Below are 230,686 nucleotides of genomic sequence, written 5' to 3' on the forward strand. Positions count from 1 at the left end.
AGGCAGTAATGCCGCTGTGCCTGTGGCATTGGCTGAAATGCTAGGTAGACCAGCAAAGACCAAGGCTGGCAGGGTGAAAAAACTCCCCCCGCCCGCAACGGCATTTAACAGCCCGCCAAGAAATCCAGCCAGTAGCACCGCAATCCATTCCATCACAAAGGACTAAGTTAGCATTTGGGATGCTCTATCTTAACCAGCTTGGCTCGCGCCTGCGCTATACACTGCTCGCAGATCATCGTGTTTTATCAAGAAGATAACCCGTCTGGCTAACCGAATGGAACAACAACCTGGGCAAACGCGCAGCCGACCTTAACCAGAGCTGCGTGGAATAAACTCCACATCTACCAAAATACGTCCCTCAGAGGCGACCGCATCTTTTTTATTGCCTAGTAGTCTGCATACCGCGCGACCAATTTTGTCGGCATCGATATGCACGGTGGATAACGCCGGAGACATACGGCAGGAGTCTTCCAGATCATCAAAGCCCACCACCGCAATATCCTGTCCGGGAACCCGGCCTAAGGCACGTAGCTGTTCAATGGCACCATAGGCAATCACATCGTTAAAGCACACCACGGCTTGCAGCAAAGGGTCGGCTTCCAGCGCCTGAATTACGGCTTGTCGTCCACCATGACGGTTGGTTTGAGCCTGGATACGGGTGATATGTTGCTTATTTAAGCCTGCACCGTCGACAGCCTGATTGAAACCACACAAGCGCTCATGGAAGTCAGAAATACTCTCGTTACCACCGATAAAGGCAATGTGTTTAAAGCCACGGTTGAGCAAATGCTGAGTGGCCAAACGGGTTCCTCTGATGTTATCCGGGATCACCACGGGGGCACGGGCACCGGCAACATCCCGCATAATATGGATAACCGGGATACCGGCATCTATCTGCTGGTTAACCCATGCCGCATCAGTTCCGGGAGCCGGACAGATGACCAGTGCAGCCAAGCGGTATTCTTTGAGTTTCTGCACTAGCTGTTTCTGGGTGGCAAAGTCCTCACCGCTGTTTACCAGTACGGACATATAATCCATGGCCCGGATATGCCTCTCCAAACCTACTGCCAGCTGGGCCGAATAGGGGTTAGTCAGGTCATTGATGACGATACCGACCAGATTGGAGCGACGACTGCGCAGGGCTGCAGCATCCCGGTTGTATACATAACCGAGTTCTTCAATGGCTTTAAGGACTTTTTCTCTGGAGCGGTCACTGACTTTGTCGCTTTCCGTTAATACCAAAGAAACGGTGGATTTGGATACGCCGGCCTGTCTGGCGACGTCGAAAACTGTAATGTTTTTGTTGCTATTACTTATAGTCATTGTAATAAATCGTGGTTTTATCGTCCGGCATCGATCCGAAATGCCTTGAACAATACGATAGGCTTATTTAAACTCGTTAACAATTTTGGAACGTTCCATAATTGATTAAATTACTGTGAACGATCCTGATTGTGGCTTTATTAACTAAGAAGGATTTGGCGATGTCCCATCCAACGACAACAGGAAAATGGCTTAAGCTGTGTCTGGCGGGGTTGCTTAGCGGCCTGATACATTTACCTGCCATAGCGAGTACTCCTCCTAAAATCGGTAACAGTCAGTTTGTTGACCCTTTCATCGGTACAGGTGGTGACGGTCATACTTTCCCCGGTGCCGTGGTGCCTTTCGGCATGATGCAGCTAAGTCCGGATACTGAGGCAGTGTCCCGCGGTGTTGACCCGCAACCTGAAATCTACAAACGCTGTGCCGGTTATCATCATGACGATACCACTATGCTGGGTTTTTCACACACTCATTTTTCAGGAACCGGCCACTCAGACTTAGGTGACTTGCTGATCCAGCCCATGGTGGGTGTTGCTCACACCAAGCCCGGCACGGTCAACAACCCCGAATCAGGGTATCGCAGCCGTTTCAGCCATGAGCGTGAATGGGCCGAGCCGGGTTACTATGCCGTAGACCTGCTGGACTATAATATTCATGCCGAGGTGTCTACCACAGTACGAGCGGGTATTCACCGCTACACCTTCAGTCGCGGTGAAACCGGTCACGTGCTGATGGATCTGACCCACTCTATTTACAACTTCAGCAATAAAGTGATTTGGTCAGATGCCAGAGTTATTGATGACCAAACCCTGCTGCTGCATCGCCGCACTAACGGCTGGGCGAAAAACCGTCCAACCTATTTTGCTGTGCAGTTTTCCCGTCCTTTCGACGATATTGAGCTGATTAACGAAGACAATGCCCGCTACCGTTGTAACGGCTGTCTGGACAATGGTGGTAATAAGCACTCCACTATTGTTAATCCGGCGGAGCAGTACACTGCCGGTAAAGCTATTAAGGTCATGGCGCACTTTAATAAACCCACAGACAAGCCTCTGTTAATTAAAGTAGGGATGTCGGCGGTCAGTCACGCCAATGCGCTTGAAAATCTGCAGGCTGAAATTCCCCATTGGGACTTTGATCAGGTGCGTGCCGAGGCGCGCAATGCTTGGGATCACGAGCTGGCTGGCATCGATATGCAAGGTGAGCTGAAAGAAAAACGTCAGTTCTACACGGCTATGTACCATGCCCTGCAGGCGCCCTCTATTTATCAGGACGTGAATGGTCAGTATCTGGGCGTAGATGGTGCTATTCACAAGGCCGAGGGCTTTACCAACTACACCCTGTTTTCCTTGTGGGATACCTACCGTGCCTTGCATCCGCTGTTGACTTATGTGGATCCAGAAAGGGTTAACGATATGATCACCTCTATGTTGGTGCATTATCAGCAAAGCCCCAACAAGATCCTGCCAATCTGGTCTTTCCAGGGTCATGAAACCTGGACCATGATTGGCTATCACGCCGTGTCTGTGATTGCTGATGCTTATCTTAAAGGTATCCGTGGTTTTGATGTGGAACTGGCCAAAGAAGCTATTTTGGCCACCGCCAACCACCCCCGTTTTGACGCCATTCCCGAGTACAAGCAATACGGCTATGTGCCCATGGATGTGTTGCCGGAGTCGGTATCTATCACGCTGGAATATGCCTATGACGACTTCACCATTGCCCGCTTCTTTGAAGCCTTAGGAGATAAGGCTAACGCCGAGGAGTTTTACCGTCGTAGTCAGTTTTATCGCAATGTGTTTGATAAGCGTGTGAACTTTATGCGCGGACTGGACAGCAAAGGCAACTGGGATCCTGACTTTGACCCTGAAGCCGCTAAGTACATGGGACCATTCACCGAAGGTAACAGCTATCAATATACCTTCTATGTACCGCATGATGTGCAGGGCCTGATTGATCTGTTTGGCGGTGATAAACCCTTTGTTGAGCGCCTGGACACCTTGTTTACCAAAGAGCTGTCACACGAAAAGATCAAAGAACATGAGGATATTGCCGGCCTGATTGGCCAGTATGCCCACGGCAATGAGCCCAGCCATCATATCGCCTACCTGTATAACTACGCCGGTGAGCCGTGGCGCACTCAACAGCGTATCCGCCAGATTATGGATACCCTGTCTTCAGATAAACCCGACGGCCTGGCTGGTAATGACGACGTAGGACAGATGTCAGCCTGGTATGTGTTCTCTGCCATTGGCTTCTATCCCGTGGCGCCGGGCGACCTGACCTATGCCATTGGTGCGCCGCAGGTGCCGCAAGCTTCTTTCCGCCTGGCCAATGGCAAAACCTTTGCCATGACCACCGAAGGGCTGTCAAGGGACAATCTGTATATTCAAAGTGTGACCCTAAATGGCAAAGCTTTGGAGCGCAGTTATGTGACCCACGCCGATATTATGCAAGGCGGAAAGCTGCATTTTGTGATGGGTAGCAAGCCTAACAAGGGCTGGGCTAAGGCCAAGTCGCAGCGCCCGCCTTCAAGCGCTAAAGGGCGCTAAGTCGTATGCAAGGAATAACCATGAAGCAACCTATTCTTCTGTCGGCACTGACCCTGGCGATTCTGGCAGGCTGCTCGCCTGCCAAACAGCAAAGCACGCCGGTGCCCCAATCTGTGTCGGCTGCGGCGGTAAATTATGTGAGTGACCCGGCAAATTATGTCGACCCGTTAATTGGTACTAAGGGACCTTTTGATCATCGCCAGGCGGCCAACGTGGTGCCCGGTGCGGTGCTGCCTTTTGGCATGTTTAACTTTGGCCCGGAAACCTCCTATACCGAGGAGCTGCTGAACGAAAGTGAGCGCATCCGTAAAAAAACCATGGATGAGAATAAGCGTGTGCCGGTCTCCCCGGGCGGTTACAACTATGATGCCACCCGCATTAAGGGCTTCTCCTTTACCCGCCTGTCAGGCACGGGCTGTATGGGCGCATCCGGTGACGTGCCGGTGATGCCCTTTACCGGTGATATCCAGCATTCACCGGCCACCGACAAACTGGACAGCTACTACAGTGCTGGGTTCAGCCACGATAATGAGACTACTATCCCGGGGTACTATCAGGTGGGCCTGGATAATGGTGTCAATGTCGAGCTCGCCGCCACCTTGCGTACCGGTATTGCCAAATTTACTTTCAGTGAAGCGGACAAGGCCAAACTGCTGATCCGTGCCGCTCACTCTCAGTTGGGTAGTGGTGATGCCTATGCCAAGGTGGATGCTGAAAAAGGCGAAATTACCGGTTATGTCACCTCGGGCAACTTCTGTGGTTATCTGGGTGAATTCAATCAGCGCGATTACTACACCCTGCACTTCGTGGCCAAGCTGGATAAAACCATCCTCAGTAGCGGTGCCTGGCAGGACGACCAAGTACAAGCTGGCGCCGACTCTGCCAAAGGCGGAATGGGCTACGGTGACAACGGCTGGCCGGATCTGGGTAAAGGCTCGGGTGTGTGGGTGGATTTGGGTATTGAAGACGGAGAGACGGTGACCATGCAGGTGGGCATTTCTTACGTCAGCCTGGATAACGCCAGACAAAACCTCGCGGCTGAGCAAGACGGCAAAGACTTTGCCGCAGTGCGTCAGGGCAGCTATCAGGCTTGGAATGACGAGCTTGGTAAGGTCAAAGTGGTGTCCGAAGACGAAAGCCAGCTTAGCGTATTTTATACCGCGCTCTATCACAGTCTGTTCCACCCCAATGTATTCTCTGATGTGAATGGTCAGTACGCCGGTTTTGATCAGAAACCCCATCAGGTGCAGGGCAGTCAGCAGGCACAGTATGCCAATTTCTCCGGTTGGGATGTGTACCGTTCACAGCTGCAGCTGGTGACCATGATGGATAAAAAACGCGGTAGCGATATCGCCCAGTCATTACTCAATCAGGCCAATCAGTACAATGGTGTCTGGGACCGCTGGACTCACAATAACGGTGCCACCGGCGTTATGAGTGGCGACCCTTCCACTATTGCCATTGCCAACTTTGTGGCCTTTGGCGCCGATGACTTTGATGTGCAAGGTGCATATCAATCCTTGTATCGGGCGGCCACTGTGCCCACCGAACTGGACTTGTCCTATGAAGGCTGTCCGGTGTTCTGCCGTGGTCAGCATCCTTCCTTGGATCAATGGCAGCAATTGGGCTACATCTCGGATAAGTCCAACAGCTGGGAAGGCGCGTCTGAAACGCTGGAGCAGGCCTCGGCGTTCTTTGCCATGTCACAGCTATCCTTACGCTTAGGGCAGGCTGAGCATGCCCAGCGCTTTTTAAGTGAGTCTGGTAACTGGAAGAACCTGTATAACAGCGAGGCAACCGGTGAACTTGGCTACATTCAAGGGCGCAACCAGGACGGCAGCTGGAAGGCGGATTTTGACCCTTATTCCGGCCACTTGTTTGTGGAAGGTAGTCCGGCTCAGTATCTGTGGATGCTACCGTTTGATGGCGCTGGCCTGGTAAATACCCTGGGCGGTGATGCCAAGGCAGCCAGCCGCTTGGACGGACACTTTAAAAATGCGCAGGGCGAATGGGTGCTGTATCGCAACTCAGCGCAGTTTGCCGATGTGTCAAACCAGCCATCTATTCTCACTCCCTGGATGTATCTGTTTACCGGTAACGCGCATAAAACTCAGGAAACCGTGCGGGAAACCATGAAGCAGCTGTGGCTGGATGCACCGGATGGCATTCCGGGCCAGGACGACCTCGGACAAATGTCTTCCTGGTATGTGTTCAGTGCGCTGGGGCTTTACCCTATGTATCCCGGCCGTGCCGATATGGTCTTGTCCAGCCCGGCATTTAGCCAGGCGCAGATCGGTAACATCAGCATCCAGGCTGAGGGTGCATCGGATACTAACCGCTACATTCAAAGCCTCAAGGTGAATGGTGTGGACAGCCCAAGGAGCTGGATTGATGAGTCACACATTAACCAACCTGTGACCTTGGAATTCAAGCTGTCAGATATGCCTAACCCCTCGTTTGGTCAGGCGCCTGAACACCGTCCGCCCAGTTACGCGGTTAACCCCTGATAACCTGGGGCGTTTTATGCCCCTCAATTTACGCTTTATTTGGAGACTACTATGGCTGGCGCCATTCCAACTCAGGTCAGCGGCGGCTCGCAAAAGCCTCAGCACTTTGCCTTTGCGGTAATGACCTCCTTGTTTTTTATCTGGGGCTTTATCACCGCCCTGAATGACATCTTGATCCCCCATCTTAAAGAGGTGTTTTCCCTCAACTACACCCAGGCCATGCTGGTGCAGTTCTGCTTCTTCGGGGCCTATTTTATTGTGTCGCCCTTTGCCGGCATGCTGATCGAAAAAATCGGTTATCGTCGCGGTATCATCACCGGCCTTTGCACTATTGCCTTGGGCTGTGCCTTGTTTTATCCGGCCGCTGAGGTGAAGGTCTACGGGGTATTCTTGCTGGCGCTATTTGTGCTGGCCTCTGGTATTACCTTATTGCAGGTGTCTGCCAACCCTTATGTAGCGATTTTAGGTCCGGAGAAAACCAGTGCCAGTCGCTTAAACCTGGCGCAAGCCATTAACTCGCTGGGTCATACCCTGGGGCCGCTGTTTGGTACTGTACTGATTTTTGGTGCGGCCGGTGCAGCCATTACCGCCGATGCGGTGAAGCTACCCTATCTGATCCTGGCCGCGGCGGCGGTATTCACCGCGCTGATCTTCAAGGCCATGCATTTACCCGACATTCAGGCCCAAGCGCCGTCCGGCCTTGAGGGTGAGAAAACCTCGGTGTGGCAGCATCGTCACTTGGTTCTGGGAGTGGTGGCTATCTTCCTGTACGTGGGTGCTGAAGTCGCGGTAGGCAGCTTTTTGGTTAACTATTTCGCCGAAAGTCATATTGGCGGGCTAAGTGCTAAGGAAGCGGGTGCAATGGTGTCTTATTACTGGGGCGCCGCCATGATTGGGCGCTTTATTGGTGCGGCCTTAACCCGGGTCATTGCGCCAGTTTATGTACTGGCTGGTAATGCCAGTCTGGCTATTTGCCTGATTGTGCTGTCCATGAACAGCGTCGGTGAGCTGGCAATGTGGTCAATTTTAGCGGTAGGCTTCTTTAACTCCATTATGTTCCCGACCATTTTCTCGCTGGCTATCGGTGGTCTGGGGCGTTTGACCTCTCGCGGTTCTGGCCTGCTATGCATGGCCATTGTTGGCGGGGCCATTTTGCCTGTGTTGCAGGGACTGGTGGCCGACAGTACCAATGTGCAACTGAGCTTTATTGTGCCAGCACTGGCCTACGTCTATATCGGCTGGTATGCCCTGTATGGCACACGTCGCAATGAGCAGCAGGCAACAGCATGAGTAAAGTGATTTGCTTTGGTGAAGCGCTGATCGACTTTTTGAATACCGACAAGCAGGTTTGTGACCGTTTAAACCTCAATGGCTTTCGCCAGTATCCCGGTGGTGCGCCTGCTAACGCCGCCGTGGCTGTGGCAAAGCTCGGCGGTGATGCCTGGTTTGCTGGCCAGGTCGGCGAAGATATGTTTGGTGATTTTCTTGCCGAAGCGCTGCAAGCCTACGGGGTGAATACCCGCTACTTAAGTCGTCATCCTGTGGCTAAAACTGCGCTGGCCTTTGTTGAGCTGGATGAGCAGGGCGACAGGCGCTTTTCATTCTATCGCCAGGACAGCGCCGATCTGTTGCTAGACCAAGATCAGGTCGAAGAGGGGTGGTTCGAAGACGCGACACTCTTTCATTTTTGCTCAAATACTCTGACAACCTTGTCGATGGCATCTGTTACCCGCCACGCCCTGGATATGGCCCGCAGTAAAGGGTGCTTGGTGAGTTTTGATGTGAATCTGCGTCACAACCTGTGGACAGGCGGTCAGGTTAAGCGGGAAGTGGTTAACGCGCTGGTGGCCGAGGCTGACATCCTGAAATTTTCCAGCGAGGAGCTGGCGTATCTGGCCGATGGAAAGGTACAGGCTTATCTGGATGGGCTGATGGCAGGGCGCTGTCAGTTGCTGCTGGTCACAGATGGTGGCGGCAGTATCCACTATCGCAGCAAAAACCATCTAGGCGATTACCAGCCGCCCAAGGTCAAAGTAGCCGATACCACCGCCGGTGGCGATGGCTTTATTGGCGGCTTGCTGTATGTGCTAAGCCGCACGCCACAGATTGCCGCCTTGCTGGACGCTCCCCAACGCCTGCTTGGCCTTATTCAGTTTGCCGCCTGCTGCGGCGCCTTGGCCGTGACCCGGCCGGGTGCCTTTCCGGCCTTGCCTGAATTAGCCGAAGTACAGCAAATGGCAAGGGAACTTGCCCTAAGTGAATCGCAAATCTATTTCAACTGAGTCTTGCATGGATTATCTGAGTCGTGAATTTTTGACAGCGCATAGTCTGTCTATTTTGGATTTTTATACTGATCGCGTAGTGGACCCTACAGGGGGCTATTTTCAGAACTTTCTTGATGATGGGCGGGTGTTCTCTCCTGGTTTTCGTCAACTGGTCTCCAGTACCCGCATCATAGTGAACTACGCCAGTGCTGCTGGCGTATTGAACAGGCCTGATTATCTGGATATCGCCCGCCATGGGTTGAACTATCTGGAACAGGTGCACTGGCAGGCAAAAAGCCAAACCTATGCCTGGACCCTGAGCGACCATCAGCCGCTGGATATGACCCAGCAGGCCTATGGTTATGCCTTTGTATTGCTGGCTTATGCGGCGGTACGTAAGGCAGGTATTATCAATAGCAACGACAAGCTGCTGCAAACCTATGACTTACTGGAACAGCGCTTTTTCCAGCCAGAGTATGGCCTGTACGCCGATGAAATCAGTGTCGAGGGTACCTTATCTGACTATCGCGGTCAGAATGCCAATATGCATATTTGTGAGGCCATGATCGCTGCATTTGAGGCTACGGGGGAGCACAAGTTTTTTGAGCGCGCTTGTCTGATTGCCGAGAACATTGCCTTTCGTCAGGCCGGGTTAACCGCTGGCCTGGTATGGGAGCATTTCACTCCTGAGTTCGCTATTGATTGGGACTACAACAAGGACGACCCGAAGAATTTGTATCGCCCTTGGGGTTTCCAGCCTGGTCATCAGACCGAGTGGGCCAAATTATTGCTGCAACTCTATCGTCATCGCGCCGAGCCAAAGTGGCTGGAGAAGGCGGCCTTCCTGTTTGACCAGGCCTTTGACAAAGCCTGGGATGCTGAGCATGGCGGCTTGGTGTATGGCTTCGACCCACAAGGTCAGTGGTGTGACGATGACAAGTATTTCTGGGTACAGGCCGAGAGTTTTGCCGCCGCCGCGATGCTATTCAAACTGACTGGTGATGACAAGTATGCCCAGCAGTACAACATGTTATGGCACTACAGCGATCAGCATATGGTGGATCATCAATACGGCGCTTGGTTTAGAGTGTTGTACCGGGATAACCGTAAATATTCAGACGAGAAAAGTGCTGCGGGCGCCAAGTGTGACTACCACACTTTATTGGCGTGCTTTGAGGTACTGCGCGCCCTGAGATAGTGGTTGTTGTTTGGATGGAAATTGGAACCTTCCACCTTGGTGGCCGGGTTTATGACCTGAAGAGGAGAAACAGATGAGAATAAAGCGATTAGCCCTGCTATTACCAAGTGTATTGTTAGGGGCTTGTGCCACGGTGTCGGTACCATCCGACGTACTGCGCGATATCACTGTATCCGGCGGCGTTATAAGTGGCCAATACCCCACTTTTATTGATGGGGAAGGTGTGGGTGAACTATTTGACGATTCCCTGCAGTCCAAATACTTGTCCAAAAAGAAACAAGCTTGGGTCCAGTTTGAAAGCCCCAAAACGGAAGTTGTTAGAGCCTACAGCCTGACCTCAGCTTCAGATGCACCAGCTCGGGATCCTGTTAGCTGGTCATTGTTGGCGTCAATGGACGGTGACAACTGGCAGGTGCTGCATCAGGTAGATCAGCACCGCTTTGATGGTCGCACTCAGACCAAGCGCTTTGCACTGGAGAATCAGCAGGCATTCCGTTTTTATCGACTGGATATGCAGCAAAACGGCAAAACCCCTTGGGGCGACGAGTATCTGCAGTTAGCGGATATCAGTTTGTATGCCCGCACTAAGCTACCTCTGGCTGGGTTCAGTCAGTCCAGCCAGGTGATTGCGCCGGGGCAGACTATCTTCTTGACCAGTACCAGTGAAAATCAGCCAAGCGGATATGTTTGGTATACCCCTGGGGGCCAACAACGAGGAAGCGGTGAGAAAATTCAGGTGACTTATGCGCAGCCCGGTGTATATGGCGTGAATCTGCAAACCGAGAACGCTTATGGTACCGACTTTATTGAGCGCCCCTTTGCTGTAAAAGTGTTGGAGCCGGCCAAGCCCTGGTTGGGATTTAAGCCACCTAAGGTCATTATCAACTTTGAAGACAGCGAATCGGAAGGGGCTAAGCGTTTGATGCGCCTGATGCCTGATTTGCAGGGCGATATCAACAATGTGACCCATCAGCTGGTCAAACGCTTGTACAAGAACTTTGCCCAGGTGCCTGACTTTGAGCAGGTAGAGTTTCAATTAAAGTGGATGGATACCCTGGCTTATCGTGCCGGCAGCGACAAAAAAATGGTGATTGCCTTCAGCTCCAAATACATCACGGAGCGCTTAAAGGATCAGGCCGATGAGCAAGTGCGTTATGAACTGCTGGGGGTTCTGTGGCACGAGCTGGTGCATGGCTATCAGCTAATGCCGAAAAACCGCAGCTATGGCGGTGACCCTGGTGTGCATGCCTATATCGAAGGCATGGCAGACCTGGTGCGTATTCAGGCTGGCTTTCATAAGACCCGTACGCCTAAACCTTCAGACAGTTGGCTAGGCGGCTACACCAATACCGGCTTTTTCCTTAGCTATCTGGCGGATACTTATGAGCCGGATCTGGCTTACAAGTTTAATCAGTCGGCACTTACACTGGACGACTGGAGCTTTGAAAAGGCCATTCAATCCATTATAGGCAAGCCTATTGATAGCCTATGGCAGGAATACCAACAATCCTTAGCTCATTAACATTTCTTCGTGGCCGCCCATGCCGGGGCGGTCACATGCCCCCCATATTGTCGCTTCTGGATACCGTGCTTTACAGGCTGTAATAAAAATACAATCGAATTGTTGACATGTTGTTAATTTCGCGTGAACCTATATAAATTGGAACGTTCCTATATGTTGTTCCTGTTATTTACCTTCTTGTATTAGCTTATTGCTTAAGGAGCCAATAATACCAATTAGTAGGTATTACTTGGCTTAGAGGGTTCTAGTAGTTTGTTTGTGGAACGTTCCATTTAATTGTTTGGCAAAACATCGCTATAGGAGCACCACAAATGACCCATAGAACCACGCTATCTAAGCTCGCCTGGCTGGTTAGCGCAATTTTGGCAGCAAATGCCCAAGCTCAGGAACCTGTTCAGGTGGAGACAGAGCAAGCGGGTAGCATTGAACGCATTAGCATCAGCAGTTCCAGGATAAAACGTATTGATTTGGAAGGTTCCGCTAATATCGTGTCTTTGTCTTCTGAAGATATGATTAAAAGCGGCGTCAATTCGGTTTATGACGCCCTGTCTAATTTGAGCTCTGCAACCGGGGCTGTGCTGGGGGAGGTGGAAACCGGCTCGTACACCCCCGGCGCTAAAGAACTTAACCTGCGGGGGCTGGGGCCGGAATATACGCTGGTACTGGTCAACGGCAAACGACTGGCAAACTATCCGATTCCCTTTGGTGGCCAGTCAAACTTTGTCAATGTGGATGTTATTCCGACCGGTATGGTCGAGAAAATTGATATTCAAACAGGTGGTGCCTCAGCAATTTATGGTTCAGACGCGATGGCGGGCGTCGTTAACGTAGTCACCAAAAAGAATATTCAAGGGCACTATCTGGATCTGGAAGGCGGTATAGATACTTACGGCTCCAATCGACAAAAAGATATTAATCTGTTCGGAGGGTTTCAGGGGGAGCGTTGGTCGCTGGACTACTCACTACAATATACCGCCAACGATGGACTGTTCTCGGGAGATCGGCCCTATCATGACAGCATTTGGGACAACCCTTCGCCCACTGCTAACCGCGAGCTGAACCGTTCAATTACGGTGTACTCCGAACAAACCGAGTTTCTGAATAACTATGCAGAAGCCTATTGCAACACCAGTGACAACCGTCATCCTAAAGCGGTGTTGCACTACATCAAGCGCAACAATTATGGGCCGAGCTGTGGCTGGGATGAAACCGGTGAAATGCATCTTATCAACAAGAATGAGAAGCTCACTACCTACCTGAACGCCAGCTATCAGTTGAACGATGATACTAGTCTGTCGTTAACCGGCTTCTATGTGGATCAGGAAAAGAAGGGAAATCGCGGCAGCTTGTTTTTCAGCGATACCCAGTTTTGGGATCCTGACCTGATTGACAAAGACGGCAATCAGGGCGCCGCCATTAAGTACATGTGGCGTAAAGTGCTGGACTCAGAATATACGGACGACAATTTTGGTCGTACTTATAACGATGATGTGTACTCTCTGACCCTCAGTCTGGACGGCAGTTTGGGCGATTATTACTACAGCATTGGCGCTGCCCGCTCAGTGTACAACTTCAAGGACAGATACCTGCACAATACGGTTGAAGGCTTACAGAGTGTTCTGGGGCCTAAGCTAGGTGAAGTAAACGGATTACCCGTTCACCGCCCAGACTATAAACTGTGGTTTGGCGTCATGAATCCAGAGCAGGTATTTGCTATTGCAGATTGGGCAACCTATGACGGCAAGTCACAAAACAACACTATCAATGCCAGTATCGGCGGCGATCTGTTTGATTTGCCAGCCGGTCCGGTGTCCTTCTCCTTATACGCCGAGTACTTGAATGAAAGTACCGCTGCCATTCCGGACCAACGAATTCTTAATAAGGAATTTGCCGGACTGACCGGACTGATTACCGAAGGGGAGCGCGACAGATATGGTATCTCTGGTGAGGTACTAGTGCCGATAACCGATACCCTGGACGTGGAAGGTGCGCTTCGCTACGACTACTATGACGATGACTCTAATGTTGGTGGGGCCGTCACCAGTCAGCTTGGGGTGCTCTACCGACCTGTTGAGAGTGTTATCTTCCGTACAGCTGCTGCCACTACTTTCCGTGGTCCGGATATGGCAGCCGTGTATAAAGGTTTTGCCGGCAACTTTGGTCAGGGTAATGACAGGATGTTGGCAGATGCTTGTGTGAGCTTAAGCAACAACGGCAATGCTGCTGGCTATGACAGTGACGCGCTGGCGTTAAGCTGTAAACAGTTAGACACCTCAAATCCTGATATTAATGCCTTACCGGCGTCTTTTGAGTCTCTTTCCCGAGGGGACAAAACCCTTAAGGAAGAAACCGGCAGTACCCTGACCGCAGGGTTGGTATATCAATTCAATGATCACCTGTCATTCAATTTGGATTACTACGATATTCAAATTGAGAACAAAGTCACGACCTTGGGGGCTGGCTACATCATCGCGCTGGATTATGACTGCAGCACAGGAAAAGAGGATGCTAATTCGGCCCTTTGTGCTGACATGAAATCTCGTATTGGTCGCTATGATGCCAGTGGTAAGGGCACTGACTATCTTGGCAATAGCATCACTGGCGACCCTTATGCCATTCACACGGTAACCGAAGGTTATATCAATGCCGCAGAACGCCAGGACGCCGGTGTTGATGTTGGCTTTAAAGGCGAATATGCCACAGATGATTGGGGAACCTTTAAATACAACGGTAACCTGACCCGGGTCACCAAAAAGAAAACCAAGCTCAAGGTAGAGGATGAGCTGCAAGACAAACTTGATGATCAGGATAACTATGACTTCAAGACCCTGGCAAATGCCAATCTGACCTGGGAATACCAAGGTACGGCCTTGTCCTTGCAAGCAAACTATCGCGGTGAATTGTGGAATAACGCTGCCTATGGAAAACGCCAGAAGTTGCCCGCTTGGACCACCTACAACCTCACCCTGGGACATCAGTTTAATGACGATAACCGGCTGATATTCACCATCAGCAACTTACTCAACGCCATGCCTCCGCAGGATGAGACCTTTGACCGGTTCCCATTCTATAACGCGGGTGCCTATAACTCGCTGGGGCGTCAGTTCCGCGTTCGTTACACCATGTCATTTTAACTGAGTAGCGGCCCCCCGTGGGCCGATCATTTTGAACAAAGGTCAGAATAATGAACAAATATACATTGTCTATGCTCGCGCTCTGCCTGGGTGCATCACTTACCGCATGTAACGATGGCTCAGGTTTTACCTCCAACCTGCAACCCGAAAGCGAGACGCAGCCACCGGCCGCGTCTACCGCGACTCGCAATATGACAGCTGATAGCGGGGTAGTTATCTCTGCGCCGGACGCGGTTAATACGCCAGCTGCTGAAGGGGTAGCGAATTTACTGGACGGTAACAAAGGAACCAAATTCCTTACCTTCAGTAATAAAAGCTCGATAGTGATTCAAGCGACCGGGCAATATGTTCTCAAGCAATATCGGCTGACATCGGGTAACGATGCGCCGGAGCGAGATCCTGCCAGTTGGATACTGGAAGGCTCTAATGATGGGCAGGCCTGGCAGGAACTGGATAGTCGAAGCGGTCAGAGTTTTGATGGGCGCGGCGCAACACGGGAGTTTAAGTTAGACGACAACGATAGCCCGTTTCAGTACTTTCGCTTTGTATTCCAGAATACTTCCGGCAGCATATTTCAGCTTGCAGATCTCGAACTGCATGTGCTGAGCGATAAACCAATCGCGGCATTTTCTGTTACCAAGACAGACCCCACCATCGGGGAGTTTGTGATTTTCTCAGACCAATCCCTGGCAAATCCATCCTCACTGCACTGGCAATTTGAAGATGGCACGCCTGCTACCAGTAGCGACACTAAACCCCTAGTGTCATTCGCCAGTCTAGGGCCTAAAACTGTCATTCTGACAGCGGTTAATGACAAAGGCGAAACCGTGCTGGAGAAAAAGCATCTGATCCGTGTCTGGGATCCGGCTGATCCTTGGGCCGGATTTGTGATGCCGATGGTCAGCTTTAAACAAAATGTGCCAGAGCACCTGGGGCAGAGCATTCTAGAAGGAGCAATCCCGGAACTGGAAACCTTGATCCAGGAGGTGGCTCTGGGGGTCGCCAAAGTACTGTACGCCGATGTTCGTACTACCCGTATCTTCAACTCAATACTGTTTGAAACCGGTGAGTATGATTTTCCCGCCGCTAAGTCGGGTACTGATGATGACATGGTACTGATGTTTGACCTTGAGCATATCGCCAATATTCATACTGCCGGCGGTGACGCCGCGGTCCGCAAGGAAATTGAAGGGGTGTTATGGCACGAATTAACCCACGGTTATAACCATGTCCCAGACAGTGGGATGTATCAGGCTGGCAATGAGAAACACAGCTTTTTGGAAGGACTGGCAAATTATGTTCGCATTCAGGCCGGCTTTCTGGAGGGACATCGCGCTAACATTGGTTGGGTCGACAACTGGAATCAGGATGCCTATAACCAGACCTCATTCTTTCTGGAGTGGGTTGCCAACAGTAACCGCAACACCGATTTTATTCGTCTTTTCAATCAAAGCGCGGCTGACATTGAAGGTTGGAGCTTTGATAAAGCCTTTAAGTCGATTTTTGGTGAGAACCGGGGCATTCAGGCGGTATTTGCCGAATATCAGCAGTATCTGATTCAAGAAAAGGGGATTTTCCCGCCTTATCCCACTCCCATTGCCGGTCATCGGAATCTGGCCATTGGAGCTGCTGTGCAAGTGAATGCCACCACGTTATTGCCTTTCGGTGAAGGGCCAAGTGCATTGGTAGACAATCATGTCGGCAAGAAATTTAATGCTGTGCTTGAGGCTCCCGCTTGGCTTGGCCAATATGCCCCCGACCTGCTACCGGTTAATCAGGTCGACAATGTGGAGGTGACTTTAACGCTGCCAACAGCCGTGGTGTTGGATGCGTACAGCCTGACCACAGGGAATGATAATCCTCAGCGCGATCCAAATGCTTGGCAACTGCTTGGCTCCAATGACGGTCAGCGCTGGACAGCGTTAGACACTAACCAATATCCGGCAGAACCTTCTCGCCTGACTACTTATCACTACCTGCTTAGCGGTAATACACTGGCATTCAGTCAATATCGCTTTGTGCTGGAAAATACCCGTCAAGGCAGCAACATCGGTGGCGATGCAGGACGTCTTATTCAATTGGGCGAATTGTCCTTATGGGATAAGGAATAATAGTAAAAATAGTAAATCTCCCTTGTTTGGCCGCTAAAAGCGGCCTTTTTTCGTTTTTAATGCTTGTAATACGAGCATATATCCGTTCAAATTGTTCGCATAATCAACAATCTGCGTATGTAGAACAGTCAAAATAGCTGTCGACCAAAGCAGATGAAAAATAAAAATAAAATATGCAGCCAACTAACACCTTCAGGCTGAAAAGACTTAGGGAACTACAATTTCTAACCCAGCTTTGTTTGGTCGTTGTGTTTTTACACTGGACCTGGATTGGCGAGTGGTTTGTTACCGCGTATGTGCCCTGTGTCTCGGTACTCCTGTACATCAGCTATCGCATAGCCTCTTCCGGCCGGATGGAGCTGGGTATTGCCCTGTTTCTGGGGATAGTGAATTTCAGTGCTCTGCTGTTTATGTGGGTGTTTTATGGGCTGCGAGACGAAGTTGTGATGCTGTTGCCTGCAGTCATGTTCTTTGCCGCCATGCTAAGCGGTATGCGGCTGATGCTGTGGAGCTTCGCCCTGAATGCTATTAACTTGCTGCTGCTTGGCAGTGTGGGGCATTTTTCCCAGTGGCATCGCGTTATCCCAGAGCAAGACCTGAATAGTGCCTTTTTAATGTTACTGCTGCTGGGCATGACCGCTTACGGTATCTGGGCAGTGGTCTCTCAGCTGCGCACCACCCTGGATGAATTACGCCTGGAAAATGCCAGGTATAGAGACTCTCAGGTGCAAGTGGCGCAGCTTATCCATCATGATCCGCTTACCGGTTTAGCGAACAGGCTAAAAGCCAGAGAAATATTCGAAACGTCCGTGCACGCGGCGAAAGCCAACCAAACCATGGTGGCGTTGACCTTTCTGGATCTGGATAATTTCAAGTCTATTAACGACTCCTTAGGCCATAGATTAGGTGATATCTATCTTCAGCAAGTTGCCAGCAAGTTCAAGTCAACCCTGCGAGAGTCCGACCATTTATGTCGTTTTGGTGGAGACGAATTTGTCATCATCAGTACTAACCTCACGCACAGCAAGCAAATCGATGCTCTGGCCATGCGTATTTTGCAGTGCAGTGCCATGCCACTGGAAATTGACGGCCATGAGCTGACTCTGACCTGTTCCATGGGCATCTCCATGGTGCCTCAGGACGGCAATGATTTTGATAACATTTGCCAGCAAGCGGATTTGGCCATGTATGCGGCTAAGGAAAGTGGTCGTAATCAGTACCGCTACTTCCAGGCCAATATGAGTGAGCAACTCTCCGAGCAGTTAGGCCTGGAGCGTGGCCTTAGAAATGCCATCGAGCTTAAGCAACTGTCCATTCATTATCAGCCCAAAGTCTGTCTTCGCAGCGGCAAGATTGAGTCGGTTGAAGCCTTGCTGCGTTGGGACCATCCGCAGATTGGCCGGATCAGCCCCGATGTATTTATTCCCCTGGCGGAACGCTGTGGACAAATCGGTGTGTTGGGTGAGTGGGTGTTGGAAAATGCCATTTCTCAATGTGTGGAATGGCATAAGGCCGGCTTGCCGGAGTTGTCTGTGGCAGTGAACGTTTCCCCCATGCAATTACTCAGTGGGCGCTTTGCCCGCACGTTGGCGAGTTTATTAGAAAAGTATGGGCTGGAAGGACGCTTCCTGTTGCTGGAGCTGACCGAGTCGGTTTTCATCGAAGCCAAACAGGAATTACAGCAGTGCTTGTCCACCGTGCAAGGGTTGGGGGTGAATCTGGCTATTGATGACTTTGGTACTGGCTATTCCAATCTGGCTTATCTGAAAAAATTCAGGGTTGCACAGCTGAAGATTGACCGCTCCTTTGTTACCAATTTGCTGGACAGCGCCGAGAACCAGGCGATTGTCACGGCTATCGTCAATATGTCACATAGTCTGGGGCTGACGACTATTGCTGAAGGTATAGAAGATAAGCCGACGGCTGATTTTCTGACTAGCCTGGGCTGTGACAAAGGGCAAGGGTTTCATTGGTCGGCACCTTTGGATGCGGCGCAGATGCCAAGATTGCTACAACTGCTGCGCCCAGCCTGCTAACGGGAGGTTGCTAAGCCACTATGCAGCTTGATGGCGTAGTGCTATTCAACTTAGGGCGACGTTCATTTTACAGATTGCAGTAGGTAAATAAAAAGGCCGCCATTTGGCGGCCTTTGCAGTTTATAGTGCGACTTTCAAACGCAGATAGTATTCACGTCCCATAAAGAAGGAGGAATGAATAGGGTCAGCGTTATTGCCATTGCCGGTAGCAAACGGCGGCTCTTTATCAAAGATATTGGTGATACCAAAGCTTAGCTGTGAATTAAAGGTATCCAGGTGATAGGTGACCTGTGCGTTGTGCATCACAGCGCTGCTGATGTTGTGCGTAAAGCCTTTCAACGTGCCGCCTTGATCCTGAGACACTTCCAGCATGGAATCGGTGTAATACACATTCCAGGTTGCGCTGATATCGTCCATCACCCAGTTCAGGGTGCCGTTGATGCGATGTTCAGGGATAGCATGTTGGCCGTTCATACGCTGACCGGCTTTGTCACGGGTGGGAACACCAGGCTCGATGATTTCATGCAGATCCACATAAGACCAGTTCAGCATGGTTTTAAAGTCACCGATAGCGGTGCTGCCAATGTCATAAACAAATTCAGCATCCAAGCCACGACGGTTGATACCGCCAAGGTTTTCATTAAACACATCTACCCCGGTAATCACACCGGCAAACTCGCCGCTGCGTACACGGTTAACCGAGTCGCAGTACAAGCCGTTATCCATACATTCACGCAGTTTAGTTACTGCGCTGATGGTGCCAACGGCATTGTCCAGCTTGATATCATAGAAGTCGAACGTCATGGACGCTCTGTCCAGCCAGCTCGGCTGGTAAATGATACCCAGGGTTTTAATCTTAGCTGTTTCAGGCTGCAGATCTGGGTTGCCACCGGTATTAGTACGAATCTGGCCAATGGTTTCGCTATATGAGCCGTCCGCCGGTACACCCGTGTTGATACAATTCTGATTCGGATTGGCAATGGCACAAGGGTCATCGCCGTTCTCAAATGCAGGCAGCTGCCCTTTAAACAGCTCGACCACGTTAGGCGCACGGAAGGCTTCTGACCAGGTACCACGGATGCTGAATTGGTCATTCAACGCCCAGAACACGCCCACTTTTGAGTTGGTAGTGGAACCGAAGGTGTCATAGTCGGAGTAACGCGTGGCCAGGTTCAGCTCTAAAGACTCCACCAGCGGTGCGTTAGCCAATAGTGGCACGACGGCTTCCAGGTAGGCTTCATTAACCGTGTAGCCACCACCGGTTGGACGGCCTAATCCATCGGTGACCAAAATATTGATAGACACCGCGTCGGTTTGATTTAGCGCTTCAATTTCCTGTCTCTCCAGACCGAATGACAGCCCCAGTTCACCGGCCGGCAGTTCATAGGCTATACCGGCAATGTTGGCACTCATGACCTTAACTTCGTTAAAACCATGTTGCAGACCCGGCCAGTCGCCAGACAGGTAATCGAGCATTTCCGCGGTGATTTCGGAGTCGGTACCCGGCTGACCAAAGATGTTTAAAGGTACACAGCCTGCGATCAGTTGGGCCGGGCTTGCGCCACAGCGAAGTACGCCTTGATCATCAAAGTGGGTTGGGCCAACCGCATTCTTGGCCGCTGGCCAGTTGAATATGCCGGTCTTCATACGCTTATTGTCATTGCGGCCGTAGTTGTATGCCAGTTCCCAGTTCCAGAATGCATTAAACTCACCGGACAGGGCCATGGCGATGCGGTACTGGCTGTTTTCCACGCTGTTGATACGACCGTTGGTTTCAACCATACGGCGGGCCCAGTCGTTTATCGCGTAGGGGTTGCCGTTTGCATCCTTTGGACCATACATCTTGTTGTAGTAGTTGTCAGGAGAATAGGTGAAATCCAGATAGCCACCCCACACGGGCACCAAAGGTTGCGGGGCACCGTTAGTGGTGGAACGGCGATGTGAATACAAAGCTTCAAAGTTAAAGGTTACCGCATCAGAGAATGCCATATCACCCAGGTCATACTCACCGAAGGCACTCATGCTGTATCGCTCAAATGGCGTTTGCAGCAGGCTTGGCTCTTGATAGTTATACAGATCGTTGTTGGGCAGGGTTTTATCTAACACGGCAGGACGCCACTCACCGAACTCAGGGCCACGGGTCACCTGAATATCGTTGCCGTTGGCATCTTTAACCTTTAATAGGCTCCATGGTACTGCTGAGCTTCCGCCTTGCCCCAGGCTGCCATCGGCATTCAAAGTCCAGTCGTAGCGGCTGAATTCACGGGCGCCGGCGTAGACTTCTTGTTTTTCATCGTAGCTGGCACTGAGCATAAAGCGGCCTTTGTCGCCAACGATGCCGGTGACCAATTCCAGTGACAGGGTTTCAGCATCACCTTCACCGGATTGACCCACTTCCGCTGTGACTTCAAATATGTCATCAGCCTGACGGGTGATAATGTTCACTACGCCAGCTATCGCATCTGAGCCGTACACAGAAGATGCACCATCGAGCAGAATTTCTACCCGGTCGATGATGGCGGTTGGGATGGCACTCAGGTCAACCGCTGCATCCGCACCATTACCACCGTTAGGCAGACGGCGACCGTTTAACAATACCAAGGTGCGCTGTGACCCTAAGCCGCGCAGGTCAAAGTTAGTTACACCGGATGTATTGCCATTATCACTGGGGTTGGGAGCGCTGGCAGATACAGTCAGCGTTTGCAGCAGGTCACCCACATTGCTGTAACCGGTATTTTCCAAGTCCTGGCGACTGATCATGGTCACAGCACCTGGCTTGCTTAAATTGGCACGGGGGATACGTGAGCCGGTCACCAGGATCTTTTCGGCATCCTGATTGGCTTGTTGCTCCTGTGCCTGAGCCGACGTTGCGGGAAGTGAGGTTGCCAGCGTCGTCAGCGCAATTGAGAGGGCAGAAAGTCTGAAATTCTTTGTCATGATGTAGTTCCTCTGTGTCTTGTCCGTTTTGTGGAACGTTCCATTTTTGTTTTGTAACGAAGCTCCACATGTTGGCCGTTGAGAACCTTAATTTCCTTGCGTCAAAAACGTGTTTGATCCGCTATACACCTGACTTACGGCAAAATAGTCGGCGCCCCAAGCAATGCTGGGATGTAAAATAGGTTGTTAACGACTTGTGTATTAATACCACGTCATGGAACGTTCCAACAACTGTTTTAGACTTTTTTGCCATTGTCCTACCTTGATTCAAACTGAAAGCGGCTGAAATAGGAATTATTCTCTCAGAAATATAAATTGCTAACGCAAATGCAAGTCGTTATCATTTGTGTTGTTTGGCGGGGTGTGGATATTCCGTCTGGTTATTTCTGTATGGAGTGGTTCATGTCACAGTTTTCTCTGCAATATCTGTCTACAGCTGTTGCCCTAGGTTTATCTTTGCCCGTTATTGCCAACCCGGCACCCCCTCAGGATGTAGAGACCATAGTGGTGACTGCGTCGGGATTTGAACAGAAACTGGTAGATGCCCCCGCCAGTGTTTCTGTGATCAGCCGTGTTGAACTGCAAAATAAACCTTTTACCAGCCTGGCAGATGCATTACGGGATATAGAAGGCATAGATGTGGGTAGTGGTCAGGACAAGAACGGTAACATCAGCATCACCATGCGCGGTTTGCCTTCTGACTACACCTTGGTCTTGATCAACGGCCGCCGCCAATCTGATATCGGGGATATAGGTCCCAACAACTTTGGCAATAGCCAGTTTATGTATATGCCGCCATTGGAGGCCATTGAACGAATCGAAGTGGTGCGCGGGCCTATGTCTACCTTGTACGGTGCCGATGCCATAGGTGGTGTCATTAACATCATTACCCGCAAACAGATGGAAGAAACCGTAGGCAGTCTGAGTGTCGGCTCCACGTTCCAGCAGGATGACCAATATGGTGACGACCAAAAAGCCGACTTCTATCTGACCGGCCCCAGCGGCATCGATAATCTGGCCTATACCCTAAGGGCCAGTATTTATGACCGCGAGCAAAGCGAACCGACTTATGCCGACAGCCTGCCTTTACCAGGTGGTGGTACCTGGACGGATGAAGGCAGTTTTGGCGATAAGAAAATTGTCGCAGCGAAAAACTGGAATGCGGGTTTTAGCTTGAACTATGCCTTTAGTGACACCCAGGAACTGGCCTTTGACTATGACATTGCCAAGCAGCGTTATGATAATACGCAAGGGCAGACTGGCACCCTGGATAGTCCCATCAGCCTGTGGCGCAGCCGTGGCGGTATCATTCAGCCGAGGGTTGGTTACACCCCTTACCAGCGTGTAGAGCGTGAACAATTTGTCTTGTCGCATATTGGCCGTTGGGAGCAGGGTACCCTGACCAGCAGTTTAACGCGCAGTCGCAGTGAAAATTTTGGTCGTTCATTACCGCTGACAGTGCAGGAGCGTAGTGATTTACAGGCTATCTGGGATCAGGCTGTGCTTGATCAGGGCAGCAATAAACCAACCTTGACTGAGGCGTTATACGACAAGCTGGAACAGCAGTTTTTACCCAGGCCGTTACGCAATCTGAAAATCGACAATCTGATCCTGGACACCAAGTTTGAATCTCAGTGGCAAAACCATTACTTCGTCGTTGGTGGCCAGTATTTCAGCGCGGAAATGGAAGACGGTGTATTCGGCATGTATGGTGACGGTTTCCGGCAAGGTACCAGCCAGAAACACAGACAATGGGCAGTTTTTGCTGAAGACAGCTGGGATCTGAGCGACTCACTCACAGCGGTGTTTGGTGGCCGCTATGATGATCACAACATCTTTGGTGGTCAGTTTAGTCCTCGTGCTTATCTCAATGTGAGTCTGAACGAAGACTGGACGGTTAAAGGCGGTATCAGCACGGGGTATAAAACCCCTAAGCCCAATCAGCTGTTCCCCGGTATAGTGGGTTTTGGCGGGCAAGGGGTTCATCCTTTCGTCGGTACCCCGGATCTGCAGCCCGAAACCAGTGTGAACTATGAAGTCGCCGCCTACTATCAGGGTAGTGGTTGGCTAAGTGGTAATATCACGCTGTTCTACAACGACTTTAAAGACAAGATTATCAATCAGGATAATCTGCCAAACTGTGAAGTGGCGGCAAGTGGCCAAGCCTGTGTGGAAATCGGTCCGGGTTGGGCCGGTTTAGGCTATACCAGTTTCTCTCAGGCAGATAACGTAGATGAGGCTGAAACTCGCGGAATTGAATTGGCTGGTAAGCTAAGCTTTACTGACAGCCTGAGCCTGAATGCCAACTACACCTACACCGACAGCGAAGTGAAAAGTGGCCGTGATGCGGGTTTACCTCTGGTCAGCACACCCAAGAATATGTTGAACGCTACCTTTAACTGGCAAGTACTGGAGGACCTGAACCTGTCGTTAATAGGTGAGGTACGCAGCAAGCGATTCCGCGGTACCGCTGATGTGCAGGGGCCACAAGGGGCAGAAACTGTCGAGCTTTACTATAAGGCTTATGAATTGCTGCATTTGGCGGCGCGTTATCAGGTCAACGACAAGCTGACTATTCATGGTCGTATTAACAACCTGTTGGACGAAAACCTGTCCACCCGCACCTGCTTGTTGTCGGCAGATGAATTGGGATATGAATGCGCGTCTGACTACAACACTACCGAAAAAGCCCGTAGCTTCTGGGTGTCGGCCAATTACCTGTTCTGAGTCGCCGAGTAACTAAATTCATCATCTTCGATTTGAAAATCCCCGCTTTGCGGGGATTTTTTTAGCTAAATAGTCGAATAAGTAAAATTTCATTGTCATTTCCGGCAGATTATTGCTATCCAATAGCCTTAGTTTTTCTTGTAAATTCAAGACCTCCTCATGCCCAGAGCGACACTTACCACACTGGCATCTCCTCTTCTCAGTCTACTGGTGTACTCCATTGGTCATGGACTGCTGACGACCTTACTGACCCTGAGAATGACTGCGGAAGATGTCTCGCCAACTCTGATTGGTATGATTTCAACGGCCTATTTTGCTGGCTTGATGCTGGGTTCTTTTATCAACAGCAAAGTTATTATGCGGGTAGGGCATATCCGCGCCTACGCAGCCTATGCATCCATCCTTTGCAGTCTGGCTTTATTGTTCGGGATTTTTGTCGCTCCCGAATCATGGATGCTGCTGCGTCTAATCGGCGGGTTTGCGACTGGGGGATTACTGGTGGTGATTGAATCCTGGATCATCGTCAGTAGCCCTGTAGCTCACCGGGGGCGAATTATGGCGCTGTATATGGTGCTGTTTTACGCGGCCATGATCTTGGGGCAAATGGCATTGAAGCAGCTCGATATTATGACACTGCTACCCTTTGTGTTTGCGGCACTGGCCTGTTCTTTGTCTGTATTGCCGCTGGTGCTCTCTAAAGTCAGTGTGCAGCATCTGGAGCGTCATGAAAAACTGCCCTTTTTCAGTTTGATTCGTCTCACACCTACGGCCGTATTCAGCTGTTTTATCTCTGGCCTTATCCTTAGTGTGGCATACGGCCTGTTGCCGTTTTTCTATGCTAAATCCGGTATGCAGATTAAAGATATCGCCGACATGATGGCCTACCTGATACTCGGCGGACTCTGTCTGCAATACCCTCTGGGACGCTTGTCTGACCGTTTTGACCGGCGTTTGGTATTGATCTGTCTGTTCAGTGGCATCTTGCTGGTGGGATTGGCATTTGTATTACTGGATCCAAGTGGCAACAGCACGCAAGCCGCCATATTAACCCTGATGCTGGGTGGCGTGATTTTCGCGGTTTACCCCATCAGCCTCAGCCAGGCCTGTGATGAACTTAACCCCTCACAGGTCGTGGCGGCTAATCAAGGGTTATTGCTGTGTTACAGCATAGGGGCCATGAGTGGTCCACTGTTGGCACCTGTGTTTATTCACCAATTCGGCCCGCAAGGTATCTTCATTTACTTTGCCTGTGCGTCGGCAATTTGTTTGCTTTTCCTTATCTGGCGGCGCTTAGTGCGAGAACCCGTGCCGCTGGAAGATCATGTGGCATTCTCCACCAGTACGCCCAACACCCCTGTCATGGCAGAGTTAGACCCGCGAGCTGACGCATCCCCTTTGATGCCGGATGACCCCGCCCAGGATTATTACGACAAACGCTGACAAGGTTGCGATAAATTGTTGTTTATGCAAATGGGAATGGTTTGCATATTTAATTCTATCCGTTTAAAGTTTGCGGCATTGACCCGTTAACGGGGTTGTCAGCCGAGATGTTTTGTTATGTCCAGAGGTGCGCTTCGCTCCTTTTACAGCAGCAGCCGCTGGCTGCATATTTACTTGTCTACCGCCTTATTCGCTTTGCTGGTGTTTTTTTGTATCAGCGGCGTTGTGCTCAATCATATCAGTTGGCTGGACGATACGGGTGAGGCCGGCGAGCAGCGTCTTGAGGTTCCTGTTTCGTGGCACAGGCTGGAAGCGGCTCCTGAGCAGCTAATCGCGGAGGTTGGGGCTTACCTGCAAAGCCAGCACAACCTGCGCGCTCCTCGTGCAGTGGATTGGTCAGCCGATGACCAGGAGCTGGTATTGGACTACGCCTTACCGGCGGGCTTTGCGTTAGTCACGTTGGATCTCCAGGGCCGGGAATTACTGCTTGAGTTTCATAAAGGCAACTGGTTGTCGGTATGGGGGGATCTGCATAAAGGACGACACAGTGGCCAAGCGTGGTCCTGGGTGATTGATGTGTCGGCGGTTCTGATGCTGTTGTTTGCCCTCACCGGCATGGTGATCCTGTTGCAAAACCGCACTAAACGTCGCTCCGGGCTGATAGCTGCAGCCTTAGGCGTGATAACCCCGGTACTGATTTATGTTCTGTTTGTACCAACACTTCTGGGAGTTTAAGGATGAAATATGCTGCTCTGGTGCTCGCCGCCACCCTAATTGGTGACTATGCCGATGCCGCACAGCTTGAAATAACCCTGAATCAGCCAGCACTGGATGTTCAGCCTTATCACCGCCCTTACATTGCCGTATGGGTGGAAGATAGTCAGCGCAATGCGGTTGCCACTATTGCACTGTGGAAGCAGCTGGAAGAGGGCGATAAATGGCTCAAAGATCTGCGCCAGTACTGGCGTAAGGTGGGGCGTAATGCTGGTAGTGAGATCGATGCGGTAACCGGTGCCACACGTCGCCCTGGCGCTCATCTGTTGCACTGGGATGGTAAGGACAGTCAGGGTAAGCCGCTGCCGGCCGGAGAATATCTACTAAACATCGAAGCGTCACGGGAAGAAGGCGGCAGAGACTACCACAGAGTGGCCTTTGAGCTTGGTAAGCAGGGGCAAATTAACTTACCGGCCAAAATCGAGCTGGGCCCAATTCAAATCAGTGTGAAATAAGAAGGAATGTTGCAATGCGTATAAAACCCATAGCGCTATGGTTTAAAGCGGCTGGCCTTGCCGGTCTGATGTTAAGCAGCCAGGCGGCGCTGGCTCACGCCCGTTGGTTGGTGCCCAGTCATACTAATCTGTCTGGCCAGGAAGCGCATGCCATTGCGCTGGACCTGAGTATTTCCAATGATATTTTCCATGCCGACAAAAGCTATGGCAATTCCGCCGATAAGGGGCCAAGCGGGCGCAGTAAACCTCAGCTTATCGCCACTGCGCCAGACGGTAGCCGCAGTGACGCAATCGCTTATGTGGACTTACTTCGAAAAAGCGCGGCTGGTGTTACGCTGAGCCAGTCTGGCACTTATCGTATTGGTTTGGAGCAGCCTGCTATGCTGTTTACCTTTTATAAGGATGCCAATGGCGAGCGCGGCCGGGTTTTCGGTGGTAAGGACAGCCAGGAGATCCCATCAGGCGCCACTTCTTTGTCTACCACCCGTATGCAGGCCAGAGTGGAAACCTTTGTAAGCCGCAACCAAACCACCGACATTAAGCCCACCGGCCAGGGGCTGGAACTGGGCGGCGGCACTCATCCCAATGATCTGTTTACCGGTGAAACTGTTCGCTGGCAGTTATTGCAGGACGGCAAGCCGGTAGCTGAAGGCACGCAAGTGACACTAATGCGGGCCGGTACCCGATATCGTAACGAGCGAGGGGACATCCAGCTTAAAACCGATGCACAAGGTTTTATTCAAGTGTCGTTTGAGCATGCCGGTATGTACTTGCTGGAAGCTGGGGTAAACCGTGAATCTGATATTCAGGGTATAGATACCGAGCGGGCCTCGCTATTTTTGACCTTTGAAGTCGTACCAGCCTGATATTTCAGCAGATCGGTGCAATATCGATCTGCGCCACCTTTCTCCTAACTTTTTGATTATTAATGACTAATTATGGGTGTCTCAATTTGGGGACATCCTTATGCTCCTACTGATAAAGGGATCTCTTGCGAAACCACCTGCTTTGCACAATGGCTGTCGGCAATTTGAGACAGTTATGCACGGAGTAGGGCATGTATGTTTGATTAACTCTATGTTTTGGCTGGTGAATATATAATTGGTTCAGTTCTTGATTGGCTATCTGCCGAGTAGTAACCGAAATATAGGAGCACCCTATGAAACCCATGTTATCCGTTTTTCCATTAGCCCTGGCGTTAAGCGCCTGTGGAGGCTCTGGCAGTGATAGCGAACCTGTTCCACCAACACCCACCCCTACCTCAACTTTCTTTTCTCTGGCCGTTTCCGATGCGCCTGTTGATGAGGCGCAGGCGGTGGTTGTGTATTTTGATGAGGTGGAGCTGATAAGTAGTGAAGGTAATCAGCGCTTCTCTGTCACGGATGAAAGTGGAAACCCCAGAAAAGTAGATTTGTTGTCTGTGCAAGGGAGTGCTTTTGAGTCCATTGTATCTGCGACGGAAATCCCGCTAGGAACCTATTCGCAACTGCGCGTATCCGTTACCGATGCGTCCTACATCGAAATGAATGAAGGCACCTTTCCATTAAAAGTTCCCAGCGGTGAACTGAAGCTGGATGGATTTACCGCCCTGCCTAATGTGCAGGCTGCTTACACCCTGGAATTTGATTTGCGTAAATCTCTGGTCGACCCAGTTGGTCAACAGGTTATTTTCCTTAAACCCCGCGGTGTCAGATTGGTTGCCAACAGCGAAGTGGGCGTACTGGAAGGGACTGTAGCATCAAGCCTGATTGAGGATGCCAGTTGTGCTGACAAGGTTGACCCTCTGGTAGGTAACGCGGTTTATCTGTATGCCGGTAAGGACCTGGCGTTTGATAACCTCGGTGATGATGCTGACAGCCCGGCTGATGCCAATGAAGTGTCACCATACAGCATGGCAGCCGTAACCTTTGATGAAGCCACGTCAACTTACCGTTATCAGGTTGGTTATGTCGGCGCAGGTGATTATACGCTGGCCTTTACCTGCCGTGCGGATCTGGATATGCCTGAGACTGATGAGGGGCTGGATGATGGCTTTGTACTGATGCAGGCCAAGGAAACCGCGGTGTCTGCAGGGCAAACAACAGTGCTAGATTTCCCCTGATCGCTAGTGCCGACAGGGCTGTCACCCTGTTGGTTGCTTAGTAAACAATAAGGGTGTCGGGAATTGGCAACAACCATATCCCGACATTTTTATTGGAAGATGCATAAGATGTTGAAATTAAAGGAAAATAAAAGTTGGCCCGCATCTTGATATGTATTTAGTAACTCGACGAGTTGGTGCCACTCCTCCGACTCGACGAGCTCCAAACGGGCCGGCATTCGCCCTTAAGAGTGCCATTCCCTGAAGGTGTTTTGGCCGTACCACTTTGGTACGGTCTTTTTTTTATGTTCAGGATGAACGGTATGCCGTGGGTTCATGGATGAACAGGAACGGCTATCTGCCGTAAGGTAAATACCTGGGCTGCCAGCCAAGATTCGTTCTGGCTTTTTCACTGCACAGTTGTTGATGCAGTCCATAGCCTTCCGTCCAGGTGCCGTAGGTAGCAAACCAGTCGCTAATAGGGACGCGTTTTACCGCTTTGTCGGCAAGTCGCCCGGCGAGCGTTACTGCCGGTATATGCGACGCACAACCAATATACTCCTCGCCATCTTGGCCCCGTTCAATTACTAAGCGATAAAGCCTGGCCAGATCCCGCCGTTCCACGATAGGCCAACTGAGATTCTCGATATCAGGAATAGTGGGCTGGCCGTGACGTTCAAGTTCCCAATGCAGGATCGGCATGGCAAATTGTTGCGCCTCGCTAACCACATTGGCCGGACTGACCCTGCGCAAACGAATATTTGGCTGTGTTGCTAACCAGCTGCTGTTATCCAGCATCCATTGAAAGTCACGAATAGACTGTGGCTGATTTTGTTCGTTGATCTGGCCCGCTTGGCTGCCAAAGGTCCAGCAACCTGTGGTGTAGACAACCAGCAAGGGTTCAGTGCGTTTGAGGGCGGCTTTAGCTACCGCTTGCATTAAGCGTAGGTCGACGTCCCCCATGTCATCACCAAACCCACAGGCGGAGTGAATCAGCACATCAACCTCGCTAAGCGCATCAACCCAGTTTTCCGGTGCGTTAATATCACCCATCAATGTGCTGACATTGTCGGGTAGTGAGGCAGCACTTTTTGCACTTCGGCAAAGTGCGGTCAGCCGATACTGGTGGACTAATAACTCGGCTACAACGGCTGAGCCTATACTGCCTGTGGCGCCTGTCACTAAAATATGTGGGGGCATCTGTTTCTCCTAGTGTTTTTAGCATCCTAACGGTTCTACCCGGCAAAAACACCAGTGCAAGACTGGCTGTGGCCGTTAGGTCGATTTTCACGGCCAATAGGTCGGTACCCGTCTGGTTTACACCACGTGGGCGACAAAAGATGTGCGAAATTGCTGAGGCGGCAAACCGCTGTACTGTCGAAAGTTACGGATAAACACATCACTGGATTGAAATCCGCATTGCTCGGCAATGCTGCGCACAGAAACTTGGCTAGCACTGAGCATATCGGCGGCTTTCAAACAGCGCCAGTGGCGAATAAATGTCTGGCAGGATTGGCCGGTCAAACACCTAAAGCGGCGGGTAAAAGCCGAGCGTGACAAGGCGGCGATGGCGGCCAGTTCATCGAGTTGCCATTGATGTGCAACGTTACTGACAAAGGCCAGTAAAGCTGGCGCTAGGTGACGGTCATGCATGGCGCGCAGTAAGCCTGGGTTTAATTCAAATTGGCCCAGAGCGCGGAGAATTTCCACCAGTAACACTTGTAAGAGTTTTTCCATCACCAGTGCTTGGCCTGGCTGCTCCTGGGCGTTCTCTGCGTGGATCCATCTCAATAACTGACCCAGACGGCAGTCAGCAGGCGCATCGAGAATCAGGATCTCGGGTAAGGTGGCAGTGAACAGGTCCGGTAACTGCAGATTGTGTGACGGGAATCTGATGTAGCCACAGAGGATTTCGGTTGGCTCACCGCAGCCGCCGAGCACCATCTGTTCTATTTGCTGACGGGTTTTGTTGCCAAACAGGCTATCCACATCCTCACAGCTGGCATCGGGGCTGCTAGCCACACTGTGTGCCGTGCCTTTTGCCAACAATAATAGTTGGCCGGGCTTTAACTGCCTGACCGGATGCCCCTGCACCAGCAGATAACAAGGGCCATTTAAAACATAGGTAAAGGCACATACGTCCTGTTTACCTTCTTTTATCCCCCAGGGCGCGCAGGCTTTGACTCTGGCGAATACTTCGCTGTGCGGAGCCAGGTAATGGATGAACTGACTGAGGAGGTCACCTTGTTGCATTTAGCTGTCCTAAAGGTTGGTTGTCAGCTTGAAACTGGCTGTGTATGGCGTCCAGCGCTTGTGTTCGTGCCCAGCGTTGACGAGGGTCATTGTCGAGCCTGGTGGGCCAGATAAGGCAGTACTCTGCCAAAGGTGTGGCAAAAGGCACAGCTTGCCAGCTTAAGTTAAATTGTGCCTGATAACTGCGCGCCACCCATTCGGGGATAATCAGCAGATAGTGGCTGCCCGGCAGCATGGCCAGGGCAGCCATCAGGTAGGGGATACGTAAGCTGACCCGCCGCTGTATACCCTGATTGGCCAGCAGGGTTTCCATGGCGCCCTGCTGTTTAACCCCCAAAGGGATGAGAATATGCTCGGCCTGCAGGTAACTGTGCATATCGAGAGGGCGGCACGCCAGCGGGTTATCAGCACACATGGCCACCACATAGTTATCCTGGTGTAACACCTGCACGCAGATATCGGCGGCGCAGGGCTCGTTCAGACATAACGCCATTTCAATCGGGGTAGACGACAAGGTGCTGGTGAGATCCGCTGTCCAGGGCCGGATATCCATAGCCAGACCCGGTGCTTGCCGCTGAATATGCTTGCAAATTGCCGGTAGCAGGCGGCTGGCAGCAAAATCGTTACAACTGACTATCAGCCGGCCCTGGTCTGTGGCAGGTTGGTAGCGGGTTTCGCCCAGCAGGGCGAGCATCTGGGTGATGGCCGACTGAATTTGTGGCAGCAGTTGCTCGGCCCGGGCGGTGGGCTGTAAACCCTCTGCACTGCGTAAAAACAGCGGATCGGCAAAAATATCCCTGAGTTTTACCAGCACGCGGCTCATGGCCGGTTGCGATAAATTCAGCCGGGTGGCGGCCCGCCCCAGGCCTCTTTCCTCGTACAACAGCACGAAGGCTTGCAGCAACTGCATATCCAATTGTCTGGCACGATTATGTTTCATTCGAATTCCGGATGGAGGGAATCTGCAATATGCATTATTCGGATGTCGCATAGGCTAGCTATGCTAGGGCTGAAATTCAACCTCAATGGATTAACTATGCTGACCCCAATGGTGATAGTGTTTTTGTTAACCCTGCCACGCTGGCTATATCCCTTGTGCAGGTTTAGAAAGCTGCTCCCGCTGGCCTATGTTCATGGGCTTGCACTCGCGTATGTCTTTTTTTCAATCGGCCATTTTGTGGCAACGGAAGGTATGGTCGAAATGCTACCAGCCTGGACACCCATGCCTCGCTTGCTGGTGTATCTGACCGGTTTACTGGAAGGCATAATTGCGGCGGGCCTGCTGACCAACCGCTGGCGCAGACTAGCTGCCACGGGAGCCTTGGCCACTCTTATCCTGTTTTTCCCAGCTAATCTGTATGCGGCGTTTAATCATACCGGCTTGGGGGGACATCAATGGGGCCCGGTTTACTTGCTGATTCGGGCACCTTTGCAGCTGTTGTTGGTGTATTGGACGTGGTATTTCTGCTTGCCCGGCAATGGCCGAGCTGACTGGACGCCCTCGGCGCAACCTGACAATCGCATGCTTTAACGGTTGTTCACCGCCGAGCCGCTGAAATCGCAAAGAAACTTTTCAGGCGATAAGCTGCAAGAAACTCTGCGTATCCGGCGCCTCTGCGGTGAATCATTGACTCTAAGCTAGTAGTATCGCAGTTCGCGTACCTTGCCCCAAAATACCCGGTACGACCAGACGGTATAGGCCAGGATGCAGGGCACCACGATCAGGGCGCCCACCAGAATAAAGCGCAGAGAGGCTGGCGCACTGGCGGCCTCAAAAATGGTCATCTTGCCCGGTACAATATCGGGGAAGAAACTGATTGCCAGGCCCTGGAAGCAGAACAGAAAGATAAACAGGGCAATGATAAAGGGCACCCAGCAACCTGAGTCGTCAGCCAGCGGCATGCGCTTGAGCACCTGATGGCAGATGACAAATAAACAGAGGCTGACAAAGGGAATAGGCCAGATAAACAGGGCAAAGGGCAGGCTGGTCCAACGTTCCAATACCGCAGCATTGATAAGCGGATTAACCAGGCACACCGCCAGCACCCCAACAAAGCAGATCCAGCCGGTTTTACGTGCCCAGTGAATGGCTTTAAGTTGCAGTTCACCCTCGGTTTTCATAATCAGCCAGCAGGCACCAATAAAGCAATAGGCGGCGGTAACGCCGAAACCACTAAGCAGGGCAAATACTTCGGCTTGCAGACCATGTTCAAAGCCCATGATATACATGCCCAGCATGTAACCCTGCATAAAGGAAGCAAGCAGGGAGCCAAACTTAAAGGCCTTATCCCAGTTTGCCTTGCGGGTTTGCTTGACCTTGGCGCGAAAATCAAAGGCTACCCCACGTAATATCAGGCCAAACAACATAAAGGTAGCGGGCAGGTACAGCTCTTTAAGCACCAGGCTGTGGGCACTGGGGAAGGCGATAAAGAGCAAGCCGACGGCCAGTACCAGCCAGGTTTCATTGGCGTCCCAGAACGGGCCGATTGAAGCAATCATCTGGTCGGCCTTTTGCTCATGTTTAAGGGGCAGTAGAATGCCTACACCCAAATCGTAACCGTCGAGAATAGCGTAAACCAGGATGGCTAATCCCATTAGGCCAACAAAGATATAGGGCAGGTGTGCATCCAAAATCATCAGTTTGCTCCTTGGGCCAGAGGCGCGTTGTCTTTGTAATTGGAGTGCTCTTCGGGTTGAATTTCTTCTATTTCCACTGCTTTGCGAGCCATCAGCATCAGGGTACGGATATAAGCCACCAGTAAAAAGGCGTACAGGCTGATATACAGCACAAAGGTTAGCAACACATTGCCAGAGGCAATATCGGTAACCGCATCGGCGGTACGCAGCACACCGCTGACCAGATAAGGCTGACGGCCAATCTCTGTCACATACCAACCCGCCAGGGTCGCCAGCCAGCCCGAGAAGGTCATGGCCATCGTGGTCTTCAGCATCCAGGGCGATAGTTGGCCTTTACGCCACAGTTGATAACTGCCAACCCAGGCTACCAACAGCATCAGCATGCCAATACCGACCATAATGCGAAAGCCATAGAACACAGGTTTTACCGGCGGGTGCTCGCCGATAAACTCGTTCAGGCCGCGAATTTCACCGTCCATTTCATGGGTCAGAATCAGACTGGCCATATTGGGAATACCAATGGCGAAATGGTTGGTGCGCTGCGCCTCGTCAGGAATGGCGAACAGCAGCAGTGGGGCGCCTTGTTCGGTTTCCCAAACCCCTTCCATAGCAGCGACTTTTTGTGGCTGGTGCTTAAAGGTATTCAAGCCGTGCAGGTCGCCCACCAGAATCTGCAGTGGCATCAGTATGGCGGCAAAGGTCAGCGCAGTTTTCAGGGCCAGACGGGGAGCGCGTTTAGTGTCGCCCCGGTAGATGCGATAGGCCGATAGACCGGCCATCAGGAAACTGGCGGTCAGGCCGGAAGCCAGCAACATATGGGCTAAACGATAAGGGAAGGATGGATTAAAGATCACCGCCCACCAGTCCAGCACATGGGCCACGCCATCACGCATTTCAAAACCCTGGGGCGTTTGCATCCAGGAGTTCAGCGCCAGGATCCAAAACGCCGATAATGAGGTGCCAATCGCCACCATGCAGGTCGCCAGAGTATGTACCCAGTTCGGTACCCGACCCTGGCCAAACAGCATCACGCCAAGGAAGGTGGCTTCCAGAAAAAACGCGGTCAGCACTTCATAGCCAAGCAGCGGACCGGCAATATTGCCGACCTTCTCCATAAAGCCCGGCCAATTGGTGCCGAATTGGAAGGACATGGTAATACCTGACACCACGCCCAGCGCAAAGCTCAAGGCGAAGACTTTTACCCAAAAACGATAGGCGCGCATCCAGACCGGATCGCGGGACAGATCAAAACGAATTTTGAAATAGCACAGCAGCCAGCACAGGGCGATAGTAATAGTCGGGAATAAAATGTGGAAACTGATATTGGCGGCAAATTGCAGCCGGGACAGCAACAGTACGTCTTCCATCCGGTTTCTCCGATTGGGGTTAGAACTGTCCGGCCAACCCGGCCGGACCTTAAGTCGGCACAGCGGCCCGCAGGTTAGCGGTTTTCTTTGCGCTCTTCCTTGCCGATAAACTTATCTTTCATATCCAGCACTTTGCCGACACCGGAACTGAGTTTAAGCAGGGTATTGAGGTTATCCGGGCTTAAGCGCTGTAACTCGTTGGTCCATTTGGTCACAGACTCAAGCAGGTCGTGGATTTCCTGCAAACGTTGTTGGGCGTGCTGCTCTTGTGAGTTGGACGGCTTGTCTAGCAGCATATCGCGCAGCAGCGACAAGGTGGGGTCAATTTCGCGTTTACGGCGCTCTTCCATCACCCGCTTAGCCATATCCCAGATACTGCCAATAGCGCGGAAATAGTCCTTGCGGTCCCCCGGCAGGTGAGACAGTTGTACCAACTGCCAGGACTGCAGTTCTTTCAGGCCCATACTGACGTTGCCACGGGAGATATTCAGGGTTTCAGCGATATCATTGGCGGTCAGCGGCTCTGCACTGATCACCAGTAGGGCATACATCTGCCCGACGGTGCGGTTAAAGCCCCAGCGGCTGCCCATTTCGCCGAAGTGCATCACAAAGCTGGTAAGGTTTGGAGTCAGATTCATGGTATTTCTGAAGTTTCAGTAATTTCTGAAAATTATAAATGTTTATTGATCTGGCGCAAGAACTTTGGCGGATTTTTTGTTGTGGGATCTCATTGGTGTTGTCAAAACGTCTCAAGTTGTTGTCATGGCTGTGTTACCTTTCCTCGCTGAGGCTGATTGGTTCGAACACGAAGCGGACTTTGCTAGGGATATTTGATTGCTTAGTTCAAAATAAGGGTAGATCATCAACATAAAGCTGTGCCATTAATCCCGCCCGACAAAATCAAGAAACGCTAATCGTACAAACAAGTTTGTATATTTATACAAATTACAGCGCCTGTCCGATTTATCGGGGGAACATCACTCAAAAAATCCCATTATCCACGAAAAAATTGTAGGAAAGTCTTTTTTACTTTGGCTATTTGGAAATACTGATAAATTGGAAATCTTGGGCAGTGTGGTTGCTTGCGCACTGATTCACACTGATAAACAAAATAATTAAAAGGGACTTTATGCATTATTCACATCTATGCAGAAGCATGCTGCTGCTGGCTTGCCTTTTACCTTTGTGGGCTAGTGCTGCGCCTTCTCCCGCTGACTTTGCCGCTGACCATTCTTTTGTGGATACCGAACTTTCTCCTAATGGCGAATTATTAGCTGTAACTATCGTTCATGAAGGTAAGCGTCAACTGGCAATTTTCCGAACCCAAGACAAGAAAATGGTGGGAGGGGCTAAGTTTCCTGGTCGTCAGGAAACAGGGCAGGCGTACTGGGTAAATAATGAACGCCTGGTGATTAAGCTTCTTGAGAGTGAACCCTGGGATGAGCAACCGAAGTTTTATGGCCAGCTTTTTGCCGTGGACTATAACGGTAAAAATGGTGAATTAATCTATGGCGTAGGCGCGGGGGAGAGCAAAGCCAGTAGGTTACGTAAAAAGGAAGACACCTTTGGCTGGGGGGATGTGATTAGCATCTTGCCGGACGACCCTATGCATATTCTTATCTCCTCAACTCCCATGTCTGATGGTGGTGAACGTCGAGCCACTATACACAAGCTAAATGTCTACGATGGCAAAATGAGTAGTGCCTTAACTCGCTCTCCAGTTTCTTATGCGCGTTTTATTACCGACGGCAATGGCAACCTGAAGATTGCCTTTGGCCGGGATGCTGAGGGTGACAGGCGAACCTTTCGCTATGAGAACGAGCAGTGGACGGAAATTAGTGCAGAGTTCGGGCCAGGTTTTTACCCACTTGCACTAAACGAGGCGGGTGACAAACTCTATTATCTTGATGATCCAAAAAAGGATCTGAAAGGTCTGTTTGAGCTGGATATGCTAAGCGGCGCTAAGCGGGAAATCTACACAGATGATCAGGTCGATATCACCTCTGTCACCTATAGTTCGGACGGCAATAGCATTTATGCACTTCGTGTTGACCCAGATTATCCCACTTATGTGATGCTCAATAGCAGTAATCCCGAAGCGGAACTGTATCGCCAGTTCTTAGATAATTTTCCTGGGTACAAGATTTCTATTACCAGCCGCAGCGATGATGGCCGCTGGTGGTTGTTGTATGCAAGCAATGATATTGATGCCGGTACTTACTACCTGTATGACAAAGAAAAGCATGCTCTTCGGCCGATGTTTGCCAATTTGTCACATCTTAAAGCCGAGCAACTGTCGCAGTCCGAGCCTGTTAGTTTTGTTACTTCTGATAAAGTAACAATCTCTGGATATCTCACTTATCCACAATCTGTCTCTAATGAGCAGAAAGTTCCGCTGGTTGTATTGGTGCACGGAGGACCACATGGTGTGCGGGATTACTGGTCTTTCGACCGGGAGGTACAGCTTTTGGCATCTCAAGGGTATGCCGTATTACGGGTGAATTTCCGCGGCTCCGATGGTTATGGTCGAATGTTTCGAGAGGCGGGCCATAGGCAATGGGGCGGCCTGATAATGCGGGACATTATCGAAGGAACTCGTTGGGCTGCTGGGCAAGAGCGGATTGATGCGAGCAAAATTTGCATAATGGGGGGCAGCTTTGGAGGTTACGCGGCAGTGCAGGCCGCCATCGTTGAACCTGATTTATACCGCTGTGTGATAGGCACCGTAGGGGTTTATGATCTGCCGCTGATGTTCGAAAAAGGAGATATTCCGGAGCTACTTTACGGGGAGAGCTATCTGACCGATGTGTTAGGTAAGGATGAAGCGCAGTTACGCGCCTTTTCACCGGTATATAACGCCGACAAGCTTAAGGCGGCCATTATGATTGCTCACAATAAAAAAGACAGGCGTGTACCCATCGAGCATGCCGAACGATTACGTGATGCACTTGACCAAGCCGATAAGCCTTATGAATGGTTTATTAAAGATACCGAAGCACACGGGTTTTCTAATGCGGCTAATCGCGCAGATTATTATCAGGCTGTCAGCCAGTACTTAAGCAAGCACTTGGGCGGATAATCTTTCGTTACCACAGATTGCATTGGGCCTGACCTCTTCGCGACGGCCTTACTACCCCTTCCATGACTCCTTACTATTGATTGAAAGAGATTGACAAGCTCGGCTAAATCGCCAAACTAATACTGTGTATATTTACAGTGCTTTGTGATGCGTAAAATTATTCACATTGATATGGACTGTTTTTTCGCTGCGGTGGAAATGCGTGATGACCCCGCGTTGCGTTATGTGCCGCTAGCGATTGGTGGTAGTGCAGATCGGCGAGGCGTGATTTCTACCTGTAACTATCAGGCGCGCAAGTTTGGTGTGCGCTCCGCGATGGCTACGGCGCTTGCATTCAAGCTCTGTCCGGATTTGGTCTTGCGCCGCGGTCGTATGGATGTCTATGTGCAGGTTTCCAGGCAAATCCGTGAAATATTCGCTCGCTACACCCCACACATTGAACCCTTGTCACTGGACGAGGCGTATCTGGATGTTAGTGATTCCATGTTGTTTGGTGGCAGCGCCACGCTCATTGCCGAGGATATACGCCGTTGTATCCTGGCCGAAACCGGCTTGACGGCCTCTGCTGGCGTGGCGCCTTGTAAGTTTGTGGCCAAAATTGCCAGTGATGTGAATAAGCCAAACGGTTTATGTGTTGTCCCGCCTGCACAATTAGATGAGTTTGTTCAAAAGTTGGAGCTGAAGAAAATTCCAGGGGTAGGCAAAGTAACCTGGGATAAGTTGCAAAGCATGGGGCTGAAAACCTGTGCCGATGTGCGCCAGTACCCCTTCGACAAATTGCTTAAGCAGTTTGGCAAGTTTGGCCCTGTATTGTGGCAGCGTGCTCACGGGTTAGATGAGCGCAACGTACATCATGACAGGCAGCGTAAGTCTGTTGGTGTGGAAGTCACCTTGCCGCAGGATATACAGGACTTCAATCAATGTTGGCGAGTGATCGAGGAATTGTTTCCGCGGTTGCGTAAACGGCTTGGTCAGTGCCAGCCTGATATGAGCATTCAAAATCAGGGTATCAAATTGAAATTTGCTGATTTTCAGCAGACAACTGTCGAACTTAAGCATGGGCGCTTAGAACAGGATTTTTTTCGTGCCTTGTTGTCTGAAGCATTGAATCGTCAGGCTGGCCGGGGCATACGTCTGGTTGGATTGCATGTGGCCCTGCCAACTGAAGCTGACAGTTTACAACTCGAGCTACCCTTATCCTCTGTTGAGTGTCATTAAACAGACAGGCAAAATAGCCGGCCATATTCAATGCATCAGCCCTTCATAATGGGTGGTGTTAACAATGAGGCTAGTTATGGCATTTCCCCAAGCAAAAGTTGAACATGATCTTCTTTCCGCAATTTCCCCTGACAGCACCTGGGATGCTGTGATTGTTCTTGCATCAGATGTAAACAGCATTGATAACCCTAAGCTTGTGCAGCAGATCATGCAGCATCAAAAAGTAGACGCCAGAATCGGCCGTGAAACCGTATTAATGGTGAGCCCTGATGTAGCCGGCGGGCGCTTGGTGTTTGCTCCAGTTGGCAGCCTGCAGCGAGATATGGATGATGTAAGACGTATTGCGGATGCGGCCAAACAAGCGGTGTTGATGGCCCGCGAAGCCGGTGCGGTAAACCCGCTGTTGGTGCTGGGGGCGCTGCCGGACAGCCCGGCTTTTGTTCACGCATTGGAAGTTGCCTATCTGGCTGCCTGCCAAGCCTTATGGCAGCCGTTGGAAGCAAGAGAAGCCCTGAATGAAAGTGAGATTGAGCCCATAAGGAGTATTGGTCTATACAGCGCAAGCCCAGTAGATTGTGACTGGCTGATCGCGGTGGAGGCCGGGCGTCGTCTGGCTCGTGATCTTTGTGGTACTGAACCTGAGCGCATGTCTCCGCCACAATTTGCTGAATACTGTCAGCTGGCTTTTGCCAATAGCGCCGTAAAAGTTTCAGTGATCAGCGATGATGCGATCTTGCGTCGTGATTATCCGCTTTTACATGCAGTAGCCAGAGCGTCCACCCATGTTGAGCGTCACCAACCCCGCGTTATTCGCCTTGAATACACCGGCCAGGGGACTATTGAAAACACGCTGTTATTGGCAGGTAAAGGCATTACCTTTGATACCGGTGGGGCGGATTTGAAAACCGATGGCCACATGGCTGGTATGAGCCGTGACAAGGGCGGTGCAGCAGCGGTAGCGGGCTTTATGCTGAGCTTGGCCAAGTATCAACCCAAGGGTGTGAAAGCCATCGCCGAAATTGGCGCGGTGCGCAACAGCATTGGCTCCGATGCCTTTGTGGCAGATGAGATTATTCCTAGTCATGCTGGCGTTCGAGTGCGGATTGGTAACACCGATGCGGAAGGGCGCTTGGTGTTGGCGGATTTATTGTCGCATCTGCGGGAGGATGCTTTGCACGCGGTGTCACCCAGTTTGTTCTCGGTCGCGACCCTGACGGGACATGCTGCCCGCGCTTACGGTCCTTATACCGCGTACGTGGAAAATGGCGCCGCGCGTCAGGCGGATTGTGGTAACAAGTTGTGCGAACTGGGTGATCTATGGGGGGATCCCGGTGAGACCTCACGTTTGCGTCGCGAGGATTATGATTTTGTTCGTCCGCGCAGCAAAGCAGATGACATTCTTTCCTCGAATAACGGTCCGTCAGCCGTCACCTTGCGAGGTCATCAATTCCCCGCAGCGTTTTTATGTATAGCGTCAGGCTTGGATAAGCACGAACTCAGTAGTGAATTACCCTTACCCTATACGCACGTGGATATCGCCGGTAGTGGCGTAGAAGGTGGCGATTGGCAGCATAGCAAACCCTCAGCGGCGCCGGTGACTGCCCTGGCTGCTCGTTACATGCCCAAGGGTTGAGTATTTGTTTTGCCATTGCAGGTTAGCTCTGCAATGGCACTCTGCGCTAAGTAGCCTTTTATATGGCAATTCGGAGGAATTATGGGGTTACAACCCGGCCTTTACAGGCATTACAAAGGTAAGGATTACGAAGTTATTGGCGTTGCCCGTCACTCAGAAGATGAGTCACTGCTAGTGGTATATCGGCCCTTGTATGGTGAAAGAGAACTTTGGGTGAGACCTCTGACGATGTTTGATGAAATGGTTGAGGTGCAAGGAAAGCTGGTAAAGCGTTTTGCCTTTATCGGTTAGTTAAAGAAAAGGCCTCCAATCGGAGGCCTTTTAATGCTTAGAAACGCTGAGTCATGCTGATGTAAGCATAACGCCCAGGTAAGCGATAGCTGGGATCGTAGGTATTCGCAAAAGCCGAGTATGCGTAAGGTGGCTCTTTGTCGAACAAATTACGAACACCCAGGGTAAACTGCGAATCCCATGGCGATGTCCAACCAACTTGCATATCGTAGTAAACCACTGACCCCAGTTTGTTTTCTGGCGCCAACTGATCTTTAGTGACAACTACTTCGGTTGTACCTGGTTTGAATGCAAAGTTATCCTGTTTATGGTCTTTATCTGAACATAGGTCAGCGAGCTCCGGCATTCCCAGTCTGGTGGAGGCTGTTACGATATTCGCACAGTTTTCTGTTAATGAAGATACATACTGCGCGCTGATCGAGGCCGACCAATCATCGTATTTCCAACTTAAGCTCAGGTTTGATTTGGTTTTGTTTCTTGAACCACCGCCTGATTGACCCGGGGCTAGTTTACCCACCAAGTTACCTTCGGAAATATCACCGTCAGTGTTTACGTCACCACGATTTGGCTGACCAACGTCACCCATATACAGCATGATGGCGGTATCCCAATTAACTCTGAAGTCACCGACCTCAGTGGAAAAACGATAGTCGACATTGATGTCCACACCTTCACGCTCCAGACCACCTACGAAGTTCTGTGTCAGTGATAACAGTTCTGAAATTTCACCAGGGTTACCATTCAAGCTGCCACTGAAGTCACGCTGGATCTGATCACAGTATGATTGGATCCCGGTGACGTAACATGCATTGGCAATGTACTGAGCCGTGCGGGTACCTATGAAGTTTTCAACTTCTATATTGTACCAGTCAACACTAATACCCATGTTTTCTACAAAGTGAGGGCTGTAAACAAAGCCAAATACTGTAGTGGTTGCTTCTTCTGGTTGTAGCTCAGGATTACCACCGACCTTTGCACGGAATTGAGGATCCTTTTGCTGGAAGTCTGTTGCTACTCCGGCGGAAGCACAGCGAGAGCGTACATCCGCATTCTGGGTATAGGGGACTGATGCGATGCTACATGGATCTGTTGCTGAGGGACGGCTATCGTTTTGGCCCTGATAAAGCTCTTGAATTGATGGCGCTCGGAAGCCTTCACCATAGCTTGCACGAATCAACAATTCTTCAATGGGGCGATAGCTGAGTTTGTAGCTTGAGTTCGTAGTATCACCAAAGTTAGAGTAATCCGAATACCGAGTAGACAAGGATAGTTCTAAGCTTTCAGCGAATGGCTGGTCAGCAAGAACGGGAATGACCATCTCACCGTAGAATTCCTCCAGGCTGAAGCCGCCTTGGGTTGGCGTCGCAGCATTGTCGCCCAACACCTGTCCTGCAACAGTTAGAGGGTCGGGGTTGGTGAAACCTGACTCGCGACGGTATTCATAACCTACTACCGCTGCTACTGGACCAGCTGGAAGTTCGAACAACTCAGTACCGATGTTGGCTGTGTAGTTGTGCATTTTGGATTGAGCGAGGTTGCGAGGGGCAACCGTTACGTAATCCAGCATGTCAGCTGTCACACCATCAGGACCACCGAATACGTTGAAAGGTACACAGCCAGCGACAACAGCGTCTGGGGTGCCACATTTCGCATCTCCGTTTACATCAATGAATGAGGCGCCTAATGCGTTGGCAAAATTGGTTCTATTGAAGAAACCATTTTTAAGCTGAACATATTTATTTTCCGCGAAGCCATAACCTACATCCCAGTTAAACTCGCGGTTTGCTAGTTCAAACTCGCCTTCCAGCGCGGCACCAAAGCGCCAAGTTGTGCTGTCTGCAGCAAAAGATCTGGGTGCCACAATAGGGCGAAAGGAGCCACCGACTATATTCTGGTCAAAGGGGTTGTAGACATGGTCGGCAGATATAGCCAAGCCTCCAAGAGGCTGAGCAGCAAGTTGTGCTTCAGAGGTGCGGTTTACGTAAACGGCTTCCGCTGTTGCGCGCACGTTATCCGCCAGTTCATAGTGTCCTTGAGCATACAGGGAACGACTTTCCTGCGGCTGCAGCAAATAGTTTACTGGAGCAAAGTTGTATCCATCGGTATTTGGGTCATAAATGTGGAAGTCTGCAACCCTCTCTGAGCTGCACTCTTGGCCAGGTACGCAGCCGGCTTTGCCCGGCGTCAATGTGTAAGAGCCTGTTACATCACCTACTGTTGCTCTAAACTGACCATAGGGTGTTGTCGGACTTGCACGCCCACCTGATGCTGACACATTGGCTGGTAAACCGAAAATCGGAACTGACGATATTTCTCTGTCAGCACCCATCACCTGCTCTTGCTTAGTGTAGTTTGCAGCAAACAGCACTGAGCCTTTGTCATTTGAAGTACCCACGCTGAAAGAATAGCTCTCTTTACGGCCGTCTCCCTCGTCATATTCGCCTACATAGGCAGACAGCTCGGCTCCTTGGAAGTCTTTCTTTGTTGAAATGTTGACTACGCCACAGATCGCATCGGTACCATAAATTGATGATGCACCGTCTTTCAGAACCTCCACTTGTTCTATTGCTGCTAGTGGAATAGTCGTTAGATCAACTTCACCGCTTAGCTCTGTCACCCATCTACGTCCATTAACTAACACCAACGTACGGTTCGAACCACAATCACGCAGGTCTACGGTCATGTTGCCTGCAGTGTTGCCGTTGTTAGTTTGCAGACCCAAGGAAGCACCGTTAGTGGCAATCTCTTTCATGATTTCGCCGATGCTGGTTAATCCTGTTCTGGACAAATCCTCAGCTGTAATCAACAACACTGGCTGAGCTGTTTCCATGTCAGTTCGCTTAATTCTTGAACCTGTAACGGAAATTTTTTCTACCACAGCACCTTCTTCTTGTGCTGTGGCTTGGAATCCTAGTAATGCGCTAGATGCGGCACCAAGGGTAAGAGCTAGCTTTACCGATTTGGCCAATGAATGCCTTTGCATGTCTGTCTCCTGTCTATTTCTTATTTTAGCGATTCGATTCGCAATCTTATTGTTGGGCTTTCCCCTAAAATACGTTAAGGAGTTAGCAATTCGACAAATAGCAATGAGACATGAATTGGTTTTTTTTGATGATGAATCACGCGTTTTTTGGGGTGAGTTGCTTGGGTAATTTGTTAAAAATTGTTATCTGTGAGCCCTGAATATTGTAAGCCGGTCTTCCTGATGTTAGTTTGCGAACTTGAAATCGGGGTGATTTTTGCACGAATCGAACAAGGTGAATGCAAGAGATGAAGTGGCATGACAAGTGGCTTCAGTTGTTGTTTTACGAAAATGGAAGTTTCAGATGATTCAGGCTTTAGTGTTTGCTCGAGATAGCAAGTTGAGTTTTGTGCTTGGCGCATGGATGGAAGAATGTGCGGATATTAAACTTGTTGCTTGTTGCAGCTCCTTGGATGAATTGACGCGATTTTTTCCCGTTGATTTGGTATTTATTGATTTGGATGATGAACCTGACATTTGTGGCCTTTTACCTGCCGGCGTTACTACTGTGCTTCTATCATCCAGAGCCGAATATGCAGTAGATGCTTATAATATCGATGCCCGTGACTTTCTGCTCAAACCCATATCAAAGCAGAGGTTTCAATCTTGTCTCTATAAGGTTAGAAACAAGGCCCTCATTTCCTATTCAGCCGCAACGCAGAGTGATAATAAATTCCAGCTAGCTTCTGTATACAAGACCAGGCTAATTGTCAGGGACCCTGGCCGGTTTCGCTTTGTAGATGTTAGTGATATTGACGTGATAAAGGGCGCTGGCAATTACGTTGATTTATTGTTGCGCGACGGGCGGCATCTGCTCCATCGTGAAACCCTAAGCAACCTTGAGCGAAAATTGAATCCGGCAGACTTTGTTAGGGTTAACCGCTCGTTCATTATCCGATTTCCCAGCATCATGGAAGTTAGGGCCAATATTCAGGGCGAGTACACTATAGTGCTGAGAAATGAGCGTGAGCTTACCTTGTCAAAACGCAGCCGTCAGAGACTGACTGAACTGCTTGAAGTCAGTTAATAAACAAGTTTTTTAAAAAAGAAGGGGCTGCATCTGCAGCCCCTTTTTTGTATGGCGTCAAAGATTAGAACTTCAGGTTTACACCTAGTCTGAACATACGGCCCAGTACATCGTAATCACTTGGGAAAGTGTTACCAGAGTTCACATCTGTTTCACCCGCTTCGCCGCCCACTACAGGTGGTTCACGTTCAAACAGATTGTCGATACTCAGGCTGATGTTGGCATAGTCTGTCAGCTGATAGCTAGCAAACAGGTCGAAGTAGCTGTATGAACCAATGTGACGGAAATCCTTGTAGTAGGAGTCAATCACTACAGGCTCTACGTCAATGGCATCAATATAACGCCAGTTCAGTGATACTGTCAGATCTTCGTAATCCCAGGTGGTACGCTGGATAAAGCGCATTTCTGGTAACGGATCGCAAGATGAGCTGTAGTATCCTTTACAGTCGATAACGCGCAAAGTGGGGTCACTTTGACGTTCAGCAGTCAGATACTTGTTAACGTTAGCGTTTAAGCTCAGGCTACCTGCATCACCAAGGTCAAAGCCAACCTTAAGCGCAAGTTCCAAACCTTCAGCACGGCGATACGCCAGGTTGGTTGTATAACGGTTAATTCCAGAACCTGATACGGTCAAATCGCCACCTACGCGGTTGATTTTTGCGCATTGCTCGGCCATGCCGCCGACATAGCAGGCATCCAGAATTTCCTGGGCTGAATATTCACCAATAACGTTGGCGATATCAATATCGTAGTAGTCTAGAGACAATACGAAATCCTGAACGCCGTCAAAATCTGGCGTCCAGACAAAACCAGCAGTAAAGGTATCTGCTTCTTCAGCACCTGGCAGGTTCTGAGGGTCACTACCGCCGAAGGTGTTTACCTGGCCGGAAATAACATCCTGCACATTACCCACTTGAGAATCTGTCATACCTGTGGAGATACACAGTGCACGCAGAGTGGCATCAATGTTTGCAGCGTTAGCTACCGAGCATGGGTCTTGTGTGGCATTGTTCAGACTGGTCGTAACCGGTGATGCCAGTTCACCCACGTTTGGTGCACGAGTTGCTTGCTGCTTCATAACCCTAAGTAGCAGGCTATCAAAAGGCTTATAGTTCAAGCCCAGCTTCCAGGTATCGTTAGTGCCCACGCTGTCGTAGTCGGCGCGACGATAACCAAATTCAAGGTTCATTGCATCAGCAAATTCCTGACCATCAAAAATGGGCAGCATACCTTCCAGGAAGATTTCATCAACGCTGAAGCCGCCTCTTACAGGTAAGCTGTTACCGCCAGCACCACCCTGACAGCTGGCTGGAGCCAGTTTTAAACACTCGTCAGGTTCAAACAAACCAGACTCTTTACGTTTTTCGTAGCCAATACTCAGGCTAAGTGGAGCCGCTGCGGTAGGCAATTCAAGACCATCAACAGGGCCTGTAAAGGCGATTGTCGCAACTTCCTGCTCATATTTTTGCTGTTGCAAGGCAATGGCGCGTGCGTATCCAGCCATAGATTCAGTAATAGTGCCAAAGCCACCAAACAAATCGATGGGCACACAAGTTGGGTCACCGTTTTCACACGCATCGGTAGTGCGGGCCTTCAGTGCATTCTGAATATTGGTCAGGTTAGTATAGCCATCGCGTACCGTTGTACGGTTAGACTCGCCATACTGATAGGACACTTCATATTCCCAATCGCCAACTAAAGCACCTTCCATACCTAGCACAAATTGGAAGGCATCTGTATCGTAACGCTCTGTACGTGCACCTAACTCCAGAGTGCGGCGGCGAAGTTGAACTAACAGTGAATCTTCAGAGTCGACCACGCCGTTATTGTTGTTGTCCCACCAGTTGGTCAGCCCTGCTTGGTTCAGTCGGTTACCTTCGCGTGCACTGTTGGCACCGTCTAAAATCCAGCTCAGTGCACTGCTGCTTAGGTAGGGATTGTACAGAGGCAGTTCAAACGACTGGCCAAAGGTACCTGAGGGTGCAACCTGTGAATCAACGGTAATATTGGTGTAGTTCACTCGTGCATTGATGGTGTGTTCTTCTGCCACATCATAGGTAAATACGGCGGTAGCGGAGTAACGCTCCATCGGCGTTTGGTAGAAGTTGTAGGGGTTAAAGTTAAACTCACTACAGTTACTACCCAAAGAGCGATCTTCCCTGAACTGGCCGGCAACTCCAGCTCCAACAATGGCGAAACGGGTTGGGATAGCCGTGGTGGAACCGCCACCAATAGCTACGACATCAGGGCCTCCACATCCAGTTGGCGGGGATACGGGCGGCAGCCCTTCTTGAAATTCTTTATAGTTCAAACCTGATTTGGTATTGATGCCCAGCAAGCCCAGGGGTCTGTCGCCCAACATAATAGGTTTACGGTCCATCCAGCTCATGGAGATGGCAGCATTACCCTTATCATCGTCAAAGTTTGAACCTATGGTAATAGACAGGTTGTCAGTGTCACCGTCACCTTCGCCTGATTCACCGTGGCTGAGTTTTACCTCCACCCCTTCAAAATCACGCTTTAATACAAAGTTGACTGCACCAGCGATAGCGTCTGAACCATAAACCGCGGATGCACCACCAGTTACCACGTCAATACGCTCAATCAGAGCGCTTGGGATGGTTGCAGTGTCCACACGACCATTATAGTTGTATGGCACCATGCGCTTACCGTTAAGCAATATCAGGTTGCGCTCTGAACCTAGACCTCGTAAATCGACTGTAGCTGCACCAGCAGTACCGTTGTTTACGTTGCCGCCATCACCTGGGATGGTGAAAGGCATGTTCCGTAACACACGCTCGATTTCTGGTTGTTGCTGAAAGGCAATTTCGTCAGCGCCAATAGAAGTAATTGGGCTTGCTGAAACCGTGCCTGGAGATCTGATTCTCGAACCAGTGATAGAAATTTTTTCTACAGTCGCTTCTGCTTCCGTTGCATCCTGCGCCATAGCTGATGTAGAGAACAGGGCGCCCGAAGCACAACTCAATGCAAGAGTTGTGGCCACCGCCACCGATATTCTATTTTTGTTAAACATGTGTATCTCCTGTCGGAATGTTATTTTTTATCGCTGATAACGTTAAGTTATCAGGGATACGCTAGAGCGAGATTTATGGTTAGGGTAGATGCAATACGTGGGAGGTATGAAATGAGTGTTTATTGGTTTGAATTGTGTGATTAATGGTTTGAACTTTTATTCTTGATGTAAATTGTATGTGGTAAGTGGTACTAATTTTTGTGTATGGTACTTATTATTCCCGAGTAACAAAATAAATAAAAAAGCATATTTTGCCTGCCTACATTTTTTGAAAATAGAATAAATGAAAATAAAATCAATAAGATATAAAGAGCCCTTGTTCACTCACTATTGGAGGCAGCTTCCAGGGTGGCGTTTCTTTGTGCTTGGTTTGATTTTCTGGCTGCTGATGAACTCATTTTCGGCAGATTTAAGTTATCGCGGAATGCGTGATGCCGGCAAAGAAGTTGCCTGGCTGGATGTTTGGATTTATTACCTACCATGGTGGTTACCCTGGGCTGTTATATCACCTTTTATCATCGCAGCAACTCGCCTGATTCCCTTGGAACAAAGAAGTTGGTTGCGAATTCCCGGCATGTTGTTGGTATTAACCTTTTTGACATTCCTTGGATTTCTGATAATTGCTGTACCCTTAGTAGCACAGATAGAAATGCAGGGTGTGGATGGGCAAAGCCTGTCAGCGGCTGCTAATCTGATGTTGAAAAGAGGGGCATGGCATTTAGACTTTATTGTTTTTTCTGCTGTAGTTTGTATTGGTTATTCGCTGCAGTATTACGAAAAATCTCGTTCAGAAGAAGCCCGCAACGAAAGGTTGCTAAGGCAGCTCATGCAATTGGAGCTAGAGTCACTTAAGTCCCAATTAAATCCTCACTTTTTGTTCAACACGTTAAACACTATATCTAGCCTGGTTAGACTTGATGAAAAACAAAAAGCGGTGACGGCGATTAGTGAGTTGAGTTTGATGTTGCGCAAGGTTTTGGAGAACCAGAAAACGCAAACTCTTCCGCTGTCGGAAGAAATTGATTTCATCCAAAGCTACTTAACTATCCAGAAAATGCGTTTTGAAGATAAATTGGATGTTTGTCTGGATATTGAACCTCAGTGTTTGAGTTTTCCGATTCCATTTATGTTACTGCAACCTATAGTGGAAAATGCAATCGCACATGGATCTCAGCTTGAGTCAGACAAAAATCGACTTGAGCTGCGTATACGTCAGAAAAAGGGATATTTAAATATTTGTATGATTAATAGGATGCCTGAACATGATGAACATCATGGGCTTGGAATTGGTCTTCGCAATACAAGAGAAAGGCTTGAAAAATTATATGGTAAGGATTTTTTGCTGGAACTAAAGGAGCTCGATAACCGGTATTTTGAAACCTTGCTTAGAGTGCCAAGAGGAGTATTGCATGTTAAAAGTGATGATTGTTGATGATGAAAGTTTGGCCCGACAATCAATCAGAACGCTGGTGGCTCAAGATCGTGATATAAATGAGATACTTGAAGCATCTGATGGTATGCAAGCGTTGGCCATGTTTGAAAGCAAGCGGCCGGACATCTTGTTTCTTGATATTCAAATGCCAGGATTAAATGGTATTCAATTGGCAGAAAAGCTGGCACATCGATGTGTGGTGATTTTCGTGACCGCTTATAATCAATATGCTATCGCGGCTTTTGAACTGAACGTCGTTGATTATCTGTTAAAACCTTTTGACGATGAGCGCTTTTTTCATTCGTTGCAACGCGCTAAAGAAAGAGTCCGAGAGAATAGCTTTGGTGATGCTCAACAAGTTCAAAGGCTGTTTAAACATATGTTGGCGGAACCCGATCGTGGCTTTAAGAGCAGGCTTATTGTCAAAGACCCTGGTCGCATTCGGTTGTTGGATGTGGAAGATATCGTTTTTATCGTTGGCGCTGGGAATTACGCCGAGGTGCATTTAAAGGACGGTAAGTCGATCTTGCATAGAGAAACAATGGGGACGCTGGAAAAACAGCTGGATCCCGAGGTGTTTGTCAGGATCCACCGGTCCTCCATTGTCAGAAAGAGCAACATATGTGAGCTTAAGTCCACAGATAAGGGAGACTATAAGGTCATTCTTAAATGTGGTCATGAGCTAACATTGTCACGGCGCAACAAGCATAAGCTCGACTCATTGCTCGAATAGTTGAACCGCGTGTTGTGAGCGCCTTTTACTCTGCGCGCTGAAACTGCTGCTGCCCTGCAATCCAAGTCTGCAGTACTTGGGTTTGCCATATCTCTGTATTCGGGACTTCGAAGATATTCCTGTCAATCAGGATGAAGTCTGCCCACTTACCCGACTCCAGATTACCTAAAACCTTTTCCTGATGGGCTGCATAGGCGGCGTCCAGAGTGAAAGCGCGTAGTGCCTGTTCAACACTTAGGCGTTCAGCGGGTATCCAGCCACCGGGCGGTTGTCCTTCGTGATCCTGGCGGGTAACGGCCGCATGCAAACCATGAAATGCATTGGCTAGCTCCACCGGAAAATCCGAGCCTGCAGCCAAAACCGTGCCTTGCTTTAAGAACGTTTGCCACGCATAAGCACCTTTTAGTCTTTCTTTACCGATGCGGTCTTCTGCCATATTCATATCGCTGGTCGCATGCACTGGCTGCATTGATGCAATGATATTCAGGTCCTTAAAGCGCGGTATATCTTCAAGGCTGACAACTTGGGCATGTTCAATGCGATTGCGAAAAGATTGCCCTCCTACCTTGTCGTAGGCCTGGGCGAAGTTATCCAGTACCAAACGGTTACCCCGGTCGCCAATGGCATGCACATTCAGTTGAAAACCCTTACCTAGCACCAACTCAAACAAGGCTGGTAGGTCTTCTTCCGAGGTCAGTAGTAAGCCATGATTGTGAGTGTCATCTGAATAGGCCTCCAGCATGGCTGCACCTCGGCTACCCAGGGCGCCGTCAGCAAAGGCTTTCACACTGCGTACCCATAGCATGTCCGTGGTATCCTGAAAGGGGCCGGCTTCCAACATTTCCTTGAGCTTAGGGTCTGCAGCGGAAAGCATGCCGTAGATACGCACTTGCAATTGACCATTCTTGGCTTGTTGCTGATAGAAATCATAGGTTTTCTGGTCGACACCGGCGTCATGCATACTGGTGATGCCCAAACTGAGCAGGTGCTGCGTAGCGGCCTTTAAGGATGCCTGCATCATAGCTTCATCGGATTTTGGCAGGTGCTCTGCTACCAGCCACATGGCGTTATCTATTAACACGCCAGTGGGATTTCCTTTCGCGTCACGAATGATCTGTCCTCCAGGCGGATCCAGTGTGTCTTTGCCGATACCCGCAAGTTGTAGTGCCTTGCTGTTAACCCAAGCGGCGTGTCCGTCAACACGCTCAAGCCAGACCGGCTTGTCGGGAATAAATTCGTCCAGCTGACTGGCAGTGGGAAAGGCTTTGCCCGGCCACAGAACCTGATTCCAGCCGCGTCCAACAATCCAGTTTAGACTGGGGTTGCTGGCTTGATAGCTTTTGACTTTGGCAACGGCGGCTTTCTCACTTGGCAGGCCTCGCAGGTCAACTTGCAATAGATTTTCACCCAACCCCAGAAGATGGCCATGAGCGTCGGTCAAACCGGGTAACAGAGTCTGGCCTTGTCCGTCGACCACTGTTGCATTGGGGTAGCGTTTCAAGAGTTCAGCGTTGCCGTTTGCCAGGACCTTGCCTTGCTCAAACACCAAGGTATCAAATTGCTGTAAACCTCCATCAGGGATTATGTGATAGCCCTTTACATTGGTGATGGCAGTGGGGTTCGCCAGCACCAGAGGGCTAAGTATCAGCAGGGCACTGTACACAAGTGAACGTATTGTCATGGGGGCATCCTGTTGTGGGCCAGTAAACTGGCGTTTTTTTATTCTTTTTTAGCATGAAGCCATGGCGCGGCCAATGACCGCGCTGGGGCTTTTCGGTCAGTCGACCAAAATGGGCGGCTGATTCAGATAGTCGGTCTGCCATATTTGTTGCATGCGGGTCTGATCGATATTACCGCCGGATAAAATGACCAAAGCCGTGCTGGGTTTCTCCTGTTCCTGCAACCAGCTGACGACCGCGGCCATCACCATGGCGCTGGTGGGTTCTACATGGATTTTTAGTAAGTGCTGCAACCACTGAGTCCAATAGGCTATCTGCGCTTCATCTACTTCGTAGAAATCATCCAACTGCTGTAAAAACGGAAAAGTTAGGTCGCCCACCGCTGGAGTGGCTGCGCCGTCTGCTAATGTGTCAGCAGGCCCCGGCAAGGCAACTATCCTACCTTCACGAAGTGAGTTTGCTGCATCGTTTGCAGCCAGGGGTTCGGCGCCTATTACCTGGGCTGTTGGGCAAAGCCCGCGGCTGGCCAGTAAGGTGCCGGCCATGAGTCCACCACCGCCAACGGGCGCGAAAACCCCATCTACCTGTTTGAGATCTTGCAGTGCTTCAAGCGCAGCAGTGCCTTGCCCGGCAATGATTTGGGGATGATTAAAGGGGGGGATCCACATAGTACCTGGTTGCTGAGCGGCGGCAGCAACAGCTGCATCAGCCTCATTGCGGGTATCAAACTGAGCAAGCTGTGCACCATAATACAGAGTCGCTGCCGCTTTTACTCTGGATACGGTCTTGGTGGTATAGATAGTGGCAGGGATGTTGAACAAACTGGCAGCATAAGCGACGGCCTGAGCATGATTGCCTGAGCTGTTGGCGACAATATGTTGAGGTAACGCGCCATTTTCTTCCAGCCAGGCAAGGACATTGATGGCGCCCCTGAGCTTAAATGCCCCGATACGCTGCAACGCTTCGACTTTAAAGTAAACTCTATGTCCTAGCCAACTGTCCAGCAGGCTGGAATTAAGAAGTGGGGTGCGGTGCACATGTGAAGAAATCCGCTGTGCTGCTAAGAGCACATCATCAAAGGTTGGTAGCTGCATGTGTTCTCCTTGGAAACCTAAGCTGGCAATGTAGCATGCTTATTCAGCACTGTAGAGTTGCTCCAGGAATTTAACCTGGGGCCTGGGAGAAAGGATAATTAGTGACCGCCAGGTCTTGGGTTCTGATACCATGCGGCAAAAATCTAAAGTCAGAGGTTGATGATGCAACGAGTGAATTTAATTCCAGGGCAGTTGAGCTTTTCGCGAATGGTGCAAGGATACTGGCGCCTAGCAGATTGGAATATGCAAGCCCAGGATGTTGTCCGTTTTGTTGAACAGGGTCTGGAATTAGGCATCACCACCACAGATCATGCCGATGTTTATGGTGCTTTCAGCGAAGAGGGGATGTTTGGTCAGGCACTTAAATTGGCGCCAGGGCTTAGGGACAAGATAGAGATAGTCTCTAAGTGCGGTATTTTGTTTCCTTGTGAGAGGCAGCCGGATGTGAATGTGGTGCATTACAACAATGAAACCGACTACATTGTATCCGCCGCTGAGCGTTCTTTGCGAGAGCTACATACAGACTATCTAGATGTATTACTGATTCATCGCCCTGATCCGCTGATGGATGCTGATGCGGTCGCTGAAGCCTTTAGCCGTTTGCAGCAGGCCGGCAAGGTAAGGCATTTTGGCGTATCTAATTTTTCTGCTGCCAAGTTTGCCTTACTGCAGTCTCGCCTGGATTTTCCGCTGGTCACCAATCAATTGGAAATCAGTGCCGTACATAGTGATTATTTGTTCGACGGTAATCTGGATTATTTACAACAGCATCGGGTTGTACCTATGGCCTGGTCATGCCTGGGCGGTGGCGGGGTATTCCATGATTTTCAGTACAAAGCCCTGCGAGATTGTGCGGCAAGCATCGGTGAACAGCATAATGCCAGTTTGGATCAGGTGCTGATGGCGTTTGTACTGGCGTTGCCCTGTCATGCTCTGCCGATAATAGGTAGTGGTAATATTGAGCGCGTGCGTCAACAAGCGGCCGCTGTGGATGTCCAGTTGACCCGCCAACAATGGTTTAGTCTGCTGGAGGCGGCGCGGGGTTATACTGTGCCTTAATCGCCGGTCTTCACTGTGAAGATTAGCCGCCAGCAGCTTCACACTTCTGTCATCTAAGCGGCTTACACTGCGGCCCTTCATGCGTTGCTAGCGAACAGGGGTTATGCAGTTTAAGCCTTTGGACAGGGTAAATGGGTTGCCGGTTGCCTTGTTTTTTATCCTGTGTTTTGTTTTTGGCCTGTTTAGTCTGTATCTGGAAGATCAGGAACAGCGGCGACTGGCGGCCAAGGCAGCTATAGTGGCCCAGCAGGTTGCCAATACCATCGAAGTGTTTTCGGCCGACCGGCAGCGTGCACTGAATGACCTGATGATTACCTGGCCTGAATATCACCCTAATCCTACCGACTGGTTTAATGCTCACGCAGTCACTATGCAGCATGTGTTGCCCGGCTTTGATGACATTGTTTGGGCTGATGAGAATCAGCAAATTCAGTGGAATATAAAAAGCGCGGACCGCGACGCTTTGTTGCACCGACAGTTAATGGACTTTGGTTTGGCCCTGCAAAATGGCGAACAACTCGGCTTTGCCAATGCGCTGATCCAAAATTCCCGTGGCCACTACCTGGCTATAGTGGGAAGGGCAATCAACCCCTATGACGCCAGCTACGGTTTTGTGGCAGCCAGCTTCGATTTGCAAATGACCTTATCCGCCATGGTGGGAGAATTGATTGGCTCGGATTTCAGCCTGACCTTGTCTGACGGTAAACATCAGCTAATGGCCAATGGCACACTAAATAGTCATGAGCCTGTTGTTGAGCAAGCTATCGAATTTGCTGGCCGCGAATGGCTGCTTAAGCTGCAGGGCAATCGCGGTGGATTTGAAATAGGCAGAATTGTCATGGCTATCGGTGTGTTGATGTCACTTATCATCAGCATTTTTCTGCGCCGACAGTTACGCAGTGCGTTCAAGTTAACGCAATCTCAGCAACGTTATAAAGCCGCCAGCGAGTCTTCCTTAGATGCCATTTTGGTTTTGCAGGCGATAACCCGCCAGCATCTTGTGGTTGATTTCAAGCTTGCGGAGTCAAATCGTGTTGCACAGAAGATGTTTGCCACTGGTACTGAATATTTAAAATCTAAACTTCTGTCAGAGCAGCTGGCAGAGCTGAATCATTCCGCTTTACTCCCCATCTGCATTGAAGTTTGCCGAAGTGGTCAGGCTTACGAACAATATTTGGAAACCAACAGCGACCTGATAAGTGCACAGTGGATTAAGATTCAAGTGGTAAAAGCCGGGAATGGCATTGCGATTACGGTGCGAGATATTACCGCGAGGCGGCTTAGTCAGCAGGCTCTCAAGGAAAGCGAAGAAAAATTTCGCCGTCTGGTGGATGGCCTCAACGGTCACTTTGTTTATTCTCATGATTTGAGTGGGCGCATCAGCTATGTCAGTAGCAGTGTGCAGGACATATTGGGGTACAGCCCTGAGCACTTTAAGCTTAATTATCGCCATTGCGTCAAGCGTCAGCCGGAAAATGCTGCACAAATACGCCAGCAATTATTAGCCGGTGAGCGCCCAGAGCCTTATGTGGTGGAATATTTCACTAAGGCTGGTGAAATCCGGCAAATCGAATACCGCGACTCTCCGGTATTTGATGAGCAGCATAAACTTATTGCCGTAGAAGGAATTGGCCGTGATGTCACGGCTGATTTGGCTTTGCAGCAGCAGGTCTACTATCAGGCCAATCATGACCAACTCACGGGTTTGTATAACCGCTATGCCTTTGACCGTATGCTCAATGAGCGATTGAGTGTAATAAGAACTCAGGGCTCGGTTTCAACCTTATGCTATATCGACATGGATCAGTTTAAGCTGGTTAATGACTCCTGTGGGCACCAGGCGGGGGATGAATTGCTGAGGCAGGTGGCAAATCTGCTTGGCACCTCACTTAAGTCGGGCGATATTCTGGCCAGGGTCGGGGGCGATGAATTTTGTCTTGTCTACGCAGATTTGCAAGTTAGCCAGGTGCTGGAAAAGCTAGCGGTGATGTTGGATGCCATTCGCAGTTTTCGCTTTGTCTGGGAAGATAAAGTTTTTCATATAGGCGCTAGTATTGGCGTGGCGGAGATTAATGCCAAAACGCTCAATAGTGCAGAACTGATTAAAGCGGCTGATCATGCCTGCTATAGCGCCAAGAATCTTGGCCGCAACCGATACCATGTGTTTGACGAAAGCGATCAGCAACTGAACTATCAGCAAAGCGAACTCGAGTGGGTGAATGAGATCCAAAAGGCGCTGCTTGAAGATCGCTTCGAGCTCTTTTATCAGAATATTGAACCGCTAAATCAACCCGCTAAGGGCCGTCATTACGAGATCCTGCTGCGTATGCTCAGCCCTAAAGGTGAATATCTGAATCCGGGGATTTTTATCCCTGTTGCTGAGCGATATGGCTTGATGAATAAGCTGGATGAGTGGGTGTTTACACGCACCATCAGTGCGTTGGAAGCGCATCCCGAGCATTTGGAAGCGCTGGACAAATGCGCCATTAACTTATCCGGGATGACACTGGGTAATGAGGAATTTCTGGATAAAATTATCCGCCGTTTACGTCATTCGACTGTACCACCTGAGAAGATTTGTTTTGAAATTACTGAAACGGCAGCGGTAACCAACTTGGCTGCAGCCGGGCGCTTTATTGATGCATTGCGTGAACTGGGCTGTCGTTTTGCACTGGACGACTTTGGTGCAGGCATGAGCTCTTTTACCTACCTGAAGAACATGGCGGTCGACTATGTGAAAATTGACGGTTCCTTTGTGCGTAATATGTGCCGGGACCGCAGTGACTACGCTACGGTTAAAGCCATTCATGAAATTGCCAGCAGTATGGGTAAACTCACCGTTGCCGAATTCGTGTCAGATCAGGAAACCCGTATCGCACTAACCAAATTGGGCATCAGCTTTGCGCAGGGCTTTGCTTTAGGTAAGCCGGCACCGCTGCAAAATTTGCTGAACGCGCAGAAAGTCATCATACGGCACCTGACAGCCGTTTGATTGTGGCGCTCGTACCTCATCTCTGTTATTAGTAGGGGCTATTGAATTAAAGGAGTGCCCCATGGGATTTCTTGATGCTTTGCTAGGTAATGCCTCTGAGGTCGATAAAAGCGAGGTTGCCGAAGAACTTGCGCCTATTTTGGCCGACAATGAGCAAATTGACCGTGTATATAAGCTAATTCGCGATATGTACGTGTTCACTAACAAGCGTTTGTTGTTGATTGACAAGCAAGGTGTAACAGGGCGAAAAGTCGAGTACCACTCCATCCCTTATCGTGCCATTACACAATTCAAAGTGGAGACGGCCGGGCATTTTGACATGGATGCCGAACTGCGTATTTGGATATCAGGTAGCGCAGAGCCCATCAAAAAGGAACTGAAAAAGAACACTGCGGTAGGGATTCAGCGCAGTTTGGCCAACTGGATGTTTGGCTGATTATAGCTGCTCTCTGGTATGAAACGAACTTCTCGCATAGCAGCACTGATCGCTGCTGTTTATATGGTACTTGGTGCCGCCTGGATTCTTTTTTCTGATCAGGCGCTGCAAAGCACCATCACTGATCTTGCCCTGATGACCCAGTTACAAACCTATAAAGGCTGGTTGTACGTAGCGGTCAATGCTTTGTTACTTTATTGGCTGATTCGTGAAGCCTTAAAACGCTTCGAGCGACAAGACCAGCGCGACCCGTTGACCAATCTTTATCGCCATCATCAGTTTATTACCTACCTCAAGGAACTGATGGATGTGGCGGCCAGCCGCAATGAAAAAGTACTGCTGTTACATCTGGATATTGATAAATTTAAGTCGCTCAATCAAGAGTTGGGATACCGGGGCGCAGACAGCTTTTTGCGTGCACTGGCAGATAAATTTCGGACTTTTTATCAGGCCGATACCTTATTGGCCCGATTAGGGACGGACCAGTTTGTGGTGGCCCGCACTATTGGGACGCAGCAGGGCAGTTGGGAGCAACAAGCGTTGGCCCTGAATCGATGCTTTTCTCAGACTGCAGCGGCGCACAATCTGAAAGTGAGCTGCTGTATTGGCGTGGCGTTGGGGCCGGATGATGGCGACAATGCCAGAGCCTTACTACTGGCGTCATCAGCCTCGCTGGCCAGTGCCAGGGAAGAAGGCCCTGACAGTATTCGACTGTTTAACAGAGCCTTATCTGAGGCCGAGGAGAAACGTCAGATATTGGTTGCAGATCTGCGTCAGGCCATTGATGAGAGAACCTTGTCGTTGGTTTATCAGCCCCAGTTTAATACAGCGTCAGGACAGATAACGGGTTGTGAGGTACTTGTCCGTTGGCACCACCCTTTGCTGGGATGGGTGTCCCCTGAGCAGTTTGTCGGCCTGGCTGAGCAGCACAATCTGATATCGGCATTATCGGCATTTGTGGTAACTCAAACTGCAACTGAGCTGGATTCAAAGGGGCTACTTGGCAACCAGTTGCCCAGAGTATCCGTGAATATTTCTGCACTGGAATTTAATAATGCGGCGTTGATGGAAGCCTTGCAGCAAGAGCTCAACGGCGTACCGCAATTATTGCCTTTTTTGCAACTGGAAATTACCGAAACCGCCGCTCTGACCGATCTTAATGCCAGTGTTTTGCAACTGGCACGCCTTAAACAAAAAGGCCTGCGCTTTGCCATTGATGACTTTGGTACTGGCTACACCTCGTTAATGATGTTGAAAGAATTACCCATTGATGAAGTGAAAATTGACCGTGCCTTTATTCGCGACCTGCTCAAACAGCCTCGAACTATTGTGATAGTGGAAGCGATCACGGCGATGGCCGGAGGTTTTGGTATTAATGTTGTGGCTGAAGGGGTGGAAACCCGAGAGCAGTTAGAATGTCTGACCGCTTGTGGCTGCCAGGAAGTGCAAGGTTATTTACTGGCCATGCCCATGGCGATTGATGAATTGGTCAGTTTTCTTGATAAGCAAAAAGACGCCCAGGATAAAGCCCAGGCGTAATTTTATTGTTTATTTTTCCTTAGCCAGGTGGCGGTCAAAGAAATTGGTAATGGTGCGATTCAGATGGATTTGTGTCTGTTTACCGCGAATACCGTGTTTCTTGCCTGGATAATCCATGACCTCGAAAGGAATGGCCAGATCCTGCAACGTCTTGTAAAGCCTGGTGCTATGCGTAAACAGCACGTTGTCATCAGCCATACCGTGGTAAATCAGTAAATCCCCTGTGAGATCTTCGGCATAGGGGAAGACTGATGATTTTTCATATCCCTCGGCGTTTTCAGCAGGATGCGCCATATAACGCTCGGTGTAATGGGTGTCATAAAGTAACCAGTCAGTGACAGGCGCCCCGGATACCCCGGCCTGGAAGTAGTCACCGGCCTTAAACATGCTCATCAGGGTCATGTAGCCACCATAACTGTGGCCATGTACACCAATGCGCTGTGCATCTACATAGGGTAATTGTCGTAGGAATTTTACCCCTTCAATCTGATCCTGAACTTCTACATCGCCCATATTGCGGTAAATGGCATCTTCAAAGGCCTTGCCGCGATAATTGGAACCGCGGTTATCCAAGCTGAATACCACGTAGCCCTGGCTTACCCAATATTGGAACATCAAGCCACGGCTGCCAGCCCAGCTGTTGGTAACCACCTGCGCATGAGGACCGCCATACAAGTACACTATGGCTGGACGCTTACCTTTGACGTTTTGTGGTGTATACAAGCGGTAGTAAAGCTCTACCCCCTGCTCAGTGGTAAAGCTGCCAAAGCTAGGCTTGACCCATTGCTGCTGGTAAGGATTTAAGGGATGGCTTGCATCCAGAGCGTTCTCTTCCAACCAGGCCAGTCGGTTGCCGTCAGCTTTGTGCAGGCTTACCTGGGGCGGCGTATTGATAGTTGAGAATCTATCTATATAAACCTGGGCTTTGCGGTCAAAACTAATCCCGTGGAAACCGCTGCGCTGGCTGACTTTGGTGATTTCGCCGCCATTCAGACTGACTTTGTATAAGTGTTTCTCCAGCGGGGTATCTTTGCGACCAGTGAAATACACCAAAGCGTTAGTTTCATCGACTGCCGCGATGTCATCTACCACCCACTTTCCTTGGGTAAGCTGACGCAGCAAGCTGCCGTCATTTTTATACAGGTACAGATGCTTGAAGCCATCTCGCTCTGAAGACCAGATAAACTGTGGGCTATGGCGCAGGAAGGTTAGATCATCCTGAAGATTGACCCAAGTTGAAGCCGTTTCTTCCAGTAACAACTTCTGCTGCCAATTGTCGGTATTTACCCGGCGTAGCTCCAATCTTTGCTGGTCGCGGCTTTGCCATTGATAAGTTAGATGCCGACTATCACGCTGCCATTTTACCCGGGCCAGATAAATGTCGTCGTCTTTACCTAAATCCACCCAATGGGGTTGTTTGTCGCTGAGACTGCTCACCGCCAGGGCGACTTTTACATTGGGCGTGCCTGTGCTGGGGTAACGCTGGGTGATCATCTTGATGGAGTCGGCGTAGATTTCACTGCGAGTAATTTCCTCAACCGGCGACTCATCAATTCGGGTGTAGGCAATTTGGCTTTCATCCGGTGACCACCAGTAGCCCGTCATCCTGCCCATTTCTTCCTGAGCAACAAACTCGGCCATAGCGTATTTGATCGGACCTTTGCCATCTGTGGTGATGGCAGACTCTTCACCGCTTTTGATGTTCAAAACATACAGATTCTGTTCACGTACAAAGCTGATGTAGTTGGCTTTGGGGGAGAAGCGGATGTCAGTTTCAAACTCAGGGGTTTGTAGCAGACGCTTGGCTTGAGTATCACCAAGACGATAATAGAAGACATCACCGGCCAGCGGGAACAACAGGGCTTTTCCATCATCTGACCACTGATAATCAACAATGCCGCTGCCGTGCAGGCGCAATCGTTCCCGTCTGGCTTTTTCTTCATCCGATAATTGTTCTGGACCACTATGCAGTTTGTCTGAATCAAACAACATACGGGTTTTACCGCTTTCAATATGGTATTCCCACAGGTCATAGCGTTCGTAATCGGTTTCTTTGCCTTTGAGGAAAGTCACCCGGCTGCCGTCTGGTGAAACCCTGAGTTTGATTGGTGCATCACCATCCAGGGAAGGGGATGAGAAAATACGTTCAATACTCAGTGAATCGGCCGACAGACTGAGGCTGGTGCTCGCAAACGCCAGGCCCAGCAAGGTAGCTAGTCTTTTCATTTGTCTCGTTATCCTGATTTAATAGTGCCGCACCTTGTGGGGCGGGCAATTCGGCACTCATTTTATTGATTATCAACCGGTAGGTACACATGCAGGAGGCAAATCTCTGCACAGCATTAGTGTTAGGCGCTACGGGCTTAGTGGGTCGCGCATTAGTGGCCAAGCTTAAAGATGACCAACGCTATCGGCAAATTACCTGCTTAGTACGCAGTTCTGCCGGGCTGAAAGGCAACAATTGTCAGGAGGTCATAACGGACTTTTCGCGTATGCAGGAGTATGACAGTTATTTTCAGGCCTCACATATTTATGTGTGCCTGGGGACAACTATTAAACAGGCTGGCAGTAAAGCCGCTTTTCGCGCAGTAGATTTTGAATTGGTTTACCAGGCTGCGCAGCTCGCTGCTAGGCAACAAGCCATGAGTTTTGTGTGGATCTCGTCGGTAGGTGCTGATGCACGCAGTCGCAGCTTTTATTTGCGGACTAAAGGCGAGTTAGAAGAGGCCATCTTTGCTATGCAAGGGTTAAAAAGGCCTGCACAGGTTCGCCCCTCATTGTTACTTGGGGAGCGCCGTGAGTTTCGGTTTTCTGAGCGTTTAGGGACTATGTTTGCACCCTTGTATTCGCCCCTGTTGCGCGGACGACTTGCAAAGTACCGGCCGATAGCAGCCGAAAAGGTAGCAGAACAAATGATAGGGTTACAATATTTTGGCTAAGGGGCAGGGCGGTTTCGCCTTTAAGCAGTTTTTCATAGGGCACAGCCAATGTGCCATGAAGGTCGGTACAGACAGTATTTTGCTGGGGAGCTGGGCTAATCCCTTGCACGCTCAATATATATTGGATATTGGCACGGGCAGTGGTCTGTTGGCCGTTATGATGGCGCAGAAAAGTGCCGATGATGCCCAGATTTTGGGGATAGACATCGACGCAGCCGCCATTACTCAGGCCAGGGACAATGGCCTGGCGTGCCCCTGGCCGCAAAAATTGGATTTTCGCTGTACATCAGTGCAAGCACTTGGGACACATCAGCAATATGAGCTGATAATCAGTAATCCACCCTATTTTCCTCCAGGCCAAACCTTTGACCCTCAGCGCCAGCAAGCCAGGCATACAAGGGAGCTGAGTCATCAGGAATTGATTGAATCCGTTTGTCAGTTGTTGTCCAGCGGTGGGCGATTTGCCTTTGTTCTGCCTACAACTCCTGGGCTGGAATTAATCGATATGGCAAAAGCTCATGGTTTGTATGTGCAGCGCCAGCTTTGGGTAAAGAGCCGGGAGGACAAAATGCCCGGTCGTATTTTGGTTGAAATGGGCTATGAGCAAGCACTTCAGCCAGAAATACAGCAGCTAAGTATTTATGACTTACACAATACTTATACCGACCAATATAAAAGCTTATGCCGTGACTACTATTTGAATTTTTAACAAGACGCAGCGAGGTCGGTTGGTGCAGTTCTCGCTCAAAGCATAAATGCCAGCTATAGTCTTAGTGTAATTGTTTATTCCACCGTGAGATTCACAGAGCAAGAAGAGAGACGCGACACGACAAACTAACCATACAATTTATTGGGGGGAAGCTATGTACGCCAACAAGTTACCCGAAAGTATCCTGTCATTATTCGATACTTTGCAGCTAGTGGAATTGGAGTGGCAAGGCCGCTGCGTCCAGATCCCCAAATTCGCCGTCTATGCCATCCTAGACAAGCCGGTGTTTGACCGTTACTCCTTTATTGACGGCAAGCGCATGGGCATTATCCAGTTAGAAAAATACCAAGTCCCTGTGCTCGACCCCTTCTTAGGCTGTATCGACAGTGTTCCTGAACATGTTGTCATCATCAGCCATTACAAGGGTAATCGCTTTGGGCTATTCGGTTATCCAGCTGACAAGGTGCGCGATTATGTCCGCTTGTCCATGCAGCATCGCGCAGTCCCGCATATTGTGAAGGCGTTTTGTTGAGGGGCTTGCTCCAAGGATGGAGACCAACGACCCTAACAGGTTGATTTACAATAGGGTAGCCAACTGATACCGTTCACCTGAAAATCTAATATAACGACAAGTCATCAAAGGATTGAGACAAAAGCTGTGTTAAACCCATTCCTCGTTCTGCCCGTCCTTTTTTTGCTTCATACCTTCAGAGATAACAAAATGAACAGACTTCTATCAATGGGGTTGCTGTGTGTGCTGGTCAGTGCATGCGGCGGCGGTGGCGGTTCTTCTGATACCGGACCTGGTAAAGCAACCAATCAGTCTCCTTTTATTTCACCGTTTACGGCCGTGTCGGCCCATGAACGTGATGAAGTAAAAATCACTGCAACAGCTACAGATCCGGATGGTCAGGTGGGTACATACCAATGGGGACAAACATCTGGGCCAGAAGTCCTGTTTATTGATAACAAAAGTGCTGAGTTAGTATTTGTAGCCCCTAATCTGGATGCTGACGCAGATTTGCAGTTTGAGCTGACCGTCACTGACAACCAGGGTGCAAAAGCTACTGAGACATTGTCTGTTAGTTTGTCTGCTTATGCACCCGTTGAGTCTTCAGCCTTTGCCGATAAAAATTTGCTGAGCTGTGTAAATGCGACAAATGCCGATATTGGCATTAACGAGCTGAACTGTACTGATTTGATTGTGAACGGCTTAGAAGGTATTGAGCAGCTAAGTAAACTGCAAAGCCTCGCTTTGCAAGGACAGGTTTCAGACTTGCAAGTGTTGGAAAATCTGACTGAGCTGAAATCTTTGCATCTTATGTCAAATAGCTATGGTCAAATTTTGTCGCTTCCTGAGCTGCCTCAATTGCAACATTTGTCGATTAAAAACATACAGATTGAAAATTTAAGTGAGACTTTGTCAAATATGGCTAATTTGCTCACCTTGAGTGTGATTGGTAATGACTATTACGGCATAATCGACTGGGCAGAAATGACGCAATTAACCCAATTGCGGGAACTGGAACTAGAAACAAACTACTCCAACAACTTCGCGTCCCTGTCACAACTGACGGCGCTTGAAAAACTCAGGTTGGTCAATACCAATCTGCGTACCCTGTCTTTCTTACCTAAGTTAACCAATCTAATCGAATTGGATATCAGCAATAACAAACTGTATGATTTTACAGCAATGAACGATCTGACCGGCCTGCAGAAGCTGACCCTGATTGATTTGCCGATTGAAGATGCTTCCTGGTTAAGTGGAATGACCGGTTTACAAGAATTGATCATCAGCAATATTGGCCAATATAATGGTATTAACGATTTGGACCTTAGCCCCATATCAGGTCCAAGCCAACTGACTAAATTGCAAATCCGTAATTTCAACAATCTTCGTCAGTTGGATAGCCTGGCCGGGCTAACCAATCTGACCCACTTGGAGCTGGCCAGCAACAACCTCAGTTCCGTGGCATTTTTGGCCAAGCTCACTAAACTTGAGGAGTTAAGTCTCGCCGACAATGAGCGTATTTCGGATATTAGCCACCTAAATCAGTTAAGCAACCTGCAGACACTGAACTTAAGTGGATTGCGTAATTTAAGCGAATTGTCACCGTTGACGGGCTTAACTTCTCTCACTAGTTTAAATCTGCGTAATGTCGATGATTACCGCCGTACTATTGACGGTTCAATATTGGCAGAGCTAAGCCAATTGACTTATCTGGATATTATCAACACGGGGGTGCAGGATTGGGACTTTTTGTCTTCGTTAACCAATTTACAAACTCTGTTGGCTACACGTAACTCTTATTCTGGGTATAAATTACCGGATTTAAGCGGCTTGGCAGCGTTACATTCAGTTGAATTTGGCAGAATGTCCCATGATGATCTATTGGGATTAGGTGACAATCCATCAATTGTCAGTTTGAAACTATCTAAGTTTGATGGCGAAGATTTGTCAAGCCTTGCAGATCTTCTGACATTGGAGAATCTGGAGATCCGTTCTTTTTATAACATTGAATCAGCGGCAGGCCTGACCTCTTTGGTTAATCTCAAAACCTTGACGCTTCCCAATAGCTCATTCAAGGTTTTTCCAGAGCTGTCTGCGCTAAGCAAGCTTGAGTCGCTGAATCTGGAAAGCTCGGCATTGGAAAATCTGGACTTTTTGCAGGGTATGCCTGCGCTCAAAAGCCTTAACGTCCGTTTTTCGTATTCACTCACTTGTGACGCGCTGGAGAACTTTTCCAAGTCTTATCCCGATGTTGTGGTTTTGAAACCAGGCGAATGTGTTGAAGTACCGGTAAGTAGTCTGAGTTTTGCTGATGCCAATCTGCAGGAGTGCGTTCGTCAGCAGAATCCCGACGCAATGGATGTTCGTTCATTGACTTGCTACCAAGCTATCACCAATGTGCAGGGTATATCGCAGTTGGTGAATTTACGTTCGCTGTCTCTAAACTGGGTAAACAATGCCACTAACTTTGATGACCTGGCGAAACTGGATAATCTGACCACTTTGGGATTGCAAGGCGAGAGTAGGCAAGCCCTGACCAACCTGTCCAGGTTACCAACCTTGCCTAAACTCGAGTGGATGATTCTGTCTGGAAGCGGTCTGGAGGACTTAACTAGCCTGCCAAACCTACCAAATCTGAGTCGTTTGTCTGTGGAAAGCAGCAATGTTAGTAGTTTATCCGGCCTTACACGTTTTCTTGGAGTTACCTATCTGGATGCGGATTATTCAAAGCTGGTTGATGTAAGTGCGGCATTTAATCATCCGGCTATTAATAATTTATCTTTGTATGGAGTGAGCACGGTAAGTTGCGCCGACCTGGAAACATTGAGGCAGAATATCAACTACGTTGGGCATTCGGGCAGTTGTACCGAGTAAGTGCCAAAGAAGTAAAAAACCGACCATCACAGGTCGGTTTTTTATTTCTCGAAAACGCTTATTAGAGCCCCTGGCCTGAAAAGTTATCTTTTGATTGTGAGGCTCTCAGGGTGTTTTGTTAAATTGTTCTCCAGGGATGGAGTAAAATTCTCCAACCCCGTTTGATCAATTTACATAGATTTAGATAGCTGGTAACGTTAATCGACAAAAGTAAAAATAAATTAATGGCCATCAAAGGATTGAGATTTGGTCTGCATAGCTTGCCTATCCCGCCACTTTATCCTTTTTGCCCACACTTTCAGAGAAAATAAAATGAATAGACTACTAAGCTCTGGGTTACTTTGCCTGTTTGTCAGTGCGTGCGGAGGTGGAGGGAGCTCAGAACCAGCACCAACAAAACCTGCCAATAAAGCGCCTGTTGTTTCCCCTATGGAGTCTGTTTCTGCCTATGAACGTGATGATGTCACCGTTACCGCTACCGCAACAGATTCGGATGGCCAGGTAAGTCAATATCAATGGGTACAGACAGCGGGACTGAGTGCCACTATTAGCAAAAGTGACGGTGCCGAATTGAGTTTTATAGCACCAGAGCTTGAAAGTGACGAGACTCTAGAGTTTCAACTTACCGTAACAGACAACCAAGGGGCAACTGCTAGTCAAAAGGTATCTGTCAATGTATCTGCCTATGATGCGATTGATTCGTCACTATTTTCCAATGCAGACTTGTTGTATTGCTTAAATGCCATAAATGCCGATATAGGTATTAAAGAGCTGTCTTGTGAGCTTTTTTCGTCGAATAATTTAGATGGTCTTGAGTCACTAACTAAATTGCGGAATCTTTCACTGAAAGCGAATGAGTTTGGTGAAGTAAGTGCATTGGAAGAATTGGCAGAATTACGTTTTCTAAAATTGGAAGTTCCTTATAACCAACATCTTTATGTTCCGATAATACCGACACTGGAACATTTGTTATTGCACAACATCAGCGTTAGTAATCTTAATGATACCCTGCCTTTAGCTGAAAACCTTGTTACGTTAAGACTAACAGGGAATAATTACTATTCAACCAGTGTTGACTTTTCCACTATCGAAAATTTATCAAAGTTGCGAGATATCGAGTTGGTTGGAACCCGTTCAACTAATCACGAATCACTTGCAAAACTCATCGAGCTCGAGAGGTTGGTGCTTTCCCAAACTGGACTTCGCACGCTTTCATTTGTGCCTAAATTAACTAGCTTGGTTGAGCTTGATATCAGTAACAATAGTTTATACGACTTTACCGCTCTGGAAAACTCCACCTCTTTGACTAGTTTAAACCTTTATGGTTTAGATATTGGTGAGGCTGCATGGCTTGGCAGTATGAGCAGTTTGAAAACGCTGAAAATAGGCGGTATTCAACGTCTGGATAGTAGTGCCCTGGCAGGGCTAAAAGAACTTGAATGGCTTGAACTGACGGGTGTTAACGAGTTAACAAAACTAGATAGTCTTACAGGTTTAAAGAAGCTGACTCATTTAGATTTACACTCAAATAGATTAAGTTCTGTAGCATTTATCAGAGAGCTTAATGAATTAATTTCTCTTAACTTGTATGGCAATGAAAGAGTTTCAGATGTTAGCCATCTGGAGAAATTAACTAAATTGGAAGAACTAAATCTTGGTTATTTACGCTATCTCACCGAGCTTTCCCCTATTAGTGATTTAACTAGCTTGAAGCGACTGAATCTCTCTGGTGTTGCAGACTATGGTGGTAATATTGATGAAACAGTGCTTTCCTCACTAACCAAATTGGAATTTTTGGACATCAGTACATCAAGAATTACCAAGCTGGATTTTCTTTCTTCGCTGGTCAATTTACAGCACTTAATTGCGAATACCTACTATGATAGATCGCTTCCTGACTTATCGGAGTTAACTGCATTGCATACGGTAGAGTTTGGTCGTATTTCAGATTCAAATATACAAGGTTTAAGTGGGAATCTTGCGATTCAGAATTTTAAGGTGAGGGAGTTTTTGGGGCCGGATTTGTCTAATTTGACAAGTTTAACCTCTTTGAAAAAACTTGATGTTGAGTATGCCAATATTGTTGAATCAGGTGTAGGCGTGGAAAATCTGGTCAACCTAAAGTTCTTTCGTATAGCTAATGTCTCATTTGGTGATTTTCCATCCCTTTCTTCTTTGAACGAGCTGGAGTATTTTGAACTTGGCGGCGCAAGAGTGGAAACATTGGAGTTTCTGGATGGAACAACATCATTAAAAAGGGTCGTTGCTAGAGATTTAACTCATTTAACTTGTGATTCAATAGCGAAGTTTGAGGAGGATCGTCCTTTGGTCTTGCTGAACAAGCCATACGATTGTGTTGAGGTGCCTGTTGATGACTTGGTGTTTACAGATACTAAGTTACAGGAATGTATTCGAAATAGAGACATTGATGCAATGGATATCCATTCTCTTACATGCACTGGTGTTTCGACATTGCAAGGGCTCTCTCAGTTGACAAACTTAACCGAAATTCAATTAAGTGATGTAACTAATGCGACAAACTTGAACGGTTTGGCAGATGTTGAAAAGTTAACAAGAGTGGCTCTTTCTGCAACAGATGAGCAAAACCTGACTAGTCTGGGAACCATGCCAGCTTTGACTGGAGTGACAAGCTTTTCAGTCTACAACTCTGGATTAACTAACTTACTGTCACTCCCTAATATGTCCAAACTAGAGCGTTTAAGTATTAATTCTGGAGATTTGAATAGTCTTGCTGGAATTGGACGCTTTCCTTTACTTTCTCAATTGGATGCGGAGTATACGAAGTTGACCGATGTCAGTGATGCTTTTAGTCATTCAAACTTGAAGTACATGTATCTCTATGGCGTGTCGACATTAACTTGTGCAGATTTAGAGGCATTGAGGCAGTCTATTCAATATGTGTCGCACTATGGCAACTGCGTAGAGTAAATCTGCGTGAATCAATGCCGCCCTTCGGTGCGGCATTGATTGATAAGCTTGTATCAACTCTATATCTCAAATAATGGTTTTATTAGCAGCATTCTGCTTAATGCGGGAATAAATCTTTCCACTTTGCCGCCAGCGAAGGCTCGCGAAAGTAATAAAGTCTCCTACCCTTAATGAACCCTGTTCTGTTGTCTGGGTCATCTGGTTGATGCCTGGCAACTTCCTTTGCTTTGCTCAGGCCCCACCCTGATTTTCACAATTCAATTATTCTCTCTCGGAGATAGTGACATGACAAACAACAAGAATCTTGTGCTTGTCTTGGGGGTATCTGCGTTGTTTGGTGGTGTTTTAAGTGCCAATGCCGCTGAACAATTACCTTCAGATAAAGCCGGAGTAAACTACGGTCATGTCAAGGATGATATGCCTCACCCACTGGAACAGCGCCGCCGTGCGTTACGCCAGCAAGCCTTGGAAAAAAAACTGTCTAACCCGGCGGCAAGCCAAAGCGGCAAGTCTCATCAGGTGGCCAAGGGCCAGTATGTTGAGCTTGAACGTGAAGGGGAAGAGTCCATCTGGACTGTTCTTGGTCAATTTGGCGAGTTGGAATCCCCCTTTGGCATATTGCAAGGCGGCACACCAGGTCCACTGCACAATGAAATTCCAGAACCGGATCGCGCCGTCGATAATTCGACTATCTGGACCGCCGACTTTAGCCGCGATCATTACTTAGACTTGCTATTCTCCGAGGCGCCTGGGGCCATCTCCATGCGTAATTTCTATATTGAACTTTCTGCTAATCGTTACACAGTCAATGGTGATATCAGCGACTGGGTGACTGTGCCTTACCGGGCCGCGCATTATGGCCGTGACTATTGTGGCTCTATCGTCTGCCAGACCACCTGGTGGTTTGTCAGAGATTCAACCCAGGCTTGGTACAACCAACAAATTGCCGATGGTATGAGCGCTGACGACATCAATGCATATTTAAGCCAGTTTGATGTGTGGGACAGGTATGATTACGACGGTGACGGTAATTTTGACGAGCCTGATGGCTATATCGACCACTTCCAGGCTGTGCACGCTGGTGAGGGCCAGGAAACCGGTGGTGGAGCTCAGGGCAGCGACGCCATATGGAGCCATCGCTGGTATGTTCAGCTTACTGCTATAGGCGCTGGTGGCCCGACATTGGCTAATGGTGATGTGGTGCCCTTTGGTGGGGTACGAGTGGGTAACTCCAATTACTGGATAGGTGATTATACCGTTGAGCCTGAGAATGGTGCGGTTGGGGTATTTGCCCACGAATATGCCCATGATTTGGGGTTACCGGATCTTTATGACACTTCAGGTAATACCTGTGGTTCTGCCTGTGAAAACTCCACTGCGTTCTGGACCCTGATGTCCTCTGGCTCATACGGCAATGACGGCCAGGCGGAAAATGGCATAGGCACTAAGCCCACGCACATGGGCGCCTGGGAGAAGTTGCAGTTGGGTTGGCTTAACTATGAACTGGCTGCTGCTGGGCAGAAGTCCGAGCATAAGCTAGGGCCCGCTACGGCCAATACTAAACAGGCACAGGCGTTAATTGTGCTGCTACCTGATAAACAAAAAGTCACTAATATAGGTGTGCCTTATGCGGGCGACTATTTTTGGTATAGCGGGCAAGGTAATAACCTGAATAACAGCATGGCAAAAACTTTTATGCTGCCTGCCAATGCCAGCTTTAGTGCGCAGGTTAACTACGATATTGAGCTCGACTGGGATTACGCCTACCTGGCGGTGTCTACCGACGGTGGCAGTAATTGGGCGATGGTAGAAACTGACTTATCCACCAATACCAATCCCAATGGCAATAATCTGGGCTTTGGTATAACAGGCTCGTCAGGCGGTGCCTGGGTAAGCATGAGTGCCGATCTGTCAGCCTATGCTGGGGAAGTGATGGTGGCCCTTCGCTATGTCACCGATGCGGCGGTTGTGAACGCAGGCTTGCTGGTGGACAACATAGAGATCACGTCTTTGCCTGTGGAAGATGCCGAAATGCCTGAAGGCTGGGACTATGCAGGCTTCCTGGCTACTACAGGGACGGCGACCTCCAGTCACTTTAACGCTTACATTGCCGAGTTCCGTAACTACAGGGGTTTTGATGACAGCTTGCGCACTGGTCCTTATAACTTCGGCTTCCTGGATAATCCGGTGTTGGGCAACTGGGTTGAGCATTATGCCTATCAGGATGGTTTGCTGATCAGTTATTGGGATAGTTCTGAGGCAAATAACAGTACCAGCGCCCACCCTGGCTCAGGTCTGATCTTGCCTATTGATGCGCATCCGCAAACTATGTATCGAGCCGATGGGATGCCATGGCGCTCCCGGATCCAGTCCTATGACTCTACCTTTGGCTTGTCGGATACCGATGAGTTGATGTTGCACTTCTTAAGTCAGCCTTCCTATCATCCGTCGCAGCCAGCCGCTTCGGTATTTGATGATATGAACCAGTACTGGAATCCCGAAACGCCGACTGCGGGTGTGATAAATCCGCATACCGGTACCAAGATTCGGGTCAAGAGTATCAGTGCCCAAGGCAATTTTATGCAGGTGCAAGTGTCAGGGAGCAAATAACCCAATCTGCATATAGTAAAAAGCCACCGAAAGGTGGCTTTTTTATCAAGCTTTAGAACGCCAGATTGTACTGAGCGGCAAACAGATAGGCGTTACCTTCAGATTCAAACTGCCAAACTTGGCCCAGATTGTCGGTTTCGCTAAATCGGCGGTTTACACCGCGCAGAATACTCAGGCCCAAATCCAGGGATGAAACATCACTGAACTGATAGTTGGCACCAGCGCTCAACCACAAGCGGTTAGTATCCGGAATGGAAATAGACATATGGTTTTTATCTGCTGGCGTTTTGTCGTAGGCAATACCGGCGCGCAACTTAGTTTCTGCATTTAACTGGTAGTCTGCACCTATGGCATAGCGCCAGGAGTTGGAGAAGTTTTCTTGCTTGTGGAAAACCGGTGTTTCACGCCCTGGAACAAAGGCTTCCAACTTGTCGAAGCTGCTCCACTGAGTCCACATCAGGCTGTAGTGAAGGGCGATGGTTTGATCCAATTGATGAGTAGCTGAAAACTCTGCTATTGCTGGCAGGCTGATTTCTACCCGGCCCGGCAGGCTTTGCCCTTGCAAGCCCCCCAGCTGGGCGGGAAGTTGGTTGCTGTATTCACCGGCAAACTTGATATCGGTTTCGCTACGGTAATGCAGACCAAAACGGTGACCTTCGGACGGCTCATAGCTTACCCCCAGGTTCCAGCCAAAACCATAATCGTCGCCTTCCAGGCGAGCGGCTTCGGTTTGGGCGGGGATGGGTAGGGGAGAAGTGCCAAAGTGGCGCACAATCTTGGCGTCGGCATAAACATAGTTAAGGCCACCACCAATGGCGAATTGCTCGTTTATCTTATATGACAGACTGGCGTTCATATTTACCGTCACGATTTCGGTCTGGCCAGCCAGCTGCCCAGCGGCATAGTCGTCAGCAAACTCAGTGGATAAACCGAAGTTAGAGAAAGCGCCAAAGCCAAAGGCGAATTGCTCGTTGATGGGCATCACCATATAACCGGCGGGAATGATGGCCGAGGGAGCAATGCTGCTATCGTCAAGTTTGGATGCATCAGCATAAGAAGGTGCGCCGGTTCCTTTAAGGCTGACATCGGGCTTAACATAGCTGGCTATCAGGCTGACCTGGTTACGGGTAAATTCAGACATCAGGGCTGGGTTTCTGGCCAGCACCGAGGCATCTTCTGCAATGGCTGCTTCACCGGCAAATGCGCGGCCTAACCCAGCAGCACTATGTTCACCTAGTTGAAAGGCGGCGCCGTGAGCGTTTAAGGATAGCAGGGCAATACTGGCTGCCAGCAGGGTTTTGTTCAGTTGCATGTTGTCTCTTTTAATACTGCTAGAGGGTAAGGGGGCCGATCATACGGAGATCGGAGGCGGGATAGTAAGGGATTTGTCGTAACTTTCCTGCAATTAAGCGACTAACTTAAGCGCGTTCGCTGCAAAATTGCGCTAAGTTGTTAATTCTACGTTGCGTTGTAGTTGCCAGTGAGCAGTAACTGCGCAATTGCTGCTATGTTGGATAATGCTCACAGGCTGCATAAGGTTTAAGGCGAGGCTAAGGTTAATCGGTAGATATCCCCCTGTGCAGTATCTGCCTGAACAAATACCAGTTGGTCGCCACTAAAACTGTATTGATGAACAAAGTCGGCGCTTTGTGTCAGGAGCAGTCGGTCTTCTTGGGTATGAGGATTAAAGTCGAACAGTCCAACGCCTGGACGATGGTAAATAATGTTACCGTCCATCAGTTGCCAGTTCAGCCAGTTAGTGACAGCAAAATCATCTATTAGCAGGGTCTCGTTACCACTTTTGAGGTCCTTTTGCCATAAACCAGCTTGATGGTATTTGCTGTAAAATAGCTGGCCTTGCCAAATCCAACCGCTGTAGCCGCCTTGCTCGGTCAACTGACGATGTCCTGAATCCGGATGCCACAGCCATAGCTGCCAGTCGCCGCTTTTGATGCTGCTATACAACAGTGCGCCATCCGGGCCAGGATTGACCACATAGGCCTGGGCTTGTTCTGACAGAAGCTGTGTGGTCGTCCCGTCTTTTACTTGCACCTGGTAGATGCCGCCTTGATATGAATAGAGCAGGGCTGAATCATCGGCTTGCCAGCTAAGCCGGGTAAAGCCAGCAGGTAAGTCTGCCAGAACTTTTGCTTCAGACAGTCCAGTTTGCAACCAGATCTGGTGTTTACCCTGGCGCGTGCTGATAAATGCCATGTGACTGCCGTCGTGGCTGAGCCTGGGTTGTAAATCCAGCTTTGAGCTGGTGATGCGCTGCTCAAGTGACGCATTGGAAAGGTGCATTTGCCAAATGGAGGTGCGTTGCAGGCTATCGCTGTACACCAACTGTTGCCCTGATACCGCAAAAGACTGGATAGGTTGTCCGGCATAGAACAAAGGCGACACTTCATTGTTGTACCATTGATACAAATACGGGCCATTGCTGACGATTAGACTGTTAGTCGCCTGATGCCACTGTATGTCTTTAACGCCGAGTGTCATTTCATTTTGGCCGAGAACAGACATATCCTCAGTGCGATACGTTGTCAGTACGGTTTTTTGCTGGCTTTGATAAGTTGCTACCACCAGTTGTTCGCCTTCATGGGTTGGTGTCATGGCGAAGTCCCCCAGACCATTACTGATACTGACGGGCAAGGTTAGCTGACGACCTATGCGCGTATCTAAACGGTAGGCATAGATAGCAAAAGGCTGAGTTTTATCTTGTCTGGAACGGTAGTAGAAACCTTTGCTATCCGGCATCCAGACAAAGCGTAAGGCGTTATCCGGATGACAATCAAATAGCGGTGAGGCGGTCATTTGGTTCTGGGCGATATCAGCCAGCATCACTTTACAGCTGTCGTCCTGCTGCACAAATACCATCTGTTTACCGTCAGGACTTAATTTAGCATCCAGATGATCGGTTTCTCCCCGGCTAAGCATGTAACGCTGTGCGCCACGATGCAGCCATAGTTGAATGCGTCCGTTTGCATCCGGTTTATGAAACAAGATAATTTTTCCGTCTAGTGACAGACTTAGGTCGAACTCAATCCCATCCTCACCACTGATTGGCTGCACGGTTTTATTATGAATGGTTAGACGCTCTGATACAGGGAGAGTATTAACCCCGTTTTGCCACCAGATAATCATTATTGCGGCCACTGCGGCCAGCAAAAAAAATGGCCATTTAGCTGAGGCAGTTGAAGGCGTGGGATAGTCCGCTTCAGGCACAACTTTTAGCCGGTAACCCAGTTTTGGCAGCGTTTCTATATACTCCATTTCAGGATCCAGCTCAGCCAGACATTTTCGTAATTGTGATATAGCCCGGTTGATGGCGCTGTCACTGACTACGCGTCCCTGCCAGACGCTATCTATCAGTTGGTCGCGGCTGACCAGATAATTGGGGCTGCTGAGCATTTGCAGCAATAATTCGTAGACTCTGGGTTCAAGTGCGATTTTATGCCCTGCTGAGCGAAGTTCGCGGCTTTGCCTGGATAGGACTAAATTGCCCAGGCGGATTTCTTCCTGATCAAGTAAGCTCAATTTATCTTCCTGATTTTACTATATTTTATTATTCGTAAGCTTTTCATCACAAAAATATCAGTACCAGTGATGTCGCCAAACAGCCCGGATCGTTAGGTTACTGAATACCTAACAAAGGAGTTTGCTATGAAATCTGTGTCACTGGGGGGGCTACTAGCCCTGACGATGATAATAACCAACCTAACAGCCTGTGGTTCTTCCGGCAATAGTGGTCGTGCGGCAGAGCCAGCTGAGAGCTCAGAGAATATTCAGCTAGGTGAGCGAAGTTATTTGCTGGGGTTACCCGCTAATTTTGATAAGAACAAAGAACACAAACTATTGCTGGTTTTTCATGGTTCAGGCGGAAGCAGCGGCGGTATGCGCAGCTCAGCGCGTTTTGAGCAGCTTAGTTCTGACTACATTGTTGCCTACCCTAAGTCGTTGGAAGTGGAGTGGAATGAAGGCTGTGACTGTAATATCGCTCACCGTAAGGGTGCCGATGATCTGGGATTTATCCAGCAAGTTATCGAAGATGTAGGCAAGCGCTACGCGCTGCAAGAAGGGGAAATATATGCGGCGGGCTTCTCCCAAGGCGCCTTGTTTGCACAAAACGTCGCGTGCAATTTGGGTGACCAGGTTAAAGCCATAGCGACAGTCGGTGCGCCAATGTCTAAACAACTGGCACAGAGCTGTCCAATGCAAACCCCTGTATCAGTAATGATGGTACATGGTACCGCGGACAATGTGCTGTCCTACTATGGCAGTGATCATGCCAATTTTGGCCTATTGTCTAGTCAGGAAGCGGTAGCCAGGTTGGCAGAGTTGAATGGTAGCTTGCCTAACCCTTTGCTCAAATCTTCGGAACAGAATATCGGCTTAATCCATTACACTAATGGCGCCCAGAAGGTGCAGCTACACAGCATCATTGGTGGAGGTCACAGCTGGAGATTTTCTAATTTTGATACTTCCAATCAGATCCTGACGTTCTTCGCCGGTCTGGATGCACCAGAGCTACCGGAGCACTCTCAGCTGGTTGAAGTGCAAGGGCAGAAATTTCATGTGCGTAGTATGGGGGAGCAGAATACTGGTCCAGCTATCTTGTTACTACCGGGCTTTAACTATAACTACTTTAATGATTCCGCCTGGTATTCGTTGTTGCAGCCCTATCTGGCGCAAACTTACCGGGTACACAGCATTGACAGACTGGGTAATGGCTTCAGTGATATGAGCGAAGAGGTTAATCTGACCCGCTTTGCTGAGGATATAAATAGTATTCTGAATGAAATCAATGAGAAACATGTGCTACTGGTGGCCTTTTCCAGCGCCAGTATTACAGCCAGCCAGTTCTATCAGCACCGCAGTGATGACGTTCAACTGGCCGGCATGCTGTGGATTGATCCGGATATTGCCGGGCCTCACTCATTGAGTCTGTACAAAGGTTATCCTGCCGATTGGTATCTGGCCAACCTGGATGCGCTGCTGCCAATATTGGCCGAGGGTAAGTGGACAGCCCGGACCTGGAACAAACTGGTAGTAGAGCGAGAGGAGATTGCGGCTTTGATTCCAGAGGCGGTGGCGCACCTGATGGACTGGAATTTCCTGGACGTAGTCAGCCAGCAGCGCATGCTGGTTGGGCCGCAACAAACCAGGGCCAGGGAAATCGCCTTCTATGCCAATGACCTTGATGCTTACGCCGCCCTTGCCTTACCCAGCTCGGTGCCGGTGTCTGTGATTGACTCGGATTTCGAGGAGAAGGACATCCAGAATAACCCAGATAACGCTGAGATGCTGCGTCTGTGGCAACAAGAAGGCACGGCCTGGAGTAAACAGGTTACCGAATTTTCCAGCGGGCAATATATCAGCCTGGAACAGACCGACCATATGGTGATGTTTCAAAAGCCTGAAGCTATTAAGCAGGCCATTGATTGGCTGGTGGCCCAAGGGAAGTAGTGTAGAAGCCGCTTACTATAAAGGGCACAAAAAGTGACAAGGAATGCGGGCACGTCTTCACTTCGTGCCCTTAGGATCTTTGTGATGACAGATAGCTATTTGTTGTTGATATAAAAAATGCCGTTCACTTTTGGTGAACGGCATTGTTAGAGCAATTTTGCTCTCGAAGGGCGCTTAACTTAGTGCAGGATACGAGTCTTAATTGTGCCTTCAATGCTGATCAGACGCTGGAAGGCTTGCTCGGCATCGTCAGAATCCACATCAATTACCACGTAACCAATCTCTGGGTTTGTCTGCAGATACTGGGCAGCAATGTTGATGTTCATTTCAGCAAAGGCTTGGTTGATCTTGGTCAGTACCCCTGGAATATTGCGGTGAATATGCAGAAGGCGTGAACGACCGCGGTGCTCAGGCAGCGATACTTCGGGGAAATTTACCGCCGACAAGGTCGAACCGTTGTCACTGTATTTGGCCATTTTGCCCGCGACTTCTATGCCGATGTTTTCCTGGGCTTCTTGAGTAGAGCCGCCTACGTGTGGGGTCAGCAATACGTTGTCCAGGCCGCGCAATGGAGAAACGAATTCTTCATCGTTAGATTTTGGCTCAACCGGAAATACGTCGATGGCAGCACCGGACAGCTTCTTATCTTTAATGCTGTCGGCCAGGGCATCGATGTCGACCACAGTGCCACGTGATGCGTTGATAAGAATAGCACCTTGCTTCATGGCATCTAACTCGGCCGGGCCAATCATATTCTTGGTCTGCGGTGTTTCAGGTACATGCAGGCTGATGACATCAGAGGTTTTCAGCAACTGGTTAAGGCTCTTAATCTGGCGAGCATTACCCAGCACCAGTTTGTCTTCGATATCGTAAAACTGCACGCGCATACCGATATGCTCTGCCATAATGCTCAACTGTGTACCGATATGACCATAACCGATAATACCCAGGGTTTTACCGCGCGCTTCAAATGAGCCTACTGCACTCTTGTCCCAACCACCACGATGACACTGGGCGTTCTTCTGCGGAATACCTCGCAATAACAACAAAATCTCACCTAGTACCAGCTCAGCAACCGACCGGGTATTGGAGAATGGGGCGTTAAAAACCGGGATACCGCGACGCTGTGCGGCGTCTAAATCCACCTGGTTGGTACCAATACAGAAGCAACCAATGGCAACCAGCTTTTGCGCAGCTTCGATCACATTTTCGGTAAGTTGGGTACGGGAACGGATGCCGATAAAGTGTACATCCTGAATTTTTTCAATGAGTTCGGCCTCAGGCAGAGAGGTCTTGAGGTACTCGATATTGGTGTAGCCATTGGCTTTCAAGGTTTCCAGGGCACTTTGGTGCAATCCTTCCAATAACAGAATACGGATTTTGTCTTTTGGCAGTGACACTTTGCTCATCGAAATTTCCAACTTGGTTTGCATGCTTGGGGAATGAATAACCATCCGCTTAATTGGAATAGTTATTCCTAAATGTAGGCGTCTGGACGTCTAAAATAACAGAACTGAAGTTATTCGAAAAGGGAATTTTTGCTGAATTTGCCGCCAATTTGAGCACTATTTCAATTGGCGGCCAGGATGTATATCAGTTGTTTCAGAGTTGTTTCACGCCTGATTCACTGGCGACCAGCACAATATCAGCACCACGCTTGGCAAATAAGCCGTTGGTGACTACCCCAACGATCTGATTAATTTTTGCTTCGAGTTCCACTGGATTTAGAATCTCCAGATTATGCACATCCAGGATCACATTACCGTTGTCTGTCACCACGCCTTGGCGCCAGACCGGATCCCCCCCGAGTTTGACCAACTCGCGGGCCACATAAGAGCGGGCCATAGGGATCACCTCAACGGGTAATGGGAAGCTGCCCAGCACATCAACCTGCTTACTGCCATCTACTATACAAACAAAGGTTTTTGCTACAGCAGCAACGATTTTCTCGCGGGTAAGTGCAGCGCCACCGCCTTTAATCATATGCTTGTGTACGGTGATCTCGTCCGCACCGTCGACATACAGATCCAGATTATCCACTGAGTTGAGGTCAAATACCTCGATACCCAGGGCGCGCAGCTTGTTAGATGAATCTTCGGAACTGGATACCGCACCTTGCAGCTTGTGCTTAATGCTGGCCAGTCCGTCAATAAAATAGCCTACCGTAGAGCCTGTGCCGACACCTACAATGCTGTCATCTTCAATAAAATCCAAGGCTGCCAGAGCGGCGGCTTTCTTCAGTTCGTTTTGGTTCATGTGAGGTTGCACCAGGAAAATAAGCCGGGTGCATATCATCCCTCAATGTCAGCGGCTTTGGAAATGAAAGATTTTGCCGGGGGTTATAATTTTATGCATAGGAATATCCCAGGGCTGAACCGGCAAGTTATCGCATTGCTGGCAGTTGTGGGCCAGGCCGATAACTTCTACCTTAAGCTGGTCACGTTCTACGGGCCTTAAGGTTCTGTCGTAGTAGCCGCCTCCCATTCCCATACGGTTACCTGATTTATCAAAAGCGACCAGCGGGGTAAACACAATATCCAGCCACGGTAGTGGACAGATATTGCTGCTACTTACCCTCGGCTCGGCGATACCGTACTTGTTAGCGATCATAGGGGAGTTAGGATGGTAGTGCACAAATACCAGATTTCCCGGGGTAAATGGGTGCAATACCGGCAGGTACACCGCTTTACCTTGTTGCCAGCAATGGTTTATCAGTTCGCAGGGGTTAAGCTCTCCGTCATTGGCCAGATATAAAGCCACGCGAGTGGCTTGCTGGAAGGCGGCAAGCTCCTTGCATTGTTCGACCAGGCAATTGGCAGCCTGTCGTTGCTCCTGAAGTGAAAGCGCGTTGCGGCAAGCGCGATAATGTTGGCGTAGTGAATTCGGGCTGGATACAGACATCAGTTATGTGAGCCGAAAGTTTATATGCCCCTTCTTTTCTCTGGGATTGCCTTGAATGTCAAGGGACGTGGTTGCGATTGGTTGATTGAACTTGTGAAGTGCAAAAGCACCAAGGCCGTCTGCAGACGGCCTTGGGTTGACCTTAAGCTTTGTTAAGCTTGGCATCCAGACTGAATCTACCGCCACCTAATAGCATCAGGGCCAGGAAGCCACCGCTGATAGAAAGGTTCTTGAAGAACATCAGGAACTGGGTTTGGTCGGCCAGATTCATATGAAAGATAAAGGCAGAGGCTAGGGTAAAGAGCACCAACAATAAGGCTACCAGCCTGGTTTGAAAACCGACCAGCAGTGCCAGTGCGCCGCCAATCTCGGCCAAAATCACCAACGGCAGCAGGCTGCCGGGTACGCCCATAGCATCCATCCAGCCAGCTGTGGCTTCATAACCACTGATTTTGCTGGTGCCAGCCAGGAAAAACAAAATAATTAATAGTACTCGTGCCAACAGGTTAGTTAGCGAAGAGAAGGTAGAATCGGGTGTGATGGTCAGGATTTCGGTTTTCATCAATATGCCTCGTTAAATGTGGTTGACGAGATTAATGATAGTCCGAATTTTAAGAATTAAAATTAGGTAAAATTTAACTTTATATTCTTAAAAATAGAATTTTGGTGAATGTTAGTAGCTATGCATCCACAGACCGCAGATATCATTCCGAGTAGTACTTGGCTTGAAGAAGTAAAAGAGAGAAAGAAGAGGGCGTCTCCCAAAATGCCGCTGCCCAGAATTAGCCCTAGAACCGAAAAGTTCAGGGCGGGAGTATCATCACTACCGTAGGCTTCTCGGTACGAGCCGAGCCTGCACAAAAGCAGCCGAATCAACCCCCTGAGTTGATAGCATCGGCCAGGGACGTTACTGAACTGGCGAACACTTCAGGAGACAAACCGGTTGGCTAACCCGCCAGGGCGGATGAGCCGAATTTCTATATATCCGTATCAGGATTTTCCGTGTAAAGAGAGTGCGGCTGGGCGCATAGGCACCGACGTTATTGTGATTGTTGTAGCAGTAGCATCTCGACCTGCTCATTATAGGCCTTAGCCTGGCAGGAAAACCAGTGCTAACTGACCGATAGCCGAATAAACCAGCGTATTGCACAAGGCATAATCTATCCAACGCATTGCACGTTGCGGCAACGCTGTTGTGTGGGCGGGTTTGGGGGTAATATGCAGATTATGAAATTGATTGGGATGGAATAGGTTTGAGCAGCCTGAACAACACCTTTGATGAGTTAAGCGCACTTTTGGACCGTCATAGCATCGCTAGTGACGCCGCAGAGTTGCAAGGTATGCAGATTGGTATGCTGGCTGGCGGTATGCCGACGGACAATAAAGAATGGATGGGCGCGCTGGCTGATTTTGTTAACCAGGGCGAAGCTTTGCCACTTGAGGTAAAGAATGCCGTACAGTCTTTGTTTGATTTGACTTGTGAGCAGTTGAAAGCCGGAGATTTTGCTCTGCTCTTGTGTATGCCCGACGATGCGGCTCCGATTAACGACCGTGGTCAGGCACTGGTTAATTGGGTGCAGGGGTTTATGCTCGGGTTCGGATTGCATCAGGCCGATTTAACCCGCTGTTCGGAAGACGTCAAAGAAGCGCTGGAAGATTTCGCTGAAATTGCCCGCATGGACGAAGAAATGCCGGAGAACGAAGAGTCCGAGCAGGCGCTGTTTGAAGTGATGGAATATGTACGTATGTCTGCCATGCTGTGTTTCAGTGAGTTAGGCGCACATCGCGGTCCTTCGGCACAAACCAATAAAACCCTGCACTAATCATGATAAACAAGAGCGAGTTTGCCGCGCGGCGACAGAAGTTACTGGATAGTCTGGAAAACGACGTGGTCTGTGTGATTCCGGCAGCGCGGGAAGTCACTCGCAGTCGGGATACAGAATTTCCATTTCGCCAGGACAGCGACTTTCTTTATCTGTGTGGATTTAACGAACCTGACGCCATACTGCTGCTGGAAAAGTACCAGGGCAACAGCTTAGCCTTGTTGTTTTGTCGCGAGCGGGATCCTGTTGCCGAGATTTGGCAAGGCCGTCGCCTTGGGCCCGAGCGTGCGGTTGAGGTCCTGGGGGTGGATAAGGCTTTTCCTTTAGCCGAGTTTGATCAAGAGTTGTTCGCCAGGCTGACCGGTAAAACACGTTTAGTCTTCGCCCAGGGCGCAGACAATGCGCTGGATAATCGCTTGTTTGAGGCCCTCGCTGCGCTGCGCAATACGCCTAAACGCGGCTTTAATGTGCCCAACCTGATGCAGGATATTCGTCCGAACTTACATGCTCTTCGGCATATCAAATCAGAGGCGGAACTGAGTTTAATGCGTCGCGCTGCGGATATCTCCTGTCAGGCGCACATTCGCGCAATGAGGTTTTGTCAGCCCGGCCGCTTTGAATACCAACTGGAAGCAGAGCTGCACCATGAGTTTGCCATGCAAGGCGCACGATATCCCGCTTATGGCACCATAGTTGGCAGTGGCGTGAATGGCTGCATTTTGCATTACACGGAAAATGCTGATGAGCTGAAAGCCGGCGACCTGGTGTTGATTGACGCCGGTGCTGAGTTGGAAGGCTATGCCGCTGATATAACCCGTACTTTCCCGGTTGATGGGCGGTTCAATCCTGCACAGGCTCAGCTCTATCAGTTTGTATTGGATGCGCAAATGGCGGCTTTTGAGCATATCCGTCCTGGCGGTACTTTACCTGATGCCATGGATGCGGCCGTCAGGGTTTTAACCCAAGGATTGATCCAGCTCGGTATCTTATCCGGCGAACTGGAAGACAATATCAATTCGCAGAGCTACCGCGCTTACTTTATGCATGGCATAGGTCACTGGTTGGGACTGGATGTGCATGATGTGGGTGATTACAAGCGCGACGGCGAAAACTTGCCTCTTGAAGCCGGCATGGTATTAACCATAGAGCCGGGTTTATATATCAGTGAAGAGGCCGATGTGGACGCCAAGTGGCGCGGCATTGGGATCCGTATTGAAGACAATCTGTTGGTAACAGTTGGTGGACATGAAAACCTGACCGCCGCCTGTCCCAAGCAGATTGCAGAGATAGAAGCACTAATGGCGAAGCAGTGAAATCACAGCGTATCAATCTGGACGTATTAATTGTGGGTGGCGGTGTCGTCGGTTGTTTGTTGGCGCGCGCCCTGGCAAATTCCGGGCTGAAACTGGGCATAGTGGAAGCCCGGCCGTATGAAGCTCAACAAAACCATCCTGGTTTTGACAGTCGTACTCTGGCACTGGCACGTCATTCCGCCCACTACCTTTGGCAGCTCGGGTTTAAGTCCGCGCTGCAGGCCGCCAGCACCCCTATTTTGAGTATCAAGATTACCGACAAGGGACATTTGGGTCAGTGTTATCTGGACAGCAAAAGTCAGGGCATTGAAGCCCTGGGCTATGTCATTAGTCAGCAGCACCTTGGCAATATGCTGTATTCGCAGCTCGCCACGCAAGCTATGCAATGGTTTTGTCCGGAGCAGGTTAAAGCGGTGCAACAACAAGCCGACACCGTGCAGGTTTCGCTTACCTCGGGTGAACAACTGACAACCCGATTGTTGGTGGTGGCCGATGGCGGTGACTCCAGCACGGCCAGAATGCTAGGGGTTAGCAGTGACATCAATGATTATGGCCAAGTGGCATTGGTGGCCAATGTTGAAACCGAACAGCCCCATCATCAACGAGCTTTTGAACGATTCACCCCAAATGGTCCACTAGCCCTATTGCCTATCGACGAGCGTCAGGCCGGTTTGGTCTGGAGCCTGGATGCGGCGAGTCAGGATGAATTTGGTCAGCTATCGGATACTCAGTTTCTGCATCGCCTGCAACAGGCCTTTGGTTACGATTTAGGGCGTTTTACCCGGGTCAGTCAACGGGCTATTTATCCGCTAAGGTTAGTGCAATCCGAGCGCGGCATAGCGCATAGAGCTGTGATTCTGGGCAACGCTGCTCATACCTTACACCCCATTGCCGGGCAGGGATTTAACCTCGGGCTTCGAGATGTGCAGCAACTGGCGTCGCAGTTAAATAAGCTTAATGGCGCTGACCCTGGTGGTTTCGACCTGTTACAGCGCTATCAACAGCAGCGCCACTGGGATCAACGTAAAGTGATTGGTCTAACCGATGGACTGGTGCGAATCTTCTCTAATCAGCATGCACCACTGGTGATAGGACGTAATTTGGGCTTGTCGCTTTTACAAGGCTGTCAGGGGGTTAAAAATCTGCTGGCGTGGCAAGCCATGGGCTATAACGGAGAAAACTGATGCAGCATGTTGATATTGCCATTATCGGCGGCGGGATGGTGGGGCTGGCCCTGGCCAGCGCCCTGAAGAACAGTAAGTTGTCGGTATTGGTGGTAGACGAGCAGTTTCCTCTTAAGCCTTTGGCCGAACAGCCTGAACTCAGGGTTAGTGCCATCAACCAGGCCAGCGAGAACTTGTTGCGCCGCCTGCACGTTTGGCCGGCTATTCAAGCTGCTCGCTTGCAAGCCTATAGTCATATGCAAGTGTGGGAACAGGATAGTTTTGCTGCGATTGAGTTTGACCATCAGATGCTGCATCAAGGTCATCTCGGGCATATTATCGAGAATCAGGTGGTGGTGAATGCCTTGTGGGAGTCTTTGCTGGATGCTGATAATGTCCAGCTACTGGCGCCAGTATCAGTACAATCCTGGCAACGACAGGATGATGGGGTTGAGTTGCAATTGGCGGATGGCAACACTTATCGGGTCGGCTTGTTGGTCGGTGCGGACGGTGCCAACTCCAGAATAAGACAGCAAGCCGGGCTGCCTATCAGCTTTGCCGACTATCAACATAAAGCAATCGTTGCCACAGTACAGACTGAGTTGCCGCACGGCGCTTGTGCCAGACAGATCTTCACACCGGATGGACCATTGGCGTTTTTACCACTGTATGAAGAGAACCTGTGCTCTATTGTCTGGTCAGCAACCACCTGTGAAGCTGACCGATTGATGACTTTGGATGAGCAAGCCTTTTCTCATGCGTTGACCAGTGCTTTTGATGCCAGACTTGGGGTATGTCAGGTGCACAGCAAAAGGCTAGCGTTCCCTTTAACCATGCGTTATGCCAGGCGCTGGCTGGATGAGCGTTTGGTACTGGTGGGTGATGCGGCCCATACTATTCATCCATTGGCGGGGCAGGGTGCTAATCTGGGGTTGATGGATGCTGCCGCCTTGGCGGAACGTTTACTAAAGCTTAAATCTGATAATAAAGATATCGGTTTACTGGCTAATCTGCGCCCTTATGAGCGCTGGCGTAAAGCCGAAGCGGTGCGCATGCTTGCGGCGATGGGCGGTTTTAAAACCTTGTTCAGCGGTGCTCATCCGTTGAAAAAGCTCATGCGCGGGGCCGGCATGTCGGCCATCAATCATTTGCCGTTGGTGAAGCAACAAGCTATGGCTATGGCTGCTGGTCTGGCAGGCGATACACCGAGCCTAGCTAAACCGCTGATTTGATTGAAATAGGCATTTTTTAGCTGAATAAAAAAGGGGCCATCTGGCCCCTTTTTCTTTTTTACTCTTTGTCTGCTCTGTCGCGTTTTGGGCGATCCGAACGAGGTCTGTCACCTCTGGGCTTGTCGCCTCTGGGTTTGTCGAACTTTGGCTTGTCACGGTTGTCGCGACGTGGTGGCTCATCAGACCATTCACGCAAGTTCATGCGCTGACCGGCAACCCTGGCTTTTTGCAGGATCTGACGGATCTCAGCCGGCATACCTTGAGGTAAATCCACCGTGCTGTAGTTGTCGTAAATTTCGATAGCGCCGATGTGCTTGCTTTCGATACCGGCTTCGTTGGCAATGGCACCAACGATATTGCCTGGCTTAACACCGTGGGCATGGCCGACTTCCAACTTGTAACGCTGCATGCCTTCATCTGGCGTACTGCGACGACGGGGGCCACGGTCACCGCGCTCTCCACCTCTATCACCACGTTCGCCACCTCTGTCACCACGACCGCGACCTTCGCCACGCTCACCGCGTTCGCGGAATCTTTCACCACGCTCTGGACGGTCACCACGAGGGGCGCGCTCTGACAGATCCGGGCGATCAGTTTCTTTCAGCAGCAAAGGTTCTTCGCCTTGTGCGATTTTCGCCAGTGCTGCCATCAATACTTCCGGGGTGGCTTCGGTTTCGGCTTGAATGGCTTCAATAATAGGGATCAACGACTCAATGCTGTCATCTTCCATGGCTTCAACCACGGCTTGCTTGAAGCGCTTCAGACGCTGTTCGTTTAGTTCAGAAACAGACGGAATCGGCATGGACTCAATGCGTTGGTTGGTGGCTTTTTCGATTGCAAACAACAAACGCTTCTCGCGATGCGAGATAAACAGAATAGCGTCACCCTGACGTCCAGCACGACCGGTACGACCGATGCGGTGTACGTAGGATTCGGTATCGTACGGAATGTCAAAGTTGATAACATGGCTGACGCGCTCTACGTCCAGACCACGGGCAACAACATCGGTGGCAATCAGGATATCAATCTTGCCTTCTTTCAGACGCTCAACTGTGCGCTCACGGGAATTCTGCGGAATATCACCATTTAGCGGTTCCACCGCATAGCCGCGGGCAGCCAGCTTTTCCGCCAGTTCCAGCGTAGCAGTCTTAGTACGTACGAATATGATAACGCCGTCAAACTCTTCCACTTCCAGAATACGGGTCAGGGCTTCCAGCTTGTGATGGCCAGCAACCTGACAAAAACGCTGACGAATAGTGCTAGCAGTGCTGACCTTGGAAGCAATCTTTACCAGCTTAGGATTTTTCAGGTAATTGTTGGTGATGTTGCGGATACGATCCGGCATTGTCGCTGAAAACAGCGCAGTCTGGCGCTCTTTAGGGGCGTGGCTGAGGATCCATTCCACATCGTCTATAAAGCCCATGCGCAGCATTTCATCGGCTTCGTCCAGTACCAGAAATCTCAGCTTGTCCAGTTTCAGCGTGCCACGCTTGATATGGTCGATAACACGACCAGGAGTACCCACCACCACTTGCACACCACGCTTAAGGGGGCGGATCTGGTTGTCATAAGACTGACCACCGTAAATCGGAAGTACTTTGATGTCACGATTGAAGCTGGCATAGGTATGAAAAGCTTCAGCTACCTGAATAGCCAGCTCGCGGGTCGGTGCTAACACCAGCAATTGCGTGGTGGTATCTTCAGGATCCAGTCTGGCCAGCATAGGCAGAGCGAAAGCCGCCGTTTTACCTGTACCGGTTTGTGCTTGTCCCAGCAGGTCGTGGCCTGCCAACAGCAGGGGAATGCTCTCCGCCTGGATAGGGGAAGGCTTTTCATACCCCACTTTTTCCAGGGCTTGGAGCAAATGCTCTGGCAGGTTAAGGTCTTTGAAGCTGAGGTCTGTGGTGCTGGTCATCTGGGATCCTGAAAGGGTGGCAAGGCAATTACAACTGCTTGGGCCGACTGCAAAAGCGCTATTATATTAGATCAGCGCAACTTACACCATGTTGTGGACAAATTTATGCCAATAATCCTTTGCAAAAGCGTATCTTGGTCATTGCAATAAAGTCTCAAGCGCAATAGCCTAGGGAGTTAACTAGCTTAGTGACCCCTTTCGCAGATATAAGGATTTCAAGTGCGTAGAACTCTCATTGCTTCCCTGGTGCTCGGTAGCCTGCTGGCCTGTTCTCCAAAAGATTCAGACAGTTATCTTTCTGCCGCCAGAGATGCCCTGGCTAAAGGCGATACGCAGGCCGCGGTACTGCAGTTAAAAAATGCCGTGCAGGTTGCGCCACAAAATGCACAAGCGCGTTTTGAATTGGGCAAACTGTACCTGGAACAACGTCAGTATCAGGATGCAGAGAAAGAGTTGAACAGGGCCATGGAGTATGGCCATCCAGCGGCAGAGGTCGTGCCACTGCTTTCCCGCTCCTATCAGAAAACCGGTGCTGACGTAGCACTGAGCAAACTGGCGAATCGCTATGCAGGCTTAAGTGAAGCGGAAGCCGCTGAGGTTGGTTTTTATCGATTGGAGTCCATGGTCAGGTTGGATCAAAAAGAGAAAGCCAGAAGCTTGATCGAAGAAATTAAAAACTATCAGACCAAGTCACCTTTTAAGTCATTGGCATTAGTGTACGGCTTCCTCTTGGAAGAGAATATTGAAGCCGCAAAAATCCAGTTGGATGACATTCTCAGTGCCACCCCCGCACAACCAGATGCTTTGAAATTGAAGGCCCGTCTGCAGTTGCAGAAGGGCGAAGTGAGTGAGGCGATTGCTACCTATCAGGCTTATCATGAGGCTAATCCTCAGGATCATGAAATTACCTTTATGTTGGCGCGTTTGCTCACGGATAACGGCCGTGCTAAAGAAGCTGAGCCGTTAGTGGATGCCTTGTTGAAACTGAGTAAAGACAATCCACGTCTTAACCAGCTCAAGGGGCTTAGCCGAGCCGACGCCGGTGATTTCGAAGCGGCCCAGGCCTATACCGAGAAAGCCCTGTTAAAAGAAACCACAGATCCCGCCATGCGTCTAACCGCAGGCTTTGCAGCTTACCAGAGCGGAGATTATGAGGGGGCGCGCACGCATTTGTCCTTAGTGGCAAGCGATCTTCCGCCTAACCATCCTGCTTTGCGTTTGCTGGCAGCTGCGCAGTTAAAACTAGGCTTGACTGATCAGGCTGAGGAAACCCTCAGCAAGCTGGAAGGCACTAATGAAGACGATGCTTCGCTGTTTTCTGCCGCCGGCTTTGGCCTGTTAAGAGAGGGAAACTTACAGGCAGCTCAGGCCATGATAGAGAAATCAGAGCAGGTTAGTCATTCTGCATTGGATTTAACCCGCCTGGGCATCCTGCAACTGTCTATGAATGACGTAGATGGCATTTTGAATCTGGAACAAGCACTAGAGCAGGCACCGGATCAGGAAGTCACTCGTACCACCTTGGCCACAGCCTACTTGGCAACCAAACAATACGACAAAGCCCTGTCTTTAGCGGCGGATTGGAAGAAGCAAGAACCCGAGTCAGAGCAAGGTTACCTGCTGGCGGCAACGGCTTATCAGCGCAAGGGTGAAAAAGACAAGGCCATGGCCGAGCTGCAGCAAGCCAAAGCGCTTTCCCCTGATAATCCTAAGGTGCGCTTGGCGCTGATTGATATTCAACTGGTGGACAAACAATACGAAGAAGGTGGTAAGGAACTTGCCGCGTTTTTGCAGGACTACCCGGACAATATTGCCGCCTTGTCACGTTATTTTGATCTGACGCACGTGCAGCAGCAAGGTGAAAAGGGGCTGGCAAAGATAAAGCTGGCTTTTGACAAGCAACCTCAGAACATGTCATTGCGTTTGCTATTAGCCAACGCCTATATGATTTTGGGTCAAAGACAAGACACTATTGCTTTATTGGCAGCGGTGAAGGACGAGGATGATAAGGCTCTGTCCGGTGCATACTGGGATTTGCTGGGTAAAGCATACTTGCAAAGTGACAAGGTGGTGGACGCAGAGGCCCATTATGACAGATGGCTGAAAGCACAACCTGGAAATACGCGCGCTATTCTTGGCAAACTCTTCCTGCTGGATGTACGTAGCAACTTTGATCAAGGATTGACGCTGGCTAAGTCTATGCTGGAGTCATACCCTGACGATGTACGTTTTTTGCAGATTTATACCCACTTTTTGTTAATGAAAGGCAATTATGCCGAAGGGCGCAAACAGTTTGATACATTGCCCGCAGCGCTTAAATCCACCCCTACAGGCAAAGGGATGCTGGGGAGACTACTGGCCGGAGAAGGTGACTGTCAGAATGCCTTGCCAAATATTCTAGAAGCCTATGAATCTAAACAGAATCAGCGCAACCTGACATTGGCGCTTTTCTGTTATAACCGCTTGGGTCAAAAAGACCAGGCCTATCAGATGCTTAATCAGCATGTTGGTCAAAATGACAGAGATTTACCTGCCATCATGTTACTGGCTGAGCAGGAGTTATCGCGAGATAAAGGCAAGGCCATTGACTTGTATAAAAAGTCCTTGGCTTTACATGAGGCCAATTATCTGGTGCTAAACAACCTGGCTTATCTGCTGTTCGAACAAAACAAGTTGGATGAAGCTGAGAAGTTTGCCAAGCGCGCAATAGAACTGAATCCAACGGAGCCTTCGGTATTGGATACCGCCGCGCAAATACTGATAGCTAAGAAAGAGATGGCGCAGGCCGAGACCTATCTGGAGCAGGCCGTAAACAGCGAGGCGGTGACAGATGAGGTCTACCTTAACTATGTTGATCTACTGATTAAAAGGGGTAAGAAGGAACTCGCTAAACGCAGATTAGCCCAGCGCGAATACAAGCAAGAGGGGGCTCAGGAACGAGCAGACAAGTTAGCAGGACAACTATAAGACAACTGAGCTGAAAAGTTGCTTTTCAGCTCAGCAAAAAATCTGTTAGGCTTTGTTGCGCAAAAAATAACCTGCTCATAAGCAAGGAATATAAAAAATGGCTGCCACGCCCAAATCCATTGTGCAGTTAAAAGATAAGCTCAGGGAATTTAATAATTGTTTGGAGGCTGATCCCTCCTGTGTCGAAGAAATGCGACAACTCAAGCAGGCGTTAGAAAGCCTGCTTGAGGAATTGCACATTGACTCTCTACCCGAGCCTGGCAAATAGGCAGGCGTAAGGGGGCAGGTGGATGGTGTTTTGCACTATTGTGCCAGTTGTCACACCATGTCCCTCAATTAACTCGCCGAGTGATTGTTGAATTGCCATAGTTGCGGCCTCACCTGACAAATTGAAACAGGCAAGTAGCTGTTCACCCTGCCATTCCCTGACAAATGCCAAAATGGGTTCGTCTGTATCGATAAACTGAATATCACCAAATAGCAGAGCGGGTTGCGCTTTACGCCATTTCATCAGCTTACGGTAACAATTCAGCACCGAATCTGGGTGTTGTTCCTGCGCTTCCACACTTAGCGGCAGATGCGCATCAGGTACGGGCAACCAGGGTTTGTGGCTGCTGAAACCGCCATGTTGTGTACTTAGCCAAGGATGCGGGGTGCGACATCCGTCACGCCCTTTAAAATTCGGCCAGAAGGTAATACCGTAGGGATCCTGTAGGTCCTCATAAGCCAATTCTGCTTCCGGTAGGCCAAGCTCTTCCCCCTGATACAAACAGATGCTACCGCGTAATGAGCACAGCATGGCCAGCAGTAATTTGGCCAACTGTGGGGAAGCATCGCCTTTACCCCAGCGACTGGCGGCTCTGACCACATCATGGTTACTGATTGCCCAGCACGGCCAGCCATCGAGCATTTTGTTTTCCAGTGTTTCCACTGTTTGGCGTATATAAGCTGCCGAGAAATCATCACAAAGCAGCTCAAAACTGTAGCCCATATGCAGGCGTTTGTTGCCTTCGGTGTATTCGGCCATGCTGGCTAACGAATCTTCCGATGACAGCTCACCAAGGGAAACCGTACCGGGATACCTGTCCAGCAGTGCTCTGAGTGCTTCAATAAAGCCCAGGTTTTCTGGCTGAGTGTTATTGAAGTAGTGATATTGAAAGGCGTACGGGTTGTCTTCTCGAAAACCCCGTCCTTTGCGTTCATGTGCTGGTTTGGCCGGGTTGTCCCGCAGCTGTGCGTCGTGGTAACAGAAGTTAATGGCATCCAGACGCAGGCCATGTACCCCTTTCTTCAGCCAGAATTCGACATTATCCAGCACAGCCTGGCGAACATCAGGATTATGGAAGTTCAGATCCGGTTGGCTGACCAGGAAGTTATGCAAATAATACTGACAGCGTCTCGGCTCCCACTGCCAGGCACTGCCACCAAAAATCGACAGCCAGTTATTCGGGGGGGAGCCATCTGCTTTGGCGTCAGCCCATACGTACCAATCGGCCTTCGGATTGTCCTTGCACTGACGGCTTTCCTCGAACCAAGCGTGTTGGTCTGAGGTGTGGCTAAGCACCTGATCAATCATCAGCTTGATACCTAGCCGATTGGCTTTTTCCACCAACCTTTCAAAGTCCGTCATGTTGCCGAACATTGGGTCGATATCGCGGTAATCACTGATATCGTAGCCAAAGTCCTTCATGGGAGACTTGAAAAAGGGCGAAATCCAGATAGCGTCTACCCCTAAGCTGGCAACATAATCCAGTTTCTCTATGATGCCTGGCAAATCGCCAATGCCATCCTGATTGGTATCGAAAAAACTGCGTGGATATATCTGGTAGATGACGGCGCCCCGCCACCATGGCTGCTCTGTCATGGAATGCTTGATGATTAATTACGATTGCCGAAGGATACGTCAGCGGCCTTGCGACTGTAAAAACCCTGCATACGTATTCAACGCGAATACCTCACCTGGCGAGCCGAATAATGGGCTGCTGATACACTTTGTTACGCTTTGCTTTTCCTGGCCAGTGTCTTCGCTTATGCTTGCGCCTAAGCCCTTGGAATAGGGCTGCAAAATGGAATATCACAGTACTTCAGGGGAAAAAATGGAACCCATCGATTATTCAACTTACAGCCTCAGCGAGCTTTATGAGGCTCGTAAACAACTAGATGACACCATGCATCCTGAGCATGCCGAGATACTGGATGCCTGGATAGCTCATCGCCAGCAAGAGCCGCAAACCGCCTCAACCGGCAAGACATCAGGCGTGGCGCGCCGCTCGGCAGTGCGTTTTCACGGTGACGGACAAGAGTTTTTCGGTATCTGGATTGTTAATCTGCTACTCAGCATAGTGACACTGGGTGTTTACTCTGCCTGGGCGAAGGTGCGAACCAACAGATATTTTTATGGCAATCTGGAAGCAGATGGGCATAGATTCAGTTATCTGGCTGAGCCATTACAAATTCTAAAAGGTCGCATTATTGGCTTACTGCTGTTCGGTAGTTATTTTCTGGCCAGTTACCTTAGTCCCTTTGTGGCGGTTGTTATCATGCTACTGCTGTTTGCCCTGATGCCGGTGATGATCTGTCTTAGCTTACGCTTCAATATGCGTATGACAGCCTATCGAAATATCAGGTTTGCCTTTCGTGGCGGATTTGGGCGGGCCTATGTATTGTTCATGATCTATCCGATTCTGAGCATTTTTACTTTCTATCTGACCATGCCGCTGGTCTTGAAGAAGATCGATGAGTTTATCTATGGTGGCATGCGTTTTGGGGACCGTCAGTTCCAGACTCATTTGCGCACCGGTGAATACTATGTCGCCGCCATAGGTACCAGCATTATTGCCTGTATCGTGGCTACCGTCATTTTTGTGCCAGCCGCTATGTTGATTGCTTTTCTGGCCGGAGGCGGTGCCATGCAAGAACCTGGCGGTGCGGCGGCTACGGGCTTTCTTGTCGCGACCATGCTTGTCTATGTATTAGTGTTGACGGTGGCGAGCTGTTACTACCAGGCACAGATTCGTAACCATCTGTATAACAACACCCAAATCGATAATGTAGCAGAGCTTGAATCGGCGCTTAGTTTCTGGGCACTTGCCAAGTTGCGTCTGGTGAATCTGGTGATGCTGGTTTGCAGCCTTGGTTTGGCTTATCCCTGGGTTAAAGTCAGAACTGCAATACTATTTGCCGAAGCCACCCATATCAAAGTGCTAAGCGAGGCTGACCAGGTGCTGGCTGAGTATAGCGACGAGCCTAATGCCATCGCCGAAGAAGTGTCGGATATATTCGATATGGATATAGGCCTGACTTGATGCGTCACGAGTTGCAAGGAACTCTGTATCCACCGGGCAGCAGCGCTAGCTGCCCGGTGCTTGTGCACCTTTGTGAGGGAGAGTTGCGTGTTCTGGTCAGCGACAGTTGGCACAGTTATACCAAACAAAGTGTGTCTAGTCCGGCTGCACTTGGCCGTATGCCAAGGGATATTAAATTGCCGGATGGCGGCCTGCTGCATGTTCCTGCGTCCGCAGAGGTTAATCGCTGGTTGGATGGGCAGAAGCTGTCGGCCCGCCTGGCTGCGCTGGAAACAAACAGATGGGGCGTGATAGCCAGTCTGGTGCTGGCCCCCTTATTTCTGTTTGGGCTGTTTAAGTTCGGTATACCGGCTATGGCGGTCAGCTTTGCACATTACGTTCCACAGGCGTATATCAATACTGCATCTGAACATACCTTGCTGGCGCTGGATGAATCTATTTTGGAACCCAGTCAGCTTAACCAGGCAACCCAACAGGAATATCTGACCTACTGGCAGAACACCGTAAGTCGCTTGGGACTGCCACCAAGTCGGTATCATATCCAGTTTCGTCACGCTGAAAAGCTTGGGCCAAATGCCTTCGCCTTGCCAAACGGTACTATTGTGATTACCGATCAACTGGTGGCCTTGCTGGAAGGAGACAAACAGGTGTTACAGGCGGTATTGCTGCATGAAATTGGTCATGTAGAGCATCGTCACTCTATGCGCCTTATTGCTCAGACATTGGCCTCTTCTGTTGTCATCAGCTATCTGTTTGGCGATATGTCCGGTATGGCTGATTTATTCGCGGGCGCTTCTACTACCTTAGTGCAAAACCAGTTTTCCCAAGATCTGGAATGGGAGGCTGATAATTACGCGCTGGTGCAATTGGACAAGCTCGGACAAGACGGTGAAAGTTTTGCGTTGGCAATGGAAAAGCTCGCCAGTCTGGCCCCGGCTTCCAGTATGGAACGGTGGTTGTCGTCCCACCCTATGTTAAAAGACCGGATTGATAATGCCCGTCGATAGTTCAGGAATAGTCTGTACGTATCTTTGCTGAATACGTATGCAGTCTGTTGTTAACCAAATGTAATTGCCTTTTACTTGGTCGCGAAGGATGAAGAGTCGAGCGGTACCTTCGCGATTTCAATCACGAATAGGAGGCATAGCATGGAGTTCCGTCATTTCAGATACGCAAGTATCCGCAGCAAACTTAGCTTACTGGCATTAACCTGCTTTTCCACGTTGGCACTGGCGCAGCAAGCCATCGGGCCGGTAACAGGTAAGGATGTGGTATATCAAATCCTGACCGACAGATTTTACGATGGTGACAGCACCAATAACATTCCTACTGGTTCCCCGTCTCAGATTTTTGATGGCACTGGTAGTGATCTTAAGTTGTATCAGGGCGGCGATTTTCAGGGCATCATCGACAAAATTCCCTACTTAAAGAACATGGGGGTAACGGCGGTTTGGATTTCAGCACCTTATGCCAACCGCGACGAACCTATCATTGATTATCAATCTGGCGGCGGTCAGATGGTGTGGTCCAGCTATCATGGGTACCATGTCAGCAATTACTACCGCACTAATGCGCATTTTGGTGACATGAAGGATTTTACCGACATGGTCAATGCGCTTCACAACGAAGGCATTAAGGTTGTTATCGACTTTGTTTCCAACCACAGTAGCCGTTGGCAGAATCCCACCAATAGTTTTGCAGCAGAAAACGGTAAGCTTTACGAGCCAGATCGTGACGGCAACGGCAATTTTGTATTTGATGGAAACGGTAACCCGGTTGATTTAAACAGCGACGGTAGCAGTGACAACCTGATTGCTGATCCCAATGGCACAACCAATCCCGGTTGGTTCCACAGTATAGGTGACCGAGGCTCCGACAGCAGCCGCTTTGGCTATCGTTATCGTGACCTTGGCTCATTGGCTGATTTTACCCATGAGCTTCCCGAGGTAGTGGCCTATTTAGAAGGTGCGGCTACTTTTTGGAAAGGCAAGGGCATAGATGGTTATCGTCACGATGCTACTTTGCATATGAATCCGGCTTTTGCCAAAGGTTTCAGAGACGCCATAGATTCAGCACCAGGGGGTGCCGTAACCCACTTTGGTGAGTTCTTTATTGGTAAGCCCGATCCCAAGTACGGGGAATATGAGTCGTTTCCCGACCGCACTGGTATCAACAATCTGGATTTTGAATATTTTCGTACCCTGACCAACGTAATAGGCAACGGTTCGCAAAATATGCAGGATCTGGCCAGTTTTTATCAGTACACCGATAACGACTACGCCTATGAAAATCAAACGGTTACCTTTATCGATAACCACGATGTACCGCGCTTCTTGCGGGTAAACAGTGACCAGCGCAGTTTGGATGTGGCGCTGGCCCTGACATTAACCTCGCGCGGTATTCCGAACATTTATTATGGTACTGAGCAGTATGTGAACGGTCATGACAGTAGTGAGAATGGCGGGCGGGTATTTATGCAAACCGATACCAGCTTCAGTCAAACCACCAGGGCCTACAAAATCATTCAAAAGCTATCGGCACTGCGCCAGCAAAATGATGCATTAGCCTATGGCCAAACCAGCATTTTGTATTCCAGTGCCGACGTGCTGGTAATGTCCCGTAAGTTCTACGACAAACAAGTCATTATTGCGGTTAACCGCAGTCCCTACAACAGTTACACCGTGCCTGCGCTTTCCACCTCGATGGCAGCCGGCACCTATACCGACGTGCTGACCGCTGAGCTGGGCGGTAGCAGTGTTAGTGTTAGTGGTGGACAACTGGCGTCATTCCAGCTTAGTCAGCAAGAAGTCAATGTATGGAGTTATGACCCTAGCCTAGGTACTGCGCCAAAGATTGGTGACATGCAATCCACTATTGGGCGTAGCGGTAATCAGGTCAAACTCTTTGGTACTGGTCTTGACGGCGCGTTGCAGGTGAAATTTGACACCACCAATGCCACTGTTGTCGCCAACGATTATCACAGTGCAACTGTGACTATCCCAGCTGTTGCTGCCGGTTCTCGCTCGGTGTCCGTGGTAAAAGGTGGGGTGACCAGTAATACCTTTGCATTTGAAGTGCTATCCGATGATCAGAACCAGATGATCTTCCATGTGGTGGCTTACACCCAGCCAGGGGAGCAAGTGTATGTGGTGGGGAATGTCCCTGAACTGGGTAATTGGGATCCGGCCAAAGCCTTGGATGCGTTCCATAATCCCAATCCAAGTGAGTGGTGGAAATGGTTCTTACCGGTCAGTGTTCCCAAGGGAACCAATGTCCAATTTAAGTACATCATCAAAGACAGTATGGGGAATGTCACCTGGGAGTCTGGCGCTAACCGCTCAGCCAGCTCGTCTGCAACAGCTTCAGGTGTAGTGGATTTACCCTTGCATACTTTTCAATAACTGACGGGTGGGGCTGGTTGTCAGTAATCAGTCCCATCTTTTAGATAAGGACAGTGTCACAACCTATGAAAAAGCGTCAACTATTTGCCTTGCTAACCTGCCTCACTGCTAATGATGCTGCCCTGGCGCAGTGCCCGCAAAATTCAGACGCCACACCAAGGGGGCCTATTGCTTTGGATGCCAATGGTGAATTTGTGCCAGCCTGGGCTAAGGACGTAGTGTGGTATCAAATTTTTCCAGAGCGTTTTCGCGATGGCGATCCTAGCAATAATCCTAAGGTTAAGGATATTGCAGGTGCTGACCCGGCGCAGCCTCCCAAGGCCTGGAATATCCATCCCTGGGGCAGTGACTGGTACAAGTTACAGCCTTATGAACTGGAAAATGGTGAAAAGGCCTTGTGGATGCATATGCTTCGCCGTCGTTATGGTGGTGATCTGCAAGGGGTGATAGATAAACTGGATTATTTAAAAGACCTGGGCATCAGTGCCATTTATCTCAACCCGGTTTTTGATGCACCTTCGCTACATAAATACGACGGTGCCAGCTATCACCATATCGACCCCAATTTCGGTCCGGATCCAGAAGGCGACAGAGCCTTAATGGCCACAGAACAGGCCTGGGATCCCAGCACCTGGGTATGGACTAAAGCCGATAAGCTTGCCCTGAAACTGATTGAGCAAGCTCACCAGCGCGGCATACGTATTATCTTCGATGGCGTATTCAACCATATGGGGATTAACAGTTTTGCTTTTGTGGATCTAAAAAAGAACCAGCAGGCATCTCCCTATAAAGACTGGTTCAATGTGGTGTCTTGGGATGACCCCAAAAAGGGCACAGAATTCGATTATTTAGGCTGGTTTGGTGTGAAGTCCTTACCCGAGTTTCGTGAAACCGAGGAGGACTTGGCTCCTGGGCCCAAGGCCTATATTTTTGCTGCCACCGAACGCTGGATGAAACCTCAAGGCTCTGGCTTTTCCCGAGGCATTGATGGCTGGCGTTTGGATGTTGCCTTTTGTGTTGGCCATGGCTTCTGGAAGGATTGGCGCGCCCATGTCAAAGGCCTGAATCCCGAGGCGTACCTTACCGCAGAAATTGTTGACCATCCGGACAAGGTTAAGCCCTATCTGCAAGGGGACGAATTCGATGGTGAGATGAATTACAACTTTGCTTTTACGGCGGCGGAGTTTTTATTCAACCCGCCTCACATGGCCATTAGTGCCAGTGAGTTTGATAGCAAACTCAAAGAGATGCGCGAGCTTTACCCTAAAGGCGTGGCTTATGTGACGCAGAACTTGTTTGGCAGCCATGATTCGAATCGTATTGGCTCTCACATTGTGAATCGGGGGATTGGGAACTTCCGTGACTGGGGTAAGTATTTCAATCTTTCGCAGGTGGGTAACAATCCCGACTATCAGGTACGTAAACCTAATGAAGAGGAGCTGCAACTTCAGAAGCTATTTGTGATCCTGCAAATGACTTATGTTGGGGCGCCTATGGTGTACTACGGCGATGAAGTAGGTATGTGGGGGGCCAATGACCCGGATGACCGCAAGCCCATGCTTTGGTCTGACATTGAATATGAAGACGAAGTGACCAACCCTGACGGTAGCAAGCGTGCGGCTGACAAAGTGAAGGTTAATCAGCAACTTCAGGCTCATTATCGAAAGCTTATTCATATTCGCAATCAGCATCCGGCCTTACAGCGAGGTGACTACCAAAGCATACTGGTGGATGATGAAAAAGGCTTGTACGGCTATGAACGTCAACATCAGGGGCAGCGAGTGAGGGTGATTCTCAACAACAGCGCAGAGTCTCGTCAGGTAGCACTGGATAATGCCGACGGACAACACTGGCAGGAGCTGCTCAGCAACCTTCCTACCGCAATTAAAGAAGGTAAGCTGCAACTATCGATACCGGCTTATTGGGGAGCTGTATTACTAGCAGGGTCTCAATAACGCCATATTCGGTGTCTGAATCGCGCGGGGAGCACTTTAGCTCCCCGTTTTCTTAACCGGCGTCAGGCTAGAGACCTTCGCCCGCCCGTTACTTTGGCTGTTTACAATGGCTTAAAGCTGAAAGTTTTCAGTTTGGCTTTCAAGCATTTAACTGGGTGTGATTTGTAAACATCTTGTGCAGTGTTCTAAGGTTATCTTTAGTTTTCTACTCTATTCACACCTTGTAAATACTGGGGTCAACAAAGGAATGTTAACAAAATGTTCTTCCCTGACTTATGAATACGTATGCAGATGGTTGTGCCGATTAAACCGCCAGCGATACTATCCTTTGCAACATTTTTGACACACTTTTGCATCTGTTTGTGAAAGTTCGGCCCTCATGTGTGGGCTGGTTAAAAGCACACAACAACTCAGGACACTAGGCATGAAAACATTTAAACCCAATCTCATTACCATGGCTTTGTTATCCGGTGGTTTGACATTGATGTCTTTGCCCGCAATGGCACAGCAGGCAAATGCCGAACAAAGCGCAGAAGAAAACGTTGAAGTGATCAAAGTGTCTGGTATCCGTGCCAGTTTACAGCGGTCTCAGGCGTTAAAAATGGATAACACTTCGTTGGTTGAAGTGATTACCGCAGAAGATATCGGCAAACTTCCTGATTCCAGTATTGCAGAATCTATTGCCAGACTGCCTGGCCTGGCCGCACAGCGACTCGATGGCCGTGCTAGCTCCATCTCTATTCGTGGTTTGGGTGAAAACTTCAGTGCCGCTACCTTTAATGGTCGTGAACAGGTATCGCTAGGGGATAACCGCGGCGTTGAGTTCGATGTATATCCTTCTGAAATCATGAATGAAGTCATGGTTTACAAAACCCCCGATGCGTCTCTGATGACTCAGGGTATTGGCGGCACTATTGATATGCGCACGGTTAAACCTTTGAGTTTTGGCGAGCAAAGCATGTCTTTTACCCTACGTGGTGAGAAGAATGATATTGGCAAGCTGAACCCTGATGGCGAAGACACCGGTTGGCGTGGCAGCTTCTCTTACATTGATCAGTTTAATGACGATACCGTGGGTCTGGCCGTGGCCGTGGCGCATATGCAATCACCTAATAATGAAGAGCGTTTTAATACCTGGGGATGGCCTGATGGTGTAGTGGGTGGTTTCAAACCATTCGTTCGTTCATCAGAACTGACCCGTGACACTGTCATGGCGGTATTGGAGGTGGCTCCTAACGATAAACTCAAAATCAATGTGGATGCGCTGTATATTGATTTCGAAGACGAGCAACTGCTGCGTGGTGCTGAAATACCCGCTGCATGGGGCGATGCTGGTATAACAGTAACGAACACAGTCAATGGTCTGAGTCAGTCGGGTGTTATCGGCAGTGCCGACTCCCCGGTTGGTGCGGTGATTCGTAATGATATGAACCTGCGCAAGGCAGATCTGACTGCCGTCGGTTTTAACGCCGAATATGCCCTGACCGATTTACTGAGCCTGGAGTTTGATGCGGCGTACTCAAAGGTGGACAGAAAAACCTGGTCACTGGAGTCTTACGCTGGCTCTGGCCGCGGTGCGGCCTTCCGTCAACCCGAACAGATTGGGTTCACTATGTTGAACAACAATCAAGGGGTTAACTTCAACCCGCAGTTGGACTACGGTAGCCATGATGTCATTCAGTTGGGTAACCCTCAGTCCTGGGGCTGGGGTAACCTGACCGATTTGGAAAGTAATGACGATCAGGATGGCTTCATCAACACCCCCGAGGTGGATGATGAACTGATGACCTTAAAGCTCGCGGCTAAACGGGTATTTGAGGACGGTATCGTCAGCAGTATCGAGTTCGGTGGCTACTATAGTGACAGAGAAAAAAGCAAGTTCGATCAGGGTTTGTTCCTAACCCTGCCGCAAGCCTTGGATGCTAACGGCAACGTTATCCCAGGCTACCGTATGCCGGTTCCGGAAGAATATCGCTTACCTAATGTGTCACTGGATTTCATTGGCTTTGGTGACATGATTGCCTACGATTCTTTCCGCTTCTGGCAGGATGGCAACTACACCGAGTATGACTCACGTTTATCGGATCCTGAGCGCATCAAGCAAACCTGGACAGTCAAAGAGAAAGTTTATACTGCCTTTGTGAAAGCGAATCTGGAAACCGAAATTGGCAGCATCCCGGTAAGAGGTAATGTGGGACTGCAAGTGGTGCGTACCGAGCAGGAGTCAACGGGCGGTGGTGCTAGACGCCTGGCCGACCGTACTATTGACGTACAGCCTACCTTCGGTGGTGACGAGTTTACTGAAGTGCTGCCGAGCCTGAACCTGATTTTTGATGTAGCGGATCAGCAACTGGTGAGATTTGGTGCTGCCCGCACTATGTCACGCTCCAGAATGGACAGAATGAATGCCAGCTCGGGCGAACTGTCATGGAACGAGACTGTAGGAGTGTGGTCTGGCTACATTGCTAATCCGCAGCTTCGCCCTGTGATGGCTGACCAGTTGGATTTGACCTATGAGAACTACTTCCATGAGGAAGGCTACTTTGCTGCCGCGGTGTTCTACAAATCGCTGAAAGACTGGCAATTGGAAGTCCCGAGCCTGGTCGACACCTCAGATTTGACTCCGCCTAATGGTGAGCCTGTTGCGCCACTTGGGGTGATGACGTCCTGGCAGAATCTGGGTGATGGTGACATTCAGGGGGCCGAATTCACCCTGTCCTTATCCGGCGGCATGTTCTCTGATGCACTGGAAGGTTTCGGTGGAATTTTCTCTGCCACGTTCCTCGACAGTTCCATCGACTTTATGTTGGACGTGCCAACCGATACCAGTGGTGGTATGGAGCAGCGTGAGTTCAATATCACAGTACCAGGCTTGTCCGACGAGGTGTATAACGCCACCCTTTACTATGAAAATGCGGGCTTTGAGTTCCGGGTAAGCTGGCGTAGTCGTAGTGACTTCCTGGGTGAAGTGTCTGGTTTAAGCTTGTCTAAAGTACCAGTGCAGGTACTGGGAAGTGATCTGGTTGATGCGCAAATTAGCTATGATTTCTCTGAGTCTGGCATTGAGGCACTGTATGGCCTGACCCTGACATTGCAAGGCCAAAACCTGACGGACGAAGCCTTTGTCACGGCTCATACTGCCGATGGCAATGGTCTTGATGTTCGTGACGCACAAGTATTCGGCCGCAACTTTATGTTGGGTCTGAACTACAAGTTCTAATCAGCCTTGCTGATTAAACAAAACACCTCTGTCTGAGTCATCTGCAGGGGTGTTTTTTTATTCAAATTCAGTCTGCATAATGACAATTGTGTGGTTAACGGATTCCAGCAATAAGGTGGCATAACATGCGCGTAGTGATAGTCGGAGGCGGTTCGGCCGGTTGGATGGCCGCAGCCATGTTGTCGCGTATGATGGGACGACAACTGGATATTACACTGGTTGAGTCCGATGACATTGCCACTGTGGGGGTGGGCGAGGCAACCATTCCACCGATTCAGCACTTCAACCGGGTGTTAGGCATCAGTGAAGCGGACTTCTTACGGGAAACCGGTGGCACCTTTAAACTAGGTATTGAGTTTGAGAACTGGCTCGAGCAGGGCCATAGCTATATGCACGCGTTCGGTGGTTTGGGCAAAGAGATGGGTTTAGCGCCTTTTCATCACAGTTGGTTGCGCGCTGTTGCCCATGGTCGCAATGACAGCCTGTGGGACTTTTCCCTTAACTATCAGGCGGCAAAGGCTAACAAGTTTCAACCGCTCAGCAGCGTCCCTGATACTAAGTTACCCGGACTGGTACATGCCTATCATTTTGATGCCGGCCTTTATGCCAAGTACCTGAGTAAGCTCAGCCAAGGCTGGGGGGTTAAGCGCCTTGAAGGTCTGATTGAGCAAGTGAACCTCAACAAGCAAAATGGAAGCATAGAGAGTCTGCGGCTGCGTAGCGGTGAGTTTATCCAGGCTGATTTGTATGTTGACTGTTCCGGTTTTAGATCCTTGTTGTTGGGTGAAGCGCTTAAGGTCGAGTTTGATGACTGGCGTCACTGGCTGCCCTGCGATCGGGCCATGGCGGTTCCAAGTGAGCGCACTGCACCTCTGCAACCTTATACCCGCTCTATCGCTCATCGAGCCGGTTGGCGCTGGCGCATTCCGCTGCAGCATAGAACCGGCAACGGACTGGTGTACTGCAGTGAGTATTTAACGGATGAGCAAGCTTCTGCCCTGTTGATGGAGCAGTTGGATGCCCCGGCTTTGGCTGAGCCCCGCCTGATTCGCTTTACTACAGGCAGACGCAAGCAGCAGTGGCATAAAAATTGTGTGGCACTGGGGCTGGCCAGTGGCTTTCTGGAGCCATTGGAATCGACCAGTTTACATCTGGTGCAAAGTGGCATTGTCAGGTTGCTTAAGTTATTTCCCAGACAAGGTTGGGTGCAGCAGGAGATTGATGAGTTTAACCGTCAGTCACAAACCGAGTTTGAGCAAGTTCGTGACTTCATTATTCTGCATTATGTACTGAATCGGCAGGAAGAGCCGTTTTGGCAGCGTTGCCGGGATATGTCGATCCCCGATAGTTTGAACCAAAAGCTGGCCCTTTTTGCCAAGACTGGCAAGGTGTTCAGAGAACAGGACGAGTTATTTACCGAGGTTGCCTGGCAACAGGTCATGCTAGGGCAGGGGATTCAGCCTGAAGCATATCATCCGATGGCGGATGCATTATCCGCAGCGCAGCTCAATGAACTGCTGGACAGTCTCAGAACTATTTTTGCCGGCACCGTGCAACGTCTCCCTGTCCATGATGAATTTATAAACAGTTATTGTGCATCAGCCAGCACCTTTTGTTGACCTGGATCATGGTTGTGCTGTTTGCCACTGTACCCTGCTAAATCAGCAAGTGAAAACTTGATCTCAATCAGCTTTTTAAGATCAATAGGAGCAGACAATCCTCTCCAGACACACAACACTTTGGAGAGAATAAATGAAATCTCTGTTCACCACTTCTGCTTTGGTTGCCGCTTTATTCGCCCCAGCTGCGCTGGCCGATTTCCATGTAAATGTAGGCGCCATCAATGTTAACCCTAATGCGGACAGTACTTACCTGAACGTTGTTGAGACGGTTGCTGGTCTGCCACAGAATTCCAGCAAACTGGATGTCGACAGCAACACTCAGTTGGGTCTGACTTTTGACTACGATTTGAATGACAACTGGACCCTGGAGCTGATTGCTGCCACGCCGTTTTCCCATGACATTACTCTGGATAGCACTGTAGGTGCGGTCAACGGTCTGGATGTTGGCGAAACTAAGCATTTGCCACCAACTTTGCTGGCCCAGTATCACTTTATGGACAAGCAACAAGCGTTTCGTCCTTTCGTTGGTCTTGGCCTGAACTATACGCTGTTCTTCTCTGAGAAGGTCAGCCCGGCTCTGACTGATGTGCTGGTAGCGACAGGCGCAGCGTCCGCTGGCGACAAAGTTAGCCTGCATTTGGATGATTCGGTAGGTCTTGCTGTACAAGCGGGTTTTAACTACCGCTTAAATGACAACTGGGGCGTACACGCCATGGTTGCCTGGGCTGACATTGATACCGATGCCGAAGTACGCATCAATGGCACTAATGTACAGTCTGCAAAAGTTAACATCGACCCCATGATCTTCATGCTGGGTGCACGTTACAGCTTCTAAAGTTCCCAACCTCTGTCAGGGGTGGCGGTGTTGAAAGACACCGCCTTTTTTACTTAGGTGGTTAGGTGCTGTAACTGTTCAGCACCTTGCCGCTGTTAAGGTCTATCAATAAGCCCTCAATGACAGCAATTTTTCTGCCGTCCTTATGTTCCAGAAAGAATACTGCCCGATGGCCAGCCCTTGGACGGGTATCTGACATACTGACGTTGCTAAAAGCCATGGGTAAGCCACTTTGGTTGTCCAGCTTATCCGCATCGGATGCAAAATACCCGTATCCCTGCTGGAGAAGTGCAAGATAGTCCTCACGCGTAAGTGTGGTGGCGTCACTCAGGGTATAACCCTTAGCTGGCTGAAATTGCCAGCCATTGGCATCAAATTCAAAAAAGCCGGAGTAAACCGTCAGGTCACCCACTTCCTTAATTCTGGGTTGCCGTGCATTAGGTAAGTTCAAGTCAATCGCCAGGTCGATGCGGTATTGTTGTGACCCTTCCTTCACCAGTAAATCACTCATCAGCACATCGCGAAAGGCCTCTCGGCGATTAAACGGAATGTCTGTATAGGCAGATAAATCCTGCTTGGCATAGCTGCCTGACTGAATGCTATCTATAGCCGCACTGAGCATGATTAGATTCATTTCCCTGGCCACCTGGCGGTTGGGGTCCTGGCGGTGAGCGCCAGATTCAATCAAAATGGTACTGATCCCCATACCAGCCAGATTGTCGCCAAAGGCGCGTGGTGCATAAGTATCGTCGTAACGACCCAGATGTTCGGGGATGCGCGCATCGGCCACCTCCTTCAAAACGCCAATGATCTGCATAGCGCGATGTCTGGCTGGGCTGATACTTTTCCTGTCATTAAAGGCTGGTGCCAGCAGTGAAATGGTGGCCGGGTTGTTATGGTGTCCGGCACTATAAAAACGATTCTGATCGTGCAGATTAAAACCGAAGTCCGGTTTTAATTCTTTTGCCTGCGCCAGCAGAAGACGCCCTTCCGGTGTCTGCAGTGCACGGGCATCCCTATTAATATCTATGCCTTGGGCGTTGGTGCGGGTAGCCTGCTCAGCACCATCGGGGTTGAGCATAGGGATCATATAAATGGTCAGTTTGTCCTGCCAACTTTGCCGCCACCCTTGGTCTTTTTCCATGCGCCGCATTAAATCAAATAACGCGGAGGTGGCGGTGGACTCATCACCATGCATTTGCGACCACAGCATCAGTTTGGTGCTGCCTTTGCCGATTTTAATTCGGTGGATAGGCCGGCCAAGGTAGGAGCTGCCAATATGTTCTACGTTGAACACCGGACTGTCGATAATCTGCTGCAGATGAGGTTGAATATCCTGTTGGCGGATTTGCGCTTTATTCAAGCCTTCAACCTGAAATGATTGCCAATTTTCGGCTGATGCTGACAGTGACATAAAAAGACTCGCTAGCAAGATAACGGATTTCATTGTTTATTACTTATATGTGATTTTGTGGTAATAATTTATTTTTAAAAGGTTAATGACAGGTAGAGTGTAAGTCAAAGTCCTGGCTGCAGTTAGTCCTGAATTATCCGCTATGCAGCGGAACCTGGGTACAAATATGAGGAGTTATCATGGATCGCAGAGGCTTTTTTAAAGCATCCGCCGCTGGCCTGTTGGCCAGCCAACTTATTCCGTCGGTTGGTCAGGCTGCCCAAGCCAGGGTCAGTGTCAGACCCAAGGCATTAAAACCAGGCGATACAATCCGCTTAATTGCACCAGCCAGCGCTATCTTTGACCCCATCGAGTTAGATGTTGCCAGAGAGTCTTTTGAAGCGATGGGGCTGAAAGTCGAGCCTGGTCAACATGTTCTTGACCGCCATGGTTATCTGGCCGGGCAGGATAAGGATCGTGCTGCGGACATCAACCAGGCTTTCGCCGACAAGTCAGTAAGCGGCATTGTGGCACTTCGTGGTGGGTGGGGATGTAATCGACTGTTGCCCTATCTGGACTTTGCCACTGTTGCTGAAAACCCTAAGGTGGTACTGGGCTACAGCGATATCACCTCATTGTTGAATAGCTTCTATCGCAATACCGGTTTGGTATCTTTTCATGGCCCGGTTGGGTTGTCGTATTGGGGGCAATTTCAGGCCCAGCAAGTTCAGAAGCTGTTGTTCGAAGGACAACCCAGCAAGATGCAAAATCTCGCTGAGGACAGCGATGCTCTGACCATGCGCAGTAACCGCGCGCGCACTATCACAGGTGGCAAAGCCAAAGGTGTGTTGGTGGGGGGAAATTTGACCGTGTTTTGCAGCCTTGTGGGCACGCCCTACTTACCAGATATGCGTGGCAAGATATTGATGTTGGAAGATGTGGGGGAAGCCATCTATCGTATAGATAGGTATTTTTCTACCTTGCAGTTATCGGGAATGTTGGAACAGGTGGCCGGGGTGGTCTTCGGTCATTGTACAGAATGCGAGCCGCAGAAAGGTTATGGTGGCTTTACCCTGATGGAAGTCATGGAGCATTACCTCAAGCCTTTGGGGGTTCCATGTTATGTCGGGGCTCAGTTTGGCCACATTAAGGATAATCACATCTTACCCGTTGGTGGTGAGGTGACCTTGGATGCTGACGCCTGTACGTTGGATATGCAAGCTGGCGTATTAGGTTAAAGGCATAAGGTGATTCAGACAGGGATGTCAAAAAGCGAGCCCGGCTTCGCAAAAGGAAAAGGAGATGCTTGTGCGAGCCAAAATCTGCTGGCGGGCTTTGCTGTTATGTTCGATTTCGATGACAAGCTGTGTCTACGCTGATGAACAAGAAGCTATCCACTGGCTGGTGGTTGATTCACAACCGTTATTTATTGTTGATAATGGAAGCCTGGCCGGCGGTGCCATTGGCATACTGCTTTTGCATTTGGTTCAACAGATGCCCGAGGTACAGCATGTTGTAGAGGTGTCTAACAACAACCGGGGTTTTAACGATTTTCTTAACGGCAAGCTGCGCTGCACTGGCGGTTTGGTAAAAAAAACTCAACGTGAAAGCCTGCTGCACTTTTCGCAACCCGTTTTACCTTTTCTTCCCAATGGATTGGCCTACTCGACATCTTCCTCGGCCCTGATTGAACGCCATGATCATAACGGGCATTTTGATGTTGGTGCCTTGTTGATGGAGCCTAAGTTACGCATAGGCGTTATCGCCGGACGCTCCAACGGCGAACTGCTGGATAACTTGCTGGGCCAAGCCGCAATGAAACCCAGGCTGATGGCCTTCACCAAGACCAATGACGCAGAAAAGCTCCTGCACATGGTGTCCTTAAAACGTCTCGACATTGCCATTGTTAATCCCACTGAAATAGGACGTATACAGAAACTGGGGCAACTAGAGGACAATCTGCATTTTTTGCCTTTGATGGCGCAAAGCAATGAACAGTATCTGTATTTTGGCTGCACAAAAGGAGAGTGGGGGGCCCGACATATAGCCAGGATTAATGACCTATTAAAAAACAGTCCGTTATTGGCCGAGGCGGCCGCCATTTATGCAGAATATCTCCCGCGTCGATTGGTTGATTTATATCGTCAGCGAGTGGAAACCTTTCTGGCGTTGAATAGGTAGCTGCTTGCCCCCGATTCCAGTGCATCGTGAAGAATACAGATGAATACGTATGCAGGAAGCTGCACGAAAAATGTGAGCTAGGTAACATAATTGTAAAATTTGCCCTTGCATGCGCTATTGGCCAGTCAAGCTTGCCAATACCACCGACATGACGATGGGTTTTACTGCCCAGGGGCGGGTCAACAAAGGAGTGAAATGAGTATGACACGTTGGCTGACGGGGTTTTGCTTGCTGATCAGTTTACCTGTCTTGGCTGATTTGCAGCTCAAGCATGTAGAGCCTGCCAATTGGTGGGTGGGGATGCACTCCTCACAACTGCAGATCATGCTATATGGGGAGCAGGTGAGTGGTTATCAGCCCAGCCTCGATTATCCCGGGGTGAAGCTGGTAAAGGCCGAGCGTGTAGACAGTCCCAATTACCTCTTTCTCACCCTGAATCTGGCCAAGGATGTTAAGCCAGGGCTTATACCCATCAAACTCAGCCAGGGAGACCATGTTGCACTGGTGTCTGATTATCCTTTGCTGACGCGGGACAACGCCTCTGCCGAGCGTCAGGGGTTTTCCAATAAAGACAGCATTTATCTAATTACGCCTGATCGTTTTGCTAACGGTGACCTCAGCAATGACAGCGCGCCAGGGCTTGAAGATAAGCTAAATCGCGCCGCACTAGGCGGGCGTCATGGTGGTGATCTGCAGGGCATTATTAATCATCTGGATTACATTCAGGCCATGGGCTTTACTCAGATTTGGCTAAATCCAGTGGTGGAAAACGCCATGCCCAGTTATTCCTATCACGGTTATGCGGCCACGGATTTGTATCGGGTTGACCCGCGTTATGGCAGTAACGCCTTGTATCAACAACTGGCCCAACAGGCCAAAGCGCGGGGTATCGGGGTGATTATTGATGTGGTACTTAACCACATAGGGTCTCAGCATTGGTGGATGCGCGACTTGCCAAGTGCGGACTGGCTGAACTTTGCCGGTCAGTTTGTGCCGACCACGCACAGGCGTGAAGCCCTGCACGACCCTTATGCCAACGAGTGGGATAAGCGACATTTCAGTGATGGCTGGTTTGTGGAAACCATGCCGGATCTGAACCAGCGCAACCCCTTGCTCGCTACTTACCTGATCCAGAACAGCATCTGGTGGGTGGAATATGCCGGGCTAAGTGGCATTCGTATCGACACTTACTCCTACTCCGATCCTGATTTCTTAAGCCAGTACACGGCACGCCTAATGGCCGAGTATCCCAATCTCAATATGGTGGGCGAAGAGTGGACCTTAAATCCCAGTATCGTGGCCTATTGGCAGCGCGGCACACAGCGCCATGATGGCTATCAATCGGCACTGCCCAGCTTGTTTGACTTTCCATTGCAGGCAGCGGTGGTCGGTGGCCTCACCAACAAAGAAAACTGGAATTCAGGCCTGCGGGAAATTTACTTGTCCCTCGCCAATGATTACCTCTATGGCCATCCTCAGGACCTGGTGGTGATGCCAGACAACCATGATATGAGTCGTATCTTTACGCAACTGCGCGAGGACCCGCAGTTGTGGCGTATGGCCATGGTGCTGTTTGCCACAGTGCGGGGTACCCCGCAGTTTTTCTATGGCACCGAGATATTACTGGCTAACCCCAATAGCGACGACCACGGCGAGATCCGTGCGGATTTTCCAGGCGGCTGGCCCGGCGATAAACAAAATGCCCTTACTGGTAACAACTTAAGTACAGACGCCAGTTCAGCTCAGGCCTATATGCGCAAGCTTCTAAACTGGCGCAAGACGGCGCAAGCGGTGCACAACGGGCGTTTTGTTCACTATGCGCCGCTGGATGGAAGCTATAGCTATTTCCGCTTGAGTGAGAAACACAATCTGCTGGTGGTGCTGAATAAAAATGATCAGTCCATCAAGCTGGACTTAGCCAGGATGCAGGAAAGCCTTAAGGGATTCACGTCGGCGAAAGAAGTGTTAAGTGGCCAGACAGCTGCGCTGCCCGACATTCTGGTGCCGGGTCGAAGTGCCGGAATTTACGAACTCTACCAATAGCCGCCCAAGCGGCATACAGATTAATCAGGGATACAGACAAGCTATGCAGCGAGTGAATTCAATCAGAGGGTGTTGGGCGTTGTTGTGGCTGCTATGTTTCAGCCTGCAAGCGGCTGAAGTACAGCAAGCCAGTTTTGACGGTCAAACGCTCAGGCTTACCACAGATGAAGGGCTGGTAACCTTAACGGCCTATCAGAACAGCGTGTTTGAGGTGCTGTATCAGCCTGAGGGGGAAACCCCTTTACCTTCCTTTGCGATTAGTGAGAAAGCGCGTAAGGCCAATGCTTCCTATCAGGAAATGACAGAGTATCTGCTCCTGACCAACTCCGGTCTGACCGCTAAAATCCAAAAATCGCCGCTGCAGATCAGTTACTACCGTGATGACCAGTTGCTGCTGGCCGAAGAAAAGGGCGCTTTTGCCAAGCAGACCTTGCGAGGCTTTCGCTTCCGTCTGCAAGAACAGGAAAAATTACTGGGCGGCGGGCAACGGGTAATGGGTATGGACAGGCGCGGTCAGCGGTTGCCGTTGTATAACCGTGCCCATTACGGTTATGGCACTGAATCCACGCAAATGTACTACAGCCTGCCTATGGTGCTTTCCAGTCAGCACTATATGTTGGCTTTTGATAATACCGCCAGTGGCCACCTCGACCTTGGCCATAATGAAGCCGATATCCTGCAATTTGAAGCCGCAGCGGGGCGATTGGCTTATTTGATTGCCGCTGGCGATGACTTCCCGCAGTTGCTTGAGCATTTTACTGCGGTGACCGGGCGTCAGCCGATGCCGCCACGTTGGGCACTGGGCAATTATGCCTCACGCTTTGGCTATCACACTGAGGTAGAAACCCGCCGGGTGGTTGAGATGTTTAAGGCCGACGACATTCCGCTGGATGCCGTGGTGCTTGACCTGTATTGGTTTGGCAAAGACATCAAAGGCATGATGGGTAACCTCGACTGGGACAAAGAGGCCTTTCCCCAGCCGGAAAAAATGATCGCTGACTTTGCTGCCAGCGGTGTAAAGACCATTCTTATCACTGAGCCTTTTGTCCTGACTACCTCTGGCAAATGGCAGGACGCAGTCAATGCCGGGGCATTGGCAGAGAATCTGGCCGGACAGCCCAAACGTTTTGATTTTTATTTTGGTAACACCGGTCTTATTGATGTTTTTGATCCTAAGGCTCAGGACTGGTTCTGGCAGACCTATAGCAAGCTGCTGGGCCAGGGAGTTGGCGGTTGGTGGGGCGATCTGGGCGAACCGGAAGTGCATCCAGCCGATACTCTGCACAGGCTGGCAGATGGTCGCCAGGTCAGCGCTGACGAAATTCACAATGCCTATGGCCATCAGTGGGCTAAAATGCTGTTCGAGCGCCATCGTCAGGCACGCCCTACCGAGCGCCCCTTTATTATGATGCGCAGCGGTTTTGTCGGCTCACAGCGCTACGGCATGATCCCCTGGACCGGCGATGTCAGCCGCGCCTGGGATGGGCTTAAACCTCAGGTTGAGCTCAGCCTGTCCATGGGATTACAAGGCCTGGCTTATACCCATTCGGATTTAGGCGGTTTTGCTGGTGGCGAGCAATTTGATGCCGAGCTATATACCCGCTGGCTGCAATATGGGGTATTTCAACCCGTATACCGCCCGCATGCCCAGGAGCATATAGCCCCAGAGCCGGTATTTCATGACGACACCACCAAAGCCATAGTGCGCGATTTTATCAAGCTGCGTTACGCGCTACTGCCCTATAACTACAGCCTGAGTTATCTGAACAGCCAAAACGGAATGCCTCTGATGCGGCCATTGTTTATGGAATCTGGTGATTTAAGCCAGTTCAATAACACCAGCAGTTACCTGTGGGGAGATGCCTTTTTGGTTACGCCAGTGGTGGAGCCGGGAGTAAAACAGGTTGAAGTGGCACTGCCCCACGGCGTCTGGTTCGACTATTTCAGCGGTCAACGTTATGCCGGCAATCAGCGCATTCAATTGACCACCTCAATGCACACCTTGCCGGTGCTGGTGCGCGCAGGGGCTTTTGTGCCTATGGTGTCGCCGCCTGCCACCACCCAGGATTACGACAGTAGTGAACTCGTGCTGCATTACTATGCCGACCAAGCCGTGTCTGAAGGCCGGGGTTTTATGTATGACGACGACGGCAAGACCTTCGATGCCGTAGCGAAAAAGCAGTACGAACTGCTGCACTTTAGCGCCCAGCAGCAGGGGACTAAATTGTCCATGCAGCTTAAACGTGAGGCCTACCAGTATCAGGGGATGCCCACCAGTCGCAAGATACAGATGCAGATCCATAACTGGTCAGCAAACCCACTTTCTGTGCAGCTAAACGGTTATGCCCTGCCCATGGCGGCCAACCAGGGCAAGTTTGATGCACTGGAGCAGGGGGCCTGGCGCGACGGTGATACCTTAAGAATTAAGTTTGACTGGGTACTTCCTGTGCACCAGCTCAATATTCAATAACAGAGACCCTTGCATGTATAAAGTTTGTTTACCGCCACTGCTACTAGCCCTGCTGATGGGCTGTGGCCCTGCTCCCGAACCCAGTGCTGATAAGGAGACTGCTGTGAATTCAGATAAATCGGCCAGTGCCAGTCAGCGGCCGGTGATTTATCAGATGATGACGCGTTTGTTTGGCAACAAACAGAACCACAATCAAGCCTGGGGAAGCGCTGCGCAAAACGGGGTGGGCAAGTTTGCCGATATCAATGACAAGGCGCTGGCACAGATTAAAGCCTTAGGCGCCAACTACGTTTGGTATACCGGTGTGCCCCACCATGCACTGGTGGCGGATTATCAGGCCTTCGGCATCAGCTTGGATGACCCGGATGTGATCAAAGGGCGGGCCGGTTCGCCTTATGCGGTTAAAGATTACTACAACGTGAATCCAGACTTGGCCGAGGACCCAGCCAAGCGCCTGGCGGAATTTGACGCCCTGATTGCCCGTACCCATGCTGCCGGGCTGAAAGTGATGATAGATATCGTGCCCAATCATGTGGCCAGAAAGTACGAATCTATCAGTAAACCTGCCGGTGTCAGGGATTTTGGCGCCGATGACGACACCACCCAGGCGTATGCCAAAAACAACAATTTTTACTACATTCCTGGCCAGGCCTTTGCCGTACCGGATGGCGTGCAGCCCTTAGGAGGGGAAGCACATCCGCTTATCGACGGCAGCTTTGACGAAAATCCGGCTAAGTGGACGGGCAACGGCGCTCGCAGCGCTAAACCTGGCGCCGACGACTGGTATGAAACCGTTAAGATCAACTTTGGTGTGCGTCCTGACGGTAGTTATGACTTTCCGGCCTTACCCGCGGATTACGCAGACCAGAGCTGCCAGGCGCATCTGGCCTTTTGGCAGGATAAAGACCTGCCAAACTCCTGGCATAAATTCCGCGACATCGCCTTGTACTGGACGGCAAGAGGGGTTGACGGCTTTCGTTATGATATGGCGCAAATGGTGCCGGTGGAGTTCTGGAGCTATCTGAATTGTTCGATTAAAGAAGTAAATCCTGACGCCTTACTGCTGTCGGAAATCTATATCCCGGAGCAGTATCGCGACTATATCCACCTGGGCAAAATGGATTATCTGTATGACAAGGTCGGCACCTATGATGCCCTGCGCGCCATTGTTGAAGGCAAAGCCGGTACCGAGGTTTTACCTGAGCTATTTAACGGTATGGCGGATATTCATTCGCATATGCTGATGTTCCTCGAAAATCACGATGAGCAACGTATTGCCAGCCCAGAGTTTGCCGGGGATCCGCGTAAGGCCTTGCCGGCCATGGTGGTGTCGTCGTTGGTGGCGGGTGGCGCCAATTTGCTGTACTTCGGCCAGGAAGTGGGAGAAGCCGGTGCGGGCGATGCTGGCTTTGGTCAAGCCAGTCGCACTACTATCTTTGATTACTGGGGCGTACCTGCGCACCAGCGCTGGATGAACAACGGCGCCTTTGATGGTGGTTTGTTAAGCAAAGAGGAAAAAGCCCTGCGTGATTTTTACCGCGACTTGCTGAATCTGGCCGCTAATGAACCTGCTCTGCAAGGCGAGTTTGCCGACTTGCACCTGGCTAATCAAACAGCCCCAGGTTACAACAATCAGCTCTATAGCTTTGCCCGATTTACTGAGGAGCACGCCATGTTGGTAGTCGCTAACTTTGCTGCACTTGATTCTCAGAGCGTTGAACTGTCAATTCCACGCGGGGTCATGTCTGCCATGGGGCTGACTAATGGTGAATACACACTAACTAACAGTTTAGGCACAGGTGAGGTGAGCCGTTTGCATGTGCAACAAGGAGAGGGGCGGGTTCATCTCACTCTGGCTCCGTTGGCATCTGTGGCATTCAAGCTTCGTTAAGGCGCAGGCTACTTGTTCTTGCATGGGGCGAATGAATACGTATGTAAACAGCCCTAAAAGACTCGTGAGCGTTGGCAGGATTTTGTAACATCCTTGCTACCTGATTTATTTACATTCGGGTTACATATGCAGAGGAGACTTGTCTCCTCACCAGCGAAATCCAAGTTGAGAGCATCCTATGCAGAATGTCAGTCATGCCGAGCCATCCGCATCGGCCGAATCCACGGCCAGAGTTGCAGGTGCGAAACCTTCCCTAAGCTTCTGGCAAATCTGGAATATGTGCTTTGGTTTTCTGGGCATTCAGTTTGGTTTTGCCCTGCAAAATGCCAATGTCAGCCGTATCTTTGAGACGCTCGGGGCGGACTACAATAATCTGGCTATCTTGTGGGTGGCCGCACCGGTTACCGGCCTGATTGTACAGCCCATTATTGGCTATTTGAGTGATAACACCTGGACTCGCTTTGGCCGCCGTCGTCCGTATTTTGTGTTAGGCGCCCTGCTGGCCAGTTTTGCCTTATTTGTGATGCCGCACTCACCGGCGTTATGGATGGCTGCAGGCATGCTGTGGATCATGGATGCCTCAATCAACATTGCTATGGAGCCTACCCGCGCCTTTGTTGGCGATATGCTGCCTAAACATCAGCGTGGTATGGGCTATGCGATGCAAAGCTTTTTTATCGGTGTTGGGGCGGTAGTGGCGTCTGCTTTGCCCTGGATGATGAATAATTGGCTGGGTATCAGCAATACCGCCCCAGCTGGGGTCATTCCTGATTCGGTGCGCTTTGCTTTTTATGCCGGTGGGGTGATCTTCCTGATTGCCGTGCTCTGGACTGTTTACACCACCAAGGAATATTCCCCCGAACAGCTTCAAGCCTTCGATGAGGCCGATAAAGCCATGGAAGGGGAGAGTCACGAGCAGCACAGCTCAAGGCTAAGACCGGTATCGAAAAGCTATCTGCATGGCAGCATCTGGTTGGCACTTGGGGTACTGCTGTGGGTGGTGATCCAGGCTAACATCGACAAGCTGGATAAGAACCTGTTTATTCTGGCGGGTGGCAGTATTGCTTTTGGTGTCTGTCAGTTAGTCGCTGGTTGGCTGGCCAGTAAGGAACGTCATCATAACGGTTTTTCTGTGGTGATGAATGACTTGTTCTCCATGCCAACTGCCATGAAGCAACTGGCCTTTGTACAGTTCTTTTCCTGGTTCCCCTTGTTTGCCATGTGGACTTACATGACCGCAGCCGTTACCTCGCATCATTTCGGCAGCAGCGACCCGACTAGCAGCTTGTATAATCAAGGCGCCGACTGGGTAGGAGTACTCAACGCCACTTATAACGGCGTCACCATTTTTGCTGCCATGCTTATTCCGCTAGTGGTAAAGCTGACCAACCTGCGTATTGCCCATATGCTGAATCTGTTTCTTGGTGGCCTCGGGTATATCTCGTTTTTGTTTATTTCAGACCCTGACCTGCTGATTATTCCCATGATTGGGGTTGGCTTTGCCTGGGCGTCTATTCTGGCCGTGCCCTATGCCATTTTGTCCAACAGTCTGCCGGCCAATAAGATGGGTGTGTTTATGGGCATCTTTAACTATTTCATTGTGTTGCCACAGATCCTGGCTGCCAGCATTCTGGGTTTTCTGGTAACTCGCATTTTTGATAGTCAGCCTATATATGCATTAGTCGTTGGTGGTTGCAGCATGTTGCTGGCTGGTCTCCTGGTGTTGCGGGTCAAAGAGCCACAGTATCAGCAGGGGCCATCCGCATGAGGTTGAAACAATGCCTGGTCGGCTGCGCCGCATTGGGATTGGCTGCCTGTGCCAGTCAGTTTCAGCCAAGTACAGAAGTGTCAGCACAATATGTGGGAACTACCCATCCCTTTGCAGCTGAGGCTATTTACTTTCTGATCACCGACCGTTTTGTGGATGGTGATCCTGCCAACAACCATGAGGATCAAGGTGGCGAGTACCCCACGTTTAATTTGCCGTTGACAGGACCGGATGGGCAAACCGCCAATGTGGGCTATATGGGTGGTGACTTTCGCGGCGTGCTAAACAATGCCGCCTTTATCCGGGATATGGGCTTTACCGCTATCTGGATGACCCCCATAGTGGATAATCCGGATCAAGCTTTTGCCGGTGGCGAACCCATCAGCTTTGGTGGGGCGTTTAAGGATGGTGGCAAAACCGGCTATCACGGCTATTGGGGCGTCAACTTTTTTAAGGTCGATGAGCATTATCCTTCTGCTGGGTTGGAATACGCTGACCTGACTCGCCGTTTACGTGAGCAATATGGGCTTAAAACTGTGCTGGATGTGGTAACCAACCACGGTTCACCGTCCTTTACCATGCCCACAGACCAGCCCAAGTTTGGTGAAATCTACGGCAAAGACGGCCGTTTGCTGGCCGACCATCAGAACCTCTCTCCCGGGCAACTGGATGCCGGCAATCCGTTACATCAGTTTTTTCACTCTGAAGAGGATATTCTGCAACTGTCGAATCTAAACGATGAAAACCCCGATGTACTGGAGTACTTTGTGGATGCCTACGGTTATTGGTTAAGCCAAGGTGCGGCAGCACTGCGTATCGATACCATTAAACATGTTCCGCATCATTTTTGGAAACAGTTTAGTGACAGGCTGCGTGCGCACAACCCTGATCTATTTATGTTTGGTGAAAGCTATGATTACAACGCCAATTTTATTGCGCAGCACACGCTAGCTAAAAATGGCGGCATCAGCGTATTAGACTTCCCCGGCCAGCAGGCGATCAGCAAGGTATTTTCCACCCCACAGAGTGATTTTGCCGAGTTGCTCGGCTACCTGCATCTGACTCATGGGCCTTATGCCAATCCCTATGAACTCACAACTTTTTACGACAATCATGATATGGCGCGCATGAATGCCAGCGACAGCGGCTTTATCGATGCGCATAACTGGCTGTTTACCAGCCGGGGGATTCCTGTGGTGTATATGGGCTCGGAAGTGGGCTATATGCGTGGCACGGTTGAGCATCAGGGCAATCGTAACTATTACGGCCAGGACAATATTGAACTGGCCAAACAACACCCCATTCACGCCCAGTTACAGCGTGTTGCCAACTTACGCAAACGTATTCCGGCCTTGCAACGAGGTTTGCAGGTGAATCTGGATTTTGTTGGCGATCAGGCGGCATTTTACCGAGTAGTACAGCTTGATGACATGGCGCAAACTGCGCTGGTATTGCTGAACAAAGGTGACAGCCCCATAACCATAAAAGTCCAGCGTTACCTGCAAGCTGGGCGTTGGCAGGAGCAGTTCAGTGGCGAGGTGCTGGCCCTTGAAGAGGGAGACGTATTGAGCGATGAAGTGCCTGCACATGGCGTGCGGGTCTGGTTGCGCGAAGGGCCAATAAATCAGCCTCAGTTGCAGGCCAAATTGCAGGAACTCACTGCTCACCGTTAAATTTTTGTTAAAAATCCAGCCTGATTACACTGATGTCGGTCAGTCGACTTAAAAGCGCCAGGCCAGGTAACTCCTGGCCTTTACGCTGATGAAACTATACCTTTGAGTCTTAAAGGTATTCATTTAAATACCTGCGTACCATATATGGATCTGTAAAGCCTAATTGTTCATTTGTTAGCCTGTTTGCGTCAAGGCACGAGGAGAGGCAACATCATGAAAAAATTTACATTTATCCTGTTGGGTGCGGTATCTGCGTCATTTTTCGCACCTATGAGTTCGGCAGATATCAACGAAGCGTTAGCGAATATCTGCACTATCGTCAAAAACGACGACAAGTCTGAACTACGTAAGAAACTTAAGAATGTGCAGGATGATTACAATCTGCGCCTGGGGGACTACTACACGGGTGTCAGTTGTGGCGGTAATAGCTTGATCCGTTATGCCATGGAAAACAGTGCGGTGGAAACCGGCACCTATATGATCAAGCGTATGGGCAAAGGTGATTTAACGCAGGTCGAGAAAGATGGCTTGGCACTAAGAGATTGGGCCCAGAATAATGGCTATCTGGATAAGGTTATTGGCCAGGAGCTGGTAGCTCGCATCGATTGAGCCATCCACATAATTTCAACAAAAGCCCGGTTTAGCCGGGCTTTTGTGTATCCGGCTAGACTATCCAAGTGGCTACCAATGCTGCCGTTACACAGTAATAGAGCATGGGCCAGAAGGTGAAACGGATAATTTTTCCTTCCTGACCATTTAGCCCTACCACGCTGGCCGCTGCGACGACATTCAGTACACAGATCATATTGCCGGCATTAGCGCCGAGCATTTGCAGTGCCAGCACCAAGTTGGGGGGCTGATTTGCCAGTTCAGCCGCGGATTGTTGAAAGGCGGCAAACATCAGGTTGGAAAAGGTCGCCGAACCGGCAATAAAAGAACCCAGGGCACCAATTAAGGGCGCGACTGCCAGCCAGAATTCTGCCAGGTGACGAGACGCTAATTCTGCCAGTGCCATCGGCATGCTATCTAAACCAAGGCGGTTTTGATCTGAATGCAAAAACAGTCTGACCATAGGCACGGCAGCACACAAGGAGATCGTCGCGCCGCGCAGACTCATCAGGCTGAGGTGCAAGGCTTGGCCAAGTTGGGCTGGGCTGGTTTTGTGCGTTGCCAGGGTGACTAAGCCTGCAATCATCATCAGGCCACCAGGCAGATACAGAGGCTGAAAGCTGACCGCCAGCTCAGTGCCTAATATATCCGACCAGGTCAGTTGTATTTGTTGTAAAAATGGCTTGAAAGGCAACGACGGTAAGCGGCTGGCAACTAGCAACAAGGTGGCTGTCAGATAGGGAAGCCAAGCCAATAATAATTGTCTAAACGATGGCATAACACTTGTTGCCGGCAGCGGCTGTTCGTCCAGTGACCAGGGTTGTTTGGGTAATAACCAGCCCTTTCTTATGATTATCGTCGCCAGCACGAGGCCGCTCATAGCGCCTAGTAAAGAAGGAAACTCGGGGCCGAGCAACCAGGCCACGAGGTAGGCGGGAAGGGTAAATCCCAGGCCACATACCATGGAAAATGGCAGCATGGCAAAACCTGCGCGCAGATTGGGGCGCTTAGCAAAGCAAGTGGTCAGCAACAAACACAGAATCAGTGGTAGCAATGAGGCCACCAAAATATCTATGCTGATCGCTTGGATGGCAATCTGCTGAACATGCAAGTCAGTTGTGTTTAGGCCTTGTTTCAGACCAACAATCACCGGGGTGCCTATGGCACCAAAAGACACGGCGCTGGAATCGGCAACCAATGCCAGTACAACAGCGGCTAGTGGTGGAATGCCAACGGCTACCAACAAGGGCGCGCATATTGCTGCGGGGGTACCAAATCCTGCGGCACCTTCCAAAAAACTGCCAAACAGCCAGGCAATGAGTATGACTTGAACTCTGGGGTCGGGGGACAGTGCCGAGAAACCCTGACGGATAACATCCAATGCACCGCTTTCCCGCAAGCTGTTAAGCAAGAATAGTGCACCTAGTAGGATCCACAGGATAGACAGGGCAAGGATGATGCCTTCGATAAATGAGGCAGCCATTTGGATGGGTAACATACCCCAAACGAAATAGCAGGCCAACGCGCACAATAATAAGCTCAGCGGCATGGCACGGGTTGCTGGTAGACGGAAAACCACCAGTAGCAGAAATGTCGAACCTATGGGGGTTAAGGCCGCTAATAGTTGTAAGCTGTCCATGCCTGCTGCTCCTATTGCCTGAGCCTAATTTCCGCTTCTATTTGCACATCTCTGCCCAACTGCGAGCCTATCATCTGCTTGAGTGCCAGCAGATGTTCGGCGTCTAGTCGCTGTGCACTGACTAAACGCACCGATATCAAGGGGACATCACCGGTACTGATCTCCATAATTGTGAGCTCAACCTGATCACCCAATAACTGCATTTCACCATGGGGCAGTGCGCGACTTAAGCGGTTTTTGTCTACCAGTTCCTGGAAAGATAAAAACAGCGGGATGCTGATAATAGCCAGGCTGGCGAGTGTAATGCCCATACCTTTACGCGCCAGATGGAAGGGGGCAAAGCCCAGTACTAAGAAGGTGAGGGCTGCAGATAGTGCTATGCCCACCAGGTTAGTACTGAACAGCAAAATGGCACCGCCAGCCATCTCCAGATCGCCCCAACCTAAGCCGATGCCTACCACAGACAATGGAGGAACCAAAGCCACCGCAATGGCGACCCCCGCCAGGCTTTTGGCGACTTCTTCTTTCGCGTTGGCATAGGCGCCAGCAATGCCCGATATCACAGCAACTCCCAAATCCAGCAAGGTTGGAGTGAGACGCGCTCGCATCTCGGGGGTGAGGGTAGATAGCGGCATTAACCACGTGACTAAGATAGCGCAGCAAAGGGCCAGCGCGATACCGCCGAACAAGGTCTTGGCGGCATTTTGTAATAAACTGCTGTCTGCTCTGGCCAGGCCCATCGCCAAAGAAATAATGGGAGCCATCATGGGGGCAAGGATCATCGCACCAATGATCACCGGGGCGGAATTGGCAAATAGCCCAGTGACGGCCAGCAACACGCTCAGTACCATCAATACATAGAAAACTGGTGTAGCTTGGGCGTTTTCTCTGAGACTCCTGAACAGGTCTCGAAATTCGTCTTCAGATGCATGGTGAAACACAGGGATGGGTTTATCCGCTAACTCGATAACTGCACTGCCACAGGGTAAGTGCGCCATCTTCAATTGGTCTTTGCGGATATCTACACTGCCGTTACGTTCCGGGTTGTCAGGCTGCAAGAGCTGAATGTGCTTTTCGTGTATTTCGCAGACCAGTTCTTTGCTGCCCATGGCCAGACCATCAAGCTGATAGTTAACCCCTGTGGCGGCTCTAATGGTCAGACTGCGGGTTTTTAGCAGGCCGATACTGTCCGGAAGGTTTCTGGGATTGATACGGCCCTGAAACAAAAAACGCAGCATCAGCAGTAAAAATGCCACCACACTGCGCGGTGCGACTGCCACCAGAGACAGGCGCCTGTCAGCCGGGTCGAGAACCTCGGTAAGCCCCCCGCCTAGCCAGGGGCGTCGCCTTTGCTCCAGCACCATCATACCCAGCAGTGCCAAGTTAATACGTTGCTCGGTGGCGGTGATCAGTTCATAAGCATGCAGTTGCATCTGGCGAAATTTGCCCAGCATTGTGGTCAGGGCCTGCCAGCGGGATAAAGCGTGTGAGGTATCCTTGAGATTAAATACCAGTAATTCACCCACAATAATGCTGGAGAACACCGGGGTGCCGTTGCAGCTCAGGCTGTCGAAAGGACGACTTTCGGCATTCAGTAGCTTGTTGAACAGCTCCGGCAATTTGTTGCCTGTTGGGCAGAATGCCCGGGCCGCGTGTTTACTCTGTGGGTGCGGCAAAATACCCAATTGCCACTGCAGTTCGGCCGCGTTGTTCCAGAGCATTTTGATACTGTCATCATTCAGGTAAAGCAGCACCCTTTCACCCAGGCCGGGTAATTCACTATTGCCGAAAAGCCGGGCTTCAACCAGCTGGTCGCTGCTGGCCAGCAAGCCGTCAATATCGATAGAACCGTCATGGATAAGATACGCCATGTGCAATCGGCTTCCTTGTTTCAACAACCAATGTTGCATGCTACTTTAGTGTAGGGACGGGCGTGGTGAAAGTCATGACTTGCTATAAGTCCTGTGATACTTTCCCGCCTCTAATTTTTTAGCTGGAACATAACATGCAAATTGCTGATAACGCCGTGGTACGTTTTCACTACGAAGTAAAACAACAGGATGGAGAAGTGGTAGATAGCAGCCGGGATGAGCAGCATCCTGTGGCGTATCTGCACGGCCATAACAATATTATGCCTGCGCTTGAAAAAGCCATGGTGGGTAAGGCGGCGGGAGACACCTTATCTGTGACTTTAGCTCCTGAAGATGCCTATGGCGAATATCAGGAAGGTGCTGAGCAGCGTGTATCTCTTAAACATTTATCCGGTGCGGATAAATGGCAGCCTGGCATGCTGGCACTGGTGCATACTGATCATGGTCAGCGTCAGGTGCTGATTAAAAAAGTCGGTAAGTTTATGGCTACCGTAGATCTTAATCATCCATTGGCGGGTAAAACCCTGACATTCGATCTGGAAGTGATCGATGTTCGTGAAGCAACGGCTGAGGAAATTGAACACGGCCACGCTCACGGTGAAGGTGGCCATCACCATCACTAATCATGGCTGCATGGGGCGATAGCCCCATGCACTTGCCAGCAGGAAGCAGTGAATTGACTGTAAAAACATCCCGCTTTGCATCTCGTCTGGATAAGGGCTTACTGCCCATCTTGTTATTTTTCCCGCTGATTTTGTGCCTGATTGGCGTGTGGGCATTTTTCCAATCGCCCTGGATTGGCGTTGTGGCTGTGTTGCTTGCTGTGGTGCAAGCGGTTGTCAGTCTGGTGTACATCTGGCCTTGTTATTACCAGCTTACCGACACGCAATTGGAAGTACGTTGTGGCTTAACCAGAGTCTGCTTGCCCTATAAAGATATTCATCGTGTTGACGCCTGCAACGCTTCAATACCTTCTCCTGCGCTTTCATTACGACGCTTGGTTATTGAATCTAATCAGGGATTCTTGCTGGTTTCACCCGTCAATCGGAATAAATTTCAGCAAGAACTGAGCTTGCGCATGCATGGCCGCTTCGTTGGCGACACGCATGAGCCAATGACAGAATCCGAAGGCTTAGAGGTGGAAATATCACGTGAGTGACCTCGGGTTGGCCATACTATTAGCGCTGGCAGCGGGCTTGGCTATTCCCCTTGGTGGTTGGCTGGCCACCATTGGAAACTTCAGGGCTCGCTGGCTGGAGTTGGAATTTCGCCACTTTATTATCGCCCTGGGTGGTGGCGTGCTGCTGGGGGCGGTGGCACTGGTACTGATCCCCGAAGGATTAGCGCAGACAGGAAAAGCTGGTTGGGCGATATTGGTTTTTTTCGCGGGTGGTTTGTGCTTTTTTGCTTTGGAGCGCATGCTGGGGGTTCGCAAGCGAGAAGCGCCGCAGTTAACCGGCATGTTACTGGACTTTATTCCGGAGGCGATTGCCCTCGGTGGATTGCTGGCGACCGGCAGTAAGCAGGCATTGCTGCTGGCGCTGCTCATTGGTGCGCAGAATCTGCCGGAAGGCTTCAACGGATATCGAGAGCTGGTGGGACTCAGCCATCGAAAGCCTGGCCAGGTGTTGGTGTTTATGCTGCTGCTGGCGTTGCTTGGCCCTATCGCTGCCCTAACAGGGTATGTGTGGCTGGCAGATTACCCTGGCGTACTTGGCTTTATCATGCTGTTTGCATCTGGCGGCATACTGTATCTGGTGTTTCAGGATATTGCTCCGCAAGCGCATTTGCAGAAACACTGGGGGCCGCCACTTGGCGCTGTACTCGGATTCGCCATTGCCATGGGGGGACAGATGCTACAGCATGCCTGATGACGTGGTTTGCTGCTTAACGCTTAAGCTCGGCCCCGCAACTTTGCCGTATCACCAATTCCGCAGGTAAGAGTTTAGGCTGCTGCCTCTCACCTTTGATCAGACTGACCAGGCTTTTCACTAACATTTCTCCAGCCAACCGGGTATTTTGATGTACTGTGGTCAGCGGTGGATTGGTAAAACTGGCGGCCAGGATATTATCGTAACCCACCACGGCAATTTGTTGCGGAATGGCCAGTTGCTTGTCATGTAGGGCCCGCATCACGCCAATGGCAATCAGGTCACTGGCACAAACTATGGCATCCATTTTCTGACCAGTGCTCAGTAATTGCATGGCAGCCTGATAACCTGACTCCTCTGTGGTAATCGCATCAATTTGAATAGGCAAGGCGCTGGCGCCAGCCTGTGAAAGGGCATGACACATGCCACGGTAGCGCTCAAAAAATTCCGGACAGTGACTATCTGCGCCGCCGATAAAGGCAAAATGTTTACGGCCCTTTTGGATAAGGTGCTGGGTGATCTTGTAACCGCCCTGGAAGTTATCACAGGCGATAGATATTCCGGGGTGCTCCTTGTCCACTGCGCCCCAGAGTACGAAATGGGTTTGCTGCTGTTCGAGTTTGGCCAGTTTGTCCTGATAGTCCATGTAGTCGCCGTAGCCCAGCAGAATAATACCGTCAGCTTTATTGGTATCCTCGTAATCAGCGTGCCAGTCGTCGCTGAGCTGCTGGAAGGAAACCAGCAAATCATAGCCTTCCTGTGCTGAGGCGCGGGTTATGCTACCTAACATTGACAGGAAAAACGGGTTAATCATGGAGTCATCTGAAGTAGGATCTTCAAACAACAGCAGTGCCAAGGTTTTACTGCTTTTTTGTCTGAGACTACTGGCGTTTTTATCAACCTTGTAATTCAGCTGTTTGGCAATGCTTTGCACTTTGTCCCGGGTTTCCTGATTAACCAATGGACTGTTACGTAGTGCACGAGACACTGTGGATTGCGACACACCCGCCAGATGGGCAATGTCGAAAGAGGTAGCCTTACCTTTCATGCTGATATGATCAAATCGCGGACAACCATGTATGCCCCTGTTATACACCAGCAAAGTTGGAATATCGACTTGCGAATTAAGAAAAAACAGGACAAGCGAGCATGGGCGCTATGCCTGAGTAGCGGGTTTGCGTTTATCTGATAACGGCAAAAAACATTTAATTATCCCCAAAAAATAAGCCCCGGTTTACGGGGCTTATTTAGGGCTATTCAAGCAATTTTTGCTTATTTGGCAGCTTTCAGACCGCGGTTGATGTCCACGACATCCTGGTCAACTAGCGTACCGGCAGCTTGTTTCAGCTCCAGGTTGGCCACAATGTACTCATAGCGGGCAATCGACAAGTTACGGCGGGCGTTATACAGGTTACTGGTACTGTTCAACACGTCCACAATGGTCCGCGTACCCACTTCAAAGCCGGCTTCGGTTGCACCCAGGGCACTTTCGGCCGACACAACGGCTTGTTCCAGGGCCTTGATACGGGAAATGTAGGCAGATACATCATAGAAGTTAGAACGCACATCACGTACTACTTTACGATACACCTGCTCGCGCTCTTCGCTGCTGGCAACAAACTGGTGTCTGGCTTGATCGGTTTGCGAACTTACGCGACCACCGGAGTAAATAGGAATATCGACACTGATACCAATGGACGCCGTGTTACAGCGATCGCATTTTGTTACGCCGTCTACTTCTGACTCACTGGATGTGGCAGAAGCACTGAAACCTACTGTTGGCAAGTGTCCTGATTTGGCAATTTCAATGTTTTGCTTGGCAATGTCTACGCCAAGTTTAGCCACGGTCAGCTCCAAACTGCGCTCGTCAGCAATTTGTAACCAGTCTTCCACACGGGCGGGAGTCGGTGTGGCGGTACTGAAACTTTCCGTATTCAGTACATTCAATTCGCTATGATAGCTGCCGGTAATTTCACGCAGACCTTCACGGCGGATTTCTACGGTATTTTGTGCAGTGATCTCTTTGGCTACCGCATTATCAAACAGCGATTGCGCTTCGTGTACATCGGTAATGGCAGTCAGACCAACAGCGAAGCGCTGTTTGGTTTGCTCCAACTGACGCTCAATGGCGCGTTTCTCGGCCTGAGCAAATTCCAGGTCGTCCAGCGCTTGTAAAACCAGGAAGTAGGCATTCGCAACACGTACAATCAACGCCTGCTGTGCTTGAGCGTAAGTGGCATTTGCCTGAGTGGCAGTTAATTCAGCCCGGTCCAGGGTTTTCCAGTAGCTGTGGTCATAAATTGATTGACGCAAGCTTAGGGTAGCGCCATTACTTTCACCGTTGCTTTCCCAACGATCCAAGCTGGCTCCCACAGATAAATCGATTTGTGGTAACAGGCTAGCGCGGCTGATTCCAACAGCGGATTGGGCAGCATCTTTGCGTGCTTGCGCAGCAAGGATAGTAGGGTCTTTTTGCAGGGCCTGTTGATAAACCTGATACAGGTCATCTGCAAAAGCTTGTGAGGTCACGCTAACGCCTACAAGCAAAGACAGCAAAGTTTTTTTCATGAGTATTCCTACGAGATGATGAGCTCGATCACAATTCCGATTAATTGCTGCAAAGTCTAAGTAAATCAAGCGCTAACTGTAACCTTTTTAGGGTAACACTGCGTGTTCAAGTGTAACAGAATATTTAACCACCAGAATGATGCGGTGTCAGGCCGGTGGTGGCTATGCTAGGCTTTCGCCCACAATCTACCAGAAAACTGAGCAGAAATTGAAAGGGATACCGGGGAATTGCGACGATAAGGTGCAAATGCTGGATAAACAGCCGTTATACAAGGGCTTTTTTACCATGCTCAAGTACAGTTTTCGGCACAAGCTGTTCGCTGGCGGATGGAGTCCGGTGCTGCACCGTGAAATTTTCGAACGGGGACATGCGGTGGCTGTACTGCCTTATGATCCGGTGCGTGACGAAATCGTTTTAATTGAGCAGTTTCGGGTTGGGGCCATGGCCACCTCCGACAATCCCTGGTTGTTCGAATGCATCGCCGGCATCATTGATAAAGGAGAAAGCCCAGAACAGGTTTGCCTGCGAGAAGCGCAAGAAGAAGCCGGGCTGCATATCACGCGTTTGCATCCCATGCTAAGCTATTTGTCCAGCCCAGGCGGAACCTCAGAGCGTTTATACCTGTATGTGGGTGAATGCGATGCTTCTCAGGCCCAAGGAGTTCATGGCCTGGCTGAGGAAGGTGAGGACATACGAGTGCATCGGATGTCTTCTGCGCAGGCATTAGCCATGCTTAATGATGGGCAGGTAGATAACGCCGCCACCTTAATTTCCCTGCAGTGGTTTGCCCTGCATAAACAAAAGTTGATTGAGCTTTGGTGTGAGTGATACCAGGATACTGAAAAAACATGTGCCACAACTTGCCACCCTGCATGCAGTGTGTGAGGCGAATTATGGTCGCTTATTAAGACTGCTGCCGGACTTGGATCAGCAGAAACTTGAGTATTGTTTTTCTGCCGGCAAAGGCATGAGTTATCGGATTCAAATTCAGCTCTGTGAGCCATACACCACCACGGTGGAAATGCGCCAACTGACCGATGGTTTGCCCGCATATTTGCAGCCTGTGATGCAGATTCGCTTGTACCACGATGCGCGTATGGCCGAAGTGCTGGGTTTTCAGCATATGGGCAAATTCAAACCAAGCTACCCCTATCCGAATAGCTTGATGCATCAGCGCAACGAAAAAGAACTGGTGAATCATTTTCTGTCTGAGTGGTTAGGCTTTTGCTTACGTCACCTCTCGGCTACCTCTCTTGATCAACGCGGATGAGTGACACGCCTTTTTGCCTGATTCAGATCAGCGATTGCCACTTGTTTGCCGATGTTGACCGCTGTGGATATGGGCAAATCAATCCATATCAAAGCCTGATTAAGGTCCTGACTCTGGCGGCTGATTTAGCGCCCGATGCACTCTTGCTCAGCGGAGACATCAGCAATGATTGTACCGCACAAAGTTACCAGCATCTGGCCTCGCTGATAGAAGCGTACTTGCCTGGTGTGGACTGGCATCTCATCCCTGGCAATCACGACGATACTGCGCAAATGCAGCGCTTATTTTCAGCGCAGATGACTTGTTTAGAACAGCCAGTGGTAATGGGTCGTTGGATGTTACATGGGTTGGATAGTCAGTTTCAGGGCACACTGGGTAAGGTGGAAGCAGAACAACTTGCCACGCTGCAGGACAAGCTAAAGAAGTTTCCTGACCATCATCATGTCGTTGCTGTGCATCATCACCCTATCGCGTGCAATGGGTGGATGGATAAACATGCCTGGGTGAACAGTGAGTTGTTTTTGCAATGGCTGGATACTCAACCTGCTATTCGCCTGGTATTGCACGGCCATATTCATACTGACCTTAGCTGGTCACGTGGGCAAAGCTTGATTCAGGCCTGCCCGTCGAGCTGCTGGCAATGGACAGTGGATGCAGATTTCGGGGTGGCGGATGATGCACCTGGCTTACGTTGCATCCGGCTTTTTGCCGATGGCAGGATAGCATCCGAAGTACACAGAATTTTGCCTTAACGTTTTTTTAGGGGTTTTGGACTTCATTTATGACTGACCACGTACTGATATATCTGCACGGTTTTCTTAGCTCGCCGCAATCGGTTAAAGCCCAGCAAGTTGCAGATTTTATGGCTAAAAAAGCCGTTAACATCACCTTGGAAGTGCCGCAATTGGCCAACTTTCCGCAGGCTGCTCTGGCACAAGCCAAAGAGATTGCCAAGCGGCATCAGGGCAAAGCCCTGACTTTTATCGGTAGTTCTATGGGCGGTTTTCTGGCTACCCATCTGGTCAATGAATTTGGTGGCCGTGCGGTGCTGATTAATCCCGCGGTGGATCCCCATAAGTTACTGGCGAATTTCCTTGGTGAGCATCAAAACCCCTATACCGGGGAGCGTTTTACCTTAACCCAGACGCATGTGGAGGATTTGCAAGCCCTGGCGATTGTTCAATTACGGGAGCCGCAAAATCTGTGGGTATTGTTGCAGCAAGGGGATGAAACGCTGGATTATCGGCTGGCGGAAGCTTTGTACCGGGACTGCCATTTAACTATTGAGCCCGGAGGCAATCATGCTTTTGAGGGATTTGAACGCTATCTGATGAGTATTTTGGCTTTTTTGCAGGGGCAAGCTGAGCCCGGGGAGCGAGATCTTATCAGCGTGCAGGATACGACAATTGCCCGTCCGGCAGTGACTTGATAACATCAAAAAATCTGCCGTTGTCCCCTGGTAAAGAAACGGCCTGAATTAACCTCAAAACTGTAGAAATTGCATGTCAAATCAAAGCTATAACGCAGAAGCCATAGAGGTATTAAGTGGCCTGGATCCGGTCAAGCGCCGCCCCGGAATGTATACCGATACGACCAGACCTAACCACCTGAGTCAGGAAGTTATCGACAACAGCGTGGATGAAGCGCTGGCCGGGCATGCCAGCAGCATTAAGGTTACTTTATTTGAAGATCAATCGCTGGAGGTGATTGATGATGGTCGTGGCATGCCGGTGGATATTCACCCGGAGCATGGCATCAGCGGTGTTGAGCTGATCATGACCAAGTTGCATGCAGGCGGTAAGTTTTCCAATAAGAACTACCAATTTTCCGGTGGTTTGCACGGGGTGGGGATCTCTGTAGTAAACGCTCTGTCTAACAGAGTTGAGGTGACGATTCGCCGGGATGGCCAGGTTTATCAGATGGCCTTCGCGAATGGCGATAAGGTCGAAGAGTTACAGGTTATTGACACCTGCGGTAAACGCAATACCGGTACCAGGGTGCGTTTCTGGCCGGATAGTCAGTATTTCGACTCGCCTAAATTTTCCGTTTCCAAGTTGCTGCACGTGCTGCGTGCCAAAGCCGTACTGTGTCCGGGTTTGCGTATTCGTTTTGACGACAAGGTCAATAACCAAAGCCATGAATGGTATTTTGAAGATGGCCTGCGTGATTACCTGTTTCAGTCGGTCGGTGAGAGCATCAGTATCCCTGCCGAAAGTCCTTTTGTCGGCAGTATCGCCGGCAACCACGAAGCCGCTGACTGGGCGGTGATTTGGTTGCCCGAAGGCGGTGAAATTGTTACTGAAAGCTATGTGAACCTGATCCCCACTGCGCAGGGCGGAACCCATGTAAACGGTTTGCGTCAGGGGCTGCTGGAGTCCATGCGGGAATTTTGTGAATTTCGCAACCTGCTGCCGCGCGGCGTAAAACTCACCCCAGAAGATATCTGGGACAGATGTAGCTATATCCTGTCTACCAAGATGCAGGACCCACAATTTGCCGGTCAAACCAAGGAGCGTTTATCGTCCCGTCAGGCCGCCGCCTTTGTGTCTGGTGTGGTCAAAGATGCCTTTAGTTTGTGGCTGAATCAGCACACAGACATCGCCGAACAACTGGCTGAAATGTGTATCAGCAATGCCCAGCGCCGTCTGCGACAGGTGAAAAAAGTTGAACGCAAGAAGGTCACTCAGGGCCCGGCCCTGCCCGGAAAGCTCACCGATTGTTCCAGCCAGGATACCAGTCGCAGTGAACTGTTTTTGGTGGAAGGGGACTCGGCCGGTGGCAGTGCCAAGCAGGCCCGGGATCGTGAAATCCAGGCGGTGATGCCACTGCGCGGTAAGATCCTGAATACCTGGGAAGTGGAGTCCAGTCAGGTGCTGGGCTCACAAGAAATTCACGATATTTCAGTGGCCCTTGGTATTGACCCGGATAGCAGTGATTTATCCGGTTTGCGCTACGGCAAGGTATGCATTCTGGCCGATGCTGACTCAGACGGACTGCACATAGCCACCCTGCTGTGTGCCTTGTTTATTCGCCACTTCCGCACCTTGGTTGACCATGGTCATGTGTACGTTGCCATGCCGCCGCTGTTTCGTATTGATGTGGGCAAAGAGGTGTTCTATGCCCTGGATGAGGGGGAAAAACAGGGCATTCTTGATCGCATTGAGGCGGAAAAAATGCGTGGCAAAGTGAATGTGCAGCGTTTTAAAGGTCTTGGCGAAATGAACCCACTGCAACTGCGTGAAACCACTATGGATCCCAATACTCGCAGACTGGTACAACTGACAGTGGACGACGATGCTCACACCCAGGAATTGATGGATATGCTGCTGAATAAAAAACGCGCTGGCGACCGCAAGGAATGGCTGGAGAATAAGGGCAACTTGGCGGTTATCCAGTAAGGTACTTATTGCCACCGCAGACGAAATTAAAAAAAGGGCTGATATTCAGCCCTTTTTCATAAGTACCTATTGCACCGCGGCCATATACTCGGCCAGCTTGGCTTTATCTTCAGCACTGGCTTCTTGGAGAGGCTGACGGGGAATACCAGCATCTAAGCCGAGTAAATTCAGACCAGCTTTGATGGTTTTGGGTAAGCCGCCAGCGACAATGTAATGCAGCAGAGGTAACTGTTGATAGAACTGCTGTCTGGCGCTCTCCAACTCGCCTGAACGTACTGCCTCAAACAGCGCTTTAGGGTGTTTGCCCAGCAGATTAGGCGCGGCCGTGCACCAGCCACTGGCCCCTGCACATAATGCTTCCAGCGCCAGCGGGTTGCAGCCGTTGTAAAAGGGTAGTTTGCCTTGCGATAAACTGAAAATCTTATGCATACGTTGTATATCGCCACTGCTTTCTTTCACCATGCTGATATTGTCTATTTCTTCAGCCATCTTAACGATAAGCTCTGGTGACATATCCACACCACTGGTGCCAGGGTTGTTGTAGACCATAATAGGTAGCGAAGTATTGTCTGCAATAGCCTGATAGTAAGCCTGGATTTCGCTGTCGCTAAGCTTCCAATAAGACACTGGGATAACCATGATAGCGTCTGCGCCAATGCGCTCAGCGTATTTGGCCTTTATGATGGCCGCCGAGGTGGTGAGTTCAGAAATGCCAATAATGACGGGCAGCCGCTTGTTCACTGTATTTACTGAACATTCGGCGACGTTCATCCATTCGGCCAGACTCAGGTAGGCGCTTTCTCCTGTACTGCCTAGTGGCGCAATGGCATCACAGCCTTGCTCAATCAAGTGCTCCAGACTTTGCTGTAGTACCTCGAGGTTGATTTCCCCTGTGCTGGGATGAAAGGGGGTAATGGGGTAGGCAATAATGCCGGATAGTTGCATGGGAAACTCCTTATATGCAGTCGGGATGTTGTTTCAGTGTTTGCCTGGCGTAATAGGCGAAGTTGACTTTATTGCGCTTGTCTGTGGATACCCAGTCATGGGCTTCACGAGCGAGCGATTCAGGTAGAGGTTGGATTTGCCCGGCAGCCATCGCGAGCAACTGCAGCTTGGCAGCTCTTTCAATCAAGATGGCCAGATTGCAGGCTTCCTCGATGCTTTTACCGACCACCAATTGGCCATGATGCGCGAGCAAAATTGCACGGTGTTTACCTAGGGCCGCTGAGATGATCTCTCCTTCCTCGTTGCCTACAGGGACTCCCGGCCATTCATGCAAGAACGCACAATCCTGATAAAGCGCGCAGGTATCCATCTGGGCAATTTGCAGCGGTACCGCAAGCATTGCCAAAGCAGCTACATGAGTAGGATGGGTGTGAATGATGCAGTTCACCTCTGGGTGTTGGCGGTAGATCCAGGTATGGAAGCGATTGGCCGGGTTGGCCATGCCGTTGCCATCCAGAGGCTCGAGGTCGGCATTCACCTCCATCAGGTTGTCCGCCGTGATTTCATCAAACCCCAGCCCGAATGCCTGAGTGATAAAGGTATCGTCTTTTGTCGCGCGACAGGTGATTTGTCCTGCCAGTCCGGCATCATGACCTTTGTCGAATAAGATTCGGCAAGTGAGTGCGAGTTTTTGCCTGTCGCTAAGCTGGGGATCCTGAATCACTTGATTCATACGATGCTGTGCACCCTGCATCAGCTCTTGTTTTGAAAATGCCGCCGTCTTCATAAAGCCTCCGGTATATGGGTTGGTGTGAAGACAAATTAGCGCTATCCTGGCCCCCTATAAACATCCAGTTTTTTAATTCACACTGGTCCAGGAGGGGGGGTGCTCAGGCCATGGCATTTACATATCAGCCTAGATGACGTATCAGGCTCGACTTTGCAGGAAAGGCTGTTGAACAGTCTGATTACACAGATTCAGCAAGGTCGTCTGCAACCTGGTGATGTATTGCCTGGGAGCAGGGCGTTGGCCGAACAACTCGGGGTGAACAGAAAAACGGTGCAATGGGCATTTGATGACATGATTGCCCAAGGTTGGTTGGTTAGTGAACCTCGGCGTGCTACCCGTGTTAGCCCGGTACTGCCTGAAGTGAGAGAGCTGGAAAAGGTGCCTGTGCCGGCGCATGCGAAATTGAGAGTGCCAAATAAGTTGGATGCCATGCAGCCAGCGGCCTCTTTGGCCGAGCAGGAACAGCGAGTGAGTAACGACGGTACCCCTGACTTACGCCTTATTCCTTACGAAGAGCTGGCCAGAGCAACCCGGCGTGGGCTGTTGGAATCTATTCGCAGTGGTACGCTGGGGTATGGCGATCCACGAGGGACATCAAGACTGCGTTGGGCCATCCAGCAGATGCTAACACAAGACCGCTTTATGCGCGTGACCTTGGAGCAAATCTGCGTGGTGCGAGGGAGCCAAATGGGCATTTTTCTATCTGCGCAACTTCTAGACCCAAATAAAGGGGTCATAGTTATGGAAACACTCAGTTATCCACCGGCACGTGCGACCTTTACATCACTGGGATTTCAGGTGGTTGATTGTCGTCAGGATGAGCAGGGCCTGGATACCGAACATTTACACGAGTTACTGCAAAATCACTGTGTGGCAGCGGTGTATACTACCCCACATCATCAATACCCCACGACGGTTTGCATGTCTTCGGCGCGACGATTAGCCTTGCTGAATTTGTCCCTCCAGTATGATTTTGTGGTGATTGAAGATGACTATGACCATGAATTTCACTATGACAATCGGCCTGTGGCTCCCCTTGCCAGCCTGGCGGATGCACAAAATGTCATTCATATTGGTTCGCTTTCCAAAGTATTCGCGCCGGGACTGCGTTTGGGCTACATGGTTGCAGGGGCGGAGCTGATAGATCGTATTGCCGGACAGATCATGCTGGTTGACAGACAAGGCAATGCCATTGTGGAACTGGCCGTAGCAGACCTAATGGAAAGCGGCTTAGTCAAAAGACACATTCGCAAGGCGCGCAAGATTTACCAGCAGCGTCGTGATCTCGCTGCCAGCTTATTGCTTGAAGCACTGGCAGATAAAGTGAGTTTCGATTTACCAGCCGGAGGAATGGCCCTATGGCTTCGCTGCTCGAAGGTTTTGTCTGAAGAGGCGCTAGCAAAACTCAGATTACTTGGGTTTATCGGAGAGCACTTTTTCGCACAGGGAGAAGACAAGGGCGTGCATATTCGATTCGGTTTCGCTTCACTAAACGAGCAGGAAATCGCCGAGTCTGTGCAGCAGTTACAAAAATGCTTGTTGGACCAGGGAATTTAGCCAAGGTCGATTCTGTCAATTGACGACCAGTGTGGTTAAATACAGCATCTGAACTTTCACTCTGTTGAACATGGAATCTCAATGATAAAGGCTAGCAAGTGGCTGGTGTTTGGCCTGGGTACAACAATATTAGTATTGCTGATGGTGGCCGGATTGACGCTTTTTCTGGTGGTGGAAGATAAACCATGGGTACAGGAAGATTTGGCAGGCCAATTAGAGCATGCAGATGAAGTTCAACCACTACTGCAACAGTTGACAGGGTTGTTAAAGCGCAGTCGTTACCAGCAATTTGTGCAGTTGAGCCGTCCACAATTGCAAAGTTTGGCAGGGTTAGCCCAGCGGGCGGCACCAAAATTACAGGGGCAGATTGGACTAAGCAATGAGCTGGGATGGATGGTTTGGAGCTATCATTTACCTGGCAATCCCTTCGGTGAATATTTGAATGTCAGTGCTGAGCTGTTGCCTTCCGAAGGAGTGAAACTAGGGACACTAAAGATTGGGGGAATTAGCTTGCCTGGCGAGCGGGCGCAGGCGGTGCTTCTTTGGTTGTTAGATTGGAAGCTGGGTGAAACCTTGGCTTCGGATTTTGTTCAGCGCATCCAGCAAGTTCATTTGAGCGAAGACAGAATGCTGGTGCGAGTGGCCCCTTTTGATGATCTTGTCGCCAAGCTCAAGGCGTTGCCCAAGTCTAATCTATCGGAAGCAGATGAATTGCGTCGTCAGCGGGTGCAATACTATCTTGCACAATTACAGCAAATGCCAATGCCTAAGTCGGATATTTCTCTGGGAATTCTGCTTGGTCATGTATTTGATAAAGCCAGGCAACGCACTCAATCAGGGGCGGTGGCCAGTGTAGAAAATGAAGCGGCAATAATGGCGCTTGTCATATTTGCTGGAAGCCATCGTTTTTCGCATTTTATCGGTGATTTGAGCGGAGAAAGTGGCAAGATCAAAACCATTTCCACGCATACCACTTTAGCCCAGCGCCGTGACCTGAGTTTGCACTTTCTCTATTCAGCGGCGATAAAACTGCTGTCTGAACAAGGTATTAGCATTGCCATTGGCGAATTTAAAGAACTGATGGACAGAGCCAAAAAAGGCAGTGGCTTCAGCTTTGTAGACCTGGCAGCAGATATGACCGGCATTCGTTTTGCTGAGTTAGCAACAAGCCCGGCTACGGCTGAAAATTTTCAGCAGATGATGGCTGGATTAGGTAACGAAGCGTTGTTCTTTCCATCGGTAGATGGCTTGCCCGAAGGCTTCGATAAACAGGCATTTAAGCAGCGTTATCAGCAAGTCGATAGTCAGGCTTACAAAGCTGAACTGGAAGAAATTCAAAAGCGCATTGACCAATTGGCACTTTATCAAGGCTGATAGCGCATAGCGTTCATGTGCAATTCGGTGCCATAAAAAAAGCATAGTATTTATTCATTCTACAAAGCAGGAGTAGTAAGTTTGGAAGTTTGGTTGGAAAGGGCCCTGGAGTTTATTGTGGGTCATAAACTGGTGATGTCGGTGGCCTTCGGCGCATTATTTCTTGTGGTGCGTCAGTGGATCCTGCGACTGATCCGTCGACGAGCCAAACGCAAAGATGAAGATAAGCGACATGTAGTTAACGCCATTAAGAATGCGACAAACTTCATGTTGGTTTTGTTTTTACTGGTGGTATGGTCAACCGAACTACAGAATCTGGCATTGTCTATTGCTGCTTTTATGGTTGCCATTGTATTGGCGACCAGAGAATTTATTCAGTGCATTATGGGCTTCCTGTACGCCACTAGTACTCGTATGTTCAGGGTGGGCGACTGGATCCAGGTGGGCACATACCATGGCGAGGTAATGGAGTCTCACTGGTTTACTCTGACCTTATTGGAAGTCGATATGGAGACCTACCAATACACAGGTAAGACCTTGAATCTGCCAAACAACTTACTGGTCACCAGTACAGTTAAAAACCTCAATTACTTGAAGCGTTATGCCAGCCATACCTTCACCTTGGTGAGGGATCAGACGGTCAATGTGTTTGCCTTTAAGCAGGAATTACTTAATCGAGCGCGCGGCCATTGTGAGCATTTCCGGGATGTTGCGATGCGTTACAACAATCTCATTCAAAAGCGTCTGGATGTGGTAATTGCCGGGCCTGATCCTGATATAAGGGTAACCACCAATCATCTCGGTGACACTGAAGTGCGGATTAAAATCTTTTGCCCCACTGAGCAAGCGACAGAGATTGAACAAAAAATTACCGAGGACTTTATGTCCTTGTGGTTCGCTAGTTCAACACCAAGCCTTGCTCAGATATCTAATGTGGAATTATCGGAAAAAACATCAGAATAAAGTAAATACCTGATAATTTGGGTTAGAGCTGAAAAAAGCCGGTCTAACTTTGCGTTAACCGGCTTTTTTTATTGAGTAAATTAAAAAACTGTTTGTTTGTTGAGCAGGTTTTTAAATGGTTAATATAGCTCGAATTCAAGATTCTTAACTAATAATTTGATTAAAATCAAGTATTTGATTTTTTTTCTTGGTATGTTGAATATGAATGACACGACTCATTTTTAACAGACTTAGTGCTTATAATGGATTGGTGTTAATTACTCGATATCCGATGGCTTTTCATCGGTTTCATCAGCCCTATTGAATAGCGCCCTGATCTGCAATAGTTCCTCTTCAAAACGCCAATCATGGATCTGTATCTCAAAGGGGTCTGTTAGCTGAATGCTGCTAATTTCCATACGTGACCAATCAGGTACAGGAAAGGTTTTCATCTCGCTGCCAAAATCATCTTGCAACTGGCAGGCATAAAAGCGAAAGCCTGCTTCGTTTTCACCGAGAAATGCACCTACTTCTACATTGAAACCGGTCTCTTCCCAGGTTTCACGATGAGCCGTACATTGCGCGCTTTCTTCTCCGTTACTCAAACCGCCAGGCAGGTCTAATTTACCTGAATGTCGATGACCTATAGTCAGCAACCATTTATCGATTTTTATTAGGCATGCGGCGTTACCGGGAGTAGCCTCCTTAGTCTGTTCCTTGACCCGGCACATGGGATCGGCCGGAGGCTCTGAAGAGCATGCCAGAAGGAAGTATATACAGGCGATAAGGACAGTAATTCGCAAAGCACAGAGATCTTGCAGAAAGGATGCCGCCCATATTAGGCGGATGGCCATTACGGATCAATACTTCGGGCTTATCTCTGCCATACTGCATTAGCTGATATAAGAAAATGCACGCCGTTGAACAGCGTAGCTAGTAAAAACAATGAATTACCTTTGGGGCAACAGGCTAGATGACCACAAAACGCAATATTTCACCTGTCTTGATCATTTTGCTGCTGGTCGCAGCGTTAACCGTATACGTTTATCTGCCAAATGAACAAGAGCAAAACCAGCGAATGATGCAGGTTGTGCCGGTTAAAGTTCAGGAAGTTAAAGAGCAGGAGTTTGCCGTGCTTATTGAAGCACTTGGCACCGCCAGGGCCAATGAGGCCGTTGCCATCACCGCATTGGAGAGCGAAATCGTCGACAGTATTGTCTTTGATGACGGTGACTTGGTTGAGAAGGGCCAATTGTTGGTCAGCCTCAATAACCGCGAGGAAAAAGCCAGGGTCAATGAGTTAGAAGTAAATTTGCAGGAAGCGAAACGTCAGTTGGTGCGTATCCGTGATTTAGCCAAAGAAAATGCTGCCTCTGCGCAATTGTTAGATGCCCAGGAAGCCCGTGTAAATGCTCTGGCTGCGCAGTTGGAAGTGGCTAACGCACGCTTAGCTGAGTTGGAGATTCGTGCTCCTTTTGCCGGCCGACTGGGGATTCGGCGGATCAGTAAAGGTGCTCTGGTTAAGCCTGGCGATGTGATCACCACCCTCGATGATCTGACTCAGATTAAAGTGGATTTCAGTATTTCTGAATCTCACTTGCCGGATGTTGCTAAAGGGCAGTTGGTCATTGCCAGTACTGTTGCTTATCCAGGAGAAGCATTTCGCGGAGAGATTTCCAGTTTAGACTCGCGTATTGACCCAGTAACGCGGGCTGTGCAGGTCAGAGCGATTATTGATAATTCTGAACTGAAGCTACGCCCTGGAATGCTGCTGCAAATTAATCTGCAAAAACAGGTTCTAAATACGCTGATATTGCCTGAAGGGGCGCTGCTACCTATTCAGGATAAGCAATATGTCTATGTTGTCGATAAGGACAATAAAGCACATCAAACCGAAGTCAATGTTGGTCGGCGTAAGCCTGGGATTGCACAAATTCTGTCGGGGATTGAATCCGGTGACAAGGTGGTGGTTGAAGGTACCTTGCGTTTAAGTGAAGGCGTTCAAGTCAGGATCCAGGAGTAACCATGCTGCTGTCAGATTTATCGGTTAAACGTCCGGTCTTTGCCTCGGTCGTCAATCTACTCCTTATTGTGTTTGGTGTGGTTGCAGTTAGCATGCTGTCGCTGCGTGAATACCCGGATGTGGATTCACCTATAGTTTCTATCAACACGAGCTATCCTGGTGCTTCTGCAAATATTGTTGAAAGCCGTATTACCCAGTTGTTGGAAGACAGAATCAGCGGTATTGAGGGCATAAAGAACATTACCTCCAGCAGCCGGAATGGCCGCTCTTCTATCAGTATTGAATTTGAACTACATCGCGATATCGATGCTGCTGCCAATGATGTACGTGAGCGCGTCAGTCGGGCTTTAAACAACTTACCAGAGCAAGCAAACCCGCCTGAGGTGTTTAAGTCAGATTCAGATGAAGACGTAGTGGTATGGTACAACCTGCGCAGTGACACCATGTCGGTGATGGAACTCACCGATTATGCTGACCGTTACATTGTTGACCGATTGGCTATTGTTGACGGTGTGGCCAGGGTACAAATAGGTGGGGGGCGCACCTATGCCATGAAGGTTTGGCTTGACCGCAATGCGATGGCGGCGCGAAACATTACAGTCACGGATATCGAGCAGGTAATACGAGCCGAAAACGTAGAACTGCCAGCCGGGGTTATCGAATCTGATGACCGGGACTTTGAAGTGCGAGTTGCGCGCACCTTCCTGACGCCTAACGATTTCTCGCAGTTAACCATTAAAGCCGGCGATGACGGCTATCTGGTGAGATTGGGAGAGGTTGCGCGGGTAGAACTGGCCGCCGAGGACGATGAAACAGAGTTTCGTGGCAATGGCGTGAATATGATTGGCCTTGGGATTGTTAAGCAATCCAAAGCCAATACGCTGGATGTGGCCATTGCTGCCAGAAAAGCCATCGCCGACATTGAAACCAATCTGCCGGGGAATATTTTTATTGTCCCCAGCTATGACTCGTCGGTGTTTATCGAAGATTCCATTGATGAAGTGTATGAGACCCTGGCTATTGCCATGGCTATGGTGGTGATTGTTATTTATCTCTTCCTTGGCAATGTGCGAGCCACCATCATTCCGGCCGTCACTGTGCCCGTATCCTTAGTGGCGGCATTTATGGTGCTGTATATGCTGGGTTACTCCATCAACTTGCTGACCTTGCTGGCACTGGTTTTAGCTATTGGATTGGTGGTGGACGACGCCATCGTGGTGCTGGAAAACATATACCGCCGGGTGGAAATGGGCGAGCCACCTATCCTGGCTGCGTATCGGGGAGCCCGTGAAGTAGGCTTTGCGGTAATCGCCACTACTTTGGTGCTGGTCGCGGTGTTTTTGCCACTGGTATTTTTACAGGGCAATATCGGCAGGTTGTTTACCGAATTTGCTGTGGCTATTGCCGCTGCGGTGGCATTTTCCAGTTTCACCGCACTAACCTTATCTCCCATGTTGTGTTCTAAGATCCTGCAAAAGCGAGAGCGGGGAAGTTGGTTTGGTCGCTTTGTTGATAAAGGCTTTACGAAATTAGAGCGTGGCTATTTCAATTCCCTGGGCAAAAGTCTGCATCAGCCTGTTGTCAGTTTTTTAATGGTGGCCGTGAGCCTGGTGGCGCTTTATGGTCTTTCTAGCAAAATACCCAGTGAGTTTGTGCCCAGGGAAGATCGCGGAAACTTCTTTATTATGATGCAGGCCGCTGAAGGGGCCAGCTTTGAAAGCAACAGCCGCAATATTGCCAAGATTGAGGCTATTTTGCTGCCATATCTGGCAGAAGGCGAAGTGAATCGGGTACTGGTACGCACGCCCGGCTTTGGTGGGTCGGCGGGTATTGCCATTGTCGGTGCCGTAGACTGGCAGGATCGACAGCGTTCTACATTCGAGTTGATGAATGAAGTGAGCGCCAAGATATCCGAAATTCCCGATGTCAGAGCCTTCGCCATTATGCGCAGCAGTCTTGGAGGCCGTGGTATGGGCCGACCAGTACAGTTTGTATTGAAAGGCGATACCTATGAAGACTTGGTTGAGGCCAGAGATATCGTTATGGCCAAGGCGGCAGAAAATCCGGGGTTGGTCAGATTAGATAGTGACTACAAGGAAACCTGGCCGCAGCTTCTGGTCAAGATTAATCGTGACCGTGCGGCTGACTTAGGCGTATCTATTGGTGACATAGGCCGGACATTGGAAACCATGTTGGGTCAGCGCCGTGTCTCTACCTATCTGGATCGCGGGCAAGAATATTATGTGATTATGGAGGGCAACAAAGAAGACTATCGCTCTCCGCAAAGCATTGAAAATTTGTATGTTCGCTCTAAGCGCAGCGGTCAGTTGATCCCTATGGATAACCTGCTGACTTTTGAAGAAGGAGCAACGTCCTCCACGCTGAACCGTTACAACCGGATGCGTTCCATTACTATTACTGCCAACCTGGCAGATGGTTATACCTTGGGCGAGGCATTGACGTTCCTGAACAAGGTAGTGGATGAGGAAGTATCCGATACTATCGCCGTGGACTATCGAGGTGAGTCACTGCTTTATCAGGAGTCAGGCAGCTCTATTCTGTTTATTTTTGCTCTGGCGTTGGCCGTAACGTATTTAGTGCTTGCCGCCCAGTTTGAAAGTTGGATACATCCTTTGGTGATTATGCTGACCGTGCCTTTGGCGCTGCTTGGGGCATACATTGGCCTGTATTTAAGTAATCTCTCAATCAACATATATAGCCAGATTGGACTAGTCATGTTGATCGGACTGGCAGCGAAAAACGGTATTTTGATTGTTGAGTTTGCCAACCAGCTGCGTGACGTAGGTGTCGAGTTTGAGCAAGCCCTAAAGCAAGCCGCCAGGCAAAGGTTACGCCCCATAGTGATGACAGGATTCACCACGGTTTTCAGCTCACTGCCTTTGGTACTCGCCAGTGGCCCAGGCTCAGAGAGCCGCATGGTTATCGGTATGGTGATTTTCGCCGGTGTGATGATGGCAACCTTTATGACTCTTTATGTGGTGCCCACGGCTTATTTCTGGCTGGCACGCCACACCGATTCGCCGCTGCGTCGCACGCATGAATTGGAGCGCTTGGACGACGAAATACCTTATCGCAAAGGCGAGCTGGAATAGCTCGCCTTCACTAAGGGTTTATCGTTCCTGCTGGATCCTGGCCTTGATGCAGGGCACTTAGGCCAACCAGTAAGCGTCTGGGATGGGGAGAGCCGGTAATTTTGTAGAAACTGTGGCCTCGGCGCCTGAGCTTATAGCGGATGTGGCGGTCCCGAAGGATGGGATTGTCGACCTGTTCGTGCCAGATTGCACCAAAGCTAAAGGCCATATCTTCCAAGCGATGAACAAAGAAGGAGTAAAGGCCTTGCTCTCGTTTCTCGCTTGGAATAACAACATCAAAAATCTTCAGAGCGCGGTAACACATGCCATCATGGTCGATATCACCAACGGCCAGATTAACGACTCCACCGTCAGAGGAAACGCGTTGAAATCTATGCCCCTTCATGGGGTCCCATTCATCAACCCAGTCCAATGCGTTGATCATTAAAGCTTCAATACAGCGGTAAGACATGACTGCAAACCTCTTAACTGACACCCCAAGATAACTCCCGAAGCAATAACGACTAGCTTGGAGATCCTATTCTGTATCGGCAGGCATCGACAAAAATTAGCGGTTATCAATGATCAAGTGCTTATGAACACTCTTTTTTAGCGTAGCAGTAATCTGGGAAGTATGAGGGGCAGTAGATAAAAAAATACCCCCTGCGAGCAGGGGGTATGTTAATCGATGTCTTGATTTAGCTGAACTTACTCGTCCAGGAAGCTTCTCAACTGCTCAGAGCGGCTGGGGTGGCGCAATTTTCGCAGCGCTTTGGCTTCAATCTGACGAATACGCTCACGGGTTACGTCAAACTGCTTGCCTACTTCTTCCAGCGTATGGTCGGTGTTCATATCAATGCCGAAACGCATACGCAGCACTTTCGCTTCACGGGCGGTAAGGCCGGCTAGCACCTCCTGAGTGGCGCTCTTCAGGCTGCCTGAGGTAGCTGAATCCAGTGGCTGGATAATAGTGCTGTCCTCAATGAAATCGCCCAGATGTGAATCTTCATCATCACCGATGGGGGTTTCCATCGAGATTGGCTCTTTAGCGATTTTCAGTACTTTGCGGATCTTGTCTTCCGGCATCAACATACGCTCAGCCAATTCTTCTGGCGTTGGCTCGCGGCCCATTTCCTGCAGCATCTGACGACTAATACGGTTCAGTTTATTGATCGTCTCAATCATGTGTACAGGTATACGGATGGTACGGGCTTGGTCCGCGATAGAACGGGTAATAGCCTGACGAATCCACCAGGTTGCATAAGTTGAGAACTTATAGCCACGGCGATATTCGAACTTATCTACGGCCTTCATCAAACCTATGTTGCCTTCCTGAATCAGATCAAGGAATTGCAGACCGCGGTTGGTGTACTTTTTGGCAATAGAGATAACCAAACGTAAGTTGGCTTCCACCATCTCTTTTTTGGCACGTCTGGCTTTGGCTTCGCCAATGCTCATGCGACGGTTGATATCTTTAATATCAGCGATACTCAGGCCGGTTTCTTCTTCAACCTGGTTCATCTTCGAGATGCAGCGTTCAAGCTCTTCTTTGTGAGTAAGAAGATCGGCAACGTAGGGTTTACCGGAGTTGAGTAATTCGACCAACCACTGTGAACTGGTTTCATTGCCAGCAAAGGCTTTGATAAAGTCTTTCTTTGGCATCTTGGCGTGCATAACGCAGTGCTTCATTACAATGCGCTCTTGAACTCGTACACGATCCATCATGCCGCGCATGTTTTTAACCATACGGTCAAATTGCTTGGGCACCAGGCGGAATTCTTTGAAGATTTCACTCAATGCCGCAATTTCAGTTTTGGCATCAGCGTGATCACGACCTTTTGACGAGATAGCATCACGGGTTTTGATGTATTGTTCGCGCAGCGCTGCAAACTTAAGGCGCGCCAGCTCAGGATCTACACCGGAATCACCGTCATCATCGGCGTTATCGTCTTCGTCTTCGTCCTCATCATCGTCTTCATCATCCAATTCTTCTTCGGATAGCTCTGAGCCGATATGAGTGGCCGTTGGGGCAACGTCGGTTTCGTTAGGATCAATAAAGCCTAGAACAATGTCGCTAAGACGAATTTCTTCGGCTTCAAATTGGTCCCACTGGTCAAGCAGGTAGGTAATGGCTTCAGGGTACTCAGCAACAGAGCACTGGACCTGATTAATACCGTCTTCGATGCGCTTGGCAATATCAATCTCGCCTTCACGGGTCAGAAGCTCAACGGTACCCATCTCACGCATGTACATGCGCACCGGGTCGGTAGTACGGCCAATTTCGCTCTCAACCGTTGCCAACGCCTGAGCTGCAGCTTCTGCAGCATCTTCGTCGGCCGTGGTCTCTTGCATTAACAACTCATCGGAATCAGGTGCTGATTCAAATACCTGGATCCCCATGTCGTTGATCATGCGGATAATGTCTTCTATCTGATCAGAATCGACGATATCCTGTGGGAGGTGGTCATTGACTTCAGCAAAGGTTAAATAACCTTGCTCTTTACCTTTTGCGATGAGGAGTTTAATCTGAGACTGCTTATTCGACGCCATATACCTTCCACTTCTCAAATAGAGTTAAATCTGTTCTGAACCGACGCGCAGAGAATTACGCAGTATAGCAGAAATCACCGTTCTGCCGCTAGCCCCATTCTCTGTGTAACAGGAATTTGTGCCTTGTTTTTACAGGTCGCGCATCAGGCTGTTAAGTTCACGCTTCTCTTCCATGGATATAGTGCCGAGTCGCGCTTTTGCCAAGAGTTCATCGCAGCGCGTTTGCAAATATAAATTGATCAAGCGATCAAAACCGTCCCGGTACAGGTCTTCTAATGGATTACTATCGTCTACAGGTAAATCCATCGTCATCAGTTTAGACAAACTTTCCTGGATCTTGTGCCCGCGGAAACGTTCCAGCAGATGCGGCGTTTTGTAATGTGGGTTGGCCAGACAATCTTCATGCACCTGTTGAAGTACATCCAAGCCACTGATAGGCACTTTACCCAAGGCTGAGGGAGCTAATTCAGGATATTTTGCTGCGAGAGAGGGTTCTTCCAGCAGAAGCCTCAACAGCAATCTAATCGGTGTCCAACTGTGTTTGGACAGCAACTGATTGTCCACTTGTCTGGGTTTGTGACGTTGAAACGCTTCTTCAATTTCACGTTTTAGACGCAGGTTCTTATCTTCCAGTGTGTATTCATTAAGCTGGTCTTCCAGCATCTTTTTCTGTGTACACTCTGGAATACTGGCCAGCAGCGGCATGGCCTCAGCCTTTAACGCGGCCTTACCTTCATTGCTTTTTGTGTGATGGCGGCTCATCAAACTGTCAAAGAAAAATTTGGACAGTGGAACCGCCGATTCCAACTGTTGCTCAAAAGCCTCTTTGCCCAATTTGCGTACCAGAGTATCTGGATCTTCCCCATCAGGAAGAAACAGAAACTTCATTTCCACCCCATCTTTCAGATAGGGTAGGGCGTTTTCCAGCGCCCGCCAGGCTGCATCACGCCCGGCGCGGTCGCCATCGTAACAGCAGACTAACTGGGGGGCGGCGCGGAACAACAATTGAATATGCTCGGCAGTCGTTGCTGTACCCAAAGAGGCGACTGCATAGTCAATACCAAACTGCGCGAGAGCGACCACATCCATATAGCCCTCAACGATCATCAAGCGTTCAAGTTTGCGGTTAGCTTGCCTGGCCTGATAAAAACCATAGAGTTCATGGCCTTTGTGGAAAATGCGGGTCTCCGGGCTGTTCAGGTACTTCGGGCCGCCATCGCCCATGACTCTGCCACCAAAGCCTACCACCCGGCCTCGACGGTCGCGGATCGGAAACATAATCCGGTCACGGAAAAAGTCGAAGCGGCGACGCTGCTCGTTTTCACTGATCACTTTTAAATCGAGCAGCTGTTGTTGCAAAGCTGGCGTGCGGCCAAAGGTTTTTAGCGCAGCATCCCAGTCAGACGGGGCGTACCCTATATTAAACTGCTTGACGATATCTCCGGACAAGCCGCGCTGCTTGAGATAATCAATGGCTTGTGAGCCGTTGCTATGATGCTTGAGCTGATGGACAAAAAAGCGTGCGACTTTCTCCATCAGTTCATAGTCATTTTCTTGCTGTTGGCGTTTTTCTTTGCTTTGCTGGGGAGAATTGCCCTGCTCTCGGGGCACTTCTACACCTTGATAGCGAGCCAGTTCTTCAATGGCCTCAGGGAATTCCAGCCTGTCATATTCCATCAGGAATGAAATGGCGTTGCCATGGGCGCCACAGCCAAAGCAATGATAAAACTGCTTGTCTTGACTGACAGTAAAAGACGGACTCTTTTCGTTATGAAAGGGGCAACAGGCCTGATAGTTTCGACCGGCTTTTTTTAGACGCACACGGCTGTCTACCAATTCGACAATATCGGTACGTGCCAGAAGGTCATCAATGAAGTCGCGCGGGATCAGTCCTGCCATAACTGCCGATATTCACTTAGTAAGAAAAGGATGATGCCACAAAGACAAAAAAGGGTCAGTGACATTTCACTGACCCTGATAATCAGATGGGAAAATTTTAGCCGAGCTTAGCTTTAATTTTGCCGCTTAGCTGTCCCATGTCGGTGCGACCTTGAACCTGAGGCTTCAGCCAGGCCATCACCTTACCCATATCCTGCATACCCGCAGCGCCGGTTTCTTGCATCGCTTGGCCGATAAGCGCTTCTAATTCCGCTTCGGTCAGGGCCTGAGGCAAAAAATCTTGCAACACGACCATTTCGGCAGCTTCCTGGTCGGCCAAATCCTGGCGTCCGGCTGCCTCAAATTGCGCATGGGCATCTTTGCGCTGCTTGAGCATTTTAGTCAGGATTGCGATGGCATCAGATTCGGATACCGCTTCGCGGGTGTCGACTTCTTTTTGCTTAACCTCGGCAAGCGCCATACGAATGGTGCCCAGACGTGTTTTATCTTTGGCACGCATGGCGTCTTTTTGGGCTTCTTTCAGGCGTTCAATCAGACTCATGGACATACTCGTTATGCAAATTAAAAAGGCGCTTAGCGCGCCTTTTTGGGGGAGATCTTAGTAAAGCTTGATACGGCGTGCGTTCTCGCGAGCCAGCTTTTTCAGGTGACGCTTTTTAGCAGCAGCTTTTTTGCGCTTGCGTTCCCAAGTTGGCTTTTCAAAGAACTCACGACGACGAACCTCAGACAGAACTCCAGCCTTTTCACAAGAACGCTTGAAACGGCGCAGAGCTACATCAAACGGCTCGTTTTCTTTAACTTTAACAATCGGCATTAAAATCTCACCTCAAAAATAAGTGCTTGTTACCAGCTCGAATTATAACCGGCATGGTTAAAAATGGTGCGGAATTTTAATCATATCCGAGACGAAAGTAAAGGCCGGGGGAAGTTTTAATTACAAAATAGGGCGAACATTGCTTACACCCATATACAAACCACACTGCCATGGAGAATTTTGCCCCGACAAGGTAAAATCCGCCGCCATAATAGCAGATAAAGTGAAGAGTATGCGGATCCTGGGTATCGAGACCTCTTGTGACGAGACTGGCATTGCCATCTATGATGACAAACTGGGCTTATTGTCCCATGAACTTTACAGCCAGGTAAAACTTCATGCCGATTATGGTGGTGTGGTACCTGAACTGGCATCCAGGGATCATGTTCGCAAAATCATTCCGCTGATTAAAAAAGCCTTAGTGGATGCCGATACCACGGCCGAACAACTTGACGGAGTGGCCTTTACCCAGGGACCCGGCTTGGCTGGCGCTTTACTGGTTGGCTCCTCTGTTGGCCGCAGTTTGGCCTATGCCTGGAATATTCCCGCAGTGGGTGTTCACCATATGGAAGGGCATTTGCTGGCACCCATGCTGGATGAACCCTCTCCCGAATTTCCCTTTGTGGCCCTGTTGGTGTCTGGCGGTCACACCATGCTAGTGCGGGTGGACGGCATAGGTCGCTATGAAATGCTTGGCGAATCGCTGGATGATGCGGCCGGTGAAGCTTTCGACAAGACGGCAAAGTTACTGGGGCTGGATTATCCGGGCGGCCCTTTACTGGCAAAGCTTGCTGAGGGCGGTGCGGCTGGTCGTTTTGTATTTCCGCGCCCGATGACGGACAGGCCAGGGTTGGACTTTAGTTTTAGCGGTCTTAAAACCTTTGCTGCCAACACTATCCGTGATCAGGGTGATGATCAGCAAACTAAGGCAGATATCGCCTGTGCGTTTCAAACCGCCGTAGTGGAAACTTTAGTGATTAAGTGTCGCCGGGCCCTGGAACAGACGGGGCTTAACCGCCTGGTGATTGCTGGCGGAGTGAGTGCCAATAAATCTCTTCGTGAAGCGCTGCAAACTATGATGCAGAAGAATAAAGGCGAGGTGTATTACCCCCGTCTGGAATTTTGCACGGATAACGGTGCCATGATTGCCTATGCTGGGATGCAAAGATTAAAAGCAGGCCAACATGAAGAGTTGAGCGCCAAGGCCAAGCCGCGCTGGCCGCTGGAATCATTGCCACCAGTTTGATAAATCCTTTCCTATACTCTGCTATCGCTGGCGCAATGAAGGTTGCGTCAGCTAACTGCCAGAGTGTTATTCCAGGGTTTTTCCCTTATCCCAAATTCGCCCTTCTTCGCCCTTAAACAAACGCACAATATTGCTGCGATGGCGGGCGATAATCAGAATTGACAGCATAGTCACAGGAATACTGTATTGAGGTTTTATAAACCAGGTAAAAACTGGTGCCAACCCGACAGTAATCAAAGCTGCCAGGGAGGAATAACCTGTAATGAAGACAGTGGCAATCCAGGTAGCGATTAGTAAGCCGGATAGGTCCAACCCGATCGGCAACATGGTGCCCAAGGCGGTAGCAACAGCTTTGCCACCGTTAAAACCAAAGAATAACGGATAGATGTGTCCCAGGCAGGCGGCAATGGCAATAAATCCCAAATACAGGGGCTCGATGCCAAGAAAGTAGCTGCCCCAGACCGGAATGGTACCCTTAAGCACATCACAGAGTAAGGTTAACAAGGCCGGAAAACGTCCACCTATTCGATATACGTTGGTGGTGCCTGGATTGCCGGAACCTTTTGTTCTGGGGTCAGGCAGACCGAACACCTTACAAATCAGCACCGCACTGGAAATTGAGCCTGCCAGGTAGGCGGCCGCTATCATAAGTAAGGTTAATGCTGTCATTTGCTTTGTGTGATCCCTTGTGTAAACTTGCCCGCCAATGCAACGTGCCCTGTTCTGGCGGTTAGATGCCTGCCCTGTAAAGGTAAGCGTTTGCTCCGTACTTTGGGTAGATTACCCGAAATAGGCAGTTATCTCACCATTTCTACTGGCCTGACGTGTTATGGACAAAATTTATATTGAAGGGCTTCGCCTGGAATCGTTAATTGGTGTTTACGATTGGGAGCGTACAGCCCCACGGCCGTTACTGGTTGATTTATGTATGCACTGTGATCTCAGTCGTGCTGCGCAAACCGATAATGTCACAGACACCATAGATTATGCCCTGGTGGCTGAAAGCCTGGAGCGTGTGGCAGCAAAAAGCAGTTTTGAATTACTGGAAGCCCTGGCATCTGCCATGCTGGACGCATTGTTTGCTGAGTTTGACGTGCAGGAAGCCACATTAAAACTGAGTAAACCGGGTATCTTAGCCAATGCCCAGAATGTGGCTGTGCAGCTAACCCGGAGTCGCCCCTAGATGGCGCAGATTTTTATTAGCCTGGGTAGCAATGTCGAACGTGAAAAGCATACCTATTCAGGATTGGATGCGCTGTATCAGACCTTTGGTGATTTGCAGCTATCCAGCTTATACGAAAGTGAGGCGGTAGGCTTTGCCGGTAGTGCTTTCTTCAATATGGTGATTTGTGCCTATACCCAGTTATCGGTGGAAGAGGTTGTGAATCATCTCAAAGCCATTGAACGGCAAAACGGCCGTCTGCAAGGGGACAAAAAGTTTGCTCCCCGCACGCTAGACTTGGATTTACTGCTTTATGATGATCTTGTGCTGAGCAACCCGGTAGAATTGCCGCGCGCAGAGATCTTGCACAATGCCTTCGTGCTGTGGCCCTTGGCTGAGCTGGTGCCGAAAAAATTGCACCCGGTAACACAAATCTCCTATGAGCAACTGTGGCAGGACTATAACAAGGACAGCCAGAAGCTATGGAAAGTCGATTTTAACTGGAAACCCTCACTATGACGCTAATTGAAATTATCGTACTGGCCCTAATTCAGGGCATTACCGAATTTTTACCTATTTCAAGTTCAGGCCATCTGATTTTGCCCTCGGCGTTGCTCGGCTGGGATAACCAGGGCTTAGCTTTTGATGTTGCCGTGCATGTCGGCAGTTTGTTGGCGGTGGTGCTGTATTTTCGGGAAGATATACTGCGATTGATCAATGCGTGGTTGACGTCGGTGTTCAAAGGGCAGCACAGCGAACATAGCCGTTTAGCCTGGTGGGTTATAGTCGCCACAATTCCGGCAGTCATTTTTGGTTTTGCGTTTAAATCTGCTATCGAAGTTTACTCACGTTCCGCACTGGTCATTGCGGTGACCACCATAGTCTTCGGCTTACTGCTTTGGTATGCCGATGCCAAAGCCAAACAACACAAGAATATTTTTCAGCTGAGCTGGAAAAGCGCCTTGTTTGTCGGTTTTGCTCAGGCGCTGGCAATTATTCCTGGTACTTCACGGTCTGGTATTACGATGACCGCTGGTCTGATGGCTGGCCTGGATAGGGAGAGTGCAGCGCGATTTTCGTTTTTACTGTCTATTCCCACTATTTTGGGCGCTGGCCTTTTGGTATCACTGGATTTAGCCGCCAGTGAGCACCCTGTTGATTGGCAAGCCATGCTGTATGGCGCACTGTTTTCTTTTGTCAGTGCCTATCTGTGCATTAAGTTATTCCTTACTTGGATTTCACGCATTGGCATGTTGCCCTTTGTTATCTACCGCCTGATATTGGGTGTGGTATTGTTAGTTTTCGTGTTTAGTTAATTGCCGGGAGGCTACTATGTCTGACACCTTATTTACCAAGATCATTAATCGTGAAATTCCAGCCGAGATTATTTACGAGGATGAGCTGTCTCTAGCCTTTAAGGACATTAACCCCCAGGCGCCGGTGCATTTTCTGGTGATTCCAAAAAAGCCGATTGCCACTATTAACGACATCGAATCTGAAGACCGCGAGTTGATTGGCCATTTGTATTTGGTTGCTGGCAAGTTGGCTGCCGACATGGGCTTCGCTGAGGACGGTTATCGCGCCGTGATGAACTGCAATCCACACGGTGGACAGACGGTTTATCACCTGCATTTGCATGTGTTGGCCGGTAAGCCGTTAGGGTGGCCACCTTATCAGGAAAAGTTGAAGACGATGTAAGGCTAGATGCTAAGAGACCAGACGGTCTCTTAGCTCGCTCCATCCAGTGATTAAAGACCCAGAACCTCTTTACCTTGCTTAAAGGTAATATCCACTGGAATATTTGCGCGGGTCAGACGCGCAAGGTCTTCTGCTAACTGCGGTTTAATAATGCCTTTGTCAGCCACCAAAGCATTGACCCCAGCATAATCGCCATCGCCTTGCAGAGTCAGGATTCGGTTAGAAAGGGCATCAATGGCCTGAGCCATCTTGGTCATGTCCACCTTATATAAACCTTGCTCGTCACGGGCAAAGGCGCCGTGCTCAGCAAAGAAGTTAAAGCGGATCATGTTCGCCTTGCCATGGGCGCTGGAGGCGCCAAAACGGACACTGCGAAAGATGCCAGCCATAAACGTAACATAGTAGTCTTCCAGGGTGCCTTCAGTTATTTCGCCCTTTTCAAGCAGTTGCTGAACCATATACAGGCCAAGAATATCGGCCTTGCCTTCTTCCAGCGCTGAGGCGTGTTCCTTTAAAGCCTGACGGACAGTGCCGTTGCCATCCAGGGTGTTTTTGATACCCAGTCCATGCGCCACTTCGTGGAACATGGTATTGGCAAAGAAGGCATCAAAAGTGATGTGTTTGCGCTGTTCAGGCACTATTAACTGGTCGGCAATAGGAACCAGGATGTTGTCGAATTTGGCTTGCATGGCGTTTTTCAACTGCAAACGACGGGTACCTTTTTCTAACTGTACCTGCTCATCGTTGGGTAAGTTGATGGCAATGGTTTTACTGCCTGCATTGGAGTGTCCGGCGTAGTAAATCACATCGTAGGCGTTAAGATCAGCATCTGAGCCTGGCATTTCCTGTTTGTAGGCATCCTCGACCGGTAAACCTTTTTGTAACTCAGGCAAAAACGCTGCGTATTTTGCCAGCTTCTCGCTCCAGGCCAAGTCTTTGATTAGCACATATGCTTCAAAGGCCGCACGATATCCATAGAGTTGATCCTCATAAGTTTCAATCGGGCCTAAAACCAACTCAATGGGGTTGGTTTTCATGTCCATCCAGGCCATATCAGAGGGCTGGTAATCGTCGCTGAGCAAGGCGTCCGCACGCATTGCCAGATATTGGGCAAATTCTGTATTGTCTGCCAGTGCTGAGGCTTTACGCAGCAAGTCGGCTGCTGCAGTTAGCTCTGCCTGATAGTATTTTGAGTAAGGGACCGAACTTAGTTTGCCCTGGGCATCGCGCACCACCACAGAATACAGGCCTTGCTTGTCGGCAAAGTCTGCCGCTTCAAACTCGGCTTTGGTCATATCTTCAGGGTAAAACTGTGCGCCCAGCGGCTTTTCGTTGACGTCAGTTAAAAATGCTTTGTCACCATCTAATCTGTCCCAGGGACCATAATTGATGTCGGCAAACTTACGTACCTTGGTATTCTCTATGGCGGCAAGAAAGCTGTCTTTATCGCCACCGAAGGCTTGCTTCCAGAACAAGTCGTCCATGATCTCGGCTGCGTCAATCAACAGTCCTAACATCTGCTTTTGACGAGCAGACAGGTGGGAAATGTCACTGGTGAGATCAACCGGATAATAAATATCCAGTCTGGATTCCAGTCCCTGCTTTAATGCCGGCCCTTTTGCAACGGCAGGGACTTGCTCTGTGACTTGTTGTTGTGCCGGTTGAGAACAGCCAAGCAGTACACCTGATGCCATGGCTAGAGATAAGGTTAGTTTTGAGAGTTTCATGGTATTCCTGTCGCTTTCTATTTTAAATATTGAGGTAGGTGAAACACTATTGCGTCCAATATAGTACTGCATCTCGGTCAAGCTGCACATGCCCTGGCAATACCGGGCTTTTCAGGTACATTTCTTTTACTTTTCCATAAATTAGATGATACTTAAGGCGACCTTTGGAGAACCCCGCATATTCTCTATGGTTAATCTCTTGCCTAAAAACCACCGCTTTATAAGGTTGGAATATGTCCACAGAAAACGCCTTGCTCACCATACTGGTTGAGAAAATTAACAATGATACTTTAGTGCTGCCTACCTTGCCGGCGATTGCACTCAAGGTACGTCGTACCGCTGATGATCCTGAAGTCAACTTGAATAAAATGGCTGATGTTATCGGACAGGATCCGGCACTTAGCGCGCGAATTATCAAAATTTCCAACAGTGCCTACATGGGTAGGACTGTCAAAGTTGAAACTATTCATCAAGCGGTTACCCGTATTGGATTAAGACAAGTTAAAAACATTGCTACTGCGCTGGCGATGGAACAATTGTTCGTGTCAAAAAATCAAATTGTGCATGAGCACATTAATCAGGTGTGGCAGCAAACCATAGAAGTAGTGGCCAATGCCATGGCCGCGTTACAGTTACATACTGAGAAAACCAAGCAGAAGCGTTTGAATCTGGACATCATTACTTTGGCCGCATTGGTACACAATATCGGTGTGTTGCCTATTTTTACGGAAGCGGAACGCCATGATGACGTCTTTGCCAATCCTACTTTCCTATCTGTGGCTGTGCAGAAGTTGTCGGGACGTATTGGCGGTGTGATCCTAAGGGAATGGGGGTTCCATGATGAGCTGGTTGAGGTGGCAGAGAACTGGCGGAATTTGAGTTACATGCCTGAGTCTCTTACTTATCTGGACTTTGTCCGTTTGGGGGCTGCACTTAGCGGCCTGATGGGCAGTCAAAAAGATGGTGTGATGAACATTACTCAGCAAAAAGGCCTATTTGAGGATCTCTCTGCTTTGGACGGAGATGAATTTAAGACCATGCGTGATAATGCCAGGATGATTTTCCAATAAAAGGGCTGAAGCTGGGCGCTTCAGCCCCGCTAATATCAGTTTTGTTCGGCCAGGCCAAACGCCTGGTCGAGTACTTCCACTAATTTAACGACTTCTGCTGACATCAGGCAAAAGTCTGCGTCTAATCTGGCCAATTGCTGATCTTTAGGAATATCTTCGTTCTGTTCGCGCAGCACGTCACTGAACTTAAGGCGTTTAACTGTCAGATCTTCCTGCAGCAATGCGGTCATACGCTCATCCCACTCTAGTGCGATTTTTTGCACGAGTTTACCGCTTTGTAAATGCAGTTGGATCTCTTCCGCATCCAATGGTTGGTTTTTACAACGAATGATCGCACCGTCTTCATTCGGTGACTTCAGTTCGGCTTCTTCCAGCAGTGAAAAGCCGGTAGGCATGGCTTCACCCTTTAACCAGTTGGTTAAGTCTGGAGACAAGCTGCGTCGGCACAATGGTACAACTGGCAAGGAACCCATGGTTTTGCGCAAATGCGCCAGAAAGACTTCGGCTTTGCCATCCGCAGAAGCATCAACTACCACTAAATTGTCCTTAGCCGAGATAAAACCGAAAGTGTAGCTGTCTCGGGTAAAGGCTTTTGGCAGCAGTTGGTGGGTAATTTCTTGCTTGAGTTCCTGCTTGGCTTTCTTGCCAACCGGGGCGCCGGTATCGCGTTCAATTTTTTCTACGCGCTCTTCAAGCTCAGCAGCAACGACGGCGCCTGGCAGGATACGTTCCTGCTTTTTCAGGCAAAGTAATATTCTGCCATCTGCAGCGTGTACCAGGCTGGCACCTTGCTTTAGGGGGGAAGTCCAGCCCATGCTGGCAATATCCTGGTTGCCACAGGGACGAAATGCCGCCTGACTTAATTGATCATGCAAGTCTTCCGGGTTGATATCCAAAGACTGGGTAAGTGAATAGATTTTAAGATTTTTAAACCACATGGACCCGTTCCACTACATTTGAAAGGGCGCAGGGTATCAGGCTTTAGTGCAGAAGTCAGTGACCAATAGCCGTTAGGCGTCTCGTCTGAGTGGGAAGTGAATATCGTAACGTAATCCGCGGCCTTCATCTGATTGGGCTTCAATTTGACCATGCAGGGCCTGAGTAACCAGGTTATACATGATGTGCGTGCCCAAGCCGCTGCCACCACGACCACGGCGGGTGGTAAAGAAAGCTTCAAACAGCTTGTTTAGCAGTTGCGGTGACAAACCTTTGCCATCGTCTTGGTACTCGATTCTGACCTGATCATCCTGACTGCTAACCCGGATTTTTATGGTCCCCGCCTTTTTGTTTTCAAACCCATGGATCAGCGAGTTCATGATCATGTTGGTAAATATTTGGGCAATCACCCCAGGGGCACAACGTACCTGCAAATTGTCTGGACATTCTACCTCTATCTTGTGCTGGGTCTTCTTTAAGTTTGGCGCCAGCGATTGAATAATTTCTTGCAGGTATTCACCCAAGTCAAAATCTCGCTCCGCCTCACTGGTTTGGTCAACGGCAACCTGTTTGAAGCTGGCAATTAATTCAGAGGCGCGATTTAGGTTAGTCAGCAGTAAGGTCGCTGTTTGCTGCCCTTCGTTGAGGAAGGTCGCCATGGTTTTAGCGGTCAGGCTTTTTTCATCGAAGGCCTGTTGTAACCCTTTCAGCCGTTCTTGCAGGAAGCTAGCCGCGGTTACACCCACGCCCAGCGGTGTGTTTACATCATGGGCTATACCGGCGACCAGACCACCAAGTGACGCCATGCGCTCAGATTCCACCAATTGATCTTTGGCCATTTGCAGGGTTTTCATGGACTCAGCCAGTTCTGCATTTTTCTTCAGCAGCTCTTCCTCAACCTTTCGACGATTCTCGTTTTCAAGTTTCAACTCGCGCTGATTGGCCATTAACTCGTCTTTTTGCTGCTCCAGATCCAGCATTATCTTACTTAAGGACGCGGTCTTGCGGGCCACTTCCTGTTCCAAAGACAGATTATGTTCATCTAATTTGAGGTTGGCGGTGCGCAGCTCATCCTGAGTGTGGTTAAGCTTGCCCTGAAAACGAATTAGGTCATCTACCAGCTGGTTGTAAGCATCTTGCAATACTTTCAGTTCGTTCTCTTCACTGAGACGGGCATGCAGTTTGGACTGCTCCAAACGGTTAATATCAAATTTGCTGATTTGTTCCGTCAGTTCTGACAATGGGTCAGTAAGCATGCGTCGAAAGGCGTTTAGGAACAAAAAGATCAGAAAGGCGGTTTTAATAAAGGCATTGCCGATCAGAAAGAAAATGCCGACTTCAATACGACCAAAGATAATCTCAAAACTGGAATACAGGGTGACATCGCCAACTTGTGAGGTTCGCCCGGAAAACTCGAAGATCAACGGAAAGCTGTAACCGAAAGTACCGCCTGCATGGTCACGCATAATGCCTGTTGTAACAGGATCCATGGGTTGCTTATTGGTGCGGCCTAAATCTGCAATATAGTTGGCATTCTCATCACGAATTTGTACACCGTCGACGATCGGAAGTTCCATCAAACCTTCGGCAATGGAGACCGCCTGAGGTGTGTTCAACTCCCAAATAGCGCGGGTTAGACTGGTGCTGAAGGTGTTTTTTAGGGTCTGAAGTTCACTCTCAATATGATTCTTGGCATTGAGGTATTCAGTGAAAATTTGGCCGAGGGTAACAATCAGGGTAAGAATAAAATAGACGGAGAGTACGCGGGTTAACAGCTTCTTTGATAGTCCTGTTTTAACCTTCGACATTGAATTTAGTCCGCTTCATCAATCCATCCCAGTTAGACCAAGAATATGCGTAAAGTCGATATTAGACAAGCGTTTAGAAAGGCATAACAAGGGAAAACTCAATTAGTCACAAAGGAACATGTAGCCAGTCTGGGGTGTGTGCATTGTCTGTATATGCACCATCTGAAACGCACTGGGCTGGCTTTTGAGAGCTGCAAAAATTATGATTCGAAGAGCTAATCAGGGGCGGTAGCGTCGGGCTGTCAATCAGCTTTAATAAAACTGTCACAGAATCAACCAATAATTGCGGGCGTTTTCATGAAGAAGGTTAAAACCATGTCAAAAAGAGTCTTGCTGGTGGAAGACGAATCGCCCATTCGTGAGATGGTCAAATTTGTGCTGGAGCAATCCGGCTTTGAGACCATTGAAGCGGAAGATTACGATGTGGCGTTGGAAATGGTCAAAGAGCCCTACCCAGATCTGATTTTACTGGATTGGATGTTGCCAGGGGGCAGCGGTGTGCAGTTGGCCAAAAAGTTAAAGCAACACGAACATACCCGTGAAATCCCTATTATTATGCTGACCGCTCGAGGTGAGGAAGACGATAAAGTGCGAGGGTTGGATGCTGGTGCAGACGACTATGTGACTAAGCCCTTTTCGCCTAAAGAATTGGTTGCTCGTATGAAGGCCGTTATCCGCAGGGTCACGCCTACCTCAGGTGATGAACCTATAGAGTTTAATGGATTGATACTGGATCCCATCTCGCACCGCGTTACTGCTAAGGAAGAGCCGCTGGATATGGGTCCAACAGAATTTAAACTGTTGCACTTCTTTATGACCCACAGTGAAAGGGTATACAGCCGTGAACAGTTGCTGGACAATGTGTGGGGTACCAATGTGTATGTGGAAGACCGCACGGTTGACGTACATATTCGCCGTTTACGTAAGGCGATATCCAAACATAATCATGATGCTATGATCCAAACCGTGAGGGGCGCAGGATATCGCTTCTCGGCAAAAGTCTAGCATGTAAGGAGGCGCGCCGGCGCAATGTATTATCCCTTCTCCTGGTGGAAAATTCTTGGCCGACTAGTTGTCTACTTTCTGCTTGCTGTGGTGGTGGGTGTTTATCTGGATAACCTGGCTATCTGTATTGCTGCTGCGGCAACCTTGTTGCTGGTGCAGCATTACTGGAACCTCTACCGCCTGAATCGCTGGTTATGGCACAGCAAAAAAATGACGCCGCCCAAAACTGCCGGGATATGGGAGCACGTGTATGAAGGTATTTATTATCTTCAGCGCCGTAACCGTAACAAGCGAAAAGAGCTTGGCGCTCTGGTTAAACGTTTCAGGGAAGGGGCGGAAGCCTTGCCTGATGCGGCAGTAGTCGTGGATGCCAATGCCTGTATTGCCTGGTGTAACCGTCTTGCCCGAATTGAGCTTGGATTACGCTGGCCAGAGGATGCCGGGAGACGAGTTGATAACCTGATTCGCCATCCTCAGTTTATTGAATTCTTCCATCAGGGGAATTTCGACTATCCAATCGAAGTCACTTCACCCACTAATATCGACAAGATCCTTGAATACCGCGTGATGCCTTACGGCGAAAAGCATTTGCTGTTAATAGCGCGGGACGTTACCAGAGTGACCCAGCTTGAAGAAATGCGAAAGGACTTTGTAGCCAATGTGTCTCACGAACTTCGCACGCCACTGACTGTGCTCAATGGTTATCTGGAAATGTTTAATGCCGACCCGCAGGCCTATCCTCCGGCATTTATGCATAAAGCCTTTGGTGAAATGACCTCACAAACCCGCCGAATGCAAAGTCTGATAGAACAGTTGCTGATTCTTTCGCGTATCGAGGCCAGTGCAGAAAGGGTGTATGAGAAGATAGTGGATGTGCCACAAATTTTGGCTGCTATTCAAAGTGAAGCGTCGGCACTTAATCAGGAAAAACGACACGATATTCAGTTCTCTGTCGATGCGCAGTTGCGCGTATTCGGTATAGAAACAGAGCTTCGCAGTGCGTTTTCCAACCTGATTTTTAACGCAATCCACTATACCCCTGCCAAAGGCAAGATTGTTGTGGGCTGGCGTTTACGTGACAAAACCGCAGAGTTTTATGTACAGGACAATGGCGAGGGGATAGCCGAGAAGCATCTTACCAGACTGACCGAGCGATTTTACCGGGTGGATAAAGCGCGGTCGCGCAAAACTGGCGGCTCAGGTTTGGGTCTTGCCATAGTGAAGCACGTTCTGACCCATCACAATTCTAAGCTGGAGATCGACAGTGAAGTGGGTAAGGGCAGCTGTTTCTCTTTTCGTTTTTCAACCGAGCTTACCGTGGTAAATAGTCATGCCAATAGCCAGAGTTAGTGCCTTTTTACTGCTGCTGGCAAGTTTTAGCATGCCGTCAGTCAGCGCAGAAGATTATCAAAAACAGCCTGGTGTATCGGGTACTGTGACCTCGGTGGGGTCAGATACTCTGGGCAATCTGATGACTTTCTGGGCTGAGGAATTCAAACGCTATTACCCGCATGTGGCATTTCAGATCCAGGCATCAGGGTCTTCCACGGCACCGGCTGCGCTTACCGAAGGTACGGCCAATGTCGGCCCAATGAGTCGGGAATTAAAAGAAAGTGAGATTGCCTATTTCAGTAAGGTGCATGGATATCAGCCAACCGTGTTGAAGGTGGCTATCGATGCCATTGCCTTGTTTGTCGACTTACACAACCCGGTGGAAGGGCTGAATTTACAAGAGATCGACGGCATATTTTCCGTTACCCGTTATTGTGGTGCGGCGCAACCTATCACTTATTGGCACCAACTTGGGTTACCTGAAAGTTGGCAGAATAAGAGAATTCGTCTGTTTGGTCGAAATTCAGTGTCAGGGACCTATGGTTTGTTTAAAGCTGAAGCGCTTTGCCAAGGGGATTTTCTGGCCACGGTCAACGAACAGCCGGGGTCTGCCTCTGTGGTGCAGTCCGTTGCTTATTCTGATGGGGCATTGGGATACGCCGGATTTGGTTATAAAACCGCTGGGGTTCGCGCTCTTTCTATCGCCAGGGAAGGCAAGCAATATATTGCCCCGAGTATGGAAAATATTGCCTCGGGGGACTACCCGTTATCGCGTTTTTTGTATCTGGTGGTAAACAAAGCGCCTGATCAGCCATTGCCACTGCTGGAGCGGGAGTTTATCCGCTTTATTTTGTCTCCGGCCGGACAAGATTTAGTGCGCCGGGATGGCTTTATTCCGGTTCCCGACGCGCTAATTCGCCAGCAGCTGAGATTGATCGATCCGATTCAGAATTAAGCGTCTTTAGGCTTTAACACCAACACAGAACAGTCGGTAACCGACAGGATCTCTTCGGCGGTATTGCCGATTAACAGCCCTTTCAGGCCGTGGCGGCTGACCGTCCCCATCACCAGTAAATCGATCTCATGTATCTGGCTTTGTGACGCAATCACATGGGCGGCATGCCCATGTACAACATGACGCTGTCCTGGCGGTAGTGGTTGCGAGAGATGTTCGCTGCAGTAGTTATCAGTGATACTGACAAACTCGGCGCGCATATCCTTCATCATGGCTTCCATAACGTTGTCTTCCAATCCACCGCGCAGTTGCAGATAACCTTCGTTTTCCAGTTGCCAGGCTTGTACAACATGCAACTGCATATTCAATTGTTCACCCAGATACTGCGCTGACTGCAGGATATCCGGATTCATGGAGCGTCGGTTAGTTTCAAAACCGGTATCCGTGGTGAGATCAATGGCAGCCATAATTCGCTTGGGCGGTTGGCGATTGCCTGAGCGCACAGCCAGCACGGGGCATGGGCACTTGCGGATTAGATGTAGCGCGGTACTGCCGAAAAATGCCTGTTTGAGGCTTTGCCCATGGTGGGCATTGACAACAACTAAGTCTATTGCCGACTCTTTTACCCGAGCAATGACTTCTTCATGTGCTCGCCCTTCTGTGAGGTGGCTTTCAACGTCAATACCATGCTTGCGAAAGTCCGCTTCCAGGCTTTCCAGCTCGTTGCGCATTTGCTTGGTGATTTGGCCTTCAATATCACCCAGACTTTCCTGATACTTCTGCCAAATGGGATTAATCTCAGGCACGACATCCATCAGGGTGAGCTTTGCTTTACTGGTCTCGCACAACTGCTTGACCTGGCGAATAGCGGCATCCTGATTAATGGTGGGGTTGCTTAGAAACAGGATATGTTTAAGTTGTTGCATGACATTTTTCCTTTATGCGCGGGTAGCCCCGGCTTTCCTTATACAACATCATGAATAATTTCGGCCTGCGATTGCAATCCCTGATGCGATAAATCGGCTAATTATTGGTTATTTGAGGGCGCTCCAGGATGATTAACCAAGCCAATTTCCAGCAGCGGAGAGGCGTCAATCTGCTCAGCATCCATCATGTTGGCCAGGCGCTGCATGGAGGAGACCAGCAGGCTTTGCTCCCAGTCTTTGAGATCGTCAAAGCGACGGATGAAATGTTCCTGAAGCATCTTTGGGGCGGATTTCAGCGCTTTAGTGCCATTTTCGGTAAGGTATACGCCGACTTTTCGTTTGTCCTCAGTTGAGCGCTGACGAATGATGAGCTCGCGAGTTTGCAGACGGTCCAGAATGCTGGTGATAGTCGCAGGGCTTAGATTGGTATCATCTGCGATTTCTTTAACCATGGCGCCATCAAAGCGCGTAATGGCTCGCATTACTAGAAGTTGCGGGCCGGTTAAACCAACCTCCCGTTCAAGCTTTTTGGAATGAAGGTCGATGGCACGAATGACCTTACGCAAGGCAACCAATAGTTCATCATGTTTTTCCATTCGACCTCTCAAATCGCCGTGCATTCATGTCAGTATGCTTGCTAGCACTGCATTATCTCAGCATATGTAAAAAATGCATATGTTTCTGATATTGGTCGATAATGTCGCCAATCACGGCGTGTTTGGACCAGCCCATAATGCAGTAATCCTGTCCACCTTCGGATAGATGCACTTCGGCTCGATAATACTTTTTATCTTCTTCCATTTCTAAAAAGGGGGCTTCTTGCCTGACAAACTGCGGTTGTAAATGCCCCCTGGGTAAAACGGCATAGGTAAAGTCCATTTCATTGCCATGGCTAACACGAAGCACAACTGCTGATTGCTCGTTACTTTCCACTCTGGCTTCAATTTGTTGGCTGTTAAGCTCTTGGGCCACTTCGTCCATAGCTGGTTTTACTACCTGCTGGATAAAACGGTTGACCCCCTCCCGACTGGGATAGTCGACTATATTGTGCAGTCTTTCCTGCCAACCGCTGTTTGAGGCATTCACAACAGTGGGTGCTAAGGATAACGCGAGACTTTCTCGCTTATACACATCAACACGCAGCGCCTTTAACAGCCCGAGTATGGCAATTAACAATACGATAGAGAAAGGCAAGGCACTGACAATAGTCATAGTTTGCAGTGCACCCAATCCCCCAGCGAGTAGTAGAATTATGGCTACTAAACCTTCTCCACCAGCCCAATATACTCGTTGCCACAAAGGCGTATCGTTATGCCCATGAGAGCAGAGCATGTCCACGACCAAGGAGCCTGAGTCTGCAGAGGTGACAAAAAATACAATAACCATCAAGGTGGCAATGACTGACAGCACAGATGAAAAAGGGAAATGGGATAAGAACGCAAATAAGGCGATGGAAACGTCTTTGTTAACCATATCTGCCAATTCTGTGATGCCCTGAACGTAGATCATTTCAATGGCAGAATTGCCGAAAAACGTCATCCACATGAGGGTAAAGCCTGAGGGGATTAGCAGTACTCCCATTACAAACTCACGAATGGTGCGTCCCCGGGAAATACGTGCGATAAACAACCCAACAAAAGGGGCCCAAGCAATCCACCAACCCCAGTAGAAAATGGTCCAGCCTCCCAGCCAGTCGGTTTTTTGATAGGCAAACAGATTAAAAGTGTTTCTGACAATGTCAGACAAATAAGCGCCGGTATTTTGCACAAAAGCTTGCAGTAGAAACACCGTTGGTCCCAGCAACAATACAAACAATAACAGCGCTGCGGCCAATAGCATATTCAGTTCAGATAAGCGTCGTATGCCTTTATCTAATCCTGTTACCACGGAAACGACCGCCAGCAGAGTTACCCCGATAATCAGGATGACCTGAGTGCTGTCACCAACAGGAACACCGAATAAGTAATTCAGGCCGGTATTGACCTGCAAAACACCGAAGCCCAGTGATGTCGCAACCCCAAATACAGTCCCTATGACGGCGAATACGTCAACAGCGTGGCCAAGCGGGCCATAAATTCGTTCACCTATTAAAGGGTACAGGGCGGAGCGTAAGGTCAGTGGTAAGCCGTGTCGGTAGCTGAAAAAGGCCATGATCAAGGCCACTATGGCATAAATAGCCCAGGCATGCAGACCCCAGTGAAAGAAGGTGAGTTTCATTGCTTCTCGTACTGCCTCTACCGAATCTGGTTCGGCAACAGGGGGCGATAAATAATGCATAACGGGCTCCGCCACGCCAAAAAACATCAGACCAATACCCATGCCGGCGGAAAACAGCATAGAAAACCAGGTTAGCCGGGAGTAGTCGGGTTTGGCATGATCGGGCCCCAAGCGAATCTCACCATAACGAGATGCACCTAAATACACTGTGGTGACGAGAATAATGGCCACCACTAATACGTAAAACCAACTAGCATTGGTGACGATGAGTTTTTGCAAGCCTACAAATAACTTATCGGCTTGTTGGGGGAGTAACGCCGTGTAACTTAGCAGGAGAGTAATCAACAGAGTGGCTGAGTAAAAAACCGGAGGGTTAAGGCGGGCTGGGAGGTTATCGTCTGTCACTAAATACTCGGTGTTAATTAGTTTGAGAACAAATTATATTTTTTATTCTTCCTTAGATAAAGGTTGAGTGTCAGTATGGTTTTCGCCTGAGAAGTAGCCATGACTCCTATAGCGTAAATGCTTTTTTTGTTTGGGGGCGAATTTTTTCTGGTCGCGAGCGGGCTGGTTTTCATCCCGAAGGAGAGATGGAGTTTGGATCTGCAAAACTTACGGTTTATCAGCGGCTTGATGTTGTTCAATGTAGCTTTGAATAAAGCTGCGTAACTCCCTTGCTGCAGTGCTGTTGTGGTTTTCGCATAGTTCAATAAAGGTGTTACGCATCTCTTTGTCGATACGGATCAAAAGTTGGCTGTCCTTCTTTTTCTTCTTCTTGTCTTTGTTGGGCATGGGGGTGGAGGGTGAAGGACTGGTGGCAAAATTGTACCCGGCAACATGGTTATGTCAATTTTGTTACAGTGGGCAAAGAATAGTGTTTTACAGAATTTCACTGGAAACTCTGTGGGTTAGGCGGCTAGACTAAGCCGGATTACAGCAAGGACACAACAGATGAAAAAGACAATATTGGCAGCACTTTGTTTACTGACCAGCCAAACCGTAATGGCCAATGGCGGCATGTACGGCCTGTTTAGTGCCGGTTATGCTGATGCCAGCCAAGGTCAGGCCGGTGATAAAGGCATCGGCTACAGTTTTGCAATGGGCTACGAGCTGGATAAGCAGTGGTTCGTTGAAGGCGGCTTTCAGCAGTTGATTGATGAGGACGGCGACGCGCCGGTACTTTCCAATCTTGGCTCAGAAGATAACAGCAGCCTGAAAGCCGATGCGTTGTATCTGGCATTATTGGGTAAAGCATCTTCACAGGCGGGCACGCTGTTTTACCGGGTTGGTGTAATGAGTGTAAAGCTTGAATCACAGGCCTTTATTGGTAGTGGCCAGTCTTGTGAGGAAGGCGAGGGAAGTGCCTACAGTCTTGAAGGCGGTGACGCTGTCCGTTGCAGCTATGATGAAACCATTGTAGCTGGTGTGGTTGGCCTGGGATTTGACTTTAAGGTTGCTGATGCATGGGATGTGCGCATTGAAGCGCAACATGTCCGCGGAAAAGATGGCTTTGAAGCCAATATTGGCCAGATCGGACTTCGCTATAACTTCTAAAGCTCAGTGGGGCTGGTGTTTACAGGTTTTCTAGATTCGCCAGTAATTTTTCCGCCCATTCTCTGATGACGGTTTGCTCAATGGTGGTTTTTTTCTGCCATTGGCTGACCATCAGGCTCATCCTGGGATTTTTGCTAAAGGCTTGTTGGTGCATATCGATAAAGTGCCAGTATAAAGCATTGTAAGGACAGGCTTTTGGCCCCGTGGTGAGTTTAGGTGAGTAGGGGCAAAACTGGCAGTGATTGCCCATTTTATTCAGATAGTTGCCGCTGGCAGCATAGGGCTTACTGGCCAGAAAGCCACCATCTGCATACAGTGCCATTCCCAGGGTGTTGGGTAGTTCAACCCATTCAAACGCATCTACGTACACCGCCAGATACCACTCACATATTGCTTTAACATCCAGCCCCGCTAGCAAACTGAAATTGCCGATTACCATCAAACGTTGAATATGATGAGCGTAAGCCTGATGCAAAGACTGGCCAATTGCTTGCTGTAAACAGCGCATTTGTACTTTGCCATGCCAAAACCACTGGGGAAGTGGCTGCGTAGCCTTGAAATGATTTAAGTCGGCGTACTCCGCCCCCTTGTACCAATATAGTCCTCGCACATACTCCCGCCACCCAAGCACCTGTCGGATAAAACCCTCAGCCGCGTTAAGGGGAATTTGACCTAGCTTATAAGCCAGCTCGACTCCTTGACAGACTTCCATGGGGCTGAGTAACCCAATATTAATGTAAGGAGATAAAATACTATGGAAAAGGTGTGGTTGGTTATCCGCAAGCGCATCCTGATAATCGCCAAATTTATCCAGCTTGGTGTGAATAAAGTCATTCAGTGCACTGAGTGCCTGCTCTCGGGTAACAGCGAAATTAAAGTGTTGTAACACTCCCGGGTTCTGTGGAAATTCTCTTTCTATTAAGTCCAGAACTTGTTGTGTAATGCTGGTCAATGGCGTTGAATGGCTAGGGGGAATGTCCAACTCCTGGGCCCAGGGCTTACGGTTTTGTTTATCGAAATTATATTTGCCTCCTTCCGGACGCCCATTGCTCATCAGTAAGCCGGTTTGTTGACGAGCCCATTGATAGTAGTGTTCCATCCTCGGCTGTTTGTGACTGCCGAACCAGCTAAGCATTTGTTGCCTGGAGAAGATGAAACTGTGACTGGCAAACTCCCTGACCGGCAGGGGGAGTGATTGCTGCCAGGTATTGAACTGGTGTTGCAACCTATGCTCACCGGGTTCAATTAGCCAAAGTGCCTTGTAGTGTTGTTGGCTAAGTTGGTGTTGGAGCAGGGTGGAGAAGTCTGGCCAACTGTGTTTGGTTTGCAAATAGTCATAATAATGTACACAAAATCCCTGTTCTTGAAGCTTGCTGGCAAAGTGACGCATGGCCGAGAAAATCAAGGCAATCTTAAGCTTGTTGTGAGGTACATAACTGGCTTCTTCAACAAGTTCGGCCATTAGGATGTGGTCATGAGCTTTATCCAGTTGCTGAAGTGCAGGATGATTGATATCTAGCTGATCGCCAAGTAACAGCAGCAGTGTTGGGAGCATTGGGATAATTTACTCATAGCTTGCATCAGGTTTAATATTCGTAGCGTGGCGCTAATAGGATCATCATTAGCGCGTCTTTTTTGCGTAACAGGGGAAAGTCATGAAAAACGAATTAGACAGCCGTTTTATTCTCAGCGTGTTTGAAAAGATTAAAACCCATGGGAAGGAAGACCAAGAGGGGCATATGTTAGAAGGCGTAAAGGCCTATACAGACTTTGATGGATACACGCTGTTTCTGGAAGATGCGTCAGTGCAACTTAGCTTTGGTTTTCACAACCAATATCATTTTCAATATGAGAAAGCCGAGCATGTCGAACAATTCGAGAAAAAGCTACAGCATATCCAGGCAAATTATTAGGTTTATAGGCTTTAGGCGGGCATCACAAAATAGTAAATGGATAAATAGTGGCAGGTGCATCCCGCGACGACAAACAGGTGCCAGATGGCATGGGTAAACTGATAACGCTTAGCCACGTAAAATACTACACCAATACTGAAGCACAATCCGCCTGCCACCAAAAGCCACATACCCGCTCCGGGTAAAGCTTGGTAGAGCGGGTAAATAAAGGCGAGGGATAGCCAGCCCATAAATAGGTACAGAGTCAGTGACAGACGAGGAAAGCGATGTTTAGCCAGCCATTTAAAGGCCACACCTGCCAGCGCAATGGACCAAATCAAAGATGTTCCCAGTGTACCAACCCAGCCCCCTACGCTAACCAACATAAATGGTGTGTAAGTACCTGCTATCAATAGATATATTGCACTATGGTCAAAGAGTTTAAGCCAACCCTTTACCTTTTGATGGGTAACCGCGTGGTAAACTGTCGAACTTAGAAACATCAGTAGCAGTGACGTACCGTAAATACTGGAAGCAGTAATGGCTAAACTGGATTCGCTACGCATCAATAGTAGAATCAAACCTACCACGGCAACAACAAAGCCAATACCATGGCTCAGCGCATTCAACCATTCTTCTGCGGCGCTATACGGACGTGATGAAGACAAGGGATGTTCCATTCGGCATTCGGTGTTACTCAGTATAGGTATTCAGCGAACACTTGTACACTGAAAAGGTGAAAGGCAGCGCAACTAATAAATGCAGGCTTGAGCATGGCAGATCCCCTTACAAAGATTAATTCAGAAACAGCGTCCATCTGGTACTTGTATATAGTCGAAAACCGCCTGGGCCATTGGTACACCGGGATTACTACTGACCCTGAGCGGCGTTTCGCAGAGCACCAGGCCGGTGGTAAAAAGGCGGCAAAGGCATTGCGTGGAAAAGGGCCTTTGGTCATGCGCTACTGTCAGCCCATGGAGAGTCGTCGTCAGGCCAGTCAGATGGAATATCAGTTGAAACAATTAACAAAGGCTGAAAAACGCCGATTTGCTAACGGTCAGCTCAGCCTGCCTGCGGCGTGAATAGTGAAGGATGCCTTATTTCTGACTAATAAGGTTATTTATCTTGGTTTGGGGGAGCGTTGTCTTGCTGCTTATCTGTGGTTAACTTCACCAGCATTTGCTGAATATGATCTATTTGTTCCTGAAGATGCTCAACCTGATCGTGGATACGGTGAATACGACGATTCTGCACAGCAAGTTGATCTTTTTCTTCGGGGGTAATGAAAAAAGAGGCGATATAGCCTGAAATCACCCCAAATAAGCTAACGCCACTGATAATGAGCAGGACACTAACCAGCCTGCCTGCGGTGGATATAGGGTAAAAATCGCCGTAACCAACGGTGGAGATGGTGACCAAACTCCACCAAATGGCATCTTCTGCGGTGGTTATGTTGGCGCCGGGTAAGTCGTGTTCGATCAGATAGATAGATAACCCCGCCGCACCGATTAAGATAACCAGGGTGACCATCATGGTTGCCAGGGTGGTTTGGATCCTGTCTTTTAAAGATGGTAATGCCAGGTGACGGGTTTGTTTGAGCAACCTCACCACCCGCAGAACTTGCAGAAAGCGCGCAAGTCGGAAGGGCTCGATTAACGGGATACTGGCAATAAAATCTATCCAGTGTGACTTAAAGTAGGCAATGCGGTCGTGGGCAACCAGTATGTGGTAGCTGAAGTGGATAAGAAACAGGAAGCAAATCAAGGTGTCCATAAATAGCAGGTAGCTGCGTACGTCTCTGGGCAGATCCGCCAAAATCAGCACGCAGATATTGATCACTGCCACCAGTGACAACACCATCATGCCAATATCAAAAGCACCGAGTTTATTGCTTTTCGCCATCAGGACACCAATCCTAACAAGAGTAATGCCATGCCTATGGTTAGGGCCATTTCCACACTGGCCAGGCCGACATTATGTTGATGGTCTACTTCTCTTACCATATTGATTCCGGGGAGCACCAAACGCTTAGCTACCCAGGCTAATGTGATAGTCAACAGGGTAAACAACATTGCCAGTAGTAGCCAGCTCAATAGATTGCTGACGTAGGCTGTTGGATGGTACTCCAAAAGCTGGCTGGCGGCGCTCACCGAAAAGGCCGTACCCAGTAGCAAACCACCGTGCTGAATAGCCAGAGCCACTTGTCCCCCGACCAATACATCCTGCATTGAGTCATTCTGGTTGTCCTGTGCAAAACGCCGCTCCATCAAGCGGGTAATGATCAACATAACCGTTAGGGACACGACAAAGCCGCTGAGTAGTGCAATGCCGCTGTGTATGTCAAAGCCTTGGGTCCAGAGTAAAACGCTGCGCAACATGATGGCCACGGCAATGGCGCTGGCGCCGTCCACTAAGGCAATACTAACGTTACGATTGAGGATCTGCTCACGCTTATCCAGCCTGTCCAGTACTAGCCTGTCATGAGCAAATCGGCCTACTTTGATAAGCAGAATACCGACAACGCCATATACCAGCATTTGTATGGACTGGGCCAGGTAATCGTCCGACGAGGCTCTTTCTGCCGCGCTCCATAGCACGATAGACAGCGCCATCAGGCTGGAGGCGACACTGATGCCAAAGGCAAAATTGTCCTTGCCTGACAATTGATCGGTACCATCGACTCGTGTCCACAAACCAAATACCCAGCGCATCATAATTAACAACACTAGGGCAATGGCAACATCCAGACCTATATACAGCATGGCCTGAGGGGTGATGGGCAGTGCCATCAGATCGGTTTTCATCAGCGACTAAAGTTTATTTTGCTAAGGCCTTAATTATTCAGTAGTTTAACTGCCAACCGCAAGAGCTGAGCGGCAATTGATGCGGTTTAACGGTGGATTTGTGTCTTGGAATGGCCATGTGGCTTCATCGGTGGGAGGCCTCCGATTGTTCTGCACTTCAGGGCTGCACCCTAATTACTGTCGATGTATAGTGATTAACCATGTTTAAGGCCTTAGTTGGCAGCCCATACAAACCGGCAATCATGTCTATCCAACACCGCAGCTTTCTCCAGATTTCATAAGGACAGTCATATGCGCATGACAGATTTATCTCCCTCACTGCTTTCAATTGGTCATAAGCATTGGCAGAGACTACTGGAGTTACACCCTCAGGCTGAATGGCTGGCTGCGCTGGAAGAGTGCGCCGTACCGGTGTTTTCCATGAGTGACTTTGTGGCGCGAAGCTGCTTACAGGATGTGGAAATACTGCGTTACCTATTACTCGATGGCGGAATATCGCCACAGATGCCCGACTATGCTGGCTTGCTGGAGGAGGCGCTAAGTACAGTCACGGATGAAAACCAGATGCACAGAGTATTACGCTTTTTCAGGCGTCGACACATGGTGCGTCTGGCCTGGCTGGATTTTACTCATGGCCAAAGCATTGACGACTCACTTGTACAGGTTTCAAAGCTTGCCAATGCTTTAATAGACCAAGCTTGTCACTGGTGTTATCAACAGTTGGCTGAGCGTTACGGTACACCAATGAGTGATGGTGTGGCGCAGCCTCTGCTTGTGCTGGGCATGGGCAAGCTAGGTGGGGAAGAGCTGAATTTTTCATCCGATATCGACCTGATTTTCTGTTACCCGGAACTGGGTGAAACCGAAGGTGGGCGACGAACGCTGGAAAATCAGCAGTTTTTTGTCAAGGTTGGACAGAAGCTGATTACGGCCTTGAATCAGGTCACGGCAGATGGCCAGGTTTTCCGGGTCGATATGCGTTTGCGGCCATTTGGAGAGAGCGGTCCACTGGTGATGCATTTCTCTGCGTTCGAAGACTACTATCAGGAGCAGGGGCGCGAATGGGAGCGCTATGCCATGGTTAAGGCGCGCATCATCAATCCTGTCGCTCCTTTTGCCGATGAGCTCAAAGGGATTCTTCGTCCATTTGTGTTTCGTCGTTATATGGACTTCTCCGCGATTGAAGCCCTGCGTAACATGAAGCGCCTGATCAGTCAGGAAGTGCGTCGTCGGCAGTTAACTGACAATATCAAGCTGGGTGGCGGTGGTATACGCGAAGTGGAGTTTATCGTGCAGGCTTTCCAGCTCATCCGCGGAGGCCGGGAAGCGGCCTTGCAACATCCTGGCTTATTTGCCGTGCTGGACGAATTAAAAGCGCGGGCTTGGTTGAGTGCAGAGGATGCTGATGCATTAGGGCAGAGTTATCGATTTTTACGCAAGGCTGAGCATCATTTACAGCAATTCAATGATGAGCAAACACAAACCCTGCCGGCAGACAATATTGGCCGCCAGCGCCTGTCTATCGCCATGGGCTATGATGACTATGCCGTTTTTTACCAAGCATTAGAAATGCATATGCAGACCATTCATGGTCAGTTTATGGAGTTGATTGGTGATGAGAACGAGCAAGAACCCAGTGAGGAAGTTAACGAGCTTAGCGATCTCTGGTGCTTACCCTTAACGGATGAGGAAGCTTTAGGGTTACTGGCTAAATTTCTGGATGAACAGAGCGCTGGTGAATTTTGGCATACCCTCAGTGGCTTTGCCCAAGAGATGCGTAATCGGGCCATGGGAACCCGGGGCCGTGAGTCACTGGACAAACTTATGCCGTTAGTGCTTTGTGCTTGTTTGAAGGACAACCCCAGCCCCAGCATGGTGTTGGCCCGTTTATTCGGGGTGCTTAAGGCCGTCTGTCGCCGCACCGCTTATTTGGATCTGTTACTGGAGAATCCCGGAGCCTTGGCGCAACTGGTTCGTTTATGCCGTGCCAGCCCTTGGATTGCCGAACAGATCGGTCGCTTCCCCATCCTGTTAGATGAACTATTAAACCCTCAGCATTTGTATCAGCTAGCGCCGCTGGATGGTTACTACAGCGAGTTACGCCAATTTCTGCTACGCATTCCTGAACAGGATCTTGAAGCGAGAATGGAGGCGATGCGCCAGTTTAAGTTGAGTCAACAACTTAAGATTGCCGCAGCAGATGTAACAGGTGTTCTCCCTCTTATGAAGGTGAGTGACCACTTAACCTTCCTGGCCGAAGCGTTGATTAAACAAGTGGTATTGGATGCCTGGCAGCAAATGACGGAAAGATATGGCCAGCCCGACGGCGTTGTTGCCCCGCAACTTGGTTTTGGTGTGATTGCCTATGGCAAGTTGGGGGGGATTGAACTGGGGTATGGCTCGGATTTGGACTTGGTATTCGTGCATGATTGTGACAGTCAACAAGACACTGTCGGTGGTAAGCCCATCGAGTCTCGTCAGTTCTACATTAAACTGGCCCAACGTATTATGCATTTGTTTAACACCAAAACGGCATCGGGTCAGCTGTACGAAACGGACCTAAGATTACGTCCTGCCGGAAATTCTGGCTTGTTAGTTTGCCACATTAATGGCTTTGCCGAATATCAACTGCAAGAAGCCTGGACCTGGGAGCACCAAGCCTTATGCAGAAGTCGTTTTGTATTTGGTGATGAGATGCTGGCCGCGCGTTTTCAGCGCATTCGTAAGCAGGTTATTTGCCAACTGCGGGATAAACCCAAGCTAGCCGATGATGTGCGACAGATGCGGGAGAAAATGCGTGAACATCTGCAGGCGGGGCAAGGATTCGATCTTAAGCAGGGGAGCGGTGGTATCGCCGATATCGAGTTTCTGACCCAGTACTGGGTGCTCAGTGAAAGTCATCAGCATAATGCGCTGTGCTTCTGGTCTGATAATGTCCGAATACTTGAGAGTTTGCAGTCGCATGGGGTGATTAGTGAACAATGGGCCCGCTCGCTGACCGAGGCTTATCTGGCTTATCGGGATGCCGGACACCGTTACGTGTTGGATGGGCAGCCTGCCGTAGATGAGAGCGGCAGATTCGATGAGTTGCGTGAGCAGGTCAGGCTGATATGGCAGCAAACCCTAGGTTAATCTGGCTTGCGGTTATTTCATTGATGTGGCGCGTTCTACTTCTGCGCTGATAGCCGCATCGGTCGGGCTACAAAACTGGCGCAGGTAGTCTGTGGGTTTATCCGTTATCACCAGGGTGCGCTGTTTAGGGCAAAAAAAGCCTTCTACCGTGCCGGAGAAGTTACTGTCTACGGCACGGGCAATTTTATTCAAGGTGCCCACCACAGTGTCATCGACCTGGAAATTGTTCTTCACTACAAAATCCTGATTCAGCTCCCATATCACCTGCATACCCTCGCTTTGTGCATAGTTGCTGATGATTTCCCGTAACGTACCGCCAGCTTTGAAGGTGCGGTATTTGTGTTCGCCCACCCAGCGGCCAGATGCGGGTTTCTGAACGCTTTCCATGGCCTGCAAGCGGTCATTCAACGGTGTGTCCTGCTCGGAAAGGGGCATAACAAAGTCGCTTTGCTCCTCAGGATTAGGCTCTCCTGAGGACGTGCGGTATTCAGCATAGAAGCTGGATAAACCTTTTGCTGGATCTTTCTTAACCGTTTGCCCTTGTGGTATTGGCTCACTTTTTTGGTGTTTTTGCAGTTGGATGACCACCACAGCAATGATGATGAGTGCAGCCGCCAGGCCGAGTTGTCTGGCCCAGAACATACTGGAAGAGAAAGGCTTTTTACTCATAAATCTACAACGTTCGCTGTTGGTAACCTTTAATATAAAGACTCAGGATTTTCTGGTGGACGGGTTTTATAGCGCTTGTGCATCCACAGATATTGTTCCGGTGCCATCATCACCAACTCTTCTATCTTTCGATTCACCCTTGCTACATCCTCTTTATCGTCACCTGACGGAAAATCTTCAAGACCGGGAAAAATTCTAACCTCATATCCATCTGGGGTGCGAATCGGAACAATAAACACCGTTTCGCAATTAGACTGGCCTGCGAATAACAAGGTGCCTGTTGTGGTGGCGGCGTCTTTTACGGCAAATAAGGGCACGTATTCGCAGCGCTTAGGCCCGTAATCCTGATCGGGAAAATACAGACACAGTTCACCACCGTTGAGTGCCTTGAACATTTCGCTGATACCGCGCTTATGAATCATATACCGGTTTGAACGGGCTCGGCCATGGTATTGCATATACTCCATCAAAGGGTTGTTGTGCTTACGGTAAAACACTACGGATGGGTGAACCAGCCCCATAACACGGCAACTGAATTCCAGATTCATGTTATGAATGGCTAAGCCCATTACTCCCTTGCCTTTATCCAGAATGGCTTGCACATGCTCATATCCTATTACCTTACCCATGGGCTTAACCCGCCAATCTGGCCACCACCAGCCCATGCCCGTTTCAAACAGGGCGATACCCGCTGAAGCCAGATTCGCTTTCAGCAAAGTTTGACGCGCGTTGTCGTCCATATCAGGAAAGGCTAATTCCAAATTGCGCTCTGCCACCTTGCGTCTGGACTTAAGCGCTTTGAAAAGAAGATGTCCCACCGCTTTACCCATTAAAATTTGGACTTTGTAGGGAAGCCAGGAAATCACATACAACACAGCGATACTTAGCCAGGTCAGCCAATACCGGGGATGAAAAAATGCCAGTTGAAAACGGGGGGCTTTTACCTGCACGGTCTACCTAATGAAAAATGTTTGGCGCATTCTAGCCTAATTTGTGCGTGGCTGACATCTGACCGCCACACATTGATATTCAAGCTAAATGCCGTTGCTTATGCAATCGCAGCGCTATTACCTTGTGATACAATTCACAGCAGTGACTAAAGCGGATGTAAAGTGATGAATATTCCTGATTTTTCCAAGGCCAAGGTATTAGTGGTAGGCGATATTATGCTGGACCGCTATTGGTCTGGTTCCACTGCCCGGATTTCTCCAGAAGCACCGGTACCTGTGGTAAGGATTGGTCAGAACGAAGAACGTCCAGGCGGCGCTGCAAACGTCGCACTAAACCTGGCAGCGTTGGGTGCAAAGGTGACGTTAGTAGGTATGACAGGGAATGACGAGGCAGCAGCCATACTACAACGTAAGTTGTCATGTATGGATATCGGTTGCCAATTTGAAGCGGTGCAGGGAATGGACACTATCACTAAGCTGCGTGTCCTCAGCCGCAATCAGCAGCTTATTCGACTGGATTTTGAACAGAGCTTTGCAAAGGTAGATAAGACTGCTTTACAGAGCAAGGTTGCCACGCTGCTCGCAGAGCATGACCTGTTGCTGTTGTCGGACTATGACAAAGGCTGTTTAAGTGATGCCCCCGGACTTATTGCACTGGCCCGGCAGAATAACAAACCCGTGGTGGTCGATCCCAAAGGAAGTGACTTTGGCAAATATGTGGGAGCGAGTCTGCTGACTCCCAATATGAGTGAATTCCAACAGATTGTTGGGGATTGCTCGGATGAGACGGTGCTGGTGGAGAAAGCGCAGGAACTGGTTACCGGACTGCAACTGGACGCCTTACTTGTGACCCGCTCTGAGCATGGTATGACGCTCATATCTCCCGGGCAGCGTGAATTGCACTTGCCTGCCAAAGCCAAAGAAGTCTACGACGTGACGGGCGCTGGTGACACTGTGATTGCCACCTTAGCTGCTTCAGTTGCGGCGGGCAGCAGTTGGGCTGATGCCAGCGTGTTGGCCAATGCCGCGGCAGGGATTGTGGTAGGCAAATTAGGAACGTCTACCGTTAGTGTTTCAGAGCTGGCCATGACCGTGGGCATGGAACAGCACGCCGGCCGCGGTGTTATGACCGAACAACAGATAAAAATGGCTGTGGAAGCTGCGCGATTGCGTGGTGAAAAAGTCGTCATGACCAATGGCTGCTTTGACATTTTGCATGCAGGGCACGTTTCTTATCTTGAGAATGCTGCACAGTTGGGTGAGCGCCTGATTGTGGCGGTCAACGATGATGAATCAGTACGTCGTTTAAAAGGTGAAGGGCGACCTGTCAATTTGGTAGACCGACGTATGTCGGTGCTTGCTGGACTAGCGTCAGTTGACTGGGTGTTTGCGTTTAGTGAAGACACTCCTCAGCGGGTCATCAGTGAAATCCTACCTGATGTGTTGGTAAAAGGTGGGGATTACCAGGTGGAGCAGATTGCCGGTGCCAAAGAGGTACTCGCCAATGGCGGAGAGGTTAAGGTTCTGAATTTTGAAGATGGCGTGTCCACTACCGGCATTATTAAAAAGATTACCGGCGCCTAGCATACCGAATAGTGTGCTTATTCTCCCTTTATCTACTAAAAATGCTTCAGGCCCGTTTTACGGGCCACTTAACTCCCTGGCGCTTCGAACCTAATTTGTTTAGGCACGAGTCTAAGGTTCAGCCTGGAAATTGCGTATATTGATTGCTTGTTTTGAGACCAAGCCTTAGCATTGAGTCATTGCGTCGCTGGGAAGTGACTTGTTTTCAGACAAGCGAGTTTTTTAATGTACGAAAGCTTTTACGGACTTAATGCAAAACCATTTCAACTAACTCCCGATCCTAGTTTCTTCTTTGCCAGTAAATGGCATAAAAGAGCTCTTTCCTATCTGGAATATGGACTAGCTCAGGCTGAAGGCTTTATTGTGATTACCGGCGGTATTGGCACCGGGAAAACGACAATCGCCAATAGCTTGTTGAATGAAATTCAAAAAGACATTTTCGCAGCGCAAATTGTTACCCCTAAATTGTCGCCGGATGAGCTGGTTAAAATGGTAGCCAGTAAATTTGAGCTAAATACTGACGGTAAAACCAAAGCCGATATTCTTAAGGATCTGGAAAAATTCCTGTTCGACTTGAATCATCAGGGCAAACGCGCACTGTTGCTGGTGGATGAGGCTCAGAATCTGCCTCTCGAGACCATTGAAGAATTGCGTATGTTGTCCAACTTCCAGGCAAAAGGTAAACCATTGCTACAGAGCTTTTTACTTGGTCAGGAAGAGCTTCAGCCTATATTGCGTGCGCCAAATATGGAGCAATTCAGGCAGCGGATCGTGGCCTCATGTCATTTGTCACCACTGACCGACTCTGATGTTCGCCGCTACATTGAGTTTCGTCTGCAGCATGCCGGTTGGCGTGGCGGTGCGCTGTTTACCGACGGTGCTTATCAGAAGATTTTCGAGTTCACGCAAGGCGTGCCGCGTAAGATCAATACCCTGACCGACCGTATTTTACTCTATGGATTCCTGGAAGAATTACAGGAGCTCAACGAGGAGGCGGTGGAAGCTGTGGTAAATGAAGTGGCCGATGAAATGTTTATTCAGCCACCTGCGCCCGTTGTTGATGCTAGCCCAATCAGGGAGACTGATAGCCCACAGCAAGAGGGGCAAAGGCCAAAAGATATTCAGTACTACAAAGATATGCTTAAGGAGCTGACTGATGCGCTGGATGATGCCATTAATCAAAAGGTAAAGCTGACAAGGTACATAGATAAACTGTTGAAAAAGAAATATAAGACCTATGTTCGTCTGAAGTCGGATGAAGAGTAAGGCTTGTATCCTCCTATACCGGCTCAGTCAGCAGTGAAAGAATCGAACTAATCTACAAAGCGAAACACATAAGTTTAAATAGCATACTAAATGTTGTGTATGACTTAGTTTTTTTGTTATTAGCCAGTCAAAATAGAATTCTGGGGAATGCGGATAAGCAAAAGGAAACCGGCATGCTAGAGACGGATTTTAATTTGAGAAAGCGCTCCAGACGACAGGCCTATTATCATGGTAAATATCGTCATGAATTACTCATTATAGGCCTGTTTTTGTTGGCAATATTATCTGCCTAGTAACGATACTTACCTAAATACTTTTAGAACTTATAGCTGTAATCTAAGGATAAACGGGTGTCCTGCAAGGAGCGGTCATTGTCACCTGCGTCTCGGTCAAGATAACGCAGTGCTAATGTAACGTCGGCTTGCTTATTCAGATCTCTTGCTAAAGATAACTTATAACTGCGTACTTCTTGGTCGTAAGACAGTCCTGTCAAAGCATCACTTCTTGAATAGTTGCCTTGCAAATTCACCCGTGTTCTTGGACCCATTTTATAGGTCAGCGACAACTGAGCTGAGCGGGTACGTTGCGCACGGTTTGACTCCAAATATTCAATATTACCGTAGTTATAATTCAGATAGATTGAAACTTTTCGCTTGTCATAGCCTAAGTTTATGAATGCAGACTCTCGTACAATGACTTCATCAGTTAGCTCACCTTCTACTGTTGGGATGATGATTCTGACTTCATCAATATCCGGCTCATAGCTTGGAGAGTCAGGAATGTAGCAATCGGTAACTTGTGCGTTGCCTTGAGGGCAAATAAGCACGACCGGCTGCCCTGGTACCAGTTGCAAACGTGAGTAACTGGTGAAACCTTTGTCATAACCCATGCGTGTCCGCAAAGAGCGACTATTATGGGTCAGGCTAAAATTGTAGTTATCACCGAAAAAGCGTTTATCGTAACTGGCTTGGACAGCACTTCTGGTGCTAAGGGGCCAGTTGATATCAAAACCAACGTAGTTACTTTCTCTGTCTTCGTGCTTAAACTTGTTATAGGTAACACCGACAAATCGTCCTGAGTCTCTGCGCCACTCTAAGCCGCCACCATAACTTGTAGAACTTATGCTTTGGTCGCTTACGCCACCAGAGAGCCCTTCATTTTGGTAATCCGAGCCAACGACGACTAAATGCAGATCAGAGAATAATCCCACTCCAACTTTACCAGCAATACTTTCACTGGTGATATCGTTCTGCCCTTTTCGCTTAGTCTTCTGATAGCTATTACTGATATCCCAATAAACGGACTTGAACTCCCTGCCTTGATAAAGTCTGGCTGTACCGCTGTATGTTTCGCTGTCTATATCGTTGAACACACTGTTGGCATTTGGAGTACTTTGGCTGCGTGACTCCCCTGCTCGCGCAAATAGACTGAAACCAAGGTAAGAAGGTCGCTTCGGAAAGAACGCAAAGGAGGCGTTATTGCTCTGTACAGTGCTCAAATCCTCGGCATTTAATATAGGATCCGTGACACCGCTATCGCCAGAAAACAATGCCCGGTGAGAGCGATTGCTTTGCGCGGTAACCTGAATACGTTGATCCCACAATCCCATCTTGGAGTTGAAATTATAATCGGTAAATTCTTTGTCCAACGTTGCGCTGTCTTTACTTTGTCTTACGGTTGTATTTTCAACCCGCAAAGCAGCTTTTAACAGTTGGCTTTTATATGTAGTTGCCAGAGAAGGCTTTAATAATAACGCATTGTTATGCGTTTTATCTTGCGTATTGGTGTGTTCTGTCTCATAGGTGAGTGTAGAAACGTCAACCACTGGCGTAAACGTAAGCTCGCCGCTATGCACCATCAAAGGTTGCAGTGCTATGGCACAAGCTACGCTGACACGCTTCATGCATCCTTCTCCTTGGGTCCCGTTGAGTAATAATATCCATAGCCGTAATCATCCCGCTTCGAACGCTGCGCTTTATTCACGATGAAACCTTTTGCCATATCTGGATTTAGCGCTTCTATGGCAGTTTGTATATCGGTCAGCTTAGTACGACCTTCCTCAACAACAATGATGGCCTGACCAGCAAGGTTTGCCAGAATGGCGGTTTCGTTGACACCGAGCATAGGGGGGGTATCAAATATCACAACACGGTCAGGATAGCGGGTGGCAAATTCCTGAACGGTTTCCAGCATTTTTTCACTGGCCAGTAACTCTGTCGATAGATGGTGAGTTTTACCCGCAGGAATTATTCGCAAAGTATCTATGTTGGTGTGGTAAATCACCTCAGATACATCACTAACTTCACCTAATAAGTATTCCATCAGACCATTCGGCATCTTTTGCTTAAGGGTACGCATTACGTTGGGGCGCAGTACATCGGCATCAACCAACAGCACGGTTTTATCCTGTTCCAAAGCGATACTCAGAGCAAGGTTTATGGCGTTGTAGGTTTTACCTTCGTTGGGATTAGAACTGGTGACCATAATAATATTGGGGTTATTCAATGTTTTGGCCAGGGGGCCAAATGCATTGTTCAACACCTTGCGTTTTATCGCTCGGAACTCTTCATTGATTTTTGTGCGCTTGGATGAGCCGGAGACAAAAGCCTCTTCATCCAGCTCAAGTACAATCATATCCTTATTATCTACTTGGACTGCAGAATCACTGTGAGTCGATGCGACTACATTTTTAACTTGTGTCTGCACTTCTGTTTCGACATCTTCATTCGAAGATGGCTGCTGCTCTTGTGCCGCTTCTGCTTGTTTTGCCTGCTCGGCTTTTTGGCGCTGTAACGCTTTCTCAATTGTGCTCATAGCAGTCCTCCAAACAGTTGTTTGGGGAAACCGCCATATACGGCTTCAATCCAAACTAGTAACACAAAGCCACACATTAACACTGACGATGACATAGCAAAAATGACTAAGCGTCTTCTGTTCTGCTGATTTAATTTTTCTGCATTACGATGAGAAACCAAACCAAGCACCGGGGTCTTAAAATGTTCAATCAACTGTTTGTAGTTAACTACTACAGGGTTGATTTGGCTTACCAGGAAAGCAACGCCTAATCCAGAGCCAAAGCCTACAATCAGAACCAACGAATAGAGTATGATTCTTGCGGGACCAGAAGGTTTGGTTGGCAGCAAAGGAGGGTCAATTACTCTAAACTGCACATCATCTGAGGTTGCTTCGGCTTTTCTAGACAGCTGAGCTGATTCACGGCGTTGCAGCAATTCTTCGTATTTAGACTTAGTGATGCCGTAATCACGGTTTAGGCCTGTAAGCTCTGCTTCCAGCTCGGGGATCAGATTGATTTTCTCTTCCAATGTCTGAACATTGGTCTGATAGTTTTCAACCCTCACCTTTATTGACGCAATCTCACTTTCCAAATTCGCCACGGTGATCTTCATTTGCTGATACACGGGGTTTTGGTTGAGGTTACCAAATTGGCTGTAAGTACCTGAGTTTTGGGCTGCTTCACTCATACTTTCTAACTGTGCTCTACGATCTTCTTTAAGTCGGTCCAGCAAGGCTTTTGTCTTGATGACATCTGGATGTTCTTCGGTATAGCGAATCAATAAATCATCCAAGTTACTCTCTAAATTGGATATGCGCGCATCATATTGGGTCGATATACCGCTGTTACCAGATAGCTCAGGAGTAACCAAACCAAACACTGGCTCCTCACCTTGAAGCTGAGCGAGCGCGGAAGATAGCTGCGATTCGAGCTCTTTCATCCTCAACTTAGCTTGTTCCAGCAATGCTTTCTCGTTTTGTAACTGAGCATAATAGTCGCTGTTTCCGCCTGGCAAGACCTGTTGTCTGGAACGTTTGAATTCCGCCAAGCGTTGCTCTGAGTCCATCAGACGTTGCTCATATTCATTTATCTGTCTGTCCAAGAACTCTTCAGCCGAATCACTGCTTTGGCGTGTGCTACCAAGGTTGGATTCGATAAACTCGTTTAACGTGATCTGCACGATACGCTGAGCCAAGGCGGGCGTATTTGAGGTGTAACTAATGGTGTAGATATTCGCGTCTTTTGTGCTGCTCAGACTGATATCACCACGCAGCTTCTCAATCATCTCTTCAAATTCAGCACTTGTCTTAGCCGAGATATCCAGGTCAGCCTCTCTGGCAATTTTTTCCAGATTGGGTCGGCTGAGTAAAGTGCGGGCAACTAAATTGACTTGCTGCTCCGGATTATTATAGACAGCCAACCCTCTTAACAGAGGACGAAGTAGGCTGTTAGTATCAACAAATACACGTGCTGATGATTCATACGTATCAGGAAGTGATATGACATATAGCCATCCTATTGGGCAAATTAGCCAGGATGAGATGATGACATAACGCTTCTTAATCCAAATCCCTTTTAGATAGGTCTGGATCTGGTCAATAACCTGTTGAAATCCAATCATACTTTCTACTGCTTTGGGGAGGTTTAGAACCAGGCCTCAGGAATTATCAGAATATCGCCTGGAAGCAAATCCACGTTTTCGGAGATTTCACCTGATTTTACCAGTGAATCCAGAAAAACAGAGTACTCCATTTGCTTTCCATCCACGACTCGAATTAGCTTAGCACTGTCACCCGCTGCAAACTCTGTAAGCCCGCCTACCGCAATCATCAAGTCTAATAGCGTCATGTTCTCTTTATAGCTGATGGCTTGCGGGTTTGTTGCTTCACCTATAACGCGAACCTGTTCGCTGAATGGACTTGAAAAACCGGTTACGCTAACCGTGACAATAGGATCGCGGATATATTTGGACAGTACTTTCTCCATATCACGTGCCAAGGCTGTTGGGGTTTTGCCTGAAACCTCAACATCCTCTACCAGCGACGTAGTAATTTTCCCGTCCGGGCGCACAATAAATGAGCCTGAAATTTCGGGGTTACGCCAGACGAAAATTTGTAGGTTATCGCCGGGACCAATCAGATAATTATAATTATCAGTTGAAGTGGTTAACGAGGCATGAGTTGTAGCTGGCGGCAACGTATTCACGCTGCAGGCAGAAATCCATGCCGAGACAGAAATGATCAAGGCTAGCTGAGTGGCTCTGATGGCGTTCATGTTAGTCATATTCCTTACTTATGGACTTCGTAGACTTAAGTCTGGCAAAACTATCTGTTTTCGCATTAACATGTTGCAATATAATGCTATGACAAAATAAGTTAGTCTATCCCTAATACTTTTTTTAGCCTGACTTTTTGAACTAATAATTTTAATAGTAAAGGAATTAATCTGTGAAGGCTGCCAACCGGCGTCAATCTAAACGCTCAAATATACTGGTTTTATTGGAAGGCGCACTGATTGCTTATCTTGCCTATATCGCTAATACATTGATTTTGCAAGTTTCCCAAACACCTCCTCCATCGGCCAACCAATTGGCTTTCAATGTTATACTTTTCACCTTTCTGGTATTAGTTTCAGCACTATCAGTTGGATTGTACGAGCCGAAGTTGCGCGAGACCTTTCGTGGCATTATCCGACGAATCTTTGTGTGTGTAGCGCTCAGCTATTTTGTAATGGAATTGATCACTAGTACATTTTTAATCAAGCTCGCCTTACACCCATATTACTTACCTACTGCCTCTGGGCTGGTGATTCTGGCTTTGGTTTTATTTCGTTATTTTTCCAACCGACTTGGGTTGTTGGGGCTAGGCAAAGTTAGATTGATTGTTCTTGGGGCCGGAGAGCGCGCTTCCATTATTGAAAAACGTATGCGCAGGGAAGTTGACCGAATTGGTTTTGACTTACTTGGTTTTATCCCTATTCCTGGCGATGACCGCACCAGTGGTATTCAGGCCGAAAAATTAATTCATGTAAAAGTAGATGAAAATTTTCGGGATTTTTTACAGGAAAATGACATTGAAGAAGTGGTGATTGCCTGTGATCAACGCCGCGGAACCCTGCCAATAGAGATTCTTTTCGATTGTCGAATTCGAGGAATTGAAGTTGTTGATATCCTCGACTTTATGGAACGTGAAACCGGACAGATTGTGGTTAATTTGATATATCCGAGTTGGGTAATTTATTCAAATGGCTTTTCCAGTCAGAACTATCTGCGAGATATGCTGGATTACGGTATCAATGCTTTTTTAGCATTGCTGGTACTGCTATTTACTTGGCCATTTATGTTGCTTACTGCATTACTCATCTATGTGGAAGATGGTTTTAGAACCGGTGCATCAGTCTTCTATAAACAGGAACGTGTTGGTCTGAATGGAAAGCTGTTCAAGATTATAAAGTTCCGCAGTATGCGACCTGATGCAGAAAAAGATGGTGCTAAGTGGGCTACACAAGGTGACAGCCGGGTAACCCGAATCGGTAACTTTATTCGAAAGTATCGTATTGATGAGTTGCCTCAGTTATGGAACGTATTAAAGGGCGAAATGAGTTTTATTGGCCCAAGACCAGAACGCCCTGAGTTTGTTGAACAGTTAATTAAGCAAATTCCTTATTACAATCAGCGTCATAATGTAAAGCCTGGATTAGCCGGTTGGGCGCAGCTTAATTACCCCTATGGGGCAAGTGTTGAAGACTCCATGGAAAAGCTGAAGTTTGATTTGTACTACGTAAAACATCAAAGCTTACTGTTGGACATTTTGATCCTGATCCGGACGGTGGAGGTGGTACTGTTTGGAAAGGGACGTTAAATGAATGATATGCACACATGCTTGAATGCGATGACCGTGGATGTAGAAGACTTTTTCCACGTTTCAGCCTTCGACAAAATTATTAAACCATCTGACTGGGATGACTATCAACCCAGAGTGGATGGCAACACTCGCCGCTTGTTGGATGTGTTCGCCAGACATGGGGTGAAGTCGACATTCTTTGTTTTAGGGTGGGTTGCTGAACGCTATCCAGAGCTGATTAAAGAAATTCATGCCCAAGGACATGAAATTGCCAGCCATGGTTATTCTCATCGCCGCGCTTATGAGCAAACTCCCGATGAATTCAAAATGGATGTATTGCGTTCCAGAGATCATTTGCAGGATCTTCTCGGTGAAAAGATAGCAGGTTATCGGGCGCCGAGTTTTTCTATTGGTTATTCCAATGAGTGGGCATTCGAAATTCTTGCCGAACTGGGTTTTGGTTATAGCTCCAGTACCTATCCTGTGAAACATGATCTTTATGGTACGCCAGATTGGCCTCGTTTTGCTTACCTGCGTAAGGAGAATATTATCGAGATACCGATACCAACCTTAAAGGTGATGGGAAAGCAGGTGCCTATTGGTGGTGGCGGGTATTTTAGGCTTTATCCCTATGGCTTAACTCGTAAACTGGTACAAAAGTATTTAGATAAGGAACGCCAACCTTATTCCTTTTATTTTCATCCCTGGGAGATCGATGCAGAACAACCTCGGCTGAAGAATGCATCCGCAAAGTCTAGGTTCCGTCATTATGTCAACTTGAAGCACACCGAATCGAAGCTGGAAAAGTTGTTAGAGGACTTTAGCTGGTCGACCATGAAAGATGTATACGGGATAAGTTAATCGTTATTGGTAATTCTCCTTTAGGAGCGGAGCAAGGTCGGATGCCTAAGCCTGCACTGTTGTATTTGTGCCACAGGTTACCTATCGCACCGTTCAAGGGGGATAGGGTAAGAACCCGTAATCAGATCGAGTATCTGTCCACACAATTTGATGTGTACTTAGGTTGTTTCGCGGAAGAACAGTCCATTGATAAGAACGCATTGCGGGAACTTCAGGGTTTTTGCAAGCAAGTTTATGTAGAGCACCATAAAAAGTTTGGTGCTTTGCTGCGTTGTCTGTGGGGACTGCTCAAAGGCGAGCCATTAACTTGTGCTTACTACAAGAGTGCGGGAATGCAAGCTTGGGTGCAAAGAGTGATAGCAAATCAACATCCGGGTAATTGTTGGCTTAGTGCCACGGCTATGGCTCCTTATGTGTTGAATGCTGAAGATGTTCATTTGTTTACTGACTTCATCGATGTCGACTCGGACAAATGGAGACAGTACGCAGAACGTTCGCATTTTCTTATGAAGTGGTTATATCGACGCGAATGGCAAGCCTTAAAACGGTTAGAACTTGTTACCACAGAAAGGAGCAAACGGGTTTACTTTGTGTCGACATCGGAAGCTGATTTTTTTAAAGCGATGTTACCGAAGTCATTGCAAGATAAGGTCGGAGTGCTTCGAAATGGCGTAAACTCAGCGTATTTTTCTCCTGACTATTATCCGTGCAACAGTGAGGAACGTATTGACGTTGTGTTTACCGGGGCCATGAACTATCGCCCTAATATAGATGGTGTGCTGTGGTTTCTAGATCATGCCTGGCCTTTGGTTAGAGAAGCTGTGCCCACCGCTACGTTTTATGTGGTAGGACTGGCGCCAGATAAAAGTTTGTTAGCCCGACATGGCTTACTGGGGGTGGTTGTAACAGGTAAAGTCGATGATGTTCGACCTTATTTGGGGAAAGCCAGAATTGCCATTGCACCGATTCGTCTTGCCAGGGGAGTACAGAATAAAGTCCTCGAAGCGATGGCGATGAGTAAAGATATAGTCTGTACACACTTGGCGATGGAAGGAATTGATGCAAGTTGTAAGGGGATATGGATTGAAGATGAACCCAAAGGCATGGCTGAACGGATTGTCGGTCTTCTCACTGGTCCGATTGGTCCCAATTATTGCCGGGAATGGGTTTTGAAACACCATCAATGGAAAGAGATGCTAAAGCCAATGGAGAGCCTGATAAATGAAAGGCACTGATCAAAAAAATATCGGCCTGTTGCCTGTGCTGATATTGTTGTTGCTGTTTTGGGGATTGGCCTTTTTCAGCAGTATTCGCTCAGCGGTAGATACCTGGATTCGGTTAGAAACGTTCACTCATTGTTTCCTTATCCTGCCCATCTGTATCTACCTGATACATAAGAAATGGCATGAATTGAATGCCGTTAAAATCGCTCCCAATTATTGGATGTTAGCCGTGCTAGCAATGGTCCTATTCCTCTGGAGTGCTGGACAGTTAGCGCAGGTCATAGTGGTTGAGCAAGGGGCTGCCTTTCTTGCGTTGCCAATGATGATATGGGCTGCTTTGGGTAATCAAGCGGCCAGAGTGCTGTGGTTCGTTTTACTGTTTTGGATGTTCAGTGTACCAGCTGGTGAGGTATTGGTACCCTATCTCCAACAACTGACTGCTGATATGACAGTGTATTTTTTGCAGATGGTGCAGATTCCTGTATATCGAGAAGGTTTATATATTGCTATTCCTGGTGGATTGTTTGAAGTTGCGGTTGCATGCTCCGGTATTCGCTATCTGATAGCATCTGTAACCCTCGGCGCGTTGTATGCTTACTTAACTTATCAAAAGACCAGCAAACGTATCATTTTTCTAGTTTTCTCCCTGTTTTTGCCCATTCTTGCTAACGGCTTAAGAGCGTTTGGAATCGTCATTATTGCTTATCTATCGGAGATGAAGTATGCCACAGGCGTTGATCATTTGATCTACGGCTGGCTGTTTTTCGGCATTGTGATTTTCATCATGTTTAGTGTCGGCAACATTTGGGCCGATCCCATTGAAGAGCAAAGTGAGCGCACGGAAAACCTTACTGCTAACGTTCCGGTTAAGCCATTTCTGTCCGTTAGTGTTGGCATTACCGCAGTATTTGCTGCCATTTTACTGTTTAACCATCAGGCCAGCCGGGTTGAAATTGTTGAGGCTGGTGACTTTGCCGCTCGTTTGCAACTGAGTGAAATGGAAAACGATAGTTGGTCACCAAAATTTGTGGGTGCTTCTGAGGTTGCCAGCGGCAGTCACGACGGCCTGGATTATTACCTCGCATTTTATGGTGAGAATGTACAAGACCGAGAACTGATTAATAGTGAGAATAGGTTGTTTAACGACAAGAAATGGAGCATCGTGTCGTCCGTTTCCATGCAGGATGCGCAATTAGTAGAGTTGGTAGCATTAAACGGCCAAAAGCGCTGGTTGGCATACACCTACATGACACCTAAATTATCCAGTGCACAGGACTGGAAGGTGAAGTTGGTACAAGCCTTGGAAGCCGTTATGGGACAAGCCCAGCCCGGTGGATACGTGGCCATATCTGCTTTCAGCCATAAAGGCGATGACAGTCGCAATAAAGTTGAAACTGAAATGAAAAGGTTGCTGAGCAAAGGATATCAAGGGGTGTTCTCTAGTGACTGAACCCTTGCATATCGCCCACGTTTTGTATCGTTTTGATACTGGCGGCTTGGAAAACGGCATGGTCAATTTGATCAACCAGCTCGGTGAGCAATCCTTCCAACACAGCATCATCACCCTGAGTGGCTGGAGTAATACGTTCCGCAGTCGCTTGCAAGTAAGCAATGTTGAATTTTATGACTTGGAGAAGCAACCCGGTCAAGACTTCGGCATGTTTGGTCGCCTCGCTAAGTTACTACGTGACCTGAAACCTGATGTCCTTCATACCCGTAATCTGGGCTCCCTTGAATGTCAGGTGGTGGGATGGTGGTGTGGAGTGCCTTACCGCATTCATGGTGAACATGGCTGGGATATTAACGATCTCAATGGCAGTAATAAGAAGTATCAATGGCTGAGAAGGATAGTTAATCCTTTTGTGCATCAGTTTATTGGCTTATCCCGGGAATCTTGCCTGTACCTCACTGAAAAGGTCGGTGTGCCTCCCCGAAAGGTTTCTCATATATGCAACGGTGTGGAATTATCAAGGTTTCAAGTGAAACAAGCTGCACTAGTCATGCCGGATGGATGGAATGATGAAAACGTGGTGGTGTTTGGCACGGTAGGCAGGTTGGCTGCGGTAAAAAATCAATCACTGCTCATTCGGTGTTTTGCCGCTGTGCAGCATTTGTTGTCAGATACCAACGTCGAAACCAGATTGATGTTGGTGGGAGATGGCGACTGTAAGGCGCAGTTGCAGGCTCTATCGGTAGAGCTAGGTGTTGCACAGAGTGTCTGGTTTGCTGGAAACCAAAGCCAAGTGGGACCCTACTTACGACATATGGATGTATTTGTTTTACCTTCACTTGCCGAAGGAATTTCAAATACATTGCTGGAGGCAATGGCCTGTGGATTACCGGTAATTGCAACGGCTGTGGGGGGAAATGGCGATCTGCTTCCCCTTGAGGTTCATCAAACCAACCTTATTCCCGTCGAAAATGAGTCGTTGATTAGCCAACGAATGGTTGAGTACGCAAGGGATGCAGAGTTACGTCAGCGAGATGGCAAGTACTTCTTTGCGCATTGTAATAGTGAGTTCAGCCTGTCAGGAATGGTTGAGCGATACAGGGCACTTTATCAGGCTAAGTCCAGAGGAACAGACGAATGTGTGGAATAGCGGGAATACTGCATACCGGTGGTCAGCAAGTGGACGAAAGCCTGTTGGCAGCGATGAATGACATGCAGTTGCATCGGGGACCAGATGCCGGTGATTACCTGATTGAGCATCAGATTGGTCTGGCGCACAGGCGCCTTTCAATTATTGATCTCGAAGGCAGTCCACAGCCAATGCAAAGTGCATGTGGCACTGCTTGTATCGTGTTTAATGGTGAAATTTATAATTTCAAAGAGCTTCATGAAGAGCTAAGTGCCAAGGGCCATAAATTTAATACGCGTGGGGATACAGAGACCATTCTTAATGCCTGGCTCGAGTGGGGAGAAGATTGTGTGCATAAATTGCGGGGCATGTTTGCCTTTGCAATTTGGGACCGCCCTTCAAAGACGCTGTTTATGGCTCGCGACCGATTAGGCATTAAGCCGCTTTTTTACACATTGCTGTCTTCCGGTGAGCTAGTGTTTGGTTCCGAGTTGAAGGTCTTAACCCGACATCCTCAATTTGATAAAACACTGAGAAAAGAGGCTGTTGAAGATTATTTCAGCTTTGGATACGTACCGGATCCGCACTGTATATACCAGAACAGTTTTAAACTGATGCCAGGCCATACCTTGACGATTAAGCCCGAGCAAAAAGGCTTGCCCGAGCAGCGAGAGTATTGGGATGTGCCCGTGCATTGGGACCATCAGATTGACGAGCATTCTGCACCCGACGAGCTGATTGAGCGGATGAAAGAGGCGGTACACATCCGTATGGTGGCTGAGGTGCCTTTGGGGGCATTTCTGTCCGGTGGAGTGGATTCTTCAGCGGTTGTGGCCATGATGTCGCAATTACAGGACGAACCGGTCAACACCTGTGCTATCGGTTTTGATGTTGAGCAGTTTAATGAAACCGAATTTGCCGAGATGGTGGCGAAGCGTTATCAAACTAATCACAGGGTGGAGACGGTCAGTCAGGATGACTTTGATTTGATAGATCATTTGGCTTTTCTGTATGACGAGCCTTATGCCGATAGTTCTGCTATTCCGACTTACAGAGTCTGTGAGCTCGCCAGAAAACATGTCACAGTGGCATTGTCCGGTGATGGCGGAGATGAACTGTTTGCCGGCTATCGACGTTACAACCTGCATATGCACGAAGAACGCATCCGACAAATGTTACCACTATGGTTACGTAAACCAATTTTCGCCCCACTAGGTCGTTTTTATCCGAAATTAGACTGGGCTCCACGCTTCCTGCGCGGTAAGACGACATTTCAGTCCATGGCAATGGATACAGTCGAAGGGTATCACAACAGTATGTCGATACTCAGAACTGACGAACGGCGCAAGTTGTTTTCGCCCGATTATGTGGAAAGCCTGAACGGCTATTCTTCGCTTGCCGTATTCCGAAAGTATGGGGATAAGGTTGCACATCTGGATCCCCTTAAACAAACCCAATATATAGATATGAAAACCTATTTGGTTGGGGACATTCTCACCAAGGTGGATAGGGCCAGTATGGCGCATTCCCTTGAAGTGCGGGTACCGTTAATCGATCATAAATTTGTTGAGTGGGCCTTTGCCATGCCATCGGCGCTGAATTTGAGCGGTGGAGTAGGAAAACGTATGTTCAAAAAGTCATTGGAGCCGCATCTGCCCAATGATGTTTTGTATCGCCCAAAGATGGGATTTGCAGTACCACTTTCCAACTGGTTCAGAGGCCCTTTGAAAGACCGTCTATACAGTGCTTTGCTATCGGAGCATATGGCGGCTTCTGGCTTTTTTGATATGAACCATATTAGAACCATGATTGATCAGCATGTGCGCAATGTTCGAGATTACAGTGCTCCTTTATGGGCTTTGTTGATGTTTGAATCTTTCTATCGACGTGAGATCGGCGGAGAATTGAAGTGAAAGTTCTGCACGTATTAGACCATTCTATTCCCTTGCATAGCGGTTACGCTTTCCGAACCCGGAATATCTTGCTGTATCAACGTGCTTTAGGTATTACAACCTGCCACCTCACCAGTGCCAAGCAAGGGGATGTCGCACAGTTGGAAGAGGACGTCGACGGACTACATTTTTATCGTTGTCCACCATTGCCAGAAATCTATGGTGGTATTAAGGCGCAATGGGCAGTCGTCAGGAATTTGACCGAGAGATTGTTAGCTGTGGCAGAGCGTGAAAAGCCAGATATTTTGCATGCACACTCCTCAGCACTCAATGGTGTGGCTGCCATCAGGGTCGGCAAACGTTTAGGTATTCCGGTGGTATATGAAATCAGGGCGTTTTGGGAAGATGCTGCTGTAGACAATGGCACCTGCAAAGAGTGGGGGCTGCGTTATCGTATTACCCGAGCCATGGAAACCTGGGTGTTGAAACGGGCTCAACATGTGACTTGTATTTGTGAAGGTTTACGACAGGATATTTTAGCGCGGGGAATTGCTGCTGACAAAGTCACTGTTATCCCCAATGCGGTTAACTTAGAAGAGTTCAGCCTGATAGACAGTCGGGATCCACATCTTGAAGCGCAATGGCACTTACAAGGTAAGCAAGTCGTTGGTTTTATCGGTTCTTTTTATGCGCTGGAAGGCTTAGATGTGTTGCTACAGGGATTTGCCCTGGCTTTGCAGCAGAACCCTAATCTGCACTGCCTAATTGTTGGCGGCGGAAAAGAGGAAGCACGTCTAAAAGCGCTCACCGAGCAACTGCAGCTTGCCGATAAGGTGACTTTTACGGGCCGGGTGCCTCACCAGGACGTGGATGGTTATTACTCATTGATCGATCTGTTGCTTTATCCGCGTAAGTCCAAACGCATTACCGAATTGGTGACTCCACTCAAACCTCTTGAAGCTATGGCGATGGGGAGGGATTTTGCTGCTTCTGACGTGGGAGGGCACAAGGAACTCATTGAGCATGGTCAGACAGGGTTGCTGTTTAAAGCTGATTCCGCTGAGGCTATTTGTGAGACTATCATAAATGGTTTGGCACGTTCTGACGTGGAGCGACAGCAGATGCGTCAGCAGGCGCTGGCTTATGTACAAAATGAGCGCAACTGGGCCAAATCTGTCAGTCATTATCCGGCTTTGTATCAGGCTTTGTTATAGCGGTTTCAGAATGGCACTGAGGATATTAACTTTTACCAGCTTGTTTCCCAACTCAGAGCAGCCAAGGTTAGGAGTGTTTATTGAAAACAGGTTGCGGGAACTACGTCGTTATCATCCAGACGTGGTTTTGCACGTCGTAGCCCCTGTGCCTTGGTTTCCCATCAAAAGTAACAAGTTCGGTGAGTACGGCAAAATGGCCCGGGTTGAGAAGCAGGCTATTCGTGATGGTGTGCAAGTTTATTATCCCCGCTATCCCGTTTTACCCAAAATCGGCATGAACCTCGCCCCAGTTTTAATGGCGTTATGGATGTTGCCTTTTTTGCGTAAACTGCAAAAGCAGGGGGTAGCTTTCGATTTAATTGATTCTCACTTTTTCTATCCTGATGGCGCCGCCGCCGTGTGGTTAGGTAAACGACTAGATAAACCCGTGGCAGTAACTGCTCGTGGCAGTGATATTCATTTGTATCCGACTTTCCCCTGGCCCAGACGCGTTATTCAGTGGGCATTGAGAAACAGTCAGTTACCCATCGCCGTTTGCAAGGCGCTGGCAGATGAGATGCAACAAATAGAGCCAAAGGCTAAAAGTGCGTTGGTGGCCAGAAATGGCGTTAACTTAGCGCATTTTTCCCCCGAACCGCAGCGAGAGTTGCTACGCCAGCGTCTTGGTTTGGAGCGCTATACCTTGTTGTCTGTTGGCAATTTGATCGAACTTAAGGGACATCACCTCGTTATAGAGTGCCTGGTGGGGCTGCCTGAATGCCAACTATGCGTTATTGGTGATGGACCTTGGCGGCAACAATTGCAGAGTTTAGCCGAATCTTTAGGGGTTGCTGAGCGGGTTCGTTTTACCGGGTTATTGAATCGACAACAACTACGGGACTATTACGCTGCTGCAGATATTATGGTGCTGGCTTCCAGTCGTGAGGGTTGGGCAAATGTGTTGCTAGAATCTATGGCTTGTGGCACGCCTGTAGTCGCGACTGCAATTTGGGGCACGCCAGAGGTGGTTGCAAGTCCTGAAGCTGGCTGTTTGGCTAGTGAGCGTAGCGTAGAAGGACTCACTGAAGCTATCCAGTCACTAATGCAGGCTTATCCGCAACGGGATGATGTTCGTCGTTATGCGGAAAATTTTAGCTGGGAAGCAACCAGCCAATTACTTTTTGAACATTTTGGACAATTGGTTGAAAGCCAGTGTCCTTAGCAAACCGGCAATGTAATTATGCTTGTAAAACAATGGATTAAACGGGGGCTGGGGTGCTAAGAGATTTATTCATTCTGTCGCTGTTTGCGTACTTTTGCTATCGCACTTTTAAACAGCCTTACATCGGCGTGTTGGTGATGCTGTGTATCACTTATATGAGCCCACACAGATTATCTCCCTGGACCATCAGTTACTCGTTGCCATTGTTCTTTATGATGTTTCTGGTGACCGCCACCGCATTTTTATTTCAAAAGGATAAGGACCAGTTTCAATGGCATCGCCTGCATATATGGATGTTAATTTTTATGGTGTGGGGTATTTTCAGTACCTTATTTGCCTTGCATCCCGATTGGGCCATTGCCGAAATGAGTCGGGTTATCAAGATTCAGATTGGTATTGTGTTTATGATTCTGATTTGTCAGGGCGAACACAGGATAAAGGCGATGATATGGGTGATTGCTTTGTCTTTGGCATTCTATGGCGTGAAAGGTGGGATCTTTACGGTACTGACCGGAGCCCAGTTCCGGGTTTGGGGACCTCCGGACTCCTTTATTGAAGGGAATAATGAACTGGCATTGGCGCTGCTAATGACTATTCCGCTATTGTTTTTCCTATTTAGCGAAGCTAAAAACAAATGGGTAAAGCGAGCCCTGATGGTCACTATGGGGTTATGTTTTATCTCTGTGGTCGGTAGTTATTCGCGCGGTGCCTTTTTGGGACTCATCGCGACGGCGGGTTTCCTATGGTTAAAGAGTAAATATAAGGCACCCTTGGCTGTGCTGGGCATAGTTGCGGTATTGGGCGCGGTGCCCTTTTTGCCAGATCATTGGTTTGAACGTATGGAAACGATTAAAACCTATGAAGAAGACCGCTCAGCTATGGGGCGTATCAATGCCTGGACGGCCGCCTACAATGTGGCTAATGATAGGCTCACCGGTGGTGGTTACCGATTCTGGAGTCCATTGTCATTTGCTGTTTATGCCCCCTCACCGGAGGATGTGCATGATGCTCACAGTATTTACTTTGAAGTGCTTGGCGAGTTGGGGTGGCCAGGTCTGGCGATTTATTTAATTATACTGTGGGGCTGGTGGCGGCTATCGGCACAAAATGCCAAGTTGGCCAAAGGACATGTGGAGTTAAAATGGTGTGTGACCTTTTCACAGATGAGCCAGGTAACCCAAATTGCTTACATGAGTACCGGCGCATTTTTGGGACTGGCCTATTGGAACATGCCATACGAACTTATGACTATCGCGATTCTAGTGAATATCGAGGTCCGTCGCCGTTTGGCGGATAAAAAATCAGCAACTGAGTCCGAAACTGATGTTCCCACCAGGGGGGCAGGAACATCTGCAGCGTTACTGCAACGACATCCCTAGCTGGATTGCTGCAAAGCGGAGGTTATTTGCTCGAGTTGTTGTTCTGTCAGGTAGCCGTGCATAGGTAAACTGAAAATGCGCTGTGCCAGGGATTCGGCAATAGGGAAGTCGCCTGCCTGATACTGAGCTTTGTAGACCGTTTGCTGATGCATACATGTTTGATAGTAGATCATGGTTGGTACACCAGCCTGGTTGAGGCTATGCATGACTTTGTCACGCTCCTCTGCCTGCAGACAATATTGCGCCCATGAACTGTAATATCCTTCCGGCACATGTGGGGTAATGAAACCAAGTTTGGCGGCTACACTTGAGTATGCTTGTGCGGCCTGATTGCGTCTTTCCAGTTCTGTAGGGAAAACCGTCAGTTTTTCCAGCAGTACAGCCGCCTGTATTGTATCCAACCGACTATTGAGCCCAATTCTTACATTATCGTATTTGTGTTGTCCCTTGCCATGCAGGCGCAGTGAACGAAGCAGTTCGGCGGTCTCGTTATTATTGGTGAAGAGTGCTCCACCATCACCATAACAACCCAGTGGTTTTGCTGGGAAAAAGCTGGTTGTCGCCAGATCGCCAAAACTACAGGCAACCTTACCATTAAGCTTGCCACCAAAACCTTGAGCTCCATCTTCGATAAGACGTAGATTATGACGCTTTGCTATCTGGCTAAGAGATGAATAATCGGCTGGTAAACCAAACAAATCGACGGCAATTATCGCTTTGGCTGAAAGTTTCCCTTGAGTTTGAATTTGCTGGATTCTTCGTTCCAGATCCTGCGGGCAAATATTATAGGTATGGGGATCCACATCCACGAAGACCGGTGTTGCCCCAACCAAAGAAATAACCTCCGCGCTGGCAAAGAAAGTGAAGGTAGGACAAAACACCGCATCACCCGGGCCGATGCCCATCGCCATCAAGGCCAACTGCAGCGCATCGGTGCCGTTGGCACAGGTAATACAGTGTTTAACACCAACGTAGTCGGCCAGTTGGGATTCCAGTTCACTGACTTCAGGCCCCAAAATGTAGTGGCCTTGGGTTAGAACCTGACTTATTCGGCGATCAATCTGTGCTTTCAAATGCTGGTACTGGGCTTGTAAATCAATGAATTGCATGTCTATTTGGCCTCTTTGGAGAGTGTTCCCTGGCACAAGGTATACAGTGCGCCTGTATGTGTGCATGTGGTGGTGGCGTCACCCTGTAGTGGTAAATCTAATTGCTCACCAAACTCACTCATCCAACCAATTTGTTTCGCGGGAACACCTACCATCAAAGCAAAATCCGGCACATCTCGGTTGACCACTGCGCCAGCACCAACAAAAGCGTACTGCCCAATAGTCACGCCGCAAACGATAGTGCAATTAGCCCCTAAGGTTGCTCCGCGTTTTACCAAGGTATCACGGTATTCATTTTTCCTTTCTATTCGCGAGCGGGGATTATAGACGTTAGTAAATACCATGCTTGGACCACAAAACACATCGTCTTCGAGAAACACATTGTCATATACAGAGACATTGTTTTGGATCTTGCAGTTATCGCCAATTTCTACTTTATTTCCGACGAAGACATTTTGTCCAAGGGATACATGTTTACCTATTTTAGCCTGAGGACAAACATGCACGAAATGCCAGATTCTGCAGCCTTCACCAATCTGCGCACCGGGATCAATAATGGCGCTTTCATGTACCTGATAATTGCTCATGACTTATTTCTCAATGTTGCGCAAAAAGGGATGGTAGTTACCTACTAATCCTAAAGGTTTGGCGTCACGTATAGTTGATACTGTTTCAATGGCGACGCGGTTTTCCTCCAGACCAAAACCTCTGCCTGCTAGTATTTCCTGATAGCTGACAGTGTGCAGATCGGTAAAACCACCTGAAAACTCAATTTCCTGATCACCAGCACGAATGGCTCGGTAAGTGCGCTGACCTTGTGACCGCACTTGCTCGGGGATGTGATTGACATCTACAGACAAAAACCAGCTTACCCTGGCTTTTTCATACTCGAGATAACCGGATGCGCAGGTTGGGGAATGATAATGCACCTGATTTTGCTGCAATGCGCCGAACACAAAATGCAACATGTCATAAAAATGCACGCCAATATTGGTCGCTATTCCGCCAGACTTGGTTTCATCACCTTTCCAGGAATTAAGATACCAGTTACCCCGAGAGGTTATGTAGGTGAGTTCAACATCAAACTTGTGCTGACTGTCGGCTTGCGCCACTTTTTGTTTAAGTTCGATGATGGCTGGATGTAGACGCAATTGCAGAATGGTATTAATTCGTTTACCGGTGTCTTTTTCTATATCCATTAGTCCATCGATGTTCCATGGATTTAACACCAGAGGTTTTTCACAGATAGCATCGGCGCCAGAACGAAGGGCAAAACGCATATGTGAATCATGCAGGTAATTGGGAGAGCAAATACTGACATAATCTACTTTTTGAGCGTGATTGGCTCTGCGGAGTTTATCCACATGGCGATCAAAACGTTCAAACTCAGTAAAAAAACTGGCTTCAGGGAAATAGCTGTCGATGATACCTACGGAGTCATTCTTATCCAGCGCAGCCACCAAATTATTCTGTGTATCCCTAATCGCTTTCATATGACGAGGGGCGATATAGCCGGCAGCACCGATCAATGCAAAGTTTTTCATGGTCAACTATTACTCCAAATTTAAACAGTCTTGGACCGAACAACATCTTTTAAATTGATATTCCATTCCGTTCGTCCCTGATTCTACCTATTTGCAAAATGAATAAATACCTCTTAGTCAGGACAATGACATAGAGATTCATTTAAGAAAACGTGTTACCTGTGCGGTACATAAAAAATACCTAAAAGTGCATACAGCATTGTGTATTCAGAACATGAGCAAGTGGCCAATCTGCTCGACTCTGCTATTCCAGTCCTGTCGCTGTGCATAACTGAAGCCCGTATCGAGCTTCTGGTATTGTCCTGCCAGAATTTCCTGAATGGCTGCTACCCATTCTGCCGGTGTTTGCGCGACACTAAGCAACCTCGATAAACCAGGAACAGAGGGGAGTGGACAACTGACCACAGGACGTTTGGTTGCCAGATATTCGTTCAGCTTTAAAGGATAGGCATGTCGAGCCCATAAGGTCGGTGAGGTGTCATAACACATCAAAAGACAGTCCATTTGTTGTGCAATGCCCGGCAATGCCTGGTGAGAAACGGGACCGTGCAATATGACGTTGTGACGTTGCTTTAGTTGTTCAAAATCTCGTTGCTTATCGCCCATAACGCCGACGGGGCCGACTAGATGGATAAACGCATTGGGAAGCTGACGACTAATTTCCAACAGCAAGGGGATGTCGACCTTTACATTTATGCTGCCCAGATAGGCGATATTCTGGCCTTCGTTGAGTTTAATGGATGAGTTCGACGGTTGTGAAAATGATTCGAAGTCAACGCCGTTGTGCACTGTTTCAACGTTGTCTCTGCCGTATCGTTTGGCCAGCTCTTCGCTGACACCTTGAGATGGGGTGATAACTAAATCGGCTTCAGCCATCAGCCGCGCTTCTTGCTGTGCCATCTCCGGACTAAAAGTGCCTTGTTTAGCGAAGTCGTCATAGGGGTGGTAAACCAGCTTGTCAAAGGTAATATGGTCCAGGTAGGGGGCAAACATCGGGTGAAATACATAGAGCAGCCTGGGTTTATTACTGAGGTTTTTTTGTAAACGCTCAGCATGCTGCGCAAGAACGAGTCTTTCCAGTCTTGGTAACCGTGGCGTTCTTATCATCCATCCTGGGGGAGTATCTACCCACACATTGTCCATTTTCTCAAATTTACCGGTAGGAAGATGAAACAGGTCGCCTGGGAGACGTCGTTGCCAGCTAAAAGGTAATCCGGATGAGTAAACAACCTTGGTATAACCGCCAATTCTGCTCATCAACTGTTGTCGATTCATCCATTGCGATGTCCATATATTCGGTGCGATAGCAATGATATCAAAGTGGCTGAAAGAGCGTGCGGCCTGTTCAGATATTAGCATGTTCAACTCGCTGTTCTCGTCCTGATTGAATGGGATAATTTGTCGACAAGGTATTTCTCCGGTCCAGGAGGTCTTCCTTGAATGGTCCACAGCAGAAAATGTGTTGCAATGTAGATACTTAGTCCAGCGGCGGTTAGTTGCATCAGGTCCCAAAGCGTTGGCAAAAAGCTGGGTGTTTCGGTTGGGACGATTAAGGAACTGAAAAAGATCAAGCTGCTACCTGCGTACATGACCATTGCACTAACTAATGGTCGTAACAACACATTTAAGTAATCCCAGAGGCTTAATTTAAGGCAACGGCAAATGGCCCAGGTAAAAAGAGGAAACATGAGTAAACTTGTAATCAATACGGCGTAGGCAGCCCCCATATACCCCGAGGAACCGATAAATAGCACCATCAGCGAGAGTAAAATAGTCACTCTCAAAGCTAGAAGGCCAGTGGTATATTTAGGTTTGCCGATGGCCATAAACACATAACCCACATTGGTATTTACACAGATTAACGCGCTGGCTAAGGCTAGCAAATGCAGGATTGGAATGGTCGTCAGCCAATTTTCCCCCAATATTACCGGAACAAAATAAGGGGAGATTAATGCAAGGCCAAAACTTGAAGGGATACCAACCATTGCGATGGATGACAGAACACTAAGATAGAGTGCTCTTAATTCTGCTCGGTCATGAGCTACTCTCGCGTATCCGGGGAAGGTGGCTCTATTAACCGAAGCGACAAATTCCGTGCTGGGTAAGTTTGCAAACTCATCACCAATACTGTAATGACCTACATATTGCACGCCAGCCATCTTACCTATGATCAAATCTTTGGATTTCATATTTAGGTAGGTCAACACATTGTTTAATAACAGCCAGCTACTAAAAGAATAGAGTTCTTTGCATTTGCTAAGACAAAAAGTGGGTCGATAAGTGCTCATTGTATAGGACAGCAGCAATCGAATCACAGTGTTAAACAGCATACCGAGTGCCAGGGCCCAATAATTTCTGAGCAAATAGGCGGCAATCAGGGTAAATGTTACTGCTAGTAGTTTGACCAGGAACTCGAAATGAAACTCTCTTTTGAAATTGAGCTCTTTTCTGAAGTTTACTGTGCCGATATTGCATAAACCATTAATGACAAACATGCCGGATAAGCAATAAGCCAGATGCTCTACACGAACGTCCTGATAGAAATCAGCAAGAGGTGATGCTGCAAATAGCATCATAAGGCAAGCCAAAAAACCGAAAATTATCTTCAAGGTCCACGACGTATTGTAATGTTCTTCGGTTGCTTGTTGATTTTGAATTAGTACAACGTCAAAACCAAATGCATTGATCAGTTCAAGCAACGCATAAACAGACATAACTAGTGCTATCAAACCGAAGTCTTCTGGTAGCAGCAGCCTGGCCAATATAATAGTACTGACCATACCCATAGATTTTACAGCTAGTCTCAGGGCAATCATCAACATGGCCCCAGACAACACCTTGCTGTGTGTCGTTGTCATTAAATCCTATTCCAAACGTAAAAATGGCTGGCTACTCAGCTTTGGATACTGCACCAATTACTGACGGAGTGGTTAATTCCGTTTGTTTAATCTTTCTGGCAATTAACGAAGCTGCATACAGACTTGGATGATTATCATCAAAATACAACACATTACCATTCATTGCTGCAGAGCAGTATATGGCGTCACAGAAAATTTCACTGGGGTCGATAGCGATTAATCGTTCGGAGAATGGAAGACTATTCATTTTCTCTAAAAGTATGACATTTTTATGTTGATGTTCCTCAAGGGTTAATGCTTTGTCTAATTCTATTGAGAATTCATCTGACCAAATCGATCTAGGGGTTATCAACTTATTAATATGGTGCGGCAGTTCTGGTATTGGATAGGTCAAGTAAAGTGTTTTACCAGCCTTCAATAACCGGGTAATGATAGCTGTCAAGCCCTGCCAATGCAGCTCCCCAATTTTAGTCTCCGGCAGATGCTGGTATGCCCGTGGAATAAAGTACTTTGGGGACTGCCATCCTTGATGACTTTTGAATCCATACCAATAGGCACTGTAACGATACGTCAAAACAACATGGGTAATCTCGGTTGAATGTTCGAGCAAATAGACAGCCTCATTTGTCCATGCTTGGCACCCCTGGGATGTTACTTCCTGAGCAAGGGTTGGCGGGCAGGAGCTGAATGTTAGGTGTAGCAGACCTTGATGCTGTTTGGCCAAGATCTCCCCTAATGCATAAGCCAGTTCAACACCATGACTGTCACCTAACACGGCCCACTTCACTGGTTTACTAAAGTAACGGCAGGCATCTTGGGGTCTGAGGTATTTGCTAGAGTCTGTGTGACATTCATTTCGTTTGGGGCTGTGTTGAATCGTGTTTGCCAAGTTAGGTAGCAAGAAGCGTTGCGGTAGACCATCCATGGTTACTACAACTAATGCCGAGATGCCTATCAGGGCGGCACCAACAGCAGAGAACTTAAAAATTCGTTGCTTTGATACTTTTTGTTTATCTCTGAATGGCGCCTCTACATATCGCCAGCTTAGATAAGCCAGTAAAACACTCAGTAGTATCAGCAAAATGTATGTCTCTTGGGATGGGATTTGTAGCGATTTAATCCGAGCAATTGCAAATAGCGGGTTGTGCCAAAGATAAAGTGAGTAAGAGATGAGGCCAACACCTACCATTAATGGGTGACAAAGTAGCTTACCTATAAATGTGCAGGGGGTACAAAATAACAGTAGTATGAGGGTAGCAGATACTGGCAAGACGGCAGGTAAACTCGGCCAGGGAAGGTTACTGTCATAAAAAATTATACACCCGAACAATACCAATAATGCCAATAGACTCATCAATTCCTGCTGCCAACGCCGAAAGCGCTCAGCTGTTATCCCACTCAAGGCAACAAGTGCTCCGGCCAATAACTCCCAGCTCCGGCCGAATGGTAAGTAAAAGTTTGCGTCTTTCTGCCCAATGATTCCCAAATAAATGGAATAAACCAAAGATAATAGAATTAGAGCAATAATTATCCCCATGCGTTGAGTTCGGCTGTACTTCCAAATCAATGCTAGGAGTAGGGGAAACACGACGTAGAACTGTTCCTCTACCGCTAAACTCCAGGTGTGCAATAGCAGCAGCTCTTCCGAACTCGGAGCAAAGTACCCGGATTCCAAATAGAAATAGAGATTCGATACAAAGCCAAGAACGGCCAGGCTGCTTTGAGCTAAATTTGCAAAAGCATCTGCGTCAATTAATGAATAGGCGAGAAAACCACTGACCAGAAGCATAAAAAATAAGGCTGGCAGAATACGTCTGGCGCGTCTTTCATAAAACGTCAGGATGGAAAATTTATTTTGCTGTAAATCCGCCTGAATAATCGAAGAGATCAGATAGCCGCTGAGCACAAAAAAAATATCTACACCAATGAATCCGCCCTGAAATCCATCAAAGCCAGCGTGGAAAAACAACACAGGAATTACGGCAATTGCGCGAAGACCGTCGATTTCTCGTCTGTAAGATGTCATTCGAAGTGTTCCGCATTTTATTTAACGGTTACTTCGATACATCCGATGCTGTACTAGGACTTTGTGCTGCTTATGACAAGGGCCACTTATGCGTAATACTTGATCTCGGAAGCTTAAAGGTTGATATAACGCCTAAGCATAGGACCAATTGCTTTTGTCACACCAAGGGGCATATGCCGCCAGGTTTTTTCCGCCAACAGCCTGGCGGATGATGAGGTGCTGAGTTTATCTTCGTGCAGCTGTTTATAAGCAAACCACTCTAACGCATGTGGAGTCGCCCCCCATTGCGCTTTGAACTTATAGGTACCTTCGTTAGGCGTCGAACGACCGAAGTCAAATTCCTTGCGACCTGAATCAGCTATCCGGGCCAGCAACGACCAGTATAGCATCATGTTTGGCGCAAGCCGGTTGTATTCCTGTAAAGTGGAAGCCCAAGGAATTGATGCGCGGTCTTTAGTCATCAACACAATTCCACCACCAACAGGTTTATTCTCATAGTAGACTACCGACATCAGAATGCTATCTCCATAGCATTTTGCCAGTTGCTCAAACAGAGAAAAACCATGCACAGGTGAGCCTAAGTCTCGCATGTTGGCAACAAATACCTGATAAAAATCTTTCAGTAGTGTGTCATTTCGTCCTAGTTGACAGGTCAGGCCATTTTTTTCGGCCTTGCGAATCTGGCTGCGCAGTTTGGACTTAAATGATGCCATTAAAGTCTCTGCATCTCCTGGCAAGGTAAGTAACATTCTCACTTTGGCCTGTGCTGATAGTTCCTCTTCTGGAACGAGCTTTCCAGCTAAGCGCAAACTGAATAATTCTGGCTGTTCCGTACAAAGCGACTCGGCGGCAAAATCAATAAGCTGTTGTGCAGTTTGGTTATCGTTTGCCAGAGGCCCACCAACATCGCAGAAAGGCAGAGAGCAGTATTGAGTCGACTTAAGCGGCGGCTTTATCGCAACAACAGGCAGTATACCGACTATCTTACCGTCTTGTTTCGCTGCAAAATAATAACTAGTGTGTTTGTAAGCCGAAGTGATTGCTTGTCCCCAGCCGGCATGATGGTAAGGGGTGGCATCAGGATGCTGGTCGACATAAGCCTGCCATTCACCAAGCTGTTCCTTTTTTAACTGACTAATTTCCATCATTTTCGCCTACTCATTGCACGACCAAAAAATCCGCTTAATTTGACATCAGGTGCGCACGGCTTGCAAGCTAAGCTTTAATTTGCAATTAGCCAATTACTTGCTGTAGTTTGAGAAAGCGACCAAGGTTACAGCTTGTATAGAATAGATTTGACCCCCAGCTATGGGACATGATTCGATATAAAAAGAATCGACACCCGGTGGTTTTTTGAACGCCATTACCTGATGTATAAGTGTGAGAATAAAAAAACGTCTATTGTATGTGGCTTACCACTATCCTCCCATTCAAGGTAGCAGTGGCGTGCATCGCACCTTGGCTTTCACGCGCTATCTTTCTGAACAGGGATGGGCAGTGACGTTGCTCACAACCAGTCTGTCAGCCTACGCTGATTGGCATCCTCAGCAGGCAGACTACATACCCAAGGGAGTAAGGGTTTTACGCGCTTGGGCCTGGGATGCGGTCAGACAATTGTCTTTCAGAGGTAAATACCTGAGTTGGATGGCATTGCCTGATCGTTGGCAGAGTTGGATCCCCTTTGCAGTCATACGTGGCTGGTGGGCCATCAGGCGTGAGCGCATCCCCGTCGTGATATCGACTTATCCTATTGCCTCTGCGCACATTATTGGTTATTTACTGCACAAGCTTACCGGCGCAGCGTGGATAGCGGATCTACGCGACCCAATGGCTCAGGACTGCTTTCCAAAAGATGCACGTTTGAAACGTGTTTTCTATTGGATCGAAAGTAAAATGGTGAAGCATTGTCAGCGCATATTAGTAACTACTCATGGCACGTTAGAGCTATATCGAGAGCGATATCCTGAGAAGCCTGATTCATTTTGGCAGCTGATACCAAATGGCTATGATGAGGTGCTAATTGATCCATTGATGGCAGATAGTGCCGAAACCCAAGCTGTCAATTCTACCTTTACCCTCTTGCATAGCGGCACAATAAATACCTATGACCGTCACCCAGGCCATTTGTTTGACGCTATTGCTCAATTACAGACCGAAAAAAATCCTGCTATTACCCGCTTGAAAGTCGTTCTAAGGGGGACGGGCATGGATTCCTACTGGCAAGAGCAAATCAGGCAATTGAAAATTACAAATATAGTTGAAGTGCAACCACTTTTGCCGGTTAAACAGGCGCTTTTGGAAATGAAACAGGCCAGTGCGCTACTAATACTGCAGGACGTTAGCTGTAATTACCAGATTCCCGCTAAGACCTATGAATATATCAGATTGAAAAGGCCCATACTCGCGCTTACAGATGAAAAAGGGGATACCGCGACACTGCTTAATTTAGTCGGTGGAAGTGTTGTTGTTCCGCTTACCGACACATCAGCTATAAAGCAGGCGCTGCTGGCTTTGTTGTCGCCGAATTGTGTATTTCGCTTTCTTTCAGATGATGAGCTGAAACAATACTCCAGAGGTCATCAAGGTGAAACCTTATCAGCTCTGTTAACGCGAGTGGTAAGTGAGTAATACCTCGCAGGGGATTTGGAGTTTGTACTTCTTCGTTTGTAGTGGGGAAGCCGTCTTTTATTCGGTTTTTACTCTCAGCGGATACCTTGTTTAAAAATAAATACCTAGATATATGCCAGGAAATTTCGAATAAGGTTCTATTCGCCTTAAAGTATCGGTATATTCCGCATAGGTAAATGCATAAATTTATTGGAAAAACCACAAGCATTGTGTACCAGTAGGTTTTACAATCAAAACTCGATGAAATTTCCGAATGCTGGAGCTCATAACCGCCAGAGGTTTGTCATCAGTTAGTAAAAACACCGGTTCAATATACATGTGGTTAGAAGCAGATTTGTTGGGACATGGATTTAATGTGGTCGTTTGAATTAAAGCAGAAAAACGTTGGTGAATCAGGACAGTCGTATCACTGGACAGACGGTCTTAATTCTACACTGAGTTTCACTTCTCACCGAGACATGCATGTCTGGCAGTCTGAAAAACTCCATATTGGAGTGCTTGGCAGAATTCGCCCTTATGGGCAGCCTTATCCGAATCAATCTGACCTGGAATGGCTCGAAAACCTATGGCTCGAAGAGCCTGACCCCGCTGCTTTTTACCCCAAGATAAGTGGTTTTTTTATTTTATTGCTTGGCTGTCGTCGTAGCGGTCAGATGACAATGGTCAATGACCATGTCGGTGCCTTACCTTTGTATTGGCGGCATCAAGCTGGGACTACCCTGGCGGGCACTCGATTAGCCTACGTGACGGGCGATGACGCCTCGGTTTCGCCGCAATCTGTTTACAACTATTTCTACTATCACTGCATTCCTGGCCCTTATACCTTGTATGCCAATGTGCAGAAATTGTTGCCTGGGAGCGGGATATCGCTGAGTGAGCAGAGCGTTAAGCCCTTGGCGTTGTATATACCCCGTTATGACGTGGATACTGATATTCAAGCTTTGCAACGAGAGTGTTTCAACCTCGTAGAGAAGGCTGTGGCCTGGAATGCGGGGCCAGAGTGCGGCGCTTTTTTAAGTGGTGGTTTGGACAGTTCAACCGTGGCAGGAATGTTGGCCAAGCAGCAAACACCGGCAAAAACCTTTTCTATCGGTTTTCACGCTAAGGGTTACGATGAAACACCTTATGCTGAGATTACTGCCAAACACTTTACCACTGAGCACCTGACTCACTATTTAGAGCCGGGTGAGATTACCGAGCATTTTATTGAGGTTGCAGCGGCATTCGACCAGCCTTTCGGAAACTCTTCAGCGCTTGCCGCGTATATTTGTGCCAAATTCGCTAAGCAACATGGTGTTTCAGTCCTACTGGCGGGAGATGGTGGCGATGAATTGTTTGGAGGCAATGAACGCTATGCAAAGCAAAAAATATTTGAGGTTTACCACAATCTGCCAGGATGGCTACGTGGTACTGCTGATGCACTTTTTTATGATTCACCGCTTGGACAATTACCCGTTGGAAAGAAAGTTCGTAGCTACATACAACAAGCCCGGGTGCCCATGCCGCACCGATTGCATACATACAATTTCTTAAAGCGCATGGATCCTGCCAGCATGTTTACTGACAATGTGTGGCAGGCTGTTGATCCTAATGTGCCAGGGGAAATGTACCAGCAACGTTATGACGCTTGCCCAGCCGCAGATATGCTGGAACGAATGCTTTACTTGGACTGGAAATTTACCCTGGCAGACAACGACCTGGTGAAAGTCACACAAATGTGTGAGTTGGCTGGTGTCGAAGTACGCTTTCCTTTAATTGAGAAAGAGCTCGTCGACTTCAGTTGCCGTGTTCCAAGTAGTGAAAAACTACCGGGCAACAAGCTTCGCTATTTCTACAAGAACAGCTTCAAAGGATTTTTGGCTGATGAGACCCTAAATAAATCCAAGCATGGGTTTGGCTTACCATTTGGGGTTTGGATGAAGCAAGAACCGGCGTTGCAGGCTTTGACTAATGAGTTGCTTACTTCCTTTAAAACGCGGGGGATCATGCAACCTGAGTTTGTTGATCAAGCTATGCATATTTATCAGCAAGGCCATCAGGGTTACTATGGCGAATTAATTTGGATCATGTTGGTATTTGAAGCTTGGATGCAGAGACAATGATAGAAAACTTGCTGCATTCCATGTTGGCGTTGGGGGGACGTATACTGACCCAGGGGCGGCTGTCCATTTTAATTTATCATCAGGTTTTACCTGAATATGATGCCTTGCGACCAAATGAACCTACCGTTGCCATATTTGACTGGCAGATGGCTTTGATTCGACGTTATTTTACGCCGATTTCCCTGGCAGAGGGGGTTAGGCGACTAGCTGATAAAACCCTACCTAGCAATGCGGTTTGCGTCACTTTTGATGATGGCTATTTGAACAACCTGACCTTGGCCCAGCCGGTGTTAGAGAAACATGGGATACCAGCAACCGTTTATATTGCCACCGGCTTCAGTGAAGGGAAAAATATGTGGAATGACCGCATATTGCATTTGTTTGAACAGCGTGACCTGAAGCAGTTGAACTTACCCGGTGAAACTATTCAGATTCCTGAGCAGGATGACGCCCGCCGCGAAATTGCCTATAGCCTGTTGAGGAAGAGTAAGTATTTACCGCCAGTTCAACGTGACGCCTTTGTAGACGAGCTTTACGCGTTGAATCCTCAGGTTGTCGAAGCGCAAAGTAAAATGCTGACACCGGAGCAAGTACGCCAACTAGCAGCCCTGGGTGTTACAATTGGAGCCCACACGGTGGAGCATCCTATTCTGGCGGTGTTGGATGAACAACAGCAATTGCAGCAAATTCGGGACAGCAAGCAACGTATAGAAGCCTGGTTGAAACAGCCCGTTGAGCACTTTGCCTATCCCAACGGTGTATGGCCAAAAGATTTGACACAAGACACAATTGATATAGTCAAATCATTGGGATTTAGCAGTGCAGTGATAACAAATTGGGGGGCTGCTAAACAGGAGACGTCAGCGTTTGCATTGCCTCGTTTTACGCCCTGGGATCGCTCAAAGCTGAAATTCCATATACGGCTTCTGCTGAACATTTTGCGGCATAAGATTTAGGTTATGAGACGTAAGCCCCACCCAACGCCCACCCTTACCTCAGTGTTGCCAAGTTTTACTGGCAATGTCGTGGATGAGTTTGTCCAAAAAGGCGGTGAATTTTCCTACAAAGCCAGAACGGCGCTGTACGATGTCTTTTCGCGTATAGATAAATCTATATTTGGTCAGCGAGTGCTGATACCTGCATTTCATTGCCCTACCGTTGTTCAACCTATTTTGAAGGCGGGATTCGAAGTTGAGTACTACCGCATAAAGAAAGATCTTCAGATCGATTTTGCAGAATTGGCTGACAAACTGAATGAAAATGTTGCAGCTGTCGTGATTATTAATTTTTTCGGCTTCGAACAACCTCTTCAAGCGTTGCCAACGTTATGTGAGGCGAACAACACGTTACTTATCGAGGATTGTTCTCATTCTGTTGCAGCGATTTCTCCTGTTAGATTGTCGGGCGGCAGGGGAGATATCAGCATTTACTCTTTTTGGAAAATGCTACCGTCTGTTCAAGGAGGTGGGTGGGTGGCTCGCGTCCCTGCTACTTTGCAGAAAACAGAGAAGAAGAAGCCAGTACAACCCTTAATACAGTCACTCAGGTTGGGAAAGCAGATTGCAGAGCATATTTTTGACAATATGCTGTTGGGCCTGCGACGCATTCTGGGGCACTATCACTATCAGGATGAGGTGAGGGTTGATTTTGACGCGCCGGTCAAAACTTCTCAGGAGGTTACGTTTTATCCGGTTGATAAATTACATTACGATTTTGAAATCCCCTGGCTGAGTAAATACATGATTAAAAATGCCAGATTCAATTCGCAAGTTGCCGGGATCTTGAAGAACTATCAGGATTTATCAGATGATTTTTCCAAAGTTGAAGCATTTCACCTTCCCTATGCAGACTTAGAGCTTAATGTTGTGCCTTGGGCTGTTCCGGTGATATTGGAAAATCGCAACCAGTATGACTACAAACTGCTGGCGAATGACGTTAGCTTTTTCACCTTTGGTGAAGAACTGCATGCCTCTCTTTTCGATGGAAAAAGTGCCTCTCAGGCAGCGGTGGATGACGCCCGCTACTTATCTGGTTCAATGATCTGTTTTTCTATCCATCAAAATCTTAATTCGATTGATATTCATCACACCAAAAAAGTGGTGAATACGTTATTTAGTCAAAAAAGCTCCCTGTAGAGCTATCTGAAACTCAACTCTTTCGGTGCTAGCGTGGAATATGAATTAAACAAATTGCTGGTTTCAAATATACCGGATATCACCAGTCCTGGAGTCTGCAATACGGCAGAGTGGTTTGCTGCAGTTAAGGATGTTCACCAGTTGCCTGACGTTGTTGAAATTAATGCAGTTGACAACTCGGGGGCCGTTTGTTTTGTAGGTTTTGTTGAGAAAGAATATCGATTTTTGCCGTTTAAAACGTTACACCAAGGGTGCTGGAAATACTCAACGCGAAGCAGTGTGGCTATTAGCCTCGCTGCGCCTGCAGAGTCTATGGACCTGTTTCTGGATAATTTGCAAAGTCTGCGAGGATGGCACAAGAGTCGTTTGCTTCTGGTAGATAACTCCGTTGCGCAAAATCAGTTAGTGGCAAGCCTAAATAAAAATGGCTTGAGACACCAGATTGAACAAGTCATTCAATCTCCCTATATCTGCTTACCATCGTCACTGGATGAATATACTGCGAGGTTCGATAAGAAGTTTCGGTATACCCTAAGAAATGGTTTGAAAAAACTGTCAGAGCAGGGGGATGTGCAAGCCAGATTATATGAGACGCCGGAAAAATGTGCAGAAATGCTGGAGCACATCTACGAAATTGAGAAAAATTCCTGGAAAGAACAGGATGGCACCTCAATAACGAAAAATCCGATGCAGAAGGCCTTTTACGAAAAATTCTCAGAGGTTGCTGCGCAACAAGGTTGGCTAAAAACTTTTATCCTCTTTGTCGATGAACAACCGGTCGCGCATTGTTATGGCATGCTTTTCAATGGTGTATTCGAAAATTTAAAAATGAGCTACAAAAGCGAATTTAATGCTTATTCTCCGGGAAATCTATTGAACCTGGAGATCGTTAAATACCTGATAGCGCATAATGTGACGGTTTACGATTATATGGGAGTAGTGGAGCCATCAAAAATGAAGTGGACCAATGATATTTACTCTCAAAGCCAGGTTACTTTTTATAGAAAAAGTCTGAGCGGTAGACTGTTCTATTACTTCGATTTGTTTAAGTCGTGGTTTAAAAAAAGGTTTTCTAAATAGTGAATTGCTGTATTACGTCATAGGTCAATCTAAGGATAGTTAGCGTGTCGAAAAAAGTACTGATGATCGCATTTCACTACCCGCCATTTTCAGGAAGCAGTGGAGTGCAGAGAACGCTCAGATTTAGCCAGTATTTAGGCGAATTTGGCTGGCACCCCATGGTGTTAACGGTCAATCCAGCGGCACACGAAAATATTTCAAACGGACTTGATGTACCCGAACAGGTTGTGGTTAAACGCTCTCTGTGTCTGGATTCCGCCCGACACCTTGCATTTCGTGGGAAATACCTCAATTGCTTGGCTTGGCCGGACCGTTGGTCGAGTTGGATATTCAGTGCAGTACCTAAAGGTTTACTGCTTAATTGGCAATTCAAACCTGATGTCATCTGGTCGACCTATCCTATTGCTACCGCACACTATATCGGCTGGGCAATAAGCCGGCTAACTGGGAAACCATGGGTTGCCGATTTTCGCGATCCTATGGTGGAGTTTAATGCGGTAACTCAACATTGGGCCCCGGCGGATAGGTATGTCAGGAAATTTCGCTTATGGATCGAGAAGCAGGCCGCCAAACATGCGGCTAAGTTGGTGTTCTGCACCGATGGCGCTAAACAGATCTGTTTCGAGCGTTATCCATGGATGGACCCGTCAAAACTCTGTGTTATCGAAAATGGTTACGATGAACAAGCGTTTCAGGAAATTACCGCGCAGCAGTCTATCCCACTGCCTGAGATAGAAAAACAAAAGAAAACTTTGCTGCACAGCGGCGTCTTGTATTACAGCTCGGACCGCAATCCTCAGGGTTTTTTGCAGGCTGTAAGGGAACTGAAAGAATGCGGAAAGGTTAGCTCGGATAATCTGGAGATTATCTTCAGGGCTAGTGGTTATGACTCGGTTTATCAAGAAATGATTAATCAGTTGGGGCTAGACGATATAGTCAGATTGGCGCCGGCCATTCCATACCAACAGGCCTTAACTGAAATGGCTAATGTCGACGGATTGCTAATTTTTCAGGGGGCCACATCCAACCCGGCGGTACCCGCTAAGCTCTACGAATACCTGCGGTGCCACAAACCCATTTTAGGCTTGGTGGATGAGCAAGGTGAAACGGCAAAGTTGTTGGCATACTTTGATATGCACTGCCGGGCACCTCTTGATGATGTAGCAAAGATTCAAACGAACCTCCAGGTGTTTATGGATTCTTTAGGAGGGGCTCCTAAAGCTGAGCATTTGGTTAAAATTCAGCAGTATTCACGCCGAAGTTTGACTGCCAGACTAGCCCAGACACTGAATGAACTGGTGAAGATTAAAGATAACTAGTCGGATAACCTTAAACACTAATTTTATGGGTATGTTGTTGTGCAAAAGCTGGTAAGCAAAATAGTTGCGCTGGATGAAGTCATCGATAAGAACGGCCAGGAATGGGAAGCACTGATTGAGCGTTTTAGTTTTAATCCGTCGATGCGCCCGGGATGGATTGCTTGTTGCAGTGCTGCATTCTCCCAACCCGTAAAGGTAATGATGTTCTATAAAGACAAGCGTCTTGTTGGGGCGTTGCCCTTTTATGCTTCTGCGGGACATCATGGGCGGATCGAAGCGGCCGGAAATATGGTGTCGTATCATCAGCAACTGATTGTGGAACCGGAATTTACCCATGATGTGTTGTGTACTTTGCGAGACAATATGGCCGAAATGGATCTTAGCGTGCTGTCTTGGGTTGGGGTGACAAAGGATGCGCCATTCCTGCAAGCTCTGCAGAGCAGTAGTGCATTTGACTATATTGAAACGGCTGGCGATAGTTCTCCTTTTATGCCCCTCAAGGAGGACTGGAAAACAATTCTGAGTGCCAAGAGTCGCAAAGTTAGATACAAAATTAACCATCGTCAGAAAGAATTAGATGGACGGCCTGAACTGCAAGTTCAACGTTTTGAACAGGCGTTGCCAGAATTGCTGGAGATGATTTTATTTATTGAACAAAAAAGCTGGAAAGTAGACGCAGGTATGGACATTTCCAGTAATCAGCGAGAGTCCTCCTATTACGAAAAATTACTACCCTGGTTGGCTACTCAGGATAAATTATGGGCAAGTGTCTTGCTGTCCGAAGGGCAGCCCATCGCCTATAACCTGTGTTATCGTGACCATGGTGTAGTGGGACAGATGAAAACGTCATTTGATAATGACTTCAATGATATTTCGCCAGGCGCAATGCTGGTGGAAGATGATCTTCGTTTGTTAATAGAACAGGGTTATCAGGAGTTTGATTTTCTCGGTGATATTATGCCCCACAAGATGATTTGGTGTAATGACGTGCGGGAGCATCTATGCGTTCATTTATATCCCAAAACATTTAAGGGGCAAGTTGCATTTTTAAGCGCTAAGTTGAGAAGATGGTTTAAAACGACTTTCTTGCGAGCGAGAGGAAAAGAGTAAGAACATGAAAAAGCTGGTAGCTCTGTTGTTCCTTAATTGTTTGTCATTTCAAGTGTTCTCCTTGGGATGGTTTGGTAATACTTTAAATGGACGGCAATGTGAGGGGAACAGTCAAGGCTTTGGCCCTTATGATTACTTTGAAGTAATGGCGTCGGGCAAAGACAGTGAACTATGGAATAAAGCTCGTTTATGGGAAATAGATAGAATTCACTATGGTAAGGGTAATGGGCACGTAGCGGATAAATCGACGCTAACCGAAATCGATTACAAATTAGCAATGAAGGAATATGATTATACGCTAAGGGCCTATCCTAATCATGTTCCTGCATTGCAAGCTGTCATGGATTTGGAGAGGCGAAGAGAGCGTGAGTCGGCTATTCGTAAGGTGACTATAGTTCCTTTCAAGACTCCCCCTGAATGCTACTTTCAGCGAGCTATTCAGTTCCAACCTGGCCAGGCGCATCTCTATTTGGCCTATGCAGTTTACTTGCATAGGCAAAAGCAATATGAGTTGGCTGAGCATCATTATCGTGAAGCCTACAAGCGCGATGAAAATCCGGAAACGGCTTATAACCTGGGTTTACTGCTGTTTAATAAAGGCGACTATGATGAAGCCCGTCGTTACTATCAGCTAGCTAGGGAAAAGAAGTTTCCACTCGACGGCTTAGACCGATTATTAAAAGCGAAGGGGCACTAATTTAGTATGAGTGGCGTCAGACGATCGATGTCTAAAACAGTGTTATCTTTTTTAACACTCTGCCTGTTTGCCAGCGGTGTGCTAGCTGCACCGCAGATATTGCTGCAAGGGAGGCCGGTCGCCTCATTGGCAGATGCTTTTTCGGAGGCCAAACCTGGTGACGTGATTGAGCTTGGGGCTGGTATTTATAACCAGGCTGCCGTACTGAAAACCGATTTTGTCACTATTCGTGGTGTACCAGGAAAAACCCATTTGCAGACGGCGGCGATTGAGGGTAAAGGTCCACTTGTTATTCGGGCTTCCGACATCGTCATTGAGCATATTGAGTGTTCTGGGATCAGCGTGCCACATAAAAACGGTGCTTGTGTACGTTTTGAGGGGAAAAATCTGGAACTCAATCATGTGTATTTTCATGATTCGGAGCAAGGACTCTTGACCGGGCATGAACCTGGACTGGTAGTAATCCGTAATAGCCGTTTTGAACGTTTGGGCAAGAACGGTCAAGCCCATGGCATCTATGTGGGTGGTGGCGAACTTTATATCGTTGATTCATTTTTTCTGGCATCAAAAAGTGAAGGAATGGAAATCAAGTCTCGGGCACAGAAGACGGTGATAGAGAGAACGACTGTTGCGTCGTTGGATGGTGTAGATAGCAGGTTGCTGGATATTCCAAACGGCGGGGTGTTGATCGTCAGAGACAGCATTTTGCAACAAGGTGATCAAACGTCTAACGGCGATATGATTGGTTACGGCCTTGAAGGCTACAAGCACGAAATTAATAGTATCGAGGCCAGTGGCAATATCTTTTTAATGGAACGAAATGGTAGTAATACCTTACTGCACATTAAGAATGACCAAGTTGTTCCATACGTTGTTGGGAATTTAATTGTGGGCCGTCCTACAGCGGCGTTGCGTGAAGGGAACATGGTATTTTCGAGTCGCGAAGAAGCCGGACTACCAGCTGCGCCAGCCTTGCCTACACTTCAGTAACTGGCAAAACAATAACAACAGAAAACTAAATAAAGGAACGCCATGTCAAATTCACTCGCCAGTGATACCCCTGTTGAACTGAGTATTATTGTTCTGACCTTTAATTCTGCAAAGTGTGTGGATAAATGCCTGCAGTATGCCTTTGGAGCGATGGAAAAGGTCGGTATTCATGGTGAAGTCGTGATATTTGAAAACGGTTCTGTTGATGGGACGGTCGCTCTGCTTAACGCTGCACAATCACAATATGGAGATAAGCTTAAGGTACTGTATTCTGAGACTAATTTAGGCACTACACGTTCCAGGAATGCAGCAATTAAGGCGTCCAAAGGAAGGTTTTTACTCGTATTAGACTCCGATGCCTTTATAACTCCGGAATGCCTGCAAAGAATGCGTGACTTTCTGGATAGTCACACTGATTACGGAATGGTGGGACCGAGACTAAATTACCGTTCCGGTAATTTTCAGTTGTCTTATGATGAGTTTCCTACCTTACAGCGCAAGCTCAATCGCTATTTCTTCCTGCGTGGCATGGAACAAAGTACCGAACAACCCCAGCAGACCATTGAAGTGGATTACTTGATTTCCGCCTGCTGGTTATTACGCAAAGAGGTATTTGACATTGTTGGGCCACTTGATGAGGAAATTTTCTATGCACCAGAAGACGTGGACTATTGTCTACGGGTATGGAAAGCAGGATTCAAAATTGCTTATCTGCCTGACGTGGCTATGGTCCATGATGCTCAAGAGTTGTCTCGAGGCATTAAGTTTAACCGCTTTGTGCTAAAACATGCCTTAGGGCTGTTGTATTACTTCAAAAAGCATGGCTATTTCTGGTCATTAAGTAAAACCAAGCAACAGATCGCCGAGCAAGTTCAGTCGAGAGCGTCTTAGTACTAAACCTTTACTCAGAGTACTTATCCTTACTCCCAACTAAAGATGAGAATAATGACGATATCCGGTCATTTTGTACCCACTACAGATGGGTATCTTTTTGCTACGCAGTTTGGTCCGATGTCCAAACATGCCATATTAATTTTGCCACCCTTGTTTGAAGAAATGAATTTGTCCCGGGCGGTTATCGCCAAGCAGGCGCAGGTTCTCGCTTCGAGAGGGATGGGCTGTGTGCTGATGGATTACTATGGCACGGGGGATAGTGAGGGGGAGCTATCAGAGGGCTGCGCGCTTAGATGGCGTGAAGATGTTGTTGCCGTAGGCCAATGGATGATGGCACAAGGTATGGAAACGCTGACTTTGTGGGGGGTACGTTTTGGTGCCCTACTGCAATTAGATGGACAAACCGAATTGGTTAAGCAGCTACCCGTAACTCGTCAGTTAGTTTGGAAGCCTATAACCTCGGGTAAAACATTGGTCAATCAACTGTTGCGTTTGAAAGTAACCAATCAGGCCTTGGCTGGGAATGCTGAGAAGGTAGATTGGCGGGGGAAAATTCGCCAGGGAGAATCGGTAGAGATCGCTGGATACCTCCTGTCTGAAACCTTAGTGGCGAGCTTGGAAGCTATGCAGATCCCCATGGATGAGCCACTGTCCTCACTTTGTTGGCATGAATTGGGTAGTACCACTTTATTACCTGCGGTGGACAAATATCGTCTGGCGTGGCCAACCCATCAGTTTTTTGCGTTACCCAGCAAACCATTCTGGCAGTCTCCTGAGATCTTTGACGAACCGGACTTAAATGAAGCGGTATTGAAAGGGATTGGATGTAATGCATAACGAAAAGGCGATAAGTTTTGATGTGGGTCAGCATTGCTGTATAGGCATTGTGCATAAAGGCAAAGGAGAGTCATGCACTAGAACTGGCGTGTTGTTGATTGTTGGGGGGCCACAATACCGGGTCGGTAGCCACAGGCAATTTGTGCAACTATCCAGGGCACTTGCTGATGCTGGTATTCCATCCATGCGTTTTGATTATCGTGGTATGGGGGACAGTCAAGGGAGAAAGGAATCCTTTGAGGCAATAGATGACGATATTGCACAGGCAATTCAGGCATTCCATGCTAATGCAGATATCGATAACGTGGTAATTTGGGGGCTTTGTGATGCTGCGTCTGCGGCAATGATTTATGCCTCTAAAGATGACAGGGTTAAAGGCTTGATTCTACTTAATCCCTGGCTGGAGAACAGTGGCGCTAAGGGACAAACCATGCTGCGCCACTATTATTTGAAAAGACTTTTTAGCAAGGCATTTTGGAAAAAATTGGTAAGTGGTGGAGTTAACCTTAGCGGTAGTTTGCGAGATGCCGGAGGGCACCTTAAGGATAGTGTCAGCAAGCAGGCGGCTGAACAAGGCAGTTATCAACAACGTATGCAAAATGGCTTCAATGCTTTCGGTGGTACCACCTTGCTTGTGCTAAGTGGCGTAGACTTGACGGCCAGAGAGTTTGAGCAACAGGCGCTTGGTATAAAAGGGTGGACTGGATTTAAAAATGAGAAGGTCCAAATTCATCGTATCAGCGATGCCGACCATACTTTTTCCTGCCAGGCTTGGAAGCGTGAGGTAGAAAAACTTACAGTTAATATGGTCATGGAAATGTCCCAAGTTTAACGTTGAGTTTTACCTTTCCCCAAGCATCAGGCCCTTTAGTCTTGGGGAGAACTTTGTCATAACTTTGTGCATGAGTATTGCGATAATCAGGGAAAGAGGAGCTGCAGTTAGCCAATATAATAGATAGCTGTTTTCGCCATGCTCAGGCTTACCAAAAAGATACCAAAGAATCAGAATTACCGGGGCGTGAGACATAAAAAGGATGAAGCTGTACTTAGAATATCGTACTAGGTGGTTACCAAGCGCACTGGCAGCCAACTTCCCAAGAATGGGCCAGATGAGAAAAGGGGCAAGCATTCGAAGACCCTCTCGATTCTCAACTTTAAACAACACCAGATAGATGCAAAACCCGATAAACAGCGTAAAAAGCATCCAGGCAAATCTGTCCAATTTGCGCGGGTCAACCGCATACCAGGCTACCATAGCACCAGTTGCAAAACTGATGAGCATAGAATTACGGATTACCAGCATTCCATCCAGATTCCAGTAATATACAGCGGCGAGACAAGCGACAGTCAGAATAAAATTTACCCTCAGTAATAGCAGCAAGAGGGGGGACAGCAGACAGACCGCATATAGATCCCGTAAGAAGTTCAAGGGGTAATTGACAGGTTGCGTGTAAAGTCCAAATAGCCCGTCCAACCATGCGTCAAGGGTGAATGGATATAATTGCGCGGAAAAAGGATGGTCTGACAAATGGTACATCTGCGCAATAAAAATGGCAGCAGCCAGAGGCATGTTCCATAGCAACAGCGGTAGGAGAATGGTTTTGCTCTTTTTCTTGAGTAACAGCCTAGGCTGCTGTGCCAGTGCAAACTTGAAAACTAAGTAACCAGACACCGCGGTGAGTACAGGAACGGAAGCCCGGAAAACGCCGTATGAAAAAAATGCCCGAACATAGCTGAAAAAGTCCTGACCAACCTCGGCTAGGGGCTGATGGGGAGGTAGATGCAGAATCACAATGCCAAATATCATCACTATTCGGGCAATAGATATGCGTTGGCTGATATCCTTGTCAATCTGCATTGATGATTTTATTTATAACAGTATTTCGGTGACATGAGGGTGTCCTAGAAAATCCTGGGGGCTGGCTGTGGGGCCATAGGCACCAGACTGGAATATTACCAGCCAATCTCCAATATCGGCTCCAGGCAGCGCCATTTTATCTGCCAGTGTATCCAATGGTGTGCAAAGTGGTCCGACAGCCATAACTTTAGCCTCAGTTGTCACGTCTCCCATCTTATTGCCTATGGCAACAGGGTAGTTTTTTCGGATTACTTGGCCAAAGTTGCCTGAGTTTGACAAGTGGTGATGCAAACCGCCATTGGTCATCAGGAAGGTTTGGCCTCGTGATACCTTTATATCGGTAATTTTGGCGGCATAGATGCCAGCTTCAGCCACTAAGAATCGTCCCAACTCTATTACCAATTCTATATCAGCAATGAGAGGATATTGTTCAAGCAAGCGCTGCAGATTTTTTCCAATCGGTGCGAGATCTAAGCGTTCTTCGCCGGCGAAGTAGGGGATACCAAAGCCGCCACCCAGATTGATAGTTCGAACGGCAACAGGTGTTGCTTCAATAAGCTTATGGGCCAGTGCGAAGGTGTTATCATGGGCTTCAATAATCGCATCCTGCTTTAAATTTTGAGATCCCCAGAATATATGGAAGCCACGGAAGTCAATGTGTGAGTAGTCCAGACTTGGTAATAACTCAAATAAACGCTCTTCATCAATACCAAACTGTTTGGGACCTCCGCCCATTTTCATGCCAGAAGCTTTCAGCTCAAAAGCAGGATTCACGCGAAAAGCGACAATAGGTTTTACACCTAACCGCTGCCCTTCCTCTATAGCACGTTGCAGTTCAGTTTCTGATTCCACATGCAGGGTTACCCCCGCCACTATAGCAGCGCGAATTTCCGCAATTTGTTTAGCCGGGCCAGCAAAACTAATGTCTTCGCTTGGCATACCGCTTTGCAATGCAAGTAGCATCTCTTTATGGGATGCAACATCAAATCCCGCTACCATTGGCCGCATACTGTTTACCAAAGCGGGGTAAGGATTGGCTTTGATGGCGAAGTGCAACTTGATCGCAGATGGAATATGCTGATGAAAAATAGCGATTTGACGTTTTATCACCTGGGAATCGTAGGCATAGAATACCTCTTTATCCAGTATCGCTGCTATATCATCCAAGCACTTACCACCAATCAGTAATTGCTTGTTTTTAACGTCAAACTGATTCATGGATGCATGCACCGGCACTGCTTTATTCATTGTGCATACCTCAACTTTAATTCCTGACTGATGGCACTTCTGTCTACCTTGCCATTAGGGTTGCGAGGCAGAGCATCAATCAGCTCAATATACTTAGGGTGCATAAAGTTAGGGGTGTCCTTTTTAATCAGTTTAAGAACCTCCTCCTGGGTTAATGCGCAGCCTTTTTTTAGCACAATTTTTACTGCAATGGCTTGCCCCAGTTCTGCATCAGCGACCCCACAGGCGACAACTTCGTCAATCAGCTCGGATGCTGCATAACAGGCGTCTTCAACCTCCATTGGGCTTACGCGGTAGCCTGAGGTTTTGATCATTTCGTCACGACGTCCGACAAAATATAAAAATCCGTCCTTGTCCTTCTTAACCGTGTCACCTGACCACACCGCCATCTCAGTCAGCATCAAGCCGCTGACAGCTTTGGGGACAGGTTTAAAACGCTCGGCGGTTTTGTCTGGCGCATTCCAATACCCCAGACTGACGTGAGGGCCTCGATGGACTAGTTCACCGGGTTCATCCGGTGCGCATTCACTACCATCCTCCCGTACCACCATAATTTCCGCATTGGGAATGGCTTTACCCATCGAACCTGGTCGTTCATCAACCAGCTCCGGTGGTAGATAAGTACTACGGAAGGCTTCTGTAAGGCCATACATTAAATAGGGTTGAGCGTTGTGAAAAATGCTGCGTAATTCAGACAACACAGGTGCCGGCATAGCCCCCCCGGAGTTAGTGAAATAGCGCAAGGATGCGGCCGCCGCTACTGTCCATTTCGCTTTGATCAACTGTTGCCATAAAGGGGGAACCGCGGCTAATCCGGTTACACCATGTTTCTCTATGGTTTTAACCACATCGCCGGGTAACAGATAATCCATCAACACACAGGTAGCACCAGTTAAAAAGGTCGTCGTTATCTGGTTCAGGCCATAGTCAAAGCTCATGGGGAGCAACGCCAGGATCACATCGTCGGGGTCATTGCCCAGGTACTCAGACACGCTTTCAGCACCAGCTAGAATATTGCGATGCGAAAGTACCACCCCTTTGGGTTTGCCGGTGCTGCCCGAGGTATAAAGGATGGCCGCCATATCATTGTCGGTGATGGTCGCCACGGGAGTTTCATTGGCAGTCTCAAGCAATGGTGCTAATAAATGCACTTGCTGTGGTACGGCAAGTTCAACTTCTTTATCCGTCAGAATAATATGTTTCAACTTAGGGCAGTGAGGAAGTACGTCTTGCAAGGCTCTGGCTCGATCAGAACTGGTGATCAGAGCACTGACATCACAGTCGGTCAGTATATGCTGAACTTGCGGTGCTTTAAGTACATGATTGATTGGCACAAATACACCGCCGGCGGCACTGCTGGCAAATAGACTTAACACCGCCTCTGGGCTTTTGGGCAGGTAAACGGCAATTCTGTCGTGCCGTTTCATGTTTAATCCAGCAAATGCCGATGCCAGCCTTTGCATCTCGTGGTGCAATTGCTGGTATGTAAAATGTTGTTGCTTAAATATCAGCGCCGTTTTTTCAGGCGAGACATGTGCTGAATGCGTAATTAAATGATGAACAAAGCGGGCCATACGACAGCATAATTCCTTTGTAACCAGATGGTTCCTAAATCACTAAAATAATGAAACAATGCGTATATTGAACAAGCGTATCGCCAATGTCCACGGATAGGCGGACGGAAAAACTAATTATTTTCAATTTACAGGAATTTTCATGGTTGCCGAGCACGTCAGAAATATCATTATTAGCACTTTGCAATTAGACGAAGAAACCCAATTTGAAGAGGATACGCCGTTACTCGGTGCTATTGCTGAATTTGATTCTATGGCCATTGTTACGTTGTTGACCACCTTAGAAGAAAACTTTGGGTTTGAAGTGGATGATGACGAAATCAGTGCGGATGTATTTGAGACTTTTGGTAGCTTGGTTTCATTTGTTGAAAACAAAATTTAGTTTTGGTGTGTAGTTATGTCATACAAGAATATTTTATTGGTCTTTGGCACTAGGCCTGAGGCCATAAAAATGGCGCCATTGGTTCTGGCCCTGCGCGAGCATCCAGAGTTGGATGTAAAAGTATGTGTAACAGCTCAGCATCGTCAGATGTTGGACCAAGTGTTGAGTCTGTTTGATCTGACCCCCGACTACGACCTGGATTTAATGCAACCAGGGCAGGATCTGTATGACATTACGAGTCGAGCTCTTTTGGGCTTGAAAGATGTATTGCAGGACGCCAAACCTGATTTGGTTTTAGTCCATGGCGATACAACAACTACATTTTCAGCCTCGCTAGCGGCTTTTTATCAGCGTATTCCGGTTGGGCATGTGGAAGCCGGATTGCGTACAGGCAATATATATAGTCCATGGCCGGAAGAGAGTAATCGCCGTTTGACGGGGGTATTGACCGCTCTGCATTTTGCCCCGACCCAAGGTTCAAGAGCTAACCTGTTGGCTGAGAATGTTAACGATGAAACTATTTTTGTTACTGGCAATACGGTTATCGACGCGCTTTTGCAGGTTGTGGATAATATAAATAGTGATAAGACGCTAACGGATAAGTTTGCCAAGCAGTTCGATTTTATCGACCCCAGCAAAAAGCTTATTCTGGTAACAGGGCATCGCCGGGAGAGTTTTGGTGGCGGATTTGAGCGAATCTGCCATGCGCTTCAACAGTTGTCCGAGCGAGACGATGTGCAAATCTGCTACCCGGTGCATTTGAATCCTAACGTCCGAGAGCCGGTAGAGCGCATCCTTGGTAATGCTAAGCAAGTGCACTTGATTGAACCGCAAGACTATCTGCCGTTTGTGTATTTGATGAGCCAGTCCCATCTGATTTTGACGGATTCTGGTGGTATTCAAGAAGAAGCGCCGTCTTTAGGTAAGCCAGTATTAGTAATGCGAGACACCACTGAACGTCCAGAAGCCGTTGAGGCCGGTACAGTTAAACTGGTAGGAACCGATGATGGATTAATTGTCAGTGAAGTAAGTCGACTATTGGATGACAGCGATGCCTATCAACAAATGAGTGTGGCCCATAACCCTTATGGTGATGGTAAAGCTTGTGAGCGAATTGCGAACATAATTTTAGGATAAGAAAAATGGCATTTAAAAAAGTTTCAGTGGTGGGACTTGGCTATATCGGATTGCCAACGGCCGCCGTGATCGCGTCACGTGGTATTGAAGTTATTGGTATTGATGTTTCACAAAAAGCGGTTGAGACCATCAATCAAGGTAAAGTACACATTGTTGAACCTGACCTGGATATGGTTGTTCAAGCTGCGGTAACTATGGGCAAATTACGCGCATCTATGACGCCTGAGCCAGCAGATGCTTTTATGATTGCTGTGCCGACCCCGTTCAAAGAGGGGCATCAACCTGATTTGTCTTACATTGAAGCTGCCGCAAAAGCCATAGCCCCAGTATTAGAAAAAGGAAATCTAGTTATTCTCGAGTCTACATCACCGGTAGGTGCGACGGAAAAGCTGGCTGCTTGGTTGCAGGAACAACGGCCAGACTTACATTTCCCAGGTGCGTCTAATAGCGAACCTAATATGTTCGTTGCGCACTGCCCAGAGAGGGTGTTGCCCGGACGTGTTTTGGAGGAACTGGTTTCGAACGATAGAATCATCGGTGGATTAACAGCTAAATGTTGTGAAATGGCTACCGAGCTTTATAAAACCTTCGTTCGCGGTGAATGTATCTCTACGAATGCTCGTACGGCTGAAATGGCGAAACTGACAGAAAACTCTTTCAGGGATGTGAACATCGCTTTTGCCAACGAACTATCAATTATCTGTGACAAACTTAAGATTAATGTATGGGAATTGATTGCATTGGCCAATCGCCACCCACGTGTAAATATTCTCAGCCCCGGCCCTGGTGTGGGGGGACACTGTATCGCAGTGGATCCTTGGTTCATTGTTGACTCAGCACCAGATGAAGCAAGGATCATTCGTACCGCGCGGGAGATTAACGATCACAAGCCGGAATATGTTGTCAGTAAAGTAAAAGCTGCCGCTGATCAATTCAAACGGCCTATAGTGGCGTGTCTGGGATTGGCCTTTAAGGCCGACATTGATGATTTAAGGGAAAGTCCTGCTTTAGATATCACTTGTGAACTGGCAAATGCCAATATTGGCCAGATTTTGGCGGTAGAACCTAACATTCAGGAACTACCTGGCAAACTACAAGGGCAGGGGGTTGAGCTTGTATCATTGCAGCAAGCCTTAGAGATGGCCAATGTGCTGGTTGTACTAGTAGATCACAAACCCTTTAAAGCACTTCATAGCAACGACATCAATACCAAGGTTGTTGTGGATACCCGCGGTTTGTTTAGCCGTTTTTAGAACCCCTGCAATTTATAAAGGGCTCTGAAACCTTTAAGGTAATATCAGAGCCTTTTTCTTTGAATTTATTCTTTTTTAATTCATTGATAACTACTGTATCAGTATTAGCAAGTATGTATGATGGTGAGATAACCAAAATCAATCAATTCAGGTTGCTATGGTGTCTATTTTGTTGAGGAAGGAATCATGAAAACTGCTTTAAATACTATTGCAGCGCTTATTGTTGCGACAGCAATGTCAGCCTGTACTAATAAATCAGCTGAAGATCATATTGCAAGTGCCCAGACTTTATTATTGGATGGTAACGAAGATGCTGCAGTAATCGAACTAAAAAATGCAGTAGTTCTAGCTCCGCAATCCGCTGATGTGAGACTCATGCTGGGCAGTATTTACCTTTCTCAGAGTGAATATGGCGCAGCCGAGAAAGAGCTAACCAGGGCTTCCGAACTTGGTGCTAATGCCGACCAGGTTATTCCGCTGTTGACTAAGCTTTACTATTACCAAAACGATTTTGGTCAGGCGCAATGGGTCTTGGAAGAAGCTGAAATTGAAAGCCCTAACGCGCTTAGCAAAGCACACTTATATGCTTTCTTGGCAAAAATATATTCCAGTGATGATCAATTGGAAGAGCTAAAAATTCCAGAGCAACTTATTGGTGACGACCGTTTTATTGCTTCGGGGTATCTTGCACTAGCAAAAAGGGATTTTGCTGCGGTTCAGGAAAGTATATCCAGTTTTACTGAAACTAGTAGTGAGCCAATTGAAAAAGATTGGTTACGCGGCAGAACCGCTTCTGCGCAGCAACACTATCCAGAGGCTGTTGAAGCCCTGACTAAAGTGGTTGAGCAACAGCCAAAGCTGTATATGGCCAAATTTCAATTGGCTGATGCCCTTACCCAGACTGGCCAGTTTGATGCGGCAGAGAAGCATATAGATGATTTGCTCAAAGTCAGTAAAGAAAATGCCTATGCAAATTTATTGAAGGCTAATGTGAGATTTTTGCAAAAGGACTATGCCGAGGCCTTACCGCCAGCTGAGAAGGCCGTACAAAATGGTATGGATATTCCGGCTGCCAATGTTATTGCCGGTATTAGCGCTTTTCAATTACAACGACTGGAGATTGCATATCGTTACTTGCAGCGAGCTGCGCAGAGTATGCCGAATGATAGTCAGATACATAAGGTGTTGGCACAGACTCAATTGTTATTGGGATATACCAATGAAGCCAAGAACACACTGAATGCGTTGGATGATATCACCGACAGCGCTGACTTGTTTGCCGATACCGGCATGCGTCTAGCATTGCAGGGTGATATTGAAGCTGCTAAATCTTTTTTGAAGAAAGCGAATGAAGTTGACGCCGACAATGCATTAAATCTGCTTCGGGAAGGCTTGTTGAAAATTGCCACGGCAGATGAGTCAGGTATCGCAAATCTTGAAGCCGCTATTCGACAAGACGAATCTTTAAAGCAGGGATGGGTCTCTTTAGCCAGAGAATACCTGTTAAAAAATGAGACTCAGAAGGCATTAGCCTTGGCTGAAGAATGGGCAAAGACGAATGCAGCAAATGGTTTGACGCTAAAAAGCGTGATACTAACCCATCTTAATAAACCCGAAGAGGCTAAGCAGGCCTTGCTGGAAGTGTTGAAAGTGGAGCCTGAACATCTGGGGGCTAATCAGCTTTTGCTTAATGCTGAGATAGCAGAGAATGATTATCCGTCTGCCATTGCACAAGCTAAAAACATTCTGACCTTCCTGCCAGACAATTTCAGAACGTTGATGACACTGATTCGGATTGGTGCACTGTCAGGACAGACTGGCGATATTGAAAAGTTTCTGCAAGCACATATGGCAAATAATCCGAGTCTTTCTTCGCCGTTACTGGCACTGGCAAATTTTTATCGTGTCAACGAGCAACCTGAAAAAGCGATTGCACTCTTGAATCAGAAAAAAGACAGCTTGGATGGCCGGGGATGGATGTATTTAGGCGATAGCTTAATGCAGAAGGAAGATGTGGTAGCTGCTCGAGCGGCGTATAAGTCCTGGCGAGAGAAGTTCCCTCAGGAAGAAGATGCCTGGCTGCGAGGTATAGGTGCCGCGGAAGTACAAAATGATATCAATGGCGCCAAGGAATTAGTGTCAACAGCGTTGGTGCACTTCCCTGCTTCTCGAACCTTAAAGCTACTGCGGGTAAACTTTGATATCAAAACCGGAGAAATCGACAAGGCCAGAAGAGAATTAGAGTTACTTCGCAGCAACTGGGGACCTGTGCCCTATTTGGTTTTGCTGGAGTGCCAGGTCATGCAAATGGATGGTAAGAATCAACAAGCGGCGACTTGTTATCGAGGATATTACAATCAATACCCCTCACTGCAGTCAGCACTATTGTTAGCCAATTCACTGCACTTAAATGGTAGAGGGGAAGAGGCTACAACAGTTTTTGATGGGGAGTTGGAAAAACTGTCAGGAAAGCAGAAAGTTAAAGCCACTAACGCGGCGGCAGAATTCTTCTCCGCCAATGCTTTACCCCGTCAAGCAATTAAATATTACAGTCTGTTAGATAAAGCATTGCCCAACAATGCTGTGGTGCTGAATAACCTGGCATGGAATCAGTTGCAAGCAGCGGAATTGGATAGTGCGTTACAAAGTGCGAAAGCGGCTGAGAAGGTGGCCCCCGAGTCTGCCAGTGTCAAAGATACCTTGGGGTGGGTCTATTTTAAGCGAGGTGAACTTAACTTGGCTGAAGGCAGTTTGCGAGATTCTCTTGGTAAGCGGGATTCAAACAATGTAAAGCTGCATTTGGCTGAAGTCTTGATCGCCCAGGGGCAAAAGCAAGAAGCCAAAACCTTATTGGAGAGTATTGATGCGCAGGAATACGCGGAGCAAGTTTCATCCTTAATTCAACAATTGAATTAACTTCAAATATTGGTTTAGTTAGTTATGTCTGTCGGGCCTCAAATGCATGCCATGTATTTGAGGCTTTTTTAAATTCCAACTGTGCTACTTCGCTGCGTTACATTTATTTCTAGACGTCCATGGCAACATGATAGACAGGAAACAGATTGTTTTGCATCTCATGCTTTTCTGGTGTCAGTGTTTTTAACAGTATCGTGTTTTATTTTGGTGGGATAGTCATTCTTAAGTGAACAAATTCAATAAAAACAATCAGTTGCAAAGTTGGCATGAAGGGTGCTATGTGTAGTCAGGCGGCAACGTGAATTTATTGGAATGTTAGTGAGTCGTCTCACAACAAGTCGTCTCACAACAATGTAAAGAACTTTAGGAGCGAAAATATGAAGAAGTCACTATTAGCAGTTTCTTTGTTAGCACTGGCTGGTACTGCAGCGGCTGATCCATTTTACCTGGATGTTGGCACAGCTTACGGTTCAGTGAATGTAGGTAATTGTGCAACTTGTACTGGCAACAAAGATGAAGCCACTATTCTGTATGATTCATCTACTACTATTATCGACGTTGATAACAACGGCATCGATGTTGGTGACACTGTAATCACTAACGGTGGTTTGGGCGTTGCTTTGTTGCCTGGCATGAGCAACCCGCACCCATCATCTGCCTTCGGTAGCTTGGATTCAAACCTGATTACTGGTTTCAACCCTTCAAGCACCAGCAATGACTATGGCATTTCTCCTGATGGTAGCTGGGTAGTTAGCTTTGGTTTCAGCAACCTAACTGGTGTTGTTAGCGGATTTAACGGCAGTGTTCCTCTGTTGTCTTATGGCCCAGGCACAATCAACTTCTACGTTTCTGAAATGGGCGGCGCTCAGCAGAATTTCATGAACGTGAATGTAGATTTCGGTGGTCCTGATGGTCTGGGTACTGCTATTTTCGGTGAAGTTGATTTCACTGGTATTGGTGCAATGCTAAGCTTGGCAAACACCGACCTGAGAAACCTGTTCCATTCAGCAACTCACAGCTGTAATGGTAAAGATGGCTTCTACGACATTTGGAATGAGTGTGGTGCAGGCTCTCTGGGTAATGACATCATGGAAATCTTCTTTGATGGTCACTTCGACACTAACGTGCTGTTAAGCCAGTTCGCTGCTGACGCTGCCAACAATGGCCAAGATGGTGATGACCGTTACTACGTAAGTACAAACCACGACGGAAGTATCACTTTCCGCGTGCCAGAGCCAGGTACTTTAGCCATGTTCGGTATGTCTCTGTTGGCTTTGGGTGGCCTGAGCCGTCGTCGTAAGTCTTAATCGACTTAGTAGCTGACATAAAAAACGGACACTATTAAGTGTCCGTTTTTTTTGCATCTTTATTGGCAGTTGTTCACCAGGAAAAACTGTTTCAGTCTAGAGGTTATTCTTTTAGCAAATTTTTTAATCGCCAAAACATCAGTTTCTGCAGAGGATTGCTATTTCCACCAGGGCGCCAGGTTTTTACCAGTTTATTTCGATAGGCATCAAAGTGCAGGCCATGTGGAGCAAAGATGACGTCACCGCGTTTAAGTAAGAGTTTCAAAACGTTTGTACATAAAACACCGGCTGCCAGAGAAATTCCCATACAGGTAGAGGGTACTTTCTTTTTCAGAAAGTTGACTGAACTGCGTTCCACCAGATAGTGCCGTTGTTGCACTGAAGGTGATACACCGATAACAAATCGCATAATATTATCTTCAAACATTTTTTGTTTCTGCTCATCAGTATCTCCTGGCTTGGGATCCTGCATACAGAAGTACTCTTCAAAACTCATTTGACCAGGCATAAATACCAGCATGGCGGTACCCATGCCCATCGGAGCGGCAGTGATACAAGGTATGCCTTTTTCGTAGCAGCGTTGGAAAACCTTTCTTCTTATATCCAGGGCAAAAATATCCAGGCTATCGATGTATATGTCCACACCATCCAGAAAGGCTTCGAGATTGTCTTCATTGATACCTTCACTGAAATTTTTAACCTCCGCATCAGGATTGATACTGCGGAGTGTATTTTCCATAACTTCGGCTTTCGGTTTGCCAATGGTATTCATCGATGCGCCAGCCTGACGGTTAAAATTGGCCAGGTCATAGTCATCCAAATCAGAGATGTGGAAGTTGCCAATTCCCATTCTGGCACACACTATTGCATGGTCACCACCGACGCCACCCAAACCACCGATTGCAACGCGACAATTCCTAAGTCTCTCTTGTTCGTCCTGTGTTACCCAGCCTATGTTCCTGGAGAATGCCTCTTTATAGTTAAACATACGTTGATCTCTTATCTTGATTTTGGCGTTGGTTTGGGAAGCTATCCTAAATAACCATTAAAACTGTTTGAGCATTTCACTGTTAATACTGTTTAGAAGTTGTTTAAATCCGGGACTCAAGGTCTCAGGAATCCGGTTTGGATTTACATGGTAGGGAGCCCGTCTTCCGTGGTAGTCAACAACGGGACCAATCTGTTCAAAAGGTATGCCGACAAACCTGAGGCTCCGTGCCAACCTCGGCTCCATCATGACAAAACATTGGTCTATGCCCTTTTGCAATACTAAAGATGTTGCAGACAAGTACAAACCAACGGCAATGAAGGGGAAGCATCTGAGTTCCTGTTCAGAATAGATGTCCATGTTTATGGCACCGGTTGCTGCACCCTGGTGCTTATCAACAGAGCGTCGTCTGAACTCAGCAGGCACGGCCAATCTTGATATTTCCGCGATACGGTGGCGTTCAAAACGACTGGGTTGTAAATGCTCATTACCTATTGCCGATTGACAATACTTTTCGATGGGAAGCACCTGGTCTTCCCCTGACGAATAGATCACTCTCACAGTACCTGCATAGGTACCCCTGGACTTATGTTGAATTAAACAATGGTAAGCATGTTCATCAAATTCGTCTGTTTCTAAACCGGACTCTCGAGGTGCCTCGAAGTGCAGTTCATCGCAATAAACGCCATGTCTTATTTTGAAACTTTCATTTTCTAATTCTGTTGTATTGGCAAAGCATGGCTGAAGATAATGAGAAAAGTGCGACGCAATGCTTTTGGCGTGCCTGTCAGCAATCATCTTTTGTAATTTTTTTGCCAGAACACCAATAACGGGAAGATTTGTCGCACGCTGTATCAGTTTCATTCCTAGTTTCCAGAAGTATTTAGCGCCTATTAAGTTCCTGAGGCTCTCCCTGAAGGAGGCATGCAATGTCTATTGAGCTGTAACATTGTTTATCAGAAAATAAGTTTATCACCTGAAATAGTTTAAGAATGTGATTTATTTAATATTTTCTGTTTTAGGTCAAAAAAGAAATTATGCCACCTTGGTGTTTCCATATTCGGTGTATTGTGTGCTTGCTTAATCTTAGCAAAATTATCTGGTTGTCTTAACGAAATACACAATCAATGTTAGGCTTACTGATAACCACCAAACATAGGTAGTACAAGGATGAAACGAACGCTATTTGTTTTTTTGATGCTTATCTTCGTGCCTTTAACGCAGGCGGCATCAGGCTTTGAAACCATTGTCGCAAAGATAAAGCCATCAGTTGTCGGAGTAGGGATCAGTGATCCTATGGGATCACCACGAAACGTTTTACAAGGAACCGGGTTTGCCGTAGGAGATGGCACACTGATTGTGACTAACTTTCATGTGGTGGAAAAAGCTCTGGATCCCGAGTCATATCAACAACGTGTTGTCTTTATTGGTATTGGCGAGTCACCAAAAATTAGCCCAGCAGAAATCATAAAAACGGATCCAGGACACGATCTGGCAATTTTAAAAATCAAGGACTCGGTACCGCCACTGACTTTGGCTGATGATACATACCTGCCGGATGGCAGAGATGTTGCATTTACTGGTTTTCCTATTGGTGCCATATTAGGTCTATACCCTGCTACGCACAGAGGCATGATTGCAGCCTTGACACCGGTCGTGATCCCCAGCGCTAATGCGCAACAGTTAAGTATTCAAATGATGAAGCGACTTAAAGAGCCTTTTATGGTCTACCAAATGGACGCGACAGCTTACCCAGGTAACAGCGGTAGCCCCGTCTATGATGTCGAGTCTGGAAAAGTCGTAGCATTGATCAATAAAGTTTTTGTAAAAGAGACAAAAGAATCGGCGT

175 protein-coding genes and 1 other RNA gene (2 of these 176 only partly in view) are annotated in these 230,686 nt (G+C 48.6%); 110 read left to right on the forward strand and 66 right to left on the reverse strand.

The window, feature by feature from the left end; all coding sequences use genetic code 11:
* Together KJY73_RS13955 and KJY73_RS13960 are read right to left on the reverse strand one after the other, a co-directional pair.
* On the reverse strand, window positions 1–153 hold the 5' end (the start) of the coding sequence (locus tag KJY73_RS13955; RefSeq protein WP_214344658.1) for a sulfite exporter TauE/SafE family protein. 612 nt of this gene lie to the left of the window's left edge; only the first 153 of its 765 coding nucleotides appear in the window; it begins with the start codon at window positions 151–153; the stop codon falls past the left edge of the window.
* Between the two features lie 156 nt (window positions 154–309).
* Window positions 310–1,323 carry a LacI family DNA-binding transcriptional regulator gene (locus tag KJY73_RS13960; RefSeq protein WP_214344325.1) on the reverse strand — a complete coding sequence of 338 codons (1,014 nt, stop codon included), beginning with the start codon at window positions 1,321–1,323 and terminating at the stop codon, window positions 310–312.
* Window positions 1,324–1,484: 161 nt separating this feature from the next.
* Here KJY73_RS13960 and KJY73_RS13965 point away from each other — a divergent pair, with 161 nt between their 5' ends.
* The 9 genes from KJY73_RS13965 (at window position 1,485) to KJY73_RS14005 (ending at window position 18,647) form a co-directional block, all read left to right on the forward strand.
* Window positions 1,485–3,875, forward strand: coding sequence for a GH92 family glycosyl hydrolase (locus tag KJY73_RS13965; RefSeq protein ID WP_214344326.1), 2,391 nt, complete (start codon window positions 1,485–1,487; stop codon window positions 3,873–3,875).
* Between the two features lie 20 nt (window positions 3,876–3,895).
* Window positions 3,896–6,382 carry a GH92 family glycosyl hydrolase gene (locus tag KJY73_RS13970; RefSeq protein WP_214344327.1) on the forward strand — a complete coding sequence of 829 codons (2,487 nt, stop codon included), beginning with the start codon at window positions 3,896–3,898 and terminating at the stop codon, window positions 6,380–6,382.
* Window positions 6,383–6,433: 51 nt separating this feature from the next.
* A complete protein-coding gene (locus KJY73_RS13975) occupies window positions 6,434–7,672 on the forward strand; it encodes a sugar MFS transporter (protein ID WP_214344328.1) in 1,239 nt (412 codons plus the stop codon).
* Window positions 7,669–8,664 (forward strand): carbohydrate kinase family protein, encoded by a 996-nt coding sequence (locus KJY73_RS13980; RefSeq protein ID WP_214344329.1) that lies wholly within the window; start codon window positions 7,669–7,671, stop codon window positions 8,662–8,664. The genes KJY73_RS13975 and KJY73_RS13980 overlap by 4 nt, the downstream gene beginning before the upstream one ends.
* A 7-nt stretch (window positions 8,665–8,671) precedes the next feature.
* Window positions 8,672–9,844 carry an AGE family epimerase/isomerase gene (locus tag KJY73_RS13985; RefSeq protein WP_214344330.1) on the forward strand — a complete coding sequence of 391 codons (1,173 nt, stop codon included), beginning with the start codon at window positions 8,672–8,674 and terminating at the stop codon, window positions 9,842–9,844.
* A gap of 73 nt (window positions 9,845–9,917) precedes the next feature.
* Window positions 9,918–11,366, forward strand: a complete 1,449-nt coding sequence (locus KJY73_RS13990) for a basic secretory protein-like protein (RefSeq protein ID WP_214344331.1) — start codon at window positions 9,918–9,920, stop codon at window positions 11,364–11,366.
* Window positions 11,367–11,677: 311 nt separating this feature from the next.
* Complete coding sequence (locus tag KJY73_RS13995) at window positions 11,678–14,500, forward strand: TonB-dependent receptor domain-containing protein (protein WP_214344332.1); 2,823 nt, start codon at window positions 11,678–11,680, stop codon at window positions 14,498–14,500.
* Window positions 14,501–14,550: 50 nt separating this feature from the next.
* Window positions 14,551–16,611 carry a basic secretory protein-like protein gene (locus KJY73_RS14000; RefSeq protein ID WP_214344333.1) on the forward strand — a complete coding sequence of 687 codons (2,061 nt, stop codon included), beginning with the start codon at window positions 14,551–14,553 and terminating at the stop codon, window positions 16,609–16,611.
* 173 nt (window positions 16,612–16,784) lie between these two features.
* A complete protein-coding gene (locus KJY73_RS14005) occupies window positions 16,785–18,647 on the forward strand; it encodes a putative bifunctional diguanylate cyclase/phosphodiesterase (RefSeq protein ID WP_214344334.1) in 1,863 nt (620 codons plus the stop codon).
* 120 nt (window positions 18,648–18,767) lie between these two features.
* Here the strand turns inward: KJY73_RS14005 and KJY73_RS14010 are convergent, their stop codons facing one another.
* Window positions 18,768–21,584: a TonB-dependent receptor domain-containing protein gene (locus KJY73_RS14010; protein ID WP_214344335.1), complete on the reverse strand. Its 2,817-nt coding sequence runs from the start codon at window positions 21,582–21,584 to the stop codon at window positions 18,768–18,770.
* Window positions 21,585–21,986: 402 nt separating this feature from the next.
* Here KJY73_RS14010 and KJY73_RS14015 point away from each other — a divergent pair, with 402 nt between their 5' ends.
* The 6 genes from KJY73_RS14015 to KJY73_RS14040 all read left to right on the forward strand — a co-directional run bounded on the left by KJY73_RS14015 (window position 21,987) and on the right by KJY73_RS14040 (window position 29,081).
* A complete protein-coding gene (locus tag KJY73_RS14015) occupies window positions 21,987–24,311 on the forward strand; it encodes a TonB-dependent receptor domain-containing protein (protein WP_214344336.1) in 2,325 nt (774 codons plus the stop codon).
* A 159-nt stretch (window positions 24,312–24,470) separates the two neighbouring features.
* On the forward strand, window positions 24,471–25,751 hold the full coding sequence (locus KJY73_RS14020) for an MFS transporter (protein WP_214344337.1): 1,281 nt from the start codon (window positions 24,471–24,473) through the stop codon (window positions 25,749–25,751).
* A gap of 117 nt (window positions 25,752–25,868) precedes the next feature.
* Complete coding sequence (locus KJY73_RS14025; RefSeq protein WP_214344338.1) at window positions 25,869–26,486, forward strand: PepSY-associated TM helix domain-containing protein; 618 nt, start codon at window positions 25,869–25,871, stop codon at window positions 26,484–26,486.
* Window positions 26,487–26,488: 2 nt separating this feature from the next.
* Entirely contained in the window at window positions 26,489–26,980 is a 492-nt protein-coding gene (locus KJY73_RS14030) for a DUF2271 domain-containing protein (protein ID WP_214344339.1), read from the forward strand.
* 14 nt (window positions 26,981–26,994) lie between these two features.
* On the forward strand, window positions 26,995–27,846 hold the full coding sequence (locus tag KJY73_RS14035; RefSeq protein ID WP_232848606.1) for a DUF4198 domain-containing protein: 852 nt from the start codon (window positions 26,995–26,997) through the stop codon (window positions 27,844–27,846).
* 293 nt (window positions 27,847–28,139) lie between these two features.
* The gene (locus KJY73_RS14040; RefSeq protein WP_214344340.1) at window positions 28,140–29,081 is read left to right on the forward strand and encodes a DUF4382 domain-containing protein; all 942 of its coding nucleotides are present in this window, start codon (window positions 28,140–28,142) and stop codon (window positions 29,079–29,081) included.
* Window positions 29,082–29,414: 333 nt separating this feature from the next.
* Here KJY73_RS14040 and KJY73_RS14045 read toward each other — a convergent pair whose 3' ends face one another.
* From KJY73_RS14045 to KJY73_RS14055, 3 genes are all read right to left on the reverse strand, one after another.
* Window positions 29,415–30,260, reverse strand: a complete 846-nt coding sequence (locus KJY73_RS14045; protein WP_214344341.1) for an NAD(P)H-binding protein — start codon at window positions 30,258–30,260, stop codon at window positions 29,415–29,417.
* Between the two features lie 117 nt (window positions 30,261–30,377).
* Entirely contained in the window at window positions 30,378–31,313 is a 936-nt protein-coding gene (locus KJY73_RS14050) for an AraC family transcriptional regulator (protein ID WP_214344342.1), read from the reverse strand.
* Window positions 31,300–32,253, reverse strand: coding sequence for a LysR family transcriptional regulator (locus KJY73_RS14055; protein ID WP_214344343.1), 954 nt, complete (start codon window positions 32,251–32,253; stop codon window positions 31,300–31,302). The genes KJY73_RS14050 and KJY73_RS14055 overlap by 14 nt, the downstream gene beginning before the upstream one ends.
* Window positions 32,254–32,349: 96 nt before the next feature.
* On the opposite strand from KJY73_RS14055, the gene KJY73_RS14060 reads away from it, so the two are divergent.
* On the forward strand, window positions 32,350–32,844 hold the full coding sequence (locus KJY73_RS14060) for a DoxX family protein (protein ID WP_214344344.1): 495 nt from the start codon (window positions 32,350–32,352) through the stop codon (window positions 32,842–32,844).
* Window positions 32,845–32,951: 107 nt separating this feature from the next.
* Here the strand turns inward: KJY73_RS14060 and KJY73_RS14065 are convergent, their stop codons facing one another.
* The 3 genes from KJY73_RS14065 to KJY73_RS14075 form a co-directional block, all read right to left on the reverse strand.
* Entirely contained in the window at window positions 32,952–33,950 is a 999-nt protein-coding gene (locus tag KJY73_RS14065; protein WP_214344345.1) for a cytochrome d ubiquinol oxidase subunit II, read from the reverse strand.
* On the reverse strand, window positions 33,950–35,317 hold the full coding sequence (locus KJY73_RS14070) for a cytochrome ubiquinol oxidase subunit I (protein ID WP_214344346.1): 1,368 nt from the start codon (window positions 35,315–35,317) through the stop codon (window positions 33,950–33,952). The genes KJY73_RS14065 and KJY73_RS14070 overlap by 1 nt, the downstream gene beginning before the upstream one ends.
* A gap of 74 nt (window positions 35,318–35,391) precedes the next feature.
* Window positions 35,392–35,955 (reverse strand): GbsR/MarR family transcriptional regulator, encoded by a 564-nt coding sequence (locus tag KJY73_RS14075; RefSeq protein WP_206593270.1) that lies wholly within the window; start codon window positions 35,953–35,955, stop codon window positions 35,392–35,394.
* A gap of 491 nt (window positions 35,956–36,446) precedes the next feature.
* Between KJY73_RS14075 and KJY73_RS14080 the strand changes: the two genes are divergently transcribed.
* From KJY73_RS14080 to KJY73_RS14095, 4 genes are all read left to right on the forward strand, one after another.
* Window positions 36,447–38,396 (forward strand): alpha/beta hydrolase family protein, encoded by a 1,950-nt coding sequence (locus KJY73_RS14080; protein WP_214344347.1) that lies wholly within the window; start codon window positions 36,447–36,449, stop codon window positions 38,394–38,396.
* A gap of 147 nt (window positions 38,397–38,543) precedes the next feature.
* On the forward strand, window positions 38,544–39,614 hold the full coding sequence (gene dinB / locus KJY73_RS14085; protein ID WP_214344348.1) for a DNA polymerase IV: 1,071 nt from the start codon (window positions 38,544–38,546) through the stop codon (window positions 39,612–39,614).
* A 76-nt stretch (window positions 39,615–39,690) separates the two neighbouring features.
* Entirely contained in the window at window positions 39,691–41,247 is a 1,557-nt protein-coding gene (locus KJY73_RS14090; protein ID WP_214344349.1) for a M17 family metallopeptidase, read from the forward strand.
* Between the two features lie 81 nt (window positions 41,248–41,328).
* Window positions 41,329–41,538 (forward strand): DUF1653 domain-containing protein, encoded by a 210-nt coding sequence (locus KJY73_RS14095; protein ID WP_214344350.1) that lies wholly within the window; start codon window positions 41,329–41,331, stop codon window positions 41,536–41,538.
* A gap of 37 nt (window positions 41,539–41,575) precedes the next feature.
* On the opposite strand, the gene KJY73_RS14100 is transcribed toward KJY73_RS14095, so the two are convergent.
* Entirely contained in the window at window positions 41,576–44,521 is a 2,946-nt protein-coding gene (locus KJY73_RS14100) for a TonB-dependent receptor domain-containing protein (RefSeq protein WP_214344351.1), read from the reverse strand.
* Window positions 44,522–44,864: 343 nt separating this feature from the next.
* On the opposite strand from KJY73_RS14100, the gene KJY73_RS14105 reads away from it, so the two are divergent.
* On the forward strand, window positions 44,865–45,587 hold the full coding sequence (locus KJY73_RS14105) for a LytR/AlgR family response regulator transcription factor (RefSeq protein ID WP_214344352.1): 723 nt from the start codon (window positions 44,865–44,867) through the stop codon (window positions 45,585–45,587).
* 64 nt (window positions 45,588–45,651) lie between these two features.
* Here the strand turns inward: KJY73_RS14105 and KJY73_RS14110 are convergent, their stop codons facing one another.
* Complete coding sequence (locus KJY73_RS14110) at window positions 45,652–48,621, reverse strand: TonB-dependent receptor domain-containing protein (protein WP_214344353.1); 2,970 nt, start codon at window positions 48,619–48,621, stop codon at window positions 45,652–45,654.
* A gap of 283 nt (window positions 48,622–48,904) precedes the next feature.
* Here KJY73_RS14110 and KJY73_RS14115 point away from each other — a divergent pair, with 283 nt between their 5' ends.
* On the forward strand, window positions 48,905–50,053 hold the full coding sequence (locus KJY73_RS14115; protein ID WP_214344354.1) for a sensor histidine kinase: 1,149 nt from the start codon (window positions 48,905–48,907) through the stop codon (window positions 50,051–50,053).
* A complete protein-coding gene (locus tag KJY73_RS14120) occupies window positions 50,031–50,786 on the forward strand; it encodes a LytR/AlgR family response regulator transcription factor (protein WP_214344355.1) in 756 nt (251 codons plus the stop codon). The genes KJY73_RS14115 and KJY73_RS14120 overlap by 23 nt, the downstream gene beginning before the upstream one ends.
* Window positions 50,787–50,811: 25 nt before the next feature.
* On the opposite strand, the gene KJY73_RS14125 is transcribed toward KJY73_RS14120, so the two are convergent.
* Both KJY73_RS14125 and KJY73_RS14130 read right to left on the reverse strand, forming a co-directional pair.
* Window positions 50,812–52,467 carry an amidohydrolase gene (locus tag KJY73_RS14125; protein WP_214344356.1) on the reverse strand — a complete coding sequence of 552 codons (1,656 nt, stop codon included), beginning with the start codon at window positions 52,465–52,467 and terminating at the stop codon, window positions 50,812–50,814.
* A 96-nt stretch (window positions 52,468–52,563) separates the two neighbouring features.
* Complete coding sequence (locus tag KJY73_RS14130) at window positions 52,564–53,559, reverse strand: serine/threonine dehydratase (RefSeq protein WP_214344357.1); 996 nt, start codon at window positions 53,557–53,559, stop codon at window positions 52,564–52,566.
* Between the two features lie 162 nt (window positions 53,560–53,721).
* Between KJY73_RS14130 and KJY73_RS14135 the strand changes: the two genes are divergently transcribed.
* The 4 genes from KJY73_RS14135 (at window position 53,722) to KJY73_RS14150 (ending at window position 59,585) form a co-directional block, all read left to right on the forward strand.
* Window positions 53,722–54,618 carry an aldo/keto reductase gene (locus KJY73_RS14135; protein ID WP_214344358.1) on the forward strand — a complete coding sequence of 299 codons (897 nt, stop codon included), beginning with the start codon at window positions 53,722–53,724 and terminating at the stop codon, window positions 54,616–54,618.
* A 103-nt stretch (window positions 54,619–54,721) separates the two neighbouring features.
* Window positions 54,722–57,610, forward strand: a complete 2,889-nt coding sequence (locus KJY73_RS14140) for an EAL domain-containing protein (protein ID WP_214344359.1) — start codon at window positions 54,722–54,724, stop codon at window positions 57,608–57,610.
* A 61-nt stretch (window positions 57,611–57,671) separates the two neighbouring features.
* Window positions 57,672–58,046 carry a PH domain-containing protein gene (locus KJY73_RS14145; protein WP_214344360.1) on the forward strand — a complete coding sequence of 125 codons (375 nt, stop codon included), beginning with the start codon at window positions 57,672–57,674 and terminating at the stop codon, window positions 58,044–58,046.
* 18 nt (window positions 58,047–58,064) lie between these two features.
* Entirely contained in the window at window positions 58,065–59,585 is a 1,521-nt protein-coding gene (locus tag KJY73_RS14150; RefSeq protein WP_214344361.1) for a putative bifunctional diguanylate cyclase/phosphodiesterase, read from the forward strand.
* A gap of 9 nt (window positions 59,586–59,594) precedes the next feature.
* On the opposite strand, the gene KJY73_RS14155 is transcribed toward KJY73_RS14150, so the two are convergent.
* Window positions 59,595–61,811: a S9 family peptidase gene (locus KJY73_RS14155; protein ID WP_214344362.1), complete on the reverse strand. Its 2,217-nt coding sequence runs from the start codon at window positions 61,809–61,811 to the stop codon at window positions 59,595–59,597.
* Between the two features lie 89 nt (window positions 61,812–61,900).
* On the opposite strand from KJY73_RS14155, the gene KJY73_RS14160 reads away from it, so the two are divergent.
* The 6 genes from KJY73_RS14160 (at window position 61,901) to KJY73_RS14185 (ending at window position 72,177) form a co-directional block, all read left to right on the forward strand.
* Entirely contained in the window at window positions 61,901–62,524 is a 624-nt protein-coding gene (locus KJY73_RS14160; RefSeq protein ID WP_214344363.1) for an NAD-dependent epimerase/dehydratase family protein, read from the forward strand.
* A gap of 55 nt (window positions 62,525–62,579) precedes the next feature.
* The gene (locus KJY73_RS14165) at window positions 62,580–63,233 is read left to right on the forward strand and encodes a tRNA1(Val) (adenine(37)-N6)-methyltransferase (protein WP_214344364.1); all 654 of its coding nucleotides are present in this window, start codon (window positions 62,580–62,582) and stop codon (window positions 63,231–63,233) included.
* Window positions 63,234–63,387: 154 nt separating this feature from the next.
* Window positions 63,388–63,765 (forward strand): hypothetical protein, encoded by a 378-nt coding sequence (locus KJY73_RS14170; protein WP_214344365.1) that lies wholly within the window; start codon window positions 63,388–63,390, stop codon window positions 63,763–63,765.
* A 189-nt stretch (window positions 63,766–63,954) separates the two neighbouring features.
* Window positions 63,955–66,618, forward strand: coding sequence for a leucine-rich repeat domain-containing protein (locus KJY73_RS14175; RefSeq protein ID WP_214344366.1), 2,664 nt, complete (start codon window positions 63,955–63,957; stop codon window positions 66,616–66,618).
* Window positions 66,619–66,930: 312 nt separating this feature from the next.
* On the forward strand, window positions 66,931–69,567 hold the full coding sequence (locus tag KJY73_RS14180; RefSeq protein WP_214344367.1) for a leucine-rich repeat domain-containing protein: 2,637 nt from the start codon (window positions 66,931–66,933) through the stop codon (window positions 69,565–69,567).
* A 285-nt stretch (window positions 69,568–69,852) separates the two neighbouring features.
* On the forward strand, window positions 69,853–72,177 hold the full coding sequence (locus KJY73_RS14185; RefSeq protein ID WP_214344368.1) for an immune inhibitor A domain-containing protein: 2,325 nt from the start codon (window positions 69,853–69,855) through the stop codon (window positions 72,175–72,177).
* Between the two features lie 52 nt (window positions 72,178–72,229).
* On the opposite strand, the gene KJY73_RS14190 is transcribed toward KJY73_RS14185, so the two are convergent.
* Both KJY73_RS14190 and KJY73_RS14195 read right to left on the reverse strand, forming a co-directional pair.
* Window positions 72,230–73,489: an outer membrane protein transport protein gene (locus tag KJY73_RS14190; protein ID WP_214344369.1), complete on the reverse strand. Its 1,260-nt coding sequence runs from the start codon at window positions 73,487–73,489 to the stop codon at window positions 72,230–72,232.
* A gap of 227 nt (window positions 73,490–73,716) precedes the next feature.
* Window positions 73,717–75,714 (reverse strand): winged helix-turn-helix domain-containing protein, encoded by a 1,998-nt coding sequence (locus tag KJY73_RS14195; RefSeq protein ID WP_214344370.1) that lies wholly within the window; start codon window positions 75,712–75,714, stop codon window positions 73,717–73,719.
* Between the two features lie 126 nt (window positions 75,715–75,840).
* Here KJY73_RS14195 and KJY73_RS14200 point away from each other — a divergent pair, with 126 nt between their 5' ends.
* Window positions 75,841–77,643, forward strand: coding sequence for an alpha/beta fold hydrolase (locus KJY73_RS14200; RefSeq protein WP_214344371.1), 1,803 nt, complete (start codon window positions 75,841–75,843; stop codon window positions 77,641–77,643).
* A gap of 179 nt (window positions 77,644–77,822) precedes the next feature.
* Here KJY73_RS14200 and serA read toward each other — a convergent pair whose 3' ends face one another.
* The 5 genes from serA to ssrS all read right to left on the reverse strand — a co-directional run bounded on the left by serA (window position 77,823) and on the right by ssrS (window position 81,481).
* Window positions 77,823–79,052, reverse strand: a complete 1,230-nt coding sequence (gene serA / locus KJY73_RS14205) for a phosphoglycerate dehydrogenase (RefSeq protein WP_214344372.1) — start codon at window positions 79,050–79,052, stop codon at window positions 77,823–77,825.
* Between the two features lie 193 nt (window positions 79,053–79,245).
* Window positions 79,246–79,899 carry a ribose-5-phosphate isomerase RpiA gene (gene rpiA / locus KJY73_RS14210; protein ID WP_214344373.1) on the reverse strand — a complete coding sequence of 218 codons (654 nt, stop codon included), beginning with the start codon at window positions 79,897–79,899 and terminating at the stop codon, window positions 79,246–79,248.
* Between the two features lie 48 nt (window positions 79,900–79,947).
* Window positions 79,948–80,544: a 5-formyltetrahydrofolate cyclo-ligase gene (locus tag KJY73_RS14215; RefSeq protein ID WP_214344374.1), complete on the reverse strand. Its 597-nt coding sequence runs from the start codon at window positions 80,542–80,544 to the stop codon at window positions 79,948–79,950.
* Window positions 80,545–80,686: 142 nt separating this feature from the next.
* Window positions 80,687–81,106 carry a DoxX family protein gene (locus KJY73_RS14220; RefSeq protein ID WP_214344375.1) on the reverse strand — a complete coding sequence of 140 codons (420 nt, stop codon included), beginning with the start codon at window positions 81,104–81,106 and terminating at the stop codon, window positions 80,687–80,689.
* A gap of 192 nt (window positions 81,107–81,298) precedes the next feature.
* Window positions 81,299–81,481: non-coding RNA, 6S RNA (ssrS, locus tag KJY73_RS14225), on the reverse strand.
* A gap of 316 nt (window positions 81,482–81,797) precedes the next feature.
* Here ssrS and KJY73_RS14230 point away from each other — a divergent pair.
* The 4 genes from KJY73_RS14230 to KJY73_RS14245 are packed head-to-tail and all read left to right on the forward strand — an operon-like array spanning window position 81,798 to window position 86,075.
* Window positions 81,798–82,367, forward strand: a complete 570-nt coding sequence (locus KJY73_RS14230; RefSeq protein ID WP_206593361.1) for a UPF0149 family protein — start codon at window positions 81,798–81,800, stop codon at window positions 82,365–82,367.
* Window positions 82,368–82,369: 2 nt separating this feature from the next.
* A complete protein-coding gene (gene pepP, locus KJY73_RS14235) occupies window positions 82,370–83,680 on the forward strand; it encodes a Xaa-Pro aminopeptidase (RefSeq protein ID WP_214344376.1) in 1,311 nt (436 codons plus the stop codon).
* Entirely contained in the window at window positions 83,677–84,864 is a 1,188-nt protein-coding gene (gene ubiH, locus KJY73_RS14240; RefSeq protein ID WP_214344377.1) for a 2-octaprenyl-6-methoxyphenyl hydroxylase, read from the forward strand. The genes pepP and ubiH overlap by 4 nt, the downstream gene beginning before the upstream one ends.
* Window positions 84,864–86,075: an FAD-dependent monooxygenase gene (locus tag KJY73_RS14245; RefSeq protein WP_214344378.1), complete on the forward strand. Its 1,212-nt coding sequence runs from the start codon at window positions 84,864–84,866 to the stop codon at window positions 86,073–86,075. Before ubiH ends, KJY73_RS14245 begins: the two co-directional genes overlap by 1 nt.
* Window positions 86,076–86,133: 58 nt before the next feature.
* On the opposite strand, the gene KJY73_RS14250 is transcribed toward KJY73_RS14245, so the two are convergent.
* On the reverse strand, window positions 86,134–87,990 hold the full coding sequence (locus tag KJY73_RS14250; protein ID WP_214344379.1) for a DEAD/DEAH box helicase: 1,857 nt from the start codon (window positions 87,988–87,990) through the stop codon (window positions 86,134–86,136).
* A 219-nt stretch (window positions 87,991–88,209) separates the two neighbouring features.
* On the opposite strand from KJY73_RS14250, the gene prsT (KJY73_RS14255) reads away from it, so the two are divergent.
* Both prsT (KJY73_RS14255) and KJY73_RS14260 read left to right on the forward strand, forming a co-directional pair.
* Window positions 88,210–90,957 (forward strand): XrtA/PEP-CTERM system TPR-repeat protein PrsT, encoded by a 2,748-nt coding sequence (gene prsT, locus KJY73_RS14255; protein ID WP_214344380.1) that lies wholly within the window; start codon window positions 88,210–88,212, stop codon window positions 90,955–90,957.
* A 97-nt stretch (window positions 90,958–91,054) separates the two neighbouring features.
* Window positions 91,055–91,225 carry a hypothetical protein gene (locus KJY73_RS14260; RefSeq protein ID WP_214344381.1) on the forward strand — a complete coding sequence of 57 codons (171 nt, stop codon included), beginning with the start codon at window positions 91,055–91,057 and terminating at the stop codon, window positions 91,223–91,225.
* Here the strand turns inward: KJY73_RS14260 and KJY73_RS14265 are convergent.
* Entirely contained in the window at window positions 91,205–92,821 is a 1,617-nt protein-coding gene (locus tag KJY73_RS14265) for an alpha-glucosidase family protein (protein ID WP_214344382.1), read from the reverse strand. The genes KJY73_RS14260 and KJY73_RS14265 overlap by 21 nt on opposite strands.
* Before the next feature lie 232 nt (window positions 92,822–93,053).
* Between KJY73_RS14265 and KJY73_RS14270 the strand changes: the two genes are divergently transcribed.
* The 7 genes from KJY73_RS14270 to KJY73_RS14300 all read left to right on the forward strand — a co-directional run bounded on the left by KJY73_RS14270 (window position 93,054) and on the right by KJY73_RS14300 (window position 105,295).
* Window positions 93,054–94,262 (forward strand): YjgN family protein, encoded by a 1,209-nt coding sequence (locus tag KJY73_RS14270; protein ID WP_214344383.1) that lies wholly within the window; start codon window positions 93,054–93,056, stop codon window positions 94,260–94,262.
* On the forward strand, window positions 94,262–95,269 hold the full coding sequence (locus KJY73_RS14275) for a M48 family metallopeptidase (RefSeq protein ID WP_214344384.1): 1,008 nt from the start codon (window positions 94,262–94,264) through the stop codon (window positions 95,267–95,269). The genes KJY73_RS14270 and KJY73_RS14275 overlap by 1 nt, the downstream gene beginning before the upstream one ends.
* A gap of 141 nt (window positions 95,270–95,410) precedes the next feature.
* Complete coding sequence (locus tag KJY73_RS14280; RefSeq protein ID WP_214344385.1) at window positions 95,411–97,663, forward strand: alpha-amylase family glycosyl hydrolase; 2,253 nt, start codon at window positions 95,411–95,413, stop codon at window positions 97,661–97,663.
* A 65-nt stretch (window positions 97,664–97,728) separates the two neighbouring features.
* Window positions 97,729–99,618 carry a glycoside hydrolase family 13 protein gene (locus KJY73_RS14285; protein ID WP_214344386.1) on the forward strand — a complete coding sequence of 630 codons (1,890 nt, stop codon included), beginning with the start codon at window positions 97,729–97,731 and terminating at the stop codon, window positions 99,616–99,618.
* A gap of 424 nt (window positions 99,619–100,042) precedes the next feature.
* Window positions 100,043–102,838: a TonB-dependent receptor gene (locus tag KJY73_RS14290; protein ID WP_214344387.1), complete on the forward strand. Its 2,796-nt coding sequence runs from the start codon at window positions 100,043–100,045 to the stop codon at window positions 102,836–102,838.
* Between the two features lie 125 nt (window positions 102,839–102,963).
* Window positions 102,964–104,457 (forward strand): tryptophan halogenase family protein, encoded by a 1,494-nt coding sequence (locus KJY73_RS14295; RefSeq protein ID WP_214344388.1) that lies wholly within the window; start codon window positions 102,964–102,966, stop codon window positions 104,455–104,457.
* A 133-nt stretch (window positions 104,458–104,590) separates the two neighbouring features.
* Complete coding sequence (locus KJY73_RS14300; protein WP_214344389.1) at window positions 104,591–105,295, forward strand: OmpW/AlkL family protein; 705 nt, start codon at window positions 104,591–104,593, stop codon at window positions 105,293–105,295.
* A gap of 61 nt (window positions 105,296–105,356) precedes the next feature.
* Here the strand turns inward: KJY73_RS14300 and KJY73_RS14305 are convergent, their stop codons facing one another.
* Entirely contained in the window at window positions 105,357–106,742 is a 1,386-nt protein-coding gene (locus KJY73_RS14305) for a M14 family zinc carboxypeptidase (RefSeq protein ID WP_214344390.1), read from the reverse strand.
* A gap of 146 nt (window positions 106,743–106,888) precedes the next feature.
* Between KJY73_RS14305 and KJY73_RS14310 the strand changes: the two genes are divergently transcribed.
* The 8 genes from KJY73_RS14310 (at window position 106,889) to KJY73_RS14345 (ending at window position 119,323) form a co-directional block, all read left to right on the forward strand.
* Window positions 106,889–107,926 (forward strand): S66 peptidase family protein, encoded by a 1,038-nt coding sequence (locus KJY73_RS14310; RefSeq protein ID WP_214344391.1) that lies wholly within the window; start codon window positions 106,889–106,891, stop codon window positions 107,924–107,926.
* Between the two features lie 70 nt (window positions 107,927–107,996).
* Window positions 107,997–108,869, forward strand: coding sequence for a hypothetical protein (locus KJY73_RS14315; protein ID WP_214344392.1), 873 nt, complete (start codon window positions 107,997–107,999; stop codon window positions 108,867–108,869).
* A gap of 195 nt (window positions 108,870–109,064) precedes the next feature.
* Entirely contained in the window at window positions 109,065–110,912 is a 1,848-nt protein-coding gene (locus KJY73_RS14320; protein ID WP_232848607.1) for a glycoside hydrolase family 13 protein, read from the forward strand.
* Window positions 110,839–113,382, forward strand: a complete 2,544-nt coding sequence (locus KJY73_RS14325; RefSeq protein WP_332874207.1) for a glycoside hydrolase family 31 protein — start codon at window positions 110,839–110,841, stop codon at window positions 113,380–113,382. The genes KJY73_RS14320 and KJY73_RS14325 overlap by 74 nt, the downstream gene beginning before the upstream one ends.
* Window positions 113,383–113,395: 13 nt before the next feature.
* Window positions 113,396–115,273: an alpha-amylase family protein gene (locus KJY73_RS14330; RefSeq protein WP_214344393.1), complete on the forward strand. Its 1,878-nt coding sequence runs from the start codon at window positions 113,396–113,398 to the stop codon at window positions 115,271–115,273.
* A gap of 277 nt (window positions 115,274–115,550) precedes the next feature.
* Window positions 115,551–117,041 carry an MFS transporter gene (locus tag KJY73_RS14335; RefSeq protein WP_232848677.1) on the forward strand — a complete coding sequence of 497 codons (1,491 nt, stop codon included), beginning with the start codon at window positions 115,551–115,553 and terminating at the stop codon, window positions 117,039–117,041.
* Entirely contained in the window at window positions 117,038–118,714 is a 1,677-nt protein-coding gene (locus tag KJY73_RS14340; protein WP_214344395.1) for an alpha-amylase family glycosyl hydrolase, read from the forward strand. The genes KJY73_RS14335 and KJY73_RS14340 overlap by 4 nt, the downstream gene beginning before the upstream one ends.
* Before the next feature lie 213 nt (window positions 118,715–118,927).
* Window positions 118,928–119,323, forward strand: coding sequence for a DUF3718 domain-containing protein (locus KJY73_RS14345; RefSeq protein WP_214344396.1), 396 nt, complete (start codon window positions 118,928–118,930; stop codon window positions 119,321–119,323).
* A 55-nt stretch (window positions 119,324–119,378) separates the two neighbouring features.
* Here the strand turns inward: KJY73_RS14345 and KJY73_RS14350 are convergent, their stop codons facing one another.
* Window positions 119,379–120,962 carry an L-lactate permease gene (locus KJY73_RS14350; protein WP_214344397.1) on the reverse strand — a complete coding sequence of 528 codons (1,584 nt, stop codon included), beginning with the start codon at window positions 120,960–120,962 and terminating at the stop codon, window positions 119,379–119,381.
* An 11-nt stretch (window positions 120,963–120,973) separates the two neighbouring features.
* Window positions 120,974–122,833 (reverse strand): TIGR00341 family protein, encoded by a 1,860-nt coding sequence (locus KJY73_RS14355; protein ID WP_214344398.1) that lies wholly within the window; start codon window positions 122,831–122,833, stop codon window positions 120,974–120,976.
* A gap of 134 nt (window positions 122,834–122,967) precedes the next feature.
* Here KJY73_RS14355 and KJY73_RS14360 point away from each other — a divergent pair, with 134 nt between their 5' ends.
* From KJY73_RS14360 to KJY73_RS14370, 3 genes are read left to right on the forward strand one after another with little or no spacing between them, the layout of a single operon-like run.
* Window positions 122,968–123,456, forward strand: a complete 489-nt coding sequence (locus KJY73_RS14360; protein WP_214344399.1) for an FKBP-type peptidyl-prolyl cis-trans isomerase — start codon at window positions 122,968–122,970, stop codon at window positions 123,454–123,456.
* Window positions 123,457–123,509: 53 nt separating this feature from the next.
* Window positions 123,510–123,992 carry a PH domain-containing protein gene (locus KJY73_RS14365; RefSeq protein ID WP_214344400.1) on the forward strand — a complete coding sequence of 161 codons (483 nt, stop codon included), beginning with the start codon at window positions 123,510–123,512 and terminating at the stop codon, window positions 123,990–123,992.
* Window positions 123,985–124,704, forward strand: coding sequence for a ZIP family metal transporter (locus KJY73_RS14370; protein WP_214344401.1), 720 nt, complete (start codon window positions 123,985–123,987; stop codon window positions 124,702–124,704). Before KJY73_RS14365 ends, KJY73_RS14370 begins: the two co-directional genes overlap by 8 nt.
* 16 nt (window positions 124,705–124,720) lie before the next feature.
* Here KJY73_RS14370 and KJY73_RS14375 read toward each other — a convergent pair whose 3' ends face one another.
* Both KJY73_RS14375 and tolC read right to left on the reverse strand, forming a co-directional pair.
* Window positions 124,721–125,752, reverse strand: a complete 1,032-nt coding sequence (locus KJY73_RS14375) for a LacI family DNA-binding transcriptional regulator (RefSeq protein ID WP_206593388.1) — start codon at window positions 125,750–125,752, stop codon at window positions 124,721–124,723.
* 224 nt (window positions 125,753–125,976) lie between these two features.
* Entirely contained in the window at window positions 125,977–127,272 is a 1,296-nt protein-coding gene (tolC, locus tag KJY73_RS14380) for an outer membrane channel protein TolC (protein WP_214344402.1), read from the reverse strand.
* Window positions 127,273–127,519: 247 nt separating this feature from the next.
* Here tolC and nudF point away from each other — a divergent pair, with 247 nt between their 5' ends.
* From nudF to parE, 5 genes are all read left to right on the forward strand, one after another.
* Window positions 127,520–128,101 carry an ADP-ribose diphosphatase gene (gene nudF, locus KJY73_RS14385; protein WP_232848608.1) on the forward strand — a complete coding sequence of 194 codons (582 nt, stop codon included), beginning with the start codon at window positions 127,520–127,522 and terminating at the stop codon, window positions 128,099–128,101.
* Window positions 128,094–128,543, forward strand: coding sequence for a DUF1249 domain-containing protein (locus KJY73_RS14390; protein ID WP_332874208.1), 450 nt, complete (start codon window positions 128,094–128,096; stop codon window positions 128,541–128,543). Before nudF ends, KJY73_RS14390 begins: the two co-directional genes overlap by 8 nt.
* Window positions 128,540–129,295: a metallophosphoesterase gene (locus KJY73_RS14395; RefSeq protein WP_214344403.1), complete on the forward strand. Its 756-nt coding sequence runs from the start codon at window positions 128,540–128,542 to the stop codon at window positions 129,293–129,295. The genes KJY73_RS14390 and KJY73_RS14395 overlap by 4 nt, the downstream gene beginning before the upstream one ends.
* A gap of 29 nt (window positions 129,296–129,324) precedes the next feature.
* Entirely contained in the window at window positions 129,325–129,972 is a 648-nt protein-coding gene (locus KJY73_RS14400) for a YqiA/YcfP family alpha/beta fold hydrolase (protein ID WP_214344404.1), read from the forward strand.
* A gap of 73 nt (window positions 129,973–130,045) precedes the next feature.
* On the forward strand, window positions 130,046–131,941 hold the full coding sequence (parE, locus tag KJY73_RS14405; protein WP_214344405.1) for a DNA topoisomerase IV subunit B: 1,896 nt from the start codon (window positions 130,046–130,048) through the stop codon (window positions 131,939–131,941).
* Window positions 131,942–132,007: 66 nt separating this feature from the next.
* On the opposite strand, the gene KJY73_RS14410 is transcribed toward parE, so the two are convergent.
* Entirely contained in the window at window positions 132,008–132,886 is an 879-nt protein-coding gene (locus KJY73_RS14410; protein WP_214344406.1) for a dihydrodipicolinate synthase family protein, read from the reverse strand.
* 10 nt (window positions 132,887–132,896) lie between these two features.
* Window positions 132,897–133,673, reverse strand: coding sequence for an aldolase (locus KJY73_RS14415; protein ID WP_214344407.1), 777 nt, complete (start codon window positions 133,671–133,673; stop codon window positions 132,897–132,899).
* Between the two features lie 99 nt (window positions 133,674–133,772).
* Between KJY73_RS14415 and pdxR the strand changes: the two genes are divergently transcribed.
* The 3 genes from pdxR to KJY73_RS14430 all read left to right on the forward strand — a co-directional run bounded on the left by pdxR (window position 133,773) and on the right by KJY73_RS14430 (window position 137,570).
* A complete protein-coding gene (gene pdxR / locus KJY73_RS14420; protein WP_332874209.1) occupies window positions 133,773–135,233 on the forward strand; it encodes a MocR-like pyridoxine biosynthesis transcription factor PdxR in 1,461 nt (486 codons plus the stop codon).
* An 81-nt stretch (window positions 135,234–135,314) separates the two neighbouring features.
* On the forward strand, window positions 135,315–136,607 hold the full coding sequence (locus KJY73_RS14425; RefSeq protein WP_214344408.1) for a hypothetical protein: 1,293 nt from the start codon (window positions 135,315–135,317) through the stop codon (window positions 136,605–136,607).
* An 81-nt stretch (window positions 136,608–136,688) separates the two neighbouring features.
* On the forward strand, window positions 136,689–137,570 hold the full coding sequence (locus KJY73_RS14430) for a mechanosensitive ion channel family protein (protein WP_232848609.1): 882 nt from the start codon (window positions 136,689–136,691) through the stop codon (window positions 137,568–137,570).
* A 257-nt stretch (window positions 137,571–137,827) separates the two neighbouring features.
* Here KJY73_RS14430 and KJY73_RS14435 read toward each other — a convergent pair whose 3' ends face one another.
* A complete protein-coding gene (locus KJY73_RS14435; protein ID WP_214344409.1) occupies window positions 137,828–138,280 on the reverse strand; it encodes an NUDIX hydrolase in 453 nt (150 codons plus the stop codon).
* 242 nt (window positions 138,281–138,522) lie between these two features.
* Between KJY73_RS14435 and KJY73_RS14440 the strand changes: the two genes are divergently transcribed.
* Window positions 138,523–139,572 (forward strand): efflux RND transporter periplasmic adaptor subunit, encoded by a 1,050-nt coding sequence (locus tag KJY73_RS14440; RefSeq protein WP_214344410.1) that lies wholly within the window; start codon window positions 138,523–138,525, stop codon window positions 139,570–139,572.
* Between the two features lie 2 nt (window positions 139,573–139,574).
* Window positions 139,575–142,685, forward strand: coding sequence for an efflux RND transporter permease subunit (locus KJY73_RS14445; protein ID WP_214344411.1), 3,111 nt, complete (start codon window positions 139,575–139,577; stop codon window positions 142,683–142,685).
* Window positions 142,686–142,695: 10 nt separating this feature from the next.
* On the opposite strand, the gene KJY73_RS14450 is transcribed toward KJY73_RS14445, so the two are convergent.
* From KJY73_RS14450 to rpsU, 5 genes are all read right to left on the reverse strand, one after another.
* Complete coding sequence (locus KJY73_RS14450) at window positions 142,696–143,109, reverse strand: hypothetical protein (protein ID WP_214344412.1); 414 nt, start codon at window positions 143,107–143,109, stop codon at window positions 142,696–142,698.
* 263 nt (window positions 143,110–143,372) lie between these two features.
* Window positions 143,373–145,214, reverse strand: coding sequence for an RNA polymerase sigma factor RpoD (rpoD, locus tag KJY73_RS14455; RefSeq protein WP_214344413.1), 1,842 nt, complete (start codon window positions 145,212–145,214; stop codon window positions 143,373–143,375).
* A gap of 129 nt (window positions 145,215–145,343) precedes the next feature.
* Window positions 145,344–147,113, reverse strand: a complete 1,770-nt coding sequence (gene dnaG, locus KJY73_RS14460) for a DNA primase (RefSeq protein ID WP_214344414.1) — start codon at window positions 147,111–147,113, stop codon at window positions 145,344–145,346.
* Between the two features lie 97 nt (window positions 147,114–147,210).
* A complete protein-coding gene (locus tag KJY73_RS14465) occupies window positions 147,211–147,654 on the reverse strand; it encodes a GatB/YqeY domain-containing protein (RefSeq protein ID WP_214344415.1) in 444 nt (147 codons plus the stop codon).
* A 57-nt stretch (window positions 147,655–147,711) separates the two neighbouring features.
* Window positions 147,712–147,927 carry a 30S ribosomal protein S21 gene (gene rpsU, locus KJY73_RS14470; protein WP_062481949.1) on the reverse strand — a complete coding sequence of 72 codons (216 nt, stop codon included), beginning with the start codon at window positions 147,925–147,927 and terminating at the stop codon, window positions 147,712–147,714.
* Between the two features lie 232 nt (window positions 147,928–148,159).
* Between rpsU and tsaD the strand changes: the two genes are divergently transcribed.
* Window positions 148,160–149,173: a tRNA (adenosine(37)-N6)-threonylcarbamoyltransferase complex transferase subunit TsaD gene (gene tsaD, locus KJY73_RS14475; protein WP_214344665.1), complete on the forward strand. Its 1,014-nt coding sequence runs from the start codon at window positions 148,160–148,162 to the stop codon at window positions 149,171–149,173.
* 66 nt (window positions 149,174–149,239) lie between these two features.
* On the opposite strand, the gene plsY is transcribed toward tsaD, so the two are convergent.
* Complete coding sequence (gene plsY / locus KJY73_RS14480; RefSeq protein ID WP_206594170.1) at window positions 149,240–149,842, reverse strand: glycerol-3-phosphate 1-O-acyltransferase PlsY; 603 nt, start codon at window positions 149,840–149,842, stop codon at window positions 149,240–149,242.
* Between the two features lie 160 nt (window positions 149,843–150,002).
* Between plsY and folB the strand changes: the two genes are divergently transcribed.
* Genes folB through KJY73_RS14500 form a run of 4 tightly spaced genes read left to right on the forward strand, consistent with a single transcriptional unit; the run spans window position 150,003 to window position 152,033 of the window.
* A complete protein-coding gene (gene folB, locus KJY73_RS14485) occupies window positions 150,003–150,356 on the forward strand; it encodes a dihydroneopterin aldolase (protein ID WP_214344416.1) in 354 nt (117 codons plus the stop codon).
* The gene (folK, locus tag KJY73_RS14490; protein ID WP_214344417.1) at window positions 150,357–150,854 is read left to right on the forward strand and encodes a 2-amino-4-hydroxy-6-hydroxymethyldihydropteridine diphosphokinase; all 498 of its coding nucleotides are present in this window, start codon (window positions 150,357–150,359) and stop codon (window positions 150,852–150,854) included.
* Complete coding sequence (locus tag KJY73_RS14495; protein ID WP_214344418.1) at window positions 150,851–151,651, forward strand: undecaprenyl-diphosphate phosphatase; 801 nt, start codon at window positions 150,851–150,853, stop codon at window positions 151,649–151,651. The genes folK and KJY73_RS14495 overlap by 4 nt, the downstream gene beginning before the upstream one ends.
* Window positions 151,652–151,667: 16 nt before the next feature.
* Window positions 151,668–152,033, forward strand: coding sequence for a histidine triad nucleotide-binding protein (locus tag KJY73_RS14500; RefSeq protein ID WP_214344419.1), 366 nt, complete (start codon window positions 151,668–151,670; stop codon window positions 152,031–152,033).
* A gap of 50 nt (window positions 152,034–152,083) precedes the next feature.
* On the opposite strand, the gene KJY73_RS14505 is transcribed toward KJY73_RS14500, so the two are convergent.
* Window positions 152,084–153,760: a dipeptidyl-peptidase 3 family protein gene (locus KJY73_RS14505; protein ID WP_214344420.1), complete on the reverse strand. Its 1,677-nt coding sequence runs from the start codon at window positions 153,758–153,760 to the stop codon at window positions 152,084–152,086.
* Between the two features lie 233 nt (window positions 153,761–153,993).
* Between KJY73_RS14505 and KJY73_RS14510 the strand changes: the two genes are divergently transcribed.
* A complete protein-coding gene (locus KJY73_RS14510) occupies window positions 153,994–154,830 on the forward strand; it encodes an HDOD domain-containing protein (RefSeq protein ID WP_214344421.1) in 837 nt (278 codons plus the stop codon).
* A gap of 35 nt (window positions 154,831–154,865) precedes the next feature.
* Here the strand turns inward: KJY73_RS14510 and rdgC are convergent, their stop codons facing one another.
* A complete protein-coding gene (gene rdgC, locus KJY73_RS14515; RefSeq protein WP_214344422.1) occupies window positions 154,866–155,768 on the reverse strand; it encodes a recombination-associated protein RdgC in 903 nt (300 codons plus the stop codon).
* A 72-nt stretch (window positions 155,769–155,840) separates the two neighbouring features.
* Window positions 155,841–157,574, reverse strand: coding sequence for a sensor histidine kinase (locus KJY73_RS14520; protein ID WP_214344423.1), 1,734 nt, complete (start codon window positions 157,572–157,574; stop codon window positions 155,841–155,843).
* A 315-nt stretch (window positions 157,575–157,889) separates the two neighbouring features.
* Between KJY73_RS14520 and phoB the strand changes: the two genes are divergently transcribed.
* From phoB to KJY73_RS14535, 3 genes are read left to right on the forward strand one after another with little or no spacing between them, the layout of a single operon-like run.
* Window positions 157,890–158,579, forward strand: a complete 690-nt coding sequence (phoB, locus tag KJY73_RS14525; protein ID WP_206594179.1) for a phosphate regulon transcriptional regulator PhoB — start codon at window positions 157,890–157,892, stop codon at window positions 158,577–158,579.
* A gap of 24 nt (window positions 158,580–158,603) precedes the next feature.
* Entirely contained in the window at window positions 158,604–159,929 is a 1,326-nt protein-coding gene (gene phoR, locus KJY73_RS14530) for a phosphate regulon sensor histidine kinase PhoR (RefSeq protein ID WP_214344424.1), read from the forward strand.
* Window positions 159,910–160,866: a PstS family phosphate ABC transporter substrate-binding protein gene (locus KJY73_RS14535; protein WP_214344425.1), complete on the forward strand. Its 957-nt coding sequence runs from the start codon at window positions 159,910–159,912 to the stop codon at window positions 160,864–160,866. Before phoR ends, KJY73_RS14535 begins: the two co-directional genes overlap by 20 nt.
* Here the strand turns inward: KJY73_RS14535 and KJY73_RS14540 are convergent.
* The 4 genes from KJY73_RS14540 to KJY73_RS14555 all read right to left on the reverse strand — a co-directional run bounded on the left by KJY73_RS14540 (window position 160,863) and on the right by KJY73_RS14555 (window position 164,801).
* On the reverse strand, window positions 160,863–161,792 hold the full coding sequence (locus KJY73_RS14540) for a universal stress protein (RefSeq protein ID WP_214344426.1): 930 nt from the start codon (window positions 161,790–161,792) through the stop codon (window positions 160,863–160,865). The genes KJY73_RS14535 and KJY73_RS14540 overlap by 4 nt on opposite strands.
* Window positions 161,793–161,893: 101 nt before the next feature.
* On the reverse strand, window positions 161,894–162,388 hold the full coding sequence (locus tag KJY73_RS14545; protein ID WP_214344427.1) for a MarR family winged helix-turn-helix transcriptional regulator: 495 nt from the start codon (window positions 162,386–162,388) through the stop codon (window positions 161,894–161,896).
* A 52-nt stretch (window positions 162,389–162,440) separates the two neighbouring features.
* On the reverse strand, window positions 162,441–164,414 hold the full coding sequence (locus KJY73_RS14550; protein WP_214344428.1) for a BCCT family transporter: 1,974 nt from the start codon (window positions 164,412–164,414) through the stop codon (window positions 162,441–162,443).
* A gap of 207 nt (window positions 164,415–164,621) precedes the next feature.
* On the reverse strand, window positions 164,622–164,801 hold the full coding sequence (locus KJY73_RS14555) for a hypothetical protein (protein WP_214344429.1): 180 nt from the start codon (window positions 164,799–164,801) through the stop codon (window positions 164,622–164,624).
* A 159-nt stretch (window positions 164,802–164,960) separates the two neighbouring features.
* On the opposite strand from KJY73_RS14555, the gene KJY73_RS14560 reads away from it, so the two are divergent.
* Window positions 164,961–165,563 (forward strand): outer membrane beta-barrel protein, encoded by a 603-nt coding sequence (locus KJY73_RS14560; protein WP_214344430.1) that lies wholly within the window; start codon window positions 164,961–164,963, stop codon window positions 165,561–165,563.
* Between the two features lie 19 nt (window positions 165,564–165,582).
* On the opposite strand, the gene KJY73_RS14565 is transcribed toward KJY73_RS14560, so the two are convergent.
* Window positions 165,583–167,118: a cryptochrome/photolyase family protein gene (locus KJY73_RS14565; RefSeq protein ID WP_214344431.1), complete on the reverse strand. Its 1,536-nt coding sequence runs from the start codon at window positions 167,116–167,118 to the stop codon at window positions 165,583–165,585.
* A 100-nt stretch (window positions 167,119–167,218) separates the two neighbouring features.
* Between KJY73_RS14565 and KJY73_RS14570 the strand changes: the two genes are divergently transcribed.
* Entirely contained in the window at window positions 167,219–167,476 is a 258-nt protein-coding gene (locus tag KJY73_RS14570) for a DUF3081 domain-containing protein (RefSeq protein WP_214344432.1), read from the forward strand.
* Window positions 167,477–167,487: 11 nt separating this feature from the next.
* Here KJY73_RS14570 and trhA read toward each other — a convergent pair whose 3' ends face one another.
* Window positions 167,488–168,135, reverse strand: a complete 648-nt coding sequence (trhA, locus tag KJY73_RS14575; protein ID WP_214344433.1) for a PAQR family membrane homeostasis protein TrhA — start codon at window positions 168,133–168,135, stop codon at window positions 167,488–167,490.
* A 93-nt stretch (window positions 168,136–168,228) separates the two neighbouring features.
* Here trhA and KJY73_RS14580 point away from each other — a divergent pair, with 93 nt between their 5' ends.
* Window positions 168,229–168,537, forward strand: a complete 309-nt coding sequence (locus tag KJY73_RS14580) for a GIY-YIG nuclease family protein (RefSeq protein ID WP_214344434.1) — start codon at window positions 168,229–168,231, stop codon at window positions 168,535–168,537.
* A gap of 34 nt (window positions 168,538–168,571) precedes the next feature.
* Here KJY73_RS14580 and KJY73_RS14585 read toward each other — a convergent pair whose 3' ends face one another.
* Both KJY73_RS14585 and KJY73_RS14590 read right to left on the reverse strand, forming a co-directional pair.
* The gene (locus tag KJY73_RS14585) at window positions 168,572–169,357 is read right to left on the reverse strand and encodes a potassium channel family protein (RefSeq protein ID WP_214344435.1); all 786 of its coding nucleotides are present in this window, start codon (window positions 169,355–169,357) and stop codon (window positions 168,572–168,574) included.
* The gene (locus KJY73_RS14590; protein WP_214344436.1) at window positions 169,357–170,259 is read right to left on the reverse strand and encodes a DUF350 domain-containing protein; all 903 of its coding nucleotides are present in this window, start codon (window positions 170,257–170,259) and stop codon (window positions 169,357–169,359) included. Before KJY73_RS14590 ends, KJY73_RS14585 begins: the two co-directional genes overlap by 1 nt.
* 291 nt (window positions 170,260–170,550) lie before the next feature.
* Here KJY73_RS14590 and glnE point away from each other — a divergent pair, with 291 nt between their 5' ends.
* Window positions 170,551–173,391 carry a bifunctional [glutamate--ammonia ligase]-adenylyl-L-tyrosine phosphorylase/[glutamate--ammonia-ligase] adenylyltransferase gene (gene glnE, locus KJY73_RS14595; protein ID WP_214344437.1) on the forward strand — a complete coding sequence of 947 codons (2,841 nt, stop codon included), beginning with the start codon at window positions 170,551–170,553 and terminating at the stop codon, window positions 173,389–173,391.
* Between the two features lie 12 nt (window positions 173,392–173,403).
* On the opposite strand, the gene KJY73_RS14600 is transcribed toward glnE, so the two are convergent.
* Both KJY73_RS14600 and lpxL read right to left on the reverse strand, forming a co-directional pair.
* Entirely contained in the window at window positions 173,404–174,060 is a 657-nt protein-coding gene (locus KJY73_RS14600; RefSeq protein WP_214344438.1) for a TcpQ domain-containing protein, read from the reverse strand.
* A 29-nt stretch (window positions 174,061–174,089) separates the two neighbouring features.
* Window positions 174,090–175,010, reverse strand: coding sequence for an LpxL/LpxP family Kdo(2)-lipid IV(A) lauroyl/palmitoleoyl acyltransferase (gene lpxL / locus KJY73_RS14605; protein WP_332874210.1), 921 nt, complete (start codon window positions 175,008–175,010; stop codon window positions 174,090–174,092).
* Between the two features lie 165 nt (window positions 175,011–175,175).
* Here lpxL and hldE point away from each other — a divergent pair, with 165 nt between their 5' ends.
* Window positions 175,176–176,594 (forward strand): bifunctional D-glycero-beta-D-manno-heptose-7-phosphate kinase/D-glycero-beta-D-manno-heptose 1-phosphate adenylyltransferase HldE, encoded by a 1,419-nt coding sequence (hldE, locus tag KJY73_RS14610; RefSeq protein WP_214344439.1) that lies wholly within the window; start codon window positions 175,176–175,178, stop codon window positions 176,592–176,594.
* A gap of 225 nt (window positions 176,595–176,819) precedes the next feature.
* Window positions 176,820–177,860: an XrtA/PEP-CTERM system-associated ATPase gene (locus KJY73_RS14615; RefSeq protein WP_214344440.1), complete on the forward strand. Its 1,041-nt coding sequence runs from the start codon at window positions 176,820–176,822 to the stop codon at window positions 177,858–177,860.
* Between the two features lie 316 nt (window positions 177,861–178,176).
* Here KJY73_RS14615 and KJY73_RS14620 read toward each other — a convergent pair whose 3' ends face one another.
* The 4 genes from KJY73_RS14620 to KJY73_RS14635 are packed head-to-tail and all read right to left on the reverse strand — an operon-like array spanning window position 178,177 to window position 182,928.
* Window positions 178,177–179,763 carry a porin family protein gene (locus tag KJY73_RS14620; RefSeq protein ID WP_214344441.1) on the reverse strand — a complete coding sequence of 529 codons (1,587 nt, stop codon included), beginning with the start codon at window positions 179,761–179,763 and terminating at the stop codon, window positions 178,177–178,179.
* Window positions 179,760–180,674, reverse strand: a complete 915-nt coding sequence (locus KJY73_RS14625) for an XrtA-associated tyrosine autokinase (protein ID WP_214344442.1) — start codon at window positions 180,672–180,674, stop codon at window positions 179,760–179,762. Before KJY73_RS14625 ends, KJY73_RS14620 begins: the two co-directional genes overlap by 4 nt.
* Entirely contained in the window at window positions 180,671–182,275 is a 1,605-nt protein-coding gene (locus KJY73_RS14630; RefSeq protein WP_214344443.1) for an XrtA system polysaccharide chain length determinant, read from the reverse strand. The genes KJY73_RS14625 and KJY73_RS14630 overlap by 4 nt, the downstream gene beginning before the upstream one ends.
* Window positions 182,276–182,298: 23 nt before the next feature.
* Window positions 182,299–182,928 (reverse strand): XrtA/PEP-CTERM system exopolysaccharide export protein, encoded by a 630-nt coding sequence (locus tag KJY73_RS14635; protein ID WP_214344444.1) that lies wholly within the window; start codon window positions 182,926–182,928, stop codon window positions 182,299–182,301.
* 173 nt (window positions 182,929–183,101) lie between these two features.
* On the opposite strand from KJY73_RS14635, the gene KJY73_RS14640 reads away from it, so the two are divergent.
* The 9 genes from KJY73_RS14640 to KJY73_RS14680 are packed head-to-tail and all read left to right on the forward strand — an operon-like array spanning window position 183,102 to window position 194,845.
* A complete protein-coding gene (locus KJY73_RS14640) occupies window positions 183,102–184,514 on the forward strand; it encodes a TIGR03013 family XrtA/PEP-CTERM system glycosyltransferase (RefSeq protein ID WP_214344445.1) in 1,413 nt (470 codons plus the stop codon).
* Window positions 184,515–185,357 (forward strand): XrtA system polysaccharide deacetylase, encoded by an 843-nt coding sequence (locus KJY73_RS14645; RefSeq protein WP_214344446.1) that lies wholly within the window; start codon window positions 184,515–184,517, stop codon window positions 185,355–185,357.
* Between the two features lie 41 nt (window positions 185,358–185,398).
* Window positions 185,399–186,592 carry a TIGR03087 family PEP-CTERM/XrtA system glycosyltransferase gene (locus KJY73_RS14650; RefSeq protein WP_214344447.1) on the forward strand — a complete coding sequence of 398 codons (1,194 nt, stop codon included), beginning with the start codon at window positions 185,399–185,401 and terminating at the stop codon, window positions 186,590–186,592.
* Window positions 186,579–188,030, forward strand: coding sequence for an exosortase A (gene xrtA, locus KJY73_RS14655; protein ID WP_214344448.1), 1,452 nt, complete (start codon window positions 186,579–186,581; stop codon window positions 188,028–188,030). Before KJY73_RS14650 ends, xrtA begins: the two co-directional genes overlap by 14 nt.
* Complete coding sequence (locus KJY73_RS14660; protein WP_214344449.1) at window positions 188,023–189,180, forward strand: TIGR03088 family PEP-CTERM/XrtA system glycosyltransferase; 1,158 nt, start codon at window positions 188,023–188,025, stop codon at window positions 189,178–189,180. The genes xrtA and KJY73_RS14660 overlap by 8 nt, the downstream gene beginning before the upstream one ends.
* The gene (locus tag KJY73_RS14665) at window positions 189,168–191,072 is read left to right on the forward strand and encodes an XrtA/PEP-CTERM system amidotransferase (protein WP_214344450.1); all 1,905 of its coding nucleotides are present in this window, start codon (window positions 189,168–189,170) and stop codon (window positions 191,070–191,072) included. Before KJY73_RS14660 ends, KJY73_RS14665 begins: the two co-directional genes overlap by 13 nt.
* Window positions 191,069–192,265: a TIGR04063 family PEP-CTERM/XrtA system glycosyltransferase gene (locus tag KJY73_RS14670; RefSeq protein WP_214344451.1), complete on the forward strand. Its 1,197-nt coding sequence runs from the start codon at window positions 191,069–191,071 to the stop codon at window positions 192,263–192,265. The genes KJY73_RS14665 and KJY73_RS14670 overlap by 4 nt, the downstream gene beginning before the upstream one ends.
* Window positions 192,266–192,275: 10 nt before the next feature.
* On the forward strand, window positions 192,276–193,466 hold the full coding sequence (locus KJY73_RS14675; protein ID WP_232848610.1) for a glycosyltransferase family 4 protein: 1,191 nt from the start codon (window positions 192,276–192,278) through the stop codon (window positions 193,464–193,466).
* A 53-nt stretch (window positions 193,467–193,519) separates the two neighbouring features.
* Window positions 193,520–194,845, forward strand: coding sequence for a putative O-glycosylation ligase, exosortase A system-associated (locus tag KJY73_RS14680; protein ID WP_214344452.1), 1,326 nt, complete (start codon window positions 193,520–193,522; stop codon window positions 194,843–194,845).
* On the opposite strand, the gene KJY73_RS14685 is transcribed toward KJY73_RS14680, so the two are convergent.
* The 7 genes from KJY73_RS14685 to KJY73_RS14715 all read right to left on the reverse strand — a co-directional run bounded on the left by KJY73_RS14685 (window position 194,842) and on the right by KJY73_RS14715 (window position 203,530).
* On the reverse strand, window positions 194,842–195,954 hold the full coding sequence (locus KJY73_RS14685) for a DegT/DnrJ/EryC1/StrS family aminotransferase (RefSeq protein ID WP_214344453.1): 1,113 nt from the start codon (window positions 195,952–195,954) through the stop codon (window positions 194,842–194,844). The genes KJY73_RS14680 and KJY73_RS14685 overlap by 4 nt on opposite strands.
* Window positions 195,955–195,956: 2 nt before the next feature.
* On the reverse strand, window positions 195,957–196,541 hold the full coding sequence (locus KJY73_RS14690) for an acyltransferase (RefSeq protein WP_214344454.1): 585 nt from the start codon (window positions 196,539–196,541) through the stop codon (window positions 195,957–195,959).
* Window positions 196,542–196,544: 3 nt separating this feature from the next.
* Window positions 196,545–197,498, reverse strand: coding sequence for a Gfo/Idh/MocA family protein (locus KJY73_RS14695; protein ID WP_214344455.1), 954 nt, complete (start codon window positions 197,496–197,498; stop codon window positions 196,545–196,547).
* Between the two features lie 207 nt (window positions 197,499–197,705).
* Entirely contained in the window at window positions 197,706–198,857 is a 1,152-nt protein-coding gene (locus KJY73_RS14700; RefSeq protein ID WP_214344456.1) for a glycosyltransferase, read from the reverse strand.
* Between the two features lie 2 nt (window positions 198,858–198,859).
* A complete protein-coding gene (locus KJY73_RS14705) occupies window positions 198,860–200,356 on the reverse strand; it encodes a lipopolysaccharide biosynthesis protein (protein WP_214344457.1) in 1,497 nt (498 codons plus the stop codon).
* Window positions 200,357–200,387: 31 nt separating this feature from the next.
* Window positions 200,388–202,382, reverse strand: coding sequence for an acyltransferase family protein (locus tag KJY73_RS14710; RefSeq protein ID WP_214344458.1), 1,995 nt, complete (start codon window positions 202,380–202,382; stop codon window positions 200,388–200,390).
* Between the two features lie 113 nt (window positions 202,383–202,495).
* A complete protein-coding gene (locus KJY73_RS14715) occupies window positions 202,496–203,530 on the reverse strand; it encodes a FemAB family XrtA/PEP-CTERM system-associated protein (RefSeq protein WP_232848611.1) in 1,035 nt (344 codons plus the stop codon).
* A gap of 232 nt (window positions 203,531–203,762) precedes the next feature.
* Here KJY73_RS14715 and KJY73_RS14720 point away from each other — a divergent pair, with 232 nt between their 5' ends.
* From KJY73_RS14720 to KJY73_RS14775, 12 genes are all read left to right on the forward strand, one after another.
* Window positions 203,763–205,010, forward strand: a complete 1,248-nt coding sequence (locus tag KJY73_RS14720) for a glycosyltransferase (protein WP_214344459.1) — start codon at window positions 203,763–203,765, stop codon at window positions 205,008–205,010.
* A 353-nt stretch (window positions 205,011–205,363) separates the two neighbouring features.
* Complete coding sequence (locus tag KJY73_RS14725; RefSeq protein ID WP_232848612.1) at window positions 205,364–207,112, forward strand: asparagine synthetase B family protein; 1,749 nt, start codon at window positions 205,364–205,366, stop codon at window positions 207,110–207,112.
* Window positions 207,109–208,068 (forward strand): polysaccharide deacetylase family protein, encoded by a 960-nt coding sequence (locus tag KJY73_RS14730; protein WP_214344460.1) that lies wholly within the window; start codon window positions 207,109–207,111, stop codon window positions 208,066–208,068. Before KJY73_RS14725 ends, KJY73_RS14730 begins: the two co-directional genes overlap by 4 nt.
* A 3-nt stretch (window positions 208,069–208,071) precedes the next feature.
* Complete coding sequence (locus tag KJY73_RS14735) at window positions 208,072–209,247, forward strand: DegT/DnrJ/EryC1/StrS family aminotransferase (protein ID WP_214344461.1); 1,176 nt, start codon at window positions 208,072–208,074, stop codon at window positions 209,245–209,247.
* Window positions 209,248–209,280: 33 nt separating this feature from the next.
* Complete coding sequence (locus tag KJY73_RS14740) at window positions 209,281–210,327, forward strand: GNAT family N-acetyltransferase (RefSeq protein ID WP_214344462.1); 1,047 nt, start codon at window positions 209,281–209,283, stop codon at window positions 210,325–210,327.
* Window positions 210,328–210,371: 44 nt separating this feature from the next.
* Window positions 210,372–211,646 carry a glycosyltransferase gene (locus tag KJY73_RS14745; protein ID WP_214344463.1) on the forward strand — a complete coding sequence of 425 codons (1,275 nt, stop codon included), beginning with the start codon at window positions 210,372–210,374 and terminating at the stop codon, window positions 211,644–211,646.
* 39 nt (window positions 211,647–211,685) lie between these two features.
* Entirely contained in the window at window positions 211,686–212,756 is a 1,071-nt protein-coding gene (locus KJY73_RS14750) for a GNAT family N-acetyltransferase (RefSeq protein WP_214344464.1), read from the forward strand.
* Between the two features lie 4 nt (window positions 212,757–212,760).
* Window positions 212,761–213,453: a tetratricopeptide repeat protein gene (locus KJY73_RS14755; protein ID WP_214344465.1), complete on the forward strand. Its 693-nt coding sequence runs from the start codon at window positions 212,761–212,763 to the stop codon at window positions 213,451–213,453.
* A 27-nt stretch (window positions 213,454–213,480) separates the two neighbouring features.
* A complete protein-coding gene (locus KJY73_RS14760) occupies window positions 213,481–214,443 on the forward strand; it encodes a right-handed parallel beta-helix repeat-containing protein (protein ID WP_214344466.1) in 963 nt (320 codons plus the stop codon).
* A gap of 42 nt (window positions 214,444–214,485) precedes the next feature.
* Window positions 214,486–215,334, forward strand: coding sequence for a glycosyltransferase family 2 protein (locus KJY73_RS14765; protein WP_214344467.1), 849 nt, complete (start codon window positions 214,486–214,488; stop codon window positions 215,332–215,334).
* 54 nt (window positions 215,335–215,388) lie between these two features.
* Complete coding sequence (locus tag KJY73_RS14770) at window positions 215,389–216,174, forward strand: alpha/beta hydrolase family protein (RefSeq protein WP_214344468.1); 786 nt, start codon at window positions 215,389–215,391, stop codon at window positions 216,172–216,174.
* Window positions 216,167–217,006 (forward strand): hydrolase 1, exosortase A system-associated, encoded by an 840-nt coding sequence (locus KJY73_RS14775; RefSeq protein WP_214344469.1) that lies wholly within the window; start codon window positions 216,167–216,169, stop codon window positions 217,004–217,006. Before KJY73_RS14770 ends, KJY73_RS14775 begins: the two co-directional genes overlap by 8 nt.
* 9 nt (window positions 217,007–217,015) lie before the next feature.
* Here KJY73_RS14775 and KJY73_RS14780 read toward each other — a convergent pair whose 3' ends face one another.
* From KJY73_RS14780 to KJY73_RS14790, 3 genes are read right to left on the reverse strand one after another with little or no spacing between them, the layout of a single operon-like run.
* Complete coding sequence (locus tag KJY73_RS14780) at window positions 217,016–218,032, reverse strand: acyltransferase family protein (RefSeq protein ID WP_214344470.1); 1,017 nt, start codon at window positions 218,030–218,032, stop codon at window positions 217,016–217,018.
* Window positions 218,033–218,044: 12 nt separating this feature from the next.
* On the reverse strand, window positions 218,045–219,280 hold the full coding sequence (locus KJY73_RS14785; protein ID WP_214344471.1) for a pyridoxal-dependent decarboxylase, exosortase A system-associated: 1,236 nt from the start codon (window positions 219,278–219,280) through the stop codon (window positions 218,045–218,047).
* Window positions 219,277–220,854: an acyl-CoA ligase (AMP-forming), exosortase A system-associated gene (locus tag KJY73_RS14790; RefSeq protein WP_214344472.1), complete on the reverse strand. Its 1,578-nt coding sequence runs from the start codon at window positions 220,852–220,854 to the stop codon at window positions 219,277–219,279. The genes KJY73_RS14785 and KJY73_RS14790 overlap by 4 nt, the downstream gene beginning before the upstream one ends.
* Before the next feature lie 142 nt (window positions 220,855–220,996).
* Between KJY73_RS14790 and KJY73_RS14795 the strand changes: the two genes are divergently transcribed.
* The 5 genes from KJY73_RS14795 (at window position 220,997) to KJY73_RS14815 (ending at window position 227,849) form a co-directional block, all read left to right on the forward strand.
* On the forward strand, window positions 220,997–221,236 hold the full coding sequence (locus KJY73_RS14795; protein ID WP_214344473.1) for an acyl carrier protein: 240 nt from the start codon (window positions 220,997–220,999) through the stop codon (window positions 221,234–221,236).
* Between the two features lie 15 nt (window positions 221,237–221,251).
* Window positions 221,252–222,373, forward strand: a complete 1,122-nt coding sequence (gene wecB, locus KJY73_RS14800; protein ID WP_214344474.1) for a non-hydrolyzing UDP-N-acetylglucosamine 2-epimerase — start codon at window positions 221,252–221,254, stop codon at window positions 222,371–222,373.
* Window positions 222,374–222,378: 5 nt separating this feature from the next.
* On the forward strand, window positions 222,379–223,626 hold the full coding sequence (wecC, locus tag KJY73_RS14805; protein WP_214344475.1) for a UDP-N-acetyl-D-mannosamine dehydrogenase: 1,248 nt from the start codon (window positions 222,379–222,381) through the stop codon (window positions 223,624–223,626).
* Between the two features lie 186 nt (window positions 223,627–223,812).
* Window positions 223,813–226,542: an XrtA/PEP-CTERM system TPR-repeat protein PrsT gene (gene prsT, locus KJY73_RS14810; RefSeq protein WP_214344476.1), complete on the forward strand. Its 2,730-nt coding sequence runs from the start codon at window positions 223,813–223,815 to the stop codon at window positions 226,540–226,542.
* A gap of 377 nt (window positions 226,543–226,919) precedes the next feature.
* On the forward strand, window positions 226,920–227,849 hold the full coding sequence (locus KJY73_RS14815; protein ID WP_214344477.1) for a PEP-CTERM sorting domain-containing protein: 930 nt from the start codon (window positions 226,920–226,922) through the stop codon (window positions 227,847–227,849).
* 103 nt (window positions 227,850–227,952) lie between these two features.
* Here the strand turns inward: KJY73_RS14815 and KJY73_RS14820 are convergent, their stop codons facing one another.
* Window positions 227,953–228,837 carry a ThiF family adenylyltransferase gene (locus KJY73_RS14820; protein ID WP_214344478.1) on the reverse strand — a complete coding sequence of 295 codons (885 nt, stop codon included), beginning with the start codon at window positions 228,835–228,837 and terminating at the stop codon, window positions 227,953–227,955.
* Between the two features lie 57 nt (window positions 228,838–228,894).
* Window positions 228,895–229,701, reverse strand: coding sequence for a PEP-CTERM/exosortase system-associated acyltransferase (locus KJY73_RS14825; protein ID WP_214344479.1), 807 nt, complete (start codon window positions 229,699–229,701; stop codon window positions 228,895–228,897).
* Between the two features lie 306 nt (window positions 229,702–230,007).
* Here KJY73_RS14825 and KJY73_RS14830 point away from each other — a divergent pair, with 306 nt between their 5' ends.
* Window positions 230,008–230,686: the 5' portion of a S1 family peptidase gene (locus tag KJY73_RS14830; RefSeq protein WP_214344480.1), read on the forward strand. 74 nt of this gene lie beyond the right edge of the window; the window shows 679 of its 753 coding nt (coding positions 1–679); it begins with the start codon at window positions 230,008–230,010; its stop codon lies beyond the right edge, outside the window.

Origin of the sequence: Bowmanella yangjiangensis (assembly GCF_018531185.1) — a bacterium.
Classification (GTDB): Bacteria; Pseudomonadota; Gammaproteobacteria; order Enterobacterales; family Alteromonadaceae; genus Bowmanella; species Bowmanella yangjiangensis.

Bases quoted from the DNA above. Each gene is read 5' to 3' on its own strand.
- xrtA (WP_214344448.1), top strand. From the start codon at position 186,579: ATGAAAGGCACTGATCAAAAAAATATCGGCCTGTTGCCTGTGCTGATA.
- KJY73_RS14375 (WP_206593388.1), bottom strand. From the start codon at position 125,752: ATGAAAGGTAAGGCTACCTCTTTCGACATTGCCCATCTGGCGGGTGTG.
- rpiA (WP_214344373.1), bottom strand. From the start codon at position 79,899: ATGAACCAAAACGAACTGAAGAAAGCCGCCGCTCTGGCAGCCTTGGAT.
- KJY73_RS14425 (WP_214344408.1), top strand. From the start codon at position 135,315: ATGATAAAGGCTAGCAAGTGGCTGGTGTTTGGCCTGGGTACAACAATA.
- KJY73_RS14005 (WP_214344334.1), top strand. From the start codon at position 16,785: ATGCAGCCAACTAACACCTTCAGGCTGAAAAGACTTAGGGAACTACAA.
- KJY73_RS13970 (WP_214344327.1), top strand. From the start codon at position 3,896: ATGAAGCAACCTATTCTTCTGTCGGCACTGACCCTGGCGATTCTGGCA.
- KJY73_RS14170 (WP_214344365.1), top strand. From the start codon at position 63,388: ATGTACGCCAACAAGTTACCCGAAAGTATCCTGTCATTATTCGATACT.
- KJY73_RS14815 (WP_214344477.1), top strand. From the start codon at position 226,920: ATGAAGAAGTCACTATTAGCAGTTTCTTTGTTAGCACTGGCTGGTACT.
- KJY73_RS14505 (WP_214344420.1), bottom strand. From the start codon at position 153,760: ATGAAACTCTCAAAACTAACCTTATCTCTAGCCATGGCATCAGGTGTA.
- KJY73_RS14650 (WP_214344447.1), top strand. From the start codon at position 185,399: ATGCCTAAGCCTGCACTGTTGTATTTGTGCCACAGGTTACCTATCGCA.
- KJY73_RS14690 (WP_214344454.1), bottom strand. From the start codon at position 196,541: ATGAGCAATTATCAGGTACATGAAAGCGCCATTATTGATCCCGGTGCG.
- KJY73_RS14215 (WP_214344374.1), bottom strand. From the start codon at position 80,544: ATGTCTGTATCCAGCCCGAATTCACTACGCCAACATTATCGCGCTTGC.
- KJY73_RS14495 (WP_214344418.1), top strand. From the start codon at position 150,851: ATGACGCTAATTGAAATTATCGTACTGGCCCTAATTCAGGGCATTACC.
- KJY73_RS14265 (WP_214344382.1), bottom strand. From the start codon at position 92,821: ATGACAGAGCAGCCATGGTGGCGGGGCGCCGTCATCTACCAGATATAT.
- KJY73_RS14245 (WP_214344378.1), top strand. From the start codon at position 84,864: ATGCAGCATGTTGATATTGCCATTATCGGCGGCGGGATGGTGGGGCTG.
- rpoD (WP_214344413.1), bottom strand. From the start codon at position 145,214: ATGGCGTCGAATAAGCAGTCTCAGATTAAACTCCTCATCGCAAAAGGT.
- KJY73_RS13985 (WP_214344330.1), top strand. From the start codon at position 8,672: ATGGATTATCTGAGTCGTGAATTTTTGACAGCGCATAGTCTGTCTATT.
- KJY73_RS14570 (WP_214344432.1), top strand. From the start codon at position 167,219: ATGAAAAACGAATTAGACAGCCGTTTTATTCTCAGCGTGTTTGAAAAG.
- KJY73_RS14130 (WP_214344357.1), bottom strand. From the start codon at position 53,559: ATGCAGCTACCAACCTTTGATGATGTGCTCTTAGCAGCACAGCGGATT.
- KJY73_RS14105 (WP_214344352.1), top strand. From the start codon at position 44,865: ATGATTCAGGCTTTAGTGTTTGCTCGAGATAGCAAGTTGAGTTTTGTG.
- KJY73_RS14040 (WP_214344340.1), top strand. From the start codon at position 28,140: ATGAAACCCATGTTATCCGTTTTTCCATTAGCCCTGGCGTTAAGCGCC.
- KJY73_RS14310 (WP_214344391.1), top strand. From the start codon at position 106,889: ATGGATCGCAGAGGCTTTTTTAAAGCATCCGCCGCTGGCCTGTTGGCC.
- KJY73_RS14335 (WP_232848677.1), top strand. From the start codon at position 115,551: ATGTGCTTTGGTTTTCTGGGCATTCAGTTTGGTTTTGCCCTGCAAAAT.
- KJY73_RS14185 (WP_214344368.1), top strand. From the start codon at position 69,853: ATGACAAACAACAAGAATCTTGTGCTTGTCTTGGGGGTATCTGCGTTG.
- prsT (WP_214344476.1), top strand. From the start codon at position 223,813: ATGAAAACTGCTTTAAATACTATTGCAGCGCTTATTGTTGCGACAGCA.
- KJY73_RS14755 (WP_214344465.1), top strand. From the start codon at position 212,761: ATGAAAAAGCTGGTAGCTCTGTTGTTCCTTAATTGTTTGTCATTTCAA.
- KJY73_RS14645 (WP_214344446.1), top strand. From the start codon at position 184,515: ATGAATGATATGCACACATGCTTGAATGCGATGACCGTGGATGTAGAA.
- KJY73_RS14070 (WP_214344346.1), bottom strand. From the start codon at position 35,317: ATGGAAGACGTACTGTTGCTGTCCCGGCTGCAATTTGCCGCCAATATC.
- KJY73_RS14345 (WP_214344396.1), top strand. From the start codon at position 118,928: ATGAAAAAATTTACATTTATCCTGTTGGGTGCGGTATCTGCGTCATTT.
- KJY73_RS14510 (WP_214344421.1), top strand. From the start codon at position 153,994: ATGTCCACAGAAAACGCCTTGCTCACCATACTGGTTGAGAAAATTAAC.
- KJY73_RS14785 (WP_214344471.1), bottom strand. From the start codon at position 219,280: ATGAATAAAGCAGTGCCGGTGCATGCATCCATGAATCAGTTTGACGTT.
- KJY73_RS14320 (WP_232848607.1), top strand. From the start codon at position 109,065: ATGAGTATGACACGTTGGCTGACGGGGTTTTGCTTGCTGATCAGTTTA.
- KJY73_RS14035 (WP_232848606.1), top strand. From the start codon at position 26,995: ATGCGTATAAAACCCATAGCGCTATGGTTTAAAGCGGCTGGCCTTGCC.
- KJY73_RS14055 (WP_214344343.1), bottom strand. From the start codon at position 32,253: ATGAAACATAATCGTGCCAGACAATTGGATATGCAGTTGCTGCAAGCC.
- KJY73_RS14090 (WP_214344349.1), top strand. From the start codon at position 39,691: ATGGCATTTCCCCAAGCAAAAGTTGAACATGATCTTCTTTCCGCAATT.
- tolC (WP_214344402.1), bottom strand. From the start codon at position 127,272: ATGAAAAAAACTTTGCTGTCTTTGCTTGTAGGCGTTAGCGTGACCTCA.
- KJY73_RS14635 (WP_214344444.1), bottom strand. From the start codon at position 182,928: ATGAACGCCATCAGAGCCACTCAGCTAGCCTTGATCATTTCTGTCTCG.
- KJY73_RS14415 (WP_214344407.1), bottom strand. From the start codon at position 133,673: ATGAAGACGGCGGCATTTTCAAAACAAGAGCTGATGCAGGGTGCACAG.
- KJY73_RS14000 (WP_214344333.1), top strand. From the start codon at position 14,551: ATGAACAAATATACATTGTCTATGCTCGCGCTCTGCCTGGGTGCATCA.
- KJY73_RS14725 (WP_232848612.1), top strand. From the start codon at position 205,364: ATGTGGTCGTTTGAATTAAAGCAGAAAAACGTTGGTGAATCAGGACAG.
- KJY73_RS13960 (WP_214344325.1), bottom strand. From the start codon at position 1,323: ATGACTATAAGTAATAGCAACAAAAACATTACAGTTTTCGACGTCGCC.
- KJY73_RS14295 (WP_214344388.1), top strand. From the start codon at position 102,964: ATGCGCGTAGTGATAGTCGGAGGCGGTTCGGCCGGTTGGATGGCCGCA.
- KJY73_RS14625 (WP_214344442.1), bottom strand. From the start codon at position 180,674: ATGAGCACAATTGAGAAAGCGTTACAGCGCCAAAAAGCCGAGCAGGCA.
- folK (WP_214344417.1), top strand. From the start codon at position 150,357: ATGGCGCAGATTTTTATTAGCCTGGGTAGCAATGTCGAACGTGAAAAG.
- KJY73_RS14450 (WP_214344412.1), bottom strand. From the start codon at position 143,109: ATGATCAACGCATTGGACTGGGTTGATGAATGGGACCCCATGAAGGGG.
- wecB (WP_214344474.1), top strand. From the start codon at position 221,252: ATGTCATACAAGAATATTTTATTGGTCTTTGGCACTAGGCCTGAGGCC.
- KJY73_RS14820 (WP_214344478.1), bottom strand. From the start codon at position 228,837: ATGTTTAACTATAAAGAGGCATTCTCCAGGAACATAGGCTGGGTAACA.
- KJY73_RS14590 (WP_214344436.1), bottom strand. From the start codon at position 170,259: ATGAAAACCGATCTGATGGCACTGCCCATCACCCCTCAGGCCATGCTG.
- KJY73_RS14330 (WP_214344393.1), top strand. From the start codon at position 113,396: ATGTATAAAGTTTGTTTACCGCCACTGCTACTAGCCCTGCTGATGGGC.
- phoB (WP_206594179.1), top strand. From the start codon at position 157,890: ATGTCAAAAAGAGTCTTGCTGGTGGAAGACGAATCGCCCATTCGTGAG.
- KJY73_RS14115 (WP_214344354.1), top strand. From the start codon at position 48,905: ATGAAAATAAAATCAATAAGATATAAAGAGCCCTTGTTCACTCACTAT.
- KJY73_RS14520 (WP_214344423.1), bottom strand. From the start codon at position 157,574: ATGTCGAAGGTTAAAACAGGACTATCAAAGAAGCTGTTAACCCGCGTA.
- KJY73_RS14535 (WP_214344425.1), top strand. From the start codon at position 159,910: ATGCCAATAGCCAGAGTTAGTGCCTTTTTACTGCTGCTGGCAAGTTTT.
- KJY73_RS14270 (WP_214344383.1), top strand. From the start codon at position 93,054: ATGGAACCCATCGATTATTCAACTTACAGCCTCAGCGAGCTTTATGAG.
- KJY73_RS14140 (WP_214344359.1), top strand. From the start codon at position 54,722: ATGCAGTTTAAGCCTTTGGACAGGGTAAATGGGTTGCCGGTTGCCTTG.
- KJY73_RS14730 (WP_214344460.1), top strand. From the start codon at position 207,109: ATGATAGAAAACTTGCTGCATTCCATGTTGGCGTTGGGGGGACGTATA.
- KJY73_RS14010 (WP_214344335.1), bottom strand. From the start codon at position 21,584: ATGACAAAGAATTTCAGACTTTCTGCCCTCTCAATTGCGCTGACGACG.
- KJY73_RS14700 (WP_214344456.1), bottom strand. From the start codon at position 198,857: ATGCTAATATCTGAACAGGCCGCACGCTCTTTCAGCCACTTTGATATC.
- KJY73_RS14410 (WP_214344406.1), bottom strand. From the start codon at position 132,886: ATGCAACTATCCGGCATTATTGCCTACCCCATTACCCCCTTTCATCCC.
- KJY73_RS13990 (WP_214344331.1), top strand. From the start codon at position 9,918: ATGAGAATAAAGCGATTAGCCCTGCTATTACCAAGTGTATTGTTAGGG.
- dinB (WP_214344348.1), top strand. From the start codon at position 38,544: ATGCGTAAAATTATTCACATTGATATGGACTGTTTTTTCGCTGCGGTG.
- pepP (WP_214344376.1), top strand. From the start codon at position 82,370: ATGATAAACAAGAGCGAGTTTGCCGCGCGGCGACAGAAGTTACTGGAT.
- dnaG (WP_214344414.1), bottom strand. From the start codon at position 147,113: ATGGCAGGACTGATCCCGCGCGACTTCATTGATGACCTTCTGGCACGT.
- KJY73_RS13995 (WP_214344332.1), top strand. From the start codon at position 11,678: ATGACCCATAGAACCACGCTATCTAAGCTCGCCTGGCTGGTTAGCGCA.
- KJY73_RS14735 (WP_214344461.1), top strand. From the start codon at position 208,072: ATGAGACGTAAGCCCCACCCAACGCCCACCCTTACCTCAGTGTTGCCA.
- KJY73_RS14790 (WP_214344472.1), bottom strand. From the start codon at position 220,854: ATGGCCCGCTTTGTTCATCATTTAATTACGCATTCAGCACATGTCTCG.
- glnE (WP_214344437.1), top strand. From the start codon at position 170,551: ATGCGCATGACAGATTTATCTCCCTCACTGCTTTCAATTGGTCATAAG.
- KJY73_RS14015 (WP_214344336.1), top strand. From the start codon at position 21,987: ATGTCACAGTTTTCTCTGCAATATCTGTCTACAGCTGTTGCCCTAGGT.
- KJY73_RS14280 (WP_214344385.1), top strand. From the start codon at position 95,411: ATGGAGTTCCGTCATTTCAGATACGCAAGTATCCGCAGCAAACTTAGC.
- KJY73_RS14285 (WP_214344386.1), top strand. From the start codon at position 97,729: ATGAAAAAGCGTCAACTATTTGCCTTGCTAACCTGCCTCACTGCTAAT.
- KJY73_RS14220 (WP_214344375.1), bottom strand. From the start codon at position 81,106: ATGAAAACCGAAATCCTGACCATCACACCCGATTCTACCTTCTCTTCG.
- KJY73_RS14300 (WP_214344389.1), top strand. From the start codon at position 104,591: ATGAAATCTCTGTTCACCACTTCTGCTTTGGTTGCCGCTTTATTCGCC.
- KJY73_RS14555 (WP_214344429.1), bottom strand. From the start codon at position 164,801: ATGCCCAACAAAGACAAGAAGAAGAAAAAGAAGGACAGCCAACTTTTG.
- KJY73_RS14400 (WP_214344404.1), top strand. From the start codon at position 129,325: ATGACTGACCACGTACTGATATATCTGCACGGTTTTCTTAGCTCGCCG.
- KJY73_RS14825 (WP_214344479.1), bottom strand. From the start codon at position 229,701: ATGAAACTGATACAGCGTGCGACAAATCTTCCCGTTATTGGTGTTCTG.
- KJY73_RS14780 (WP_214344470.1), bottom strand. From the start codon at position 218,032: ATGCAGATTGACAAGGATATCAGCCAACGCATATCTATTGCCCGAATA.
- KJY73_RS14465 (WP_214344415.1), bottom strand. From the start codon at position 147,654: ATGAGTCTGATTGAACGCCTGAAAGAAGCCCAAAAAGACGCCATGCGT.
- KJY73_RS14600 (WP_214344438.1), bottom strand. From the start codon at position 174,060: ATGAGTAAAAAGCCTTTCTCTTCCAGTATGTTCTGGGCCAGACAACTC.
- KJY73_RS14095 (WP_214344350.1), top strand. From the start codon at position 41,329: ATGGGGTTACAACCCGGCCTTTACAGGCATTACAAAGGTAAGGATTAC.
- KJY73_RS14540 (WP_214344426.1), bottom strand. From the start codon at position 161,792: ATGCAACAACTTAAACATATCCTGTTTCTAAGCAACCCCACCATTAAT.
- KJY73_RS14705 (WP_214344457.1), bottom strand. From the start codon at position 200,356: ATGACAACGACACACAGCAAGGTGTTGTCTGGGGCCATGTTGATGATT.
- KJY73_RS14630 (WP_214344443.1), bottom strand. From the start codon at position 182,275: ATGATTGGATTTCAACAGGTTATTGACCAGATCCAGACCTATCTAAAA.
- KJY73_RS14620 (WP_214344441.1), bottom strand. From the start codon at position 179,763: ATGAAGCGTGTCAGCGTAGCTTGTGCCATAGCACTGCAACCTTTGATG.
- KJY73_RS14500 (WP_214344419.1), top strand. From the start codon at position 151,668: ATGTCTGACACCTTATTTACCAAGATCATTAATCGTGAAATTCCAGCC.
- KJY73_RS14180 (WP_214344367.1), top strand. From the start codon at position 66,931: ATGAATAGACTACTAAGCTCTGGGTTACTTTGCCTGTTTGTCAGTGCG.
- KJY73_RS14440 (WP_214344410.1), top strand. From the start codon at position 138,523: ATGACCACAAAACGCAATATTTCACCTGTCTTGATCATTTTGCTGCTG.
- KJY73_RS14290 (WP_214344387.1), top strand. From the start codon at position 100,043: ATGAAAACATTTAAACCCAATCTCATTACCATGGCTTTGTTATCCGGT.
- KJY73_RS14305 (WP_214344390.1), bottom strand. From the start codon at position 106,742: ATGAAATCCGTTATCTTGCTAGCGAGTCTTTTTATGTCACTGTCAGCA.
- KJY73_RS14585 (WP_214344435.1), bottom strand. From the start codon at position 169,357: ATGGCGAAAAGCAATAAACTCGGTGCTTTTGATATTGGCATGATGGTG.
- KJY73_RS14120 (WP_214344355.1), top strand. From the start codon at position 50,031: ATGTTAAAAGTGATGATTGTTGATGATGAAAGTTTGGCCCGACAATCA.
- KJY73_RS14445 (WP_214344411.1), top strand. From the start codon at position 139,575: ATGCTGCTGTCAGATTTATCGGTTAAACGTCCGGTCTTTGCCTCGGTC.
- serA (WP_214344372.1), bottom strand. From the start codon at position 79,052: ATGAGCAAAGTGTCACTGCCAAAAGACAAAATCCGTATTCTGTTATTG.
- KJY73_RS14685 (WP_214344453.1), bottom strand. From the start codon at position 195,954: ATGCAATTCATTGATTTACAAGCCCAGTACCAGCATTTGAAAGCACAG.
- KJY73_RS14145 (WP_214344360.1), top strand. From the start codon at position 57,672: ATGGGATTTCTTGATGCTTTGCTAGGTAATGCCTCTGAGGTCGATAAA.
- rdgC (WP_214344422.1), bottom strand. From the start codon at position 155,768: ATGTGGTTTAAAAATCTTAAAATCTATTCACTTACCCAGTCTTTGGAT.
- KJY73_RS14080 (WP_214344347.1), top strand. From the start codon at position 36,447: ATGCATTATTCACATCTATGCAGAAGCATGCTGCTGCTGGCTTGCCTT.
- KJY73_RS14110 (WP_214344353.1), bottom strand. From the start codon at position 48,621: ATGTTTAACAAAAATAGAATATCGGTGGCGGTGGCCACAACTCTTGCA.
- KJY73_RS14560 (WP_214344430.1), top strand. From the start codon at position 164,961: ATGAAAAAGACAATATTGGCAGCACTTTGTTTACTGACCAGCCAAACC.
- KJY73_RS14355 (WP_214344398.1), bottom strand. From the start codon at position 122,833: ATGGCGTATCTTATCCATGACGGTTCTATCGATATTGACGGCTTGCTG.
- KJY73_RS14795 (WP_214344473.1), top strand. From the start codon at position 220,997: ATGGTTGCCGAGCACGTCAGAAATATCATTATTAGCACTTTGCAATTA.
- KJY73_RS14545 (WP_214344427.1), bottom strand. From the start codon at position 162,388: ATGGAAAAACATGATGAACTATTGGTTGCCTTGCGTAAGGTCATTCGT.
- KJY73_RS14435 (WP_214344409.1), bottom strand. From the start codon at position 138,280: ATGTGCCGGGTCAAGGAACAGACTAAGGAGGCTACTCCCGGTAACGCC.
- KJY73_RS14695 (WP_214344455.1), bottom strand. From the start codon at position 197,498: ATGAAAAACTTTGCATTGATCGGTGCTGCCGGCTATATCGCCCCTCGT.
- KJY73_RS14360 (WP_214344399.1), top strand. From the start codon at position 122,968: ATGCAAATTGCTGATAACGCCGTGGTACGTTTTCACTACGAAGTAAAA.
- nudF (WP_232848608.1), top strand. From the start codon at position 127,520: ATGCTGGATAAACAGCCGTTATACAAGGGCTTTTTTACCATGCTCAAG.
- KJY73_RS13965 (WP_214344326.1), top strand. From the start codon at position 1,485: ATGTCCCATCCAACGACAACAGGAAAATGGCTTAAGCTGTGTCTGGCG.
- trhA (WP_214344433.1), bottom strand. From the start codon at position 168,135: ATGGAACATCCCTTGTCTTCATCACGTCCGTATAGCGCCGCAGAAGAA.
- KJY73_RS13980 (WP_214344329.1), top strand. From the start codon at position 7,669: ATGAGTAAAGTGATTTGCTTTGGTGAAGCGCTGATCGACTTTTTGAAT.
- plsY (WP_206594170.1), bottom strand. From the start codon at position 149,842: ATGACAGCATTAACCTTACTTATGATAGCGGCCGCCTACCTGGCAGGC.
- KJY73_RS14715 (WP_232848611.1), bottom strand. From the start codon at position 203,530: ATGATGGAAATTAGTCAGTTAAAAAAGGAACAGCTTGGTGAATGGCAG.
- KJY73_RS14155 (WP_214344362.1), bottom strand. From the start codon at position 61,811: ATGAAAAGACTAGCTACCTTGCTGGGCCTGGCGTTTGCGAGCACCAGC.
- KJY73_RS14675 (WP_232848610.1), top strand. From the start codon at position 192,276: ATGGCACTGAGGATATTAACTTTTACCAGCTTGTTTCCCAACTCAGAG.
- KJY73_RS14200 (WP_214344371.1), top strand. From the start codon at position 75,841: ATGAAATCTGTGTCACTGGGGGGGCTACTAGCCCTGACGATGATAATA.
- KJY73_RS14770 (WP_214344468.1), top strand. From the start codon at position 215,389: ATGACGATATCCGGTCATTTTGTACCCACTACAGATGGGTATCTTTTT.
- phoR (WP_214344424.1), top strand. From the start codon at position 158,604: ATGTATTATCCCTTCTCCTGGTGGAAAATTCTTGGCCGACTAGTTGTC.
- KJY73_RS14150 (WP_214344361.1), top strand. From the start codon at position 58,065: ATGAAACGAACTTCTCGCATAGCAGCACTGATCGCTGCTGTTTATATG.
- KJY73_RS14020 (WP_214344337.1), top strand. From the start codon at position 24,471: ATGCCCAGAGCGACACTTACCACACTGGCATCTCCTCTTCTCAGTCTA.
- KJY73_RS14580 (WP_214344434.1), top strand. From the start codon at position 168,229: ATGGCAGATCCCCTTACAAAGATTAATTCAGAAACAGCGTCCATCTGG.
- hldE (WP_214344439.1), top strand. From the start codon at position 175,176: ATGAATATTCCTGATTTTTCCAAGGCCAAGGTATTAGTGGTAGGCGAT.
- KJY73_RS14395 (WP_214344403.1), top strand. From the start codon at position 128,540: ATGAGTGACACGCCTTTTTGCCTGATTCAGATCAGCGATTGCCACTTG.
- KJY73_RS14275 (WP_214344384.1), top strand. From the start codon at position 94,262: ATGCGTCACGAGTTGCAAGGAACTCTGTATCCACCGGGCAGCAGCGCT.
- KJY73_RS14030 (WP_214344339.1), top strand. From the start codon at position 26,489: ATGAAATATGCTGCTCTGGTGCTCGCCGCCACCCTAATTGGTGACTAT.
- KJY73_RS14045 (WP_214344341.1), bottom strand. From the start codon at position 30,260: ATGCCCCCACATATTTTAGTGACAGGCGCCACAGGCAGTATAGGCTCA.
- KJY73_RS14565 (WP_214344431.1), bottom strand. From the start codon at position 167,118: ATGCTCCCAACACTGCTGCTGTTACTTGGCGATCAGCTAGATATCAAT.
- KJY73_RS14060 (WP_214344344.1), top strand. From the start codon at position 32,350: ATGCTGACCCCAATGGTGATAGTGTTTTTGTTAACCCTGCCACGCTGG.
- KJY73_RS14760 (WP_214344466.1), top strand. From the start codon at position 213,481: ATGTCTAAAACAGTGTTATCTTTTTTAACACTCTGCCTGTTTGCCAGC.
- folB (WP_214344416.1), top strand. From the start codon at position 150,003: ATGGACAAAATTTATATTGAAGGGCTTCGCCTGGAATCGTTAATTGGT.
- KJY73_RS14165 (WP_214344364.1), top strand. From the start codon at position 62,580: ATGAAGGTCGGTACAGACAGTATTTTGCTGGGGAGCTGGGCTAATCCC.
- KJY73_RS14710 (WP_214344458.1), bottom strand. From the start codon at position 202,382: ATGACATCTTACAGACGAGAAATCGACGGTCTTCGCGCAATTGCCGTA.
- KJY73_RS14190 (WP_214344369.1), bottom strand. From the start codon at position 73,489: ATGCAACTGAACAAAACCCTGCTGGCAGCCAGTATTGCCCTGCTATCC.
- KJY73_RS14775 (WP_214344469.1), top strand. From the start codon at position 216,167: ATGCATAACGAAAAGGCGATAAGTTTTGATGTGGGTCAGCATTGCTGT.
- KJY73_RS14175 (WP_214344366.1), top strand. From the start codon at position 63,955: ATGAACAGACTTCTATCAATGGGGTTGCTGTGTGTGCTGGTCAGTGCA.
- KJY73_RS14765 (WP_214344467.1), top strand. From the start codon at position 214,486: ATGTCAAATTCACTCGCCAGTGATACCCCTGTTGAACTGAGTATTATT.
- parE (WP_214344405.1), top strand. From the start codon at position 130,046: ATGTCAAATCAAAGCTATAACGCAGAAGCCATAGAGGTATTAAGTGGC.
- tsaD (WP_214344665.1), top strand. From the start codon at position 148,160: ATGCGGATCCTGGGTATCGAGACCTCTTGTGACGAGACTGGCATTGCC.
- KJY73_RS14125 (WP_214344356.1), bottom strand. From the start codon at position 52,467: ATGACAATACGTTCACTTGTGTACAGTGCCCTGCTGATACTTAGCCCT.
- KJY73_RS14075 (WP_206593270.1), bottom strand. From the start codon at position 35,955: ATGAATCTGACTCCAAACCTTACCAGCTTTGTGATGCACTTCGGCGAA.
- KJY73_RS14615 (WP_214344440.1), top strand. From the start codon at position 176,820: ATGTACGAAAGCTTTTACGGACTTAATGCAAAACCATTTCAACTAACT.
- KJY73_RS14025 (WP_214344338.1), top strand. From the start codon at position 25,869: ATGTCCAGAGGTGCGCTTCGCTCCTTTTACAGCAGCAGCCGCTGGCTG.
- KJY73_RS14065 (WP_214344345.1), bottom strand. From the start codon at position 33,950: ATGATTTTGGATGCACACCTGCCCTATATCTTTGTTGGCCTAATGGGA.
- KJY73_RS14340 (WP_214344395.1), top strand. From the start codon at position 117,038: ATGAGGTTGAAACAATGCCTGGTCGGCTGCGCCGCATTGGGATTGGCT.
- wecC (WP_214344475.1), top strand. From the start codon at position 222,379: ATGGCATTTAAAAAAGTTTCAGTGGTGGGACTTGGCTATATCGGATTG.
- KJY73_RS14260 (WP_214344381.1), top strand. From the start codon at position 91,055: ATGGCTGCCACGCCCAAATCCATTGTGCAGTTAAAAGATAAGCTCAGG.
- KJY73_RS14160 (WP_214344363.1), top strand. From the start codon at position 61,901: ATGCAGGAGGCAAATCTCTGCACAGCATTAGTGTTAGGCGCTACGGGC.
- KJY73_RS14250 (WP_214344379.1), bottom strand. From the start codon at position 87,990: ATGACCAGCACCACAGACCTCAGCTTCAAAGACCTTAACCTGCCAGAG.
- KJY73_RS14350 (WP_214344397.1), bottom strand. From the start codon at position 120,962: ATGGACAGCTTACAACTATTAGCGGCCTTAACCCCCATAGGTTCGACA.
- KJY73_RS14135 (WP_214344358.1), top strand. From the start codon at position 53,722: ATGCAACGAGTGAATTTAATTCCAGGGCAGTTGAGCTTTTCGCGAATG.
- KJY73_RS14050 (WP_214344342.1), bottom strand. From the start codon at position 31,313: ATGCAACAAGGTGACCTCCTCAGTCAGTTCATCCATTACCTGGCTCCG.
- KJY73_RS13975 (WP_214344328.1), top strand. From the start codon at position 6,434: ATGGCTGGCGCCATTCCAACTCAGGTCAGCGGCGGCTCGCAAAAGCCT.
- KJY73_RS14100 (WP_214344351.1), bottom strand. From the start codon at position 44,521: ATGCAAAGGCATTCATTGGCCAAATCGGTAAAGCTAGCTCTTACCCTT.
- KJY73_RS14665 (WP_214344450.1), top strand. From the start codon at position 189,168: ATGTGTGGAATAGCGGGAATACTGCATACCGGTGGTCAGCAAGTGGAC.
- rpsU (WP_062481949.1), bottom strand. From the start codon at position 147,927: ATGCCGATTGTTAAAGTTAAAGAAAACGAGCCGTTTGATGTAGCTCTG.